The organism is Flammeovirga sp. MY04, from assembly GCF_001682195.2.
Classification (GTDB): Bacteria; Bacteroidota; Bacteroidia; order Cytophagales; family Flammeovirgaceae; genus Flammeovirga; species Flammeovirga yaeyamensis.
Window position 1 is genome coordinate 115,343 of record NZ_CP003560.2, and the last position, 230,686, is coordinate 346,028.

Annotated in this window: 193 protein-coding genes and 6 tRNA genes (2 of these 199 cut by a window edge); 106 read left to right on the top strand and 93 right to left on the bottom strand. The window is 34.9% G+C overall.

The genetic code is table 11. From position 1 onward, the window contains the following. From MY04_RS00385 to MY04_RS00395, 3 genes are all read left to right on the top strand, one after another. On the top strand, nucleotides 1-14 hold the end of the coding sequence (locus tag MY04_RS00385; protein ID WP_066204694.1) for a hypothetical protein. The gene continues 904 nt to the left of window position 1, outside the view; the window shows 14 of its 918 coding nt (coding positions 905-918); its start codon lies beyond the left edge, outside the window; the stop codon is at nucleotides 12-14. Between the two features lie 108 nt (nucleotides 15-122). Further along, nucleotides 123-641 carry a YcxB family protein gene (locus MY04_RS00390; protein WP_066204697.1) on the top strand — a complete coding sequence of 173 codons (519 nt, stop codon included), beginning with the start codon at nucleotides 123-125 and terminating at the stop codon, nucleotides 639-641. A 136-nt stretch (nucleotides 642-777) separates the two neighbouring features. Next, complete coding sequence (locus MY04_RS00395; RefSeq protein WP_066204700.1) at nucleotides 778-2,229, top strand: M20 family peptidase; 1,452 nt, start codon at nucleotides 778-780, stop codon at nucleotides 2,227-2,229. A 69-nt stretch (nucleotides 2,230-2,298) separates the two neighbouring features. On the opposite strand, the gene MY04_RS00400 is transcribed toward MY04_RS00395, so the two are convergent. The 5 genes from MY04_RS00400 to MY04_RS00420 are packed head-to-tail and all read right to left on the bottom strand — an operon-like array spanning nucleotide 2,299 to nucleotide 10,722. After that, nucleotides 2,299-3,042 carry a hypothetical protein gene (locus tag MY04_RS00400; protein ID WP_066204703.1) on the bottom strand — a complete coding sequence of 248 codons (744 nt, stop codon included), beginning with the start codon at nucleotides 3,040-3,042 and terminating at the stop codon, nucleotides 2,299-2,301. A 23-nt stretch (nucleotides 3,043-3,065) separates the two neighbouring features. Beyond that, the gene (locus tag MY04_RS00405; protein WP_158297496.1) at nucleotides 3,066-3,542 is read right to left on the bottom strand and encodes a hypothetical protein; all 477 of its coding nucleotides are present in this window, start codon (nucleotides 3,540-3,542) and stop codon (nucleotides 3,066-3,068) included. A gap of 1 nt (nucleotide 3,543) precedes the next feature. Continuing rightward, nucleotides 3,544-4,905 carry a RagB/SusD family nutrient uptake outer membrane protein gene (locus MY04_RS00410; RefSeq protein WP_066204711.1) on the bottom strand — a complete coding sequence of 454 codons (1,362 nt, stop codon included), beginning with the start codon at nucleotides 4,903-4,905 and terminating at the stop codon, nucleotides 3,544-3,546. Nucleotides 4,906-4,916: 11 nt separating this feature from the next. Then, on the bottom strand, nucleotides 4,917-7,916 hold the full coding sequence (locus MY04_RS00415; protein ID WP_084005711.1) for a SusC/RagA family TonB-linked outer membrane protein: 3,000 nt from the start codon (nucleotides 7,914-7,916) through the stop codon (nucleotides 4,917-4,919). A 10-nt stretch (nucleotides 7,917-7,926) separates the two neighbouring features. Then, the gene (locus tag MY04_RS00420) at nucleotides 7,927-10,722 is read right to left on the bottom strand and encodes a M16 family metallopeptidase (protein ID WP_066204717.1); all 2,796 of its coding nucleotides are present in this window, start codon (nucleotides 10,720-10,722) and stop codon (nucleotides 7,927-7,929) included. 436 nt (nucleotides 10,723-11,158) lie between these two features. Here MY04_RS00420 and MY04_RS00425 point away from each other — a divergent pair, with 436 nt between their 5' ends. From MY04_RS00425 to MY04_RS00440, 4 genes are all read left to right on the top strand, one after another. Next, complete coding sequence (locus MY04_RS00425; RefSeq protein WP_158297497.1) at nucleotides 11,159-13,555, top strand: DUF5686 and carboxypeptidase-like regulatory domain-containing protein; 2,397 nt, start codon at nucleotides 11,159-11,161, stop codon at nucleotides 13,553-13,555. 90 nt (nucleotides 13,556-13,645) lie between these two features. Then, on the top strand, nucleotides 13,646-14,308 hold the full coding sequence (locus tag MY04_RS00430) for a hypothetical protein (protein ID WP_066204722.1): 663 nt from the start codon (nucleotides 13,646-13,648) through the stop codon (nucleotides 14,306-14,308). 84 nt (nucleotides 14,309-14,392) lie between these two features. Continuing rightward, nucleotides 14,393-15,166 carry an MBL fold metallo-hydrolase gene (locus MY04_RS00435; RefSeq protein ID WP_084005712.1) on the top strand — a complete coding sequence of 258 codons (774 nt, stop codon included), beginning with the start codon at nucleotides 14,393-14,395 and terminating at the stop codon, nucleotides 15,164-15,166. Beyond that, the gene (locus MY04_RS00440) at nucleotides 15,163-16,041 is read left to right on the top strand and encodes a DUF1295 domain-containing protein (protein ID WP_066204729.1); all 879 of its coding nucleotides are present in this window, start codon (nucleotides 15,163-15,165) and stop codon (nucleotides 16,039-16,041) included. Before MY04_RS00435 ends, MY04_RS00440 begins: the two co-directional genes overlap by 4 nt. Nucleotides 16,042-16,131: 90 nt before the next feature. On the opposite strand, the gene MY04_RS00445 is transcribed toward MY04_RS00440, so the two are convergent. Then, on the bottom strand, nucleotides 16,132-16,680 hold the full coding sequence (locus MY04_RS00445; protein ID WP_066204732.1) for a hypothetical protein: 549 nt from the start codon (nucleotides 16,678-16,680) through the stop codon (nucleotides 16,132-16,134). A gap of 284 nt (nucleotides 16,681-16,964) precedes the next feature. Here MY04_RS00445 and MY04_RS00450 point away from each other — a divergent pair, with 284 nt between their 5' ends. Next, a complete protein-coding gene (locus MY04_RS00450) occupies nucleotides 16,965-18,170 on the top strand; it encodes a lipid A-modifier LpxR family protein (protein ID WP_336234578.1) in 1,206 nt (401 codons plus the stop codon). A gap of 27 nt (nucleotides 18,171-18,197) precedes the next feature. Here MY04_RS00450 and MY04_RS00455 read toward each other — a convergent pair whose 3' ends face one another. Next, on the bottom strand, nucleotides 18,198-19,559 hold the full coding sequence (locus MY04_RS00455) for a CotH kinase family protein (RefSeq protein WP_066204738.1): 1,362 nt from the start codon (nucleotides 19,557-19,559) through the stop codon (nucleotides 18,198-18,200). Nucleotides 19,560-20,134: 575 nt separating this feature from the next. On the opposite strand from MY04_RS00455, the gene gcvP reads away from it, so the two are divergent. Then, nucleotides 20,135-23,035, top strand: a complete 2,901-nt coding sequence (gcvP, locus tag MY04_RS00460) for an aminomethyl-transferring glycine dehydrogenase (protein ID WP_066204741.1) — start codon at nucleotides 20,135-20,137, stop codon at nucleotides 23,033-23,035. A gap of 560 nt (nucleotides 23,036-23,595) precedes the next feature. Here the strand turns inward: gcvP and MY04_RS00465 are convergent. The 6 genes from MY04_RS00465 to tsaD form a co-directional block, all read right to left on the bottom strand. Beyond that, on the bottom strand, nucleotides 23,596-23,913 hold the full coding sequence (locus MY04_RS00465; RefSeq protein WP_066204744.1) for an antibiotic biosynthesis monooxygenase family protein: 318 nt from the start codon (nucleotides 23,911-23,913) through the stop codon (nucleotides 23,596-23,598). 42 nt (nucleotides 23,914-23,955) lie between these two features. Further along, entirely contained in the window at nucleotides 23,956-24,573 is a 618-nt protein-coding gene (locus tag MY04_RS00470) for a hypothetical protein (protein ID WP_066204747.1), read from the bottom strand. Between the two features lie 4 nt (nucleotides 24,574-24,577). Further along, entirely contained in the window at nucleotides 24,578-25,876 is a 1,299-nt protein-coding gene (locus tag MY04_RS00475) for a YHYH protein (RefSeq protein WP_066204750.1), read from the bottom strand. Nucleotides 25,877-25,984: 108 nt separating this feature from the next. Further along, nucleotides 25,985-26,839 (bottom strand): prolipoprotein diacylglyceryl transferase, encoded by an 855-nt coding sequence (lgt, locus tag MY04_RS00480; protein ID WP_066204753.1) that lies wholly within the window; start codon nucleotides 26,837-26,839, stop codon nucleotides 25,985-25,987. Between the two features lie 249 nt (nucleotides 26,840-27,088). Beyond that, nucleotides 27,089-27,400 (bottom strand): hypothetical protein, encoded by a 312-nt coding sequence (locus MY04_RS00485; RefSeq protein WP_066204756.1) that lies wholly within the window; start codon nucleotides 27,398-27,400, stop codon nucleotides 27,089-27,091. Between the two features lie 5 nt (nucleotides 27,401-27,405). After that, a complete protein-coding gene (gene tsaD, locus MY04_RS00490) occupies nucleotides 27,406-28,425 on the bottom strand; it encodes a tRNA (adenosine(37)-N6)-threonylcarbamoyltransferase complex transferase subunit TsaD (protein WP_066204761.1) in 1,020 nt (339 codons plus the stop codon). 101 nt (nucleotides 28,426-28,526) lie between these two features. Between tsaD and MY04_RS00495 the strand changes: the two genes are divergently transcribed. Further along, a complete protein-coding gene (locus MY04_RS00495) occupies nucleotides 28,527-28,979 on the top strand; it encodes a hypothetical protein (RefSeq protein WP_066204764.1) in 453 nt (150 codons plus the stop codon). A 276-nt stretch (nucleotides 28,980-29,255) separates the two neighbouring features. Here MY04_RS00495 and MY04_RS00500 read toward each other — a convergent pair whose 3' ends face one another. From MY04_RS00500 to MY04_RS00535, 8 genes are all read right to left on the bottom strand, one after another. Next, nucleotides 29,256-30,608: a hypothetical protein gene (locus MY04_RS00500; RefSeq protein WP_066204772.1), complete on the bottom strand. Its 1,353-nt coding sequence runs from the start codon at nucleotides 30,606-30,608 to the stop codon at nucleotides 29,256-29,258. A gap of 206 nt (nucleotides 30,609-30,814) precedes the next feature. Further along, entirely contained in the window at nucleotides 30,815-32,995 is a 2,181-nt protein-coding gene (locus MY04_RS00505) for a S46 family peptidase (RefSeq protein WP_066204774.1), read from the bottom strand. 125 nt (nucleotides 32,996-33,120) lie between these two features. Further along, entirely contained in the window at nucleotides 33,121-34,380 is a 1,260-nt protein-coding gene (gene lepB, locus MY04_RS00510) for a signal peptidase I (protein ID WP_066204780.1), read from the bottom strand. A gap of 4 nt (nucleotides 34,381-34,384) precedes the next feature. Continuing rightward, nucleotides 34,385-35,110, bottom strand: coding sequence for a 4-hydroxy-tetrahydrodipicolinate reductase (dapB, locus tag MY04_RS00515; RefSeq protein ID WP_066204784.1), 726 nt, complete (start codon nucleotides 35,108-35,110; stop codon nucleotides 34,385-34,387). 9 nt (nucleotides 35,111-35,119) lie between these two features. Beyond that, nucleotides 35,120-35,824: a DUF5683 domain-containing protein gene (locus MY04_RS00520; RefSeq protein ID WP_066204786.1), complete on the bottom strand. Its 705-nt coding sequence runs from the start codon at nucleotides 35,822-35,824 to the stop codon at nucleotides 35,120-35,122. After that, the gene (locus MY04_RS00525) at nucleotides 35,824-36,774 is read right to left on the bottom strand and encodes a ParB/RepB/Spo0J family partition protein (protein ID WP_066204789.1); all 951 of its coding nucleotides are present in this window, start codon (nucleotides 36,772-36,774) and stop codon (nucleotides 35,824-35,826) included. The genes MY04_RS00520 and MY04_RS00525 overlap by 1 nt, the downstream gene beginning before the upstream one ends. Nucleotides 36,775-36,822: 48 nt before the next feature. Further along, entirely contained in the window at nucleotides 36,823-37,602 is a 780-nt protein-coding gene (locus tag MY04_RS00530; RefSeq protein WP_066204792.1) for a ParA family protein, read from the bottom strand. Between the two features lie 81 nt (nucleotides 37,603-37,683). Then, a complete protein-coding gene (locus MY04_RS00535) occupies nucleotides 37,684-38,325 on the bottom strand; it encodes a polysaccharide deacetylase family protein (protein ID WP_066204795.1) in 642 nt (213 codons plus the stop codon). Nucleotides 38,326-38,752: 427 nt separating this feature from the next. Here MY04_RS00535 and ilvE point away from each other — a divergent pair, with 427 nt between their 5' ends. The 12 genes from ilvE to MY04_RS00595 all read left to right on the top strand — a co-directional run bounded on the left by ilvE (nucleotide 38,753) and on the right by MY04_RS00595 (nucleotide 46,289). After that, nucleotides 38,753-39,649, top strand: a complete 897-nt coding sequence (gene ilvE, locus MY04_RS00540; protein ID WP_066204797.1) for a branched-chain-amino-acid transaminase — start codon at nucleotides 38,753-38,755, stop codon at nucleotides 39,647-39,649. Nucleotides 39,650-39,687: 38 nt separating this feature from the next. Next, nucleotides 39,688-41,370 (top strand): dihydroxy-acid dehydratase, encoded by a 1,683-nt coding sequence (gene ilvD, locus MY04_RS00545; protein ID WP_084005714.1) that lies wholly within the window; start codon nucleotides 39,688-39,690, stop codon nucleotides 41,368-41,370. Nucleotides 41,371-41,411: 41 nt separating this feature from the next. After that, on the top strand, nucleotides 41,412-43,151 hold the full coding sequence (gene ilvB / locus MY04_RS00550; protein ID WP_066204801.1) for a biosynthetic-type acetolactate synthase large subunit: 1,740 nt from the start codon (nucleotides 41,412-41,414) through the stop codon (nucleotides 43,149-43,151). A gap of 10 nt (nucleotides 43,152-43,161) precedes the next feature. Beyond that, nucleotides 43,162-43,704, top strand: a complete 543-nt coding sequence (gene ilvN / locus MY04_RS00555) for an acetolactate synthase small subunit (protein WP_066204806.1) — start codon at nucleotides 43,162-43,164, stop codon at nucleotides 43,702-43,704. Between the two features lie 124 nt (nucleotides 43,705-43,828). Beyond that, on the top strand, nucleotides 43,829-45,094 hold the full coding sequence (gene ilvA, locus MY04_RS00560; protein WP_066204809.1) for a threonine ammonia-lyase: 1,266 nt from the start codon (nucleotides 43,829-43,831) through the stop codon (nucleotides 45,092-45,094). Between the two features lie 148 nt (nucleotides 45,095-45,242). Then, a tRNA-Asp gene (locus MY04_RS00565) sits at nucleotides 45,243-45,319 on the top strand. Between the two features lie 37 nt (nucleotides 45,320-45,356). Then, nucleotides 45,357-45,433 (top strand) — tRNA-Asp (locus tag MY04_RS00570). Between the two features lie 37 nt (nucleotides 45,434-45,470). Next, a tRNA-Asp gene (locus tag MY04_RS00575) sits at nucleotides 45,471-45,547 on the top strand. 37 nt (nucleotides 45,548-45,584) lie between these two features. Next, nucleotides 45,585-45,661: transfer RNA gene (locus MY04_RS00580), tRNA-Asp, on the top strand. A gap of 37 nt (nucleotides 45,662-45,698) precedes the next feature. Further along, nucleotides 45,699-45,775, top strand: a tRNA-Asp gene (locus MY04_RS00585). A 36-nt stretch (nucleotides 45,776-45,811) separates the two neighbouring features. Further along, nucleotides 45,812-45,888: transfer RNA gene (locus MY04_RS00590), tRNA-Asp, on the top strand. Nucleotides 45,889-45,974: 86 nt separating this feature from the next. Further along, nucleotides 45,975-46,289, top strand: coding sequence for a hypothetical protein (locus MY04_RS00595; protein ID WP_066204812.1), 315 nt, complete (start codon nucleotides 45,975-45,977; stop codon nucleotides 46,287-46,289). A 3-nt stretch (nucleotides 46,290-46,292) separates the two neighbouring features. Here MY04_RS00595 and MY04_RS00600 read toward each other — a convergent pair whose 3' ends face one another. Then, nucleotides 46,293-47,237, bottom strand: coding sequence for an RluA family pseudouridine synthase (locus tag MY04_RS00600; protein WP_158297500.1), 945 nt, complete (start codon nucleotides 47,235-47,237; stop codon nucleotides 46,293-46,295). 62 nt (nucleotides 47,238-47,299) lie between these two features. Between MY04_RS00600 and MY04_RS00605 the strand changes: the two genes are divergently transcribed. After that, a complete protein-coding gene (locus tag MY04_RS00605; RefSeq protein WP_236941086.1) occupies nucleotides 47,300-48,496 on the top strand; it encodes a site-2 protease family protein in 1,197 nt (398 codons plus the stop codon). On the opposite strand, the gene cas6 is transcribed toward MY04_RS00605, so the two are convergent. The 4 genes from cas6 to MY04_RS00625 form a co-directional block, all read right to left on the bottom strand. Then, the gene (cas6, locus tag MY04_RS00610) at nucleotides 48,483-49,199 is read right to left on the bottom strand and encodes a CRISPR-associated endoribonuclease Cas6 (protein WP_066204819.1); all 717 of its coding nucleotides are present in this window, start codon (nucleotides 49,197-49,199) and stop codon (nucleotides 48,483-48,485) included. The genes MY04_RS00605 and cas6 overlap by 14 nt on opposite strands. Nucleotides 49,200-49,487: 288 nt before the next feature. Next, nucleotides 49,488-51,380 (bottom strand): asparagine synthase (glutamine-hydrolyzing), encoded by a 1,893-nt coding sequence (gene asnB / locus MY04_RS00615; protein ID WP_066204822.1) that lies wholly within the window; start codon nucleotides 51,378-51,380, stop codon nucleotides 49,488-49,490. A gap of 352 nt (nucleotides 51,381-51,732) precedes the next feature. Then, the gene (gene chrA, locus MY04_RS00620) at nucleotides 51,733-52,863 is read right to left on the bottom strand and encodes a chromate efflux transporter (protein WP_066204825.1); all 1,131 of its coding nucleotides are present in this window, start codon (nucleotides 52,861-52,863) and stop codon (nucleotides 51,733-51,735) included. A 296-nt stretch (nucleotides 52,864-53,159) separates the two neighbouring features. Further along, nucleotides 53,160-53,663: a metallophosphoesterase family protein gene (locus MY04_RS00625; RefSeq protein ID WP_066204826.1), complete on the bottom strand. Its 504-nt coding sequence runs from the start codon at nucleotides 53,661-53,663 to the stop codon at nucleotides 53,160-53,162. 106 nt (nucleotides 53,664-53,769) lie between these two features. Between MY04_RS00625 and MY04_RS00630 the strand changes: the two genes are divergently transcribed. Beyond that, a complete protein-coding gene (locus tag MY04_RS00630) occupies nucleotides 53,770-54,384 on the top strand; it encodes a DUF4251 domain-containing protein (protein ID WP_084005716.1) in 615 nt (204 codons plus the stop codon). A 290-nt stretch (nucleotides 54,385-54,674) separates the two neighbouring features. Then, nucleotides 54,675-55,184 carry a YciE/YciF ferroxidase family protein gene (locus MY04_RS00635; RefSeq protein ID WP_066204828.1) on the top strand — a complete coding sequence of 170 codons (510 nt, stop codon included), beginning with the start codon at nucleotides 54,675-54,677 and terminating at the stop codon, nucleotides 55,182-55,184. On the opposite strand, the gene MY04_RS00640 is transcribed toward MY04_RS00635, so the two are convergent. Continuing rightward, a complete protein-coding gene (locus MY04_RS00640; protein WP_158297501.1) occupies nucleotides 55,181-56,458 on the bottom strand; it encodes an N-acetylmuramoyl-L-alanine amidase family protein in 1,278 nt (425 codons plus the stop codon). The two genes, MY04_RS00635 and MY04_RS00640, sit on opposite strands and share 4 nt — an antisense overlap. A 206-nt stretch (nucleotides 56,459-56,664) precedes the next feature. Here MY04_RS00640 and tatC point away from each other — a divergent pair, with 206 nt between their 5' ends. Continuing rightward, entirely contained in the window at nucleotides 56,665-57,498 is an 834-nt protein-coding gene (tatC, locus tag MY04_RS00645) for a twin-arginine translocase subunit TatC (RefSeq protein ID WP_066204834.1), read from the top strand. 80 nt (nucleotides 57,499-57,578) lie between these two features. Here the strand turns inward: tatC and recR are convergent, their stop codons facing one another. Together recR and MY04_RS00655 are read right to left on the bottom strand one after the other, a co-directional pair. After that, nucleotides 57,579-58,190: a recombination mediator RecR gene (gene recR / locus MY04_RS00650; protein WP_066204836.1), complete on the bottom strand. Its 612-nt coding sequence runs from the start codon at nucleotides 58,188-58,190 to the stop codon at nucleotides 57,579-57,581. Nucleotides 58,191-58,197: 7 nt separating this feature from the next. Next, the gene (locus MY04_RS00655) at nucleotides 58,198-58,488 is read right to left on the bottom strand and encodes an ATP-dependent Clp protease adaptor ClpS (protein ID WP_066204838.1); all 291 of its coding nucleotides are present in this window, start codon (nucleotides 58,486-58,488) and stop codon (nucleotides 58,198-58,200) included. 128 nt (nucleotides 58,489-58,616) lie between these two features. Here MY04_RS00655 and MY04_RS00660 point away from each other — a divergent pair, with 128 nt between their 5' ends. The 3 genes from MY04_RS00660 (at nucleotide 58,617) to MY04_RS00670 (ending at nucleotide 61,361) form a co-directional block, all read left to right on the top strand. Then, nucleotides 58,617-59,516: an SDR family oxidoreductase gene (locus MY04_RS00660; protein WP_066204840.1), complete on the top strand. Its 900-nt coding sequence runs from the start codon at nucleotides 58,617-58,619 to the stop codon at nucleotides 59,514-59,516. 273 nt (nucleotides 59,517-59,789) lie between these two features. Next, nucleotides 59,790-60,563, top strand: coding sequence for a DUF6089 family protein (locus tag MY04_RS00665; protein ID WP_066204842.1), 774 nt, complete (start codon nucleotides 59,790-59,792; stop codon nucleotides 60,561-60,563). Between the two features lie 81 nt (nucleotides 60,564-60,644). Beyond that, nucleotides 60,645-61,361, top strand: a complete 717-nt coding sequence (locus tag MY04_RS00670) for a DUF6089 family protein (RefSeq protein WP_066204844.1) — start codon at nucleotides 60,645-60,647, stop codon at nucleotides 61,359-61,361. A gap of 99 nt (nucleotides 61,362-61,460) precedes the next feature. Here MY04_RS00670 and MY04_RS00675 read toward each other — a convergent pair whose 3' ends face one another. Next, on the bottom strand, nucleotides 61,461-62,081 hold the full coding sequence (locus MY04_RS00675; protein ID WP_066204845.1) for a porin family protein: 621 nt from the start codon (nucleotides 62,079-62,081) through the stop codon (nucleotides 61,461-61,463). A gap of 172 nt (nucleotides 62,082-62,253) precedes the next feature. Between MY04_RS00675 and MY04_RS00680 the strand changes: the two genes are divergently transcribed. From MY04_RS00680 to MY04_RS00690, 3 genes are all read left to right on the top strand, one after another. Next, nucleotides 62,254-63,042, top strand: a complete 789-nt coding sequence (locus MY04_RS00680; RefSeq protein WP_066204846.1) for a S1/P1 nuclease — start codon at nucleotides 62,254-62,256, stop codon at nucleotides 63,040-63,042. A 97-nt stretch (nucleotides 63,043-63,139) separates the two neighbouring features. Next, complete coding sequence (locus tag MY04_RS00685; RefSeq protein ID WP_066204849.1) at nucleotides 63,140-64,306, top strand: MFS transporter; 1,167 nt, start codon at nucleotides 63,140-63,142, stop codon at nucleotides 64,304-64,306. 3 nt (nucleotides 64,307-64,309) lie between these two features. Continuing rightward, the gene (locus MY04_RS00690; protein WP_066204852.1) at nucleotides 64,310-64,978 is read left to right on the top strand and encodes an HAD family hydrolase; all 669 of its coding nucleotides are present in this window, start codon (nucleotides 64,310-64,312) and stop codon (nucleotides 64,976-64,978) included. On the opposite strand, the gene MY04_RS00695 is transcribed toward MY04_RS00690, so the two are convergent. Continuing rightward, a complete protein-coding gene (locus tag MY04_RS00695; RefSeq protein ID WP_066204854.1) occupies nucleotides 64,975-65,625 on the bottom strand; it encodes a histidine phosphatase family protein in 651 nt (216 codons plus the stop codon). The genes MY04_RS00690 and MY04_RS00695 overlap by 4 nt on opposite strands. Before the next feature lie 142 nt (nucleotides 65,626-65,767). On the opposite strand from MY04_RS00695, the gene MY04_RS00700 reads away from it, so the two are divergent. The 5 genes from MY04_RS00700 (at nucleotide 65,768) to MY04_RS00720 (ending at nucleotide 69,822) form a co-directional block, all read left to right on the top strand. After that, complete coding sequence (locus tag MY04_RS00700; protein WP_066204856.1) at nucleotides 65,768-66,193, top strand: hotdog fold thioesterase; 426 nt, start codon at nucleotides 65,768-65,770, stop codon at nucleotides 66,191-66,193. Between the two features lie 107 nt (nucleotides 66,194-66,300). Further along, a complete protein-coding gene (locus tag MY04_RS00705) occupies nucleotides 66,301-66,810 on the top strand; it encodes a hypothetical protein (RefSeq protein WP_066204858.1) in 510 nt (169 codons plus the stop codon). A gap of 6 nt (nucleotides 66,811-66,816) precedes the next feature. Next, nucleotides 66,817-68,007 carry a sensor histidine kinase gene (locus MY04_RS00710; RefSeq protein WP_066204861.1) on the top strand — a complete coding sequence of 397 codons (1,191 nt, stop codon included), beginning with the start codon at nucleotides 66,817-66,819 and terminating at the stop codon, nucleotides 68,005-68,007. Between the two features lie 405 nt (nucleotides 68,008-68,412). Next, nucleotides 68,413-69,270: a carboxylating nicotinate-nucleotide diphosphorylase gene (gene nadC / locus MY04_RS00715; RefSeq protein WP_066204864.1), complete on the top strand. Its 858-nt coding sequence runs from the start codon at nucleotides 68,413-68,415 to the stop codon at nucleotides 69,268-69,270. 12 nt (nucleotides 69,271-69,282) lie between these two features. Beyond that, entirely contained in the window at nucleotides 69,283-69,822 is a 540-nt protein-coding gene (locus tag MY04_RS00720; protein WP_066204867.1) for a hypothetical protein, read from the top strand. 91 nt (nucleotides 69,823-69,913) lie between these two features. On the opposite strand, the gene MY04_RS00725 is transcribed toward MY04_RS00720, so the two are convergent. After that, nucleotides 69,914-70,723: an alpha/beta hydrolase gene (locus tag MY04_RS00725; protein ID WP_066204869.1), complete on the bottom strand. Its 810-nt coding sequence runs from the start codon at nucleotides 70,721-70,723 to the stop codon at nucleotides 69,914-69,916. 51 nt (nucleotides 70,724-70,774) lie between these two features. On the opposite strand from MY04_RS00725, the gene MY04_RS00730 reads away from it, so the two are divergent. Next, on the top strand, nucleotides 70,775-71,677 hold the full coding sequence (locus MY04_RS00730; RefSeq protein WP_066204872.1) for a MerR family transcriptional regulator: 903 nt from the start codon (nucleotides 70,775-70,777) through the stop codon (nucleotides 71,675-71,677). Here MY04_RS00730 and folB read toward each other — a convergent pair. Genes folB through MY04_RS00755 form a run of 5 tightly spaced genes read right to left on the bottom strand, consistent with a single transcriptional unit; the run spans nucleotide 71,664 to nucleotide 74,914 of the window. Then, complete coding sequence (gene folB, locus MY04_RS00735; RefSeq protein WP_066204875.1) at nucleotides 71,664-72,020, bottom strand: dihydroneopterin aldolase; 357 nt, start codon at nucleotides 72,018-72,020, stop codon at nucleotides 71,664-71,666. The two genes, MY04_RS00730 and folB, sit on opposite strands and share 14 nt — an antisense overlap. Then, nucleotides 72,020-72,673 carry a DivIVA domain-containing protein gene (locus MY04_RS00740; RefSeq protein ID WP_066204878.1) on the bottom strand — a complete coding sequence of 218 codons (654 nt, stop codon included), beginning with the start codon at nucleotides 72,671-72,673 and terminating at the stop codon, nucleotides 72,020-72,022. Before MY04_RS00740 ends, folB begins: the two co-directional genes overlap by 1 nt. 44 nt (nucleotides 72,674-72,717) lie before the next feature. Continuing rightward, nucleotides 72,718-72,939, bottom strand: a complete 222-nt coding sequence (locus MY04_RS00745) for a hypothetical protein (RefSeq protein WP_066204881.1) — start codon at nucleotides 72,937-72,939, stop codon at nucleotides 72,718-72,720. Beyond that, nucleotides 72,939-73,442, bottom strand: coding sequence for a hypothetical protein (locus tag MY04_RS00750; protein ID WP_066204884.1), 504 nt, complete (start codon nucleotides 73,440-73,442; stop codon nucleotides 72,939-72,941). The genes MY04_RS00745 and MY04_RS00750 overlap by 1 nt, the downstream gene beginning before the upstream one ends. Beyond that, nucleotides 73,442-74,914 carry a hypothetical protein gene (locus tag MY04_RS00755; RefSeq protein ID WP_066204887.1) on the bottom strand — a complete coding sequence of 491 codons (1,473 nt, stop codon included), beginning with the start codon at nucleotides 74,912-74,914 and terminating at the stop codon, nucleotides 73,442-73,444. The genes MY04_RS00750 and MY04_RS00755 overlap by 1 nt, the downstream gene beginning before the upstream one ends. Before the next feature lie 197 nt (nucleotides 74,915-75,111). Here MY04_RS00755 and MY04_RS00760 point away from each other — a divergent pair, with 197 nt between their 5' ends. Further along, nucleotides 75,112-75,984 carry a hypothetical protein gene (locus MY04_RS00760; RefSeq protein WP_066204890.1) on the top strand — a complete coding sequence of 291 codons (873 nt, stop codon included), beginning with the start codon at nucleotides 75,112-75,114 and terminating at the stop codon, nucleotides 75,982-75,984. A gap of 3 nt (nucleotides 75,985-75,987) precedes the next feature. After that, a complete protein-coding gene (locus tag MY04_RS00765; protein ID WP_066204892.1) occupies nucleotides 75,988-77,085 on the top strand; it encodes a S41 family peptidase in 1,098 nt (365 codons plus the stop codon). A 318-nt stretch (nucleotides 77,086-77,403) separates the two neighbouring features. On the opposite strand, the gene MY04_RS00770 is transcribed toward MY04_RS00765, so the two are convergent. Next, nucleotides 77,404-79,080: a 2-oxo acid dehydrogenase subunit E2 gene (locus MY04_RS00770; protein ID WP_066204894.1), complete on the bottom strand. Its 1,677-nt coding sequence runs from the start codon at nucleotides 79,078-79,080 to the stop codon at nucleotides 77,404-77,406. 376 nt (nucleotides 79,081-79,456) lie between these two features. Here MY04_RS00770 and MY04_RS00775 point away from each other — a divergent pair, with 376 nt between their 5' ends. From MY04_RS00775 to MY04_RS00785, 3 genes are all read left to right on the top strand, one after another. Beyond that, on the top strand, nucleotides 79,457-82,924 hold the full coding sequence (locus MY04_RS00775) for a PD40 domain-containing protein (RefSeq protein ID WP_066204897.1): 3,468 nt from the start codon (nucleotides 79,457-79,459) through the stop codon (nucleotides 82,922-82,924). Nucleotides 82,925-82,957: 33 nt separating this feature from the next. Next, on the top strand, nucleotides 82,958-83,362 hold the full coding sequence (locus MY04_RS00780) for a hypothetical protein (protein WP_158297503.1): 405 nt from the start codon (nucleotides 82,958-82,960) through the stop codon (nucleotides 83,360-83,362). A gap of 115 nt (nucleotides 83,363-83,477) precedes the next feature. Next, nucleotides 83,478-84,164, top strand: coding sequence for a VOC family protein (locus tag MY04_RS00785; protein WP_066204903.1), 687 nt, complete (start codon nucleotides 83,478-83,480; stop codon nucleotides 84,162-84,164). Nucleotides 84,165-84,188: 24 nt separating this feature from the next. Here MY04_RS00785 and MY04_RS00790 read toward each other — a convergent pair whose 3' ends face one another. Next, nucleotides 84,189-85,262, bottom strand: coding sequence for a M42 family metallopeptidase (locus tag MY04_RS00790; RefSeq protein ID WP_066204906.1), 1,074 nt, complete (start codon nucleotides 85,260-85,262; stop codon nucleotides 84,189-84,191). Nucleotides 85,263-85,414: 152 nt separating this feature from the next. Here MY04_RS00790 and pncA point away from each other — a divergent pair, with 152 nt between their 5' ends. Further along, nucleotides 85,415-86,050 (top strand): bifunctional nicotinamidase/pyrazinamidase, encoded by a 636-nt coding sequence (gene pncA / locus MY04_RS00795; RefSeq protein ID WP_066204908.1) that lies wholly within the window; start codon nucleotides 85,415-85,417, stop codon nucleotides 86,048-86,050. 57 nt (nucleotides 86,051-86,107) lie between these two features. Here pncA and MY04_RS00800 read toward each other — a convergent pair whose 3' ends face one another. Continuing rightward, on the bottom strand, nucleotides 86,108-86,665 hold the full coding sequence (locus MY04_RS00800; RefSeq protein ID WP_066204913.1) for a ferritin: 558 nt from the start codon (nucleotides 86,663-86,665) through the stop codon (nucleotides 86,108-86,110). 314 nt (nucleotides 86,666-86,979) lie between these two features. On the opposite strand from MY04_RS00800, the gene MY04_RS00805 reads away from it, so the two are divergent. Together MY04_RS00805 and MY04_RS00810 are read left to right on the top strand one after the other, a co-directional pair. Then, nucleotides 86,980-87,711 (top strand): electron transfer flavoprotein subunit beta/FixA family protein, encoded by a 732-nt coding sequence (locus MY04_RS00805; RefSeq protein ID WP_066204918.1) that lies wholly within the window; start codon nucleotides 86,980-86,982, stop codon nucleotides 87,709-87,711. Nucleotides 87,712-87,752: 41 nt separating this feature from the next. Further along, nucleotides 87,753-88,706, top strand: a complete 954-nt coding sequence (locus MY04_RS00810; RefSeq protein WP_066204922.1) for an electron transfer flavoprotein subunit alpha/FixB family protein — start codon at nucleotides 87,753-87,755, stop codon at nucleotides 88,704-88,706. Between the two features lie 247 nt (nucleotides 88,707-88,953). Here MY04_RS00810 and MY04_RS00815 read toward each other — a convergent pair whose 3' ends face one another. The 3 genes from MY04_RS00815 to MY04_RS00825 all read right to left on the bottom strand — a co-directional run bounded on the left by MY04_RS00815 (nucleotide 88,954) and on the right by MY04_RS00825 (nucleotide 94,535). Beyond that, a complete protein-coding gene (locus tag MY04_RS00815) occupies nucleotides 88,954-89,352 on the bottom strand; it encodes a hypothetical protein (RefSeq protein WP_066204926.1) in 399 nt (132 codons plus the stop codon). 155 nt (nucleotides 89,353-89,507) lie between these two features. Further along, entirely contained in the window at nucleotides 89,508-93,092 is a 3,585-nt protein-coding gene (gene smc / locus MY04_RS00820) for a chromosome segregation protein SMC (protein WP_066204929.1), read from the bottom strand. Nucleotides 93,093-93,215: 123 nt separating this feature from the next. After that, a complete protein-coding gene (locus MY04_RS00825; protein WP_066204931.1) occupies nucleotides 93,216-94,535 on the bottom strand; it encodes a tetratricopeptide repeat protein in 1,320 nt (439 codons plus the stop codon). 182 nt (nucleotides 94,536-94,717) lie between these two features. Between MY04_RS00825 and MY04_RS00830 the strand changes: the two genes are divergently transcribed. The 4 genes from MY04_RS00830 to MY04_RS00845 all read left to right on the top strand — a co-directional run bounded on the left by MY04_RS00830 (nucleotide 94,718) and on the right by MY04_RS00845 (nucleotide 98,142). Then, nucleotides 94,718-95,158 carry a hypothetical protein gene (locus MY04_RS00830; protein ID WP_066204934.1) on the top strand — a complete coding sequence of 147 codons (441 nt, stop codon included), beginning with the start codon at nucleotides 94,718-94,720 and terminating at the stop codon, nucleotides 95,156-95,158. 132 nt (nucleotides 95,159-95,290) lie between these two features. Next, nucleotides 95,291-96,778 carry an acetyl-CoA carboxylase biotin carboxylase subunit gene (gene accC, locus MY04_RS00835; RefSeq protein ID WP_066204936.1) on the top strand — a complete coding sequence of 496 codons (1,488 nt, stop codon included), beginning with the start codon at nucleotides 95,291-95,293 and terminating at the stop codon, nucleotides 96,776-96,778. After that, on the top strand, nucleotides 96,775-97,167 hold the full coding sequence (locus MY04_RS00840; protein ID WP_066204938.1) for a hypothetical protein: 393 nt from the start codon (nucleotides 96,775-96,777) through the stop codon (nucleotides 97,165-97,167). The genes accC and MY04_RS00840 overlap by 4 nt, the downstream gene beginning before the upstream one ends. Before the next feature lie 309 nt (nucleotides 97,168-97,476). Further along, entirely contained in the window at nucleotides 97,477-98,142 is a 666-nt protein-coding gene (locus tag MY04_RS00845) for an AlbA family DNA-binding domain-containing protein (protein WP_066204941.1), read from the top strand. Between the two features lie 90 nt (nucleotides 98,143-98,232). Here the strand turns inward: MY04_RS00845 and MY04_RS00850 are convergent, their stop codons facing one another. Beyond that, nucleotides 98,233-99,783, bottom strand: a complete 1,551-nt coding sequence (locus tag MY04_RS00850) for a T9SS response regulator signal transducer PorX (RefSeq protein ID WP_066204943.1) — start codon at nucleotides 99,781-99,783, stop codon at nucleotides 98,233-98,235. A gap of 377 nt (nucleotides 99,784-100,160) precedes the next feature. Here MY04_RS00850 and MY04_RS00855 point away from each other — a divergent pair, with 377 nt between their 5' ends. Together MY04_RS00855 and MY04_RS00860 are read left to right on the top strand one after the other, a co-directional pair. Next, entirely contained in the window at nucleotides 100,161-101,378 is a 1,218-nt protein-coding gene (locus MY04_RS00855; RefSeq protein WP_066204945.1) for a hypothetical protein, read from the top strand. Between the two features lie 89 nt (nucleotides 101,379-101,467). Beyond that, nucleotides 101,468-101,761, top strand: a complete 294-nt coding sequence (locus MY04_RS00860; RefSeq protein WP_066204951.1) for a Dabb family protein — start codon at nucleotides 101,468-101,470, stop codon at nucleotides 101,759-101,761. A 102-nt stretch (nucleotides 101,762-101,863) separates the two neighbouring features. Here MY04_RS00860 and MY04_RS00865 read toward each other — a convergent pair whose 3' ends face one another. From MY04_RS00865 to MY04_RS00880, 4 genes are all read right to left on the bottom strand, one after another. Then, nucleotides 101,864-104,389, bottom strand: coding sequence for a glycoside hydrolase family 2 protein (locus MY04_RS00865; RefSeq protein ID WP_066204954.1), 2,526 nt, complete (start codon nucleotides 104,387-104,389; stop codon nucleotides 101,864-101,866). 260 nt (nucleotides 104,390-104,649) lie between these two features. Next, nucleotides 104,650-105,351 carry a hypothetical protein gene (locus MY04_RS00870; protein ID WP_066204957.1) on the bottom strand — a complete coding sequence of 234 codons (702 nt, stop codon included), beginning with the start codon at nucleotides 105,349-105,351 and terminating at the stop codon, nucleotides 104,650-104,652. 267 nt (nucleotides 105,352-105,618) lie between these two features. Next, complete coding sequence (locus MY04_RS00875) at nucleotides 105,619-106,332, bottom strand: phosphoadenylyl-sulfate reductase (RefSeq protein WP_066204960.1); 714 nt, start codon at nucleotides 106,330-106,332, stop codon at nucleotides 105,619-105,621. A gap of 179 nt (nucleotides 106,333-106,511) precedes the next feature. Next, nucleotides 106,512-107,696, bottom strand: coding sequence for a hypothetical protein (locus MY04_RS00880; protein WP_158297504.1), 1,185 nt, complete (start codon nucleotides 107,694-107,696; stop codon nucleotides 106,512-106,514). 321 nt (nucleotides 107,697-108,017) lie between these two features. Between MY04_RS00880 and MY04_RS00885 the strand changes: the two genes are divergently transcribed. The 4 genes from MY04_RS00885 (at nucleotide 108,018) to MY04_RS00900 (ending at nucleotide 111,735) form a co-directional block, all read left to right on the top strand. After that, nucleotides 108,018-109,133 carry an SPOR domain-containing protein gene (locus MY04_RS00885; RefSeq protein ID WP_158297505.1) on the top strand — a complete coding sequence of 372 codons (1,116 nt, stop codon included), beginning with the start codon at nucleotides 108,018-108,020 and terminating at the stop codon, nucleotides 109,131-109,133. A gap of 125 nt (nucleotides 109,134-109,258) precedes the next feature. Beyond that, nucleotides 109,259-110,599, top strand: a complete 1,341-nt coding sequence (locus MY04_RS00890; RefSeq protein ID WP_158297506.1) for a tetratricopeptide repeat protein — start codon at nucleotides 109,259-109,261, stop codon at nucleotides 110,597-110,599. 121 nt (nucleotides 110,600-110,720) lie between these two features. Next, on the top strand, nucleotides 110,721-111,095 hold the full coding sequence (locus tag MY04_RS00895) for a hypothetical protein (RefSeq protein WP_066204972.1): 375 nt from the start codon (nucleotides 110,721-110,723) through the stop codon (nucleotides 111,093-111,095). Nucleotides 111,096-111,267: 172 nt separating this feature from the next. Continuing rightward, the gene (locus MY04_RS00900; RefSeq protein ID WP_066204977.1) at nucleotides 111,268-111,735 is read left to right on the top strand and encodes a hypothetical protein; all 468 of its coding nucleotides are present in this window, start codon (nucleotides 111,268-111,270) and stop codon (nucleotides 111,733-111,735) included. A 71-nt stretch (nucleotides 111,736-111,806) separates the two neighbouring features. On the opposite strand, the gene MY04_RS00905 is transcribed toward MY04_RS00900, so the two are convergent. Beyond that, entirely contained in the window at nucleotides 111,807-115,175 is a 3,369-nt protein-coding gene (locus tag MY04_RS00905; protein ID WP_236941088.1) for a methylmalonyl-CoA mutase family protein, read from the bottom strand. 81 nt (nucleotides 115,176-115,256) lie between these two features. After that, nucleotides 115,257-116,450: a sensor histidine kinase gene (locus tag MY04_RS00910; protein ID WP_066204980.1), complete on the bottom strand. Its 1,194-nt coding sequence runs from the start codon at nucleotides 116,448-116,450 to the stop codon at nucleotides 115,257-115,259. A gap of 313 nt (nucleotides 116,451-116,763) precedes the next feature. Between MY04_RS00910 and MY04_RS00915 the strand changes: the two genes are divergently transcribed. The 6 genes from MY04_RS00915 to MY04_RS00940 all read left to right on the top strand — a co-directional run bounded on the left by MY04_RS00915 (nucleotide 116,764) and on the right by MY04_RS00940 (nucleotide 124,323). Continuing rightward, nucleotides 116,764-118,983 (top strand): NADP-dependent isocitrate dehydrogenase, encoded by a 2,220-nt coding sequence (locus MY04_RS00915; protein WP_066204983.1) that lies wholly within the window; start codon nucleotides 116,764-116,766, stop codon nucleotides 118,981-118,983. Between the two features lie 389 nt (nucleotides 118,984-119,372). Next, entirely contained in the window at nucleotides 119,373-120,017 is a 645-nt protein-coding gene (locus MY04_RS00920) for a class I SAM-dependent methyltransferase (RefSeq protein WP_066204986.1), read from the top strand. A 39-nt stretch (nucleotides 120,018-120,056) separates the two neighbouring features. Next, nucleotides 120,057-120,590 (top strand): OmpH family outer membrane protein, encoded by a 534-nt coding sequence (locus MY04_RS00925; protein ID WP_066204994.1) that lies wholly within the window; start codon nucleotides 120,057-120,059, stop codon nucleotides 120,588-120,590. A 70-nt stretch (nucleotides 120,591-120,660) separates the two neighbouring features. Next, a complete protein-coding gene (locus MY04_RS00930; RefSeq protein ID WP_066204996.1) occupies nucleotides 120,661-121,173 on the top strand; it encodes an OmpH family outer membrane protein in 513 nt (170 codons plus the stop codon). 38 nt (nucleotides 121,174-121,211) lie between these two features. Beyond that, the gene (locus tag MY04_RS00935; RefSeq protein ID WP_066204998.1) at nucleotides 121,212-121,718 is read left to right on the top strand and encodes an OmpH family outer membrane protein; all 507 of its coding nucleotides are present in this window, start codon (nucleotides 121,212-121,214) and stop codon (nucleotides 121,716-121,718) included. A 193-nt stretch (nucleotides 121,719-121,911) separates the two neighbouring features. Next, nucleotides 121,912-124,323, top strand: coding sequence for a TonB-dependent receptor (locus MY04_RS00940; protein WP_066205000.1), 2,412 nt, complete (start codon nucleotides 121,912-121,914; stop codon nucleotides 124,321-124,323). A 73-nt stretch (nucleotides 124,324-124,396) separates the two neighbouring features. On the opposite strand, the gene rsmH is transcribed toward MY04_RS00940, so the two are convergent. Both rsmH and MY04_RS00950 read right to left on the bottom strand, forming a co-directional pair. Beyond that, nucleotides 124,397-125,332, bottom strand: coding sequence for a 16S rRNA (cytosine(1402)-N(4))-methyltransferase RsmH (rsmH, locus tag MY04_RS00945; protein ID WP_066205003.1), 936 nt, complete (start codon nucleotides 125,330-125,332; stop codon nucleotides 124,397-124,399). 4 nt (nucleotides 125,333-125,336) lie between these two features. Further along, the gene (locus MY04_RS00950) at nucleotides 125,337-127,643 is read right to left on the bottom strand and encodes a sensor histidine kinase (protein WP_066205005.1); all 2,307 of its coding nucleotides are present in this window, start codon (nucleotides 127,641-127,643) and stop codon (nucleotides 125,337-125,339) included. Between the two features lie 466 nt (nucleotides 127,644-128,109). On the opposite strand from MY04_RS00950, the gene rimO reads away from it, so the two are divergent. Then, nucleotides 128,110-129,429 carry a 30S ribosomal protein S12 methylthiotransferase RimO gene (gene rimO, locus MY04_RS00955; protein WP_066205009.1) on the top strand — a complete coding sequence of 440 codons (1,320 nt, stop codon included), beginning with the start codon at nucleotides 128,110-128,112 and terminating at the stop codon, nucleotides 129,427-129,429. A 153-nt stretch (nucleotides 129,430-129,582) separates the two neighbouring features. Beyond that, on the top strand, nucleotides 129,583-130,440 hold the full coding sequence (locus MY04_RS00960) for a hypothetical protein (RefSeq protein WP_066205014.1): 858 nt from the start codon (nucleotides 129,583-129,585) through the stop codon (nucleotides 130,438-130,440). A 116-nt stretch (nucleotides 130,441-130,556) separates the two neighbouring features. Here MY04_RS00960 and MY04_RS00965 read toward each other — a convergent pair whose 3' ends face one another. Together MY04_RS00965 and MY04_RS00970 are read right to left on the bottom strand one after the other, a co-directional pair. After that, nucleotides 130,557-132,170 (bottom strand): NAD-dependent malic enzyme, encoded by a 1,614-nt coding sequence (locus MY04_RS00965; RefSeq protein WP_066205017.1) that lies wholly within the window; start codon nucleotides 132,168-132,170, stop codon nucleotides 130,557-130,559. 244 nt (nucleotides 132,171-132,414) lie between these two features. Continuing rightward, entirely contained in the window at nucleotides 132,415-133,677 is a 1,263-nt protein-coding gene (locus tag MY04_RS00970) for an asparagine synthetase B (RefSeq protein ID WP_066205018.1), read from the bottom strand. A 232-nt stretch (nucleotides 133,678-133,909) separates the two neighbouring features. On the opposite strand from MY04_RS00970, the gene MY04_RS00975 reads away from it, so the two are divergent. The 3 genes from MY04_RS00975 to MY04_RS00985 all read left to right on the top strand — a co-directional run bounded on the left by MY04_RS00975 (nucleotide 133,910) and on the right by MY04_RS00985 (nucleotide 139,155). After that, a complete protein-coding gene (locus MY04_RS00975) occupies nucleotides 133,910-135,142 on the top strand; it encodes an ABC transporter permease (RefSeq protein WP_066205023.1) in 1,233 nt (410 codons plus the stop codon). Nucleotides 135,143-135,812: 670 nt separating this feature from the next. Then, complete coding sequence (locus tag MY04_RS00980; RefSeq protein WP_066205026.1) at nucleotides 135,813-138,089, top strand: glycoside hydrolase family 3 N-terminal domain-containing protein; 2,277 nt, start codon at nucleotides 135,813-135,815, stop codon at nucleotides 138,087-138,089. A 76-nt stretch (nucleotides 138,090-138,165) separates the two neighbouring features. Next, complete coding sequence (locus MY04_RS00985) at nucleotides 138,166-139,155, top strand: glycoside hydrolase family 5 protein (RefSeq protein ID WP_066205029.1); 990 nt, start codon at nucleotides 138,166-138,168, stop codon at nucleotides 139,153-139,155. A gap of 59 nt (nucleotides 139,156-139,214) precedes the next feature. On the opposite strand, the gene MY04_RS00990 is transcribed toward MY04_RS00985, so the two are convergent. Next, nucleotides 139,215-139,655, bottom strand: coding sequence for an acyl-CoA thioesterase (locus MY04_RS00990; RefSeq protein ID WP_066205031.1), 441 nt, complete (start codon nucleotides 139,653-139,655; stop codon nucleotides 139,215-139,217). A gap of 131 nt (nucleotides 139,656-139,786) precedes the next feature. Between MY04_RS00990 and MY04_RS00995 the strand changes: the two genes are divergently transcribed. Next, nucleotides 139,787-140,530 carry a CPBP family intramembrane glutamic endopeptidase gene (locus tag MY04_RS00995; protein ID WP_066205034.1) on the top strand — a complete coding sequence of 248 codons (744 nt, stop codon included), beginning with the start codon at nucleotides 139,787-139,789 and terminating at the stop codon, nucleotides 140,528-140,530. Nucleotides 140,531-140,593: 63 nt separating this feature from the next. On the opposite strand, the gene MY04_RS01000 is transcribed toward MY04_RS00995, so the two are convergent. Next, entirely contained in the window at nucleotides 140,594-140,935 is a 342-nt protein-coding gene (locus MY04_RS01000) for a hypothetical protein (RefSeq protein ID WP_066205037.1), read from the bottom strand. Nucleotides 140,936-141,117: 182 nt separating this feature from the next. Continuing rightward, on the bottom strand, nucleotides 141,118-141,933 hold the full coding sequence (locus MY04_RS01005) for an alpha/beta fold hydrolase (protein ID WP_066205040.1): 816 nt from the start codon (nucleotides 141,931-141,933) through the stop codon (nucleotides 141,118-141,120). Between the two features lie 193 nt (nucleotides 141,934-142,126). Between MY04_RS01005 and MY04_RS01010 the strand changes: the two genes are divergently transcribed. Genes MY04_RS01010 through MY04_RS01035 form a run of 6 tightly spaced genes read left to right on the top strand, consistent with a single transcriptional unit; the run spans nucleotide 142,127 to nucleotide 150,836 of the window. Beyond that, a complete protein-coding gene (locus tag MY04_RS01010; protein ID WP_066205043.1) occupies nucleotides 142,127-143,176 on the top strand; it encodes a hypothetical protein in 1,050 nt (349 codons plus the stop codon). A gap of 31 nt (nucleotides 143,177-143,207) precedes the next feature. Beyond that, nucleotides 143,208-144,578: a C4-dicarboxylate transporter DcuC gene (gene dcuC / locus MY04_RS01015; RefSeq protein WP_066205045.1), complete on the top strand. Its 1,371-nt coding sequence runs from the start codon at nucleotides 143,208-143,210 to the stop codon at nucleotides 144,576-144,578. Beyond that, nucleotides 144,578-145,918 (top strand): porin, encoded by a 1,341-nt coding sequence (locus tag MY04_RS01020; RefSeq protein WP_066205048.1) that lies wholly within the window; start codon nucleotides 144,578-144,580, stop codon nucleotides 145,916-145,918. Before dcuC ends, MY04_RS01020 begins: the two co-directional genes overlap by 1 nt. 12 nt (nucleotides 145,919-145,930) lie before the next feature. Beyond that, nucleotides 145,931-147,484 (top strand): M14 family zinc carboxypeptidase, encoded by a 1,554-nt coding sequence (locus MY04_RS01025; protein ID WP_066205051.1) that lies wholly within the window; start codon nucleotides 145,931-145,933, stop codon nucleotides 147,482-147,484. Nucleotides 147,485-147,496: 12 nt separating this feature from the next. Beyond that, entirely contained in the window at nucleotides 147,497-148,795 is a 1,299-nt protein-coding gene (locus tag MY04_RS01030; RefSeq protein WP_066205053.1) for a porin, read from the top strand. Between the two features lie 16 nt (nucleotides 148,796-148,811). Further along, on the top strand, nucleotides 148,812-150,836 hold the full coding sequence (locus MY04_RS01035) for a lamin tail domain-containing protein (protein ID WP_066205058.1): 2,025 nt from the start codon (nucleotides 148,812-148,814) through the stop codon (nucleotides 150,834-150,836). A 173-nt stretch (nucleotides 150,837-151,009) separates the two neighbouring features. Here the strand turns inward: MY04_RS01035 and ndk are convergent, their stop codons facing one another. The 6 genes from ndk to MY04_RS01065 all read right to left on the bottom strand — a co-directional run bounded on the left by ndk (nucleotide 151,010) and on the right by MY04_RS01065 (nucleotide 160,412). After that, entirely contained in the window at nucleotides 151,010-151,486 is a 477-nt protein-coding gene (ndk, locus tag MY04_RS01040; RefSeq protein WP_066205060.1) for a nucleoside-diphosphate kinase, read from the bottom strand. 257 nt (nucleotides 151,487-151,743) lie between these two features. After that, on the bottom strand, nucleotides 151,744-153,528 hold the full coding sequence (locus MY04_RS01045) for an ABC transporter ATP-binding protein (RefSeq protein WP_066205062.1): 1,785 nt from the start codon (nucleotides 153,526-153,528) through the stop codon (nucleotides 151,744-151,746). A 185-nt stretch (nucleotides 153,529-153,713) separates the two neighbouring features. Continuing rightward, nucleotides 153,714-155,114 (bottom strand): SpoVR family protein, encoded by a 1,401-nt coding sequence (locus MY04_RS01050; RefSeq protein ID WP_084005720.1) that lies wholly within the window; start codon nucleotides 155,112-155,114, stop codon nucleotides 153,714-153,716. Between the two features lie 38 nt (nucleotides 155,115-155,152). Then, a complete protein-coding gene (locus MY04_RS01055; protein ID WP_066205067.1) occupies nucleotides 155,153-156,334 on the bottom strand; it encodes a YeaH/YhbH family protein in 1,182 nt (393 codons plus the stop codon). 70 nt (nucleotides 156,335-156,404) lie between these two features. Beyond that, nucleotides 156,405-158,345, bottom strand: coding sequence for a serine protein kinase (locus MY04_RS01060; RefSeq protein ID WP_066205071.1), 1,941 nt, complete (start codon nucleotides 158,343-158,345; stop codon nucleotides 156,405-156,407). Between the two features lie 174 nt (nucleotides 158,346-158,519). After that, the gene (locus MY04_RS01065) at nucleotides 158,520-160,412 is read right to left on the bottom strand and encodes a WG repeat-containing protein (RefSeq protein ID WP_066205074.1); all 1,893 of its coding nucleotides are present in this window, start codon (nucleotides 160,410-160,412) and stop codon (nucleotides 158,520-158,522) included. 409 nt (nucleotides 160,413-160,821) lie between these two features. Between MY04_RS01065 and MY04_RS01070 the strand changes: the two genes are divergently transcribed. The 5 genes from MY04_RS01070 (at nucleotide 160,822) to MY04_RS01090 (ending at nucleotide 165,256) form a co-directional block, all read left to right on the top strand. Then, nucleotides 160,822-161,523: a helix-turn-helix domain-containing protein gene (locus MY04_RS01070; protein WP_066205077.1), complete on the top strand. Its 702-nt coding sequence runs from the start codon at nucleotides 160,822-160,824 to the stop codon at nucleotides 161,521-161,523. 1 nt (nucleotide 161,524) lies between these two features. Continuing rightward, on the top strand, nucleotides 161,525-162,334 hold the full coding sequence (locus MY04_RS01075; protein ID WP_066205082.1) for a helix-turn-helix transcriptional regulator: 810 nt from the start codon (nucleotides 161,525-161,527) through the stop codon (nucleotides 162,332-162,334). A 125-nt stretch (nucleotides 162,335-162,459) separates the two neighbouring features. Then, nucleotides 162,460-163,326 (top strand): YncE family protein, encoded by an 867-nt coding sequence (locus MY04_RS01080; protein WP_066205085.1) that lies wholly within the window; start codon nucleotides 162,460-162,462, stop codon nucleotides 163,324-163,326. A 216-nt stretch (nucleotides 163,327-163,542) separates the two neighbouring features. Then, nucleotides 163,543-164,013, top strand: coding sequence for a hypothetical protein (locus tag MY04_RS01085; RefSeq protein WP_066205087.1), 471 nt, complete (start codon nucleotides 163,543-163,545; stop codon nucleotides 164,011-164,013). Nucleotides 164,014-164,143: 130 nt separating this feature from the next. Further along, entirely contained in the window at nucleotides 164,144-165,256 is a 1,113-nt protein-coding gene (locus MY04_RS01090) for a DEAD/DEAH box helicase (RefSeq protein WP_066205089.1), read from the top strand. A gap of 88 nt (nucleotides 165,257-165,344) precedes the next feature. Here MY04_RS01090 and MY04_RS01095 read toward each other — a convergent pair whose 3' ends face one another. From MY04_RS01095 to MY04_RS01125, 7 genes are all read right to left on the bottom strand, one after another. Beyond that, entirely contained in the window at nucleotides 165,345-166,004 is a 660-nt protein-coding gene (locus MY04_RS01095) for a hypothetical protein (RefSeq protein WP_066205093.1), read from the bottom strand. A 146-nt stretch (nucleotides 166,005-166,150) separates the two neighbouring features. Beyond that, complete coding sequence (locus MY04_RS01100) at nucleotides 166,151-166,561, bottom strand: hypothetical protein (RefSeq protein ID WP_066205095.1); 411 nt, start codon at nucleotides 166,559-166,561, stop codon at nucleotides 166,151-166,153. Between the two features lie 224 nt (nucleotides 166,562-166,785). Next, nucleotides 166,786-169,761: a protein translocase subunit SecDF gene (secDF, locus tag MY04_RS01105; protein ID WP_066205098.1), complete on the bottom strand. Its 2,976-nt coding sequence runs from the start codon at nucleotides 169,759-169,761 to the stop codon at nucleotides 166,786-166,788. Between the two features lie 138 nt (nucleotides 169,762-169,899). Then, a complete protein-coding gene (locus MY04_RS01110) occupies nucleotides 169,900-170,241 on the bottom strand; it encodes a hypothetical protein (protein WP_158297507.1) in 342 nt (113 codons plus the stop codon). 274 nt (nucleotides 170,242-170,515) lie between these two features. Continuing rightward, nucleotides 170,516-173,434, bottom strand: coding sequence for a protein translocase subunit SecDF (gene secDF / locus MY04_RS01115; RefSeq protein WP_066205103.1), 2,919 nt, complete (start codon nucleotides 173,432-173,434; stop codon nucleotides 170,516-170,518). A gap of 163 nt (nucleotides 173,435-173,597) precedes the next feature. Then, on the bottom strand, nucleotides 173,598-173,930 hold the full coding sequence (locus MY04_RS01120; protein ID WP_158297508.1) for a hypothetical protein: 333 nt from the start codon (nucleotides 173,928-173,930) through the stop codon (nucleotides 173,598-173,600). A 147-nt stretch (nucleotides 173,931-174,077) separates the two neighbouring features. After that, a complete protein-coding gene (locus tag MY04_RS01125) occupies nucleotides 174,078-175,544 on the bottom strand; it encodes a caspase family protein (RefSeq protein WP_066205108.1) in 1,467 nt (488 codons plus the stop codon). A 204-nt stretch (nucleotides 175,545-175,748) separates the two neighbouring features. Here MY04_RS01125 and MY04_RS01130 point away from each other — a divergent pair, with 204 nt between their 5' ends. Continuing rightward, nucleotides 175,749-176,495 carry an SGNH/GDSL hydrolase family protein gene (locus MY04_RS01130; protein ID WP_066205110.1) on the top strand — a complete coding sequence of 249 codons (747 nt, stop codon included), beginning with the start codon at nucleotides 175,749-175,751 and terminating at the stop codon, nucleotides 176,493-176,495. Here the strand turns inward: MY04_RS01130 and MY04_RS01135 are convergent. Genes MY04_RS01135 through MY04_RS01145 form a run of 3 tightly spaced genes read right to left on the bottom strand, consistent with a single transcriptional unit; the run spans nucleotide 176,476 to nucleotide 179,116 of the window. Then, entirely contained in the window at nucleotides 176,476-177,612 is a 1,137-nt protein-coding gene (locus MY04_RS01135) for a glycosyltransferase (protein ID WP_066205113.1), read from the bottom strand. The genes MY04_RS01130 and MY04_RS01135 overlap by 20 nt on opposite strands. A 2-nt stretch (nucleotides 177,613-177,614) precedes the next feature. After that, nucleotides 177,615-178,418 (bottom strand): DPBB and LysM peptidoglycan-binding domain-containing protein, encoded by an 804-nt coding sequence (locus MY04_RS01140; RefSeq protein WP_066205116.1) that lies wholly within the window; start codon nucleotides 178,416-178,418, stop codon nucleotides 177,615-177,617. Between the two features lie 5 nt (nucleotides 178,419-178,423). Continuing rightward, nucleotides 178,424-179,116 carry a DUF4905 domain-containing protein gene (locus tag MY04_RS01145; protein WP_158297509.1) on the bottom strand — a complete coding sequence of 231 codons (693 nt, stop codon included), beginning with the start codon at nucleotides 179,114-179,116 and terminating at the stop codon, nucleotides 178,424-178,426. A gap of 267 nt (nucleotides 179,117-179,383) precedes the next feature. Here MY04_RS01145 and MY04_RS01150 point away from each other — a divergent pair, with 267 nt between their 5' ends. Further along, nucleotides 179,384-180,727 carry an NfeD family protein gene (locus MY04_RS01150; protein ID WP_066205121.1) on the top strand — a complete coding sequence of 448 codons (1,344 nt, stop codon included), beginning with the start codon at nucleotides 179,384-179,386 and terminating at the stop codon, nucleotides 180,725-180,727. A gap of 83 nt (nucleotides 180,728-180,810) precedes the next feature. Here the strand turns inward: MY04_RS01150 and MY04_RS01155 are convergent, their stop codons facing one another. The 3 genes from MY04_RS01155 to MY04_RS01165 form a co-directional block, all read right to left on the bottom strand. Next, nucleotides 180,811-181,923: a serine hydrolase domain-containing protein gene (locus MY04_RS01155; protein WP_066205123.1), complete on the bottom strand. Its 1,113-nt coding sequence runs from the start codon at nucleotides 181,921-181,923 to the stop codon at nucleotides 180,811-180,813. Nucleotides 181,924-182,093: 170 nt separating this feature from the next. Beyond that, complete coding sequence (locus MY04_RS01160) at nucleotides 182,094-182,507, bottom strand: hypothetical protein (protein WP_066205126.1); 414 nt, start codon at nucleotides 182,505-182,507, stop codon at nucleotides 182,094-182,096. An 11-nt stretch (nucleotides 182,508-182,518) separates the two neighbouring features. Then, on the bottom strand, nucleotides 182,519-183,043 hold the full coding sequence (locus MY04_RS01165; protein WP_066205129.1) for a hypothetical protein: 525 nt from the start codon (nucleotides 183,041-183,043) through the stop codon (nucleotides 182,519-182,521). A 286-nt stretch (nucleotides 183,044-183,329) separates the two neighbouring features. Here MY04_RS01165 and MY04_RS01170 point away from each other — a divergent pair, with 286 nt between their 5' ends. Further along, a complete protein-coding gene (locus tag MY04_RS01170) occupies nucleotides 183,330-184,061 on the top strand; it encodes a hypothetical protein (RefSeq protein WP_066205132.1) in 732 nt (243 codons plus the stop codon). Between the two features lie 395 nt (nucleotides 184,062-184,456). On the opposite strand, the gene MY04_RS01175 is transcribed toward MY04_RS01170, so the two are convergent. Beyond that, the gene (locus MY04_RS01175) at nucleotides 184,457-185,125 is read right to left on the bottom strand and encodes an NAD-dependent epimerase/dehydratase family protein (RefSeq protein ID WP_066205137.1); all 669 of its coding nucleotides are present in this window, start codon (nucleotides 185,123-185,125) and stop codon (nucleotides 184,457-184,459) included. A 261-nt stretch (nucleotides 185,126-185,386) separates the two neighbouring features. Between MY04_RS01175 and MY04_RS01180 the strand changes: the two genes are divergently transcribed. Continuing rightward, nucleotides 185,387-185,872: a hypothetical protein gene (locus MY04_RS01180; RefSeq protein ID WP_066205139.1), complete on the top strand. Its 486-nt coding sequence runs from the start codon at nucleotides 185,387-185,389 to the stop codon at nucleotides 185,870-185,872. Nucleotides 185,873-185,974: 102 nt separating this feature from the next. Here MY04_RS01180 and MY04_RS01185 read toward each other — a convergent pair whose 3' ends face one another. The 3 genes from MY04_RS01185 to MY04_RS01195 all read right to left on the bottom strand — a co-directional run bounded on the left by MY04_RS01185 (nucleotide 185,975) and on the right by MY04_RS01195 (nucleotide 187,728). Next, the gene (locus tag MY04_RS01185) at nucleotides 185,975-186,724 is read right to left on the bottom strand and encodes a L,D-transpeptidase family protein (RefSeq protein WP_066205142.1); all 750 of its coding nucleotides are present in this window, start codon (nucleotides 186,722-186,724) and stop codon (nucleotides 185,975-185,977) included. Between the two features lie 151 nt (nucleotides 186,725-186,875). Then, on the bottom strand, nucleotides 186,876-187,322 hold the full coding sequence (locus tag MY04_RS01190; RefSeq protein ID WP_066205145.1) for a GNAT family N-acetyltransferase: 447 nt from the start codon (nucleotides 187,320-187,322) through the stop codon (nucleotides 186,876-186,878). Between the two features lie 97 nt (nucleotides 187,323-187,419). Then, the gene (locus MY04_RS01195; RefSeq protein WP_066205147.1) at nucleotides 187,420-187,728 is read right to left on the bottom strand and encodes a rhodanese-like domain-containing protein; all 309 of its coding nucleotides are present in this window, start codon (nucleotides 187,726-187,728) and stop codon (nucleotides 187,420-187,422) included. 86 nt (nucleotides 187,729-187,814) lie between these two features. On the opposite strand from MY04_RS01195, the gene MY04_RS01200 reads away from it, so the two are divergent. Beyond that, on the top strand, nucleotides 187,815-188,237 hold the full coding sequence (locus MY04_RS01200; RefSeq protein WP_066212931.1) for an OsmC family protein: 423 nt from the start codon (nucleotides 187,815-187,817) through the stop codon (nucleotides 188,235-188,237). A gap of 135 nt (nucleotides 188,238-188,372) precedes the next feature. After that, a complete protein-coding gene (locus tag MY04_RS01205) occupies nucleotides 188,373-189,545 on the top strand; it encodes a trans-sulfuration enzyme family protein (protein WP_066205150.1) in 1,173 nt (390 codons plus the stop codon). A 69-nt stretch (nucleotides 189,546-189,614) separates the two neighbouring features. Here MY04_RS01205 and MY04_RS01210 read toward each other — a convergent pair whose 3' ends face one another. Both MY04_RS01210 and MY04_RS01215 read right to left on the bottom strand, forming a co-directional pair. Next, nucleotides 189,615-192,674, bottom strand: coding sequence for a GAF domain-containing protein (locus MY04_RS01210; protein WP_066205153.1), 3,060 nt, complete (start codon nucleotides 192,672-192,674; stop codon nucleotides 189,615-189,617). Between the two features lie 207 nt (nucleotides 192,675-192,881). Further along, nucleotides 192,882-195,101, bottom strand: a complete 2,220-nt coding sequence (locus tag MY04_RS01215; RefSeq protein ID WP_066205155.1) for a RelA/SpoT family protein — start codon at nucleotides 195,099-195,101, stop codon at nucleotides 192,882-192,884. Between the two features lie 439 nt (nucleotides 195,102-195,540). On the opposite strand from MY04_RS01215, the gene tig reads away from it, so the two are divergent. Then, nucleotides 195,541-196,875 (top strand): trigger factor, encoded by a 1,335-nt coding sequence (tig, locus tag MY04_RS01220; RefSeq protein ID WP_066205158.1) that lies wholly within the window; start codon nucleotides 195,541-195,543, stop codon nucleotides 196,873-196,875. 209 nt (nucleotides 196,876-197,084) lie between these two features. On the opposite strand, the gene MY04_RS01225 is transcribed toward tig, so the two are convergent. Next, nucleotides 197,085-198,344, bottom strand: a complete 1,260-nt coding sequence (locus tag MY04_RS01225; RefSeq protein ID WP_066205160.1) for a glycosyltransferase family 4 protein — start codon at nucleotides 198,342-198,344, stop codon at nucleotides 197,085-197,087. Continuing rightward, nucleotides 198,341-199,504, bottom strand: a complete 1,164-nt coding sequence (locus tag MY04_RS01230; RefSeq protein WP_066205163.1) for a glycosyltransferase — start codon at nucleotides 199,502-199,504, stop codon at nucleotides 198,341-198,343. Before MY04_RS01230 ends, MY04_RS01225 begins: the two co-directional genes overlap by 4 nt. Nucleotides 199,505-199,717: 213 nt before the next feature. Here MY04_RS01230 and MY04_RS01235 point away from each other — a divergent pair, with 213 nt between their 5' ends. From MY04_RS01235 to MY04_RS01255, 5 genes are all read left to right on the top strand, one after another. Continuing rightward, on the top strand, nucleotides 199,718-200,488 hold the full coding sequence (locus MY04_RS01235) for a hypothetical protein (RefSeq protein WP_066205166.1): 771 nt from the start codon (nucleotides 199,718-199,720) through the stop codon (nucleotides 200,486-200,488). 140 nt (nucleotides 200,489-200,628) lie between these two features. Further along, on the top strand, nucleotides 200,629-202,230 hold the full coding sequence (locus MY04_RS01240; RefSeq protein ID WP_066205169.1) for an NAD(P)/FAD-dependent oxidoreductase: 1,602 nt from the start codon (nucleotides 200,629-200,631) through the stop codon (nucleotides 202,228-202,230). A gap of 7 nt (nucleotides 202,231-202,237) precedes the next feature. After that, the gene (pdxH, locus tag MY04_RS01245) at nucleotides 202,238-202,879 is read left to right on the top strand and encodes a pyridoxamine 5'-phosphate oxidase (protein ID WP_066205172.1); all 642 of its coding nucleotides are present in this window, start codon (nucleotides 202,238-202,240) and stop codon (nucleotides 202,877-202,879) included. 318 nt (nucleotides 202,880-203,197) lie between these two features. Then, nucleotides 203,198-204,508, top strand: coding sequence for an ammonium transporter (locus MY04_RS01250; protein WP_066205174.1), 1,311 nt, complete (start codon nucleotides 203,198-203,200; stop codon nucleotides 204,506-204,508). A gap of 276 nt (nucleotides 204,509-204,784) precedes the next feature. After that, on the top strand, nucleotides 204,785-205,690 hold the full coding sequence (locus MY04_RS01255; protein ID WP_066205176.1) for a Ppx/GppA phosphatase family protein: 906 nt from the start codon (nucleotides 204,785-204,787) through the stop codon (nucleotides 205,688-205,690). A gap of 54 nt (nucleotides 205,691-205,744) precedes the next feature. On the opposite strand, the gene MY04_RS01260 is transcribed toward MY04_RS01255, so the two are convergent. The 5 genes from MY04_RS01260 to MY04_RS01280 form a co-directional block, all read right to left on the bottom strand. Next, nucleotides 205,745-206,785, bottom strand: a complete 1,041-nt coding sequence (locus tag MY04_RS01260; RefSeq protein ID WP_158297510.1) for a peptidoglycan DD-metalloendopeptidase family protein — start codon at nucleotides 206,783-206,785, stop codon at nucleotides 205,745-205,747. Between the two features lie 243 nt (nucleotides 206,786-207,028). Further along, complete coding sequence (gene trxB / locus MY04_RS01265) at nucleotides 207,029-207,961, bottom strand: thioredoxin-disulfide reductase (RefSeq protein ID WP_066205181.1); 933 nt, start codon at nucleotides 207,959-207,961, stop codon at nucleotides 207,029-207,031. 27 nt (nucleotides 207,962-207,988) lie between these two features. Further along, the gene (locus MY04_RS01270) at nucleotides 207,989-209,455 is read right to left on the bottom strand and encodes a trypsin-like peptidase domain-containing protein (RefSeq protein ID WP_066205184.1); all 1,467 of its coding nucleotides are present in this window, start codon (nucleotides 209,453-209,455) and stop codon (nucleotides 207,989-207,991) included. A gap of 48 nt (nucleotides 209,456-209,503) precedes the next feature. Beyond that, nucleotides 209,504-210,103, bottom strand: a complete 600-nt coding sequence (locus MY04_RS01275; RefSeq protein ID WP_066205187.1) for a hypothetical protein — start codon at nucleotides 210,101-210,103, stop codon at nucleotides 209,504-209,506. Further along, complete coding sequence (locus MY04_RS01280) at nucleotides 210,103-210,816, bottom strand: pyridoxine 5'-phosphate synthase (protein ID WP_066205189.1); 714 nt, start codon at nucleotides 210,814-210,816, stop codon at nucleotides 210,103-210,105. Before MY04_RS01280 ends, MY04_RS01275 begins: the two co-directional genes overlap by 1 nt. 240 nt (nucleotides 210,817-211,056) lie before the next feature. On the opposite strand from MY04_RS01280, the gene MY04_RS01285 reads away from it, so the two are divergent. The 4 genes from MY04_RS01285 (at nucleotide 211,057) to MY04_RS01300 (ending at nucleotide 214,482) form a co-directional block, all read left to right on the top strand. Beyond that, entirely contained in the window at nucleotides 211,057-211,506 is a 450-nt protein-coding gene (locus tag MY04_RS01285) for a GatB/YqeY domain-containing protein (RefSeq protein ID WP_066205194.1), read from the top strand. A 68-nt stretch (nucleotides 211,507-211,574) separates the two neighbouring features. Next, nucleotides 211,575-212,135, top strand: a complete 561-nt coding sequence (locus MY04_RS01290; RefSeq protein WP_066205196.1) for a CvpA family protein — start codon at nucleotides 211,575-211,577, stop codon at nucleotides 212,133-212,135. An 89-nt stretch (nucleotides 212,136-212,224) separates the two neighbouring features. Beyond that, nucleotides 212,225-212,785, top strand: coding sequence for an anthranilate synthase component II (locus MY04_RS01295; RefSeq protein WP_066205198.1), 561 nt, complete (start codon nucleotides 212,225-212,227; stop codon nucleotides 212,783-212,785). 218 nt (nucleotides 212,786-213,003) lie between these two features. Beyond that, nucleotides 213,004-214,482 (top strand): hypothetical protein, encoded by a 1,479-nt coding sequence (locus tag MY04_RS01300; RefSeq protein ID WP_066205200.1) that lies wholly within the window; start codon nucleotides 213,004-213,006, stop codon nucleotides 214,480-214,482. Nucleotides 214,483-214,641: 159 nt separating this feature from the next. Here MY04_RS01300 and MY04_RS01305 read toward each other — a convergent pair whose 3' ends face one another. The 3 genes from MY04_RS01305 to prfB form a co-directional block, all read right to left on the bottom strand. Beyond that, nucleotides 214,642-215,052 (bottom strand): response regulator, encoded by a 411-nt coding sequence (locus MY04_RS01305; RefSeq protein ID WP_066205201.1) that lies wholly within the window; start codon nucleotides 215,050-215,052, stop codon nucleotides 214,642-214,644. Between the two features lie 259 nt (nucleotides 215,053-215,311). Beyond that, complete coding sequence (gene amaB, locus MY04_RS01310; protein ID WP_066205202.1) at nucleotides 215,312-216,853, bottom strand: L-piperidine-6-carboxylate dehydrogenase; 1,542 nt, start codon at nucleotides 216,851-216,853, stop codon at nucleotides 215,312-215,314. 182 nt (nucleotides 216,854-217,035) lie between these two features. Continuing rightward, nucleotides 217,036-218,109 (bottom strand): peptide chain release factor 2, encoded by a 1,074-nt coding sequence (gene prfB / locus MY04_RS01315; RefSeq protein WP_066205206.1) that lies wholly within the window; start codon nucleotides 218,107-218,109, stop codon nucleotides 217,036-217,038. Between the two features lie 213 nt (nucleotides 218,110-218,322). Here prfB and MY04_RS01320 point away from each other — a divergent pair, with 213 nt between their 5' ends. The 4 genes from MY04_RS01320 (at nucleotide 218,323) to MY04_RS01335 (ending at nucleotide 222,687) form a co-directional block, all read left to right on the top strand. Beyond that, nucleotides 218,323-219,234 carry a hypothetical protein gene (locus MY04_RS01320; protein WP_066205209.1) on the top strand — a complete coding sequence of 304 codons (912 nt, stop codon included), beginning with the start codon at nucleotides 218,323-218,325 and terminating at the stop codon, nucleotides 219,232-219,234. A gap of 66 nt (nucleotides 219,235-219,300) precedes the next feature. Beyond that, a complete protein-coding gene (locus tag MY04_RS01325; protein ID WP_066205211.1) occupies nucleotides 219,301-220,653 on the top strand; it encodes a peptidylprolyl isomerase in 1,353 nt (450 codons plus the stop codon). Nucleotides 220,654-220,838: 185 nt separating this feature from the next. After that, nucleotides 220,839-221,813, top strand: coding sequence for an AAA family ATPase (locus tag MY04_RS01330; protein ID WP_066205214.1), 975 nt, complete (start codon nucleotides 220,839-220,841; stop codon nucleotides 221,811-221,813). A gap of 103 nt (nucleotides 221,814-221,916) precedes the next feature. Continuing rightward, nucleotides 221,917-222,687, top strand: a complete 771-nt coding sequence (locus MY04_RS01335) for a formylglycine-generating enzyme family protein (RefSeq protein ID WP_066205216.1) — start codon at nucleotides 221,917-221,919, stop codon at nucleotides 222,685-222,687. On the opposite strand, the gene MY04_RS01340 is transcribed toward MY04_RS01335, so the two are convergent. Next, complete coding sequence (locus tag MY04_RS01340) at nucleotides 222,684-223,082, bottom strand: hypothetical protein (protein WP_066205219.1); 399 nt, start codon at nucleotides 223,080-223,082, stop codon at nucleotides 222,684-222,686. The two genes, MY04_RS01335 and MY04_RS01340, sit on opposite strands and share 4 nt — an antisense overlap. Before the next feature lie 59 nt (nucleotides 223,083-223,141). Between MY04_RS01340 and MY04_RS01345 the strand changes: the two genes are divergently transcribed. The 7 genes from MY04_RS01345 to MY04_RS01375 all read left to right on the top strand — a co-directional run. Next, nucleotides 223,142-224,635 (top strand): sodium-dependent transporter, encoded by a 1,494-nt coding sequence (locus MY04_RS01345; RefSeq protein WP_066205222.1) that lies wholly within the window; start codon nucleotides 223,142-223,144, stop codon nucleotides 224,633-224,635. A gap of 40 nt (nucleotides 224,636-224,675) precedes the next feature. Beyond that, complete coding sequence (ispE, locus tag MY04_RS01350) at nucleotides 224,676-225,482, top strand: 4-(cytidine 5'-diphospho)-2-C-methyl-D-erythritol kinase (RefSeq protein ID WP_066205225.1); 807 nt, start codon at nucleotides 224,676-224,678, stop codon at nucleotides 225,480-225,482. Between the two features lie 358 nt (nucleotides 225,483-225,840). Further along, nucleotides 225,841-226,518 (top strand): succinate dehydrogenase cytochrome b subunit, encoded by a 678-nt coding sequence (locus MY04_RS01355; protein WP_066205227.1) that lies wholly within the window; start codon nucleotides 225,841-225,843, stop codon nucleotides 226,516-226,518. A 45-nt stretch (nucleotides 226,519-226,563) separates the two neighbouring features. Next, nucleotides 226,564-228,492 carry a fumarate reductase/succinate dehydrogenase flavoprotein subunit gene (locus tag MY04_RS01360; RefSeq protein ID WP_066205230.1) on the top strand — a complete coding sequence of 643 codons (1,929 nt, stop codon included), beginning with the start codon at nucleotides 226,564-226,566 and terminating at the stop codon, nucleotides 228,490-228,492. Nucleotides 228,493-228,609: 117 nt separating this feature from the next. Continuing rightward, nucleotides 228,610-229,374 (top strand): succinate dehydrogenase/fumarate reductase iron-sulfur subunit, encoded by a 765-nt coding sequence (locus MY04_RS01365; protein ID WP_066212934.1) that lies wholly within the window; start codon nucleotides 228,610-228,612, stop codon nucleotides 229,372-229,374. Nucleotides 229,375-229,464: 90 nt separating this feature from the next. Beyond that, nucleotides 229,465-229,875 carry a hypothetical protein gene (locus MY04_RS01370; protein ID WP_066205233.1) on the top strand — a complete coding sequence of 137 codons (411 nt, stop codon included), beginning with the start codon at nucleotides 229,465-229,467 and terminating at the stop codon, nucleotides 229,873-229,875. 84 nt (nucleotides 229,876-229,959) lie between these two features. After that, a protein-coding gene (locus tag MY04_RS01375; RefSeq protein WP_158297511.1) for a hypothetical protein crosses the window boundary here: on the top strand, nucleotides 229,960-230,686 show its 5' portion. The gene runs 341 nt beyond the window's last position; the window shows 727 of its 1,068 coding nt (coding positions 1-727); it begins with the start codon at nucleotides 229,960-229,962; the stop codon falls past the right edge of the window.

Sequence of the window (230,686 nt, forward strand, 5' to 3'; positions counted from 1 at the left end):
AGCTTAGAAGTTAATAAATTCTTAAAGAATAAAAGCCACATGTGTTATTGAATGCATGTGGTTTTTTGTGATTATAATAAATATTACTTTGTGATAGTTAAATTAAAGTTTAATTGTTTTATATGACCATCGAATACAAACAAACTAAAGAGCATTTAATCGAATACAACAAATATGTATTATCGAATAATAAAAAATATAAGCGAAATATCTTTTTCATAAGAGCCGTTATCGCTATCATCATCTTTGCGGTATTTAATAATTTAGTCAAAGATGTTCCACTTTTCGAACCTTATGATACTTACATTCCTTTTGTGATGGCAGGTGTCGTTTTATTCATTACCTCATTATCTGATCAAAGTAAATTGATTGTGAAGAATATGTTGAAGGCAAACCCTCAGTTGATTGGAGAGAGAAAAGTTGAGGTGTTGGAAAATGAACTCACTATAGAAGATGATAAAGGAAAAACTGTATATCCTTTCGAAAGCTTTACCCAAAAGGTAGAAACAACAAATCTGCTTCTTTTATTTCTGAGTGAAACTGTGGCTATTGTGATTCCTAAAGAGGTGTTTGGGAATGTTGATGAGAAAGAGGAATTCTTAAATAGGATCGATGATCATAAAACATACAATAAAAACTAAACTGAGTAAACAAAGAATTAATTACCCTACTGACAGATGATAATTAAATAGGACGAATAGAAGTCATTTCTCATTTATTCGATTATCTTAGTAAAAGCAAATTCTTCATCAAAACTTTAAACTATTACTTCATCACATGAAAAGGCTTCTCGGAATTATATTAGGTACGCTGACTATTGGTGTAAGCTATTTAACTTATAATTATGTCACATTTGATTCTAAACAGCTGGATCAACCTAAAATAGATGCCAAAACTTTTCATGAAGATGCGGTCACCCACCTTTCAGAAGCCATTCAAATCCAAACCATCTCTTATGATGATCATATTGATACTACAGAGTTTATCAAATTCTTGGATTATGTGAAAGTGACTTATCCGAAGACCTTTGAGAATACACATCAACAATTATTGGGTGGTTTGAGTATGTTGTTTACTTGGAAAGGAAGTGATACAAGTCTTAAACCCATTATTTTGATGTCGCATTATGATGTTGTGCCTGTCCCTGAGGGGAATCTTCCAAAATGGAAACAGCCACCTTTTGAAGGAAAAATAGTGGATGGATATATTTGGGGTAGAGGAGCCATTGATGATAAAGTTGGGGTAATAGGAATTTTAGAAGCAATTGAAGAAATGATCAAAAAGGGATATCAACCGAAAAGGACGATCTACCTTTCTTTTGGTCATGATGAAGAAGTAATGGGAACCAACGGAGCAAAGCAAATTGCACACTTCTTAAAACAAAAAGGGGTAAAAGCGGAGTTTGTATTGGATGAAGGTGGTTATTTGACGGAGGGATTAGTTCCAGGTATGGAAAAAAGTGTTGCACTTATTGGTACCACAGAGAAAGGGTTCGTTACCCTTGAGTTATCTACGGAAATTGAGGGAGGGCATGCCTCTATGCCAAAGAAAGAAACGGCAATAGATGTGATCAGTAAAGCATTGGTGAAAGTTCACGATAATCCTTTTCCATCTCATATCTCTAAGCCATTAAACGATTTTATTGAACATGTGGGGCCTGAAATGCCTTTTGCATTAAAGACTGTGTTTGCGAACTCTAACTTAATGGAACCTGTTTTGATGGCGGTATATGAAAAAGGGCCATCATCAAATGCTTTGGTGAGAACAACAGTAGCCCCAACAATTGTGGAGGCAGGGATAAAGAGTAATGTTTTACCGACCCAAGCCAGAGCGGTATTGAACATCAGAATTATTCCTGGAGAATCTGTAGAATCAGTGGTCAATACAATCACTAAAACAGTAAACGATGAAAGGATAAAAATTAAGATACTTGATCGTTCAGAACCACCTGCTGTTTCTGATCCAAATCATCCAGCCTATAAATTATTGGATAAATCGATACGAGAAGTATTCGGAGATGTAGTGGTATCTCCCTATATCATGATTGCAGCATCAGATTCTCGTTACTTTACCTCAGTTTCTGAGAACGTATTGCGATTTTGTCCATTTACATTGAATAAAGAGAATATTAAATCTTTCCATGGTATCAATGAGAAGATAGGAGTGGAAGAGTTTAAGAATAGTATTCGCTTCTACGAACAAGTCATTCGAAATGCAGATGAGATGTAAAGACATAAAGAAAGGCTGGTGGAAAAATTTCCATCAGCCTTTTGTGTGTTAACCTTATGGTTGTACTGATTACTCAGCTTTTTTGAATACGTAGTGAGATGTACCTGTACCGTATACGTTATCAGTAGTTTCAACTACTAATTGACCATCTTCATTAAAGAAAATTCTATCAGCATTGTCTTTTAGTACTTTAGAATAATTTAATAACATATCAGTATATGATAATTCAGAAACATCATTTTGTTTAACATTAAAAATGATCATACCTGTATCAGAATCACTGATTTCATCTACTTTTAAACCTTCAGCAGCAAAAGGACCCGCCAATACGGTTTTAGCATCAGCCATCAACTCTTCTTGTGGTAAAACAAGCATACCCCAGTCAGCAAAATCAGGATATAATGTATTCTGATAATCTAAAATTAAATTATAAAGATCATCACCTTCAGCAGGGATATTAACAGAAACATCGTAATGGTCTCCCTCTTTAGTAAAAGACAAAGTGAAACCTTTAGATTGAACTGCTGATGCTTTTAAAATTTTTGTATTTGCAAATGCGTTTGGACCAGCTTGATCACTTTCCTTAGCAACTAATAATTCATCAGAAGGAACGAACTCTACTAGATTCCAATCACCTTCTACTACTGCTTGGAAGATTGAATCTGAAGTAACAGCCAATTCTTTTCTTGTGATCTCTTGTTGCTCTTCTTTTGATAAAGGAGGAGTAACATCGTCTGAATCGTTGTTACAAGAGAATACTGTCAGGGCAAGAAACCCAACTGCGAATAGCGATAATAAATTAAATTTTTTCATTTGTTTGTTGAATTTAGATTGATTTAATATTTGAATAGATATGTTTTAAGACGGGGACGTCTGTCTTCATTGTTCTTTTTATTACCCATCAGACCCGGTATTATATTAGCTTGATCTACCTGATCGATGTAGAGAATTAGGTTTGTTTTACTAATTTCATCAGGATTTATTGCTTTAGCGATAACCTTATAATAACCATAGCTACTACCAGCTGCGATTTTTACATCCGTTTGAACTTCGTAATCCACCCCAACTTTACCGTAGCTTGTGGAGTCTACTTTTAAAGTCACAGTAAGTGGTTTATCTACTGGAGTACTGATCGAAATACTATCTATATATTCCACTCTTATTTCTTTAGTTGAATCATTAGAAAGTGTAAGTGTTTCTTGATCTCCACTTAAACTCACAAAGGGATCTCCAGTGTAGAACTTATCTTTTGATACCATATCATTACAAGAATAAAAGAACATGGTGATCAGTACGGGATATAAATATTTCATGTTATTCATTGATGTAAGGATTAGAGTTGGTTTCTTCTATTGGAATATCAAAAGTGTATTTAGCATCTCCAGGAGCAAGTTGAGCTCCACTATTTCTTTTTACTACTAAGTTTAATTCTTTTGATAGTCGTTTTAAATCGTAGAATCTTAAGCCTTCTTGGAAGAACTCTTTTCTTCGTTCTGAAAGAATGAAATGTTTATCAAAATTACTTTCTGTAACTTCGGCTTCTCCTCTTGCCACTCTAAGTTTGTTGAATACTTTTAGTGCTTCGGACTTATTACTTGATAAATTCGCTTCCGCATAAATCAAATATTGTTCTGCCAATCTGAAATACTTGTAGTTCAACATACGCGTTTCAGTAGCATTATTTTGATCAGCTACATACAAATACTTTAGAGGTCTTCTAGTTGTTGGATCGATATATTGACTTCCTCTTCTGATATCATTAGCGTCCATATTTCTATAGAAATCTTGATCAATCATCACATTATTGGTTTCATATTGATTATGATAATCAATCAATGTCCCTTGATCCGTATCAGATAAGTTGTGTGTCATGAAGATGACTTCTTTATTTTTTGAACCAAATTGATCTGCCCACAACATCCAATAATCCGCTGAATCTAATAATTCGATATTGGTAAAGTCTTTAGAATAATCACTGGCAGTTTGTAAATCACCTTTGTATAAAGCAATTCTTGCTTTTAAAGCTTTCACTGCGTCAAGACCAAATACATAGGGAGCATCGGCAGTTGAAGAAGTAAATCCCTTTAATTTGGCTTCTGCATCAGATAAATCTTTATCAATTTGATCGAACACTTCATCAAGAGTCGATTGAGGAAGGTATTCGCGATCTAACTTTAATTTTAATGGAATGGCTAATTTGTTTCCGTTAAAACCATCATAATGCGGAGCATAGATTTCGGTTAAATTAAAGAAGAAGAAAGCTCTTAACGCTTCTGCTTGAGCATATACTTGATCTTTTATTACTTGTTCTCTATCATTATTTGCAGGAACGACTTCATAATTATCAATAATCACATTAGTACGTGCGATCATTTGGTATTGTGTGGTCCAAAGTGATGGTTGAGGTCGTGATTGATAATCCCACAAATAGATGAAGTAATTCATAGGTGCATAACCTTGAATAACATTCGTAAAATCGTCAGTTGCATAATCTGTGGCAGAGATATTATTTGTAGGCACTGTCATATCATAATACACTTTTGTCAGTGCTTGTTGATAATATTCTACATTATCAAATGCTTTCTCCGAAGACACCACGTTGTCCGGATCGATATCAATCAATGAACATGAGGATATCGTTACTGCGAAGAAGATGAATAGGATGATTTTTTTCATGAGTTAGTAGCTTAGAATGTAACGTCAACACCTAGAGTATATGATTGTAATAATGGCTGACCAATACCTGTCACCTCTGGATCAATACCTTGATATTTGGTGAAAGTATACAAGTTGTTGGCCTGTGCTGTAATCATAAAGTTTTCTACATGCTTAAGCTGTAAGTATTTCTGTAGATTGTATCGTACTGTAATGTTCTTGATTCTAACATAACTAGCATCCTCTAAGAATAAAGAGTTCGCTGTATTATCAGTAAAGAATTTAGGGTAAGGGTAAGGTTTAATATCCCCCGATTGTAACCAAATCTCATCGTAGAAACCTGCGAATGGAACTTCTCCGTTTTTCACGTTCTGTACCATTGTACCTTTCAAGTTATTGTAGTTAACACCACCAAAACCAAAAGTCAATAACATAGAAACTTCTAGGTTTTTGTAATTGAAGATGTTGGTTAAACCACCTGTATATGGATGGTTATAAGTACCGAATCCAATCATTTGAGGTGCATTACTACCACCTACTAATTCTCTAGATCTTGTATAATAAATAGGGACACCATTTACGGGATTAACTCCAGCCCAATGTTTAACAAATGCAGAATTGATTGGTTCACCTACTTTGAAATACCCTTCGGATCCGACTCTTATTTCGTCTTGTCCGTATAAATCAGTAATCTCATTGATATTGTAAGCAACATTTAAACGAGAAGTCCAACGGAAGTGGTCTGTTCTAATCGGCACTCCGCTTAAGGTTAATTCTATACCTTTATTTTGAAGTGCACCAATATTTTGTAGCAAACTTGTATAACCGTTTGAGGCAGGAATATCTATGGTCGATAATAGGTCGTCAGTATTTTTGACATAGGCCTCTAAAGTACCATATAATCTATGATCAAGTAATCCGAAATCTACAGCAGCTGACCACTGTTTTGTCTTTTCGAATTTCAAATCTGGATTGTAGAATTCTACTAGGTTAATCATTCTGTTACCTCTATAAGTATCACTGTTCGTGAAATCATAGAATGGCATACCTAGTGTCTGACGAATACCTCCTGAGTTGTAATTCAAACCGTAAGAAACTCTCCATTTTAATTGGTCAAACAATGTATTGTTGGCCATGAAATCTTCAGCCTTCATATCCCAGGCAACACCGGCACCGTAGGCACCTACAAATTGTTTTTCTTTAGGTAATATAGAGGACCCATCAAATCTAACTGATCCAGTAAAATCATATTTTGATTTATAGCTATAGGAGAATCGACCATAGAAACCTAATAACCCATCGTTAAACTTAGAGTTATTGATAGTAGCCTGTGGATTTGCTCCAATGGTAGGATCTACTTTTGGAGAAAGACCTACACTATTATAACCAAAGCCCCAGTTATTGTTTTGGATGTATTCTGTACCAGCAGCAACCGTTACAAAATGATCCCCAAATGCTTTCATAAAGTCAGCACTTAAGTTCAAACGGTTGGTAGTCGTTTTTGACTGACCTTTGGATACTCTACCACCAATTTGTAAGTCTGTAATACCATTTGGATTGGCTAAACTCACAGTCGTATTTTCTGACTCTGAGTAAGATAAGCCATACTCCGCTCTAAGGTTTATTTCTTTCGTTAACTTGTAAGAAATCTTAGGATTGATGTTCAATCGCCAAGTCGTATTCTCACTGTAATTGTTGTACAATTCATCGAAAGGATTTTCGAAGTTCACACCTGCTATGTTCGTATTTCTTGATACATAAGCCGTATCATTTACTGTTTCATAAGGCTGTAAGGTGTAGATCAATCGAGCTGGTGAAGTTGCTGATTTTGAACGCTCACTTCTTGCGATAGAAGCATCAAAACCTACAGATAATCTATCGTTGATATTATGGTCTAAACTGAAACGAGTAGCAAAACGTTTTGCCCAAGAATTTTTGTAGGAACCGTCCTCATCATAGTAGTTAGCAGAAACGAAATATCTTGTATTGTCCACACCACCTGATATACTCATTTGTAAATCTTTAACCTGACCTACTCTAGAAAGTTCTTTGTACCAATTGGTATTGATCCCTTCTAATTCAGCATATTTCTGTGCTTTGTAATCCAAAACGGGTCCAATATCACCTGGTCTAGGAGAATACACATAACCTAGTCCATTGGTAATACCCAATTCTCTTTCTAATGCTAACTTTTCTTTAGATCCCATCAAATCTATACCTCCTAATCCACCGATCGGACGAATAGTATGTTGGTAACGTACATTGTAAGTGGTTTTCCCCACAATACCTCTTTTGGTTTTTATCTCGATTACACCATTCGCCCCACGAGTACCGTATTCTACAGTAGATAAACCATCTTTCAAGACTTTGATTTCTACGATATCATCAGGGTTGATCGTCGCAAATACAGCAGAGGTAATTGGGATACCATTCATGATATACAATGGCTCGTTGGCAGTATTGAATGTGGTCAATTCCTCATCTTTTGATCTTATACCTAACGAATTATTACCACGTATTCTTATCTGAGAAGCTTCACCAGGTTCACCCGTTGCTTGTACAGCTAAACCCGCTACTTGACCTTGAAGTAACTGATCAAACGATCCTGCTGGAGTACCTGTGGAGAACACTTTAGTGTCGATTTTACTGACAGAACCAGTAATTGAACGAGCATCTTTTTGACTCTCCCCAAATACAGTTACTGTTTCCAAGTTTTCAACGGCAGGGCTCAATTGAACATCAATTAATGATCGATCGCCTACTGTTGCTACTTGTTCCTGATAGCCAATGTAGTGGAACACAAGCGTTGTGTTCCTTGATAAGCCACCAATCTTATAGTGACCATCATAGTCAGTTACCACACCCGATGTTGTATTTTCTATGATAACGTTCACACCAATAAGGGGTTCACCCGTTTCAGCATCAGTTACCATACCTTTCACCTCAACCTGTTCTTGTGCAAACAATTGAGATGAAGACAGAAATAAGCAGATGGATAATATTGAAGTAAGTATTTTGTTATTAGTTAACATGATAGTTTAGTTATTTCGTCTTCTCTGGACTTAGAGTGAAGATGAATACCTTGTTATTTTTTAAATATTTCGAAGCAGCTTTTTGAAGATCTTTTTGTGAAACCTCGTTAATCTCTTTAACATATTTTACATATTCTGATGCTCCTTCGTTGCGTTCGTTAGCATTTTGTAACAAAGCCACCCAGTAATTATTTCTTTCTAGCGCTTTTTCACGGTGATTTACTGCTGTTTTCTTCACCTTATCCAAGTCTTCTGCTTTCACTTCTTTTTTCAAATCGTCTACAATTTGTAGAGCAACTTGTTGTAAAGTATCCGCTTGATCAGGTGCACACGTAAATACAATATTGAATTGAAACTCATTGTTAGGTTGTTCAATTACACGACCATAGGCAAAAGGAGAGTAGGTACCACCTAATTCTTCTCTTAATTTTTTCGTTAAACGGATGGTGGCTACATCACCTAACAACTCAATTTTAATTCGATTATCTTGACCTGTAGGGTATTTACCTTGGTAACGGATAATCACTTTCGTTTTTTCTGATTTGCTTTTGGCAACATCAATGACTGTTTTGGTTTTAGGTACTCTAAGACCGTTGTCACGATAGTTATGAACGATCTCTCCGCCAGGTAATCCACCAATGTATTTATCCAATAATGGTTGTGCAGTAGCTAAATCAATATTTCCTACAAAGACAAAATGCATCCCTCTTACAGAGCTAAATCTTGAGGTGTAGAAGTCATAAGCATCATCTAAGCTAAGGGCATCAATTTGATCTTGAGTCAACAATGTAGCCACTCTAGGGTGGTTATTAAACATCGTTTTGTTGATTACATCTGCAAAGTAGGAATCAGGATCATTCAAACGGTTTTTGTTGTACTCTTTCTTATTCGAAATGTATAGATCAAACTGTTCTTTATCTTTTCTTGGAGCAGTAAATTTCATGTAAGTTAACTGCATCATTGTCTCGAAGTCTTCTACAGTAGATTTACCTCCAACAGTCTCGCTATAACGATTAATGTTTGTACTTACAGTAGCTTGTTTATCGCCAATAAGCTTTTCTAATTGTTGCTTATTGTATTTGCCTAAACCACCAAGTTCTACCAATGAAGCAGCAAGCGATGCATTATTAAATTGCTCGTCTGATGCTAAAGAATAACCACCATCTCGAGTACCACTAAACTGGATTTCATCGTTTTTGAACGTCGTGGGTTTGATGACTACCACAGCACCATTTTCATACGTTAGGGTTGTAGTACCCAAGACTTCGTCTTTTGTTGTTGAAATTACTTTACCAGCAACAGGCTCTTTTTCCATTAATGGTCCCTCTACTTCTTCCGATTGGTAAGGAGTAAGTGATGCATAATCGATGCTATTGATCGCCTCTAAAATTTCTTCATCAGATGGTATTTTTTCACCTTTAGGGGCGTTGATAAATACCACTCTGTTTTCAGGACTGTTTTGAATGTATTTTTGAGCTAAAGCTTCAATATCCTCAACAGTAATTTCCTTGATGACTTTATCTAGATAATCATTTTTAAATTCGGCCGAAGTATATTCTGATCCATAGATCACGTGACTCATCAAATTGCCGATGTATTGAGAAGATTTTAAAGAACTTTGCTCCATCGCTTCAGTTTTTAAATCCTTTGCGAGAATGGCTCTTTTTCTTTCAAATTCAGCTTGAGAGAAACCAAATTTTTTGGCACGATATAATTCGTTTAATATCCCTTTCAGACCTTCAAGTATTTGACCAGATTTTACAGAAACATTAGACATGTATCTATCCTTATCACCCGATCCACCGGCTTTATAAGAAGAGGCAAACATAAAAGGAGCATCTTTCGTTTTAGCCACTTCTTGAAGACGTTGGTTGATCATGTAAGTGTAAAGAATGTTAGCGACACTTGTTTTTAGATCTTGTAATGTCTCTTCTTTTTGTTTTGGCATCTTGTTGATAATCATCGCAGATGTTGAAGTAATTTCTTCATCCACCATTTTACCAATCAAAGTATTCGGGTGGTTTTCTACTGAATAGTAAACTCTTTCTCTTTCGTTTAACGGATTTGTTTTACCACCAAAAGTATCTTTTATTCTTTGTTCAATTTCCGTCTCGTCAATATCACCTACAACCAATAAGGTAGCTAAATCCGGACGGTACCAATCTTTATAAAATCTTCTTAATGCCTCTTCGTTACCTACGTTCAATACCACTTCATCCATCAATCCAATAGGTAAACGTTCATTGTATCTTGAGTTGAAATACAATAGAGGATACATTTTATCACGAGTACGATCGCCTAAACCAGTAGTTGTTCTCCATTCTTCGTGAATGATACCTCTTTCCTCATCAATATCTTTTTTGTTTAGACTTAAACATCCCAAAATATCGCCGAAGAAGTAAAATGCTTTGTCTAATGTTTCCTTTTCTGAATTGGGAACAGGCAACATATACACTGTTTCATCATAGCCAGTATAAGCGTTAATATCACCTCCAAATTGAACACCAATAGATTGGAAATAATCAATCAAACTATTACCAGGGAAATGTTCTGAACCATTAAATGCCATATGTTCCAAAAAGTGAGCAAATCCTCTTTGGTCCTCATCTTCTAAGATTGATCCTGCTTTAATAATTAAACGAAATTGAACCTCATTAGCAGGCTTGTCATTCTTTTGAATATAGTAAGTCATACCATTAGATAATGTACCTTTTTTAACATCAGGATTTAATGGGATTTCTTGTGCATTTATGTTGGTAAACACTAACAGAAATAGTGAGAGGAAAATGATATTTAAGCTTTTCATAAGTCTGATTGATAGTGGTATTTATTTATATCTTGTAACATTAAAAGCTGATTACAAGTCTCGTATTCTTACGCAAAATTGTTAAAATTTGATACAAATGCACTTATAAAATATTGTGTAACAAATTTGAGTAAATGTTATCTTAAGTGCAGTATTGTTTACTTAGTTAGGATTTCGATAAAGTGAAGGCTGTTTTTGTTTGAAATGTATTTTTTACAATAAAAATCATTGAATGTAAATACTGTTTACAGTATTGTTAAAACTTAACCATTGATAACAAAATAATATTAAGAGAGTATAAATTTCATGCTTTATTGAAACCTTTGAGTCCGTTTAATAATTTCATTTAACTCTACTTACGAATAGGGTGTTAAGAGTTTTTTCGAAAAATATTTTGTATTATCTTTCTAATATCAAACCTTTTAAATTTTACAATTTGAAGTCAATATTCTTCATATTATTTCTACTTATTGGCAGTTCTATTGTCGCCCAAAATCCATCCAAGTTTTATGGGAAAATAATTGATGCAACGTCTCTGAGACCTGTGCCTTTTGCACACATCAAAGTAGCGGAAAAAGAAGAAGGAACTACTACAAATGAAAAGGGATTATTTGATTTAAATATAACTAATAAAGGTCGTATTGAGATTGGTTGTTTAGGGTATAAAACTATCTATATTCAAACAGATACGATTGACCTTTCTAAAGAACAGCTTATTTTTTTATCAAGTACAACCCAACAATTGGAAGAAGTGGTTGTTGGTAGAAGAGGTTACGAAAATCCAGCTTGGGAAATTATCAGATTGGCTATGAAAAACGCAGATTTGCATAATTTCAAAAAATCAAAAGACTATACTTATCAATCTAATATTTATACACATATCTATTTTGCTGATTTAGATTCATCATTCTTCGAAAGAAAATTAGTCAATAAAGCCGTATCTAAAATGCAGGCGGTGGGAACCTTGGAGAAGGACAAGAAAGGAATACCGATTGTTCCTGTATATGCATCACATTCTTCATCAGAAATACTGTACAATGGAATCTCAGAAGAAAGAGAAGTCACTAGCTATAAAGAAGCGTTTTTAGGTCCGGAATTCGAACAACAATTTAAAGAGGGTTTGGATCCTGAAAAGACCACCATCAATTTTTATCAACATTGGATGAGGTTTTTAAACTACGATTTTGTATCCCCTTTAAATCCTACCTTCAAGAATTATTTTGATTATGAATTGCAGACCTTTGAAAAGGTAGATAACGATTGGTGTTATAGAATCACATATACTCCAAGACGGGAAAACGACATGACTTTTGGCGGTACAATTTGGGTAACTGATGATGAAAAGAATTTTGCGATAAAAAAGATCACTGCTGATATTGGTCGATCTTCTCCTATCAACTTTATCGATAGTATTCATGTTGAACAAAAACTAGCACCCATAGACTCTTCCCAAGTTTGGCTTCCTTCCGAACAGAAAATTAGAATGTATGTAGGAGGAAAGTTGAATGAAAAGTGGAGTAAATTTCAAGTGGATATTAGTACTCAGAATATTTTTTTGTCAGATGACCAAGAGTTGATAACAACACCTCAAGACAGTAGTATTTTTGCCATGATTGATACCGTAAAAACGATGGGAGAGGTAAAAACTACCGCCAAGTTAATTGATATGGCCGTGACAGGCTACTATCGAATGGGAGGTTTTGACTTTGGTTCTTTATTAGCCCTTTATGCACAAAATGATGTGGAAGGGCATCATTTGCAAGTTGGAGGAATAACCAATACACAATGGAATAAGAACTTTGTTATGGGTGGGCACATTGCTTATGGCACTAAAGACCAGAAATGGAAATGGGGTGTGATGGGGAAATATGTGATTGATCAAGACAATTGGACTTTTCTTTATGCAAGGGCACAACATTCTCTTCAACGACTAGGGGCAGGGATAACTTACCCTGGGCAAGATCCTTATTTATGGTTTCAGCAATTGTGGGGGACTTATAGTAATCCTTACATTTTAGATGAATACAAAATAACAGGAGGAAGTTATATCGCTGAAGGGATTCAATTAAGAGGTTCCTTTACTTATAAAGACGAAAACTACTTTACGACACCAACGACAGATTCTCTCATTTTTAATCAAATTACTACTTCTGAAATTGGAGGGTCTATCATCTTCGATTTTGGAAAAAAATATGTAACAAGCCGACATTTAAATCGGTATATAGCGGCTAATGGAAAGCTGCCTTATATATCAATAAATTATAGTAGAGGTTTACCTAATGTGTTGAATGCAACGGACAGTTATCATAAAGTAAGCATGAGTATCAGTCACCGTTTCAAGTTAGGGGCGATTGGAAGATTAGATTACGTTGCCTCAGCAGGATGGACTCCTTCAACAGTTCCCTTCCCTTTATTATTTGTACATAGAGGAAATAATTTAAGATATATCTATGATCGATCGAGTTACAACTTAATGGGCTTTGGGGAGTTTATGTCGGATGCTTATGGAAGTATCCGGATGTTTCATCACTTCGAAGGTTTATTTATGAATCGTATTCCTTTAGTGAAAAAGTGGAACATCAAAACGTTTGGGATTACCAATTTACTATGGGGTGGAGTTTCTGATGAAAATTTGGCTGCCAATGTAAATCCATGGGATAAAGACGATCCTACTTTTGGAAGTTTAGATCCATCGGTACCTTATGTAGAAGTAGGAGGCGGGATAGAGAATATTTTCAGAATGGTGAAAGTGATGTTTTTATACAGAGCTACCTATCAGGAAACTGCGAGTAGAAAATACGGAATCATGTTTGCGATCGTACCCGAATTTTAATAACTTTCACATCTATTCATCTGAAGTATTAAAATCTATTACTCATAAAAACTAAAGGAAATTCAGGTGATTAACTAACGGAAAAAAACTATGAAACAACTATTAAAACGTGCTCTCATTCTTTCTCTCTTTCATTTTGTTATCATTGCGGCTTGTGGAATTATTCCAGGTGATCCAGGTTGTGGTCCTGGTTGGGATGAACACTTAGAAATTAATGGTATTGAAATCAATTCGGGTAGTGTAGTCTACCATAATGATGAATTGTATTATTTAGAAGATCATCCTTCAGAAGATTATCAAGAAGCGATAATCGCTATACAATTAAATATGTTGGTAAATGATGAAGAAGTGGGATCAACAATGGAAGATCGACAAAAAAACAATAATTACTTCTTCGTTCAACAAGCTTATGCTACTGCAGGACCTCGATATATTATAGATCAGGAAATAGAAGATTATAAAATCATTTATTCTAAAGAAGTAGCAGGAAGAACGGCTGGAGAGGATTTATCCGACCTGTTTATTATTACAGAAAACAATCAGATTGGTGAAAAAAATCGTACTAAAACGGAATGGATGGAAAGTGAAAGTTTTCAATATTTTTTAGAATCACACCAACCTTCGTTTAAAATCAAATTATCAGAATATGTTGCCTTCACCAACGGAGAAATTACTTTTGAGTTAACGTTAAAGGACGGCACAATTTTTAGAAGTAATAAAGAAAAATTTACCATATCAGATCAAACAATGTAATCGGTTTAACGTTATACTTTTGAAACATAATTTAAACTGATGATTGATCTTTAATGATCAATAATTTACTCGGACTCTCTTTATATGATTAATTTACAGCGGCTCAATATGGATAACTCTTGGTTTTTAGAGTTTGAAGGATTGAAACTTCTGATCGACCCTTGGTTGGAAGGGGTTGAAATAGATTACTTTTCTTGGTTCAATAAACAATGGCATAGAACGCCTCCGTTAGATTATGGTAAAGTACCATCTTTTGATGCTGTATTGATTACACAAAAATATCCTGATCATTTACATCAAGTTACCCTAGAAAAGTTACAACCAAAGAAGGTAATAGGTCCCAAATCCATTCAGAAAGAGATAAAAAAGACCTTGCCAAATGCTGAATTTATTGGATTAGATAAACATCAATCTAAAATTTCTATAAACGATATTGATATTTATTTTTTACCAACCCGAAGAGCGATAGATCCCATTTATGATGGATACGTGCTGTCTTCAGAAAATGAAAGTGTTTATCTATTATCACATGGTTTTAGTTTAGATGAACAACATTTAGATTCTTTGGCTAACGTTCCTACCTGCTCCTTGATGTTCACCCCTTTTAATCTTTACAAATTACCTTTCTTCTTAGGTGGTGTCGTTTCCCCCGGAATAGAAAGCGTAGAGAAACTTTGTGAACAAATTCAGCCCAAAGTAATTGTACCTACTCACGACGAAGATAAACATGCTGAAGGTATCGTGAGTAAATTTGCAAAAATTGAATGGTCTGCCCAACCGGAAGACCTATTAAAATATCCTTGGTTAACGGATAGATACCAAGCTTTTTCAGACTATAATCTTAAGCGTATATCATGACAAGCAAACAAAAGGCGTTAGTTGAAATAACTATTATCTACATTATTATAGGCATTTCTGGTGTCCTGAGCTACGAATATATTGATGTTGGTAATAGAATATGGAATATGTTCATTGCAGATGTTGTAATGACAGTAGTCTGTTACATTTTTTCTGTAATCAAAAAAAACACCAGTACTTATGATGCCTATTGGTCCGTGATTCCTTTCTATTTATTGGTGGGTTTTTATTTCTATCTAGGTGGAGGACATTGGAAATTTCCTCAATGGTCCGCTGCTTTTGTCATTAGTTTCTGGTCTTGGCGTTTAACATTAAGTTGGGCAAGAGGATGGCCGGGATGGCATCATGAAGATTTTAGATACGAAAATTTTAGAAACAAATTCGGTAAAGGTTTTGAACCTATTAATTTTTTAGCCTTACATTTTTATCCAACAGTCATTGTATTCCTTTCTTTTTGGGGAATGATCTATGTTTTTGATTACAAAAGCTTATTTGTAGGAATGAAACAATTACCATTTTATTTCTACATTGGTGCCCTTATGTCATTTATCGGAGGAATATTCGAGCTTTTAGCAGATAACGAATTGGATAAGTTTAGAAAAAGAAGCAATCCACAAAAATCGGATATTTTAAGAACAGGAATCTGGGGAAAATCAAGAAATCCGAATTATTTAGGAGAGATGATGTTTTGGTTTGGATTAGCAATTATGGCTTATGCATATAATGCTCCGTGGTATGCAGCATTAGGTTCAGTAGGAATGTGGGCAATGTTCATGTTTGCTTCAATACCATTAAAAGATGCACAAATGATGAAAAATCGTCCTGAAGCATTTAAAAAATATAAAGAGGAGGTATCTAGAGTGTTACCTTTCTAAATCATTCATATGTGTAAAAAAAGTATGGACGTTGAAAAATAACGTCCATACTGATAGTCTGTAGTGTAAATTAAGATTTGATATATATAATTATTCGCTAATTAATTCTTGATTTGGTTTCTTGATAAATAATCCCATTACTATTTCAAATGCACCAAGAATAGTCTTTTTTCTATCAGCAATAAAGAAATGATACTTTTTTCTATCATCTGTATTGCTACTCATGAAACGTTTGGTACTCATGGGGAAATTTAAGACTTTGGCGAATTTTTTTGATTTAGTGCCAAATAAGTAATATTCAGCATTTCCAAAATAGCCTTTATAACCTATTGACGCCCACATAAATTTACTAATGTAAGATTTCTTAAGTTCAGGTTTTATCCACATACACGTAATTTCAGTAACGTTATTGTACGCAGTAAAGTGAAGCATTTTCTGTTTATCGATTTTATCCGTAATGTGTTCGGTATAACGATAAGGATAGGTGTTGCCAAAAACATACCCACCAACTACTTCCCCTTTCAATACGAGAATGTAAGTGACGTTCTTTTTTAAATACTCCTTGCTTACTGATTGGTGAGGACAATGATTTAAAAATTCTTGATAATGTGTTTCTTTTGTTGCCTTGATAATTTTCATAATAAGTGATTGAGTTAGAGTTGAATTAGTTGGTAATAGATTTAGAAACAGACAGTTACATGTGTTAAGATTACAAATAAGAGATTATCAAATGTTAATGTCAATATTACACTTAATAAATCTTTGAATATCAATACAATAACTAGGTATAGTGATAGAATTTGTTGTTTAAACATGGGTGTGATATTATTAAACATTGATAATCAGTTTTTTATTACCTGTGTACTTTTTGTTTATCAAATTATTGGGTAGAAGTGATCAGATAGAACTTGAGGTTGATTGAAATGAGAACAATCTTAAATTATTTTATTAATTTAGTTAATTACAAAAAAACAATTCTATTTACTCTAATCTATTCTCTTTTGAATTCGAAGTTCATCTATTTCCAATGCTTAATTCTTATCACTTTTTTCTCATTGCAAGTGAAAAATACTCATGCTCAAGAAAAGAAGAAAGATAAAGAGAAGTCGCCCTTTTATTTTAACCTCACAGTGGATGAGGATCTATTTCTATTAAAGAGTACAGATCAATTTTATAGTTTTGGAACAGCCATCACAGCAGGTTGGAAAGGGTTGGATAATAAATTCACAAGGGCTTTAACTTTAAAGGCAAAAGATAGTCACGATCTTTATACAGTAAGTTTTGCTCATCGAATGTACACTCCCAAAAATGTAGAACAAACTGAAGTAGATTCTACAGATATTCCATTTTGTGGACAAACGTTCTTAAGATTAGGTAGAGAGTCCTTTTCTCCATCTCATGGATATATTTTAGAGACCTATCTTGATATTGGGGTAGTAGGAGAAATTGCTGGAGCAGATTTTTTCCAGAATAAATTTCATAGTGCAATAGGTAATGGAGCCATTAACGGATGGAAGAACCAAATAGGGAATGGATTACTACTTAATTATACAGTGATATACAAACAGGACTTTGTATCTGTATTACCTTTTGTTGAAAACTTTTTGATACTAAGAGCAACTGTAGGTACAATGGATATCTCCGCTGAAGGTAGTATTCAATTGAGAATTGGCTTGTTTAATAATCACTTTATAAATGGTGAAAGACCTTGGAGTAAAAAAGAAAATACGAGTAGCTTTTATAAGTTAAAAGAGACCAAATATTCTAAAATGAAATACAATAGCGGTATGTGGTCTGAGGATGAAACCTTAAGAGAACAAGCAGAAGAGAGTTGGCTTTTACGTAATTTCAAGATAACACAGGCCTATATCAAATTTGTCTCTGGAGGGATGCTAAATGTCTATTCTGGAGAAATGCAAGGAAGCTTAATTCCTTTTGAGGAATCACCCTATGTAATTGAGTATCATCAAATACCTAAATTAATACATACTTTATCTGTAGGGGTGGTTTTAACCCATAGAATAGGTGCCTTCGAATACCATTGGGATCGCCATAATTATCAGCCAGAAAACACATTTCCACCACTTTACCCTAAATGGGGTAGGTTTAATATGAAGTTTAATTTCTAGTTTGTGTTTTTAGAATTATACTAAAGTTTAATTCGTTACCAATACATTCGGCAAATTCACCCAGCTACCTTTAGTATTTTCAATCTCAGTATTTAAAAAATAAGTACCTTTTGAGAATTTATCGTACTCCACTTTTATCGATGCAGCAGGAGAATAAATGAATCGTTTAACTGTTTTCCCTTTGTCGTTTACTACAGTCACCATGCAACGTTTATAGTTCATATCGTTCATGGTCATCCAAACGACATTTTTATCAGGTTCTGGCAGGTATTGAATGGTTTTGATCCAATGTGATGACAAATCGTTTTCTGTAGGTAATATCACCTGTTTTAAAGCAGAACGACTTCGAACATCAATAAATTCTTTTAAACCATGATCAATATGGTTGTTTGTTTGATGTTCAAAAGAGAGAATAAAATCACTTTCTGTCCAACCATACTCCATACAGTAGAGATAATCGTTTTCGACATACGGGAGTAAAATTTCTTTCTGATGGTTCAGATAAGGGGATAATACTTTAGTATTAAATGTCGTCTTGATATATTGGTGAATAAAAATATTGAACTGATTTCTGTAATCAGGATCTTCTAAAATTTTACTGACTAATAAACGAGCCTCATAAGGATCTAGCCAATGATTTACGTCTCTAACCGCCCAATCAATTCGATTAGAAACATAGTTTATACCAAATGTGTTATTGTATCCTTTAGGAATGTAAGTCCATTTCTTTGTTTTAGGATGTTGATATAAACTGAAGTTGTTTTTGTTGTATGCGTAGTTATTCCAGTGTCCACAGAGTATCTCAACTGCTAATGTTTTGATGAAAGTCTCTGTATCAAAATGTTTTTCAATGTAAGCTTTAAATTCAGTATGATGTAAGAGGTTAATGCTGTCTAAGAAAGAATGAAGTGAATTGTTATGAAAATCATTTCCCGAATAAAGTTGATATACTTTATCATCTAAATATGAATTTGGATCGTTCATTAAATCGGCTCCGAAGTGAGCATTGTAAAGTACTCCATCGTTTGTATCAAATTGATGATGTAAAAAGCGTTCATCAATTGGTTCGGATAGGAGGTATAAGCCTATAAATTGATTATTGATGTATAAATTGGTGTGAGACATTCTTGGTGTTGGTATATCCAAATCAACCAAGAGTTTATTCATCAATTTTTTTCTAGATAAAGTAGGATCATTATTTATGGCTTCAAGATATATGCCTTTTAACTGATCGGTATGCTGACCAAAATTTATTTTAAGGGATTTTTTGTAATTACTATCCTCTACTTTATCATTGATATGAAAACTAATTCCGCAGTAAGATTCCTTCTTTCCTTTATTTTCGATCTTCAGTTGCCCAAACACTAATTGGTTTGGTTTTAAAGACATGGAGATAAATTGATTATAATCTGTAGAATCAATTTCGAGATAGAGATTGTTAACTGTATTGTAATTAAAAAATTCAATAGCCTGATTTGTTTTACATTGTGCAAAACAATTTAAGTAACAAATAGTAAGCAGTATAGTCAGTGTACTCGTTTTCATTAGTGGGGTAACTTGGTTCGTCATCCGAAATGCAAGTCTTACATTTCTAAAATTGTACTTTATTTAAATTTCGATATAATTAATTGATTATCAAACTGAATTAAAGGCAATTTAATACATTGTGTTCATTATTTTATCCAAAAGATTCAACATATGTAAGTATTTGACTCATTTCACTTAAAATGAAAATTTATTCACTTAAACAGTTACCAAACAGATACTATAATTATGTTATTATATTCAAAATATGAAGCCTTATCTGAAAATTATTTTCACAAATAATTAGTAAGGTTTATTTAATAATCAAAGTTAATTATATTTGCCGCAGCATTTGATAGGGAGGGTGCGGGAATAATTTACCACTCCTTCGATAACCTTCAATATGCTCGTTCAAAATTACCACAACACAACCATAGTCGATGAAAATTGATTTAAACAATTTCGAGAGATTTGAGGCAAGGCACAACGCGCCCAACCATACTCAAATCGAGGAGATGTTATCCGCTTTAGGGGTATCAGATATTGATGAATTAATCGCTCAAACTGTCCCTGAGAAAATCCGTCTAAAGAAACCTTTAGAACTTCCTCAACCTTTAACGGAATACCAATTCTTACGTCAATTCAAAACAATTGCAGAGAAGAATAAGATCTATCGTTCTTATATTGGTATGGGATATTACAACACAATTACCCCTCCGGTAATTTTACGTAATATCATGGAAAATCCAGGATGGTACACTGCTTATACTCCTTACCAAGCAGAGATTGCACAAGGTAGATTGGAAATGCTCTTAAATTTCCAAACTATGGTGACAGATCTTACAGGAATGGAATTGGCCAACGCTTCTCTATTAGATGAAGCTACAGCAGCAGGTGAAGTGGTACATATGTTCCATGGAGCTAGAAAAGGTGCTAAGAAAAAGCAAGCCAATAAATTCTTTGCAGCAGACACTTGTCACCCACAAACATTAGATTTAATTAAAACACGTTGTACTCCAATCGGAGTCGACTTAGTGATAGGTAATGTTGCAGATTTAGATGTAACAGACCCAACTTTATTTGGTGTATTGGTTCAATACCCAGATACAAATGGAGCTATCTCTGACTATACTGACTTTATTGCTTCAGCTCACGAAAATGGAGTATTGGTAGCAATGGCTTCTGATCTTTTAGCCTTAACAGTATTAAAAGAGCCAGGTAAAATGGATGCAGATGCTGTAGTTGGTTCTGCACAACGTTTTGGTGTTCCTATGGGATACGGTGGGCCTCACGCAGGTTTCCTTGCGACTAGAGATGCTTACAAACGTCAAATTCCTGGTCGTATCATTGGTATCTCTAAAGATAAAGATGGTAATGAAGCTTATAGAATGGCATTGCAAACACGTGAGCAACATATTAAACGTGAGCGTGCTACATCTAACATCTGTACTGCACAAGTATTGTTAGGTGTGATGGCTGCAGCATATGCTATCTACCATGGTCCGGAAGGTTTAAAAACAATAGCTTACCGTACACACGGAATGGCCAACCTTTTGGCAACATCAATTGAAAAAATTGGTCTTGAAGTAGTCAACAAAGATTATTTCGAAACTGTAAGAATCAATACAACACCTCTTCAAGCAAAAGCAATCAAGATTTTAGCTGAGGAGCGTATGACGAACTTCCGTTACTTCGAGGATGGTAACATTGGCCTATCAATGAACCAACAAACGGATGTTTCTCACGTAGTTGATATTGTAAATATCTTCCAAGACGCACTTGGTTTAAATGAATCTGTAGATGTAGAAGCGTTAGCAAACGATGTAAATGTTTCTATTCCTGCTGATTTACAACGTGAATCTGATTTCTTGACGCATCCAGTATTTAATCAATACCATGCGGAACATGAAATGTTACGTTACTTAAAGCGTTTGGAAAACAAAGATCTTTCGTTAGTACACTCAATGATTTCATTGGGATCTTGTACAATGAAATTGAATGCTACAGCAGAAATGATTCCTGTAACATGGCCTGAGTTTGGATCGATCCACCCGTTTGCACCAAAAGAGCAAGCACAAGGATACCAAGAGATCTTCAAAAACTTAGAAGCTTGGTTATGTGAAATCACTGGTTTTGATGCAATGTCATTACAACCAAACTCTGGAGCAAATGGTGAGTATGCTGGTCTATTGACTATCCGTGCTTATCACGAAGCCAATGGTGATAGCCATAGAAATATTGCCATCATTCCTTCATCAGCACACGGTACGAACCCTGCATCTGCAGTAATGGCAGGTATGAAAGTAGTGATCGTAAAATGTGATGAAGCGGGTAACATCGATGTGGAAGATTTGAAAGCAAAAGCTGAGCAACACTCAGAAAACTTATCTTCATTGATGATTACTTACCCATCAACTCACGGTGTATTCGAAGAATCAGTAATTGAGATCTGCCAAATCATTCACGATAATGGTGGACGTGTATATATGGATGGTGCAAACATGAACGCTCAAGTAGGTTTAACTTCACCTGCTAACATCGGCGCTGACGTTTGTCACTTGAACTTACATAAAACATTCTGTATCCCTCACGGTGGTGGAGGTCCTGGTGTTGGTCCAATTGGTGTAGTTGCAGATCTTGCTCCTTACTTACCGGGTCACGCAGTAATCGATAACAATGTTGGAGAAAAAGCCTCTTCAGCGGTATCAGCGGCACCTTGGGGTTCTGCAAGTATTCTTCCAATTTCTTATGCTTACATCGCAATGATGGGGGCAGAAGGATTAACGAATGCTACAAAAACAGCGATCCTGAATGCAAATTACATGCAAATCAGATTGAAAGAGCATTATCCAGTATTGTACGTAGGTGCAAATGGCAGAAACGCTCACGAGATGATTGTAGACTGTCGTCAGTTCAAGCCAGCTGGTATCGAGGTAGAAGATATCGCTAAACGTTTGATGGACTACGGATACCATGCACCAACAGTATCATTCCCTGTACCAGGTACATTGATGATCGAACCAACTGAATCAGAGAGCAAAGCGGAATTGGATCAATTCTGTGATGCAATGATCGAAATCCGTAAGGAAATTCAAGAGGTCATCGATGGTCAAGCAGATCCTGTAGAGAACGTATTGAAAAATGCACCTCATACTCAGGAAATGACAATCACAGGTGAGTGGACACTTCCTTACTCAAGAGAGAAAGCAGTTTATCCACTTCCATACGTACAAGCCAACAAGTTCTGGCCAACAGTACGTCGTATCGACAGTGCATTTGGCGACAGAAACTTAGTTTGTTCATGTATTCCAGTAAGTGATTATGAAGAAGTGGAAGCGTAAGCACCATTTTTGAAAACTTATCAACATAAATAAGGCTCATAAAAGGATTTTTCCATTTATGAGCCTTAAATATGTATAGCACCCCGTAAATTATTCACATTTATTTTTTTATAAATGTGATCAACCCCCCAGAATGTGAATAACTTTCTTTTCTAAGAACAGATATAAACAAAAAGTTATCAACATAATGTTGGTTACATTTCAAAAATTTAATCATCTGATAAAATTACATTTATCAAATTTTCCCTTTTACCTTAAATTTCTGTCCCCATGAATAAATTCATGGGCTTTTGATACGTTTTCTACCTCAAAAAAGTAACTTTCCTTAGTTCCTTAGTTCCTTAGTTCCTTAGTTCCTTAGTTCCTTAGTTCTAAAAAAACGAGGTCAGGAGACCTCTAAAATTTATGGGCACAAATGACGCTGTCGCTTAACATTTGCGCCAATTTAAACACACCCTTACCTATTACTTATTACTTATTACCTAAAAACGAGCGTTAATTTTGCTACCTGCTACCTGCTACCTGCTACCTGCTACCTGCTACCTGCTACCTGCTACCTGCTACCTATCAAAACGGTACTCCCTCTCCACCAACGCAATCCTCGTCGTATACCCCTCATACCACTTCTCCCTCCCCATTTTTTGAGCAGTCAAATGATCACTATTTGCTTTCCATTTTCTGATTGATTCTAAATCTTTCCAATAGGATACAGTAATGCCGATCCCATCTCGGGCACTTTCCATTCCTAGGAATCCATCTTGTTGTTGTGCCATTTCAACCATAGTATCAGCAGTGACTTCATAACCTTCTTGAACGTTAGTTCTGATACTAGTGAAGATTACGGCATAGTAAGGAGGAGTTGGAGTTTTGGCAATCATAAAGTTTGTTTGGTTTATATTGATGTTTAGATGTATATCAAATTATTTTTTGAGCTTATTGACCATAAATAATAGGCCTGCAAGGATTGGAATCAGGCCAATGACAAGAATAATCTTTGTAGAAAAAGGAGTCGATCTATTCAAAGATGCTTGATTGATAGATATAATCTTATCATTTTCTATCATGAATTGAGTTGAAAATTGATTTTCTTCACTTAAAAAATACTTACCAATTTGGACATCACCTTTATATATTCTGAAAAGGTTCGTGTGGTTACGTTCCTCTTCAAAGGTATTGATTTTGACATTTAAATGTTGAGGATCACTCAATGATTTTATAATATATTTGAGATCCGTTTGATGATCTCCCAAACGGATGCCACCTTGACCAAAAGCTAAATCAGTTCCATCTGCTTCAATAAAAATATGATCCATTAAATAGTTTACTATGAGCTTTTGATATTCAGCCTTTGTTGAGTTTTTTACAAGATCTTCTCCATGAAGCTGAATCATTTGTTTATCCAAGGTCGATCTAGCAAAGCTCATCTCTAAATACCAACCAATGCCTGTATCTCTTAGGTTATAAGTGGCAATTTTAGGATTATGTGCATGAGTGGTTCCCCATGCACATAATAGAAGTAGAATTAGTTTTTTAATCATGTGATTACATTGGTTTTATAAATGAATCTCTCGATTGCTTCCCTTTGATACAAGGAGGAATATTAGGAACATCTCTAGAAGCATGATAATGATAAATACCATCAGGGTATTCTGCAGTGGGACCTGTATGTCCATTACAAGCATCTAAATCTGATGGTACACCATCTGCATCGGCCACAGAATAAATCGGATAGCCATCTCTTGCATAGCCCATCAATGAAGTGGTAGATTGAGTGATATGATCACATTCAAAGGTTCCTTCTTGATAATATCCATAATCCTCCAAAATCTGATTCATATTCTGAGCTATAAAATGCCAATGATAATAACCCGCCGGATCTTGATGACCACCACATCTATCTAAAGAGGGAATGTTGCCATCACCAAAACTAACCACTGAAGGAGGTTCTCCATTAATTGGGGTGCCATCCAAAGCCAAACCCACATATTCTACAGATTCTATATTATCGGAAGCAGACATATTTTCAGGAATAACAGGCACTTGGAATGTGAGTGTTAATTGATCATCAGGAGCTGCTTCCAAGCAATATGCTAAATTGGGGTCAGGTCTACCAGAATCAAAACGTTCGATATTGATGTTTCCTTGAGCATCTATGATATCGTAACCATCATTTTCCATTTTTTGAAATAAAGCTTGATTGAGGATGGCAAAACCTACAGCATCGCCATTACTTGGAGATCCATTTGAAACACCATCTCCATCATAATTTCCTAAACCACCTACTTGATTGATGTTTTCAGGACATAAATGTGTATTGTCATCATCTACATTATTCGCTGTGAAAGTAATTTCATAGCATTGACCACTGCCACCTTCTTGGTAATTACAATCCACTAATCGAGCACTTACAAAACCTGTCATTGCTTGATATTTCCCTATGTCAATCACATAAGTGGTAAAATCGAATGCTGATTCTGTTGTTTCTCCGTCAGTGTTTGTAGCTATTACCTTTCCTGATAAGCTACTACCGGACGCTTGGTTTTGTATTGTATAATTGGTAGAAGTTAGCGTATCACTCAGGGTAGTATTATCTACTTCAATAGAATATTTGATATCCCCCCCTTGTGGATCGGTCGAGGCTGTCCATGATAAAATTGCCCCTCGATTGGTAATTGAATCAATGGTAACGGTAAATGCACTTGGCGCCTCATCGTCTGGATTATTTGGATCGTTAGGATCTCCAGTATTAGGATCATTTGTGGTAGGGTCGTCTTCTTCAGAACAAGCATAGGTAACGGCAAGTAGTGAGAAAAATAGCAATAGATATTTAAGTTTTGACATAAGAAATAGCGCAGTAAATTGAGTGAGTTATTTACAATAGTATATTTAAGTTACTAAAGTATAAGGAGAATAAAAAAAGCCTGTCTTTCGAACAGGCTTTCTTTCTATTTATTTTTTATCCTTATCTAAATTAGGATTTTTTTCCGGAAATGGAGGAGGGGCTGCAGCTGGAGTAGTTGATCTCCAAATAAAGTACAAACCACCTAATACGGCAGGAATACTTAATAACTGTCCCATATTGAATTCCATACCTTGCTCAAAACCAACTTGGTTTTCTTTAAAAAATTCCCAAACGAAACGCATACCGAAGACTAAAACAAGGAAAAGACCGAATAATCTGCCTTGTGGTAAAGCGGGTCCTTGTTTTTTATAGATACCACCTAATATAAAGAAGATACCTAAGTAAGTAAGCGATTCGTAAAGCTGAGCAGGGTGTCTTGGAATATTATCCAATCTTGTAAAGATAAATGCCCATGCAACTTCTGCTGGCTTACCAACAATCTCAGAGTTCATTAAGTTACCAAAACGGATAAAACATCCTGCTAAAGCTACTGGGATGACAATTCTATCTAAAATCCATAACCAAGGTTGGTCTGGACGTTTTTTAGCATAATAATATAATGCGATGATGATACCGATAGCACCACCATGTGAAGCTAACCCACCCTTCCAAACTTGGAAGATTTCAATAAAATGAGCGGGTGTAAAATAGTAATCTGGCTGGTAGAATACCACGTGACCTAGACGTGCACCAATTACAGTGGCAATAACCATATATAATAAGATAGCGTCGGCATCAGATTCTGGTCTGTTTTCGCGAACAAAGATTTTAGCCATGATATAAGTACCGATCAAAAACCCAAGAGAGAATAAAAGACCGTACCATCTAACCGGTAACCAAGATATACTTGGAAATATTTCAGGATTGACATCCCAAGTAATGAATGCTAGTATTGTTTCCATAGTGCAAATATGGTAAAGCATTTGAATTAAAAAAAGGAGTAACGTAGAATTAAAATCAAGAGTTGAAAATTTAATAAACTTTGATTTTTTATATCTGTAGGCGTAAAAACAAAGAGACCGTTTCCACAAAGGGAACGGTCTCTATCTATTTCATTTTCTTTACTGAACTAAAGATGTTTCTAGCGTTAATTAGTATAAGCAATATAGATGAATACGTATTCAGTTTAGTTAAATAAATGTGAATAAATATTAATCAAGTAATGAAGTATCGCTTATTTTAAATTTTTCGTTGCCCTCCTCATCTACATTTAAATAAAGAATGCCTTCTTGTCTGAGTTCTTCTAATTTATTCCTTGCTTCTTTTGCACTTACTTTCGCTTGTAAACATAAAGCAGCTACACTAATTCCTTCGTGATTTTTTTTTGCCAAGGCAATAACATCTGCATCTGTTAATGTATTCACAGCTGGAATTATAGGTTGAGATTTTTTTGAGTTAAGATTCAAAAAAACACCTAAACCTATAGCGGCAGCAAAAGCGAATATAACTATAAAGACTCCCATAAAAGTTATTCGTTAGTTCCTGTAAACTTCATTCTAGGATTTGGAGAGGTGCTTAATGCTTCAAAGTCGTTTCCTTCGAACTGATAATGGGCAGCCATGGCAATCATAGCAGCGTTATCTGTGCAATGTTCGAATTCAGGAATAAAGACATTCCATCCTCTTTTCTTTCCCTCTTCTAATATAGTATTTCTAAGTGATGAATTTGCAGAAACACCACCAGCAATTCCAATTTCTTTAATATTTAATTCCTTTGATGCTTTAATCAACTTCTTCATCAAAATCTTGATGAGTGTATGCTGAATACTTGCACAAATATCGGCTTTGTTTTCTTCAATGAAGTTTTCATTCTTCTGACTTTCTTTACGCATAAAATTTAAGAAAGCAGTTTTAATGCCACTGAACGAAAAATTATAATCCGGAATATTTACATTTGGGAATTCAAATTTAAGTGGGTCTCCATCTTTCGCATACTTATCAATTAATGGCCCGCCTGGATAATCTAACCCCATAATCTTTGCTGTTTTATCGAAAGCTTCGCCAACAGCATCATCTATAGTTTCTCCTACAACTTCCATTTCTAATGGCGATTTCACCACCACTAATTGGGTGTGTCCTCCACTTACAGTAAGACACAAGAAGGGAAACTGAGGTTTCGGGTCATCAATAAAATGAGCAAGAATATGTGCTTGCATATGGTTTACGCCAATCAAAGGAATATCTAAAGACATGGCCATACCTTTGGCAAAAGAAGCACCGACTAGTAAGGCTCCTAAAAGTCCTGGACCTTTTGTAAAAGCTACCGCATCCAAATCCGATTTTTCGATTTTGGCCTCTTTTAAAGCTTCGCTCACAACTGGTAAAATATTCTTTTGATGTGCCCTCGAGGCTAACTCCGGAACTACACCTCCGTATTTTTGGTGTACTTCTTGCGTGGAAACTATATTACTAAGCACGTTACCGTGACTTACTACTGAAGCTGAAGTTTCGTCACATGACGACTCTATAGCTAAAATAATACCGCTCATCGTATAATTATTTGTCTTTAATCAGCTAAATTACAATACCATGAGCGAATGTGCTAATTAATTGTAATCACATTAACTGACATTGAAACTATTTTTTAACAATGAGTGCGAATTCAGCTATAAATCAGTTATATAAAGAATATACTGATGCTAATAATATAGAAATTACAGAAGAAAAGTTTAATACGCTTCTAATGTACTTTCCTTGTCTTTTAATTGTCGCTTCTGACGGAGTAGTAGACGATGAAGAGTGGGTATTTGTAAAGTACCTCTCTAAATTTATGTCAGATGCCTATAAAAGCGATTTGACAAGAAGTGAATTAGAAAATCTTCAAAAACTGTATTTCCAAGAATTGGAATACCTAGTGAAAACATTAGATAAATGGAAAGATCCGTTTTTGGATACTTTGGCGATCTATCTGAATGAAAACGATATAGAAAAAGATGATGTGCTGGAAATCCTTCATTTATTTGCAGATGCTTCTGATGGCGTTTGCGAAGATGAAGAAGAAGCAATAGAAGAGATTTCAGACCGTTTAGGGTTAGAGTCTTAGTTTTTCATCAAAAAGATAATTTGATATTCATTTGTGATTATATAATCCAAGTGAATAAAAAAGCCTCCAACTAATCAGGGACTCTTGGAAAATAGATTCCAGCACCCATCAAAATTTAGATTTTAAATCTATTTTGGTGGGTGTTTTTTTGATCTTTCCTTTGAATCTTATTTCAATCTGAAGTTTTTCATCTTATCAGAGTACAAAATGAGTTAAATTTTCAATTTAAGAACTCTATAGACACACCTATCCAGGGAACATTTTGTAATGACTCCTTTATGCGACTAATTGAAGCTGATCTCCATAGGTTGATTTCTCGTGTTTCTTCTCTTTCTTTTTGGACATTATCACAGCATTTGAAGTTAATATTCCGAAGGTGATCCATAAGATTTCGTTTGCTTGGGTTCTTGCTTTTATTTTACTTAACCCGTAGTTCCTTTTATGTGTTCCGAAAATACCTTCCATGCGAGTTGATCGCTCTTTTGCTATGATGGATCTTATTGCTTTTTCTTCTTTAGTTAAAGCTCGAGGACCTTTCTTTTTGAAATTGGTGATTATATTTTTAGACGTAATAAAACAACGGTTTTTATTCGTTGCATAAATTCCATCTGCTCCAATATGAGTAGCACTTCCAAAAATTTTTTGATGCTTATAAAAGCTCTGTTTAAGACGAGTACTTTCATTAAAAGCATTGGCTGCTAGATGGTCAATAATACATATTCCACCGGCTTGTAAAATATGTGCTTTAAATCCGAATTCTACCTTTTTTGTTTCTTTTCCTCTCACAATTGGTCGAAGCCATGGCTTAGCTAGAGACACAATACGCTCATCAATACGTTCTACTTTATTATCGAACATATATTGTTGCTGAAAACGTACCTTCTTGATTGTTCGTAGTTTAGCCCTTTCTTTTTCCGTTAAATGGACTGATCCTAAATTTAAAACTTCCTGTAGTTGATTTAACCCTTTATTCAAAAGATAAAGTAATGAACCCTTTCTTTTTCGGGTTAGTTTATATCCCTTTCTTCGACGTTTTGAATAGTTCAAATATTTTTCTCTCTGTTCTCTGTATTTATTTCTTGGACGTTTAATATTGAGATCTTTACAAGCCTTGAATAATAATTTTTCAAAAACGAAATAGCAGCACTCCCATAACAGTTTTACATCTGTAGGGTGTCTTATATCACTTTCATAACAAGTTGCATCCATCAGAAGCATATTAAAATATTTAATGTCTCCTTTCCAATGTTTCAATAATATAAACTGAAGTTTGTCCATATCAATATTGGTAGAAAGATAAGACCGGATAGTACTAGGTAAAGTGATATCTTTAATCTCTTCATGATCTCCTAATAAACGAAAGCAAAACATCTGATAAGCCCAATCTGTATTAAATCTTTCAATTAATTTTTCATCACTTAATCCAGAATAAGATTTCAAAAACATTAGGGCTAATTTGCCTTTATTGTTAAGCCATGATTTTCTACCAGAATTTTCCTGAGTGGTGGGAAAAAGTTGCTCCAATTCTTCCCAAGGAATACAGGAATGTACTTTTCCTAATTCAGTATTCTTGAATTTGTAATATTTTAAAGGTTGAGCTTCTTCTGGCTTGAATATTAAAAGTTGCATACTATATTTGAGCTTGGTTTGTGATAGATTTTTGTGTCGTAACTCAAATTTAAACAAGCTAAAACCCCGAAAAAAGCCAATTTGGACATTTTTCGGGGTCTTTTATATAAAATACATCTAAGTAGAAGACTTGTTTACAGTTAGTTAACTATTTACCAAGACTCCCTAATCATAGTTGAAGGCTTTTTTATTATCAGAAATAAAAATTAGTTTTTCACTAAATTCATTTCTTCAATCAAACGAGGACATTCACCATATTTATCAACGATAAATAATACATAGCGAATATCAACGATAATATTTCTACATTTTACTGGATCGAACATCAAATCTGACATGGTCGATTCCCAAGTTCTATCGAAGTTGATACCGATCAACTGACCTTCTGCATTGATTACAGGAGAACCAGAGTTACCACCAGTGGTATGGTTAGAACCTGTAATACAAACGATCATTTTTCCATCTTCACCGTATTGACCGTAATCTTTCTTGTTGTAAAGGTCGATCAATTTTTGGTGTACATAGAATTCATGAGTCTTCGGTACGTCTTGTAATCTTTTTTCCATTACACCTTCTAGAGTAGTGTAATGTTTAAATTCAACACCATCTCTTGGTTCAGAACCTTCAATTTTACCATATGTAACTCTTAAAGTTGAGTTGGCATCTGACCAGTATTTCTTACTAGCTCCTTTGTTATTAGCAACATACTCTCGGTTAGGGAATACTTCTCTTAAAGCCTTTACGTAAGTTCTCATTGATAAATTGATTTCTTCAGAAAGTGTTTTGTATTCAAATACCACTTTATTATTGAAGATCTCGTAAATATCATTGGCTAAAACAAAAGCGGGATCCTTTTTGACTTTACCTAGAATAGCACTTTCGTTACCATTAAGTAAAGCCATCAATTTCTCTTCATTACAGAAAATACTTTTCTTATACATAGAAGCAGCTAATTTATCAAAGTTCCCTTTTTCTTTAGCTGTTCTGAATGCATCTGGCAAGAATGATGGATCAATTGCATCAGAATATAGAGAAGAGGCAGAAACAAAAATCTCTTGATCTGTACCTTTATCATAGTTCTTGAAGAAACCTTTTGTAGAACCTTTTAATTTAGCCACTGCAGCAATGAACTCAGGAGTTCCTGGCTCAAGTTTCTTTAATTCATTAAAACCAAGCGAGAAACGTAAGATTTCAGGGCCATAATACATCTCTTCGATAAACAAGTCTCTGGCCAATTGATATTTTTCAACGGCAGCAAATTGCTTTTCAAACTTCTCTAATAAACCAGCATACTCAGGTTTGTTTTTTACAGCATCGGCGAACATTTTTTCTTGCTCTTCTTTTTTATCTATAGCATCTAAACGTTCTAAACCTTTACTTTCACCAATCCATTTTTTGTAAGCATTGGCCACTCTTGCTTTTTTCGCAGAGTATTTGATTCTTACCGCATCATCCGCTTTCATGTTCTTATCTAAAATTGCGATCGTCTTTTCTCTCATTGCAATTTTGATAGGATTAGATTTGTTTACTGTATAATCTACTCCTTCCGAAGGTAAGTATTGTTGTGTTCTACCAGGGAATCCATAAACCATAGTGAAATCATCTGCCTTCACTCCGTTTAAAGAGATAGGGAAGTGGTATCTTGGTGTGAAAGGAACATTGTCCTCAGAGTACTCTGCAGGTTTGCCATCTTTTCCAGCATAAATACGGAAAATAGAGAAGTCACCTGTATGACGGGGCCATACCCAGTTATCTGTATCTCCACCGAATTTACCAACCGATGAAGGAGGAGCAAATACCAAACGGATATCTGAGAAAGTTTCCATAGTAAACATGTAGTATTCGTTACCATAGAAGAAAGGCTTGATTTGGTAATCATAGTGTGTACCTTTTACAGCAGCATCACCTACTTTCTTAATGTTTTCTGCAATTACTTTCTGACGGTCATCTTCTTTCATACCATCAGTTACTCCATTTAGAACTTTTGAAGTAACATCGTCAATTCTAACAACGAAAGAAACTGTTAAACCAGGGTTAGGAAGCTCTTCACCAAACGATTGAGCTGCAAAACCTTCTGTCAATAAATCTTTTTCTATTGAAGAGTGTGATTGAATTTGTCCATAACCACAGTGGTGGTTAGTAAGAATAAGGCCTTTGTCAGAAACGACTTCACCAGTACAACCTCTTCCAAACCAAACCACAGCATCTTTCATACTTGATTTGTTTACTGAATAGATATCTTCTGCAGTCAATTTAAAGCCATTGGCCTGCATATCTTCTTCGTTAAGTTGTTGTAGTAGTGAAGGAAGCCACATTCCTTCGTGTGCCCATGCCGATAAGGGCAACAATAATAGAGCTATTAGTGTTCCTTGTAAGTATCTTTTCATTTTTACGATGTGAATATATGTTTTATATGATAGTTGTGGTGAACATCGTTTGAAACGTATTTCAAATATGCTCTAAAAGCCGAAGAAGTACTTCGGCTTTTACTAATATAATTTACTAAGAAAATTTAGTTATTGTCAATCCCTTTATTCGCTTTTTCTTTTTTTGAGAAAAAGAAAATTGTTCCAAAGAAAATAGCCAATATAATAATCTTGATAATGCTTGGTAATTGGAAGTCGCTATCGATAATGTGTAAGATACGATCCCATCGAACAGAACCCGTATCAGGATTAGGGTTTCTAGAGAACCAAGTCATTACAGCTTTACCAATAATGTGATCTTCAGGAACAAAACCCCAGAATCTTGAATCCAAAGAATTGTGTCTATTATCACCCATCATGAAATAGTAATTCTGTTGAATAGTATAAGTATCTGTTGCTTGTCCTCCAATGTATAACTTGCCACCTTTGAACTGAGGATTGTCATTTTCCTCATACTTCTGAATGATGTCTTTGTAATAAGGCCAAGTTTCAGTAGTAATTTTTACCTCTTCACCTTCTTTTGGAATGTGTAATGGTCCAAAATTATCAGTTGACCAATTGTTTACAGCTGAACCAAAAATGTTTGGACTTGGTTCAATATCCATCACTTTAGTAATTGACACAACTAATGGATTCTTCTTCAACTCCTTTACCTGCTTATCAGTAAGATTTACATTTTTGTAAGTGTAGGTATTGTTCTCACTTGATTTCGAAATAACATATCCACCATACTGTTCATTAATGTAATTTGCTCTTTCTGGAGATGGGAAGATAGCAACATCATGGATATTATAGTAAATACTTAATTCCTCTAAAGCATCTTTAGTAAGCAATTGTTTTGTGACCATATCATAACCTGTCTGAAGGTTAACATAATCGCCATAATCCGCTTTTTGTCCGTTTATATAAACTACTTGCTCTTTGATCTCGATATCATCACCAGCAATACCAATACATCTTTTGATATAATTGGTTTTCAAATCCGTTGGATAATCATTCAATTCAGCTGGGTAGTTGAAAACAACCACATCATTGTTCTTCACCTCGCTAAATCCAGGTAAACGGAACTGAGGTAATTGAATAGCATCAGAGAATGAATTAATATCAGTTCCCCAGATTTTTTGATGTGTAAGCGGAACTTGAAGAGGTGTCTTCGGAGTACGAGGACCGTAATGTAATTTACTTACGAATAGAAAATCACCAATGTAAAGAGATTTTTCCATGGATGAGGTAGGGATCGTGAATGCTTCAAAAGCGATCCAACGAATAAATGTTGCAGCTACTACTGCAAAAAGTAGAGCATCGCCCCATTCCCTTAAAAATCCTTTTTTCTTTTTATTACTCATAATCCTATAAAGCTAACATGTCTTCCATACCAAAGATACCTTCTTTTTTATGAAGCCATTCTCCAGCTAAAACAGCACCTAGAGCAAAACCTTTTCTTGAATGTGCTGTGTGTTTAATGTCAATTCTGTCGATTTCAGATTCGTAAGTCACCTCATGAGTACCAGGAACGTCGGGCTCTCTAAGTGCTTCGATTTCTATACCGTTTGCTTTAGCTTCATCCTCGCCTTTAAGCGTCCAAGAGTCCACACCTGCAAATTTTTCGATCACACCTTCAGCTAAAGTGATTGCAGTACCACTTGGGGCATCTAATTTTTGTGTATGATGAATTTCAACCATTGAAGATTTGTACTCCTTGTTAAAAGCAGACATCATCTCAGCTAGTTTTTTATTTAAAGCAAAGAAGATATTTACACCTAAACTATAATTTGATGCATAGAAGAAAGCAGTGTTTTGAGCTTTAGTAGCCGCTTCAACTTCTTCTTTCTTATCCAACCAACCTGTAGTACCAGAAACTACTCTGATTCCTTTATCCAAACATACTTTGATATTATCGTAGGCTGAACTAGGTTGAGTAAATTCAATTGCCACATCTACAGTAGAAGGGTCGATATTGATTAAATCTTCTCTATTGTTTAAGTCAATAATATTGACAATGTTGTGTCCACGTTCTTTTAAAATACCCTCAATGGTTTTACCCATTTTTCCGTATCCTATTAATAAAAAATTCATTTGTTATATCTATTTCGAATTTATATTTAAAGTTAAAGTTGCTCCTAATGCAGGTAATCCGGTTAATGGATCTGGAATAGCAGCCGGTTTAAATTGAAAAGAGAGATCCTCGCTGACATCATAATATTTTAAATGTTGATCTACAGCGGCATCCAATGCTCCCAATAAGTACCAACCACAAGAAACAATAATCATAAAATCTCGATCTCTACGAAAACGGTCCCTTCTTGAGACCAAATTGTCAACAGATAGGTTTCTGTAGATTTCAGGAATTAAATCATCGTTAGTAGGATCGGCATCAGCTTTATAAGCCAACCAATGACTACTTTCTATATAATTGGTATGATTAAATTTAATGAAGTAACCAAACACGGCGTACCCACCATAAAGGATAGGTATTTTCCAAGCTTTATTATTGTGTATCTGACCTAAACCGGGGATAACAATGGTATAAAAAGAAGCTTGTGTTGGTCCTGTTAAACTTTTATACTGAGTTCGTTTCTTTCTTTTTCTTTCTTTCTGATCAATATGATTGGGCATTTGTTTTAATGAATTAAGTGAATCGATCACTCTTTCATTATAAGCCACTTTTTCGTCTTCCGTCATATTTCTATACACAGAATCAGTTTCAACTTGTGCAAGCACATTATTTGAAACTGACAATAGGCATAAGATGAGCGAAAAGAAAGATAAAAATTTAAAGAATTTAGGCATCAGTGTGTTTTAAGAATGTCAAGTATTCTATTTAAATCTTCAACAGATGTGTAAGGAATCTTAATTTCACCTTTTCCATCTGAAGCATTATTAATTTTAATCTGAGTACCAAAGTGAGTTGATAAATCTCTTTGCAAACGGCTGAATTCAAAATCAAGTGGTTGACTTTTGGCTTTAGCACTAGCACTTTTAAGATCTTTACCTTGAATCACATCTCTAACAAGGTTTTCAGTTTTTCTTACAGAGAGTTCATTCTTGATAATCATATCATAGATCATCAATTGCACCTCGATACTATTCACGTTTACCAAAGCACGAGCATGTCCCATAGAAATACTATTACTTCTTAGACCTGCTTGAATTTCCGGTGGAAGCTTCAATAAACGAAGGTAATTGGCCACAGTAGAACGTTTTTTTCCTACACGATCACCAAGTTCCTCTTGTTTTAGATCACATTCAGCGATTAAACGTTGGTATGTGATTGAAATTTCTATAGGATTAAGGTCTTCTCTCTGAATATTTTCAATCAAAGCCATTTCAAGCATTTGCGTATCGTTGGCTCCTCTAACATAAGCTGGAATCTTTTCCAATCCCGCCATTTGAGAGGCTCTCCATCTACGTTCGCCCGAAATAATTTGATATTGATGTTCTGTTAGTTTTCTGACTGTAATAGGCTGAATAATACCCTGAACACGAATAGAATCTGCCAATTCTTTAAGTGCATCACTTTCAAACTCCAAACGAGGTTGATAAGGATTTCTTTCGATTTCAGAAATGGCAATTTCATCAAGTTTTTCGACAACTTGTTGTGTTACCTCTGGAGTAGGGGCTACTTGTTCCACTACTTCCTCAGGTTGAGCATCAGATTTATTCTCACCAAGTAAGGCACCTAAACCTTTTCCTAGTGCATTTCTCCTTTTTAATGTTTTCTTTTCTTGTTTCTCTGGCATAATTTAATCCGCCTATCAGTTCATTTAATCGAGGTAAATAATCGGTTCCTATGCTTTTACTTCAATCTTGTTACGTTTTAATATTTCTTGTGCTAAGTTGAGGTAGCTTACAGCGCCTTTACTTACCGCATCGTGCTCAATCACAGGAACGCCAAAACTAGGAGCCTCACTAATTTTAATGTTTCTAGGGATGATCACCTTAAATACTAAATCGCCTAAATTCTTTCTCACGTCTTCCACTACTAAATTAGAAAGTCTTAAACGCGTATCATACATAGTCATCAAAATCCCCTCGATCAACAAGTTAGGATTTAGACGTGATTGGATCAAGTCAATAGTCTTTAAAAGTTTATCCAATCCTTCTAATGCATAATATTCACATTGCACAGGTATAATTACAGAATCTGCAGCAGTAAGTGCATTTACTGTAATTAAATTTAACGATGGAGAACAATCAATGATAATGAAATCATATTTGTCTTTCACTTGTTCAAGTGCTTTCAACATTCTTGTTTCTCTATCTTCTATATCAATCATCTCGATTTCGGCCCCAACAAGGTCGATATGAGATGGAATTATATCTAAATTATCAAATTCAGAGGCCACAATAATATCTTCTGCATTAATATCTTCTACCATGCAGTTGTAGATACTTTTTCTTTCTTCCTTAGGATCTAAATTTAATCCTGATGTGGAGTTTGCTTGTGGATCTGCATCAACTAAAAGTGTATTATATTCTAAAACAGCAAAGCTTGCAGCTAAATTCACCGAAGTTGTTGTTTTTCCTACGCCACCTTTTTGATTAGCAATAGCTATGATCTTGCCCATTTTTTTAAAACGCTTTTATTCTTTGTAAACACAAATATAGTTTTTTTCAGCATCTACTTTAAAAAATTATATTTTCTTTAATTAAAGTGAGGCAAAAACATAACCTTTTTTAGAAAAATGCTCTAAAAATCGAGGTAGAACATACCTTAAATTTTTTTCTGCCTTAATACTATCGTGAAAAACTACGATCGAACCGTCCTCTGTAAGTTTAATTGCAGTGGCTAAACACTTCTCTTCGTTGAAGTTCTTATTGTAATCTCTGGTAAGGACATGCCACATGATTATTTCATACTTTTCTTTTAAAGTATGTATCATTTGTTTTCCTACTTGTCCATGAGGAGGTCGGAATAATGGTTTCTTTCGATCGGTATCAAAGAGTGGATTGGAAACGAGTTGTTCATCGCAAACCTTTACATTATCCAAATACTTATTATATGAAGTTTTCCAATATTGTAAATGATTAAAAGTGTGATTTCCTGCTGTATGTCCCGCCTCTAATACCTTATTATATACTTCAGGATGTTTTCTGATATTATCACCCACACAAAAAAATGTGGCTTTAGCATTGTATTTAGCCAATTGATCCAAAACCCAAGGTGTAATCTCCGGAATGGGACCATCATCAAAAGTAAGATAAATAGTAGGAATTGAGGTTGCTTCTTTTTTCCATGTCAGGGACGGAAAAATTTTATCTCTTACAATACTGCCAACTCTTTGTATCATTTTTCAAAAGAAATATTATTTGATACAAATATACACGGATTAAATTTTTTTGTTAGAAATGATAAATATAATCTCTCTAATTTAGGGTTATTTGATGTTTTGCATTGTTAAATGATTACAATAGAATGTTAGGTGTCGTAATTATTATCAAAAAGAAAAGAAAGGAATGTTATATTATTTGCAAAAGAAAAAGATAGGTAATTATATTTGAACTAAACAATGATTGAAAATGTTGAGAAAAATGCAAAATATCATCCTAAATATTGTCATTATCGCTAACGTCGTCCTGCTAAAGGAGAGGTAATGGTCAGTATATGATATTTTGAAAAATATAAAACTTGGCCATTGTCAGAATAAAAAACTTGACAGTGGTTTTTTTTTATCACATGAAAAATCCGATTTATCAACCTTAAAATACTTTTCGCTTATGGTGAAGTATTATGATCAAGACACAGTAATTTTCCACAATGGAGAATTCGTAAAAGCAGCAGAGTCGAAAGCAGATTTGTTTTCGCAGTCATTACACTATGGTAATGGCGTATTTGACGCTATGAGAGCGTACGGAACCGCTTTGGGTCCAAACATCTTTAAAGCAAGAGAACACTTTACTCGTTTTCTTGAAGCAGCAAATACAATGCACCTCGGTCTCGATTATACGGTAGATGAATTAGTGGGAGTTTCTTATCAGTTGTTGGAAGAAAATGGTTTTACTGATGCATACATTAGACCGCTAGTATATGCAGAAGCAAACATGGACTTAACACCAACGAAGAAGCACAACATTTTTATAGCAGCTTGGAGATGGGATAAATTCTTAGGGAAAGACCTTTTGGATATCACAATCTCTGCCTACACAAGGCCAAGTCCGCATTCGTTTAATGTAGAGGCAAAGATTTCTGGGCACTACATTAATTCAATTGTTTCTATTGCAGAAGCTAAAGAAAGAGGATTTGATGATGCTTTATTATTGGATGTTGATGGATATATCGCGGAAGGTACAGGCGCCAACTTCTTCTTTGAAAAAGGAGGAAAGCTTTATACTTCTAAAAAAGGACATATCTATCCTGGCATCACAAGAAATGTAGTTTTTGATATTGCAAAATCATTAGGAGTAGAGGTGGTAGAAGGACAATACAAGCCCGAGGACCTAAAAGATATCGATGGTGCGTTCTTTACAGGTACTGCTGCTCAAATTACAGGGATCAACTCTATCGACAGACATTTGGTCTTGAAAGATTGGGAAGAAACGATTGGTTTTGAAGTATTCGAGAAATACAGACAATACGTGACACAATCAGAATACGATAACTATTCTATTATATAACAAACTGATTTTTAAATCAACAAACAAAGAAGACAACTATGGCAGAGATGTTAAACAAGCATAGCCGCACGATTACGCAAGACGATACACAACCAGCAGCACAAGCCATGCTATATGGTATTGGTTTGACAGAAGAGGATATGGATAAGCCTCAAATTGGTATCGCAAGTACAGGTTATGAAGGTAACACTTGTAATATGCACCTTAATGGATTGGCAGCAAAAGTAAAAGCTGGAGTTCAAAAAGAAGGGATGGTTGGTTTAGTATTTAATACTATTGGTGTTAGTGATGGTATCACTAACGGTACAATTGGTATGCGTTACTCATTACCATCAAGAGATATTATTGCAGACTCTGTGGAGACAGTTGTTAATGGTCAGTTTTATGATGGTTTAATCACTGTAGTAGGTTGTGATAAAAACATGCCTGGTGCAATGATGGCGATGTGTAGAATCGATCGTCCAACAATCATGTTATATGGTGGTACGATTGCTTCTGGATGTTGGAAAAAACAAAAACTGAATATTGTATCTGCTTTCGAAGCATTGGGTGAAAAAATCGCCGGTACTATTTCAGACGAAGATTATAAAGGTGTCATTAAAAATGCTATTCCAGGTGCTGGTGCATGTGGTGGTATGTATACTGCAAACACAATGGCTTCAGCAATTGAAGCAATGGGTATGAGTTTACCTTACTCATCATCTAACCCTGCAGTATCAGATGATAAGAAAAATGAATGTGCGAATTTAGGTCCAGCGATCCTTAACTTATTAAAGTTAGATCTGAAGCCTTCAGATATTCTAACAAAAGCTTCTTTCGAAAACGCTTTAACAGTGATTATGGCATTAGGTGGTTCTACCAATGCTACTCTTCACATGTTGGCCATCGCCAAAGCTGCTGATGTTGAATTAACATTGGACGATATCCAAAGAGTATCTGATAGAGTACCTTTCTTTGCAGATTTAAAGCCTTCTGGTAAATATTTAATGGAAGATGTATTTGCTGTGGGTGGTATTCCAGCTGTAATGAAAACACTTCTGAACTGGGGCTTGTTAGACGGTTCTTGTATGACGGTAACTGGTAAAACAATTGCTGAAAACTTAGCGGATGTTGATCCTCTAGGTTCTGATCAAGATTTAATGCGTCCTCAAGACAACCCAATCAAATCAACTGGTCACTTACAAATTCTTTACGGTAATCTTGCAACTGAAGGTTCAGTAGCGAAAATCACAGGTAAAGAAGGAGAGAAATTCGTTGGTCCAGCAAAAGTATTTGATAACGAATTTGCTGTAATCGATGGTATAGCTAACGGAGAAGTAGAGAAAGGTAATGTGGTAGTGATTCGTTACGAAGGTCCAAAAGGTGGTCCTGGTATGCCAGAGATGTTAAAGCCAACTTCTGCTATTATGGGTGCAGGTCTTGGTAAAGATGTAGCATTGATTACTGATGGTAGATTCTCAGGTGGTACTCACGGTTTTGTTGTAGGTCATATTACACCAGAAGCTGCAGTAGGTGGAAATCTAGCATTAGTGAAAGATGGAGATATGATTACTATCGATGCTGTAAACAATAAAATCGAAGTAGCTGTTTCTGATGAGGAACTAGCAGAAAGAAGAGCACAGTGGGTGGCTCCAGATCCTAAGTTTAAAAAGGGTATTTTATATAAATATATCAAAACTGTTTCTTCAGCGTCCGAAGGATGTGTAACAGATGAATTTTAATCTGTAATTAAGAACAAGTAGTACGAAAAATCATTTCAATAATGAGTACAACAGCAAAAGAGTTCACTAAAGAACAAGAAGCCAAAGAGACAACCAAAAAAGTATCAGGTGCTGAAGCACTATTGATGGCATTAGTAGAAGAAGGAGTAGATACAATGTTTGGTTACCCTGGTGGAGCGATCATGCCGGTGTATGATAAGCTTTATCATTATGATGACAAATTGAAACACATTCTTGTGCGTCACGAGCAAGGTGCTACACATGCAGCACAAGGATATGCTCGAGTCAATCATAGAGTAGGGGTATGTCTGGCAACTTCTGGACCTGGCGCAACAAACTTAATTACAGGTCTTGCTGATGCAATGATTGATTCCACTCCATTGGTGGCAATCACTGGTCAGGTAGCGTCTCACCTTTTAGGTACAGATGCTTTCCAAGAAACAGATGTGGTTGGTATTTCTACACCGGTAACGAAGTGGACATACCAAGTAACCAAGGCTTCTGAAATTCCAGAAGCCATTGCAAAAGCATTTTATATCGCTAAAAGTGGCCGTCCAGGTCCTGTATTGATTGATATTACAAAAGATGCTCAGTTCCAAGAAATTGAATTTTCTTATAAGCCATGTACAAGAATTAGAAGCTATAAGCCAGTTTCAAAGGCGGAAGAATCTTCATTGGATGATGCGGCTAGATTAATCAATCAAGCGAAAAAACCATACATTTTAGTAGGTCACGGAGTAATGCTTTCTAAAGCAGAAAAGGAATTAATTGCCTTTGCTGAAAAAGCAGGAATTCCAATGGCTTCTACTTTATTAGGATTGTCGGCTGTACCGGCAGATCATCCTTTAAATGTGGGTTATTTAGGGATGCATGGTAATTATGGTCCCAACATCAAAACAAACGAATGTGACTTATTGATTGCCGTTGGTATGCGTTTCGACGACCGTGTTACAGGCGATTTAAGTAGATATGCAAAACAAGCAAAAGTAATTCACATCGAAATTGATCCATCTGAGATCGATAAAAATGTGAAAGCGGATGTGCCAATTATTGCTGATGCAAAAGAAGCTTTAGAAAGGTTAATTCCTAAAGTGAACGAAGCAAAGCACGAAGAATGGTTGGCTGAATTCCATGCTTGTGATGAAATTGAAAAGAAAGAAGTATTGGAATATGCTTTAGGCGACTCTACTGAAAAAGTGAAAATGTCTGAGGTAATCAAAATGCTTTCTGATAAAACAAAAGGTGAAGCCATCATCGTAACGGATGTGGGACAACATCAGATGGAAGCTTCAAGATACTATGAATTTAAAATTACAGATAGTATTGTAAGTTCTGGTGGTCTTGGAACAATGGGATTCGCTTTACCTGCTGCAATGGGTGCAGCAGTTGGTGCTCCTGATCGTTTAGTAGTTTCTATCTCTGGTGATGGAGGGTATCAAATGACGATTCAAGAGTTGGGAACCATTTTCCAATATAAAATTCCTGTAAAGATTCTTGTTTTAAATAACAGTTTCTTAGGTATGGTAAGACAATGGCAAGAGCTATTCTTCGATAGCCGTTACTCTTTTACAGAGATGGTAAATCCTGATTTTGTGAAATTGGCGGAGTCTTATTATATCAAAGCGGATAAATCAGAATCTAGAGAAGATTTGAGTGCTAAGATGGATCAGTGGTTAAATACTGAAGGTCCATGTTTCTTAGAGGTAGTGGTAGAAAAGGAATCAAATGTTTTCCCTATGATCCCTACTGGAGAATCTGTATCAAATGTTCGTTTAAAGTAATATCAATATCATGGAAGGAAAACAAAGATTTACTTTATCAATATTTACGGAAAACGTAGTAGGTTTAACAAACCGTATTTCAATTATCTTCACAAGAAGAAAATTGAATATTGAGAGTTTGACTACATCAGCATCAGAGATCGAAAATGTTCACCGTTTTACAATAGTGTTTTACACTACTAAAGATCAAGCTGAAAAAGTAGCAAAACAAATAGAAAAACAAATAGATGTTGTTCGTTGCTTTGTATATGAAGATAGCGAAATCATCTATCAAGAAATAGCCTTATATAAGGTAGCTGTTGATAATCTTACAGATTCAGATGCTGTTGAAGAAATAGTTAGAAAGAATCACGCAAGAATATTAGCTGCAAAAGCTGACTTTATTGTGATCGAAAAAACAGGTCATAAAGAAGAAACTCATACTTTGTATGATGCTTTAAAACCTTACGGCTTGATGCAATTTGGTCGTTCAGGCAGAATTGCATTGTCAAAGGAACGTCAGGAGATTAGCTCTCTGTTGGCAGAATTTGATCAAGAAGATACAATTGCTTAAGCCCTTGATCAATTTAGATCAATAGTATAAGCTTTTTAATACATCAAGAACTGGGGGAGAGCATTCGCTTTCCCCTTTTTGATAGTTTTGATTCAATTTAAAGCTATCAACTTTTCATCATATTATGGAAATAAAAGAAGCAGTGGATTTACCAAGTGTAGAATCAATCGTCAAAGCACATCGAAAATTAAAAGATGTAGTGACACGTACTCCTTTAATGCGTAACATGAACCTATCTGAGCGTTATGGTGCAGATATTTGGTTAAAGCGTGAGGATTTACAAATTGTTCGATCTTATAAATTACGTGGAGCCTTTAATAAAATTTCGTCTTTAACTAAAGATGAACAAAGCAAAGGTATTGTTTGTGCGAGTGCGGGAAACCATGCTCAAGGCGTTGCGTATTCTTGTAAGCAACTAGGTATTCATGGCGTTATTTATATGCCTGCACCTACTCCTAATCAAAAAGTGAGTCAGGTAAGAATGTGGGGAAAAGACAAGGTAGAAGTCGTTCTTGTAGGCGATACATTTGACGATGCTTATGCTGCTGCTATGGAACGCTGTGATCAAGAAGGAAGAGTATTTATTCATCCTTTTGACGATCCTAAAGTGATTGAAGGTCAGGGTACCGTTGGTTTAGAAATTCTTGAAGACGCAAAAGATGAAATCGACTACTTGGTGATGCCAATTGGTGGAGGAGGTCTATCTTCTGGTGTAGGTAGCTATTTTTCTCAGATCAGTCCGAATACCAAAATTATTGGGGTTGAACCTGAAGGTGCTCCTGCAATGAAAGCCTCTTTAGATCAAGGGGAAGTAGTTACATTAGAGAAAATAGAAAAGTTTGTCGACGGAGCTGCCGTACAAAGAGTAGGTGATAATACCTATCAGATTGCCAAACAATTCTTACAAGATGTGATCTTAGTGCCTGAGGGGAAAGTATGTTCTACTATCCTAAAGTTATATAACGAAGATGCAATAGTTGTAGAACCTGCCGGCGCCTTGTCTATTTCTGCTTTAGATGCAATTAAAGACGAGATCAAAGGTAAAAGGGTAGTCTGTGTTGTATCGGGTTCTAATAACGATATAGGGCGTATGGAGGAGATCAAAGAACGTTCTCTTTTATACGAAGGATACAAACATTACTTTATGGTACGTTTCCCTCAAAGAGCAGGTGCTCTCAGAGAATTCTTGACTGAGGTGTTAGGTCCAAAAGATGATATTGTACACTTTGAATACACAAAAAAGGTAAACAGAGAGAAGGCTCCAGCAATCGTTGGTATCGAAGTGAATGATCCTAACGACTTCAATGCACTTCAAAATAGGATGACTGCAGGAGGCTACAAATTCGAATTATTGAACGAAAATCAAGATATGTTCAATTTTTTGATTTAAATCACATTTAGTTTTGACTTGTAAATCAATCTTTTACAATTTCATTAAGATTAGATTACATTTTTAATGGGTGTAATACTTGTTTTATAGCAAACAAGGGTGCATATTTGCATCGCTTTTAAGGAAACGACGTCCTGAAAAGCACACTGGAGCAGTAGTTCAGTTGGTTAGAATACCTGCCTGTCACGCAGGGGGTCGCGGGTTCGAGTCCCGTCTGTTCCGCCAACAAGTCTTCATCAAGACTTTCAAAAACTAGATGACTGGAGCAGTAGTTCAGTTGGTTAGAATACCTGCCTGTCACGCAGGGGGTCGCGGGTTCGAGTCCCGTCTGTTCCGCCAACAAGTCTTCATCAAGACTTTCAAAAACTAGATGACTGGAGCAGTAGTTCAGTTGGTTAGAATACCTGCCTGTCACGCAGGGGGTCGCGGGTTCGAGTCCCGTCTGTTCCGCCAACAAGTCTTCATCAGGACTTTCAAAAACTAGATGACTGGAGCAGTAGTTCAGTTGGTTAGAATACCTGCCTGTCACGCAGGGGGTCGCGGGTTCGAGTCCCGTCTGTTCCGCCAACAAGTCTTCATCAAGACTTTCAAAAACTAGATGACTGGAGCAGTAGTTCAGTTGGTTAGAATACCTGCCTGTCACGCAGGGGGTCGCGGGTTCGAGTCCCGTCTGTTCCGCCAACAAGTCTTCATCAAGACTTTCAAAAACGGATGACTGGAGCAGTAGTTCAGTTGGTTAGAATACCTGCCTGTCACGCAGGGGGTCGCGGGTTCGAGTCCCGTCTGTTCCGCCAACAAATAGAAAGGTAAGTTCGAAAGAGCTTACCTTTTTTTATTTTTATCAAACTATTGAATAATTAGCAAATAAACCTATTATCACATGTTGAAAAAAAGTATAGTAACTATTCTGGTTTTTATCCTACTCTCTTTCATTTTTAGAAAGTATCAGAGTACTAATGAACCTGCTTTAATAAATGAAAAATATCAAGAGTTAGTTGAAAGCCATTTCCCCAATGAAAAATTAGAAAATTTTATTATTAAGTATAATGTAAATGAGTATTCTCAAAAGGAGGATGTAGATTTTTCAATCAAATTGATTAGTGAAAAAAAAGTTCTATTCTATGAGGGAAAAATGAATTATGTAAATGACCATTGGGAAATTCAAGAGACAAACCTTAAACTAACGGAAAGGTAAAAATTAGAATTTTTCTAGAATGTTTTTTAAATCCTCAGGCCACCCAATTTCATACCTCATTCGTTCCAAAGTCACTGGATGATCAAAATGTAATAGCCTTGCATGTAAACAATGCCTTCCTATAGTATTCTGAAGCTGAGAATTGCCTGTATATTGCATTTTCTCATATCTTTTATCACCCACTAGAGGATGACCTATATATTGCATATGCACACGAATTTGATGTGTTTTACCTGTTTCCAATTCACATTCTACCACAGAGAAGTCTTTATAGGATTTTATGGTTTTATAATTAGTGATCGCCATTTTTCCAAAAGCTTCATCTTCTGAAACCTCAATACTCATTTCATCCATAGGATTTCTACCTATAAACTTTTTGATAGTTCCTTCTAAAGGATCAGGTGTTCCCCATACAATTGCATGGTATATTCTTTTGGTTGATTTTCCTTTGAATTGATCTCCTAAATGTTCTCTTGCTTGAATCGTTTTAGGGACTACCACAATCCCACTAGTATCTTTATCTAGCCGTTGAACCAAACAATCCTTTACTAAGGCCTCTGTTTGATTAGTGACATTGTAATGATGTTGTAAAGCATTCTGAAGCGTTTCCTTGTATACTCCTAATCCTGGATGCATAGACATGTTTGCAGGTTTATTGACGACGATAAAGGATTCATTTTCTTCAAGAATATCTAAATCATAATCATATGGAATTAATTCTTCTAATTTTCTGAAAGATTCGAACCATTTCACCTTATCAAATGGTTTTAATTGATAAGAAGATTTAGATTTTTTATCATTCACCAAAACCATCTGTGATTTGATATGTTTTTGAATCACATTTCTACTCTTGTTAGGAAGTTTTATCGAAAGGAAATGATCCAATCGCATGGTTTGTCCTCCTTCGGGAATATCAAATGATGCATGTAGATGTTTTGATGATGACATTTTTGGTTTTGTATCTTGATTGGTATTACTAACTTGCAAAACTAATTTTTTAGAAGAACAATATGGAAGAAAATCAGCCTTCATTCGAGCACAAAGGTGATGAAAATACACAAGAAACGATCATAGTAAAGAAAAAGTTTGTAGGTATGCCTACATGGAAACACTTTTTACTATTCGTATTGACTCTTATAGCGACTACTTTGGCAGGATTGGAATGGATTTATGGAAAAACAATATTAGCTCCTGAAGAAATAACTGCCGAACATTGGAAAGGGGCGTTAACCTATTCTCTTTGCTTTGTAGGTATTCTGACTGTGCATGAATTCGGTCACTATTTCACAGCAAAATATTATAAGTTAAAAGTGACTTTACCGTATTTTATCCCTGCTTGGTTCTTTACATTTCTACCATCAATAGGTACGTTTGGTGCTTTTATAAATATTAAGTCAAGACTGAAATCTACAAAAGAGTTTTTTGATGTAGGGGTAGCGGGACCATTGGCCGGTTTTGTTGCTGCATTATTTGTTTTGATTTACGGTTTTACACATCTTCCAGAACCAGAATACATATTTGAAATTCATGATACCTATAAAGAATATGGGTTAGATTATGCAGAGCATGTGTATAATGACATCCCTGAAGGTGAGGACTTACAAATAGGAACCAACCTTCTATTTGAGATCATGAAATATGCTTTCGTAGATGATATGTCTAAATTTCCCAATCCACACGAAATGATGCACTACCCGTTTCTATTTGCGGGATTTTTAGCATGTTTCTTTACAGCTCTAAATTTATTGCCTTTTGGTCAGTTGGATGGAGGACATGCATTACACTCTATTATTGGACATAAATGGTTTCATAAACTAACTCCATATACATTTGCCTTATTTTTATTTTGGGGTGGATTAGGTTTATTCTCTGCAGAGGATCCCAACGATTATCTGATTGCCTATGTACCAATGTACCTACTTTATCTCTATTTTGTTTCTATGAGGTTATTTAAAGATAAGGTGACAATTGGTATGTTTGTGATGATAATTTTCACCTCGCAGTTTGTCTTAACGACAATATACCCTACCATTCAAGGATATACCGGTTGGCTGTTGTGGGGCTTTATGTTGTCTAGATTTTTAGGATTAAATCACCCTAGGCCAATAATAGAAAAAGGTGTTGACTCCAAAAGAAAAATTATTGGTATCATCACCTTGATCGTGTTTATTTTATGTTTTACTCCAGCTCCTCTTATTCTTGAGTAGAGCTGTCGCTAACTTCGTATGGCGTTTTTATAGGATTGAAATTCGGGATATCCAACATACCAAAACCATGATCGGCCAATTCGCCAAAACCATTGTGGTAAATAAATTCCTGAACTTCTGGAGCAGCTAACACTTCAAAAGGAAGAGTGTAGCCTCTAGCTTCCATAATTTGTCCGTCTTTAATCACAGAGTAAATACGGGCAAATTTCTTATCCATTCTATTGATTCTTTCCAAGTACTGTTGGTCTGGAATCACTTGAAAACGGAAGAAAGAAGAAATTTGTTCTGGAGTATATACCCCTGATTTTTCCATTCTGTACATTGTAGAATCATACAACATATCCGAAAACTCATCGCTTAATGGGTTGACAAACAGTTTGTTGTTTAATCCTTCTACTTGGTGGAAGGGAACAATTGGAGATATACATAGATATTTCATTGATTCTTGAAATATCGGAGCCTCTTCGATTTCAACAGCATCAGCTTGTAGCATCAAGTTCCCCAAAAGAATATGGGATTCTTGGAACAAGCCTATCACTACTTTATCAATGAATTGTTGGTTCGGGCTGGTTAAAACTATGGTTGCTTTCTTAGAAAAATAATGCAAGCCTTCTCTTCCCACTTTTGTCTGTCCTTTAAGTCCAGAAAAGGTAAAGTTGGTACTCTCAAACAGAGCATTATCAGAGCATGCGATTTTGAGCATGTTCTGAACAAGCTTTTGGTGGTGGAAGGGCAAAATTGCTCCTTTATTTCTAAGATTGAAGATTATTCTTATGCGCACCTTCTAAAAAATTTGTAGTTGGTAACAAAAGGAAATACTCCTTCTAGATAAAAAAATAAATTTTGAAGTAAAAAATCACTTCTATTCATACTGTAAAGATAACGGAGTGATTGATATATCATAGATAAATATCACCTCTTATTTTTTACATTAACATTAATATCATAAAATTTTTTTAAAACGTCTAATTATTTCGATAAATAACTGATATTATTCGACTTTATATTTTTTCCACCAATGTTGAAGTACTAAAATGCTCCAAACTTGGTTTTGATCGTAGTTTTCAGTTTCGAAAATAGTTTTCTTCAGACGTTCGGTATAGTTAGGATCAAAGATTTTTTGATGTTCTACAAAGTCTCTATCCAACATCTCGTTCACCCATGTTCTTAAGGCGGTTTTGTAACCTTTCATAAGTGGCACTTCAAATCCATGTTTTGGACGTTTATAAAGTTCTTCCGGCAATAATGGACGGAAGGCATCCTGAAGAATTTTCTTCTTCATATTACCATCGATTTTATATTCTGATGGAAGTGACATTCCAAACTCTACCACTTTATGATCCAAGAATGGCACTCTGACTTCTAAGCTATTGTACATTGACATAGAATCTACTTTATGCAGCATGTCATTGACCAACAATCCATTAATATCAGAATAAAGTACATCAGAAAATCCATCTCCTGTGATGAACTGAGTGATTTCATTTTTCCGCTCATTGAAATCAACCATATTCAATTCCTCTTTAAAGGATGGATGTAACATATCTAGAGCCGTTTGAGTATCTCTCCAACAGCATTGGAACCAATATCTTTCTTTAGGAGATAATTTCATTCCTTCACCAAATTTTACTGCTTGTCGTACTTTGTTACCAAAAGCGGAGTTCCTGCTTTGAGGTAGCTTATTTAGTAATGGCAACAAGTTTTTGATCACATTAGCAGTAGTTCCACCTTTTCGCGTTCTCCATTCACCGTAATGCTTGTTATAACCCGCAAAGATTTCGTCAGCACCATCGCCTGAAAGTGCAACAGTAACATGCTTTCTAGTTTCTTTACTTAATATATTTACTGCAATAGCAGAAGCATCAGCAAAAGGTTCTCCGTAATGATCCAACATACCAAACAAGTGATTATAAAAATCGTCTTGTGTTAATTTGAAAGCAGTATGTTGCGTATTGTATTTTTTAGCGACTAACTCTGCATAACGAGTTTCATCAAATAATGGTTCATCTTTGTAGCCAATAGAAAACGTTTGAAGTTGATCGGTATATTTAGATGCCATAGCGACCACAGCAGAAGAATCAATACCTCCACTAAGAAAACTTCCCAAGGGAACATCAGAAACCATTCGTTCTTGAACAGAATGATCGAATATTTTCAACAATTCAGCTTTAGCTTCTTCGTAATTTAGCGCAAGGTTCTTTTCTGTTTGATGGGCTAAATCGTAATATCTCTGGATAGAGAACTTCTTATCCTTAATTATCATATAGCAACCCTGAGGAAGCTTTTTTACACTCTTAAAAATAGAATTAGGTGATGATATATAAGTCAATTGAAGTAATTGAAATACTGAGGTAAAATCAACTTCTTTATCCAAACCAAATTGAAGTAGTGCATTCATTTCACTACCAAAGACAATCTTATCTTCATCATATGAATAAAGAAGAGGTTTGATACCTAATCGATCTCTAGCGATAATTAAGCTATCATTATCATTGTCATAAATGGCAAAAGCAAAAAAGCCATGTAACTGTTCGAATACCTTTGTTCCAAAATGAATATAGGCATGAAGTAATACCTCAGTATCCGAAGTGGTTTTAAAAACCACGCCTCTTTGTTCTAAAGAAGACTTGATCGTTTTATAATTATAGATCTCTCCATTAAATACAATTGTATATCGTCCACTAGGGTCTGACATAGGTTGATTACCGCCCTCAGTTAAATCGATAATAGAAAGTCTACGGTGTCCAAGGTGAACAAAATGACTATTGAAAACATCGGCAGCATCGGGGCCGCGATGTGCTAACTGATCATTGGCACGATGCATATGAATCGCCTGCATTCGTCCAATTTCATTAAAAGCAAATAGTCCAGTAATTCCGCACATGTAGACAAATAGTTTTAAGTTAAAAAAATGTGATATACGAAATTACAATTTTATTCCTTTTAAGCATAGCTATGGTTGTATTATCATTTTATCATATCTATCCACAGGAATAAATTCCTGTGCTTTCGATACAGTTTCCACATCAACAAAGTAACTTTCCTTAGTTCCTTAGTTCCTTAGTTCCTTAGTTATAAAAAACGAGGTCAGGAGACCTTTAACGTTTATGGGCACAAATGTCGCTATCGCTTAACATTTGCGCCAGTTTTGCCTTTCCCTTTTACCTCTTACCTCTTACTTAAAAACGAGCGTTAATTTTGCTACCTGCTACCTGCTACCTGCTACCTGCTACCTACTACATCATCCCTAAAACATACCCCAAAACACTTCCTCCTAAAATAATATGCATTGCATTTGCCTTTTTCACTCCAAACGTGATGATGAACCCAAGAACACCAATCAATATTCCTTTCCAATCGGTTAGGGCGGTAATCGACATTTGAACCAATACCATTCCCATAATAGCAACAGCTGCGACATTTACACTGTCTAAAAAGTATCTTACTTTTTTATTGGATCTAAGTTTTGGAATAAATGGGTTAAGTGCAAACACTAAAAAGAAGGAAGGAAGAAATATTCCCAAAGTAGCAAGTATGGCTCCTAGTACGCCTCCCAATTGATAACCAATAAATGTTGCTGTAGATAATACAGGACCCGGAGTAAACTGACCAATAGCGATGGCATCCATCAATTCACCTCTTGTTAACCAGCCTGTTTGTACAAGTTCAGCATCTAGGTAGGCAAACAATACATATCCACTACCATAAAGTACAGCACCTACTTTTAAGAATGTAATGAAAATCTGACACTGTGTGATTTGTTGTATTTGTGGGATCGATGTTGTTGAAATCATCAAAGGAATGTAGGAAGCTTTGAGGTTACCTTTATTATTCTTGATGCTGAAATAGAAAATACCTAACAAACCAGTAATCAGTAAGGCGATAACATCGTTTATTCCTAAAAGAGTTAATGCCACAGTAATTGCACCTAAGATGCCTAATTCTATTGTTTTAATAGCTTTTTTACCGAGTTTCAATACTGCAGCAAAGATCACTGATAAAACAGCAGGTTTAATACCAAATATGAAAGGGGCAATGTTGGGTAATTCACCATAAGACACATATAGGCTACCTAAAATTCCTGTGATAACCACTGCGGGGAAGATAAAGCTGAGTCCACCAACGACAAGTCCCCAAAATCCGGCACGTTCATGCCCCACGTGCATTGTCATTTCTGTTGAATTGGGTCCAGGGATAAGATTTGTAGCTCCAATTAGATCGAGAAAGTGCTCTTGTGTCATCCATTTTCTTTTTTCTACTACCTCATCTTCGAGCATAGCAATATGAGCAGCTGGTCCGCCAAAGGCAAAACAACCCAATTTAAACATTACTTGGGCTACTTCTGTAAGTTTATTGAATCGTGTCATAGTTTTATAATTTTTCTGACACAAAGGTAGATAGGGAATAAAAGTTTAAATGGACTATTTGAAAATTATGAGGGTAATTATAGTATATACAAAAAAACAGGCATAGAACACTGTTGGTACCGTTCTATGCCTGTCTGTGTCACGCTTTTAGAAACTGATAATTTTTTCAAATTCTTTCAGTTTGCTAGCATTATCTCATCTCATAACTTTCAAGAACAAATTAAGCGTATTTTTCACACATGAGACGGTGACTTCAGTAGATGTAAACATTGATTGTCGTCATCTTTTTGAAAATGTTATTGAATAGAGGCTCTTTTGCCCAATTCTACCACTCTTAAATTTTGAGGTTTTCCATCTTTTATAGTCAATTTTATTAAAGTTCTCATCTGATGAAAGCCATGACGACCGGCTGCACCCGGATTGATATGAATTAAATTTCGAGTTTTATCAGGTATTACTTTAAGAATATGAGAATGCCCACAGATAAAAAGATCGGGGTTGAGTTCATCCAAACGTCTTTTTAATTTGGGTGTATATCTTGGCGGATAACCACCAATGTGTATCATATATATTTTTACTCCTTCTATTGTGAAGATTTGTTCTTCGGGAAATTCAATTCTTGCTTTACCATTATCAATATTACCATACACTACTCGAAGAGGAGCCAAGACTTTTAAAGCATCTGTCACCTGTTCATCTCCTATATCTCCAGCGTGCCATATTTCATCACAATCCTTTAGGTGTTCTATAATTCGATCATCTATATAACTATGTGTATCAGATATAATTCCAATCTCCATTATTCAATTGATTAATAATAAATGTAAATAAGTATAACTTAAAAAACTATTCGAACGTTCAGTTAAATGAAAATAATATCAGAAAATCATTTAAACTTAAGATACTATGAAAAATATAATCAGAAACATCGTGTTGTTAGTGACTTTATTGTTTGCGGTATCTATTCAGGCACAAGATACATCATCTAACAACAAGGCATTAACTAAAAAAGAAATTAGAGCTCAAAAAAGAGCCGAACGTTTAAAAGCCAAAGAAGAAAAAAGAAAACAAGCTGAGGCGTACGAGCAAATTTTACATGCTCAAGCGGTCACTGGAATCGATAGTATGGCTTTCGTATTAGAAGCGAATCAAGTATATGATCGTTATGGAAATATTGAAAATGTGAATGGTAATATCAACTTCGTTAGTGTAAATGGAGATAGAGCCGTATTCCAATTAGGTTTCGACGGTGTAGTTGGGCTTAATGGAGTGGGAGGCATTACAATGGAAGGTAAGATTTCCGATTACGAAGTAAAAGAAGAAAAGAATGGTCGTAGAACAGTCACTTTTAATGTGATGGGACCTGTAATGTTAGCAAGAATGCAGTTTAGTATAGACGGCAGTGGAAATTATGCGAATGTAAAGGTAAATGCTCAAACTGAAAACATTGAGCTATCGTTTAGAGGGGTAGTAAAACCATCTCAAGTATCTACAGTATACGAAGGTATGAAACTGTTTTAGATCAAGGTAAAAATATAAAGTGTAGTAGATGATGTAAAAAAACAAAGAGCGTACTCGATGAGGACGCTCTTTTTTATTGTTCACTTTTCATTTCATATTTATCTAAGACAAAGATATGTATCAAAAACACTTATTATCATGATACGAATACTTATTTTAAGTGATTATCGTCATTGAATGTGTTAAAAATAAGAAGGTAATTTATATGTAAATAATACACTTGTATATTTGTAAAGTGTTGTAAATATGTGATTTATAATTTTTATTCACCCTTAAATAGAGCCTATGTTATGAAACCTCTAGACGACCTTCGAGACCTTTTCATCCATCAGATGAAAGACCGCTATGATGCGGAAACCCAACAATTGGAAATTTATCACCAACTAAAAGGGAGAGTAAAATCTATTGCACTAAGCAGAGTGATAGAAATTTGTGAGCACAATGCAGAAAAGCATCTCAACTCTTTAAATGAATTATTTTTTGAAATTCACGAAAACGAAATAGGAGATATTTGTGAGTGTTCTTTGGGTATGATCAAAGAAATGCACAAAATGATAGAACATTCCACAAACTCCAACGTGTCTGATATGGCCATCGTTTCGACTATCAAACAGTTACATGCTGCAGATGTAATTGGTTATCAATTAATTTTAAGTTACGCTCATCAGGTACATGATGAAACCATTATGGATAGATTGTATGAGATTCTAAAAAATGAACAAGACTTAGATGTTCTTTTAGACGAGACTATTTCACGACTAATCGAAAAAGAACAGGAATTGGTAAAAGTTTATGTTTAATTATTCTTTGGAATGTATCGATCTTGGGATTTTCTGGCTTCACTTTGTTTAACGGTAACAATGAAGGCGTCAGGAAATCCCTTTTTTCTTACCTTTTCTTTTACTTCAACCGCTTTCGATTTTACATAATACTTTCCTACAAGCACCTGATATTTATATGGGTTTGTCGAGTTTTCATCATAGAATAGATAGACTGCCTCACCAAGATTGGTAAATTCTCTTTTGTTGATATCTAATTTTCTATCGGATGACATGATTTGAATTCGGTAAAAGTGTAACTCTTCTTCCTTATTATTTGATGGAGTAGAGGTAGTGTCTTTTGAAGCGACAACCGTTGAGTCTTTTTCTATTTTTTTAGGCGCCTCCACCTTTGGTTTTGGAGTGACCTTTTGAGGAACAGGTTTCTTAAATGTTTTGATAAAAGCATCTTTAAAACCTCTCTTTTTTACCGTCGCCAAAAGTTTATCGATATATCTTTTTTCGTATTCTCTTCCAACATAAAGTGCATACTTGCCATTCTCCTTTACAGCATCAATTTGCATGTTGAGTTTACGGTACTTTTTATAAGTAATTTCGTTTTTGTTAGGAGTGGTTCCTATTTGTACACGATAATATGGGTATCGGCTATCAGCAGCAGGTTTCACCTTTAGATTTTCAAAATTTCGAATTCCCCTGTAGATGGCAGAGGCTATATAAGTTTGTCCTTTTCCAGAGTTAAGGAAAATTTCTTCTTCGGCATTACTCATAAAGCCACATTCTACTAAAATTCCTGGCATTTCTGTGTATTGAATGACTTGAAGGTTATGTCCTCTATCGTTTTGATCTCTGATACCTCTACTTTTTCTTCCCGTTTTTAATAACTCTTTGTTTACCGATTGAGCAAGGCCATAAGTGGTAGGAAATTTTTTGCTTTGAATATGAACTTGGGTTCCTTTATAATTTTTGTCTTTAAGCGAATTACAGTGAATACTAATAAAATAATCGGCTTTCACTTTATTGGCAAATTCTACTCTTTCAGCTAAACTTAAGGTTCTATCTGTTTTTCGAGTATAATAAATTTCAGAATTACCTACGCGTTCTTCAAAATAGCCACCGACACGAAGGGCGATGTCAAGGTTTAAGTCTGCCTCGTTCTTAAAATGTGATTTGGTATGTCTTTTAGGTTTGCCCACATCCTCACCACCATGACCAGGATCGATCACGATAACTACTTTTCTTTTAAAAGAAGATTCCTTGTGTTTATCAATTTGTCCATGCGAAGTAATAGTGGACAAAAGGATAATAAGTAAAGTAATAGTAAAAGATATGTATTTGCCTTTTTGAAACATATTTATGTAAATCATCAGTAGGTATTAATACAAATTAGATAGATTCCCTACTTATTTACAAGTATTCGAAGATAGTTATTTATTTTAATTATGCGATTTAAATCAAATTAACGACATTTGCAGACATTGGACAAAGATCAACAAACAAATATATGTCAGATCACAAGGACGAAAACGAAATGTCGTTTTTAGACCACCTAGAAGAATTAAGGTGGCATATCATGAGGGGAGTGGGTTCAGTTTTATTTTTTGCAATCCTAGCTTTCCTAAATAAAAAGTTTGTATTTACTGTTATTATTCTTGGTCCCTCACGTTTGGATTTTCCTACTTACCAGTGGTTATGTGAGTTATCAAATTATTTAAATACGGACGCATTGTGTATTCATAGTTTACCCTTTACTATTCAAAGTAGAACAATGACGGGGCAGTTTGCTATGCACATTATGTCCTCTGCTGTTATAGGTTTAATATGTGCGTTTCCTTATACATTCTGGGAAATTTGGCGATTTATTAAACCAGGGTTATATAACAATGAAAAGTCAGCGACAACTGGAGCAACTTTCTTTGTAACGTTATTATTCGCAACAGGGGTGTTGTTTGGTTATTACATCGTTTCGCCTTTGGCAGTAAACTTCTTGTCTAATTATCAAATAGACGAAAGTATTTTGAATGAATTTGACGTTACTTCTTATATCTCTACAATTGCTATGATTGTATTGTCAGGTGGGGTGATGTTCCAATTACCAATGGTGGTCTATGTATTGTCAAAATCCGATTTGATTACACCGGAAGGAATGAAGCAATATAGAAGACATGCAATTGTTGTTATTTTGATTATTTCTGCAATTATCACTCCTCCAGATCCAGTGACTCAGGTAATGATTGCCGGACCAATTTATATGCTTTACGAATTAAGTATTCATATTTGTGCTCGAGTGATTAAGAAGAACAGAAAAGAGGCAGAAAAGGCATTAAGAAAAATATAATATAGAGGTATTCAATATACTTTCTAGACCATAAAAAAAGGATCAGATGAAACTCTGATCCTTTTTTATTTAAGAAAAACTTAATCGTTTAAGTCTGTTCTTTCAGCGATCGATCTTCCTAAAGTAAGTTCATCGGCGTATTCTAACGCACCACCTACAGGAATACCTCTTGCTATATTAGTCATTTTTAATTCAGACATTGTTTCCAATTGCTGCCTGATAAAAAATGCGGTGGTATCTCCATCTAAACTTGCATTTAGGGCGAAAATCACCTCTTTTATATTTTCCTCATGTACTCTATCAATTAGATGTTCTATCGTTAAATCGTTTGGTGTAATCCCTTGTAATGGAGAGATTACACCATTAAGTACATGATATAAACCTTTAAAAGCACCTGTAGATTCTATAGCCAAAACATCAGACATGTTTTCTACAACACAAATAACAGATTCATCTCTTGAAGTAGATGAACAAATGTTGCAAAGATCATCGTCGGATATATTGTGGCATTTCTGACAGAACTTTACATTTAACTTTAAAGAAGCAATAGAAGTAGCCAAATCTTTAGCATACAATTCATCTTCTTTTAAAATATATAAAGCCAATCGGAGTGCTGTTTTCTGACCAATTCCAGGTAAACTGCTTAGATGTTCAACAGCATCCTCTAGTGATTTTGAAGGTAGGTTTAACACAGTATTTTTATAATATTTCGGCAGAAATACCTCTATCCACCATTGATTTTCTCATTGGAGCCAATTCTTCGAAAGTGCCGTTTTTAACAGCACATTTTCCGTTGTAATGGATAATCCATGTACACTGTTCTGCCTGATGTGTGGTATGTTTACATACTTGAATCAGAGCGTCAATAACGTGTTCAAATGTATTTACATCATCGTTAAAGACTATAAGCTCGCGATTGAGTTCGGAATCGATTTCAGTTTCTTCTAAAACTTGAACGTCGGTATCGTGTTGAGTTGCTAACGTAATCATTGAAATAAGATTTGATAATGCAAATTTATTAATCGCAAAGTTAATTTTCTAATCACACTACTATAAAGAGGAATTGTTTTACTAGCTTGTGTAGTCAAAACATACTCATTTACAGAATTACACAATATATGAAAAATAAGGTACTTATCACAGGATCAAATGGTTTACTTGGTCAATCCTTATTGAAATTACTCAAAAAAGACGAAAGTGTTAATATTTACGCTACAGGCAGGGGAAAGGACAGATTTTTAGAAAAAGGCTATATTTATCATGATGTGGATCTGACGAATAGAGATGAAATACATCAATTAATAACCGATATTAAGCCTCATGTAATTATACATTGTGCAGCCATGTCTAAGGTAGAAGATTGTGAAGATCATCCTGATTTAGCTATTAAAGTCAATACAGAAGCTACAGATATTCTCTCTGATGCAGCAATTCAGAATAATGTACAACACTTCCTATTCATATCAACAGATTTTGTATTTAGTGGCGATCAAGGAATGTACAAAGAAGAGGATGAAAGAAACCCTCCAAATTTTTATGGACAAACTAAACTTAGAGCAGAGAACTTGTTATTTGATAAAACTGATCAATTAAAAATATCTATCATAAGAACCTGTTTAGTATATGGTCAGGTAAAAGATATGAGTCGATCTAACATTATACTTTGGGGAAGGAAAATGTTATCAGAGGGTAAGGAAATTAAAGTGGTCAACGACCAAATAAGAACCCCCACTTTTGTAGATGATTTAGCACAAGGAGTAATTCAGTGTTTTAAGACAAGGTCAGAAGGTGTTTATCATTTGTCTGGTGCAGAGGTATTTACCCCCTACAAAATGGTAGAAATAATGGCTGATGAATATAAGCTGGATAAAAAGTTAATGACGGCAGTGAATGCTTCAACCTTTAAAGAACATGGAAAAAGACCTTTAAAAACGGGTTTTATTATTGATAAAGCTAAACAAGGGTTTAATTATCAGACTACCACTTTTGTTGAAGCAATGAAAAAGGTCTTAAGTTGAGAAGAACATAAATATTTTTCGTATAACTTAGTTTTTACACAATAAAAACTATTTTTTATTGTTAATAAATAGAGTATTATCATATATTTGCTAAGCTAATTACTTTCAATAAGTGAACTATTACTATCTGTTTTTTTACGGTAATCATTCTTATTGTGTGCAATTTGGCATAAAAGATGTATGTTATCCTAATGGTGGTTTACCCACTTTTTAGACTATTTTGAAATTTACTCTTCTCTCTTAGGAGGAACGAAATATAAACTTTCGGTTTTAATGGGATTTAAAAACTGTTTTAAAGCTGTTTTATTGTTGTTGTTCTTTTCATTTGCTTATTCTGAAGTTTCAGCTCAAGGATTGAAAGGCAGGGCACGATTTACAGCCAAGAAAAGATATTGGAGTTATGGTGGTACTTTAACCTCTACTAACTACATGGGTGATTTAGCACCTGTGAACTCCAAAGGTAGTATTGATTGGGGTAGTACACGTGCTCAATGGGGTGGTTTTATCCAAAAAAGGTATGCTCCTAGAATTTCTGCAAGATTATCTTTGAGCAATATGTTTTTTGCAGGTAGTGATAAGGATGCAGGATTGAATCCGGATAGAGGGCTATCTTTTAATACTTGGGGATTTAATTTAAACTTGCAAGGTGTCATTGATTTATTTCCAAATGCTGGGGTATACTACAGACGTCCAAAAGTTCCAATTCCATATGTAGCCTTAGGTCTTGGAGCAATTTATTCAAACTACACAGTTAGTCAAGATGCTTCAGCTGATTATGTCGGTGTAAAAATCACTGACGAGATGAAGCAAGGTGATGTTTTTACTTATAATGTCCCATTATCATTAGGTGTACGTTATAAATTATCAACTCACTTGGATATTGGCTTAGAAGGAACATTAAACTTTACAGGTTCTGATAAGATCGACGGTATCGATAACAGTATCAACGGAAGTACATTTAAAGAATTTAATGATGTTTACATGACTATTGGATTTAATCTAGCCTACATCATGGGTGGTACGATTAAAATGCCTAAGTTCCGTTAACATTTGCGATATGAATAAAAAAGTCCGCTGGTTAAAACTTGCGGACTTTTTTTGTATTTTTAAACTTGAAATAGAAAATACATGAAGATTACTTTTTTGAAAAATACGATACTAACCCTACTTCTTTTTATATCCGCTACTACTTATTCTTTAGCACAAGATTGGATTGTTGGTGGAGGCGTAGGTTTAGCAGCATACGCAGGTGATGTATCTCCTTTACCTCATCCTTTAGATTATAGAGTAGGAGTTAAAGGTTTCGCTAAATATAAAATAAACAACTTCTTTCACTGGAGAACAGATCTACATGTAGCATGGAATACCGGAAGCGATAGTCGATGGGATAAACAGTTACATAAGACAAGACAAGCAAGTTTTGAAAATGTAATGATTAATGCTGCAACAGGGTTTGAATATAACTTCTTAGGGTTTAGACAGAAAAAGAATAAACGAGATAGCTTTACGCCTTACTTTTTTATGGAGTTAGGGGCAGGTGTCTTTCCAATTATTCAAACGACCACAACAAATCCTCCAAGCTTGCCGTGGGCAGTAACACTTCCTTTTGGTGTAGGGTTTAAGAAGAGGATATCTACTCATTGGGATTTTGGAATGGAGTTAAGTATTACTAAACCATTATGGTCGGATACAACAGATACTATTTATAGAGATGAAGATCCAAATGTACCTATCAATGAACGTTTGACCTTTCCAACTTGGAGAGATAATTATTACTTCTTAGGTTTTACTTGGAGTTACAATATCATTAATGTCAACTGTCCAAAGTCTCCTAGATTGAACTAAGTTGAATTAAAATATAAGAGACAAAAAAATAGCTACTCATTTAATGAGTAGCTATTTTTTTATGATATATACACCATTACTGGTGAATAAATTACGTGATTAGTCGTTGCTTCCGAAGAACCAACCTAAACTCAATAACCATTGAGATGACTTAATAGAAGGAGCACCAGTTTGCTCAGTAATTAAATCTGAACCACCTTCGTATTTAACATCGATAGTCAACTTCTTGATGTCAACACCAACACCTGCTTGGTAACCCCATACAAAGTTTTCTACTTTGATGTCGTTGCTAATATCACTGAAGTTATCAGATAATGTTGTTTGAGCAACACCACCACCATAAACACGACCATTAATGCCTAAAAGACCGAATTTCAAACCAACTAAAAGAGGAATATCTAAACGATTAACAGTGATATCGTTAGAAAAACTACCTTGTGGATTTAAAGGATCATTAAAGTTTACAGTACCTCCAACTTGAGAGTAAAGTGCTTCAGCTTGAACATAAATTGGCAAAACAGGAATGTTTGTTCTAAACATTGCACCTACGTGCCAAGATGCTTTCTGGTCTGTAGATAGAGTATTACCTAAGTTATCACCTAGTTTGTAGTCTGAAAGACCCATACCACCTTTCACACCCAAGCTAAATAGACCTGATTGAGCATTTGCAGCGGCACCAATTAAAAGTAAACCGCAGATAATAGCTAAAAATTTTTTCATAATTAATAAAAAAAATTGATTGAGATAATTGTTCAATACTAAGACAATCTAAAGCATCAGAATGTCAATTTTACAAAGATTAATTGAATAGTTGGGGGTTTTATTTTGAAGCCCCTTAACTACATTCTATCTTGCAATACATTAAATAACAAAAATTTAACCAATCGTAAAGATGAAGCGTTGTATTAAATCATTTATTGTTTTAACTGCCGTATTATCAGTGTACTTGTTGCCTAATGAATTGTTTGCATGGGGTCAAACTGGACATAGAGCTGTGGCAGAAGTGGCAGAACATCATTTAAATAAGAAGGCAAAAAAGGCCATTGAGGAGATTTTAGGTGATTCAGCTTATTTACCTATTGTAAGTACTTGGATGGACGATATCAAATCGGATAAGAAATATGCATTCATGTCGCCATGGCATTACTTTAATATAGATAAAGGTCAAAAATTTGAAGATGTAGAAAGGAACCCTCAAGGTGATATTTTAAAGGGTATAGATGATATGACTAAGGTTTTAGAAGATGAAAATTCTTCTAAAACACAAAAGGCACGTGCCATTAAAATATTAACTCATTTAATAGGTGACCTACACCAACCTTTCCATGTTGGACATAAAAGTGATTTAGGTGGTAATAAAGTGAAAGTGACTTGGTTTGGGAAGCCTTCAAACATCCATAGAGTATGGGATTCTGATATGATTGGCTCTAAAGGGTTAAGTTATACTGAGTTAGCAAAATTCTGTGATACTGCCACAAAAGAAGAAGTTGCTAAATTACAATCGGCTACTCCTAAAGATATGATGTTTGAATCTCATGAATTGTGTACAAAATTCTATCAAGAAGTAGGAGAGGGAAAATTAGGCTACCGTTATATTTATGATAACTACCATGTTGTAGAGCGCCGAATTATGGAAGCTGGAGTTCGATTGGCAGGGATCCTAAATAAAGCTTTAGGTTAATCAAATACATATAATTACCTTTGAGCGCATGTTTTGAGTAACACTTAGAACATGCGTTTATTTTTTATCTGAGTACATCTATTATCTCAGTGATTACATGACAATTCAAACACCTTCCAAAGTATATACCTTAAATTTCTGGTTACTGTGTACAAGTTCATTATTGTTCTTTACCAGTTTTAATATGATCATACCAGAATTACCTGATTATTTAACCTCACTTGGAGGTGAAGAATATAAAGGGTTGATTATCGCTTTATTTACTGTAACTGCGGGTATATCAAGACCTTTTTCTGGGAAACTAACAGATAGAGTGGGGAGAGTACCCGTCATGTTTGTAGGAGTTATAGTAAGTTGTGTATGTACATTGTTCTATCCAATTGTTGGGACTGCATTTGGCTTTTTAGTGATTCGCTTCTTACATGGTTTTTCTACTGGGTTTAAACCAACTGGAACCTCTGCTTTTCTAGCAGACATTGTACCTGTTGATAGAAGAGGAGAAGCATTGGGTGTATTGGGTTTTTTCTCTAGTACTGGAATTGGGATAGGACCTTACTTTGGTTCACTTATCGCATTACATCTAGGGCTTGATACCATGTTTTACATCTCTTCTGCTGTATCTCTTTTATCCATTTTAATTTTGATGCGTCTTAAAGAAACTTTACCTCAACCGGAGAAGGTAAAAGTAGAACACTTCATTATTAAAAAAGATGAAATTATAGATAAGTCAGCAATTCCTCCTTCTGTGGTCATGATTCTCTGTACTACAGCCTATGGAGTTATTCTAACATTGATACCTGATCTAAGTAAGCACTTACAGATAGAAAATAAAGGAGCTTTTTTTCTATATTTCACAGGAGCTTCCATGTTAGTTAGAATATCAGCGGGCAAATTATCTGATAAATACAGTAGGGTAACAGTATTAAAGTACTCCACTATGATTTTAACAGTAGCTCTTATAGGGATTGGTTTTGCATCAAATGCTTTCGAATTATTTGCCGCAGCGATTTTATTAGGTATTGGAATTGGTACGAATTCTCCATCAGTGTATGCATGGACAATAGATCGATCATCACCTGAACATAGAGGAAGAGCAATAGCTACAATGTATATAGCTTTGGAAATAGGTATAGGTGTTGGAGCATTCTTATCTGCAGAGATTTATAATAATAATGTAGCACAAATAGGATGGGCATTTTTAGCATCAGCAGGTGCTTGCTTTTTGGCTTTTCTATATGTGATGCTTTTTAAATTCAAAAAATAAAAAATGAAATTTGATTATATCTTCTCCGATTGTGATGGAGTGATTATAGATAGCGAAATTATTGCCGCAAAAGTAATGGTTAAGTATATCAAAGAGTTTGGGGTAGAAATTGATTTGGAAACGTACTTAAGAACGTGTTCGGGTAAAACTTTTTCAGGTATTATGACAGAGTTATCCCAAAAACATCAAATACCATTAAAAGAAAATTTTGTACAAGAAATTACCGATTTGTATATGGCTTCAGCATCCAAATATGAAAAAGCGATTGATGGAGTTAAAGAGGCATTTAATGCCATCCAATTGCCAAAAGCAATTATATCCAATGGGTATAAAGCACAAATCAATCATTCCGTAGATTTTTGTCAGTTACGAGATCAATTCGAAGACAGAGTATTTTCTGGAGTTGAAGATGTAGAACACCCAAAACCGGCTCCTGATATTTACCTGCATGCAGCTAAACAGATAGGAGTAGATCCAAGTAGAGTTATAGTGATTGAAGATAGTAAGAGTGGAGCAAAAGCGGCAGTAGATGCAGGAATGTATGTGATTGGTTTTACCGGTGCATCTCATATTTTAGAGGGGCATGATCAAGTATTGTATTCTGTAGGTGTTAAGCATGTGATTAATAATATGTCTGAACTGCCCCTACTTATTGATGAAATTCTAAATTAATACGTCTTTTTTGCATTTTCATTTACAGTAATATGTGATAAATGACGGGTATCGTTGGCTTGAATAATTCTAAATTTATTATTCGAATACGCTAAATGATATAATGCTAAATTAGAGTGTTCGTATTGGTCCATATCTTTTAATGGCTCTTCCATTAAAGTTGAAACCAATATTTTCATCGCTCTACCGTGAGTACAGATTAAAATATTATTTTCATCTTGATTGGATAGGATATAATGCATTGCCAAACGTTGTCTTTGAGAAACCTCGTACGGCGATTCGGCACCTTCTAATTTATAATTATAATTGCCACTGTTCCATTCGCTTAATAATTTTTCGTGGTTTAAATCGTCTTGTGGAGTTAAAGGTCTTCCTTCTTTTTCTCCCCAACTTATTTCGTTTAATCCAGATAATTGTTCGAAAGGAATATCTAAATTTATAAATGGCTGAACACTTTGAAGCGTTCTTTTTAATGAAGAAGTATAAATTTTATCAAAGGCGATATTTTTGTACTTGTTAAAGAAAGCAATTGATTGTTCGATTCCTGTTTCGTTTAGATTGGAATCGACACTGTTTCCCTGGACATAACCTTTTTTATTAAAATCAGTTTCTCCATGCCTGATAATATATATGTGTTTCGTAGTCATAATTTTTTTGGTTCGTTAAATATAAAATCATCTGGTTAATGATTTAAAGGTGAAACAATTGTAAAATTGTAGTTTGTAGTAACTACACTACTATTTTACGTAAAAACAGACGTTTTAGTATAAAAAAATAAATAGAGCATGTATGTTTAACAACAAAGTTACAATAAAATCTCTTAATAAACTTAGAAACAATATGGTAGGCCATGTTGGAATTGAATTTTTGGAAGCATCTGAAGGATTTATCAAAGGCGTTATGCCGGTGGATGATAGAACTAAACAGCCTTTTGGATTATTACATGGTGGGGCCTCAGTTGTTTTGGCAGAAACACTGTGTAGTGTTGGGGCAATGTTGCACATTGATGCAGAAAATCAAGTAGCGGTTGGACAAGAAATAAACGCCAATCATATTAAAAGTGCAAAAGAAGGCGTGGTGTATGGAGAAGCAAGGGCTATTCATTTAGGAAAGAATACGCATGTTTGGGAAACAAAAATTATTGATGAGGCTGACAACCTAATTTGTATTTCCAGAATGACAGTAGCCATTATTTCCAAGAAAAATAAGGGGTAGTACATAATTTTTTTAAGTTGATGTAATTTTTTAATTGATTTTAAATCTTCATTTTTGAACCATGTAAGCACATCAACATGTTTTTGAGGTTAATTTAATTTTTTATTATGGGTAAAAATAAGTGGATATTCATTCTTTTAGGATTCATTTCTTTAGGTATTATAGCAATCTTATCGGGTGTTTTTGTTGATATTGAAATAAATGAAAGAGCACACGATTCATTTGTGATAAAAGGATACGAATATGAAGGTGATATCAGTAAAAAAGCTTTTATGCACTTATATGATTCAATTTCTAATCAAAAATCAAATGGTACTTTAGAAGGAAATCTTGCTGTATTATTTTTTACGCACCCTAATGAAATCAAAAAAGCAAAAGTAATAGTTGGTGTGATAGGCAATCATTCTGTTCAAGATTCCTTATTTTCAACTTATGAACAAAAAGCATTTAAAGAGGTGTATTCAGTAATTAATTTAGGAGAATTATTTACGCCCAACCCTTCTAATGTAGTAGATGCAATAGATCTTTACACAAAAGAGAAAAATTTAAAAGGAAATAAATATCTTGAGTATTATTCCAAAGAAACACAGGTGATACAATCTGTGATAATTGAATAAAACGATTTGAAAGCAAAAATATACACTAACCGATCCACATTAAAAATCCTCGTAGTATTTACAGGTCTTATTATTGGGGTGATATCAATTATCTATACCGAATTGCTGGTGAGTGAATTGAGACAAAGAGAATATGATCAAATAGATTTCTTTGCTAAAGTTCAATCAAAGCTAGCTACAATGAATGGACAGGATAATGCTGATGTTACTTTTCTTTTAATGGAGGTAATTAAAGGGAATGATTTGATTCCTGTAATTCTTGCAGATGAAAATCAGTACCCCATAAGTTCTAAAAACCTTGAAATTCCATCGGAACTGACTAATAAAGAAAAATTGAAGTTCCTTTCTGAGAAAATTAAGGAAATGGAGCAAACCTATGCCCCCATAAAAATTGATTTTAATAATGGAGAAGTTCAATATATCTACTATGCCGATTCTCATTTGATTAAAAACTTAAGATTTGCTCCTCTTTTACAAATCTCTTTGTTCGGCATTTTGGCTTTGGCCGCTTATTTAGTATTCTCTACTTCCAGAAGAGCAGAACAAAATCAGGTTTGGGCAGGATTGGCTAAGGAGACAGCACACCAATTAGGTACTCCTATTTCTTCTTTAGTGGCGTGGATAGAGTATTTTAAAACTGACGAAGATTTTGATCAAAGCATTATAGAAGAGCTCCAAAAAGACGTCAATCGATTGGAGATGATTACCGCCAGGTTCTCAAATATTGGATCTGAACCTGTGTTGAAGCCTAAAAACTTGGAACCAAGTGTTAGAAATGCAGTGGATTATATGTCCAAGCGAATTTCTTCTAAAGTAAAATTAGGAGTAGAATATGATATCGATAGTCAGGTGCAGATCAATATCAGTCGACCTTTATTTGAATGGGTTATTGAAAACCTTTGCAGAAATGCTGTGGATGCAATGAATGGTGTTGGAGAAATTGATATCAAGATGCATTTGACACAACATAAGAACACAGCGATAATCGATATTCGAGATACTGGAAAAGGAATTCCAAAGAATAAATTATCAAAAGTGTTTGTACCTGGTTACACCACTAAGAAGCGTGGATGGGGTTTAGGTTTAACTTTAGTAAAAAGAATAGTTGAAGAATATCACGGAGGTAAAATATTCGTTTTAGACTCAGTGTTAGGAGAAGGGACAACATTCCGAATTATGATGCCTATAATTATGTAAGTTTAAGCATCAGATTGTAAGTTATATTAAGGATTTTGTTCCTAAAAAGATTGGTATTAAATAGCAATTTTATGATCTTTGTAATGGGTCGGTCACATATTGGATTTTTCAACGTGAACTCATATAAGGTGTACCGGTTATTGAAGAGCAGGCCTCAACTTTACTTCGGTAAAGTCATTCTTCGGAATGTTAACAGTGGAAGGTCGACATTTTGCTGGGAAACCTAATCTTGTTATAAATGGAAGAATTCCAACCGACCCTTTTTACTTTCAAAGCGATGCAATGCATGGCTTTTTCTTTTTATAAGGGGTATAGATAGTTTAAATTGATAATTTTTTGAATTTTTGCTAGATCATTTCTGAAGAAGATCTGAACTATTAAATTCATTTCATTACTTTTGTGTCCGTGAAACCAAAATATTTAACTGAACAAGCAATTACTTCATTCATACAAAGCGCCTTGAATGAAGATATTGGCGACGGAGATCATTCTACACTTTCTTCAGTTCCTGAAGATGCAGTAGAATCGGCAAAGATGATTTTTAAAGATAAAGGGATTGTAGCAGGAGTTGAAATTGCTGAAAGAATCTTTAAAACTGTAGACTCATCTTTAGAGGTAAAAGCACTAGTGGAAGAAGGAGACTTCTTAACACATGGAGATATAATAATGGAAATTAAAGGTAAGGCACAGTCTATTTTAATAGCTGAGCGTTTAGCTTTAAATTGTATTCAACGTATGAGTGGTATTGCTACACACACTAACCGAGTAGTGAAGTTGGTTGAAGGTACGCATACTCAAATTTTAGATACAAGAAAGACGACTCCTAATTTCCGTATTTTAGAAAAATGGGCGGTACATTTAGGTGGCGGAAAAAACCATCGATTTGGACTATATGATATGGTTATGCTTAAAGATAATCATATTGATTATGCCGGTAGTATTCAACAAGCAGTAGCTGACACTAAAGCTTACTTAGCATCTAAAAATAAAGATCTTAAAATCGAAGTGGAAACTAGAAATTTAGATGAAGTGAAAGATGCTTTAGAAGCAAAAGTGGACGTGATTATGTTGGATAACATGGACTTTGAAACCATGAGAACAGCTGTTCAATTGGTCAATGGCCAATGTAAAACGGAAGCTTCTGGAGGTATTACAGAAGATAATGTAGCCAACGTTGCACGTACTGGTGTTGATTTTATATCTCTAGGTGCATTAACACATTCAAGTTTAAGTAAAGATATCAGCTTAAAAGCAGTAAAATAATTAACAAACAAAATGACAATCAAGACAAAAAAATATCAATTAGACTCAAATACTTATGTTAAATTGGGTTTACTAGGTGTAATGAAAGAATTATGGTGGTTCTGGTTCTTGCCAGCTGCTATTATCATTGTTCCTTCTTTAATCTGGCCAGATTCTATGGGTTGGTGGATCGGAACAGGTGTTATCCTTTCTGTTTTATATGTATTGTTCTGGTGGGCTCAGTTTATGGGGGCGACTCAAATGGAACAATCAAAGGTATTCTTTGAGCGTCTATCGTATGAAATTGATTCGCGTTTTATTATGATGAAAAAGAATGCGAAAGAAGGTATGCCAATTAAATGGGAAATGGTAAAATCAGTTCAGGTTAAAAAGGATGCTTTCGTTATTGTTTTAGGAAATGATAATATCGAAGCAAACAAAATTCAGAAGTTTTTCGCTTCTAAATTAGGTATGCCTTTGTACTTACCATTCTCTATTTTCAATGGCGATCAAGAAAAATATATGATGAAATTATTAGAGCGTAAAGGTTTAGTAACTTCAACAAAAGCATAAATCAATTTGATATAGAAAAGAGGTTGCATTATTCTAAAATGCAACCTCTTTTTTATATGCTGAAATGCAAGGTATAAATATCAAATACTCTTTATATAGAAGGAGGTTGTTTTACGAACCACTGAAAAAAAGTATTTAAAACCGTAAAATGATTTCCTTTTAATCGTATGTGGTGTTTTTCTTCCATCAAATCAGTAAACCTTCTTAATCGAGATTCTGAGATGATTTTATCTGAAACACCACTTACCAAATAAAAAGGAGTGTGATATTTATGGAGTATTTTCTTCAACTTCTTGTCAGAGAAACGTGCTTTTCTTAATGAAATCCAAGTTCGTGCAATTCTTTTTGACTTTTCCTTTGAGTCGACACTGTTTAACGCAAATTGTGCAAGACCAGGGGAAATAAGGTGTATTGATTTAATGCTGGAGATGACCCTTCTCAAAAATTTGTTTTTTGACATGACAAATTTAAATATAGGGTTAATCATTTTATTGGTAAGAGCAGGGAAAAAGTAATTTCTACCCACACCATCTGGAGCGATTAAAAATAATTTATCACATTTTTTTGGGTTTTGTTTGTAGCAGAACAAAGCCAATCGAGCCCCAATAGAGAATCCACATAATTGCCATGATTTAAATTTGTGAACTCTAGCGTAATGGATAATAAAGTGATAAACGGTTAAAGGATAATTGGTACTTAAACTTCTATCAAACACATCATTAGAAGAATGATAAGGTAAACTAATAGATAAAATTGTATATTCGTTAGTGTATGAAGAAATTGGGTTATAAACATCATTTGTTTGTCCATAGCCATGGAAACAAATTAATAATTTTTGACCATTACCAAACACCTTAAAACCTTTAAAATTTTCTTGAATATTTTGAGAGAAGTAAAACAATTTTTTGATTCAAAATGTTAAGAGGTTGTAAAATTTAGGAAAACAGATTATATGAGTAACTATTCAATTAAAGATTTAGAACATTTAACCGGTGTAAAAGCTCACACAATCCGTATTTGGGAACAAAGATACAAAATTATAACCCCTAAACGTTCTGAAACGAATATAAGATACTATAACGATGCAGATTTAAAATTGATGCTCAATGTATCTTTACTTAACAATAACGGTTTTAAGATATCAAAGATTGCAAAATTAAGCCAAAATGATATTCATGATGAAGTTCTGAAAGTAGTTGAAACAAACGAAAACAACTTTGATCAGATTTCAGCACTAACTATGGCTATGTTGGAATATAATGAAGCACATTTCGAAAAGATAATAGCATCAAATATTCTAAAGAAAGGATTTGAAGACACAATGATACATATTGTGATGCCTTTTATGAGTCGAATTGGTATTTTGTGGTTAACAGGTTCTGTATCGCCTGCACAAGAGCATTTTATATCTAACCTTGTTAGACAAAAAATTATTGTGGCTACGGATGCACAAATTTTGGATAATGTGCCAGAACAACCTTCCTTTATGTTGTTTTTACCTGAAGGAGAGTTGCATGAGATATCATTATTATTTGCCGCTTACATGATACGTGCCAGAGGTTATCGAGTGATCTATTTAGGTCAATCCTTACCATTTAATGAGTTGATTGATGTGTACAAATGCTTTAAACCGGAATACCTATTAACTATTTCCACGTCATTGTCACAAATTGGCAATATGCAGGATTACATAGACAAATTAGGTAATACATTTCCTCAATCTAAAATCTTGCTAACAGGTAGACAAATTGTAGGTAATGATTATAAAATGACGGATAACATGGAAGTATTGCCATCTATGCAGTACTTTATGGAATTGCTAGAAAATATTAAAGTGACGGCTACTGTTCAATAGTAATACTTGAAAAAGAACAAATCGTCCCAATTGGGGGATTAAATTTCTTGATGACTACTTTCACGTTCAAAACATTATTAGTCCATTTATTATAGATATCATTTACAATATTTTGCCCAATTGTTTCTAACAATTTGGTGGATATGTCCATATGCTTTTTGATAATCTCGAATAGTTCCATATAGTTAATGGTATTATCGAGATTATCTTCTTCAGCAGCTTTAGAAAAATTAGTGTCTACGGTAATGTCAACACCATATTTATTACCAATTTTTCTTTCCTCTTCGAAAAAGCCGTGATAAGCAAAGAATTCTAGTCCTTCTAAAGAAATACTATTCTTCATTATTTACTTTCAACAAGGTTTAGATCTTCAAAGAAACTCGTTTCAGTAGACGGATCTAATGATACCCTTTCGTTAAGCTCCTTCGTTTTTTCTTTTTGTATTTTCACAGAAGCCTGATCGGCATGTGCCATATCTTTTATTGCCTGTAACCTTCTTGCCTCAGATAAAGTTTTTTCCGCCATTTCACTTAACGCATTAAGTAATTTGTCAGAATAATTATCAATTGCTTGATAATCACGCTTCATCATTTTGGTGTCCTTACGCAGTTTATCCATGTCGTTACTATAGCGTTTTTTAGCTTCTTGCATGGCATTATCAGCACGCTCTTCAGCTTCTTTTAGAATGAATTCAGCACGTTGCTTTGCAGTAGCAATAATGGTGTCTGCTTGCTTTTCGACTTCTCTTAATGCAATTTTTTTAGCATGTTCGGCAGAGTTGATACTATCGATCATTTTCTCCTCTAGACGCTCAAATTGGTCTAATCTCTTTTTATTTTCAAGAAGTTCTTCAAGTAGGTTGTCGTTTTGTTCTCGTAATAATTCAATTTCTTTTGCAACAGTATGTAACAAGCGAGTTACATCTTTTGCGTCATAACCTCCAAAAATTTTCTTCTTGAAGTTTTTGTTAATCAAGTCGTTTGGTTCGATACTCATGGTCTAATTTGTTAATTGAAAAAGTGATAGAAAGTTTTCTCAATTTAATCCTCTTCCAAACATTTTTCAAAATTTTTCTCTAATTCTTGCCAATAATTTTCGTCAGACTCTGGAACTGCAATTACTTCATTACCAGTTTGAAGCCTCCAATAATTGGAATTATAAAGGCATTGTTTCTGGTAATCGGACAGTTTATTGTACTGAGCAAAATTCTTTGATTTTCCTTTTTCTGATAAAAGTTTTTGATAAATCTCTTTGGTTTTCATTATTGAAATCCTTTGTTTTTTAAAGTTAAGCGTTCAAATCCTACATCAAATATACCTTCTTCTATCCAAAAACCTGCCATGCTTTCTTCATCAATTTGTTTATAGATCACTAAGCCTTTGAAAGTATGTTCATTGTCTTTATAAACAAAATCTACTTTTAAATAATTGGAGATAATTTGTCCTTCTCCTTTTTGATACAAATTGCTAATGCCCACGGCCCAGTCAAAGGAATATTTCTGCTCTGATTTTTCTATGCTTAAGGCACCTGTATATTTACTTGATTTATCCCAAGGATTATGTCCTTCAACGGCATAATTTCCATGAACATCAATTAGTGAGTGAGTGGTGAGATTTTCCAAAGGAGATTGTTGATGAAGCTGTTTGTAGGCATTTTCCAATAATTGGAATTGATCTTCTATGTTATGTTCATCAATTTCATCATCTATATAATTTACAGATGGATTCCTTTTAAAAAACTGAAGGCATTTTTTTATAAACTTCATTAATTCGGTCTTCCTATGTTATATGTAAACCCTAGAAACAAACTTAAAGTGTGTTCATAGATTCCCATATTGTTATTTCTAACGCCTTGCAAAACTAATCGCTGTTCAGGAATTATTTCTACAGGATCAGAAAAATTGGCCACCTGTTTTAGATTATTATCTATTGCGAAAGAATATTGTAAACCAGCAATAATATCTGTTTTTAATATGGTAAACTGTCCACCAACAGTAGCATGGTACTGATCTATAGAGAATGAAGTAATTTCTGAGGGATAACGGTTGTCAAAACCGCCATCATAATCATCGTAAACAAAATCTGTTCGGAAACCAGACATGATTTCGATATTATCTTCCAATTTTACACGATAACCTACAGCAACATTAGTGATCTCATTGTTTTGTGCATAGTAGTTTAACCAATTGTCTGTTCTAATGCCAATGATATTATTTGTAACATAAGGTCCAGGTTCTTGATCTTCGATTTTCTTATACCTATTGACCTTACCAAAGTATTCCCCTGTAAAATAAAAAGAAGAGTTTTTGTGTTTATAGGTAGCTCCAAAAGCCACACTAAATGGATCCTTATGAGCTGTCGGTAATTCTTCTTGATATTCGGAAACCAACATATTGGGCAGTAAATCCCCATCTTGATTGTGGATGTTTTGCATGGAAACTTCTCTATACACTTTCGATTCACCTAAATAGTTGATAGAAGGTGTTTGTACAGCCATACCAAATTGCCAGTCTCTCCATTGATATTTTAAACCTAACTTAAATAGCAAACGGGATGAATATCCTGATAGGGATTGAACATTTTTGTATTGTGAAATGTAAAAAGAATCATCTGATGTAACTGGCTCGGCTGAAAAGGCACGAGTATCAATTTCATAGTCATATTTAAAACTCACATAGGAGTGATAACCTGAAATACCAATACTGAATTTATCATCAAATTTTTTTGCAATACCGATGCTTAACCAATAATCTTCGTAATTCATACGATAATAATAATCTGCTAAATAGATCTCGTTACCTGTACGACTTTTGATGATATCCAATTCTTGAGCATTTCTACTCCTTAACTCTGTAGATACTTTATCTCGGGTAAAACTGGCTAATTCAATACTAGTGCTTTCCCATTTTTTAGGTCGTAGTAGAAAGGCTACAAAACGAGGTTGAACTTTAAAATTCCAATCGTTATATCCATCTCCACCACCTAAGGCATTATTGTACCTATAGATATAAAGACTGAAAATATTGGCAGAAATAGCAAATTTTTGATAATCGATATCAGCAATTTGAGCAGGGTTATAAAAAATGGCTGCAATACCACTTCCTCCACCAACGACGGCTCCAGAGAGTAAATTGGCATCAGTATTAAAACTATTACTCCAGTAACGCTTTGATTGAGCGTTGGTTGATAATGAAAAGAGAAGTAAAAGCCAGAGTAGATTAATTGTGTTTTTGATCATGAAAGGAGCTAAATTTCTTTGCAGTTAATAAAGTTAATAAAATAGATTAAAGATTTCTTTTTCAATATTCAAAAAGGTTCGTTAATTTAATAATCTGAGGGGAGTTAATACATAATTTTCTTCCCTCTCATAAAAATAAATTAAAGCTATTGAAACTCCATTCAATTGTCACGTTCAATCTAACTTATTACCAATCAATGAATTTTTATAGATTGTTGAAGAGTAGCTTCTTTCTGTTACTTTGTGGTATTTCCACTTTTGTAGTAGGACAGGAAGATAGCCCACCTACACTTAAAAAGCAGCATTACTTTATTGCAGGCATAAACTTATCACCTACTAATAAATCCCAAGATTTAGCCTTTTCTCCTTTAACTTATAAAGGAAGAGGAATAGGAGGATCTGTAGGGTATTTACTGACTTCTGAAAAATTTGAATTTCTAATAGATGGAGGCTTTGACTTTGGCATTCTTTATACCCACTTATCGGGGGTGACTGATGCAGGAGGGAATATTTTTTATTACGTTCCTGTACATACTCATGCACTATGGAAAGTAAATCCAGTATTTAGTTCTAAGGAGAATGTTCACTTTAAAGTGGGAGCAGCCATAGATTTTACAGGAAATTATAGAGGTAATTTTTCCTACACTAATTCATCTTTAAATTTTGAATACGTAAGTGGCTTTGGATTAGCAACTCAATTTGCTTGGGATGTATCCTTACCATCTTCTGGTAAGTTTTTAAGAAAGAAGGATAGGGATTTCACATTTATATGGAACTTCTCTTTACCACTTATGGGAACATATATACGACCAAGCTATAATACAATCAGTAATTTTACTACCGGAGCTAATTTCATTTCTGGTGAAGGGAAAAACAATTTTGCTTTTATCGGTGACTTGGTTCAAGTGAGTTCAAGGTTGGAATTTTATTATCACTTACATAACAAAAATGCTTTACGTTTTAACTACGTGTGGAGATATTATGGCGTAAACGAAGGAAGTAGTGGGACATCAAAAGGTGCTTCTCATCGATTAGGAATCGCATTTATGTTTAACCTAACTGGAAAGTAGAAAATGAAAAATATAGTATATATAGTGACTGTTATTCTTGCATCACTTCTTTTCAGTAGTTGTGAGAATTTGTTTATTGAAAAAGACCCTTCATCTGGAAATAGACAAACTTTTGAATATTTATGGCAGAAAACGAAAGAGCAATATTCTTATTTCGAATTAAAAAATATTGATTGGGATAGTGTATATTCTGTTTATGATGGGGTGATTACAGATAATATGTCTCAGGAAGAATTCTTTACCAACATGTTTGATATGATGGCCACATTAAAAGATGGACATGTTAATTTGTATTCTCCTTTTAATGTATCAAGATACCCTGAGTTAGCCGTTCCGGATTCTAATTATAACATCCGTATTGTTCGAGATACTTATCTAAGTAGCTATTATGCCCAAACTGGACCTTTAACCAACGATTTGATTCATGAATTGGATTCTACAGGAAATAAGGTGCCTTTAGTTAGAGCTGTTAATGGACAAAACAAGGGAATCCTTTATGTGAGGTATAGCAGTTTTTCATCAATGATTTCTAATTATGATATCGATTATGTAATTACTAGATATCGAAATGTAACAGAGGGGATGATCTTTGATGTAAGAAGTAACGGAGGAGGATCGCCATTGAATATTTTCCAGATATGCGAGAGATTTATTCCTTCGGATGCAGGTAATGTAACGCTTTATTATAGTAGAAATAAATCAGGTACCGGACCAAATGATTTTGATGAATGGCTTCCTGCAGATATTTCTCCAAGCGGTTATCATTATCCAGGAAAAATCGTTGTACTAACGGATAGAGGTTGCTACAGTGCTACTTCTTATTTTGCGACTGCTTTACAAGCCGTTAAAAAGTTACATCCAGTAAAAATCATAGGAGTACCAACAGGAGGTGGACTTGGTGCACCAAGAGGCGGTCAGTTGCCAAATGGATGGTATTATAGAATGTCAGTTACTCAAACTAGGTCTGTAGATGGAAATACAGAATATGAACTGGGAGTGCCGCCAGATATCTATGTGACACAGCAACCTTCTGATACACAAGAGAATAAAGATACATTAATTGAAAGAGCCATAGATGAGATTTTTAATGGATCGTGGTAAAATGAATTTTTTTATAATTTTATATAAAAAAGGGCAACATTTTTTATGTAATACTCGTGTATATAAATGCGAATAATACTAAAACATATACGATCTTTAATAACGTAAGATCCAAATCTAAGAGGGCGCAACTTATGAAAATAGGTTGCGTTTTTTTATGCCTGAAACTTTTTTAGGTGAGTGGAATTAAAATCTTTATTCAGAAATAATATCAAGTGTTATTTAACTACTAGAGATAAAAAAAGCCACTTCAAGTAAATGAAGTGGCTATATATAGCGATTAGACTATTTTTATCTTAATTGCTTGGCAAAGTCAAATTAGATTAGGATTCTAACTGGATCTTCCATTAATCCTTTCAGCGTTTTCAAGAATGCTGCACCAATAGCACCATCTACAGATCTGTGGTCACATGTAAGCGTAATCTTCATGATGTTACCAGGTACGATCTGACCGTTTTTCACAACAGGTACTTGTTTGATACCACCTACAGCTAAGATACAAGATGCAGGAGCATTAATGATAGAAGTGAATTGCTCGATGCCAAACATACCCAAGTTTGAGATAGTGAATGTAGCACCAGACATTTCGTCTAAACCAAGTTTTTTGTCTTTTGCTTTACCAGCCATATCTTTTACAGTAGAAGATATTTGTGATAAAGACAACATGTCTGTGTTTCTGATTACAGGAACAACAAGACCGTCAGGAATAGCCACAGCCACACCTACGTTGATATGATTAGCAACTTTGATTACATCACCTTCCACTAAAGAGTTCACCAATGGGTGCATCTTTAATGAAGTAGCAACAGCTTTCACTACCATATCGTTGAATGAAATCTTCGCCTCAGCAATCTCGTTCATAGACTTTCTAGCAGCCATAGCCTTGTCCATGTCGATATCCATTGTTAAATAGAAGTGAGGAGCACCAAATTGACTTGATGTAAGATTTCTAGCAATTGCTTTACGCATGCTATTCATCGGTTGATCGTCGAAACTTTCAACACCTGCAGGAAGTGCAGCAGCTGGAGCAGCAGCGGCAGCAACAGGAGTTGGAGAAGGAACGTACGCCTCAACGTCTCTTTTGATTACTCTACCGTGCTCACCTGAACCTGGGATCATTGCGATGTTAAAACCTCTATCCTCAGCCATTTTCTTAGCCAATGGAGAAGCAAAAACTCTTTTACCGTCGTGTTCTGGAGCAGGAGCAGCTTCTCTAGATTGAGCAACTGCAGGAGCAGCAGCAGGAGCTGCTTTTGGAGCAGGAGCAGGGGCAGCAGCTGGTTTAGCCGCTGGAGCTTCAGCTTTTGGAGCTGGAGCAGGAGCCGCCTCAGCAGGAGCTGCAGACTTTTGCTCTTCAGCTTTTAATAAAGTTTCGTAGTCTGCACCTTCTTCACCGATGATAGCGATAACACCATCAACAGGAACAGAACCACCGTCCTCAACAGCAACGTACAATAGTTTACCTTCGTCATAAGACTCAAGCTCCATTGTCGCTTTATCAGTTTGAACTTCAGCAAGGATATCACCCGCGTTCACTTCATCACCAACTTTCATTAACCATTGAGAGATTGTACCGTCAGTCATTGTATCAGACATTTTCGGCATTTTCACTACTGTTGCATTGATGCCTGATACATCAATAGCTTCAGCAGCTGGAGCTGCAGCCGGTGCAGGTGCTTCTTCAGCAGCAGGTGCTGGAGCACTTTCAGCTGGTGCAGCGGATGTATTTCCGTCTAGAAGAGATTGATAGTCTTCTCCCTCTTCACCAACAATTGCGATAACTCCGTCAACAGGGACTGCCTGTTTTTCTTCAACAGCGATATATAATAAAACGCCGTCCTCGTAGTTTTCAAGTTCCATAGTGGCTTTATCTGTTTCCACTTCTGCGATGATATCGCCCGATGAAATCTCGTCTCCTACTTTTACTAACCAAGATGCGATCACGCCTTCTGTCATTGTATCTGACATCTTAGGCATTCTGATTACTTCTGCCATAATCTAATTAAGACTCTAATTTTGTTTGTCTCTACATTTTTCGTTTTCGTGCCAAAAATAAACAGAAATTTTAAATATTATGTAAAGTTTAGAGATTTAGTATTCATTTAAATTTATATGTTTTGATTTTCATTGAACTTTTTAGCAATTTCTTACGTTCATTTTCATTTTTTTTATTAATTTGAAATAAGCTAAGCTCTTGAAATTTTACTCTTGTCTATACTTGAAATATTACAATTGCTAGTTAACCCTTTACATCATTCTTTGGCAGGCTTTTAGACTTCTTCAAAAAATCTGACTTACTCAAATGAGGACATTTACTATGCGAATAAATTTTAGTAAAACATTACCAATATTATTTCTATTCATAACTTCTATGGTAAATGCACAACATTTTTTCCACTTAGATAAGTTTGGAAAAAACCGTGTACAATACGAAGTTTTTGATTGGAGTTATATAGAAACAGAACATTTCGAGCTGTATTATTATGGCTATGGAATCACTATTGCCAAGATCGCAGGTGAGATAGCTGAGAGAGAATATCAGTATTTAACCGAAACGATTGGTCATGCTCCTTTTTATAAAACGAAGGTACTTGTCTATAATTCCATTCAAGATTTAAGACAAAGTAATATTGGTTTATTTCAACAAGGATATGCAGCTACTGGACAGACAAATTTTATTCGTTCAGAAGTAGAGGTGTCTTTTAGTGGGAGTAAAGAAATATTTGAAGAGGAAGTGAAAAGGGCTATTTCCGATGCATTTATTTTTGAAATGATGTACGGTGGTTCTTTAAAAGACATGATCAAATCGTCTTACTTATTGAACTTACCCAATTGGTTTGTTGTAGGAGCTTCTGATTATATCGCTAGAGGTTGGTCAAGAGAAATGGACGATATGGTAAGAGACTTTTTCTCTAGACATCCAAAGAAATTCCCAAATATTAGATACATAGAAGGTGATGATGCCCGTATTGTAGGTCAGTCAATTTGGAATTACTTGGTGGAGACCTATGGAAAAAGTAATATGGCTAGTACTTTAAACCTGACAAAAATTATACGGGATGAAAAAGTCGCCATACAGAACACTTTGGGGATATCCTATGAAGAATTTATAGCAGGTTGGAAGGAGTTTTATCTAGCAGAGCACAAGACATTGGATAAAAACTATAAAGACATCGATGCCAAAAACAGAATAAAACGAAATAGAAAATCAAGAATTTATAATAAAGTAAACTACAGTCCAGAAGGGACAAAGTTAGCGTATACTGAAAATGAGAATGGTAAATATAAGATCAATGTATACGATTTAGAGAAGAAGAAAAACACGACAGTTTTTAAAAGTGGTTATAAAGTCGTTAATCAGCAAATTGATTATGATGTGCCATTAGTAGATTGGATATCAGAAGATGAATTAGTTGTTTTTTCACAGAAGAAAGGACAAAACTATATGTGGATTTATAATTTATCCAAAGGTGGTTTTAATACATTTTTTAGATATCTGAAGCGTAAAATTGAGTTTAAATTTGATCATATCAATGATGTATCAGTTTCTCCGGATGGAAAACGAATTGTAATGAGTGCTGAAAGAAGAGGTCAAACTGATATTTACGAACACAATGTTGCCCGAAGAAGAACAAGACAAATCACCAAAGATTATTTCGATGATTTATCACCTTCTTATATGAACAATAGTAATGATATCATTTTCTCATCAAACAGAACCAATGATTCTACTAAATCGAAAAAGGGAAATATAGAAGACATCACAAGTACATTTAATTTATATAAGTACGATAAAAGTAAGCCAACGGAGCTTCAACGTCTGACCAATAATTTAGGAAAAGACTTTAAACCTCAAATGGTGAATGATAGTACAGTTTTGTTCCTAAGTGATCGAAAAGGTATTACAAACTTTTTTGTTTACGAATTGACGGATTCATTAACTCGTCAGGTATCCAATTTTAAGTACAGTATTAAAGATTTTACTTCTTCAGGAAAAAGAGTAGCGTTTATTGCTTATCAAGATGAGAAAGAACATATGTATGAGGGTAGAATTAACCCAAATAAAAATGTGTTCACTCCCAAAACAAGAAGACAGCAGATTATGGACCTGAGGGAGTTAAGAGAGATTAAAAAGAAGAAAGAACTACAACGTAAACGTAAGGAGGAAGAAGAAAAACGAATGGCGCTGTTTAGAGAACAGCAAAAAATGAAAGAACTTAAACGAATTCAAGATTCTATCTATCAAGCAAAATTAGAAGAGGATTTCTTAAAAGAAACTACCGAAGAGTTAGATAGTGCACAAAGTGAGCAAATAGTTTGGGAAGACACGGATTCCTTAACTCAAGAACAGGAAACGGTTACTTTGGAAGAAAAAGAAGAGGAATTAGTTGTTCAGGAAGAGAAACCAAAAGTGGTTGTAGATCCTATGGATGAAGAGATCGATTTTGATAACTTCACATTCATCACTTCTACAAAAGAGAAAGAAGAAGAAGCTGATGATGGCATCTTACCAAATAAACCCACTTATTCTGATAACGGAAAAGAAGCCAATACAGACAATTACAAATTCTTCTCTTACAGTAAAAATAAAAGAGATGCCTTTTGGGCAAAATATAATTCGAGATTACAGGCGAAAAATGAAGCCACCAAAAAGAAATCTATGTTTACAAAATCGAGAGATTACGAAACAAGATTTTCTGTGGATGGATTCAATACCAACATGAGATTTGACCCATTGTACGGTTCAGGACTTCAGTTTGAAGTAATGATGACGGATGCTATGGAAAACCATAAAATCAATGCAGGTTTATTTGGAACATTCTCTTTAAACAATGGTAACTTCTTCGCAGAATATCTTTATTTAAAACGTCGAGTTGACTTCTCCCTTCGTTTTGAAAGAAATGCCTTAGAAATAGAACAAAGAGCACAGAAATACTCTAAATCGTATTATGAAGGTGGAATTTCATTACCAGTAAGTATTCGTAGTAGAATTGAATTCCAACCTTTCCTAACATTCACTAGATATTCAGATACCTCACTTCAACCTGGTTTGACAGTTCCTGATACCAAACGTTTTTGGACTGGTTTTAATGTAGAATATGTATTTGATAACAGTTTAGAGAGAGGGAAAAATATGTTGATTGGTACTCGTGCAAAAATAAGATACGAGAACTATGTGGGATTAAATGATATATCTTTTTCATTCCAAAATTTAAGTTTCGATATCAGACGTTATCAAAAAGTACTTCGATCGATGACCCTTGCTTTGAGAGCATCTGCAGGATCCTTCTTCGGAAAAACACCAATGACGTATCGTTTAGGTGGTATGGATAACTGGGCCTTTGGTTCAATGGATAGCGACCCTCGAGGAGTACCAAGAGAAAATCAGACCATAGAAGAAGCCGATTTAACTCATTTATTTTTCACCCAATTCAATATGCCAATGAGAGGTTTTAATTGGAACAAGTGGGAAGGTGAGAATTACATGCTATTTAATGCGGAGTTGAGAATGCCAGTCATGAAGTTCTTGACGAAGAGACCAGTTAAATCAAAATTACTTAGAGATTTACAGTTGACCGTATTCTTTGATATTGGTTCAGCTTGGACTGGTGTGAACCCATTCGAAGAGGATAACTCATTAAATACTGAAGAGATTTCTTCGGGTGCTTTTGATGCTACCGTGAAGAACTTTAGATATCCGTTCTTAATGGGACATGGTGTAGGTGCTAGAACAACATTATTAGGTTATTACTTAAAATTAGACGTTGCTTGGGGAATTGAAGACGGATTTAGACAATCAAAACCAAAGTATTATGTAACTTTAGGGCATGATTTTTAAATTCAACTTCAAATAGAACTTTTTATGACTAATTTGAGTAAACTAATCGTACTAATTTTTATTGGTATTTTAGCTTCTAGCTTTAATCTACCATCTTCATCGGAATCGACGACATATTTCATCAATCCTGTGCTACAAGTAACAGTAATGGATACTAAAGGAAATGTTGTTGAAGGTGCTACGGTAATTATTTATGAAACTGAAGATGATGCGTGGGACGAGGAAAATGGTGTAGAAGCAAAGACAAAAACAAACCAGAACGGAAGAGTGAAATTCACTAAAGGTTTGAAAGAAAAAGCATATTATGTTGTAGCCAAGAAAGGAAAACTGGTTTCTGAAGATGGCTTGAAGTCAACAAAGCTTAAGAAAAATAAACTGAATAAGATTAATGTAATCATCGGAGAGGAAAAAGGAATAACTATTCCAAAGATGAACTAATTCTTATTTTGAATTTGATAAAAATGGATGTTTCAAAACAATTGAGGCATCCATTTTTTTATGTATTTTAGTTATTAAATCTATTGAAGGTTCAACTATTTCTATTCCATCTATTATGAATATTCAACATTTAACTCTCGATTGTCGTTTTATTGAAGCCCAAAAGCTATTCTATTCCAAAGTATTGGGATTTGAGTTGTTAGAAGAGATATTACTTAAATTTAGCGTTCAGATAGGAAGTAGTCGACTAACCTTTAAGAAATCACTTGAAGCAAAACCATATCATTTTGCCTTTAATATTCCGTTTAATCAAATTGATGAAGCAAAGTATTGGTTAAAAGAACGAGCGAGATTAATACCTTATGAAGAAAAAGAAGTGGTTGATTTCTTTGCTTGGAATGCCGAAGCTATGTATTTCAAAGACAAAGATCACAATATTGTTGAATTTATAGGTCGAAGAAATCTAAATCAAAAAGCCACCAAAGCATTTGATGTTCATAGCATAAGTTGTATTTCAGAAATAGGTATTCCATCTAAAGAGATTTCCAGCATTTATAAGGAATTAGAGAAATGTAATTTACCTATTTATGATGGTAGTATGGATCGTTTTTGTGCTATAGGGGATGAAAATGGCTTGTTTATTTGTATCGATAATGAGAAAAAAACGGAATGGTTTCCAACAGACATTTATCCCGAAATAATCTCCTTCACCTTAGATTTTGAAAATGATGGGGTGGATTATCACCTGAATTGTTTGGACGGAAATTTAGACATAAAAAAAACAGGCAAAACCGTAAATTGACCTTGCCTGCTTTCTCATCAATGACTATTTGATGTATCTGAAGTCATGCTCATTATCCAATTGTTTAATGAACTCATGCATCAATTTAATCGTATTTTCGATATCATCTTTATGTGCAGTTTCTACTGTAGTGTGCATATATTTCAAAGGCAGGGAAATTAAAGCCGATGGGACACCTCCGTTAGAATAAGCAAAAGCATCTGTATCTGTACCTGTGATTCTAGAAGAGGCGGCTCTTTGGAAAGGAATTTCCTTCTCTTTTGCGGTATTAATTAGCATCTTCAACAAGTTATTTTGTACGGCAGGAGCAAGAGTAAGTACAGGACCTTTACCTCCTTTTGTATCTCCTTCAGTTTTCTTATCGTACATTGGTGCAGAAGAATCATGACAAACGTCAGTTACAATAGCTACATTAGGTTTAATGTGTTGAGTAATCATTTCAGCACCTCTTAATCCCACTTCTTCTTGTACAGCGTTAACAACATATAAACCGAAAGGAACCTTGAAATTTTCTTCACTAATTCGACGAGCTACTTCAGCAATCATAAAACCGCCAATTCTGTTATCAAGAGCTCTACCAGTAAAGTAACGACCTTTATTTAGTTCGCCTAATTCGTCTGGGTAAGTGATTACAGTACCTACGAAAATACCCATTTCCTCTACTTCCTCTTTAGAATCAGCCCCAACATCAATAAAGATATTATCTAAAGATGGATTGGCTTCTTTACCAGGTTTACGTGTGTGAATAGCAGGCCAACCAAATACACCTTCCACAATCCCATTTTCACCATGCAAAAGCACTTTTTTAGAAGTAGCAATTTGATGGTCAGAGCCACCATTACGGATGACATAGATATAACCTTCTGGAGTGATATAGTTCACATACCAAGAAATTTCATCGGCATGTGCCTCAATGACTACTTTGTAAGGAGCATCAGGGTTGACAATACCTACTGCTGTACCATAATTGTCGACATAAGTTTCGTCGACATATGGTTTAATATAATCTAACCAAATTTTTTGACCTTCTGCTTCAAATCCTGTAGGAGAAGCATTATTTAAATATTTGTATAAAAAATCTTTACTATGTTGATCCATATTGTTTTAAAATATTTTAAAATCTGACCTTTATCGAATTCTATTACGTTAAGTTACATAGATCGATTTATTCTTGTATCATCTTTATGATTTTTTTTGGTGATATATTAAATTGAGATGTTTTTTGAACCATCATCTACATAAATATATATATGCGTGCATTAATCATAATAGATGTACAAAATGATTTTCTTACTGACGGACTATTAGTAGTCCCGGAAGGAGAACAAATTATTCCAGTGCTTAATAACATCAACCACCATTTTGATGTAGTAGTGGCCACAAAAGATTGGCATCCAGCTACACATAAAAGTTTTGCACGAAATCATGAGGATCGAGAAGTAGGAGAAATTGTTGAAGTAAATGAAGTTCCTCAGATATTATGGCCTCCGCATTGTGTAAAAGAATCTCATGGAGCAGAATTCCCTTCTGATCTTAATACGGAAGTAATTGAAAAAGTATTTTGGAAAGGAACGAACGAAGATATTGATGATTATAGCGGGTTTTATGATAACGAAAAATTAAACGATACTGGTCTTCATGACTTTTTACAATCGAAAGGAGTAACTGAAGTCTATGTAGCAGGTATCGCTTTGGATTTCTGTGTAAAGTTCACAGCACTCGATGCAAAATCGTTAGGTTATAAAACATTCATGATAGAAGATGCATCAAGAGGTATTAATTATCGACCAAATGATGTACAAAACGCCATCACCGATATGAAAGTGTCAGGTATAAGGGTAATAAAAAGCTATGAACTAGAGAAAGTATTTAGCGGAGATTATTAATTACTAGATAATCAAAGCCATAAAAAAAGGATACTCTAAAGTATCCTTTTTTTTTATCTAAGCTTGATCTCCCATATCAGAATCTATGCCTTCTGCACCAATCCTTCCAATTTCTTGGTCGATCATCCACATACCTTGTGGACTGTCTTCTCCAATAATATCAAAAGCATCAAGTATTGTACGTGCTGTTTCTTCCTCTTCTCTTTGTTCAGCAACAAACCATTGTAAGAATTGGAACGTGCTAAAATCTTTAGCTTGGAAACAACAGTCTACAATCTCATTAATAGCCTTTGTTACTTTAATTTCGTGCTCTAATACCAATTCAAATACATGTCTAAGCGATTCGAACTCATAAGGTACTGGAGTAATTTCTGCAGCTAAAGCATGTCCACCAACTGCATTGATAAACTTGAAGAATTTCAACATATGCTGTCTTTCTTCTTCAGCATGCTCATATAAGAATTCGGCAGCCTTTACATACCCTTCTCTCTCACACCAAGAGGCAAACGAAAGATAATACTGTGAGGATTGATCTTCTAATTGTACCTGTTGGTTTAACATTTTCTCTACCTCTGGATTTAAAGAGGTCTGTAATCTTTTCTTAGTAATTGGCATTTTCGTAATATGGATGTAATTGTTCAAATTTTGTTAGGAAGCTATTCAATACTTTAATAAATTCAATTGAATATTTCCATTATCAGAGTTTATATAGAAACTAATTTAAACCCATGCTTACAAAGTAAAAACTTTTCAAAGGATTTTGTTTCACATATCACTATAAATCTAGTTTGTGAATGTTTTTTAATAATTATTCTAAATAAAGTTTGGAATTTATTATGCATGCATACTATTTTAGCAAAACCAATAAAACATTATAATAAAAACTAAGCTGTATTTACTGTACAGCCTTATCCAAAAAATAATAACACATGAAAATTTTAGTTTGTATTAGTAACGTTCCGGATACGACAACGAAAATCAAGTTTGCAGACAACAAGCTTGACACCAACGGTGTTCAATTCATTATAGGCCCTTACGACGATTTTGCGCTAGCTAGAGCCGTAGAAATCAAAGAAAAAGAAGGGGGATCGGTTACGGTATTAAACGTAGGTTTAGCAGACACTGAACCATCTATCAGAAAAGCATTAGCAATCGGAGCTGATGACGCCGTAAGAATTAATGCAGAACCAACAGATTCACTTTTTGTAGCAAAACAAATTGTTGAATATGCTAAAGACAAAGGTTTTGATATGATCTTAATGGGTCGTGAATCTTCTGATTTTAACTCTGGCTTAGTTCATGGTCTTGTAGGCGAATTGATGGGAATTCCTTCAATTGCACCTGCTATGCGATTAGAAATCGAAGGATCGACAGCTAAACTACATAGAGAAATCGAAGGAGGCCACGAAGAAGTGGAAGTAGGTATGCCATTCGTAGCGGGTTGCCAAGAACCAATTGCTGAATGGAAGATTCCAAATATGAGAGGTATCATGATGGCAAGAAAGAAACCACTAGAGGTCGTTGAACCTGTAGGAGTAGATGGCTTAACATCATACGATTCGTTCGAATTACCGGCTGAAAAAGGCGATTGTAAAATGGTCGATGCAGGTCAGATGGACGAATTAGTTGGCTTGTTGAAAAACGAAGCTAGAGTCCTTTAATATCAATTTACTTTTCCACCTCACACATAAAATAGAATAAAATGTCAGTATTAGTATTTATAGAAGCAGATAACGGGGTCATAAAGAAATCCTCTTTAGAAGCAGTTACATATGGTTCAAAATTAGGCGATGTTACTGCGGTAGCAATGGGCTCAATTGATGGATCTGAATTAGAAAAAGTAGGTAAGTTTGGAGCGGCCAAAGTGCTTCATTGTTCAGACGAAAGACTAAATGATGGTGTTATTGCTGCCACAGCAACATTAATCGCAGCAGCCGCTGCAGAAGTTTCAGCAGCTACAATCGTAATGTCACGTTCATCTTTAGTAGATGCTGTGGCAGCTAGAGCGGCGATTAAAACCAATAGTGCAGTAGTTGCCAACGTTCAGGATTTACCAGATACATCGAATGGATTTACTGTAAAAAGAGGTGTATTCACAGGAAAAGCTTTTGCTTATGTAAGTGTTCCTGATGGAAATAAAATCATCACTATTGCTAAAAATGTAGTTCAATTAGAAGAATCAGGTGCAGATGCTGCAGTAGAAGATTTCTCTGTGTCATTTGGCGATGCTGATTTCGGAGTGAAAAGAGTGGGCGTACATAAGCAAGAAGGTGATATCCTTTTACCAGAAGCAGATAAAGTAGTATCAGCGGGTAGAGGATTGAAAGGTCCTGAAAATTGGCAAATGATCGAAGATCTAGCAGGTACATTAGGTGCAGCAACAGCTTGTTCTAAACCAGTATCTGATATGGATTGGAGACCTCACCACGAACACGTAGGGCAAACAGGTATCAAAGTGGCTCCTCAATTATATATTGCTGTAGGTATTTCTGGAGCTATTCAACACTTGGCAGGGGTAAACTCTTCTAAAGTGATTGTAGCAATTAACAAAGATCCAGAAGCTCCGTTCTTTAAAGCGGCAGATTATGGTGTGGTAGGAGATGCTTTCGAAGTAGTACCAAAATTGATTGAGGCCATCAAAAACTCACAAAATTAGAAGAATTAAGTTTGAATTTTGGAATTGTTTCCAAAATTTAAAATTTATTTGTTAATATTTAGGGAACTTATTGATATTTATTAATAGTTCCCTATATTTGTAATACTTCGATGATGCAATAGTATTATCAGAAGATTTTTTAAACTTAGTCGGACATTTTTTTTCATTCTGGCAAACTACTGATGAAAATCGTATAAAGAACCTCAACATGAGAATGTTGAGGTTCAGTTTTTTATAGAGAATTTTGTTATTCTTTTTTCCGGTTCAGCTTCGCTAATTTCTTTTCTATTCTTCTAAAGTCTTCTTCCAAACAATACTGAGTAGAATTTACTTTTAACGCTTTCTTATATTGCTCTATTGCTGATAGTAGATCACCAACTTTCAAATAGTAATCTCCTTTAATTTCTAAGTTTACTGTATTTATATCTAAGTCTAAACTATGATCAATCCATTCGATAGCATGTAATAATTGTTTTTTATTCTTCAGAAGGTCTTTTCCTGTTTTTGCACAGCTATACCATTCACTATGGAAATAATATAATTTTTTATTATCACTTTCTAGTTGTAAAGTATCGTCTTGAGAGGTAAACGAAAAAAGTAAAGGGATAAAGAGGACACATAAGTATTTAATAAATCGAGTTTTCATCTTTTTAGAACATTGAGAGAATATTAGTTACAAACTCTATAATTCAAAAATTGAAAGAATTTACGTAAATATCAGATTTTCAACACCTTATGTTGTTGTGTGTAAATTAGTTAATGTTCGTAAATGAACATCAATTAAAATAAATGTACAGTATGTTATTTTGAAGTGAAGGCTTCTAATTGAGGCGTATTTCTGATATCCACTGGAACTACGGTGGTTACACCCTGTTCGATCATGGTCACACCATAGATAACATCTGTACTAGCCATTGTTCTTTTATTGTGGGTAACAATAATAAACTGTGAGTTTCCAGAGAATTTATTGATAATTCTACAGAACTTATCCACGTTGGCATCATCAAGAGGGGCATCGACCTCATCGAAAATACAGAATGGTGCTGGCTTTAATAAATAAATGGAGAACAATAGGGCAGTGGCCGTAAGTGTTTTCTCTCCGCCAGACAATTGGTTAATCGTTAATGGACGCTTACCTTTTGGTTGAGCAAGAATCTCAATTTTAGAGTTCAACGGATCGTCCTCATCCGCCAAACGCAAATCACAGTTGTCTTCCTCTGTAAATAACGAACGGAATACTTCCATAAAGTTATCACGAATCTGAGTGAAGGCGGTCATAAACTTCTCTTCAGCAATATTGTCGATATCTTCAATCGTTTTCATCAATTGCTCTTTTGCTTTATTCAAGTCGTCTCTCTGACCCAAAATAAAGGCATTACGCTCTTTGATCTCGTTGAAAGCATCAATTGCAGTATGGTTAATTGCACCTAATGAAGCTAGTTTTCTTTTTGCATCCTCACTTACTTGCTCCAACTCGAAGATGTGCATAGCCTTGTAAGGATTCTCTTCCTCCTCTTCCTCTTCTTCTTCTTTGTTTTTATGAAGAAGCATTTGTTCAAGATCTACCTCAAACTCCACAGCAATTTTTTCTTTTACTGAGGTAAGCGATAGTCGTAAAGTACTGATACGTTCATTGGCAGACAGTAACTCCTGATCGATATGCTCTTTTTTCTGTTGTTCTTGTTTGATCTCGATTTCAGTATCAGCAATAAGTTCTTTGGCTGCTTTATAGGATGCTTCGGCTTCAAAAACACCTTTTTCGATGTTTAAACGCTCGATCTCCATACGTTCCAAAGCACTCGCACCCTCTTCATCCATAGAATCTGATTTTAATAACTCAGTTTCTACTTTTTGAATCTCTTCAAAATTGTGATCAATACGAAGGTGTGCTTTTTCTAAGTCTTCGTTTTTGAAATCAATTTCTTTTTTAAGAGAGTTATACTGATTTTCCTGCTGAAGGAAATTAATATGTAGTTGATTGTATTTGCTCGAAAGCTCTACTTTTTTCTCTTTCTCAATAGTTAATTGATCTTTCATTTCGAACAACTCTTCTTCCATATATTCTATGGCACCCGATTCAGATTCGAGTTGAGGTCTACCTTCTGATATTTCCATCTCAGCCAGACCAATTCTCTCCAAAATCTCTTCTTTTTTATTACTACTCTGTGCTAAGAATTTTGAAAATTCTTCCTTCTGAGTTTTAATTTTGATGAGTTCTTGAGAAACAACTTGTAAATTATGCTGAGCACTTTCCAATTCGTGCTGCATGTTTACTTGTAGTAAAGATTTATGTTCTGCTTGCTTTTCTACTTTCTTGATGTGAATTTCTTGAACTTCTTGTTCCAGACTTTCAATCTCTTCGGTTAATTGTTCTAAGTGTCTTACTCGACCTAAAGATTTACCTTCAAAAGATCCAGTAGAACCACCAGAAATAGCCGACTTACGTCGAATTGCCTTACCATTTTTCGTGACCAGAATAACACTATCGTTCTTTGGTAGGTTATTTTGATTACGATGCACAATGTACACTCCGTCTAATAAGTACATAATGAGGAAAGCGTACTTGTCGTCGTAATCTACTACCTCTAATGCAGGGATAGCATCATCAACAGATTTTCTTGGTGAAGGTTTATAGCCTTCGAATTTATCAAGTAGTAAGAAGTTGGCTTTACCTTTTTTCATTTCTTCTAAAAGGTTCACCGCCTTCCAAGCATCATCTTCTGTTTCTAAAACAAAATAGTTTAAATAAGGAGCTAGATAGCCTTCAATTGCAACACGGTACTCATCATTACAATGTAGTGTATCGGATAACATCGGTGCTTCTTTTGCCCAATCGGTATTTTGCTTTAAATATTTGATGGCCTCAGGATATCCCTCAAGGTTGTCCACCAAAGATTTAGTTAATTTATGTTCGTTCTTTTTGGCATCAAGAATTCTAAAAATTTCTGATGAACGATCTTTAACTTGTTCTAATTCTTCACGGCAGGCTCTAATTTTTTCTTGATGTTGGGTGTGTTTTTCTTTCACCTCATCATAGACTACTTGAGCACTTAAACGTTCGCCTTCCAAAGAGGCATATTGTGTATCAAACTCTTCTAAACTAGAAGCTTTATCGTTCGATTCTTCATGAGCTCGTTCTAATTCCTGCTTTAAAGCAGAAAGCTGCACCTCATTAATTTCGATCTTTTGCTTCAGTTGGAAAATAACAGATTGTTTATTTTTCACCATCTGCTCAAACTCATTGGTTTTTACTTCCAACTCATCCGTTTTTTGCGTTTGATCGTCTCTTTGTCTTTGGGTATTGTCCAATTCATGTTCTACATCCATCACCATTTTTTCAATGGAGTTTAACTGAATTTGTAAGGCCTCAATACCTTGTTGAGAAAGGGCTACTGCTTCTCTGTCTTGTGTTGCCTGACTTTGAAGGGTTGCTTTTTTCTCTTCCAAGAATCGTCTTCTCTCACCTTTGATTTTTTTCTCCGACTCAATCTGACGCATCTTTAAAATATGCTCATTCAAAGTCTTTTGGCGAGAAGCCAACAATTCTTCCTTATCAATAGATTCCTTTTTCTCCTTAGAGATAGAGGCTTCTAATGTTTCTACATTCTTTATAGTCTGATTTCTTTCCTCATTGATGTTGGTCATTTTATCGGCCAACGTATGCAGTTCATCTGCCTGAGTAGATACTTTTTTCAGTGCTAATTCAATACTAGAAGCTTTATACGTCTGCTTTAGTTTGATATAGCGTTGGGCTTGCTTTGCCTGTCTTTCTAATGAACGCATGTTCTTCTCGACCTCAAATAAAAGGTCGTCTACACGTTCTAAGTCAGCATCAGTATCTTTAAGTTTTTTGAGCGTTTCTTTTTTACTTTTCTTGAATTTTGAAATTCCGGCTGCTTCCTCGAATAAAGTACGACGAGCATTTTGAGTATCATTCAAAAGTTCATCAATCATCTTTAATTCGATGATTGCATAACTATCTGATCCAATACCAGTATCTAAGAAAAGTCCGTGAATATCTTTTAAACGACAAGGGACCCCATTCAAAGAGTACTCACCTTCACCAGAACGGTAGAAACGTCTTCCAATAGTTACTTCTGTGTATTCTGTTGGTAAAAGGTTTTTATTGTTGATAAACGTGAGGTAAACCTCAGCCATTTGAAGGGGACGTCTCGATTTTGTGCCATTAAAAATGATGTTGTCCATCTTGTCCGAACGCAAAGCTTTTGTACTTTGCTCGCCAAGAACCCATCGTATAGCATCAACAACATTGGATTTACCACTACCGTTAGGTCCTACGACAGCAGTAATACCCGAATCAAAGTTTAAAGTGACCTTATCACCAAAACTTTTAAAACCTTTTATTTCTAACTTTTTTAGTAACATTTCATAACTATTGGATCTTTCAAATGTAACTAATAAAAGATTTTGTTGCATAATAAAAGCCACCCTAAATTAGGGTGACTTCAATATTTTTTTATGATAAACGGCTGAAATTAGTAAATCGTATTATTTATTTTTCTTTGCGATATCGACTTCTTTGTTGACTGATTTGAGATACTCCCTTGAAGCTACTTTAAATTCTCCTGGGAAATTTTGAGAAAATGTGATTTTTGCAGCTTCATAATTTTTTTCATACATCTGAATCATGCCAATAAGCATAAGTGCTTTATACTTCGTTTTCGATTCTTTTGTATTCATTATTGTTAAAAGCTTATCTCTAGCATCATCAAATTTATTCTCTTTGTAATCGATGATTGCCTCCATAAATCGAACATCAGGTAGTGGGATTCCACATTGTTCAAATTCTTTGATGTGCTTTTTAGCATTAGCATAATCACCGTATTTAATTTCTAAATCAATTAAGTCGGCCAAAATTCTAACTTTTCTTGTATTATCCATTTGAATGGAAACCTTATGTTCTAAAAGCTTTACAACCTCATGTCTATCCAAAGTATTTTCTTTGATTTCAATAAGTAAATCATAAGCAGGCTCAAAGGAATTATTCATCTTGATCACAGCATTAAGAATCTTTTCAGAGCGTTTAATGTCGTACATCTGAAAATGACTTAAGGCCAATTGATATTGATATTTTGGAGACATTGAAGTTGTCTTGCTTTTAATCTTTCCGTTGGTTACCTGGCTGAAAGCAGAAGTGGCATTCTCATATTCTTCGAGAGAGTGATGTGCAAACCCTAATTCATAATAATAATGATCATGAGCTTTTCCTTTTTCTTCCTCCATTTTATCGATAGCAATCTGCATACTTGTTTTCGCCAATTCATAGTTTTTTGTTACATAATTATGATATTTGGCATCCATATATAAAATGTAGCTATTCTGAGGATGAACACTCTTGGCATCTTCCAAATGAGGACCTGCTTGATCGAATTTTCCTGTTTTATCAAGTATATTGATAATTCTAGTTTTATAGGCCAATTTTCGATCTAAGTCGGGAGTGATCCGGAAGGCTTCGTCTAGATGTTTAATGGCCATTTCATAATCTTTGTCATCTTTAGCAATTAAAGCTAATTTAAGATGTGCATCTAAATTATTAGAGTCAAGCTCAATAGTTGTATTAAAGGCATCAATAGCCTCTCCTAGTCTTTTATGTCTTATCTGAGCAAGTCCTAAGGCATAATAATATAAAGCATTTGTGGAATCCTTGGCAATGGCAATTTCATAGGACATTATCGCTTCGGGTAATTGGCCGACACTTGCATAAACTTCACCTTTCACAAAATAATCTTCGGCAGAAGATTCGTCTTGAGCAAAGGTCGTTGAAGCAGCAATAAGTATTATAAGTATTAATGAGTAAAGTCTTGTCATCGTAAATAAGTAAAGTGGTAGTATATTGGATTATAGAATACTCTATTAAATTAACAATTTGTCAAAGTAATTCTTTCAAAATTTAAAGATTATTTGACTTATATGTATGGTTTAAATGAAAATATAAGGATTTTAATCTGTTGATTATTAATATTTTGTGATTTTATTGAATTGAATTTAAAATGGATGAAAATAATAAACATTGGTTAGATCAATTTGATCGGCTTGAAATGAAAACGTTAGAGAAGAAAGCGTTAAAAGTGATGAGGAACCAAAGTATCCTACTCATGGAGAAAATGTCATTACAACCTCGAGATATTTTAGGAGGGATGTGGGCCTCTATGCATTTGAATACACCATTATTTGGAGCTTTGTTTTTATTAGAAGATAAGGTTATTTTCGTTGGTGGTCATCCATCAAATCTTCAATTGCAAACTTTAGAGTGGCCTTGGGGACAAATCGAAAAGTTTCAGAAATTGGAAGACCCTAAATTAGGGATAGTAAAAATCCTTGATATGTATGTAAGCGATAAAAAAATTAGATTTGGTGGAATGAAAGGGTTTGTTCCTTCATCATTTATACTTATACTAGAAAAAATTTGGTTTGATCATCATTCCAACTAATCACTTGATGTTGTATCAAAATGATATTTTAGACACTTAACCAACCTTGAATAATAAACACTCGATGTCATGATAAAGGCATAAGCCTATTGAATGAATATCAAACAATAGGAAAACAACACAAACATAAACATGAAAAAAATTAAACGATTACTTGTTGCAAATAGAGGCGAAATTGCCGTAAGAATCATCAGATCAGCTAAAGAATTAGGAATACATACTGTTGCCGTATACAGTGAGGCTGACCAAGAGGCTCCTCATGTATCTTTAGCAGATGATGCTGTTATAATTGGACCTGCCGCTTCTTCAGAATCTTATTTAAAAATTGATAAGATTATAGAAGTATGTCATCAATTTAAAATAGATGCAGTTCATCCTGGCTATGGATTTTTATCTGAGAACGCCTCTTTTGCTCAAAGAATAGAAAAAGAAGGAATCATTTTTATTGGTCCATCTGCCCACGCCATTGAGGTAATGGGTAGTAAATTGATGGCCAAACAAACGGTACAGAAATACGATGTACCTTTGGTTCCCGGAGGCGATGAGGCGATTACAGATATTGCTGCTGCTGAAAAAATGGCGGAAGAAGTGGGATATCCTATCCTGATCAAAGCTTCGGCTGGAGGTGGCGGAAAGGGAATGCGTGTTGTGGAAAACGAAGAGGAGTTTGTCTCTCAAATGGACAGAGCTGTGAGTGAAGCACAAAATTCTTTTGGTGATGGTGCAGTGTTTATCGAGAAGTACATTCAATCTCCCAGACATATTGAAATACAAATTTTAGCCGATACACATGGAAATGTGGTGCATTTATTTGAAAGAGAATGTTCTATACAACGTCGACATCAAAAAGTAATAGAGGAAGCACCTTCTTGCGTACTGACCGAAGAGTTACGTAATGAAATGGGTGAATGTGCGGTACGAGTGGCAAAATCATGTGATTATGTAGGTGCAGGAACCGTAGAATTTATCTACGATAGTAGTGGAGCATTCTACTTTTTAGAAATGAATACTCGTCTTCAGGTAGAGCATACGGTAACTGAAGAAATTACTGGACTTGACTTAGTGAAAGAACAAATTAGAATTGCAGAAGGAGAAAAGTTGGGTTATAAGCAATCTGATTTAAAAATAAATGGTCATGCCATAGAAGTTAGGGTTTATGCAGAGGACTCTTATCAGAACTTCTTGCCGGATACAGGTGTTTTGCACCGATATATAGAGCCAAGTGGGGAGGGGGTTCGTGTAGATAGCGGATATAAACAGGGAATGAAGATGGAGATGCATTATGACCCTATGATGAGTAAATTAATTGTTTGGGGTGAAAATAGGAAGGATGCAATTCAAAAAATGTTACAGGCTATGGAGGATTATAAGATCTCTGGCTTAGAAACTATTCTACCTTTTTGTAAGTTTGTATTGCAACATGATGCTTTTGTTAGTGGTGATTTTGGGACTCATTTTGTTGACAAATACTATGATCCGAAATACCTTGAAGACGAACTTACTGACAATGAGCAATTCGTTGCAGCTTCTGTTTTAGCAGAGCTATTTTTTGATAATAAAAAATCGGAGGAGACCTCTTCTCTGATCAATCAAACAACCCCTTGGAAATTAAAACGATGACTTTAAAGAGTATTATAACCACCTGTTTCATCACTTTAAACATTTTATTTTTGACCTCTTGTGCAAAAGAAGCGAACATTTCACAAGAAGAATTTGATATGACTACCTGGAAGAACGATCCACAAGGATGTAAAGGGGAACGTATTCAATTAGATCAAGATTTTATGAGTGTCAAAGATCGATTATTAGGGGTAAGCATTGCTGGTGTTAGACAAACATTAGGAGCTCCAGATAGAGTAGATCTTGATAATAGAAGTACAAAACAATATGTATATTTCGTAGGGAAAGGTGGTCAATGCTCAGAAGGAGATTCTACAGCGGTAGGTAAATCATATAGAGTGTATTTTGATGCCCTTGAGATGGTTAGAGAAATATCACCAGAATTATAAAAAAGAGGCTATCTTATATTTAAATAAGACAGCCTCTTGTTATCTAGGAGGATGTGTAAGTTATTTCATTAACACATCTATTTTAAGCTGGCCATATTTAATATGGTCTTAGGTGTGTGTAAGATAACTAGAGTTGTTAAAGTCCTTTTACGTAGTTATGTGTTAATGACTTTGAAAGTTCGGTAAAAAATATCAAATATTAAAATTTTAAAAAAGAAGATCGAATAACTTCAATTTTAAAAATAGAAATGTTGATAAGAATTAGCTGCAAACTGCTTCACATTATATGTTCATTAAAAAGATTGAGGAGTGGATTTAAAAGAATTAAAACAGTTGGTGAATGAAGGGGAAGGCTTTAAAATTGAGTTTAAGAAAAAAGCGGCTGACCCATTTAAAATAATGAAGGAAGTTGTTGCGTTCGCTAATAAATATGGAGGATACCTTATTGTTGGTGTGGCCGATGATGGACGAATAGACGGATTTACGGATATTGAAGGGGAAAAGTTTGTATTGGAACAGGCAATCAAGAAGTACTTATCGAGAAAAATTGAATATAGCATTCATATTGTGCAAGTTAGTGCAATGCGACAAGTATTGGTATTTGAAATTCCACCTTCTGATAAACAACCTATTTTCTTATTATATAATTTAAAAAGAAGAATTGGAAAACCTTACATTCGAGTAGAGGATAAAAGTGTACAGATGAGTAAGGTGATTCGAAGAATCTTAAAACAAAGAAGTAAAGAGGAACATCACTCAGTTACTTTTGGGGAGGAAGAAAGGAATATTCTACAACTTATTGATAAAAATGGCTACACCACAGTCGACGAGGTCGTTAAAACTTTTTCATTAGAAATTGATGTGGTAGAAGACAAACTGATTGATCTTTGTCTAGCCAATATTTTACAAGAAATGCCTAGGGAAATGGGGGATAGGTTTATCATTCATCCTACTTCACGATTGTCTTGGAAGTAGTCAGATGTGAGATTTAAGCGGACTTCAGTCTGCTTAAATAAACTCTTTAAAAACCCACGATTTCAATCGTGGGCCTCAAGAATATCAATACTATTTTTGCCCCAACTCAATAAACGGAATAATCATCTCATCGATAGATATACCACCGTGCTGGAAAGTATCCTTATAATAACTCACATAATAGTTGTAGTTATTCGGATAAGCGAAGAAATAATCTTCCATAGCAAAAACAAACGAAGTGGAAACTTCAGTTTTCGGTAAACCAAAATCCTCTGGATGTTTTACAGCCAATACATTTTTCTTATTATAAGATAGATTCTTTCCTTGCTTGTACCTCAAATTGGTATTTGTTTCTCTATCGCCTACAATTTTGTATGGTTTTCTAGTTCTTACCGTACCATGGTCAGTTGTGATGTACACTTTACAATCTTTTTCAGCAAGAATTTTCAACATTTCATACAAAGAAGAATGTTCGAACCAAGATTTTGTAATTGATCGGTAGGCAGCTTCGTCAGGTGCTAGTTCTCTTACCATGTTGGTGTCTGTTCTTGCATGAGAAAGCATATCTACAAAGTTGTATACAATAGCATTGAACTTCCTATGCATTAATGAGTTGATCTGATCATTTACCTGCTTCCCTTGAGAAGTTCTAATGATCTTATGGTAAGAGTATTTTCCATCGATTCTATGACGAAGTAATTGCTCTCCTAAAAGTTCTTCTTCGTAATTGTTCTTACTTTCTTCATCGTTATCGTTTACCCACCATTCTGGATAAGTAGCTTCAATTTCAGAAGGCATAAGACCAGAGAATATCGCATTTCTAGCATACGCAGTTGTCGTTGGAAGGATAGGACAATACACATCTTCTTTTACCGAGTAAAGTTCAGATATTAATGGCTCAATTACTTTCCATTGATCATAACGTAGATTATCAATAAGTATAAAGAAAACAGGTTTATCATTCTCTTTTACATAAGGAAAGACCTTTTCAGCCAATAGTTCATGAGATAGAACAGGACGCTCATCTGGCTCATCCATCCAATCTTCATAATTATCTTTTATAAAGCGACAGAAGTTATGGTTGGCTTCGTTTTTTTGCATTTCGAAGACCTCACTCATACTTTTATTTTCTGTCTGATTAATTTCTAGATCCCAATAAACAATCTTTTTATAAGTCTCTACCCAATCTTCCCAATCCATATCGTTCATAAACGACATCATGATGCTTTGGAAATCTTGTTGATAGGCAGAGTTGGTTTTTTCATCGACCAACTTCTTTTTATCAAGTAATTTTTTTACGGAAAGTAGTATTTGTTTTGGGTTGATGGGCTTGATAAGATAATCGGCAATCTTTGCACCAATCGCATCCTCCATAATATATTCCTCTTCAGATTTGGTAATCATCACTACAGGAATACTTGGTCGGATTCTTTTTATTTGTTCAAGCGCTTCAAGTCCGGTCATACCTGGCATATTTTCATCCAGGAAAATGATATCAAACTCCTCTTCTTCACATTTCTCAATGGCATCTAAACCACTTAGTACAGGCGTAACTTCATATCCTTTTTTTGTAAGGAATAATATATGTGGTTTTAGTAGATCGATTTCATCGTCTGCCCATAAAATTCTTTGTTGACTCATCCGGAAGGGTATTATTAGATAAACTGTTTCTTATTTTTACTCAAGACACCGATAAATGGTTTCGGTTGGAATATAAAAATATGGATTTATAACAAATTAAGAAATACTAAGGACTTATTCGGTAATTATATTCGTAAAACAAAAATATTCTTATCTTCTAAAATGTTATTTTAATATCTTCGTTATATAATTGTAACATTCTCTAGTAACTATGATATTTTATCAAATAAATTGGATGAAATACTCATTACTAGTGAATTAAGTGATCTTAAATAAAAACTTTTCAAATATCAGAAACTGTATATATCTCATTCTTATATAGTTTTTGATGTTGAACCGATAAAATAAAATTAAATTGATTTCAACCTTATTAGATTATGGAAGAAAATTCAAGTACCCAAAAGAAAAATTTATTACTCATCATTGGCCCAATCTTCGGGGTGATTCTACTAGGAACAACTATATTTTTATATTTCTTCGGAGGAAGTTCCGATGAAATAGATCCAAGCCTGGTTGATATAGACGAGTTCGTAAAAGAAAATACAGTATGGAACCTTAATGGTGATGCTGTGGAAGGAAGTGCAGTGGCAATTACTGTTCGTTTTCCTAATATGAACCTAAAACAAGTCGAAGATGCTTTGGAAAGAGCAGATCAAAATGTACGTCAAGTAGATGCTGACATCAGAAACGTTTGGGGTAAATTAGGGGATGATACTTCAGATTTGGAAAATAGCCTTCGAAATCTTCAAGGAGATTTATCGACAATGGAAAACATCTATCATCATACTGAAATTTTATCCAATTCTGTCAGTAGAGGTGATGCAAATGAGGAGAGTCCAGCCGTGAGAGCTACTTTAAATAAACTTTTAAGTACAAGAGAAGGCTATATCAGAGACATCAATACTATGCAAGAAAATATTGATAAGGTATTGACAGTTTTAGAAGACTCGAGAAATCAGAATGCCACTATCGGAGGGGTAAGAGAAGCCATTGAGGAATTAGAAATTGCCAATAAAAGGTTATTTGAGGAAGGGAGATCTCTTTTAAAAACACTTTTTGCTTTCGAATATGTGTATAATAATCACCGTCAATCGAATGCAGATGGTAAAGACATAGATGTATTCTATATTGATCTTCAAGACTATTTATACGATAGAATTATAGTAGAAAAATCTCAAAATAGTTTCTATCGTAAAAAAGGAAAATTTGATAAAGTAGTGACAGAAACCAAAGACCGCCTAGGTGTTTTGGATGATGTTGTGGCTTTAAAACAAAAACGAGAACTGAAGTTAAGTGAATACAATGAGCTATCAGAACACCTAGGTAAATTAAACGAATTGTATTCTGGGGCAGGGGTATCTATTACTTCAAATGGTTATAATGCCATCTCTTTTAATAACGATGATAATTGGGAGTATTCTGTTGCCGATGAATCCGATAATACTCCTTTGGTTGTTGTTTGGAGAGTAGAAGGTACTCCATTGAATTCTGGATCTGTTTTAGCCAATGCAAGCTATGAACTCACTTACGAAAATGAAGAAGGAGAAGAGTTGCCATTAAAAAGTAAGGTAGAAAGTGAAATTAACGCTCAATAAACATTGAACTAATCTGAAAAGATGACTTCAATTTGTTTTTCTTTAGGGTGGTTTGATTAATTTTGTTCTACAAATAAACAAACAAGACAATGATTAATCACACGGTATTATTTAAGTTCAAAGAAGAAGCAACACAAGAGCAAATTCAAGCAATGGTTGATGCTCTACAAGCTTTAGGTGGTAAAATTGATGAAATCAAAGAGATTCATGTAAAAGAAAACTTCTCTGAAAGAGCCAAAGGTTTTACGATCATGTTGTACTCTCTCTTTGAAAGTAAAGAAGCATTAGAAGCTTATCAAGTACACCCTGCTCACGTAGCTGTGGTGACAGATCATGTAAAGCCAATTTTAGGTGATATCATGGCCATAGATATTGAATATTAATTCAACTTATTTACAGTTGAGATAGAAATAATAGTAAAGGCAGATCAATGCGATCTGCCTTTTTGATTAATAAGTAGGTAGTTATATGAAATGAAATGTTAACTATTCAGTTTCAAAACCAAACGCTCTTGGTGTTTGTGTGTCACTATCATAATTTCCTCCATTTTCTCCTGTGAAATCATTGAAGAAGTGATAGTAAGAACCGTACAAACCATATTTATTCTCTAAGTCCATACGTTCTTTCATCCAAACTTTAAATTTATCAGAATCAGCTTTTTGATCACCAATTAGGAAGAAGTAGTCATTGCTAGATATCACTTTGCCTTTTTGGTCAGTAAGCTCCAATTCTACAAAGAATTTTTCCATCACATTATCCAATACTTTTTCTGAAATCTCTTCGAATTTTTGAGCACTGTTTTCTTTTACATTGCCAATTTTATAAGTCTTTTCAGTCAACACTTTTCCGTCATCATTTTTAATGATCAGCTTTGCTGAACAGCCTTTATATTGTTCGTAGTAATCATTGATTACCCAAATCGAACCGGTGAACTTTTCTTTATTCGACCAACGTCTTTTCTTAAAGTCAAAACTGATTAATGTAGGTTGATAGGCCTTTTTTACAAAATCAAATGATCTTTTTGGCTTTTGATAATTGTCTACAATACCCCATTTCATATCTGGCCAATAAGTGATAAAGTGACAAAGAGCGATTCCACTTAATTCAGGTTTTTGACGTCTGAAATATTCAATTCCATTTTGGAAAATGATTCCTTGAGCGTCTTGAGAGGCATTGACAAATTCTTCAAGAGATCCCTTCATTTCGTCTCCGAAAACATCCCAATTTTGCATTCTTAGACGCGTAAGGTCAGCCCAATGATGTCCCCAGCTTAGACCAGGCGTCCAAAGTTCATCTTCAGGAATAAACTTCTTTAAACTTTCTACAGAAGGAACTGAAGTGATAGCAAACTCTGGTACAATTGGGAATTTTAAAGTTTGGTACCAATCTTCATGAAGCCATTTACCCATATCATAGAAATACCTTAATGCATGGACAGCCTCTTTTTCTTTAAAGCCTGCTTCTTTAGAAACATGACACGTTAATGGTGAATCGGGTACATAAGGTAAGTTGACATAAGCTTGGAGGGAATCACCTAATTCTTCTAAAAACGCACGACCGAATTGAGGATCACGAGTTCTGAGTAGCATTTCTTCTCCACCTTCCATCATAATTAAAGAAGGATGATTACGGCGTTCTTTTACCACTTTTACAGCTTCGTTATATATTTCTGTAAGCTTTTCTCTTTCGGTAGGAATGTTTCCTGTACCCAATGGAATAATATCTTGCCATACTGTAATCCCCATCTCATCACAATACTGATAAAACTCTGGGATTTCAGGAGGATGCCATCCAAAAATTCGAATATTATTCATATTCGCTTCTTTGGCCAAACGAATAAGTTCTTTGTACTTATCAAGTGTTGTTCTACCCACAAAAATATCTGGAGGTCCTCCCCAACAAGCCGAACGAATAAAGTGGAATTTACCATTGATATAAGTAGACCTAGGGAAACTAACATCCACTCCTTGTTTAAATCCAGGGTTCCATTTAGAAGTAACTTCTCTTATACCAAAAGTAATGGCATTGAAATCGTGATTTGTTTTCCCTTCTTTCAGTGTGATTTTCGCTTCATACAAGTTCGGTTTACCTAAATCCCATGGCCACCATAACTCAGGTTGATCAATATGAATGGTTTTGGTTATCTTATGTACTCCAGGTGCTACTGTCTGATTAAACTTTAGTTTAATTTCTTTACTATCGAAGTTCTTTCCTTTAAGTGAGGCAACAAAAGTCATGTCTTTGGCTTCTGAAGCTTTATTTTCCACAGTCATTTCTAGATTGACATCAGCCGATCCGTTTTTATTGATTTTATTATTAGCATAAACATCCTCAAAACGAACCTTACCTGTTGTGACCATTTTTACAGGTCTATAGATACCAAACGGAATTAAATCTCTCCAATAATCACCAAACCATGGTGTTTTCTTGCCTGCTACAGAAGCATTTACTTGAGGAGGAGGATCAAGCTTTACCACAAGCATATTTCTACCTCTCAGGAAATCATATTTATGTATTCTCAAGAATTCATTGATTTTGAATCGGAACGAAGAAAATGCTCCTTCATGTTTACCTAAGTAATGACCATTTAACCATACTTCACAGCTATAATCAACTCCTTCAAAAAGGATATCTACCTCTTGATTTTCAAAATCTTCTCTAACATTAAATTGATAGGCATACCACCACTCATAATGTTGTACCCATTGAGCCTTTACACTATTTCTACCAAAATAAGGATCTTCAATTACCCCTGCTTTCCAAAGGTCTGTATATACATCACCTGGAACTTTAGCATTATTCCAAACCAAGGTTTCTATGTCTTCTGGCGGAATCTTATGTAGTCCTGCTTTTACGCCTTCACCCGGACGCATCATTTTCATCTTCCAACGGTAACCATCAAAAGATCGGATAGCTTGTTCATTTTCGTCGTGTGGAGTAGTTGTATTTGGTTGCGCCCAAATAAGACTTGAAAAAAATACTCCAACTAACAATAGTGCAAGTTTTTTCATTTCACTTTAATTCTAGTTAAGCTATTTTTCGATTGAATAGCTGACATTTTATATATAGATGCCTATGGAATTACCTATAGACATTTGTAGTTGTTGTTAGTACAAAAGTCGGCTTTTTGATAGTGTATGGCTAGTTTTTGATATAGACTGATTATAGACACCACTTCATCGACTATAGATTACATATAGACTGAAAAATAAAAAAGCAGGTATATGAATATCATATACCTGCTTTTTGTGATTTCTAAGATGAACAAGAATTAATCTTCGTCTTCCATAGAATGACCTTTACGTTTTTTTCCTTTTCCATCAGGATCACCATATCTTCTTTTTCCCATTTTCTCCATCTGGGCAGCAATTTCGTCTACAGACTTCGTTGGGTCCATTAAAACAAACATTACATCTCTATTGGCTCCCATAGGATTACGTCCCATTTTGTGTTTCCCTTTATTGTGACCTTTTTTCTTGCCTTCACCTTTCATACTACCTTCAGGACGGTATTTTTCCATGATGGCTTTCATGTCTGTTCTCCATTTTTCTTCATTGTCTTTATTGGCCTCTTTTATGGATTTTAGATCAGCTTCATGGTTATCAACTACAGCCCAAGCCGCAGTCATTATTTGTCTCATTTCTTTTTGAGCTGCTTCTTTTGCTGCTTTTTGCTCTTCAGTAGGTGCTTCACCTTTCTTTTTGTCTTTCTTCATCGATTTGTTTTCCTCTTTAAGGTTCTCCAATCGAGTACGAAGTGTAGCTAATTCTTTTTTCTCTGCATCCGAAAGCTTATTATCGAATTCCTTACGATTTTCTAGAAGTACAGGTACAACATTGGTTTTGTTGTATTCAGCAATTTCTTTCTGTGCTTTTTTACGAGTTTCTTTATCCATCCCTTTTTTGGGACCGTCTTGGAAAGAAAATAAGAAGATAGATAAAATTGTAAATACGAATAATGTGATCTTTTTCATTGTTCTATTGTTTGGTTATTGATTCGTTGAATTATTGTACTTCAAATGTGAGCAATAAGATGCGAAAAAAGAGATAGTTTCAACGAAGGGTAGTGATTTTTCAACTAACGCAGTATAATATAAACATAAGTACTCAATAACTCACATTATTGGGCTAATCATCAGGTAATTAAAAACGACTTAATGCTAGAGAGTATTATTTAGATGATAAAAAAAGCCATCAACTGTAAAGCTGATGGCCATATTCCTGTAGTATTACCAATATTCTTATTTTCCTAATGTAGTATGTAAACCACATTCTGTTTTTCCTTTTCCAGCCCATCTACCAGATCTGTCATCTGACCATAATGGTTTAGAAGGATCTGCTTTTTGTGTACAAGGCAAACACCCTACACTGAAGTAGCCTTTTGCAATTAAAGAGTGAAGTGGTAATTTTCTTTCATTGATGTATTTGAATACCATTTTAGAATCCCAATCTAAGATAGGGTGGTATCTTAATACGCCATGCTTACCTTCTTCTTCTTTTTGCATTTGCGCTCTCACAGCAGATTGTCCTTTTCGGATACCATTGATCCAAACATCATTTTCCTTAAGTATATCCTCTAAAGGCTCTACTTTATTGATGTGACAGCATCTGTCTGATTGATGTATATGTAAAGGTTCACCATTTTCATCCACTTGATCTTTCACAGGGATTTTCGATTTAATATCGATAATGTTTAAACCTAATTTTTCTGCAAGTTCGTCTCTGAAAGCAATTGTTTCAGGGAAATGATAGTTTGTGTCTAAAAAATAAACAGGGATAGTATTATCTACTCTGCTTATTATGTCTAACAACACAACGCTTTGCGGCTGAAAAGATGAAGATGCAAAGATCTTTTTTCCTTCCGCTTTATATTTCGCCAAATCAACTGCTATATCTTCGATCAGCTGATCGAAAGTAGTATCAGTAGCTTGTGATAATATGCTTTGCGATGACATAGTTGTTAACTTTTATTTAATCTACTAATTATATAGGATAAATGCGAAATAAAAGAACAAAACTCTTTTTTCAAAATTTTAACCATAAAAAAAAGCATTGTTTACAAATAAACAATGCTCTTTTACAAGTCTTTAAATGAGAGTGACTCAAATTATTTCAATCCTCTCAATTTACATATTTAGAAACCTCTTTTCAATTCAATTGTGGCTCTTAATGGTCTGGAAACGTTTCCTGCTTCATCTTTAAAGCGAATGTATACATGTTTATATCCATCTTCTTCACCTTTCAGTGTCCATGAAATACTAGGAACAGCTTGCTGCCATTTACCTCCATTAAATGATGAGCTATTTGAGATCATCATTAATGCTGCATCATCAGGTTCTATATTTAAAGTAACTTTTTTATTTATATCATTAGTCACTTTTTCTCCATTATTGATTTTGAAATCAATATTTTTAGGAGCGTTGGTATCTAATTCAATAGAAGAGGAATAAGACTTTGTCTCATTACCTGCCTTGTCTTTAAATTTTATATACACTCTTTTTGTACCGTCGCCATCTGATAAGTAGATTGATTTTTTCTCGCTGAAAACTTCCCACTTACCTTCTTCAAACTGTTGATCTTGAGATACCATCATAGAGTCTGCTTGTCTACATAATATATCAAGTTGCACCTGATGGTCCTGTCTGTTACTTATTTCAGCACCACCATTAATTTTGATACTTCCAGCGAAAGGAGGAGTTCTGTCAATCATTATTTCAGCAGAAACAACGTGAGATAAATTACCTGCCTGATCTCTATAACGAGCGTATATTTTCCTGATACCATCGTCTCCTTCAGCTAAATCCCATTCTACATAATCGTCTTGGAAGATACGCCATTTGTTACCATGGAAAGCAGAAGTGTTGCCTAGTTGATAATATTTTGCTCCTTTAGCTTTAAGAATAACACCAACTTTCATGCTTTTAGTATCCGTCCAGTATGGGGAAGGTACATCAATAGATACTCCGACATCTTCAGGAGGCTTGGTATCTAAAATAATCTTTCTCATGAAAGTTTTAGACTCGTTACCATCTATGTCTTTAAATTTAAAGTAAATAGATTTTACTCCGTCGTTAGCAGACAAGTTATAATTAAATACAGGTTGAAATCTAACCCAGTGGGCATTTTTAAAAGAAGCGTCTCCACTAGCCATTACGTGGGTCACACCTGTACCATGCAATTCTATTTTAATGGAGGTAGAATTTGTATATTTTCCAGACTTAAAAATAATACGTGTTCGGTCCAAAGGGTTTTGGGACAAACAAATATTAGATAAAAGTAGAAACGTTGAGAGAAGTACAATATGTATTTTAGTACTCATTTTAAGTGTTTTTAATCAAATAAATGATAGTAATTTTCTTTTAAACGTTTTAATAGCAAAAATAGTACACAACTAAAACGCAGAAACGGAATAAGATTTGTTAGTAATATGAATTAGATGAAAATCTACAGTATTATTTTTTCAAAGATAGGGCTTTTTATCAACTGATAATTGACTCAAATAATTGAAAGCTTGTACTATATGAAGTATTATCAATTAAATATTGATAACTTTAATTTAACGACTGTTAATTATATATAAAACATATAGTTTAAAACATTTACTGTTAAGTTTTTTTGTATGATATCGAGACTTAATTATATGAATACTTTAAAAGGATATTTATTTATCTTTCTATTATTTATTCTCAACACTTACTCACCAAATCTATTTGCTCAAGAAGTTGCTGAAGGAACTACTTATACTCCTGCGAAATTATCTCAGGAACCTGTAAATGTTACAGCAGATTTATTTCCTACCAATTCGATGGAAGTGGGAGATACAACATTTACTGTATATGGTGACGCTTCAATTCCTTTCAAAATTTATTTTGTAAACGGACCACAATACGATAATATTTTTAACCCGAACCCTACGGGAATTATTCTTAATAATAAAGAGTTTAATTTCTTTTGTTCTATGGAAAAGTCTATTCGTCAGAACTATTCCAACGTTTTAGAGGCAAAAGAATTTGATTACCTAGGTAAAAAATACCTTATGTTAGTCTCTTTTAGAGAAGACTGTTTAGGTGATAACTGTCGTTACCGTTGTTACAATGTTTTTGATATCTCAAGTGAAACATCAATTCGCCAGACTTCTTTCTCTAGTATTTTCCAGGGAACAGATAGCTTCGGTGATTTCAATAACGATGGTAAGTTAGACTTTGTACGTGTAGCACCAAAAGCACAGAAAGGTCACGTTGCCGGGGAAATGGTTACAAATTATTTAGTTACTGCCTATACTTTAAGAAGAGGTATGCCAAGACAGCTAACTGATCAAGGAAATACGTATTATTTATATGTGAAAGGGGACGAAGAGGCGTATTCTTTTGAAGTACTTCAAGCTTACTGGTTCTTTAATGTTAAGGATGCAAATGGTGCAGATGCTGAACCTACCACATATTTTGCGGAATATATTTCATTCGATCCAATGTATAGATACCTATACAACCCGAATGGAGTAAGAATAGAAAAAAACAGATGGTCTGTATTGATTACCGATGTAGGAGATTTGGAATCAGCTCAAGAACAATGTCAATTGGTTCGAGAGTACGATATCGAAGATGTTTATATCATGATCGACCAATACAGTGGAGACATCACTTATCAAGTTTTTGCCGGTAACTTTGTAAGTAAGGAAAGTGCGGTGGCCTATGTGAAAAAATTATACCAATACGGTGTAAAAGGGCAGTTAACCGACTTCCGAAATTCGTACTAATTACTTCCGGAGGAAAATTTGTATTGCTTATATTATTTTTTAATTTAATCAGTTGTAAATAAAAAAGACTGAACGTTTCAAGCTTTTAATTACAATAAAGAAAGAGTTCTTATAAAAACGGATCTATGAAACTATCTAAATTTCATATCATTTTATCTCTATTCTGCTCAATGGCGTTTTTTAATACAGTAAACGCCCAGAATGCAAACGATTTTCTAGAGAAAGCAGATTTCCTTTTAGCTAATAACCGTTACCAAGAAGGGTTGGATATGTTGGACAAGGCGATTGCTGCGAGTCCAAAAGATGGTAATATTTACTTTAAGAAAGCAAATACTTACCTAGCGGTGACAAAATTTAATGAAGCTATTAAAACGTTAGAGGACTGCGTGGTTGCAGATCCTAATTATTTCCGTGCTTATGAAATGCTTGGTGATTTGTATTCTCAAAGAAAACAACCTATCAAAGCAGTAAAATATTACGATTTAGCCTACCAAAAGGACGATGGTGTTGATCAAAAGTATCTATATAAATTAAAGATATTGGATATCTTAGATCAAGCAAACAGACACCGTTTCTCTAAAAAGCATATTGATGACGTTAGAAAACTAAATCTTGTAGAATCATTCGATTTAGATTACTACGAAGCAATGTACTGGAACGAAATGGGACATCCGGAAAAGGCGGAAGAACTAATGGCTAAAATTATTGGTGATATCGAACCTCTTTCTGGTAACGAAAGATATTACTACCAATATATTTGGGCTTTATTCGAAGGCGGTAAATATGCTGAAGCACAAGAGTGGATGGAAAAAATTAATACTTCTGAAGCAGAATCAATGTTTATGATTTTCAAAGAAGATTACTATTTCAACCTTGCTCAAACGTATTTTACTGTGATGGATTACGAAAAGTCGCAACAAATGATTGACGTGACTTTAGGTATCAATTCATCTTACATTGAAGCTTTCGATTTACAAAAGCAATTGGCGGCTATACGTACGGATAAAACAAAGGTAATTGCAGCACAAGATAGAGCATTAATGGCTGAAAAAGATGTAAAAAAGCGTTCTGCTAAATTGTTAGATCTAGCAAACCTTAATTATCAGTCAATGGATTTTGCTACTGCATACATCCACCTAGAAGAATTCCAAAAGGCTTTACCTCAGAATGAGAGAAACCTAAACGTAATTTTCATCAAAACAATGTGTGAAAAGAGCTTAGGAGAACTTGGGGTAGCTACAGAAAAGCTTAAAAAAGTAATTCACAATCCTACAATTAAGCCACCGACAAAAGCGAAATACAACTTTGCTATCGCATTAGTGTATAAAGAAATTGGCGATTACAAAACATCAGAAAATTTCTTGAAAGCGGCATATGGAGGATCATTCAAAAATGCTGTTCGATATGAATTTGCAGATATTCAACGTTTGAAAGACATCAAAGAATTGGAGTCGCTAAACAAGTAATATCAAACAAGATATATTTAGCCCAACTGGTATTTATCAGTTGGGCTTTTTTTGTGGTGATATTTTATGAGACCCGATATTAGTAAATGAAACATCAATATTCTCTTCATTTAATCTAATTATGGAACATCAATTACAAAAATTAGGACGTCTGATCCACCAAGCAAAAATTGCTTTCATAGCATTATCTATTTTAAACGTTGCTTTCCTTCTTTTTGAGGACTGTGTACTATCAGAAAAAATGATAACAGTAGCATGGAGTGGGGTCCTAATGATTTCCATTAAAAGTTTAAATAACTCAATGAAAGACATTCTCATATTATTAATGTTGTTACTGATTTCATTGAATCTCTTTTTATTGATGTTTGATATTGAATTCTTTATTAGACAAAGTTTTGGGTCATTAATAGAATTCATCTCTCTAGCTTTTTTCTTCAAAAGAGTAATAAGAGAAGAAGGAAAGTTACAAACACTTGAATCACGCGTTTATCCTTAATAGTTTAATTTTAGATATACTATAGTAGAAAAAAGGCCATCTGTTGATGGTCTTTTTTTATTTCTAAATTTTTTTTGAAAAAAAATTAAAAAGTAGGGTGACATTTTTTAACCCTTGATATAAGAAGATGTAAAAAGAAAAATTTATCGATTAAAAAACACAATCTATTATTATGAAAAAGTTTATTTACTTATTTATCACATTAGTTACATTTTCATTTGCAAGCACATATGCACAAAACGCTAAAGGCGGAGCAGATATTAAAGGTCCAGGAACATTAAATATTGGTTTAACCTCTGGTTTTTCGAACAATACTTTAGGTTTAATGGCCGATTATGAAATAGCTCAATTAGGTAGAGATTTTACGGTAGGTGCTTTTGTTGATTATCAGTCGTGGTCTGGTAAAGGAAGTACTTTCGGAGCTGGTGCCAGATTTAGATGGTATGCAGATAGAGTATTAAATATACAGAACCCGAAATGGGATGTATATGCCGTGGGTGATGTTGGGTTTGATTTTGGTCATATGAACCAACTACACTGGGGTATAGGTGTGGGTGCTAAGTTCCATATCACTGATAACTTCGGTATTCAAGGGAATATCGGTTCAGGAGCCCAAATCGGTATATGCGTCGGTTTATAATCGATAGATTTGGTTTAATTTAGTTTAGTTGTCACCTCTAGGGAAATTCTCTAGAGGTGACTTTTTTATATCTACATGTTTCTTCTGTACTGACCACCCACTTCAAATAAAGCAGAGGTAATCTGACCTAAAGAACAATATTTTGCAGCTTCCATTAAAGCACCAAAAGTGTTTTCTTGATTTAGAGCCACTAGCTTAAGGGACTCGATACTTTGGTCCACTTCTTTAGAAAGTTTTTGATGTTGCGTCTCTAATGCTTCAATTTGTCCGTTCTTCTCTTCTTCAGTAGAACGAATCACTTCTTCAGGAATAATGGTAGGAGAACCATTTTTAGAAAGGAAAGTATTCACCCCGATAATAGGGAAATCACCATTGTGTTTTAGTGTCTCATAGTACAACGATTCTTCTTGAATCTTCGAACGTTGATACATCGTTTCCATAGCACCTAAAACACCACCTCTTTCAGTGATTCTATCAAATTCAGCCATTACGGCTTCTTCTACTAAATCAGTCAACTCTTCGATAATGAAAGCTCCTTGAATCGGATTTTCATTTTTAGCTAATCCTAATTCTTTATTGATAATCAATTGAATAGCTACAGCGCGACGGACAGATTCTTCTGTAGGCGTAGTAATTGCCTCATCATAAGCATTGGTATGCAAAGAATTACAGTTGTCATAAATGGCATACAATGCTTGAAGCGTCGTTCTAATATCATTAAAAGCAATCTCCTGAGCGTGCAACGATCTACCAGAAGTTTGAATATGATATTTCAGTTTTTGAGAGCGATCGCTGGCTTTATATTTATATTTTAGTGCTTTAGCCCAAATTCTACGGGCCACACGACCAATCACTGCATATTCCGGGTCCACACCATTCGAGAAGAAGAAAGAGAAGTTCGGAGCGAAATCATCGATCTTCATTCCTCTATTCAAGTAGTATTCGATAAAGGTGAAGCCGTTAGCTAAAGTAAATGCCAACTGAGAAATTGGATTTGCACCCGCTTCAGCGATATGATATCCAGAAATCGATACGGAATAGAAGTTTTTAATGGCGTTGTCAGTAAAATACTGTTGCATATCGCCCATTAAACGAAGAGAGAATTCTGTAGAGAAAATACACGTATTTTGTGCTTGATCTTCTTTCAGAATATCAGCTTGTACGGTTCCTCTTACTTTCTTAATGGTCTCTTGTTTGATTTTTTGATACACCTCTTTATCAAGTACCTGATCTCCAGTAACGCCTAATAACATCAGTCCTAAACCATTGTTATTCGATGGGATTTCTCCTCTATATTTTGGTTGATCTCTGTCAGGATAGATCTTATCAATCTTTTTCTTAACCTCCTTCTCTAAACCATGCTCTTTGATGTACAATTCACATTGCTGATCAATAGCTGCATTTAAGAAAAAGGCCGTCATAGCGGCTGCAGGGCCGTTAATCGTCATAGAAACAGAAGTAGACGGAGCGCAGAGATCGAAACCTGAGTACAAACGTTTGGCATCATCCAAACTCGAAACATTTACACCAGAGTTTCCAATTTTGCCATAAATATCTGGACGGAATGCAGGATCTTCACCGTACAAAGTCACTGAGTCAAATGCTGTTGAAAGACGAGCGGCAGGTTGACCTTCAGATAAATAATGGAAACGCTTGTTGGTACGTTCAGGGTTTCCTTCTCCAGCAAACATACGGGTTGGATCTTCCCCCGTTCTTTTAAAAGGGAAAACACCAGCAGTATAAGGAAATTCACCAGGAACATTTTCCTGCATTGACCATTTCACGATATCTCCCCATCCTTTGTATTTAGGAAGGATGACTTTCTTGATTTTCGTACCGGAAAGTGACTCTGATACGGCTTCTACATTAATATCTTTTCCCCTCACCTGATAAGTGAAAGTATCCTTGCTGTAAGCCTCAACTTTATCTTTCCAAGCATGAATCAAATCAACCACTTCATGATTTGTCTTCCGCTCAACTTCTTGATAAGCCTTTTCTAAAGTAGCTTTTGTTTGAACATCACTTTCTAATAATTCGATCGATTTTTTCAGACCAAATAACTGATCAGCATAAGTCGATTGTTCTTCTACAAATTCATTGTAATTACGAATCACATCAGTGATGTCTGACAAATATCTAACTCGAGCAGGAGGGATGATATGAAAACGTTCTCCCTCATATTTATTCTCTACTTTTGGTAGTTGTAAATCAGTAGATTTATCATTGATGAGCTCTACTAATTTATTATATAACTGATTGACTCCCGTATCGTTAAACTGAGAAGCCATTGTGCCATATACCGGCGTGTCATCATCAGGTAATTCGAATTGTTGATGATTTCTACGGTACTGTTTTGCAACATCTCTCAATGCATCTTGAGCTCCCTTTTTATCAAATTTATTTAAGGCGATCACATCTGCATAATCCAGCATATCAATCTTTTCCAATTGAGTTGCCGCACCATATTCTGGCGTCATCACATAAAGTGATACGTCGCTGAAATCGATAATTTCTGTACCTGATTGACCGATACCTGAAGTTTCCAAGATGATCATATCAAACTTAGCTGCCTTCAGAAGCATCAGTACTTCTTTTATATTTTTTGATAAAGCGATATGTGCCTGACGTGTCGCCAAAGAACGCATATACACTCTATTATTTGATATCGCATTCATGCGGATTCTATCCCCTAAAAGTGCTCCACCTGTTTTTCTTTTGGAAGGATCGACAGAAACGATGGCAATCTGCTTATCTTCTGTAGAGGATAAGAAGCGTCTGATTAATTCATCGACTAAACTCGATTTACCTGCTCCACCAGTACCCGTGATACCTAAAACAGGAATGTTATTTTTGTCCGCTTTCTCTTTGATTTGCTCTAAGAAATCGCTCACCTCATCTTGACTATTTTCGATTGCAGAGATGATTCTTCCTAGGTTTTTATGTGATTTATTCTCCAGGTTAAGCGTCTCTTTGGTAATGTTTTTACCAGTTGGGAAATCACATTTCTGAAGAATATCGTTAATCATTCCCTGCAAACCCATTGTTCTACCATCATCAGGAGAATAGATACGATTGATACCATATTCGTGTAGTTCCTTAATTTCAGTAGGTAGGATTGTGCCACCACCACCACCGTAAATACCGATGTGAGAAGCACCTCTTTCTTTCAATAAATCGTGGATATACTTAAAGTATTCTAAGTGCCCTCCTTGATAGGAAGTAATCGCAATGCCTTGAACATCTTCTTGAATAGCACAGTCAACTATTTCTTGTGCAGATCGGTTGTGGCCAAGGTGGATAATTTCGGCACCTGTAGATTGCATGATTCTTCGCATGATGTTAATAGACGCATCATGCCCATCAAACAAGGAGCCTGCAGTGACCAACCTAATCTTATTACTGGGTGTATAAGGTTGGTTAGAATTCATTTGTGAAGTCATTTCTTTTGTGTGTGTTTAAAGCAAGAAAAAATCATCTTTACGATGTAGTGTATTGAGTTCGTTTACTCAATGATGTTCTTACTAGTTGTTTTTATGTGTGGTTATATGTAACTCAACGTGAAACGCATCAAGTTGTTTTTCTATGTTGAGTGTATGTTGGTGTTTATATTGCAAGTTTAATCGTTTTTTTACATTCTCCAAACCAATCCCTCCTTGTTTGTCTTTTGATATAGTTTTTTTGGGGATAGAGTTACTCAATTTGAAATGAATTTCACCTTCATCATCTACTTTAAGTGATAGCTTAATCCAACCTTCAAGGTGATTTTCTATGTGACTGTGTTTAAAAGCATTCTCAATAAAAGGGGCAAAAAGTAATGGAGCCACCCTCACATTTTGATGTTCGACCTGAATATCAATATCCACATTGTCTTTAATGTTATCACTCTTAAGAAGGTGTAATCCAATAAAGTTATTTAAGTATTCGACTTCTTTAGTAATTGGTACTGTGTCGGTGGTAGTGTCGTATAACATGTAGCGTAGTAAATCAGATAATTGCAATACCACTTCCGGTGTTTTATCTGATTTCACTAAAGATAAGGAGTAAATGTTATTCAACACATTGAACAAGAAATGCGGATTGACCTGAGATTTTAGAAAACTCATTTCTGACTTTACATTCTCTTCTCTTAGTTTCGAAGCCTCACTTTCTTTCTTTAAACTGTAAACAGTCATTCTATAGGAAGTACTTGCTAGGGCCACCACTCCAAATAAAATAAGGTTATATAAGGATTCAAAGATTTTAAACCCTCTTCGAACACGTTTAGGAATTTTTCTGTCTTCACGTAGTTCTTTATGTCTAATTTTCTGACGAATATCTTGAGGTGGTTTTTGAGGGTTAAGATGTTCGTCTTGTGTAGGAGGAATTTCAGTTTCATCAAATGGAAAATGCATGGTAGCTATTGTTTTTTGTTTCCATTTATTGAAAATGAATTTTTCTACTTCTATATAGGTAAAAGAGGAACTTATCACCAAAAAAAGTAAAACGATAGCATACAATCCGTGCTTCTTTTTAATAAGTAATTTGGGAACTAAATACTTTACATTGATGAACCATATAAAAATTTGAGCTCCGATAAGTAAAAGAGCTTTTAAAAAGGCATACCAAACTCCAAACCTTTCACTGAAAAAGTTGAACGTTAAGGCAAAGTAGGCAACGATTACTAAGGTTTGCCACAGTTGAGTTTGTGAGAATTGAAAAGCAAATTTATTCTTCATACAGTGAAGTTATAAAAAAATGAATGGGTTAAAGTAATGTCAGTTAGGCTATTCAACGAAAGGATTCAAATTTTCAACGAATAACTCTTTTATCATCCCACTAAAAAATCGCACTTTATTTTACATATTCATTAAATAAATCAAAAAAATGCGACCTAAGTCATTTTTTTATTCCAAAAAACTAAACATTTATTAAATTCGCACATTGGAACAGAAAGACCCTCTCGAGTGTTTTTCAATTTTTTCAAAAATATAACAACAAATTTCGGTAGCATTTCAGTGTGTTTCCTGATCATCACATAAGAAAAAAGACATGACAAAAGCGAAAATTATCTACACCAAAACAGACGAGGCACCAGCTTTGGCCACTTATTCATTCTTACCAATTGTAAAGTCGTTTACAAGTGCAGCAGGTATTGAAATCGAAACGAAGGACATTTCATTATCTGGTCGTATCTTGGCTAACTTCCCAGAGAACTTATCAGACGATCAAAAGGTAGGCGATGCATTAGCGGAATTAGGTGCATTGGCTAAAACTCCTGAGGCTAACATCATTAAATTACCTAACATCTCTGCATCAATTCCTCAATTACAAGCGGCAATTGACGAGCTTCAAGCAAAAGGATATGCTATTCCTGATTACCCTGCTGAACCTCAAAATGCAGAAGAGGAAGAGATCAAAGCTAGATATGCTAAAGTATTAGGTAGTGCTGTTAACCCAGTATTGAGAGAAGGAAACTCAGACCGTAGAGCACCGAAAGCGGTTAAAAATTATGCGAAGAAACATCCACACTCAATGGGTGCTTGGTCTTCTTCGTCTAAATCTCACGTAGCTTCTATGTCTGCAAATGATTTTTATGGTTCTGAAAAATCAGTCACTGTTGAAAAAGCAACGGATGTAAAAATCGAATTGCATAAGGCAGACGGTTCTGTTGAGGTATTAAAAGAAAAAGTAGCCCTTTTAGATGGCGAAATTATCGATGCTTCAGTAATGAACATGAAAGCGTTGAAAGCATTCTTCGCGGAGCAGGTAGCAGATGCTAAAGAGACAGGAGTATTGTTCTCTTTACATATGAAAGCAACAATGATGAAAGTGTCTGACCCAATTATTTTTGGTGCAGCAGTTTCTGTATTCTATAAAGACGTATTCGAAAAATACGGTGAGTTATTTGAGGAACTAGGTGTTACTCCAAATAACGGTATCGGAGATGTTTACGCTAAAATTAAAGGACATAATAAAGAAGCGGAAGTAATCGCAGCTTTAGAAGCAGTGTACACTGACGCCCCTGATTTAGCAATGGTCAACTCTGATGAGGGAATTACTAACCTTCACGTACCTTCTGATGTAATTATTGATGCATCAATGCCTGCAATGATCCGTACTAGTGGTCAGATGTGGAACAAAGAAGGAAAGCAACAAGATACAAAAGCAATTATTCCAGATAGATCGTATGCAGGTGTTTACCAAGCAACAATCGACTTCTGTAAGCAGAATGGTGCTTTAGACCCAACAACAATGGGTTCTGTATCAAACGTTGGCTTGATGGCAAAGAAAGCAGAAGAGTACGGTTCTCATGATAAAACATTCCAATTGGCTTCAGCAGGTACTGTAAAAGTAGTAGACGCTTCAGGTGCAGTATTGATCGAGCAATCAGTAGAGGAAGGTGATATCTTCAGAATGTGTCAGGTAAAAGATCTTCCAATTCAAGATTGGGTGAAGTTGGCAGTGAAGAGAGCGAAAGCTACTCAAACTCCAGCGGTATTCTGGTTAGACGAAAAAAGAGCACATGATGCTGAATTGATCAAAAAAGTAAATAAATACTTAGGTGATCACGATACTGCAGGTCTTGAGTTATTAATCAAAGCGCCAGTAGAAGCAACTACTTTCTCTTTCGAAAGAATTGTGAAAGGTTTAGATACCATTTCTGTAACTGGTAACGTATTGAGAGATTACCTTACAGATTTATTCCCAATTCTTGAAGTAGGTACTTCAGCAAAAATGCTTTCTATCGTACCATTAATGAACGGTGGAGGATTGTTTGAAACAGGTGCAGGTGGATCAGCTCCTAAGCACGTACAACAGTTCGTTAAAGAAGGATACTTAAGATGGGATTCTTTGGGTGAATTCTTAGCCTTGGCAGTATCATTAGAGCACTTGGGTGATACATTCAACAACCCTAAAGCAAAAGTTTTAGCAGAAACATTGGATGTAGCCACTTCTAAGTTCTTGGACAACGATAAATCTCCTGCCCGTAAAATTGGTAGCATCGATAACAGAGGTTCTCATTTCTACTTAGCATTGTACTGGGCGCAAGAACTAGCTGCTCAAGATAAAGATGCAGAGTTGAAAGCACAGTTCACTGAGTTAGCGAACGAGTTGACAACAAACGAAGCGAAGATTAACGAAGAGTTGATTGGAGCTCAAGGTCAACCTCAACAAATTGGAGGTTACTTCTTGCCAGAATTTGATCAAGCATCAAAGGCAATGAGACCAAGCTTTACATTGAATGATGCTTTATCGCAATTGGTATAGACATCATAAAAATATAAAACCTTTAGAAACCTCACGTAAGTGGGGTTTCTTTTTTTCTATTGATTAAAATTGCACTATTCTTATAATTACTAATAATAACATGTACAAAAGTACGTTTATTGATTAGAAAATACCGATTATGTATAATTTTTGTTTTAGTACAATTGGATGATAAGGAGGGTTTAAATTCCTAATTATTTAATTGATAAAGACTAATAATTATGCATTGATCAATTTCACTGAGGATAGTTTTGAAGTAAATTATTGTTTACTACTCAATTCAATTTTTTATACATTCAATTAGCAACACTATAACCTGTGTTTTTCGAAATCAGGTTACTAATTTTTAATGTGTGATTTGATCACATAGATTAACTTTCTGTAGAAAAATGATACAAGGAAATGTGGCTTTTTACCAAAATATGCCAATTCAAGTTTTTAAAAAATTTGCCGATCAAATTGGGTTAGCAAATGGAGAAGATTTGGATCAGGTTTATAACACTATAAAAGAAGGTAAAGAAATTATGGAATTTGGTTCTGGTTACGGTAGAATCGTAAAAGGACTAAAGGACAAAGGATATAATGGGAAATTATATGCAGTTGAAATTGTAGACGCGTTAATTGATAAATTAAGTCTTCAAAAAACGGATAATATAGAAATAATACATTCTGATTTAACCGAATTAGAATGGAAGAACGATTCTTTGGATTACATACTTTGGATGTGGTCTGGAATATTAGAATTAACAGAAGACGAACAACAGGCTGTTATCAAAAAAGCATACAAATGGCTTAAAAAAGGAGGGGCGCTTATCATAGAATGTCCAATGAATAAGGCTATTTCCAAAGTCGGAATGTTATCAAATGATAAAAAAATTGTCGTAGAGGAGGAGTGGGGTGTCTTAAATGCGACGCTTGTAGAAGCGGAAGATGTGGCATTATATTCATCTAAGGCAGGTTTTGAGAGTCATTCGCTACAAACATATACTACTACCACAAATCTGACTCGTGCGATCTACACTTTGAAAAAATGAATTAAAGAAACATCTTTAGGGGAATTAAACTGAGGAAAAATGAAGAAATTACTCTTTGTAGGTCTGTGTATTCTCGTCAATTTATCTAACGCTTATGCTCAACGCTTTGGTTATATCGATTCTCAGGTAATTATTGAACAGTTGCCAGAGTATCAGGAGGCGGAAGCTAGTTTGCAAAAATTGACTGACAAATGGTTGGGTCAATTGGATAAGATGAAAGCTGAGATAGCTGATTTGGAAAGGGCATATGCTCACGAAGAAATCTTGTTAACACCAGAAATGAAACAGGAAAAACTTGATAAAATTGCTGGATTAAAAGAGGCAATGAGAGAGTTTCAGACGAATCATTTCGGTTATGAAGGATTATTGTATTCGAAACGTATGGAGTTTATGAAGCCTTTACAGGATAAAATTTCTAAAGCTTGTGAAACTGTAGCGAGACAGAAAAAGCTAAATTTTATCTTCGATAAAGCTTCAGATTTAACTTTAATCTATTCAGATCCTAAATATAACTATACAGACTTCGTTTTAGACGAACTTGGTGAGGGAGATCCTGAGGATTCTCCAAGATAATTTATATTTTTGCAGTCGAACTTTCCTCAAGGTTAAAGTTTAAATTATAATCGGAGAAACTTTTATAGAAATGAAGAAAATCTTATTTGCGCTTTGGTCGCTGATGATGCTCTCTTCGGTAGCAAATGCACAACAGAAAGTGGCATTTATTAACGAAGATAGTGTGATCACTTCAATGCCTGAGTTTAAGACACAGCAGAAGATTATTGAATCTTATGCGAAGCAGTTTCAAACTCAAATTGAGATGAAGCAGAGAACAATGCAGGAGAAGTACCAAACGCTAATGCAAGGTCAACAAACTATGTCTCCTCAACAGTTGGATGAAGGACAGAAAGAGTTGCAGGAGATGCAAGTAGAAGTTCAAGAACTTCAACAAAGAGCACAGCAAGGGATCCAGAAAAAACAGCAAGACGCTATGGAACCTCTTATGAAAAAGCTTAAAGAACAAGTAAAAGCTGTTGCAGAGGCTGAAGGTTACAGTGTGGTAATTGCCAATGGGGTAGTTAACCGTATCGGTTTCCTAATCAATGCTGGTGGTGAGGATATCACTGGTAAAGTTATCGCTAAAATAAATGGACAATAGTCTAAGTTTAAGATATTAAAACTTACAAACAAGAAATTATGAAATTAAGAGTTGTTTTCGCATCATTATTCGCAGTGATGCTAATGGGATTCGGAACTGAAAGCAAGGCACAAACTAAAATCTTTGCTTACGCGGATTTAGATTCAGTAGTACGTTCGATTCCCGAATACGAAACTAAAATTAAAGAATTAGAAAGCTACCAAAATCAATTGATGGCTTCTATGCAACAACAACAGCAAGAGTTCCAAACTAAATATGCTGACTTCCAACAAAACCAAGCGAACTGGCTGCCAGAAATCATCCAGCAAAAAGCACAGGAGTTAGAGTTGTTACAAAAGAACTTACAAGACTTCCAACAAAACGCTCAGCAAAACTTGCAAAAGCGTCAGTACGAAGCATTCACTCCACTTCAACAAAAAGCTAGCGAAGCTGTTGAAGCGGTAGCAAAAGAAAAAGGTTACCAATATGTTATTCCAATCGACATGTTGATCTACAATAACGGAGCTGATGACATCACTGCTGATGTAATCAATAAAGTGAAGTAATTAATTTTTTACTTTATAGAAAAGCTGATTCATAATCATATGGATCAGCTTTTTTTTATATCTAGTTTTTTAGGGTCCTGTTGCGTGATAATGATTATGTTTTGGTGATGATCAAAGTCAATTATTTGTGAATGTAACTTAAATACATTTGTGTTATTGATAATTAGTCTAAATAACCATAATCAGAGTTACTTTGAAAAACTTCGCTTTAATTCAGATACTTCTTCTTCTTTCTTGTGCTATTACGAATGCAAGTCCAATTAAAGTTATTGGTCATATTACTTCAGGTGATGAACATGTTCCTTTTGCCAATGTCTCAATAAACGATGGCCAAAAGGGTGTTTTTGCAGATAAAGATGGGCATTTTACTATTGAATTAGAAGAAAACCAAACCTACTCTTTTCTAGTGTCAGTAGTAGGGTATAAAGATCAAACTATAGAATTTAAGCCCACACGATCAAATCATGATATTCATTTTAATTTGACAAAGGATTTATTGGAATTAAATGAAGTGATTGTCTCAAGTAGTAGACGTTCTCAATCAAGGCAAGAAACCTCAAGTGTAGTCAATGTAGTCGGTAGCGATTTCTTGATGAAAAACGATATTAAAGTAGTTGGAGAGGGCTTGAATTATATTCCAGGAACAAGAGTAGAGAGTACATGCGGAAACTGTGGTTCCACTCAACTTCGTTTAAACGGCTTGGAAGGTCCCTATACGCAAATACTAATTGATAGCCGTCCGTTATTTAGTGGTTTGGTAGGAGTGTATGGTTTGGAGCAAATTCCAGTAGCCATGATCGACCAAGTAGAGGTAGTTAGAGGTGGTGGTTCTGTACTTTATGGTGCCAATGCTATTGGAGGAACAGTAAATATCATCACAAAATCACCGAAGTTTAATGCTTATGAAGTGGGGACTAACTTTGGAACTATAGATGGAAAGTCTCATGATTACAATATGTATTTCAATACATCATTGGTATCGAAAAATGAGAAAACGTCGAGTTATATCTATGGTTCATACAGAAACAGAGATGCCTGGAATGCTAATCCTGACGATATTTATTATCAATTAGATGATGATGGCAACCCTATTGGAAATCCAATTAAAGATGACTTCTCAGAACTAACTGCCATGAAAACACTTTCTTTAGGTACTAAAGTGTATCATCAGTTTTCTGATTACAACAAGCTGTCTTTTGATCTGAAATATACACACGACGAAAGAAGAGGAGGGAATAAACTAGATTTACCTAAAGATCAGGCAGACATTACAGAATCAATCGATATGCATATTGGTACAGCAATGCTAAATCACGATTGGTTCAGTAAAGATAAGAAGTTGCATTTAAACTCTTATTTAAGTGGTCAATATGTACATAGAGATAGTTATTATGGAGCTTACCAACAAAAAGATGGCTTTGGATTAACTACCGGACAAACGGTTGTAGCAGGTTCTCAGTTAAATATAAATTTAGGTGAATTTTGGAATGGGAAATCTTTCTTTGTAACAGGTGTAGAATACATCAACGACCAGATTCATGATAAAAAACTGTCTTACTTTGATGAAGATTTAGGACAAAATACTCAGGATGCGACTGTATCTGATCAAATTTCGAACACCTATGCGATCTTTGCTCAAAACGAATGGGTGAGTAACCGTTGGTCGGTTTTACTAGGAGCACGTTGGGACTTTGTGGATATTGTCGATAATCAGACACACGAAAACGATAAGCGAGTAAATTCTATTAACCCTAGGGTGAACTTAAAGTATAAATTAAACGAGAATATGCAATTGAGAGGTGGCTTTGCTACTGGATTTAGAGCTCCTCAGATGTTCTCAGAAGATTTACATATTGAAGTGACAAGTGGACAGGGTGTAAGAACGCAATTAGATCCTAACTTAAAGCCAGAATCTTCTCTGTCGTATAACTTGGCCTGGGATTTTGATAAGACCTTTGGTCATGTTCAGACGTATTTCCTTGTGGAGGGATTCCACACAAGAATTAAAGACCGTTTCGATAATCAATACAATTATTTGGATGATGGTACTTTGATCCTGTTTAAAAGAAATTCAACATCAGATGCTATTGTACAAGGTATCAACCTAGAGGGAAGGGTTGCTCCATCAGAAAAACTATCTTTCCAAGCTGCTTATACTATTCAATCAGCTAAATATGAAGAAGAAAACCAATGGGGTGATGAAGACTCGAGTACATCAAAATATATTTTGAGGACACCTAATCAATATGGATCACTTAGTGCCGATTACAAAATTTCCAATCAATGGACGGCAACAATGACGGGTGTATATACAGGTAGCATGCACGTGCCTTATTTGCCTGGAGGATTTGTTGATGGTCAATTAACTACTGAAGAAGAGTTGATCCAATCAGAACAATTCTTTGATATGGGATTGAAAATTGCCTATATGACCAAACTTACAAAGGACTCAAACATCCAAATTGGAGCAGGAGTAAAGAATATCTTTAACCAAATGCAATCTAACTTTGTGAGTGGTGTGGACAAGGATGCCGCTTTTGTGTATGGGCCGATTACACCAAGAATGTTCTATATAGATATTAGAATTGGTAATTTATTGAACTAATCTACAATTCATATAAATAGAAAAGGCCTTAGAAATTAATTTTTCCAAGGCCTTTTTCCTTTTGTCTTCGATCCTAGATTTCACTCTTAGGATTATTATTTTCTGGTAACTTAATCGCTACTCTTAATTTTGCACTTCTAGCTCTTCTATTCGTAGCAATCTCTTCTGGAGAAGCGGTAATAGGCTTACTTTTCAAAGGTTTTAATGGACGAAGAAGGTTGCCATAGAAATCCTTTTCGTGTTTCCCTTCGAAGTTTCCAGATTTGAAGAAGTTCTTCACCAAACGATCTTCCAAAGAGTGATACGATTCGATCACGAAATATCCACCTTCTTCTAAAACTTCAGCACCTTGTTCCAACATCTCTCTCAAAGTCTCTAACTCCTCGTTTACTTCAATTCGGATGGCTTGGAACACCTGAGCAAAGAATCTGTTTTCTTTACCTCTTGGAGCCATCGGTCTTAATGCATTCATCAAGTCCAAGGTAGTTTCTATCGTAGCTTGAGAACGAGCATTAATAATTAAACTTGCCGCTTTACCAGGATGCGTTAATTCTCCGTATAATTTGAAGATCTCTTTTAGTTTCTTTTCATCGAACTCATTGATGACTTCTTTGGCAGAAACAGCACCCGATTGTGCCATTCTCATATCTAAAGGAGCTTCTCCTCGCGTAGAGAATCCTCTCGATGTTTCATCAATTTGATGAGATGAAATACCTAAATCGCCCAAAATACCAGCTACCGTTTTGATACCGTGTAATCTTAAAAAGCGTTTTAAGTAACGGAAGTTCGCCGCACAGAAAATCAGACGATCATCGTTAATCGCTTCTGCATTTTTTCTTGCATCAGGATCTTGATCAAAAACAACAAGTTTACCTGTAGTTAAACGACTTAAAATTTCTCTTGTATGACCACCACCGCCAAATGTGACATCCACATAGGTTTTTGTTGGATCAATATTTAAACCGTCTACACACTCGTGTAGCATTACAGGAACATGGTAATCGCTCATTAATTTATTTCTTTTCTAATTCTTTTTTTCCTTCAATAGGAAGTAGGATACTAAATTCTGTAAAAGACTCATCATTGTCTTTAGTAGCAGGTTTTGAAGAGACCATAATTTGTCCTCCGTGCTGTTTGATAATACCATAGGTAATCGATAAACCTAATCCAGTACCTTCTCCCACATCTTTGGTCGTAAAGAAAGGATCAAAAATCTTATCAATTACAGCTTGAGGCATACCACAGCCGTTATCTCGGATAGTAATATTAATATCATTATCCCCTTCAGTATAATGTGTATTTACCACAATCTCACCTGTATTTTCTTCCACAGCTTGAATAGCATTATTAATGATATTCATAAACACTTGGTTGACTCGACCAGGTAAACATTGAATCTCCGGTAAATTTTCCTGAAGATCGGTTTTTATTTCGATATTCTTCTTTTTCGCCTTGTTATTAAGGATAGTAATTGTCGAGGCAATTCCTTCGTTAATATTAGCGTGTTTGAAAGTATCTTCATCTAACCTAGAGAAAGTTCTCAAACCGAGAACAATTTCTTTGGTACGTTGTGCACCTTCTTCAATACCTTGGATCAACTGCTTGATCTCATCGGTAAGTATTTCTACTTCCACTTCCTCTGCTAAGGCATTGACTTCTTTTACTTTTTCGGTGATATCTTCTCCTTTCTCGTGCATTTTGATCATATCATTGCAACTATTCAAGAGATTGATGATATCCTCGATATCTTCTTTCAATGGCAAAACATTGGAGGTCACAAAGTTAATTGGATTATTGATTTCGTGAGCGATACCAGCTGTTAATTGACCTAAAGAAGCCATTTTTTCTGAATTGATCAGCTGCACTTGTGCGGCCTTCACTTCATTCATAGCCTCTTCCAACTTCTGATTCGTCAAAATCAAACTCTCTGATTGTTGGCGGAGTTCCTCTTCTGAAGTCTGAATTTCATGATAAGCTTCAATAATCTTACGCTTATCATTCTCTCTTTCATCCAACATTTTATTTGCCAAATCGGCCAATTGATCAAATTCGGCATAAGCCAAACGATCTCTATTGATCTTTACATGTTCTTTAGATGCAGTATCAAAAAATGACGAAAACTCTTGTAGGTTGTTGGTAATTCCTGTTGCTACTTTTCTTAATCTCCACCAAAGGATGGCAATCAACAATGTAGAGATAGATAATATTCTAAAGAGTTCGGTGGTCAATTCACGAATAAGCATGGCACGTTTGGCATCAATTTGCTCATCCAACTCATCAAGGTAAACACCGGCACCAATGGTCCAATCCCATTCTTTAAAATAGAGTAGGTAAGAGAACTTTTTAGTGACTTCCTGACTGTTTGGTTTTCTATAATTGTAATAATAGAAACCGCCAATCTGCTTTTTATTGGTTAAGTGGAAAGGGACATCATTAAAGTAGGTAGTATCACCATCCTCATCCGTAAGTGGAAGAGAGTTTAGTTGCTCTGCTGAAAGTTGTTTTGCACTTTCGTAATACTTCCAACGTTGTAATAGAGGATTACCTCTCTGATTGACAAAAAGATATCCTTCCTTACCAAAATGTACCGATGCCATACGTTCCAATGCCTGTACTTGCATGTCTTTGGTTACATTATCTAAGTACTCGCCGGTACCAATCACCAATCCTAATTCTTTAAAATAGCGAATGTAGGATACTTTAGGATATTGTTTTTTGTCTTTTTGATCAGGCTTAATCCAATAGTATTCAAAGAATCCACTTCCAACCGTTTTTGCAATTTCCATTTCCTGACGGATGAAGTAATTTCCTTTAGCGTCTTGATAGTCCAAAATGTAAGAGCCTTCTGCTGAGGGATCAGAAGCATTCATCACCGCATAACCATCGATATGGTCGATAAAATAATAACCTCTAGAACTATTAAATCGGATAGGTTTAAGCGAGTCTTTGATTAACTCTGTGATTTGTTTTTTGGATAGTTTTCTTTTATTTCTTTCGTAGATATTATTGGCAATAAGGTAGGCCTCATTCACTCTGTTTTGAAGCGTTTTCTTAAGGTGCTTTTCCGTGTTTTTTTCTAAGTATTTGATGTACTTAAAAGAATTCTCCACTTCGTTCCTAGTCACTTGTTTTTGTTTTTCAGTAAATTCAAGCTCTAGTTGTTCAACATCGGTTTTGTAATCGCTAAGTTCTTTTACCGACCAAATGCCTACTAAAAAAGTTATTGCAATAACAGAAAGTGTCATGACTGGGATAAAAGTAGCTTCCGAGACATGTTCTTTTCTTTCCTGTTTTTTATTGTTTTGCTCAAAGAGCTTCATATTTTCTACAGATTACAATATTGTAGGCGAGTCTAAAAAAATAGATATGTACCTAAATAAATGGATTAAGTTTAGATCTACAAAAATATTGTTTTTTTGTGATTATGGGGAATGTATAACGTTAAAATCAACGTTTTTTAAGATTTAATACTATTTGTAATACATTGGTTTCGAACTATTAAATAAAAAATAAGCATCACTTTTTTTCTTAATTGAAGTAAATCATTCGCATCTGTTTGTAGTTTAGGTTGTTAACCACAAAATAAACTGATAATTTTGCAGACTGAATAATTGTAGATGGTCTCATCAAGTTCTTAAAAAAAATAGAAACAGGAGAAGACTTTCCTCACCAAAATTCAATTAATATATTATTCATTGATATAGGTGATCAGAATTATAAGAAGTTGTTATAGATCAAATCTACTATTTGATTTAATTAGAAATATATCATTTAAAAGGTAATCAATTGAAAGCCAGAACGACAAAAGAGAATAAAGTCAATGTGATCACACTTGGATGTTCAAAAAACATTGTGGACTCTGAGGTAATCATGACACAGTTAAGAGGAAACGGAATTGATGTAGAACACGAAATGGATAACGATAAATTCAATATCGTGCTTATCAATACTTGTGGATTTATTGGTCATGCTAAAGAAGAATCTTTGGAGACAATCTTAAGATATGCAGAGGCTAAAAAGGAAGGCTTGGTAGAGAAAGTATATGTTTCTGGTTGTTTATCAGAAAGATATAAAGAAGACCTAGTAAAAGAAATTCCAGAAGTAGATGCTTTCTTTGGAACAAGAGAAGTACCTAACCTTTTAAAAGCATTAAAAGCGGATTATAAAAAAGAGCTTTTAGGCGAAAGATTATTAACTACAGATAAACATTTCGGTTACCTTAAAATTGCAGAAGGTTGCGACCGTCCTTGTTCATTCTGTGCTATTCCTTTAATGCGTGGTAAACACGTTTCTGTACCTATCGAAGAGTTGGTAAAACAAGCGGAAGATATGGTATCGAAAGGAGTAAAAGAGATTTTATTGATTGCGCAAGACCTTACTTATTATGGTCTAGATATCTATAAAGGTAGAAAATTAGCCGATTTACTTCGTGCTTTATCAGATGTTGAGGGCTTGGAATGGATTCGTCTACACTATGCATATCCTACAGGATTCCCAATGGATGTGATCGAAGTGATGAAGGAAAGAGATAATATTGCCAATTACCTGGATATTCCACTTCAACATGGTTCTACGGAAATGTTGAAACGTATGAGACGTGGTACATCAAGAGAGAAGCAAGAGGAATTAATTAATGCAATCCGTGCTCAAATTCCAGATATCGCTATTAGAACAACTTTAATTACGGGTCACCCAGGTGAAACAGAAGAGGAGTTCGAAGAAATGCTTGACTTTGTTGAACGTATGAAATTCGAAAGAGTGGGTGTATTTGCTTACTCTCATGAAGAAGATACGCATGCCGGCGACAATATGGAAGATGATGTCCCTGAGGAGGTAAAACAAGAAAGACAAGAAGCTATTATGGAAGTTCAGGAAGAAATTTCTATGGAACTGAACCAAGCCAAAATAGGAAAAACTTTCAAAGTACTATTTGATAAAATCGAGGGTGGTTACTTTGTGGGTAGAACGGAATACGATTCTCCAGAAGTAGACAACGAAGTATTGGTTCCTGTTTCTGAAGAGAACCATATCCGATTGGGCGATTTTGCAAATGTTAAAATTACAGATGCAGAGCCTTTCGATCTTTATGGAGAAATCGTTGATTAAGACGACAAATCGCTATTAGACTTGTATATATACAAAGAAAATAGTACAATAGAATATTAATATGGAAAGACGTGAAAAAACGGGGTTTTGACCTCTATTTTACGTCTTTCCTCTTTTCTAATTGTTCGTATAAGATTTTTTAACACATCATCTATGAAAGCGATTCTATCGATCCTTTTTGTTTTTAGTAGTTTGTTTGCCTTAGCAAATGGTGGAGTCACGAGAATTTCTACCGTTAACAAACACAAGAATGCTGCTGAAGCTGCTTTCAAAGCGGAAGATTACAAAACAGCGATTAAGGAATTTACTATACTTTTAGATTCTCTAAATGAGAAAGACGATGCGGCTATGCTCGATTTAGCACATGCTTACTTTAAATCAAATGATTTGGAGAATGCAAAAACTAAATATGCGAATATCCAAAATGCAAAAGACAAGAAAATTGCTTCTATTGCAAATCAACAATTAGGAGTGATCATGTCTCAAGATCCTAAAGAGTTGGAAAAAGCGATTTCATTTACCAAATCGGCGATGAAACACGATCCGACAAACCTTCAAGCACGTTATAATTATGAGTTGTTATTAAAGAAAAAACAACAACAAGACCAGCAAAACAAGGACAATAAGGATAATCAGGACAATAAGGACAAACAAGATCAGCAAGACAAGCAAGATCAACAAGATCAGCAGGACAAGCAAGATCAAGAAAATAAAGATAAAGAAGAGGAGAACAAAGACAACAAGGAAGACGAGCAGAAGAAAGACGAAGGAGAGAATAAAGAACAAGAAGAACAAAAATCGGAAGAGCCTCAAGAGTCTGAAGAAGAGAAAGAGCAAAAAGAAAAGGAAAAAGAGCTACAAGAATTCCAAGAGAGAATGCAAGAAATAAAAATGCCAAAGGAACAGGCACAAATGATTCTTGATGCATTGAAAAATAACGAAATACAGTTCTTCCAACAGCAAAAGAAGAAGTCGAACAAAAGAACGGATTCTGATATGCAGGATTGGTAATCTAGAAATAAATTCTTGACAGCAGAACGCATTTTAAGTATTCTGTGTCAGAAAAAAAGAGAGTTAGTTTCATCACAATGAATGAAACTAACTCTCTTTTTTATTTAATTTATTGACTAATATTTAGGATCAAACATATAGTCTTTTACAAATTTTCTGAGATTATGAGGTTTATGTCCTTTGGCAATCTTTAATTCAAACGCCGCATCTGCCACTCGAATAGCTATTTCTAAGGAGTGATTTCTAATTTCTGATAGCTTTGGATATAAAGCACCTGCGTTAATATCATCTTCTGTTACCTGTTCCGAAAGTGTTTTTGCTGCTTCTAGGAATAATTCATCAGGGATATTTTTTGCATTAGAAATAATAGCTCCTAAACCAATTCCAGGGAATACATAAGCATTATTACCTTGTCCCGGTCGATATTCAGTACCATTATAATTTACCGGAGCGAAAGGGCTACCACTTGCAAATACAGCTTTTCCATTACTCCATTCGTAAGCTTGTTCTGCAGTGCACTCTGCTTTTGATGTTGGATTGGAGAGGGCGAAAATCACAGGCCTTTCATTGTATTTAGTCATTTTTTCGATGACTGTTTGTGTAAAAGTTCCTGCAACACCTGTAGCTCCAATGAGTATATGAGGTTGTATATCATCTATTGCTTCTTCGAAACTCATTTGTGGGTGTAAGTGAGCATAAGGAAGGTTGTGTTCCATTAAATCGTCTCTACTTTCAACCACTAAACCATTTACATCTACAAACCATAGTTGCGACTCCGCTTGCTTTTTGGTAAGCCCTTCTTTCATGTAAGCAGCCACCATTAGATCGGCAATACCTGTAGCTGCGGAACCTGCACCAAGGAACATTACTTTTAGGTCTTTAAATGCAACATTTGTAATTCTTGTGGAGGCATAAACACCAGATAATGCTACTGCAGCTGTACCTTGAATGTCATCGTTAAAACATAAGACTTTGTCCTTATATTTATTCAGTAATGCATAGGCATTTGGTGTTAGAAAATCTTCGAACTGTATTAAAGCTTTAGGATATTTTTCTTGAATTGCCATGACGAACTCATCAACTAACTCAAAATATTCTTCTCCTTTTATTCTGTTGAATGGATAACCTAAGTATAAGATATCATCAAGTAGTTCTTGATTATTGGTACCTACATCCAGCATAACGGGTAAACATTCATATGGGTGAATGCCCGCACAAGCACAGTACAATTCTAACTTTCCGATGGGAATACCCATGCCGTTTGCACCTAAATCACCTAAACCTAAAATACGTTCACCATCGGTAACTACGATTACTTTTACATAATCCTCTGGCCAATTGTCAAGTATTTTTCTTATTTCACCTTTGTCTTCTGGAGTAATGTAAAAACCTCTTGTTCTTTTAAAGTTATTCGAGAATTCTTTACAAGCTTGTCCTACGGTTGGCGTATAGATTATTGGCATGACTTCCTCCACATATTCTGTCACTACTCTGTAGAAGAGTCTTTCATTTCTATCGTGTAAAAGGGAGAGTAATAAATACTTTTCGATATCAGACGATTTACGTTTTAAACCATCCATGATACGTTTTACTTGAACATCTTGAGTGACTGAAGAGTAGGGTAGTAAACCCCTCAAGTTAAATAGCTCACGTTCTTGCCTACTGAATGCAACTGATTTATTATGTCTTGCATCACTTAAAATTTCAAAACCTTGACTTCTAGAATACATTATTAAGCTATTTTATTATTGAAGAGTGTAAATGATATAATTGAAATTATCTATGGAAGATGTTCTTCAGATTGAATTAATTTCATATTACTATAAAACCGATTTATGATGATATTCCAAAATTATTACCAAACATTATATTTTATAGAGATTAAGAACAAAACTATTATATAACAAAACCCGAGTTAAACTCAGGTTTTGAAGGTTCATCTATTTTGAAGTGAATTTTACGTATTTTTATAAATCAGGTTTTTTGTTTCTTCTTTTTTGCGGCAGGGAATAAGATGTTATTCAATATCAATCGATAACCCGGAGAGTTGGGATGTAGATTTAGATCTGTTGGTTCTTCACCCACAAAGTGTCTGTAGTCTTCTGGATCATGTCCTCCAAAAAACGTCCATGTACCTTTCCCAAAAGTACCGTGAATGTATCTTGCTTCATCTACAGACTCACATTCTCCTAAGATGATCACATCGCTCTTGATAAGTCTTTTCTTAAAAGCTGTTGTTTGCCCCATAAAACCCTTTACTTGTTTTTGATGATTTTGAGTTAGCATTGTAGGAACAGGATCCCATTTCGCAGAGAAGGTGAATAACTCAAAAAAATCGTTTTCTTCTCTTAATCCTCTTTCATAAGCTTGATTGTCAATTTCAGAATACTCGTATTGATAAGGATCTAATTTTATTTTGAAGTCCTTAAAAGCAAAAGTTTTATCATAGTTTAAACGATCATGAACATTAGAATCAACACCATCGCCATCGTACATGTAATCACAGATATCTACATCCTCAGCAGCTAGTGCAATATCATAGGTGTCTGTTGCTGAGCACATAGCAAATAAGAAACCACCTCCTAAACAAAAATCACTGATTTTTCTTACCACAGCCCCTTTCAACTCCGACACTTTTTCAAATCCATGTTTTTTTGCTGATGCTTCGAACTGATTTTGTGCTTCGATGTACCACGCTTCTCGACCATAAGTGGCATAGAACTTACCATATTGACCTGTGAAATCTTCGTGATGTAAATGAAGCCAATCGTATTTAGGTAATAAATCGGCCATTACTTCATCATCGAAAATGACATCATAGGGAATTTCTGCGTAGGTAAGTACTAAAGTTACAGCATCATCCCAAGGTTGTTTAGAGGGAGGAGAATATACTGCAATTTTTGGAACAGCATCTAATCGCATTAAATCCATGTTCGATTCAGGGTGTGCTATTTCTTCTTTTATCTGTATTGCCTGAGCATCAGAAATGACTTCGTAGCTAACACCTCTAATCACCAATTCTTGTTCAAAAGAAGGTTGATTTTTAAACATAAAGCTCCCGCCTCTGTAATTGAGGAGCCATTCAGCCTCAACTTCTTGGCCAAGTACCCAAAAAGTGACACCATAAGCTTTGAGGTGATTCGTTTGTTGTTCGTCCATAGGAACCAACAAATGACTTCCTAAGCAAGGCGCAATGGAAGTTATAAGTAGAAAATAGATAGAGATAATGGTCTTCATTTATTGTGCGTGTGGGTTAATTTTGTTAATTGGGTCGATCTAACGAAAGGTGCTTAAAAAACACGTTCGTTTTAATATTTTAAACTATCTTTAAGATACAATTGTTTTTTTAATGTTATTCTATCGAAAACCCTTAGAATTCTTCAATTTATTACGATGTAATTTATTTTTCATTTATGGAGAAAATTAAAATTACATATAGGATTATTTGAAGAAATATTTTTCATAAACAATGCAATTTTTAACATACTTCTTCGAAGCTTACTCTTCAGTCAAAGCCAACAAATTAAGAACAATCTTAACGGCAGCAATGATTACTATTGGTATCACCTCCTTAGTAGGGATTATGACAGCTATTGATGCTGTTAGTGAGTCAATTAACTCTGGTATGTCTGATCTAGGAGTAAATAATTTTGATATAACTGATCTAACAAGAAGACGAGGTGCTTTTGGTAAGAAATTAGCGAAGAAAAACGTCATTTCTTATCAAGAAATGAAAAAATTTAAACAGTTATTACCTGTAGAAGGTAAAGTAAGTTTAGAGGTGACAGTTGGACAATCCTTAGAAATCAAAAGATTGTCCAAAAAGACAACACCAAATTATAATGTGACGGGTATTGATGAAATGTACCTGAAAAATAACGGGTACAAAATGAAAGATGGCAGATCTTTTACTTCGGTAGAGCTATTACAAGGACAAAATGTAGCCATCATTACCAAAGAAGTTTTTGATAACCTATTTGAAAAAAATGAAGATCCCATCAATAAAACTATTGGTTTTAAAGGCAAGAAATACCTAGTCATTGGAGTGGTTGAGGAAAAAGGTGGTATTGGTGGAGGTAGTGCCGATAGAAAAGTATTTATCCCATTAAATAATGCCAATAAATTTGCGACAGGTCAGACACTTTATTATAAAGCAGTAGTAAGTACCACAGACCCTCGAGGGGTAGATTATGCGATATCAGAAGCACGAGGTATTTTGAGGGTGATTAGAAAAGACCAATTAGGTAAACCTGATTCTTTTGAAATAACAAAAAGAGACTCTTTGAGTGCAGAATTTGATGCCATGACAACCAACTTAAGATGGGGTGGTTTAGTGATAGCCATTGTTACCTTATTAGGTGCATCAATTGGCTTGATGAATATTATGATGGTATCTGTAACAGAAAGAACTAGGGAAATTGGTATTAGAAAATCATTAGGAGCAACAACCAATGCTATTCGTCAGCAATTCCTTATTGAAGCGATATTTATCTGTCTTTTAGGTGGATTTTTAGGTGTATTTATTGGTGCGTTAATAGGAAATGTACTGTCCTCATTTATGGGGTCAGAAAGTTTTATTTTCCCATGGATTTGGTTATTTATTTCCATTATTGTCTGTGTGTTTGTTGGTGTAACTTCTGGATTTTACCCTGCGAACAAAGCGTCTAAACTGGACCCAATTGAATCATTAAGATTTGAATAAAATATAAAACCTCATCAACTACAGAATAGATGATGAGGTTGGGAAAGAATCAATGATAGTCTAGTATCATTATGTCTTTTGTACAATGAGATTTAATCTGTAAGCTGATTTTTTTATAGTACTAAGAAGTAGGTACTATTTGATTTAAAGGAAGTAAAAGGTAATAGTAAGTTAAACATTATAACAGGTGATATTTTAAAAGTTTCTGTGGTTATTCTTATTAGTTTTTCGTTTTGCTGCATCGAAATTAGATACTTTTTTTAATGGTTCAAATATTTCAATAAGAGGTTTTTTTGATCTTTAATCATATTAACACAGTGTGAATTAGCTACATTAGTACGATGCAAATTTCTGTTTGAATATTCCTAAAAATGGATAAAGTATTTTGTAAGACAACAATTAATGTGGGATATGTTAAGCTGAAAATTATTAGATGACTTATTTTATTTGCTTTCTCTTTCACTACTTTTTAAACAGTTTGATATTGGAAAGAATATCATGATATGATTTCAAAAACTTTATTTTTTTCCTTAATTTGTGTTCAACTACTACTTACATATCTTTTGAACTAAGCTAATCCCTGTAGTTTATTCAAAAACTCTTTCATGAATCACCAAAAGTGAATCGTGTTTTTCTATGAATTAATTTTCACTAACAATAAAATTTAGAAATGAGTTTTAAGAATACAACAACGGGAAACTTCCTTCCTTATTTATTAATTACCTTTTTATTTTCTGCCTGTGGCTTAACAAGTACACAAGTAGCTAATGATAAGGACGAGATTGAATCTAAGATTAATGCAATAGTAGATCAGATGACCTTGGAAGAAAAAGTAGGTCAATTGGCACTAAGAGGAGGCAGTAGTAGAGACAAAGATGGTTTGTCTAAAGAACTTATTCAGCAAGTTCGAAACGGAGAAATTGGGGCTTTTCTTAACATTGAGGATACAGCCGATATCCGTACCCTTCAAAAAGCAGCCGTAGAAGAAAGCAAACACGGTATTCCATTAATTTTTGCGAGAGATGTAATTCATGGGTTCAAAACCCTTTTTCCTATTCCCTTAGGTCAAGCAGCTAGCTGGAACCCGGAGGTGGCTAAAGAAGGTAGCCGAGTAGCTGCTTTAGAAGCTAGTGCAATGGGTATTCGATGGACTTTTGCTCCTATGTTGGATATCAGTCAAGATTCACGTTGGGGGCGAATTGCAGAATCTCCTGGTGAAGATCCTTACTTGGCTCAAATAATGAGTGCTGCCTATATCAAAGGTTTTCAAGGAGACGATTTATCTGACCCTACTAGAATGGCTGCTTGTGCGAAACATTTTTTAGGCTATGGTGCAGCAATAGGTGGAAGAGATTATAACACAGCCATTATTAGTAATGAGCAAATGTACAATACGTATTTACCACCTTTCAAAACGGCAGTAGAAAATAATGCAGCAACGTTTATGTCGTCATTTAACGAAATCAATGGTGTGCCTGCTTCTGGAAATAAGAAAATTCTTACCAATATATTAAGGGGAGAATATCAATTTGATGGGTTTGTTGTTTCTGATTGGAATTCGATTACCGAGATGATTCCTCATGGTTTCGCTGAAAATGAAAAAGAAGCTGCTAAATTATCAGCGAATGCGGGATTGGATATGGAGATGACTTCCGAAGCTTATGATAAACATTTCATCGAATTAATTAAAGAAGGTAAAGTGGCAGAAAGTCAACTTGATTTTTATGTGAAGAATATCCTTCGAATCAAATTCCGATTGGGACTTTTCGATCAACCTTATATTCCTAATGATCACCCAGGGAAAAAAATGTATGCTGAAGAAAATCTTCAATTGGCAAAAAATGCGGCTATAGAAAGTTCTGTTTTATTGAAGAATGAAGGCATTTTACCTTTAAAAGAGAATAAAAAGATATTACTGACAGGTCCACTTGCAAATAAAGGTAGAGAACAACTTGGTACTTGGGCATTTGATGGTGAAGAAGAACCAAGTGTTACGCCAAGAGAAGCGATGGAGAGTGCTGTTTTTGTAGAGGGTTTAAACCATAGTAGAGATAAGAGTAACAAGCAATTTAATAAAGTTGTTGCTGCAGCGAAGAAGTCGGATGTGATTGTATTTGTAGGTGGAGAGGAAGCAATTCTATCTGGAGAAGCACATTCGAGAGCAAACATCAAATTGCCAGGAGCACAAGAGGAATTACTGCAAAAATTATTGAAGCTAAATAAACCGGTCGTTATGGTGATCATGGCAGGTAGACCTATCAATATCACTGAATATGTTGATCAATTAGATGCTGTTTTAATGATGTGGCACCCTGGAACAATGGGCGGTCCTGCTTTAGAAGAAATCCTTTATGGTAAAGCGGAACCATCAGGAAGATTACCTGTGAGTTGGCCAAAAGCAGCGGGTCAGTTGCCTTATTTCTATAATCATAAGAACACTGGTCGTCCGGCTGATCCTGAAAAATTTGTAGGAATTGATGATATCCCTGTTGGGGCTTGGCAAAGTAGTTTAGGTAATGAATCACACTATTTAGATGTAGGATACACTCCATTATATCCTTTTGGTTATGGTTTATCTTACAGCGAAGTGAAATATGATAAATACTCTACATCAATGGCATCATTGCAGGAAAATCAGACACTTACTGTTCAGACAAGGGTGACAAATATTGGAGTTCGTGAAACCACAGAAGTAGTACAATTGTACATTAGAGATCGTTTTGGAAGAATTACTCGACCGGTAAGACAGTTAAAACGTTTTGAGAAAGTGACATTGGCTCCTAAGGAAAGTAAAATGATTCAATTTGAATTAGCTTATGATGATTTTAAATACTACGATAACGAAGGAGTATTTGATGTTGAAGAGGGAGAAATTGATATTTTTGTTGGATCGAATTCTACGACAAAAAATCAAATGACTATTCGAATAGGCAAACAAGCTATGTAAAACAATTAAAAGGTCCTTATCATTTGATTTACATTGATAAGGACTTTTTTCAACAACTAATTTTTAAATCAGTTATATGAAACAGTTGAACCTAATTTTATCTTTCAGAACCCTAAATGTATTACTTATCTTATTTTCATTTCAACTTAAAGCACAAGTAAGTAGTCATGGATTATTACAAGTAGAAGGAAATAAAATTATCAATCAGAATGGTGAAAAAATCAGTTTTGCTGGAGCCAGTTTATTTTGGTCGAATAACGGTTGGGGAGGAGCAAAATATTACACTAAAGAAGTGGTCAGCTGGCTACATAAAGATTGGGATGCTAGAATTATTCGGGCAGCAATGGGTGTAGAAGAAAAAGGTGGGTATTTTACGGATGTAAAAAGTAATAAAGAAAGAGTCGAATTGATCATTAATGCAGCAGTCGAGAACGATATGTATGTGATTATTGATTGGCATTCTCACCATGCACACGAAAAGGATTGGGATAAAGCGGCTTCCTTTTTCGAAGAGATGGCGAAGAAATACGGACATTTACCCAATGTATTGTACGAGATCTATAATGAACCACTTCAAGTTTCGTGGAGTAAAGATATTAAGCCCTACGCGGAATCTATTATTTCTGCTATACGCAAGCACGATCCTGATAATATCATAATTGTGGGTACACCAACTTGGTCTCAAGATGTGGATGTTGCAGCAAAAGATCCGATTGATCAATCGAACATTGCCTACACCTTACATTTTTATGCAGGCAGTCATGGTCAAAAATTAAGAAACAAAGCTGATGAGGCTTTAAAGAAAGGAATAGCATTATTTGTCACAGAGTGGGGAGCTGTAAATGCAAATGGAGATGGCAAAGTAGCTTACGAAGAGACAAATGCATGGATAAAGTGGATGAAACAAAATAATATCTCCCATTGCAATTGGTCTATTAATGATAAAGTGGAGGGTGCATCGGCATTATTACCAGGAGCATCAAATAAAGGGGGGTGGAAGAAATTGACTCCTTCTGGTACTTTTGTCAGAAAGATAATGTTGGAATACAATACTATAGAGAAGTAACAAAAAAGTCATTCAACTGTTAAATGTGAATGACTTTTTGATATATCTAAAAGGACAGATTAATTCGCTCGATTTTCTAAAGCCAAATCTAATTCCACTTCTTTCTCTTTTTCAAAACGACTGTAATCAATTCTTACAGGCTTATTGTTATCGTTTAATGCCACGAAAATGAAGACGCTTTCCATTACTTTTTCACGAGTATCAGCGTACATGTCTTCAGCATAAATTTCCAGTATAACTCTTAGTTTAATAGGATCTGCCTTTTCAACTTTTCCTACAACTTCAACAATAGTATCTGGAGTTACTGCTTTCAGAAACTTTACATCTTCTGTTTTAAGCGTAAACATTTTTTGTCTAGTAAATCGTGTAGCAGTAATATAAGCCACTTCGTCCATCCACTTCATCGCTTCTCCACCAAATAAAGTGTTGTTTGCGTTTAGCGTATTTGGAAATATGGCCTTAAATTGTCTAGTGATTGTTTTCCTTATTCTTTCTTCCATAACTGATAATAAATAGGTTCGCAATTTACTAGGGTTGTCTATCAGTTGATAATTTGAATGGAGAAAAATATGATATATTTACGATTTCTGAAGTATGCAAAAAACAAACTATTTAATTATAAAATTAAACTATGCAAGAACTATTACATTCATTTTGGCAGAAAAAGCTATCACTTGATGTTAAAACAGGCTGCATACTTATTGGTATTTTCTGTTTTCCAAGATTCCTTTTGGTATTACACGCTAATCAAACTTCAAGCTATCAATTTATTGGTCTAGTGATGACTATCTACGCGATCACTCCATTTTTATTTTTAAATAAAGCTGGAAGGAAACATATTGGTCTACAACTTCCTCAAAATTATAATTGGTTGATGCTGGCTTTAATAATTGGTGTTTCATTTAGTCTTTTATTGTATGTTGTTGGTATTTTACTTTATAATGATAGCTACCAAAATTGGTATGTTTACATAGGTAAGTCGTATAATATTCAAGAGGGGATGCCTGCAGATCAGAAGCTCATTATGTTTTTTATAATAGCAATAACGGGAATGTTATTTAGTCCTATTGGAGAAGAGTTCTTATTTAGAGGTTTGATACACGAAAGTTTTGCAGCTTCATTAGGAGATCAAAAGGCATCTATAATTGATAGCCTTGCCTTTGCGATTACCCACATTTCTCACTTTGGTCTAGTGTTTATTAATAATCAATGGGATTTTTATTTGCTTCCTTGCATATTATGGGTGGCTGGAATGTACTTTATTAGCCGTTTGTTTTTCTATTGTAAAACGAAGACCCAATCTATTTTGGGAGCAGTGTTATGTCATTCTGGTTTTAATTTAGGCATGACGTATGCTATCTTTTATTTGTTGTAAAATAATGATTATCAATTGTATATATTGATGTTTTGTGAGTTTTATTATATAAAACACTGAAAACTAAAGAATAAAAGAGATATGGATTTTTGTATCAGAACATTTTGAATTGAAAATCACTTTATGATAATGTCCATTTTTACTTTTCGTATAAGCACGTACATTAAGATTTACCTTTTCAAGGAAAAAATCTACTGATAGTGGTTGATATTTTTCATCAAGAAAAAGATCATTAAGATGGACATTATCCTCTTCTTTATATTGAAATATAGATATGAATTTTTCACTTCCATCAATAAGTTGATGACTTTTTAAATCGAAAATAGCAAAGGTTAAATCTACTCTTTGATCATTTTTGTAGATAAGGTTAGGTCTGATAAATTTTTTAGTAATCGAATTCACCATTTTTGAATAGCTGTTGATAATACTTGAGTTACAAATTGAGATGCATCAATCAATATAACATTGCAGGAATTATTTTCTTAGTAAAATTGTATTCTTACTATAATAAGAAAAGAACTTCTTGAAATTGTATAAAAACATTTGAGTCAATAGGTTTCGTTTTTTATCCTTAACCAAGAATTATACTATTGACAAAACTGCTTAATTACTTCATTGTATTCTTCTGGTAATTCATAATAAGGAGAATGTGCTGTTCCCTGAAATACTTTAAACTTCGATGCAGTAATCAACTGATGTAATTTCTCAATTTGCTGAGGAGGGAAAGTGATGTCTTCTGAACCTGTAATAAAAAGCATGGGTACTTTTTTATTCAATTCGTTTACCTGATCTACCGTAAAGAATGTTTCTCGAATTAAGTTCCTCATATTGGCAGGTGGTTTAGGACACATTGTACCAATTTGTAGATATAGAAAAGCGATTTCAGGCTTTCGTTCATAGAAAGTATCAGCTAATCCGAAATGTTTTCCTAATGGAAGGGAAGTCACAGGAGGTCTAGGGGCAGGGATATCATAAAAGTGTTTGATATCCTCTTGATATATACCCGCAAGGGAGTTACTAAAAACAATACTAAGTGTTCTATCAGGGTAATTCATTCCAAAATCAAGCATACACCAACCTCCCATAGATTGCCCTACTAAATGTGCTTTTTCAACTCCAAGGTGGTCTAAAATAGCTTTCATATCTTCTGCAGCTGCATGCGGGGAATGCATTTCATTTCGATTGCTAGAGTTACCAAAACCTCTTTGATCGAAAGTGATGATTCTATATGATCTAGCCAATTCGGGTACTTGTTGGAAAAAGATAGCATGACTACCACCGAGTCCATGACCGAAGACTATAGCTTCTCCTTCTCCGGTACTTTCGTAAAATATTCTTTCTCCTTCTCTTTCAATATAGCCTTGGCCAGTCTTTTTGGGTCGTTGAGCAAATACATCTTCCATTTAATTTCAATATTTAGTGTTGATAGTCATTATTTAAGCTGTTTCTACAATTTAATCATTTAACATTATTAAAGAAAATCAAATATTATAAAGCTGATAATGTGAAAAATACCAAAAATACACTATTTTAGGAGCTAGGAAAAATAGAATTATACCCAATAAATTAAATAAAAAGCCCATTGCATGAATTATCATGAAAATTAAATATGAATTCACTTACTTTCTATTCACTATTTCTCTAGCATTTACATCCTGTCAATATGAACCTGAAGTTCCTCCATCCTACGTAGTATCTGATGGAACCACTTTGGAAACGTATACTAAGGTAAAACTAGATGGAGATCAGTTTAATAGAACGACTACTTTCTTCACTTCGATCGATTTAAATGACTCAACACCTATTAGTCAAGTTACTTCTGTAACTGTTGTAGTACATGGTTTAGGCTACGATTATCAGAATCAGTTCCAAAGCATGTTCAATTCTGTGTACGATGTTGGGGCAATTAGTAAAACATTGGTCGTGGCTCCTTTTTTCAGTAACAATTCAGCTGATAACAATATTAAGTGGACAGGTGCTGTTTGGCGTATAGGTCAGAATTCTGATGACGGTCAAAGTTCCTTTTTGTTGTATGAGAAATTCTTAAAAGAGTATGTTCTTGATGGAAAATTTCCCAACCTCAAAACCGTTTTATTATCAGGACATTCAGCTGGAGGACAGTTTTCTCAACGTTATGCCGCTTTGAATAATTTAGAAGAACAGTATGCTGATATCACCTTTAAATATATGGTCAGTAATCCTTCTTCTTATTTGTACATCAACAATCAGCGTTATTCAGATGCAGATGAAGCATTCATCACTCCTGACGCATCAGATTGTCCGGAATATAACAATTACCATTATGGGTTATCAAATATTCAATCGTTTACAGATTATCGTTCTGATTTAGATTCAACAGAGATTGTCAATAACGACATCAAACGATTGGTGACATATGCTACCGGTACGGAGGATTTGGATAACTCGGATGAAAGTTGTTCGGCCAATTGGCAGGGGGGAGGATCATCCATCACGAATACATCAGAAAATACCCGACATAAAAGGGCTTTGTACATGCAAAGATTTTATGATGATCAATACCCAGAAAATAATCACACATTATTCGAAGTGAAAGGAATAGACCATAATGCTGCTGGTATTTATAGGTCTGTGGAATTTATGAATTGGCTTTCGAATAACATTTAAATAATACTTCACTCTTCAATAAATAAATAGTATGACAATCATTAGTGTCATTATTACTTTGGTAGTTATCGCCGCTGTGGCGTATTTACTTACCAATAAATATAACCCCCAAGCCGTCTTGTTAAGCAGCGGTTTGTTGATGATGGTCGTCGCCCTTTTTATGGGATTAGGACTTCCAGAAATGAATAAAAGTACGGGATTAGCCTTCTTCGATCTCTTTGCCATGATAAAAGAAGTATTGGCAGACAAGGGAGCTAAAGTAGGTCTTATGATTATGACCATCGGTGGATTTGTGGCTTACATGAGGCATATTGGAGCATCAGATGCTTTGGTATATGTGAGTACTAAGCCACTAAAATATATGCGGAAATTTCCTTATCTAGCCGCTGTTTGTGTGATACCCATCGGACAATTTTTGTTCATGTGTACACCTTCAGCAACAGGTTTGGGTTTACTATTGATGGCTTCTATATATCCTGTACTAGTACGATTAGGTATTAGTAAAGTATCTGCTGTATCAGTAATTACAGCTTGTACAGTTTTCGATATGGGACCGGCCTCTGCAAACACAGCACAAGCCTCTCATCAAGTAGGTTTAGAAGCGGTGCAATACTTCCTTCAACATCAATTACCACTGACTGTTCCTTTAACTGTGGTATTGATGATTACTTATTACTTCGTGAATAGATATTATGATAAGAAACAAGGTTTACAAGATGAAGTGCCATTGGATGATGCAGATGAGTTTACTGTAGATGCACCATTGTACTACGCTTTCTTACCCGTTATGCCTTTGGTACTCTTAATGATATTCACGCCTACATTTGAGCTATTTGATCCTCCAATAACATTAGATACTACCACGGCCATGTTGATCTGTACAGTGACAGGAATGATCTTCGAAGTGGTTCGAAAAAGAGGTGTGAAAAAGGTATTGGGTTCTATGAAAATATTCTGGGAAGGTATGGGTAAAGTGTTTGCCAGTGTGGTAACGTTAATCGTTTGTGCCCAAATGTTCTCTAAAGGTCTGATCTCATTAGGTTTTATCGATCACTTGGTTTCGGCTTCTCAAAGTCTTGGACTAAGCTTTTTTGGAGTAACTATCCTAATGACTGTCATGATCTTCTTCGCTTCTATGTTGATGGGAAGTGGTAACGCTTCTTTTTTCTCCTTTGGTCCGTTGGTACCAAACATCGCTGCTCAACTTGGAGGTGATAAAATCGGAATGATCTTATCCATGCAATTGGCATCTAGTATGGGGCGTGCTACATCACCTATTGCGGGTGTTATTATAGCTACCTCAGACCTTGCTGGTATATCATCTTTTGATCTCGCTAAACGAAACTTGATCCCTTTAATAACAGGTCTTGTTTCCATGTTTGTCCTAAAAACCGTCTTCTAATGAGAAAGACTATTATCACCTTAATCAGTATTCTGGCTTTGAGTAGTATGGGGCATTCGCTTTATGCTCAAGAGGAAGCTTCTTCTGATCCTCCTTTCCATATACAAGATTATGAATTAGGGAGGGGATTACGCTTCCAAGGAAAAGGCGGAGCGTATTTTATGAAAATCAGAAGTTACGTACAATCTACTGCTGAGTTCCGAACCACGAGTAATTGGGACGATATGGAATCGCGTTTCCGTGTTCGTCGTGCTCGTTTGGATATCGAAGGTAAATTGGCCAAAGAGAAATTCAGTTACCGTATAAGAACGGACTTTGCGGTTCCAAATAATGAAGATGGAGATGATCTTTATTCAGGAACACTCTTGGATGCATTTATCACCTATCACCTCAATAAAAATTTAAAATTCACATTCGGTCAGCGTTCAACAATGACTGACAATAGGGAGATGAGAATATCTTCTGATGCACTTCAGTTTGTAGAGCGATCGAGAGTGACTTCTGCCTTTGCTGCAGTTAGAGATTTTGGTCTTTTTATCGAAGGGCGTTATCAAGTAGGAAGTTGGTGGGTGAAGCCCGGTGCAATGATCGCATCTGGTGAAGGTCAGAATAACTTTAGAAACTATGGAGGTTTAAAGTATGGAGGTCGAATCGATTTTCTTCCTTTTGGGTTATTCCGATCAATGGGTGAATACTCTGAGATAGATCACGCAAGACAATTAACTCCTAAGCTGATCTTTGGAGTCGCTTATTCTTATAACGTTGGTATTAGTAGCCGTCGTGGTAGAAAAGGGGGAGATCTAGTTTATTTAGGAAGTGACGAGCAGACAGAAACACTACCTGATTATGGTAAGTTAGGTGCTGATTTTATGTTTAAATATCAAGGATGGACAGTTTTGGGAGAATTCAATTGGGCCTATGCTAGAGTGAATTCACCTGAGATATTTTATAGAGTAAGATCGAATGGTACAACAGCAAATCTTCGATCGGAAGATGGTTTAAACAATGCAACCATCGTCGATTATATTGCTGGAAGAATGATGGTGGGTCGTGGTTATAATATTCAAGCTGGGTATTTATTTAAAGCTGGATATTCTATCGATGGACGATTTACTTATCTCGATCCAGATAATAACTCTTTCCTGAATAACGAGCAGTTCTATAATCGAGATAAATATTATACTCTCGGATTCTCTAAGTTTCTCTTTAAAGATGCCGCCAAGGTACAATTATCGATGACCTACGTGAATGCATTGGAAGGTACTAAAGGAAGTGACGGAGAGGCACATGGAGCAGATGCAGAAATGATGGGTAGGTTAATGTTCCAAGTATCTTTTTAAACAGTTAATATCATGAAGAAAATTATAATTATAGCGATTTCTTCCCTACTGACTGTTTACAATAGTCTTGGGCAGACCAGAAAAATGGAGGAGAAGTTCTTCCCTGATGCGACCATAGATATACCAACGCCAGCTTTTCAGAAAGCAGAATGGAAAGGCTTTACCAAGTACAAAGAAATGGTAAGGTTTGTACATCAAATAGCTGAGGGGAAAGAGTATGTAAAGATCGATGGGATAGGGGAATCTCAAAGAGGAAAAGAGATTATCCGAGTACATATCAATAAACCATCATCATCAGAGAAAATAAAAGTTTGGCTTCAAGGAGGATTGCATGGTAATGAACCTGCAAGTTCTGAAGGCGTCATGTTTATTCTTTACAGTTTATTGAAGGATCCTCAATACGAATACTTGTTGGATAAATTAGACATCACTGTTTTACCTATGGCAAATGCCGATGGTTATAATAATATGATACGGGTTTCTGCTAATGGTTTGGATTTGAATCGTGATTTTATCAAGCTAGCCGCTCCAGAAACCAATCATATCAGAACGGCGTTTTCTGAATTCGGTCCACAAGTAGCCATTGATTTTCACGAGTATAATCCCTACCGAGCACATTTTACCCACTTTGGAGAAAAAGGAATTACAACGTACTACGATGCTTTTTTCTTGTATTCGAATAACCTTAATGTGAATTCTACAATTCGAGAAGTAACCAAAGATCTGCTGGTGAAAAATGCGAAAGAGGCTTTAATGGCCAATGATAGAAATGTCTCTGATTATTCATCAACAAAAATGAAAAATGGACATATTCATTTTAATCAAGGTGGTTCTAGCCCGAGATCAACATCCACTAATTATGCATTGAGCAATTGTCTTTCTGTATTGATGGAAATTAGAGGGGTAAACTTGAAAAGGATCTCTTTTAAACGAAGAGTGGAAACTACATATTTGGCAGGGATGTCGTATTTGAAAACAGCCTATGAAAATGGAGATCAAATTCGTGCAGCGATCGCTAAAGCAGATAAATCGACTATTTCACAAGAAGAGGAGGCAGTCATTAAGCAAGATAAGAAAGTGATAAAAACGAAATACACTTGTATTGATCTGGCGACAGAATCTAAAAAAGAAATAGAGGTGGTCATGACGGACGGTTTGCAGATGAAAGCATCAAAAAGTCGGGTAAGACCTTATGCTTATATCTTGATGCCAACAGAGACAGTTGCTGTTGAAAAGTTGAAGACATTGGGAGTAGAAGTGATTCAACTCAATCAGCAAAAAACAATTGATGTAGAAGCCTATCAGGTGAAATCAACACATGTTTCTGTAGCTGTTTGGGAGAAGATTTATTTAAGGAAAACCAAAGCTAAAACGGTGAAAGAGTCTAAGGTGATTCCCAAAGGATCGTTCATTGTTTACATGGATCAACCTACTTCTAATGTGGTAGTTTCTGCTTTGGAACCTGAAAATGATAATTCATTTTTCACCTTCAGGGTCATCGATGGTGATTTTAAAGAAGGAAGTGAATTGCCTGTTTATAGATATATCAAAAAGCAAAAAATATAGATAGTGACAACAATGAAAAATTTTAAAAACATAGGATTCTTCGCATTAATGTGGTTGTTACCTACCATATTATTTGCTCAGGAAATTGATCAGGATGAGACCGATGATGTCGATCTTTTGGAAAATACAAATACCTCCACTTTTGTTTTAGGAAACGGATTGAACCTCAATATGAATGAAGGCGATTATTCCTTTAAAATTAGTGGTATGTTGAGGCCTTCTTACACATACGATTTACCGAACATGGATTCTACGGCAACGAATGCTTTGTTTATCAATGCGGCACGTATTAATCTAGAAGGTGTCGCAGTTCAGGAAAAGGTGAGTTTCTTTATTGAAGCTGATTTTGTGAATTCATTTACTCTATATGAAGCATGGGCTGCTTATCATTTTAATGATCGAATGAAATTGACTTTTGGTCAGAAATTGACCTTCACCAATGGTAGAGAATATGCAATTAATGAATCTCGTTTATCGATGGTTGACAGAAGTGCTTTATCCAATACTTTCGCTACCAATGGTCGTGAGTTTGGTTTGTTCTTCGAATCATCATTTGATGTTGGAAGCGTAGTAATTAATCCATCCGTTGCCATTACTTCTGGAGATGGAATGAACTCTTTTGGAAACAACTCCATCGATGTTGACAAAGGAGGTTTTAAATACGGAGGTCGTGTTGAAGTTCTACCATTAGGTGCATTCTCTGGAAAAGACGGTCAGCTTTACTTTGCTGATTTTGAAAGGGAAGAATCTCTAAAACTATCCATTGCAGGAACATTTAGTTATAATGTTGGAGCATCTCATAGAACAGGAGACGGGCACGGAGAGTTTATATTATATGATGAAGCCGGAAAAGAAAAGTATCCCAATTACGGTAAGTTTTATGTGGATCTATTACTGAAATACAATGGTATTTCCTTCTCTGCAGATTATGTAAATGCCTTTGCAAGATCAAATAAGGATATCTATTCTTCACCTCAAGCGGTAATTCGATTTACTGGAGAGGAGGTGAGTTCTAAATATATTTTGGGCTCAGCTTTTAATACTCAATTGGGTTATTTATTCGAAACAGGATGGGGAGTATCTGCTAGATATTCTAGTCTTTTACCGGAATACGAAGAGTATTCGGCCAGCCTCTTACAAAAGGAAGATTGGTACACATTGGGTGTATCGAAGTATATCAAAAGGGATGCGTTGAAATTACAGGCCATGGGTTCGTTTATCGATGGAAAAGACATAGTAAACCCGGTAGACAATTCTAACAATAGCAACGATAGAGTGGAAGTGAAGTTCGTTGCACAAGTCATCTTCTAATTTAATGGTTAGTACAATGAAAAAGAATTTAAAATATATCATCATCACCTTTATCAGTTTAAGTATATGGGGATGTAAAAGTCAGGTAGGGGAAGATAATAACTCCGATGGAGGTCAGAAGATTTACCTTTACGATAATCCTGTACTTGGATTTGATTTATACGCCTTAAATTATGGTCACAGGGAAGTGAATGGTACAGATACGGTCTATTATATCATTCCAAATGAAGTGGCGAGAGTGAAAGACTTAGACATTGCCAAAAACAGTTCTGCGGCTAATGGAGATATTTTATCGCCAATAAAACTTACTGCTTTTGAGGAGTTGAAATACTTTACTGGTTTAGAAACTTTCCGATTGACATCGAATGAATTTACCTCATTGGATTTCTCAAACAATACCAATCTAAGAGAGATCTACATGAACTTTAATTGGCTGGATACACTAAAAATAGATTCTTTGATCAACCTTGAACAGTTAGAGTATCAGGGATCGAATAGTAGTTCTGCTCCAGCAAGCTCAAAAATTTCATCAATTAACTTGACTAAAAATACGAAGCTTGTTGTTCTAGAATTGGAAAATCATTTATTGAATGAACTAGATGTTTCTCAAAATACAGCCTTAGATGAAATCAGAGTACCTGATAATACTGGAACACCTATTACCATTGATTCTTTGATTTATGATCAATTATCGGTTAGAGAAGGAGTCGCTAGACAAGAACCATCAGTAGAACTTCCTGATGGAGCTGTTGTTGTTCAAGATGGTAACTTTGGTAGAGCATTGAAGGAACAAGGCTATGGTGGAGGACCTATCTCTACAGGTGAATACTATATTATTCCCGATAGCGTGAATATGATTACGTTTTTGGATGTTTCGGATGAAGGTATAGTGAATGTTGGAGAGTTATCTTATTTCACTGCATTGCAAAGATTAAATCTTGCAGATAATGTTATTGAAACATTGGACTTGAGTTCATCAACCAACTTAGTCGCTTTAAATATTGATCAAGCTTCAGGTTTTAGTACTATTACTAGCATCACCTTGCCTGTTGGACTAGATTCATTATCGATGAATAAAACTGGGTTAGCTACCATTGATTTAAGTAGCCTAACAGGTTTACAGTATTTCATTGCAGAACAAGGAAAAATTGATAACCTAAATCTATCTAGTAATACCGAATTGAAAGTATTAAGAGTTCGACATACCAACTCAGGTAGTGCATGGACAAATGGTGGAGGTATTCAAACCATAGACTTGTCAAATAATAGTAAGCTAGAAGATATTTATTTGTATCGTAATCAATTAGATGATGGGGATATAACGTGGTGGGATTCAGGTTCTGGTTCAGTTTTGCTCGATTTGGATGTTCAAAACAACCCTTCAGGAACTGAAGCAACTTTTACCATTCCAACACATATTTATTCAACTTTAAATGCTGCTTCTCAAGCAAGAAATGTAGTGGATGAAGGTGGAGGAGGACCAACTCCTCAAGATCCGGACTTATTTATTTCTGAATATGCATGTACGTCTGCTGCAGTAGATGGATTTAGAAATACTTATTTTGAGATACATAATAACACCGGAGGTTCAATTGATTTATCTAATTATTCGATAGCTTACAGGTCTAATAATAATCCATGGACTTCTGAAGAAGCTTTATCAGGTACACTTGCAGATGGAGACGTTTATGTTATTGGACGTTCTGGAGTTGATCCAAGTAAAGTCACCATAGATTTAGAGTGGGCTGCATTAACAGCTAATGGTGATGATGCCATTCGTTTATCTAAAAATGGAACTCCAATAGATTATGTTGGAGAGGATGCACGACCAACTACTGCTTGGGATGTTGCTGGTGTAACTCATGCGACTGTAGATTATGTACTTTGGAGAAAACAAGGTACTACTCATGGTAATACAGATTGGGATACATCAAGAGGAACAAATGCAACTGACTCAGAATGGATTGTTTCTAATGTTAGAGAGGATTATGTTAATGCAGGATCACCAACAGACGGTAGTGTACCAAGTGTTTCTAATTAACAGTATTGATAATTTATAAATCAAAAAGGCTGATGAATCTCAAAACTCATCAGCCTTTTCTTCTAGGCAAAAGCACTAAATAACAAATTGCTACCTGCTACCTGCTACCTGCTACCTGCTACCTGCTACCTACTACTTGCTACCTGCTACCTGCTACCTACTACCTAAAAAAACTACTCCTGTCCCCATCCAAAGAAACAGTAGCCGTTTGTATTATATCTCTCTCCCATAGAGAAGAAGAACGATGCTTCAGCAGCGGCGTTATCATCAGAGTCAGAACCGTGAACTACGTTTCTGTCTGTAGACTTAGCAAAACGTTTACGGATAGTTCCTTCCTCAGCTTCTTCCGGGTTAGTGGCACCGATTAATTTTCTATAATCTACCACAGCATTATCTTTTTCTAGAACAGCAGCGACAACAGGACCCGAAGTCATGTATTTTACCACATCTCTAAAGAAAGGTTTATCTGATAAGTGACGGTAGAAAATCTCTGCTTGTTTTGTTCTTAACCTAACCATTTTCATTGCTTGAATACGGAATCCAGCTTCAGTAATCATTGTTAGGATTTCACCGATATTTTCTTGGTTTTCTTCACCTGGCTTGATCATGGTGAATGTAAAAGTACCTTTTTTTGGGGCGTAACTGTCCATTTTGCTTGTGTTTATTGTTTTATTTGGTGTTGAGCTTCAAAGAAGAGAATCATCTCAACTAAAAAATGTGTTTTTCTGATTATAGTAGTTGTGTTATCCACTTAAATCGTAAACAAACATATCGATTACTTGTAGATTTAACAAGTAAAAAACGATCTCTTTATGCTACTTTTCCACTTTTTTAAGAGTATAAAAAAAAGGATGAAAACACCTTATAGTACTTTTCATCCTTTTTTGATTTATGAGTTTTAGCTTGATTAGAACTCTTGAAGTTGAATCAATTTATTGTAAGCACCTGATTCATTTTGCATTAACTCATCATGCTTACCAATTTCTTTGATTTTACCACTTTCTAAAACTGCAATTTTATCAGCATTTCTAATAGTCGATAGACGGTGAGCGATAATTAAACTTGTTCTACCTTCCATCAGCGTTTCTAAAGCATCTTGTACTAATTTTTCCGATTCGATATCCAAAGCAGAAGTCGCTTCATCTAGAATTAGTATGGCAGGGTCTTTTAAAATAGCTCTTGCAATTGCAATACGCTGACGTTGGCCACCTGATAGTTTTACACCTCTTTCACCAACAAGTGTATCAAATCCTTCTGGGAACGATTCGATAAATTCTAATGCATTGGCTTTTCTAGCGGCGTCTATCACTTCTTCTTTTGAAGCTTCAGGATTACCATATTTGATGTTCTCTTCAATGCTTCCACCAAATAAAAGTACTTCTTGAGGTACTACCCCCACATGTTTACGGTAACCAATCAAGTTGTAATCTTGAGTTGATTTACCATCGATTAGAATATCTCCTGAGTCAATAGCATAGAAACGTTGTAAAAGTTGAGCGATTGTAGATTTACCACCACCTGATTTACCTACAAGTGCAACTCTTTCTCCTTGATTGATTTCTAGATCAACACCTTTCAATACTTCAATTTCCTTACGGGTAGGGTAAGAGAAAATTACATTTTTGAATGAAATGTTTCCTTGTAATCTAGGAACGTTTTCTTTATCAATTTGATGTTCTGATTCAGCATTTAAGATTTCTTCCACACGGTCTGTAGCGCCAACAGCTTTTTGGATGTTACCATAGATATCACCTAATCCACCGATAGAACCTCCAATAAACATGGTATACAACACAAACGAAATTAGGTTACCTACAGTGATTTCTTCTGTTGAAACCATGTATGTGCCGTACCAAAGAACACCAATAATTCCACCCATCAATACAGTAATGATGAATGAAATAAAAGCTCCTTTATATGTTGCAGCCTTTAAAGCAATTTTAATTACATTAAATAAATTGTTAGCATATCTTGTAACTTCGAAATGCTCGTTTGCGAATGTCTTTACAGTAGCAATTGACTGAAGCGTTTCTTCAACAATAATATTAGTATCTGCTAAAGCATCTTGTGTTCCTTTTGATAATTTTCTAATGAATTTACCAAAGATAATTGCAGCAATAATTAGAATAGGAAAAGTCAACATCATAAACATTGTCAACTTAAAGTTCAATGTAAATAATATGATGATACCCAAAACTAATGTTGCTACCTGACGGAATAATTCTGCTAAAGTAGTAGAAAACGTATCTTGTAATACGGCTACATCAGATGTAATTCTACTGAAAAGTTCTCCAGATCTATTTTTATCATAAAAGGACATTGGAAGAGACATGAATTTCTCATATAAAGCTCTTCTCAAATCAGCCATTGCATTTTCGTTTACAATCGCGAAGAAATAAACTCTAGCGAAAGAAAAAATACTTTGAAGTACAAGTACAGCCATTAATGCTAACCCTACTTGTGTCAGATTTTCTAAATAAGGTATTGTACTATTCCCTAAAGCAGTATCAAGAAGTTCACCTGTTAAACGAGGCAATGCCAGTAGAACTGTACTTGAAAAAAATAAACTAATAATACCTACAGTAAATGTTCCTTTGTAAGGAAGCATAAACCTAAAGATGCTTCTTAGTTTTTTTATTCCCTTCTTATCTAAACGTGCTGCTTTTTTCTCTCCTGAGTCTTTGCGCGACATATTTCTAAAAATCCCCAAAACTATTTTATTTGTTCGAACTGCAAAAGAACGATTTTTTTATGACTTAACTCATATTTTTTGATGACGAAAACGTTAATGTATAAAATAAGAGCATATTTGACGTATTTATTTATCAAATATGCTCAAGTAAATGAATCTAAAAGCGGTCGTATTTAAAAATTTCTTTAGGCACTTTCTTTTTCTTCGGAGTTACTCTCTACTCTAAAGTTCCCTTTTTCGTAGATGCAAGTCACTTCTTGATTTTCGACTTGTGTTTCCAAATGTACAGGGAATTGAGACCATAAGGTAGAGATATGTTCCATGGTTTTACTTACATATCCAAGTTCTAATTCTCTGCCGTCGAATTCGTGAACCAATAATAAAGCGTTAGAAATTGGTGAGACTCCTTTGACTTTAATAATCGGAATACTTCCTGTACCCACTTGCTTAATCAAAGTATCTCTCACTTCTTTCCACCCTTTAAAGTCATTAGATACATTCGAAACAGATACTTTTCCGTTATTTTGTTCATATTCAAAAAGACCAAGTTCTTCCATGAGGTCCTGAGTAAGGAACCTTCTTAAGAATGATGAATCCCTGTCTATTGTTCTGATATCAAAAATTTGAGGATTGATACCTTCTTCAAATGAGTTCTTCGTACCAGCCAAATGTTGCATCAAATGAAAACCAATATGATAAGGATTTAAACCTCCCACATGTGGTCTTATTACTTGATTATGGGAACGGATAAAGTCAACATGCATCGCAGGAGGGAGGTTCAGCTTGTGTAAAATGGTGTAATGCCAAAAACTAGCCCATCCTTCATTCATAATTTTTGTTTCCATCTGTGGAAGGAAATAAAGTGTTTCTTCTCTTACGATTCTTAGAATGTCTTTTTCCCAACTTTGAAGGAAGCGACTATTTTCTAGAATAAACAGTAAAAGATCTTCGGACAAAGCAGGAATGAAGTCATCCTCTTTTTCTTCATTTTTTAAATCATCCCAATTCTCCTTTTCTTTATTTAGGTGATGAAAATACTGTTGTCTTTGTTGATCCTCAGATAATCGGACAATTCTTTGATTTCTATCCACATGGAAACTAATAGCATGGGCGGCATCAAGTATTTTTTCTACTCCTTGATACCCGATACTAGGTGTTTCTACATAAGAGCGAATTCTCTCAGCATTAAGTTTAAATGTTTCCAAGGCAAACTCTGCCCTCGTATGAGAGAAATTGATGTTGTTTTTGAAGAAATCATTATGACCATAAACATGGGCCATCACCAAAATTTGCATGGCTAGTGGGTTATCAATCATCAGATAAGCCAAGCAAGGATTGGAGTTGATTACCATTTCGTAAGCTAAACCACCCATGCCTAATTTGTACATGGTGTTTTGCTTTTCAAACGATTTTCCAAAACTCCAGTGTGGATATCGAGAAGGCATACCAACATACGATTGATATCCTAACATATCATGGTAATCGCAGACTTCGAATTCTTGTGGATAATAATCCAAACCCAAGTCTTGTGCAATTTCTTCAATTTTATCGTTCCATTCTGCTAAATCTTTTAATACCCAATCCATCACAAAATGTTTAATTATTGATATCAATACACTTAAGACTAATCCATAAGTGTATTGCTTTTATCTTTCGTTAAAAACTTTTTTAGTGCAGGCCATACAGACTCTTTGGTCCGCATACGAAGAGAAACAAAATTTTCTTCTTCAATTTTTTTGTATTCATCTAGCATGGTCGACCAAGAGAAACCGATATCTGGTTTGATCTCACCATAACCAAATAGATTACAAACCTGACTCAACTTTTCGGCATGTTCTATTGCTTTTTTATTGTCTGATGTGAAGTTATCTCCATCCGAACAATGGAAAGCATAGATGTTCCAAAGCATAGGGTTGTAACGCTCTTCAATAATTTCTAAGGCTTTGATGTAAGCCGAAGAAATGATAGTACCACCCGATTCTCCTTTATGGAAGAATTCGTCTTCTGTCACCTCTTTAGCCTCTGTGTGGTGAGCTATAAAGAGGATTTCTGTGTTTTCGTACCTAGTTTGAAGAAAAGTATATAACATGAAATAGAAGCTTCTCGCTAAGTATTTTTTAGTTTGATCCATGGAACCTGAGGTATCCATCAAACATAAAACCACCGCATTAGAATGTTCTTCAGTATCCACTTGCAATCTGCGATATACTAAATCATCATTATGGAAAGGGAAGGACTCATTCGAATCGGATAAGGCTGCACTATCTAAACCTTTTGCCTTCATCCTTTTTATACGATTCATCATTGTTTTTCTTTTAGATAATCGTGCACGGATGCCTTTTTTCTGATAACCTAAAAGTTTTCGCATCACTTCAGTATCTGTCTGAAAATACTTCTTCTGATCCATATCAGGAAGTTCAAGATCTTCAAACATTAACTGAATAGCTTCTTCCAAAGTGATTTCAGTTTCGTAAATATCTTCTCCCGGATCACTGCCTGCTTCCCCTTTGCCTTGTCCCTTTTGGGGTTGACCACGTTGATCCTGTATTACTTGACCTTTTTGTTCTTTACCGGTACCTGTCGCTGCACCTTTTCCTTTATTATTGCCATATACAAATCGAAACTCTTTGATTCCACGAATGGGAACTTTAATCTTTTTGTCTTTGTCCTGACCAATAATGGATTCATTAGCGATGACGTCTGAAATACCTTTTTTGATTTTTTCTTTAACTAATTCTTTATGGCGTTGACGGTCGGCAGCAGAACGGTCTCTTTTCTGTTTACTAAATTCTTTAAATATAGCCATGTGTTATTTTTTTATGATAAGAAAGAGACAAGGCACTATAGGCCCTGTCTCGACAACCTATTTAATGCTGCTAATCTTTCCATAGGTTGTTTGAAGCAAATCCTAAGACAGCTTCAACGCTTTCTTCATTGTAACCCATAGAAATCATTTGGGTTACCATTGCATTGTATTTCTTTTTCTGTGAATTATCTCTTGTTTTAGCTTTCAAGATGATACGAGTGATATCCTTAACAGAAGCCATTAATTTTTTCTCAATAGCCTCTTTCAATGGTTCATAACTTGTATAATGTAGCTGTCCGTTTCTACGCAGAATATGCGTAACATAGCTCATTACATCTTGTCTGAAACCATCAGCAGCAGTACCAGAAATTCCAATTTGTTGTTCAATCGACTCCAAGAATTTGATATCCGGATCCATTTCCTCATTATTCGTTCCTGTCACTTTACGTTTTAAGACATAAGCTTCAACATGATCTAAATAATTTTGGAATAATGACTCCGCCTGCTCGTCGTAAGCGTGAACAAAAGCTTTAGTGATATCACCTTCAAGCATTTTGAGATATTCTTTGTACAGTATATCTTTCAGAATATGCATGTAATGATCTTTGATATCACCTGGCATTGGTTCCTCTTTCAACTTGTTTTGGAGTGCGTCTAAAACAGCAATTGGGTGAATGGTATTCGTTTCAGTATCAGATAATGCGTTATCAAGAGATTTCATAATGAAACGAGTAGAAATACCGCTCATTCCTTCATCCTCTACCTCTTCTTTCAATTCCATTACATTGATACGCTTCGACTGACCATTTTCAGTCACTTCATCACCATTATATAATTTCAGTTTAGTCAATAAATCGCACTTATTGGTAGGCTTTAATCGGGTGAGAATGGCAAACATTGATGCTATCTCCAATGAGTGAGGTGCGATATGAGCATTGAAATCGGATTTACCAATAATTTTTTGATAGATCTTGATTTCTTCAGACAGTTCTAGAACGTAAGGAACTTCTACTTTTACAATACGGTCCAAAATGGCTTCATTGGTGTGATCAGCTTTAAAACGGTTCCACTCTGCTTCATTAGAGTGCGCCAATATTACTCCATCAAAGTAAATCATGCCGTGTTTACCTGGGGCAGGAATACGTTTTTCTTGAGTAGCGGTGAGCATTACATGAAGGTATTCGATTTCGTTTTTAAATACCTCAATAAACTCTACCAAACCACGGTTACCTACATTAAAAGCACCATTTAGAGTAAGGACTCTCGGATCGTCCTCGCTGTAACGGTCTAATTTAGAAATGTCTTCAGAACCAATTAAAACAGAGGTGTCTTGGTTGTTTGGATCCACAGGAGGAACCATACCTACACCCTGACGTTTACGGATAGAGAAATGACGTTTAATCACTTTAAATTTGGTGAAATCGCCTTTAAAATCGTGATCCAGCTTGTGTTGTGTTACAGGATCTAATTCTCCTTCGATTTCTACTCCTAATCTGCCTTCCATTTCTTCTCTCAATTCTGGAGGAATAGCACATAAAGGGTTGGTGTTCATAGGGGATCCCTCAAGGAAATAGAAAGGAGTGGTTTGCTCTAAACCGCTTTTAAGTTTTTCTATCAAAGATGATTTACCTGCACCAACAGGACCTACGAGGAATAAAACTTGTCTTGATTCTTCTCCTTTTAAGGATGCAGAGTGAAAATAACGAACGAGTTTCTGTAAAACTTTCTCAATTCCGAAGAACTCCTCACTAAAGAAATTATAGCTTTTTAGCTTGGAGTGAGGACCGAAAATTCTTCTTAAACGGACATCTTTTTCCGTGTCGAGTGTAGAGAAACCAGACTGGGTGATGGCCTTGTACATACGCTTATGTGCCAAGTCTGCCAATTCTGGATTTTTTTGAACTTCTTCTAGGTAATCTAGGAAAGATAAGGTCTCTTCTTTGGCTTTCTTGGTTTTTCGAAATTCATCAAAGAGCTTCTTAAATTCATTTTGATCATTTGCAGCATTCATAGTTGTTTATGGTTTTATGGGTGTGTATCTCTCTTACTATAATAATAAAAGGTTACACTAATTTGTTTAACTGATTTCGTAAGATTAGCGCAATTTAACGATGGGTTATTTCGTAGTTGCTTACTATAATGTACGGATAAAAGCTAAAAATATCAACAACTAAAATGTTAATGATCAGTCTTTTATTGTAAGATTTTTGGAATCTAGATCAATAAATTGTTCTTGGTTGTCATAATTTACTACCGGTAAAACACCGTCAGAAACTAAGCCAATCGATTTGTACTTTCCGAATTCTACAATAGTTTTTCCGTTCATATCAATCACCCCTTCATTAAAGTCAAAGTCAGTTACTTTGAGGTAATTATCTTTACTTCCACTAAACGAAATAGAAGCGTAATCAGCAGGTATAATCACATTTAAATCTTTGTCTAGGAAGCCAACCCCAACATTACCTTTACCATGATCTTTATAGTAAATGTATTGATAATTTTGAGGAGCATACTCACTCACTTCAAAAGCAAGATCTGTTTCCCATCCATAAGTATTTTTAGAAACAGCTAAAGTTCCTTTTTTGGCTCTTTTTCGAATTTGATAGCCATCGATCGTACGACCTGTTATTTTTTTGTTTTTGATAGAATAAAAGTCTAATACCTTTACTGATTCTTTCTGACTACCCTTTCTTTGAAATAATAAATACCCCATGTCTTCGATAGAAGAATCAATTATGGGTTGATATTTCATTTCTGTCACTTGCTTATTGATACTTACATCATAAATGGCATAATTATCCTCATTATTTCCTATTAATAGTAGATTGTATTTTTCTAGATATCGAGTATTGATTTGGTCGTAATCCATATCCACTACATATTTTTTCGTATCTAAATCAAATATTCCTTGTTGGCTATTGGCACTCACCATAATTGCCCAATTGTAATCATCAGTTTCCTCTGATGTAGAATAAGAAATCATGGCTTGGTACCCTTCTGCTACCTCTTTGCCAATATTTTCGTCCATGATATCGGCAATGACTAAGGACTTATCATATTTATTTTTCTTTTTATTGTAATTCCAACCCTGTAAGAAATCATGGCTGTAAACAAAAAGACTATCGTATTCTTTAGAAACTTTCTTTCCATCGTTGATAAGGTAGTACTTTCCATTATCTGACCTTTTTATATTCGGATTTTCTGGATCTACCTGATACATCTTAAAGGTTTCTAATGCTTTCTCTTCAAATTGACCTTTCGATGTTTTTAAATAGACATTATCGTTTACTATGTACTTAGCATTTGAAGGAATTTTGTAAGCATTTGCATTGTATGAGGCAATATCAATTTTCTTTAGTTTTTTATTTATTCCTTTTGGAAGTAGTAATTGACCATGTTTATTTAAAATATTGAAGCCAGCAGAAGTTTGAACTATAGTTTCTTCACTACCTTGATCAAAATTAAAAGAAACTACTTTTTTTCCGCCCCTTGTTTTATTCATCACAACCTGAGGAGTACTAATAACAGCAAATGATTCGGGTTCTAAAAATCCCATAAGATCATCCTCAACCACTCTTAATATTCGATTATCATCAAAAGCTAATTGATAATAACGAAGCGGTAGTTTCCAATATTCTAAATCGGTGTTATAGATGCCGTATTTATCGTCTTTACAAACGATATAATTATTCTTATTGTCGAAGACAAAAATACTGTCGTATTCAAAAGGTATAAGTTCTTTCCCTACTCGGTGAAGGACTCCTTTTTGTGATTTCTGATTTTGAACAATAAAAACCTGTTCATTTAGCGTATTGGTGATTTCTTGATATTTAGGTTTTAATTCCCAATCCCCTTTAGTATTAATCAAACCTACCTTTCCTTGTTTATCTGTAACAATAGCCGTGTTAAACTTAAATGTTTGAACCGCTTGATATTGAGGTGATATGACTACTTTTTTGTTTTGATTTTTATATCCCCATAAATCACCTTCTTTAAAAGGAATCAATTTTTCTTGTGCCTGAGCAATTGATATTGTGAAAAAAGATAAAAGTAAATAATTTTTTAGGGTGAGTTTCATGATTAGGTAAATTGAAAATATGAGATATAGGTAGATTTATCTCCAATAATTTAATTAATAATGTAGATAAATCATTCTGTAGTTTTAATTACTAACGATAAAAAACAATTGAATAGTACTTTATATTGATATCATTTAATTCAATATCATTTAAAGCCAATTTTTTTGATTGAATAAATTGATAGAATGAGAATAACTATAATCAAAATTGTGTGTTAATTACTAGAGATATAGCATGTTGTATATAAACACACTAACTAAATGTGCTCGTTGTTGTATTATTCCAATAAAAATATTGTATTATTTATATCTCTTAAGTTGTGTATAAGTAAATTTTAACTCTATATTTGCTTTGAATCTTTCTTTACAAATTTTACTATCATACCAATTCAAAGTTTTGATACCCATAATGAAAAGAGATGAGCAAATTTTAAGTGATTACAATGAAAAATATTTAGGATTAGGTAAACAGTTTTATTTTGAATTTAGCTGTGAACAATTTGAGTTTATTGATTTTTCCCAATCGTTTTTTAAAGTTACTGGATATACAAATGAAAATATAAATGGTAAAAAAGGCTTTTTTATCGCCTCAAAACAATTTCAAGAAAAAGGGATTCTAATGATTAAAAAAATATTAGAGACCTTTATCCAAAAAGAATATTCTAGAAGAGATGATTTTAGAATATTTTTTACCTATCCACTCATTTTTGGGGATGGAACAGAACATGAGTGTTTAGCAAAAGCCGAAGTTATTTTAAATGACAAAAAGTCAATATCAGTCATCAGGTTTAACAATACACTGTTCGATGACAGAGATGACAGTCAGATTACTAATGGAATAAGTTTTATTAATGTAAATGATTCTAACTCATATTACAACATAACTTCCAAGGAAGAATTTATACAATGTCATGCTATTTTAACGTTATCAAACAGAGAGATAGAAATAATACATTTGGTTTCTGAGGGATTGTCGAATGCAGATATATCCGAAAGGCTAAATGTGAGTGCACATACCATAAGTACTCACAAAAAAAATATAGTCAAGAAAACCAAAACCAAAAATATTATGATGACTATCAATTTATGTTTGAGGATGAATTTATTTTAAAATGAATGAAAAAAAATCAGTCATACTAAAACATAGAATCGAAGATATCTTTACCCGCAAAGGAATATTTAATCAAAAAATTGATTTATCTATAGATGATATAAATCGTTATGATCAAATTAAAAATGAAAGTATCGATTTTTTATATCCTGGAGCTACTGTAAGTTTTATAATTGATTTTGATAACATAGATTTTAATTTAATTAGAAACGATCAAGGCGATCACCTATTTGGGAAAAAGAATCTTGATTTTGATGTGTTTATGCATACTTTATCCAATTCAATTATAGATATGGACAAAGAGTTTTATGTATATTCTCTCGATAAATTGTTTAGTTATCACCTCTACTTATATTATCAATACAAAGAGATTATTCATCGTTCATCTCTTGTATTTAGAACGGAAAATAAAGTAGGTCACCATCAAACTTATCTGCAACAAAATATACCTGTCACTATAAAAAATGGACAAATAACATCGTTTTTTATCTCTTTAACCAATGTGACTCATTTCATTAAGGAACAGCATTATGAATTATCATTTCATAATTTGTCGAAGAATGAAACTCAGATATTGGATGTGAAAGAGTTTGTGAACACAGAAGGAGCAACAGATAATTTAACCCTTTCTGATAGAGAAAAGACGATTCTTAAACATATATCAGATGGACATTCGAGTAAGGAGGTGGGCGTTTTATTGGAAATCTCTGTAGAAACGGTGAATCGTCATAAGAAGAACATGATAAAAAAGAATGGTATGAGAAATATTATTCAATTGGCTTCTGAGTGTATTCGACGTGGAATTATATAATTTAGTGAAACTTAAATAAACAAAAAATAACAGGGTATAAAGGCAAACATTTTCGAAAAGATTTACTCCTCCAACACATTATTCTATATTTGTACAAGGTTTATAAATAGAATAATATACTAAACATGTACAAAGTAATTATCAGTTTGTTGCTTACTCTTGGTCTGTGTTTTAATGTTTCCGCACAAGAAAAGACAGAAAAAAAGAAGAAGAAAAGCAAAAAGACTATTACAGCAGATCCTGATGCTAAACTTCAATCCCCTAAAGATGTTGCATTCGATGAAAAATCGGGTTTGTTTTATATTAGTTCACCAGGAAATAACGGAGTAATTAAGCGTGGTCGTAGAGGAGGTGCCGTATTTGCGGTAAAAGGTTTAGATAATCCAAGAGGTGTGCTTATCTATTCTGGAGTTCTTTATGTGGCAGATGCTAAAAAATTAAAGGCATTTAGTATTAAATCAGAAGAAATGCTTTTTGAGGTAGAAATTCCTGAAGCAAAAGAACTGTATTCTCTGACAACAGATGGAAGCCATGTGTATGTATCAGATAATATTGGCAATGCTGTTTATGAGGTAGATCTTAAAAAGAAATCAGCTACTCTTTTAACTAAAGATGTTCCATCGCCAACAGGTTTATATTACAGTAAGAAAAATAGAGACATCATTATCTTAAGTTCTTTAGAAGAAGGAGGAGGAATTTATACGTATAACTTTAAAGAAGATAAGGTAGCTTTAGCCTTAGCCGTTGAAGAATTCCCATACTTGGAAGACATTACATTTAATGGTTCTATGAGTTATTATATCACTGCATTTGGTGCTGATAAAAAGGAAAATGTGATCATTAAAGTAAATGATGCTTTAAGTAGAGAACCAAGAGTGATTCAATCTACAGCTGATGGTCCAGCTGGATTGAAGTATATAAAAAGAACAAATGAATTAGCTATTGCTAATGATTATGGTAATAACTTAAACATTATAAAGTTAGGTTATTAGTATTTTGATATAAACTTCTTGAAATACTAATTTCAAGGGAAAGGTGATGTATTCAACTGATTTTGTTGAGTATATCACCTTTTTTTAATTGTTTAATATGATTATTTCAATATTTTATTTAATTTAAAACCGTTAAGTGATTTGCTTAGTTTTTTTTGATTAAAGCCAATCTCATTACATTCCGAATTTTGTACAAAACGATAAGAAAACCACTTCATGAGACGAACTTTTATACTTCTATTTTTAGTAGTACTTTTCTGTAGTTGCTCTGAAAATGAAGAAGTTGATACTACCTTACACTTTGAATCTTCCAAAGGTGTTAATGAGGTAGAGATGACGGATTCATTGGATGAAAAGATTATTGAATTTACCAAAGTAGCAGACATTGGTAAAGGCGTGATCAGACGGCCACAAGGTAGTGTTTGGCCTGAACATATTATTTTAAGGCTTCCTTTTACTAGATTGGAAGGTTTTAAAGGATACACAGACCTTGACAAAACACATCTTTTTGAACGTTTTTATTCTTCAGGACGAACTCAAAACCAGTATATTTCTACTTATAAAGATATTTTGGTGAAAAAAATAGCCAAGCCTTCTGATTACACAGAAGTAGAATTACCCAAAGAAATGTTTGATGAAAACCCAAGAGTGGTGTACATCGAATGGGTAAATGTTTACAGAAACTAAAGAAAAAAGGACTGCTTCCCCACAGTCCTTTTTTTATGCTCTTTCTAAATGTTTCATTACAATATCTCTCATTTTCTATTTTTACCAATAATTCCAACTACCTTTGTGCTCGTACAAAAGTAGATATACAATGACTTTTAAGGATTTAGGAATTCATAGTGCTATTGTTAAGGCACTTACAGAAAACGGAATTGAAGAACCAACGGCTATACAATCGAAGTCAATCCCGTTTTTAATGCAAGAGGGTACCGATTTTATCGGTCAGGCTCAGACGGGAACAGGTAAGACGGCAGCTTTTGGTTTACCCATACTTCATGCTGTTAATCCTAAAAATCCTCAGCCCCAAGCTTTAATTTTATCACCTACAAGAGAGTTAGGTCAGCAAATTCAGAAACAGTTGTTCAAGTTTACAAAATACTACCACAAAGTATTCTGTGAAGCTGTGTATGGAGGAGCTCCTATAGATATTCAAATCAATAATTTAAAACGCCCTACACAAATTCTAGTGGCCACACCTGGTCGTTTAATCGATTTGGTCAACCGTAATGCTGTCGATTTATCCTACATTAAAACTGTAGTGATGGACGAAGCAGATGAGATGTTGAGTATGGGATTTAAAGAAGATTTGAATAAAATTCTTCGTTTAACAACGCATAAGAAAGCCACTTGGTTATTCTCTGCTACCTTCCCAGTAGGTATTAAGGAGATCATCAAGAAATATATGGCTAAAGATGCTTTCAGAATTGAAGTGAACCCAATGAACGTGATCAATAAGAAGATCAAGTTCGAATACTTGATGGTTGAGCCAAAGCAAAAGATGGAAACCCTAAACTGGTTTATCCGTCAGCAAGGTGATGAAAGAGGAGTGATCTTTACGAGAACGAAAGCTGATGCTCAGCAAGTATCAAAACAACTTCATGGAAAGCAGTTTAAAGCAGAAGCGATTCATGGCGATTTATCTCAGAAAGAAAGAGATAAAGTGATGCGTGCTTTTAAATCTAAGAAATTACAGATTCTTGTGGCTACAGATTTAGCCGCTAGAGGTATTGATATTGCCGACTTAGCTTATGTTATCCATTATCAATTACCTGATAAGATGGAATATTTCACTCACCGTAGTGGTAGAACGGCTCGTGCGGGTAAATCAGGAGTATCTGTTTGTTTAGTCAGCAAAAAAGAAATGTCTAGACTAGATGAAATCGAAGATGCTTTTGGTATTACAATGGAACAGATCTTTGATTAATTATCAAATACTCTTTTGATATATAGATATAAAAAATCCCTTGATAAGTAATTATCAAGGGATTTTTTTGTGATGTGTGTTGGATGAATTAAAATCCAGGAATTCCAAAGCTTCCAGAAGAACCTAAAGTAGTATAGCTACTTGTATCAATCTTGAAAGATTTTTCTTTGATATCTCTAACAAAGGCTTGGAAAGAACCTTTAGATTGGTTGTCAATCATTTCAACGCCCAAGATAACTTCTTTGTCTTTTAATTCGATACCAGCTTTTTCACAAATAGCTTTAGTGAAAGATTCGTATCCTTTTAAATCAGCACCAAAATTACCCACGTGAATAATTACAGTCTTATTATCTTTGGTTCCTTTAAATGAACGACATTTAACACCAATAATTTCTTTTTTGATCTTTTTATCTTCAGTAACAGGTACATCAGAAACGCCTAATACATCCAATTGCTCTGTGTTGATATCCGTCTCTAAGGCTACTTTTTGACCAAATTGACGCATAAGGATTTTAATTTTTCCTTTGTTGAAATCAACAACAGAGTATTGAGCTCCTGCATCTTCTTCTAATACCACTCGAGCACCCATTGTATTTTCTGCACCCACTAACGCTCTCGCCTGAGGATATTCTTTTAATTTTCCATTTTCGTAAATCTCAAAGTTGATTTGTTTGTCGAATTGGAAGTTCTGAGCTGTGACAGCTAACTGACAAAAAATTAAAAGAGCTAATGTATTTAATAACTTCATTTTATACTTATATTTTCAAAGAAATCTTATTTGATTTATACACTATGATATAACATCAAATAAGACATTTATCAAAAAGAGTTCGTCAAACTCACCTTACAAAGATAAGAAACAAATCCTCATCTAGGGGTGAAATTAATGTTGATCTATTTGGCTTTTTGATTTTCTAACAATTCGAAGCGACCATGTTTAAAATGTTCGTCATCAAAAATAACATCTTCAGATTGCACCTGAAGTTCAATATGTTTTCTTTTTGGGATGAGCTGACTCATTTCTATACCCATGTTATTCTTTCCTTTTCCTGCTTGTAAATCAATTTTTATTTGATTGTCTGAAATAGAATACTGACCTGGATATTCATAATAAGATCCGTCTCTGTAATCTAGCACATAGGTCACATTTCCATTGTCTTGAAAAATATAAGCTGCTGTGCCTGCGGCAGAGGCGTGGGTGTATATTTTTAAATTGGCATCATCATATTTTTTTATCGGACGATCGTTAGCATAATCCGGTAAGAAAAGTAGTAGGGCCGCAATAAATGTCAATAGAGTTTTCATGTGTTTACATGTTTGTTTGTATACTTAGACGTTAGAAGTCGTCCGGTTACAAATCATGTAAACAATCATTTACAAGATCTAAAATAACTTAACATTAAAACCTCTGATTTATATAATGTTAAGTGAGAACTAGTTTGTTTATTGAACTTAAAACTAAAAAACGAAGCTAAGAAAAAAGGCCTTGTGATCACTCACAAGGCCTTCGATATATCATTCAAAAAAGATTAAGCATTAGCTTTTTCTTCTTTTTCGATTCTTTTCTTAGATGTATCGTATACAAGTGGAGCAGCGATAAAGATCGATGAGTAAGTACCGATCATAATACCGATGAATAATGAGAATGAGAATCCTCTCAATGCCTCACCACCGAAAATTAACAATACTAAGATTACTAACAATGTAGTGAATGAAGTAATGATCGTACGGTTCATAGTACCGTTGATCGCTTTGTTCATTACGTCCATCATTTTAGTACCTACAGTAGCATTTTCTTGCTCTTCACGAACACGGTCAAATACTACCACTGTATCGTTAATTGAATAACCAATTACAGTAAGTACCGCGGCGATGAATACTTGGTCTAATTCGAAACCTGCACCTAAAAGGTTAGCAATACCGAACGCACCAAATACTACCAATGTATCGTGTAATAAGGCCATGATTGCACCAGCACCGAAGTTCCACTGACGGAAACGTACCCAGATGTACAAGAAGATACCTAATAAAGAGAACAATACTGCCTCTTCAGCACCATCTGTAATATCATTTGCAATCGAAGCACCTACTTTTGAAGTTGATGGAATAACGAATGTAGTAGCAGAAGGGTTTTGCTTGTCAGCATATTTCAAGCCTGTGAAGCTTTCGATACCTGTAACAATTGCACTCTGTACTTTAGCATCAGTTTCTGATGATTCGTTATCGATTAAGTATGCAGTAGTGATTTTTAATGTATTGTCGTTACCGTAAGTTTTCACTTCAACCGGCTTACCTTCTACATTTTTCACTAAAGCACCTTGTAATTTAGATGGAACTACTGCTTGATCGAAGCTTACAATATACGTACGCCCACCAGTGAAGTCAACACCTAAGTTAAGACCTGTAGTTGCTAATGAACCAAGACCAATAGCGATAATAGCTGCAGAGAAGATGTAAGCAACTTTACGTTTACCCATAAAGTCAACATTCATTTTACCAGCTAATTTCTTAGATAAACCAGTTTCGAAGTTCAACTTAGCGTTTTCACCTTTGCTCTTCACGATTTGTGAAACGATCAAACGAGAAATAAATACAGCTGAGAAGAATGAACAAACGATACCGATCATTAATGTTACTGCGAAACCTTTGATTGGACCTAAACCGAAGTAGTAAAGGAAACCACCAGTTACTAATGTAGTTAAGTTGGCATCAAAGATAGTCCAGAATGCTCTGTCATAACCGTTAGAAATTGAAGTCAATAACGACTTGCCATTTCTTTGCTCTTCACGAATACGTTCGAAGATTAGTACGTTGGCGTCAATCGACATACCAATTGTAAGTACGATACCAGCAATACCAGGTAGTGTCAATGCAGCTCCAAGCTCAGCAAGAATACCGAAGATGAAGAAGATGTTCAAACCTAATGCAGCGTTTGCAATTAAACCACCTTTAGAGTAGTAAATTACCATGAACAAGATTACTAGACCAAGACCTAATAATACAGAGTTGATACCTTCTGATTGAGCAACTTTACCTAATGATGGACCAACTACTACTTCTTCAATAATTTTTGTAGGAGCAGGAAGTTTACCAGCTTTCAAGATGTTTGCTAAGTCTTTCGCCTCAGCAACGTCGAAGTTACCAGTGATTTCAGAACGACCACCGTCGATTTCTGATTGTACGTTTGGAGCAGTATATACTTCGTTATCTAGAGCGATAGCGATTTGACGACCTAAGTTTTGGCCAGTCATTTTTTTCCATTTCTTAGCACCTTCTACGTTCATTACCATAGAAACTGCAGGTTGGTTCTTTTGGTCATACGACTGGATCGCGTCAGTGATCACCTCACCAGTTAATTTTGCCTCACGCTCTTTCTTGATTACGTAAAGGTTATAGAATTCTACACCTTGATCGTTTGTTTGGAAAGGCTTGTGACCCCATAAGAATTTCATGTTAGAAGGAGCGATTGACATCACTTCTTTATCACGAAGCATTTTGTTTACTGAAGCAGTATCAGTATCAGCGAATACTAAACCGTAAGGAGAGAAACCTTTCATGATAGGAGAGTATAACTCATCCTCAGGAGTTGCAGTAGAATCATTTGCAGCTACATCTGTAGAATCACCTTCGAAAAGTGAGTTTTCAGAAGAAGATTTAGCAGCATCAGTTGTTGTTTCTGTTGCAGCAACATCGCCAGCTAAAGCTTTACGTGCTTTCTCTTGCTTCACCCACTCTTGGTTCAATTGGAAGATGTAAGGTTGAGCTTCTTGAAGTGTCCATACTTCTAAGAATTCTAACTTTGCAACACCTTGTAATAGGTTACGCACACGTTGAGGGTTATCTACACCTGGCAATTCGATTGCGATACGGTTAGTACCTTGAAGACGTTGGATGTTTGGTTGAGTTACACCAAACTTGTCAATACGAGTACGGATAATTTCGAATGCTCTTTCTACAGCACCATCCACTTCGCTTTCTACTAAGTCTTGAACGGCTTTGTCTGGCGAGTTGAATGAAATTCTGTTTTTGTTTGCTGATGAAGCAAAGTAAGTAGCGAAAGGAACATTTTCGTTCTTCTCTTTTAATGAAGTGAAGAAGTTATTAGTAAATGTTTCTCTGTTTTCTCTTGTTAATGTTTCAGCTTCAGCTAAAGCAGCTAAGAAGTTGTCGTCAACGTTAGCACCTGCCATAGCTTTTACTACTTCTACAGGAGAAACTTCTAATGTTACTGACATACCACCTTGAAGGTCAAGACCCAAAGCCAATTCTTTGTTCTTTACTTCTTCGTAAGTGTAAGATCTGAAACCTAAGTCATACACTGGAGTTTTCCATAGAGAATCAATGTATGCTTGCTTTTTAAAGTAGTCTACATGACCTTCAGAATCCATGGCATACTCATCCGCTTGAGATTGGATGTTTCTTGAAACCCATGAGAAAGAAAGGTCGAAAAGACTGAATACTGTTACTAGAACAGCAATGAACAGTATAAAACCTCTGTTATTCATAATATAAGTAAAAAATTAACTATTGAATAGTCGATTGTTGAATATAAAATATATAGTAACACGAAGACTCAAACGGTACAAAAAGCCGCAAGTCTAAATGAATTGTGTTCGAAAATGATAAAATAGGGGGATTTCGCTCTAGGGAGCATTCGGAGCTGCATAATGAGTCATTACACAGGCAGTCTCCACAGAAAGTGAAGCTCTTGAATCGTTAGTAACTAGAGGCGTTTCTGAAGTAGAAGTAACCTCTAATTTAAAATCGTTTGCTGAATGTATAGTTTTAACGAAAGCATTGTTCCACTCAATTTTATAAGTAGAATGAGGGATAGCGTCTTGCTGATCTTTCAGGATCTTGATGGACGTTTTTCCTTGTTCTGTGTCTTTCTGATGTGCATCCGAGACATCAACAGTCGTGTTTACATCATTGTAAATAGCATATGTTGATTCTGCTCCTAGAGTTAGGAGTAGAAGGAATGCCATTACGAATGGAAAAAACTTGAACGATATGTTGTGCTCTTTTTGCATAATACTATTTCAACGCAAAAGTAATATCATTTTACAGAAAACACAATTTAGGTTGTGTTTTTCTGATATGAAATGGTAAAAACATTATTTTAATGTGTCTGAATGACGTTTTTTGTTGAAAAAAATGAGTATTAAGCAAATAAGAGTAAGCTTAACGGAGAGGTTAGTCCGTTAAGCTTTACTATTACTATATATTTATTTGATGTTCATTTCGAGTATATCAATTAGCCTAAGCTGTTGCTAATGCTTTTTTTATTTTCTTTTTGGAGATATCAAATACTATAGGAGCGGCAATGAATATAGAAGAATAAGTCCCCGCCAAGACACCTACACAAAGGGTAAAGGCAAAAGTTCTTAAAGCATCACCACCAAATATCAATAAGACCAATACCACCATTAGCGTGGTGATTGAGGTAATGATTGTTCTATTTAAAGTCCCATTAATAGCTGTATTGATTCGGTTATAGTAAGAATTTGTCTTTTGTTTTTTAGAATCCTCTTCTCTGATCCTATCGAAGACGACCACCGTATCGTTTATCGAATAACCGATAACTGTAAGTACCGCAGCAATAAATACTTGATCCATTTCAAAACCAAACCCAAGGAGGTTTGCAATGCCGAAAATACTGAAAACAATAAGAGTATCGTGAATTAAGGCGGCAACGGCTCCAATACCAAAACTGGCATTTCTAAACCTCAACCATATGTATATAAAAATGCTGACTAATGAGAATAGTACACCTTTTTGTGCAGAAATACTGATGTCATCCGCCATACTTGCACCAACTTTAGATTGAGAAGGAATAACAAACGTGTCAGATGTAGGGTCTTCCTCATCGGCATATTTTTGTCCTGTAAAACTTTCCACACCATCAATAATGGCTTTTTTCACTTGGTCATCACTTTCTGTGGTTTCATCTTCAATAAGGTAAGATGTTGTAATTTTTAATGTTTTATCATCACCATATGTTTTCACTTCTAAAGATTTACCATCAACAAAGTCCGATAACGAGGATTCTAACGCAGAAGGAATCACTTTATCATTAAAGCTTACTACATACGTTCGCCCACCTGTAAAGTCAACTCCTTTATTTAAGCCTTTGATAGCTAAAGAGGATAATCCTGCTACAATCACTATTGAAGAAATGAAGTAGGCCATCTTTCTCTTCTTTAAGAAATCGAAGTTTACTCGATTAAAGAAGAGGCGTGACAATTTTGTTTCAAAATTTAATTGTAACTGTTGTCCTTTCTTTTTAATAAAGTAAGTGATGATCAATCGGGTAACGAATACGGCCGTAAAGAAAGAACAGATAATGCCTATGATTAACGTGACAGCAAATCCTTTAATTGGTCCAATACCAAAAGTGTATAGGAAGAAACCTGTAAATAATGTAGTTACATTGGCGTCCAAAATGGTACGGAAGGCACTGTTATAACCTTTGGATACAGATTCCAGAAACGAACTTCCTTTCTTTTGTTCTTCTCTAATCCTTTCGAAGATTAATACATTGGCATCAATCGACATACCAATGGTAAGCACAATACCCGCAATACCCGGCAAAGTAAGCACCGCACCTAATTCAGCAAGAATACCAAATATTAATAAGATATTCAGTCCCAAGGCGGCATTGGCAATCCAACCACCTTTGGCGTAGTAAAGGGTCATAAATAATAAAACAAGCGATAGGCCAATCACAACAGATTGTATACCGTCTGCCTGTGCAATATCACCTAAAGAAGGGCCAACCACTACTTCTTCTATAATATGAGTTGGGGCTGGAAGCTTACCGGCTTTTAAAACATTGGCCAAGTCTTTCGCTTCTTCCACATCAAAATCTCCAGAAATTTCAGAACGACCTCCATCAATCACCGCTTGTACGGTAGGGGCAGTGTATACTTCATTATCTAAAACAATAGCTACACGATTTCCATAATTTTCAGAGGTCATCTTTTTCCATTTCTTTGTGCCCTCATTGTTCATGACCATAGAAACTACCGCCTGATTCTTCTGATTGTACTTTTGTTCCGCATCCGCTATATAGTCACCGGTAATTTTAGCTTCGTGTCCCTTTTTAATAATAAATAGTTCAATACATTCTATTCCCTCCACTTTATTAAAGGATTTATGTCCCCAAGCAAACTTCATGTTGGAAGGAATGATAGACATTAAGTTTTTATTATTTAATAATTTATTGACATCAGCAGTATCGGATAGAGCATAAATTAGACTGTAAGGAGAAAGCGTTTTCATTAATGCTGATGAAGGTCTTTCATTTTCCTCATTTTGAGTGATAGGTTCCACTTCATCAATAAATAATTGTTTTTCAGGGTGCCCACTAATTACTTTCTTATTGGTCACTTTTTGATGTTTGACCCATTCATTTTCTATCTTTTGCAGGTGAGGAAAAGCATCATTCAGATCCCAAACTTCCACAAACTCCAACTTAGCCATTCCTTGCACAAGGTTACGAACACGTTCCGGGTTGTTTACACCTGGAAGTTCCATAGTGATTTTATTCGTTCCCTTAATACGCTGAATATTCGGCTGAGTTACACCAAACTTATCAATACGTGTTCTAATAATTTCGAAAGCACTCTCAACAGCTCCATCAATTTCTTGATTTACATAATTAATGACTGCACTATTATTTGAAGATAATGTGATCTTATCTTTATTGGTCGAATTCGCAAAGTAACTTGCTAGTAAAATATCATCTTGATCGGTTAACGATTGGAAGAAATTCTGAGAAAATGACTTTCTGTTTTCCTTCGTCAATCGGTCAGCTTGAATTAAAGCGTTCTCAAAAGCATCATTGATATTGTTCGAGGCTAAAGCTTCGATAATTTCTTTTTGAGATACCTCCAATGTAACATGCATGCCACCTTGCAAGTCCAAACCTTTGGTTAACTCTTTGTTTTTTATTTCCTCATAAGTGAAGTCTACAAAACCTAAATCCACCACAGGTTCTTTCCAAACAGAATCTAGGTAAGCTTGTTTTTTCTGATAATCGACTATTCCATTTTGATTTGTAGCGTGTGTCTCCGCTTTTGATTGCACACGATTGGACATCCAAGTGAAGGATAAATTATATATACTAAGTAGTGTGACTAATGTTGCAATGAACATTATAAAACCTTTATTTCTCATATTTAGGTCAATTTTTGGACATAGGTTTCCCCTCCCTTTTTTTTGATAAAAGGGTTAAGTCCTAAGTATTAATGATTGATTTAAAAAAGTTTGTGTACAAGAATTCTAACGACCAATATTTTGATCGCGATAACACAAACAATAAATAGGAGTGAGGTTTTATTTAGGGAGCATTAGGTGCAATATAGTGTTGCACAATACATTCCTTTCCAGCATAAAGCTGACGTAAAGATGCTCTGATTACTTCTTTAAAAATAGGTTGAGCAACCCATTCTAAGGTAAAATCAAAAGATGAGTGGAATGTGTTAAGGAATTGATTATTCCAATGAAACTTCTGAGTGTTATGAGAGATGGTCTTTGGGAAGTCCTGAGCAAGGTCAGTACCGTCCACAAAAGTGTCCTCTTGATGAAGAACCGTTGTCTCCGTACCATTAGAAGCTTGGTTAAGGGCATGCACTGCTTCTCCTCCTAATGAAAAGAGGATAGCAAAAGCCATCAACAATGGAAATAATCTAAATGATATAGTGGGGTTATTATTCATCAACTACGAAACTAAAAAATCAGTTGATGAAAATAGAGGTTTTAAGATTCTTTAATTGTTAATGAATGAGAAGGTACTCCCTCTATATGAGGGAGTTAATCCTTATTTTATTCTTGTATTCGATTTAGCAGAAATCTGAGGTACTTGTTCTCTGTTATTTAATCTTCTAGCCATATACTGAACATTTTCAGTAATGTACTCAGACATTTCATCGATAGTGATTTGACCATTTTTATTTAAATCTGCAGCTCCCTGAAGACCTTTCAAGTAGAAATAAGTAAAAAGACCATGTCCTTTTTCGTTATACCAAGAAGCCACCTGTTCAGAAGCTGTTGCTGTCATGATCACACTATTATCACCTTCTAAAACCTTACTCTTCGTTTTTATAAAAACCGGAGAGATACTTTTAAGTAGCATACCGCCATCAGAAGATCCACTAAAGCAAGCGTCCATCACTACGGTAAGTGATTTAAAAGGCATTTGTTCTAAATTATCATACAATGTTTTTACACCATATCCGTTAAACTGAATTAATGAAGGGTCGGTATCTACTGGTACAAAATATCCCTCGTTAGATTCTGGATTAGGTGCACCATGTCCACTGTAATAAATAAACACATCGGACTTATTCGGTTTGATGTAGTTGTATAACTTTCCTTTAGGGTTACCTCTAATACCAAAAATAGCATTGAAATCGGCTTGAGTGGCATCTTCTACATAAATAATATTGCCTTCTCTATATCCGTAAGTCTGCATCAAATACTTTTTCATAGTGGCAGCATCTCTTAGAGCAAAGCTTACTTCAGGTACATCTTTATTTCTATAGTTCTTATTGCCGATGACAACGGCCACCGCATCTTCATTTACTCTTCCACCTTGTGGGATATTGATGTCAACATCGGATGGAGGTAATATTACTTCTTTTACTTCTTCCTCTGGAAGCTTTACAGTTAAAGGTTCTTCTTTTACTGGTTTTGCAGGTTTAACATCTTCTTTTTTTGTAATCACTACAGGAGGAGTGGTGACTATATTTACATTTTCTTTTTTGGTGACTGTCTGTGGTCCATTCTTTAAGTTGGTAGATGCTGCCGACATCAATGGTCTGACAATTTTATTGAAAGCCATAGTAATTTGTCTTCCTTTATCAGAAGTAAATTCTGTGGGAGAATCCTGAGTTGCCTGAGCAAGAAATCTTTGGGACTTAGTGTCATATACTGTGGCAGTTACTGTGGCATAACTTCCTTTGTTGGTATTGTGAAATGACACATCAACTTCTGTATAATACTTTAAACCAAATTGAGTAATCAGATTGTTTTTTACCTTTTCCTCTCCAATGTAACATTGTCCTGAGGTGGCATAACCTCTAATTATATTATAAGAACTAATTACATTATACCCCATTTTTTTATACACTGTCTCAATTGATTTGAGTGCAATTTTGTTATGGTAAATCTCAAAAGAGTTACAAATAGAAGCACCTTGATCTATTTTAGGAATAACCATAATGGTCTTTTGTGCATATACATGACAACCTAACAGGATAAAAAGAGATAGTAATAGTTGTTTCATGATCAGTTTGATGAGTTTGTGTTAAATACCACGATTATAAGTAAAGACATCTTTTCGTCTTGGTAGGACAAACAAAACCAGGCTTTTTTTGTTCTATCATTAGTAAATAAAGAATATCTGATATACATGAGTTCGAAAACTCACAATAAAGATACGGATCTATTTCTAATATAAACTATTGATCATTTCTTCTATTTGTCTACCATGAAAAAAATTGCTCTATTTTTGAGTTTTTCTATTCTATTCGTTCTTACTAACTGTAGTGATAAAGAAGAACCAATTTTTACCACACTATTTGATGATAACGATACCACTCAGGTAGTGGTTGACGATGGCATACCACGTAAAGTAATGTCATTTTTAGCATTAGGAGATTCTTATACAATAGGGGCAAGTGTAAGTAAAGAGGACCGATGGACAGAACAACTCAAGGTAGCCTTAGAAGATCGTAGGTTCACAATAGAGGAAAATATTGTTTATGTGGCACAAACAGGATGGACGACTTCTAATTTAATAGACGCCATTAATAGAAGTGATTTAGAAGAAAACTATGATATAGTCACCTTATTAATTGGAGTGAACAATCAGTTTCAAAGAAGAGATATTAGAATTTTTGAAGAGGAGTATAATGAGTTGTTGACCACAGCAATAAATTTCGCAGGAGGTACCAAAAATGTAATCGTTTTATCCATACCTGATTATGGATATACATACACTCAACCCAATTTTCAAATCACTCAAGAAATAGATCAATACAATAATTTAAAAGAAAGAATTACAAATAATAGAGGAGTGAGATTTTATAATATCACATCTACTACTCGTCAAGTAAGAGAAAGGCCTGAATTAACCGCAAGCGATGGATTACATCCCTCAGGTGAATTATACGGTTTGTGGGTGAATCAAATAATAGACGACGTGAAGGAGCAACTTAAAGAACCTCCGGAGTAGGTAACGTATTAGAAAAGTTGACCAACTTTTTTGCGAAGTTATCCCAAGACATTTCCTGCTTTAAAGCTTTAATATTACTTGAATACTCCGAAGTATCTTTATCAAAATATTCTATTATCGTTTTAGCAATCAATTTACTTTCTGCCTTATAGATTATCTCTCCTGTTTTACCTGGTATAACCAACTCTTTTAACCCTCCCACATCAGTGGCAATAATCGGCAATTCAAAGTGTAAGGCCACGGCGGTCACACCACTTTGAGTAGCTGATTTATAAGGTAATACACAAACATCGGCAGCAGAAAAATAAGTAGACACTTCTTGATCAGAAATATACTGATTGAAACAATGTATTCTATCCTTATTCTTGTTTTGATCGATCAACTGCTGGTATACATCAAAAGAACCATACACTTCTCCTGCAATCACTAATTGATACGAATCGTCCAGTTCATCGAATGCTTGAATCAGTAAATCAATACCTTTATATTCTCTGATAAACCCAAAAAATAAGAGTGTCTTTTTATCTTCTTGTAATCCCAATTCCTTTCTTGAAGCTCCTTTATCAGCTATAGCTCCAAAATGATTGTATAAGGGATGAGGTCGTTCTAAAGAAGAGGCATTAGGTATAAATGCTTTTAAATCTTGATCTACAGAAGCACTCATCGTAATAAAACCATGATGTTGCTTTAGAAAATAAGAAGTAAAAGGTTTGTCGATGACTCTACTTTCATGTGGTATGACATTATGTAGAATACTGATGACTTTATATTTATCTTTTAATAGTTTCGCTACTGTTCCTAAAGAGGGACCAAAAAAGCTCATCCAATACTGTGTGATGACAAGGTCTGGAGCAAATTTTTCAATGCTTTTTGCGGTTGTATAATAGGTAATGGGGTTGATGGAATCTAAAACTTCTTCTGATTGAAGTTGTTCCGTAGTATCCTTATCTGTGACATACTGAGTAGATCCTGGAAATAAAAAGTTAGGATATTGTCTCGTAAAAGTAAAGGCTTTTACGTTGTGTCCTAACTGTTCTAAAGCTGTAAATAAAGCATTCCCGTACTGTGCAATTCCTCCCCTAAATGGATAAAAAGTCGATAAAATCGCTATCCTCATTCTTATTGATTATATTCTATTCTTACCTTGAAATCTGATCCTACTGCCCCAATTTTTTTAGCCGTTTCTTCTGAAACTCTAATGATAATACCATCCTCGATGGCAGCATCAGGTAATGGGGCCACCACTCTAACTATCGCTTGACGGTCATTATTTGGGTTAATCACTTTGATATAAGACCCTACTGTTTCCGTTCTATGCAACGCCATCAGTTTACTGGTATTATTTGGTAAATCTACCACCTGACCATTACCTCTTTCAACCTTTTGCATAGGAATATTGTAATCTTTGGCCTCTTCAATGGTTAAATCAGCATAAGATTTTGAGTGTACTTCTATGGCTTTTTGGTCGATATTTTTCAATTCACCCGTCACACTTACTATAATCTGTTGGCCTTCTGTTAATGGTTTGTCCGGTAATATTCCGTTCCAAACAGAAAGACTATCTACGACTACTTGATGTGAAAAGGCGATAGCTCTTAATGTTTCTCCATCTTTAGCATTATAGTATACAGGGTTACTACCTTCAGCAACAGCTACCTTATCGAAATTATTTTCTTGAGGAGTAATTACTGTTTCAGTATCACTCTCTGTAGAAATAGTAGGGATCTGTAATGTCTGACCTATTTTAATCACATTGTTTTCGATATTATTGGCTTTAATAATATCCTGAACAGAGACATTGTATTTTCTAGAAATAGAATACAAAGTTTCCGATGCCTGAACAGTATGTGAAGTATTTGTCTGAGCAAAAAGTATAGAGGCATTACAGCACAGAAAAAATAATATGTATGCTACAAATTTCATGATAGTTAATTGTCTGTCGGTGGTAAGGGGATGCCACAAAGTGTGATTTTGTCTTCAATATAAACAAGCATTTGATCGATCACAAAGAAGCTATCCATAATTTGCTCTTTTACCTCTTTATCCATCAATTGATTATATAAAATATCACCTTCCATAGAGCAAATAAGCATTCTGCGAGATAATTGATCCCCCTGCTTTTCCATAAAACAGAAATTGATGCTCGATGCTGTTTCCAAGTAATGAATACTACTGTCTTTTTCTGGATGAAACCCTTGACCTTCTAAAAATTCTATCAATGAAGAAGAGTGTTCTGAATCCGATGGATAAATGATTGGATTTTGAATACCCAAAGCCGTATCTACCAATTCAGGATCCTTTTCATTATCTTGAACAATAATGGCTTCAAGGATATCCAACTTCTCCATTTTCTTTACTTTAGGCATACGCTGATCGTGAGCGAATTCATTAAAATATAAGAATCCGTCTTTTACGCCAGCCATCGTTACCCACCACTTTTCTTTTAATTGTAAGCCTTCCCAAACGACTTCCTGATTCTCTAATCGTATACACGAAAAGCAAACCTCTTTTTCTTCGGAAGAACGCATTTCGACAAGTAATACTTTTAATTGATGATCATAAAGTATTCTCCAAACTTGTCCGTAGGCTAAATAATTTAAAGTTTTTGAAAGTGATGCCATAAAGAATAGTATAAGTGATGATTCAAAGATCATCATTCGATAATTGATATCAAAGTATCGTTTTAGTGCTATATTAATGATTTACTTTGTAAATTGTACACATCAATTGATATGTGAGAAGGTGAAATCGAAGAATTCAAATGAAACAATATCACTATCAATGGATTAAAATAACTGAAGGAGATGAAAAATTTCCAATTAAAAAATATCCATTCAGTTAAACAGAAACAGAGTTTCTACTTTTTGGTGTAATTGACTAACAATAGTATGAAGAAAATTTTCTATATCATCACTTTATTATTCACCTTTCAGAGTATCAATGTATTTGCTGAAAAGGACCCAGTGGTGTTTCAATTCGAAATTCGAGAAGATATTAATCCAGTGATGTCACGACAAGTGAAATTGGCATTGGATGAAGCTACAGAGCAAAAAGCAGATTATGTCATCATTGATATGGATACCTATGGAGGTGCTGTAAATGATGCGGATAAGATCAGACAAATGATTTTAGACTACTCAACGCCGGTGTATGTATTTATAAATAAAAATGCAGCAAGTGCAGGCGCTTTAATCTCTATAGCTTGTGATTCGATCTACATGGAAACAGGATCAAACATTGGTGCGGCTACCGTAGTGATGGGAGGCACTGGAGAAGCTGCCCCAGATAAATACCAATCGTATATGCGTTCCATGATGCGTTCAACTGCAGAAAGTAATGGACGTAATCCTGATATTGCAGAAGCCATGGTCGATCAAGATCTTGTGGTTGAAGGTGTATCGGAAGAAGGAGAAGTAATTACTTTTACTGTATCTGAAGCGATAAAAAACGGGTATTGCGAAGCCAAAGTGGCTGGAGTAAAAGATATCATGAAAAGGAGTGGAGTAGAGAGTTACACACTTGTAAACTATGAGCAATCGACTACCGAAAGCATCATCTCTTTATTTTTGAATCCAGCAATTAGTGGTATTTTAATTCTAATCATCTTAGGAGGTTTGTACTTTGAATTACAATCGCCAGGTGTAGGTTTCCCTTTGATTGCGGCAATTGTAGCAGCAATTTTATATTTAACTCCATACTATTTAAATGGTATGGCCGACAACTGGGAAATTGTACTAATTGCGTTAGGTATAGTATTGATCATATTGGAAATATTTGTCGTCCCAGGATTTGGTGTCACAGGAGTATCAGGTATTAGTTTATTAGTGATAGGATTGGTACTCGTGATGCTAGAAAACGACTTCCTAGATTTTACTTTTGTTGATTCAACTCGAATTTGGACATCTCTAATTAGTGTGATGGGCGCAATGTTCGTTGCAGGAATGTTTATTCTAACTTTCGCCCATAAGATTATGGATATGCCAATGTTCAACAAAGTAGGTTTAAGAGAGTCCATGACTTCCGAAGACGGTTATTCAGCAGATGTATTCGAAGCCTCTTTTGTAGGACAAGTTGGGATAGCACATACTGTATTAAGACCCTCAGGAAAAATTAAAATAGACAACGACTATTATGACGCAACAACAGAAGGAGGTTTCATAGAAAAAGGAACTGAAGTAGAAGTAGTTAGTCAGAATAACATGTCGTTAAGAGTAAGGGAGTTGCAGAGTTAAAAACGATCTTCACTTTTCCCTCTTCACTCTTCACTAAAAAAGCAGAGAGGAGTATCTTTTTAAAGATACTCCTCTCTGCTTTTTTACTCCACCAACGCCACCGCTTTTTTTATCAATTTTATTTCTTGAAAAGGAGGTTCTACTTGGTTAATGGATAATATGATGGTTGAATTATGAATAGGGTCGTAAGCCATTAAGCTTCCCCAAAAACCGCCATGTCCATAATAGATTCTATCGTTAAAGCTGTAGGTAGTGATACCCATTCCGTATTTTCTTCCAATAGATCGAGCTTCTGTCATCATCTCTAGCGTTTCTTTTTTCTGAAAGAGTTTTTGATCAAATAACCCATGGATGAATTTGCTTAAGTCTTGGGTGTTGGAAACGAGGCCACCTCCACCCCAATCGTAAGAAGTATTGACATTTCCTGTAATTTCCCAATCTCCAATATAAGCAGAAGCTTGTTTGTTTTTGGAAGGATTTTCTTCGTGATATTCAAAGTAAGTAGAGGTCAATTCTAGAGGATCAAGTATTCTTTCTCTGTAATTTTCTGCTAACGATTTTTTGGTGACTTTTTCTATGGTTAATCCTAATAGAAAATATCCAACGTCTGTATAATAATAGCCAGAATCAGGTTGAAAATGAGTCATATGATTTACCTCATTTTTATAGTAAAACTCAAAAAGCTTTTCTGGAGTCCATTCTTTTTGAGAATGTTTTTTCATATGATCCACAAACGTTTCATAAGTATCAATAAAAATATCTCCTAAGCCAGAGCGGTGTTGTAAAAGCTGTCGGATAGTAATTGTATTACCATAAGATTTTCCTTGATACAGATGAAGACTATCGAACTGTAAATAGTTTATATCAGATAAATACCTAGAAACAGGGGCGTCAAGATCAATTAAATCTTCTTCCATCATTTGAAGAATGACCGTAGAGGTAAACATTTTAGTAATACTAGCGATCTTAAAAGTAGAGTTCTTATTTACTTCATCACCTTTAACATTTAAATGTCCAAACCCTTTGTGGACTAAAAGTGAGTCGTTCTCTATGTAACAGAAAATATTAGCTACAGGAGCTTTTTGAGAATCTGTCAATAACTTGTTCACATATTTCTCAAACTTGTGAATATCTTTTTGATTTACCTGTCCATAAGCAGTGGTCATTGATAAAATGAAGAAAATTAAAATTCTCATTCGTTAATTCATTTAGTGTTCTGAAGGATAATTATTCTAAAAGTAACGAAGATGAGCATGGTAAACATTTTCATCATTCTCATCTTTTTGTGTAACTATATCATAATCATATTCTTTATTATAAATAGCTAATACTTTATCTATTTCAGCTTTTTTTCTTTTTACCGACTTTAAATTTTGATGTACTTAGTATATGGATAAATACCCTTAAAAAAAGCAGTGGCACTAACACCTAAAATATATAATGGTATTTGAAGTGCTCTTCCTCCTTGAAAACTGTGTTCTTCATAAATACCAACCATAGAAATGAAAATATAAAGACAGAAAATACCAACAAGTCCTACTGCCACTAAAGAAATATAAAACTTTATGTTTACTTTGAATTGTTTTTGCTTGAGTTGATGTAATTCAACCGTAAACTCTTTGATTTCTCTAGATAATATAGAACCAAATTTAATGTCTTTACACCTGTGATTAAATTTAGGATACTGATTGGTCAAACCACATTTAGTCCCTTCATTTAAGTTAAAAACTCTGTTTTCACAAAGTCGACAGTGCTTGTTTAGCTCCTTATTTGGTTTCATAAATGAATGTATTAGTACATTTTTATTTCAGAATGATACGTCTTGTTTCCATGTACATCTTTATCAAATGTGATGTCAATATCATATTCCTTATTGTATAAAGCCATTGTAGCATCCAAATCCTTCTTCTTTTTATCGTTTACCTTTTTTTCTTGACGATAAGAGAGAAGTGGTTTAAATGCTAAGCCTAAAAAACCTAAACCGGATATAAAAATGAATACAGGAAGAAACGCAAAAACACCTTTTTCTAGGGCAACTAACTCAAGAAATATTGAATAGTAAGAAACAGCTAATGTAACTATCAAAAATACGACTAAGTTAAGGTAGGCCAAATTCTTTTTACCATTGGTTTTAAATACATCAATGTTGATTTCTTTGATTTTAGCATCGCATTCTTCGTTTAGAAGAATATTAGAACATTTGTTTTTGAAGTTAGGATACTCATTGGTCAATCCACACTTTGTACCTTCTGTGATATTAAAAATTTTGTGGTCACAAAGTTGACAATGCTTGCTTAGTTCTTTATTTGGTTTCATAATTAAAAGAGTTGTAGTTGATGTATAAATATAGCTTACTTATTTAAAAAACCATTCAACTATAATTTTTTTTGATAATAATAAGGAGAAAAATTGTATTATTCTAATAATATTTTTTTGGAGTTTTATTGATTAACTATATTGTAATCAATTAGATAAAACTTTCTGAACCGTGTATTTTTTTATTGTTTTTAGTGATATTGATTGATATCATGATGGAAACTAACCAAAGAAAACTTTACTCCATTTATTTTACCTGAAAGAAATACACACAATTGACTAACTCATGAAAAAATTTAATTATTTACTTTTACTAATAACCCTCTTTGCCACCCTTACAAACTTAATCGCAAAAGAGAAAAAGGTGTTGACTACAACTTTAAAAGGTACAATTGTCAATGCAGCATCAAATAGCTTTTTGATAGCAAATACAACTCGTTCTTTTGAAAAAGAATTTTCATTAAATAGAGATGGAACTTTTGAAATAATTGTGGAGTCTACCACTTTATATGATGCTTTTGTTCTTAAAGTAAAAAATTCTGAGAAAGAGATAGTTTATCCATTTTATTTAGATCAAGAAGTAATCTATTTTGATATAGATCCTAATTTGGATTACGAAGATAACATTGTTAAAGGTGGGGAATTGACCAATAGTGCATTGCACTATAAATCCTCTTTATTGATGGAGAAAGAATTGCATCAAAAGTTTTCAATGGCTTTAAAACAATTTTTACTTACAGGTGCTACTGCTTGGGAAGAGAATGTAATTAAGGATAAATTAAATAGATTGCCTCAAAAAATTGATGCATGGAAGGTGGCTTATTTTAAGAAGCATCTTAATTTGGTTTCTTTTAAATATTTTATGGAGTTATATAACAATGAATCAACAATAATTCCTGAAGCTACTTTAAATGATTTATTGATAGATTTTTCTAAGAAGCTTCCTAAGAATTTTCATTTTGATTCTTTTTCTAAAGTAAGAAACGGAAAAGGTACTTTTACTTTTACAAGACTATAATTTATTTCCACATATAAAATCTACAGAGAAGTCCCATTCTCTAAATTATTGATCTCTTTTTCCAGGAGATCAATTTTTTTGTTTATAAAGTATATAGGGAAACCTATACATAGGAACACTAAGTATTGGGGTAGTAACTTATTTACAGTGATACAAACAACTACCCAAGTGATGAAAGAAAAAATAAATATGCCAAAAAGTATGTAGTACATCAAAACCCACAGATTCTTTTTTTGAACAAGTGGTTGAGTGGCGTTAGTTGAATATTTAATCATAAAGGACATGTGATAATTAGTATTCTAATATAAAAATTTTATAAAAAAGTTTAAAATATTAAAGGCAGACTTTTTATGATCTGCCTTTATACATGCCTTATTCTTTAATTAAAGATGAAATTATCCGTTTTCTTGAGATAGATTATTTATCATTCTATTTTCTAGATGCTTTAATTTAGGAGGGAAGAATAAACTATTAATCATCGCCTTTCCAATATTCGTAGTGGTTGTAATTTGTTTAGACTTCTTCATTAAAGGAAAAAGTGGCCTTGTTATTACATAGAAGGCGTTATACCAATTGGTTTTTGATTTAATCCCTTTTTCAGGGATAATAAAACCTGGTCTGAACATAATGGCATCTTTAAATCCTTTTTTTAAGAGCATATTTTCTGTTTTTCCTTTTACTCTTGCCCACATACTGTTTCCTTTTTCTGTTTCGTCTGTACCAGTACCGGAAACATAATTGAAAATTAATTCTTGATTGATATCAAATAATGTTTTGGCAAAAGCATTAGCCGTATCATAAGTGATTTTTGTATACTCTTCTTCGCTTAAACCTACCGCAGATATTCCCATACAATAAAAACAAGCATCATATCCCAATAATCTATCTTTTATGACTTCAACCTCGGTAAAATCTTTAAGTAATGCTTCTTCGAGTTTAGGATGATTAATATCTAAAGACGATCGGTTAATCATTAACACCTTTTCTATTCTATTGTCTTCGAGGCACTCATACAAAACTCCTCTACCTACCATTCCTGTTGCTCCTGTGATAATAACTTTCATATTTTATTTTTTTTATTGATAAATCAAAGGTCGGAAGTGTATGTTATTTCAGTTAAAACAAATTACTGAAAAAAGAATACTTATTACTGATCAAAGCAAATGAATTTAGGATGTTTAGTGAAATTACATGTATTAATTGTTTGATTTTCATTCTTATATAAACAAATGTGATTAATTCCTCGTTCTTATAATACATATAATACTGCTATATCTATAGATTTATTCTTATATAAACCGTGTCTACTTAACTGCTCTATCAATATGAATCAAAAGTTTACTGTTCATAAAAAGAAGAAAAAGGAAACTAAAGAACCAGCTGTATATATTTTAGCTCATGAAATTATGAGAGGAGAGGGTGCACTACCCATTTCCTATCGTGAAATTATTGCGGCTTATGTTTCGAAAAAGAATAATTCTGAACTTTGCTTTCTTACACATGTAGCTATTTGTCAGGAATTAGGCTACTGTGGTGTATTAGATATTTTTACATTCGATGATAAAGAATTTGCTCCTCTTTTCTCTTTTGCTTCTAAAGTGATGAATGAATCTATGTCCAAAGAAATTCTAAATCAATTTGTACAAGAAGGTTTTGAAATAGAAGTGGCAGAAGAAATAATTCATATCGTATCTATCATCACGTTTATTAATCAGTTAGTGAATAGTAATGCATTTGAAAAAATCACAAATAACCAGCAATCTTATATCGGACATTATGCTGAAATGATGAAAAAATATCTTTTTCTATAGAAGTAAATAACTTATTTAAGAAGTTGATTAGTTATTTAAAAATCATTCAACCTCATAACATCTTCAAATTAGATCCATAAGCATACAAACAATACAATTGTTTTAGTTAACTATATGCCTTCCGTCATTTTTAAAACTAATGGAAGGTAATGTTTTCGTATCATTAAATAGTTGGTACCCTTTCTTAAGATCAGACCAAAGCCCCACTTTTTCTTCTGTTGCAATTTTAGAGTTAGAGAGTAACTGATAACGTGTATCGGATAATTTTGCCGGAAAAATAGTTACAGGAATAGTATATTGTCCATTATTCTTCGCTTCCACACAAAATATATAGAGTTCTTTTATTTGTTCATCGGTGATGGGTAGGCATCCAATCGTTACACAAGCACCATGAATAAAAATATCTCCTCCCAATCGTCCTTTTTCGCCTAAGATTTTATCAGATGCATTGGGGTAATTAATGCCTAATGATAAATGATAATTACTGTATGGATTGAATCTGTCAATATGATAAAAACCTTCTGGAATTTGATAATCACCTTGCATTCTTTTAGGTCCTAAACGACCTGAGGTGTTACAAACCTCATATGTTTTGATCAATTTATATTTGGTATCGGAAGCATTTTTTCCCCATAATTCAATGAGATTTTCACTTTTGAAGGCTCTTAGATAAATGTTTAATTCTGATTTTTTGATGGCTGATTTTTCCAATAGTTGGTCTAGCGTATTTTCTTTTTCATTGTACGCATTTCGAACTCGAGAATATCGAAGTTGATCTTCTTTAAATGAATTATTAGTAGAGAAGAAAATTAGGGATATAATTAAGAAAAGGTATCGAATAGTTAGTAACATGATATTGTATCTGTTTGATTGAATTGATCAATACAAATCAAAAAATACTCCGAAAAAGTGGTAGGGTATAGAATCAAGTAGTATTTAACGAATTTTGTAAGGCCCCGTAGGAACGCTGCATAGCAACGTCCCCACGAAACATATATAAGAATTAAAGTGTTTGTTCCATCAAAACATGAATAATTCCATCTTCCATGAATTCTCCACCTTTAATTACAAAACCTTCTTCTTCATAAAACCCTGTTACTGTTTTTTGAGCGTGTAAATAAACACGAGTTCCCTCAGGGGCAATTTCTTCGATCTCACTTAAAGAAGCTTGGATAAGTGCATTGCCAATACCTTGGCCTCTAAAAGACTTCGTTACGGCAAAACGACCCATTTTATAACCTTCTTCAGTTTTAAAATAACGACAAACACCTGCTGGGCGACCATCATCAAGTACTAGTAAATGATGTGCAGTAGCATCGATATCATCAAATTCTAATGAAATATCAATTTGTTGTTCATCAACAAAAACCTCTTTACGGATCTGCATTACTGCAGGCCAAAACTCAGAGGATGTCCCCTCTAAAAATACTACCGATAATGAATCTGACATCTTAATTTATTTTTGATGGTCAATAAAAAAGCCGGCCTAATGAATAGGCCGGCACAAATATCGTAAAAAAAGGTGAATACGATTATATCTTGACAGATTAGTCTTCTAGACCAAACTCGTCGATGTAAGCAAGGATACCTCCTTCAAGGTTTTCAAGGTTAGTATAACCTTTCATTCCTTCTAAAGCTTCGATTGCGTTAGCAGAACGTTTGCCACTTCTACAGTGAACAATCACTCTTTTATCCTTACTGATTTTATCAGCTTCATCAATTACAGTAGCCAAAGGAATAAGCTCACCACCTAGGTTGGCCTCATCGAATTCGTAGTCTTCACGTACGTCAATTAGTTGGAAGTCTGCGCCTGATTCTTGTAATTCTCTCAGTTCTTGTACAGTAATACTTTTCATAGTACCTAAATTAGTTTACATTTACGTAATTTTATCAAACCTTTGTGTTAGTAACAAATTTAAACGAGAAAAAAACTTACAAACTCATGAAAATTGAACTAAAAAGAGTAAATGAAGGTGTGCGTTTTGAAGCAACTTCAGAAGAAGGAAATACTTTACATATAGATGCAGGTAAAGGAAAAATGGATGGTATGGGACAAGGTTCAGCTTTCTCTCCTATGCAATTAGTATTGACAGGAGTAGCAGGTTGTGCAGTTTTTGATCTGATCCATATATTAAAGAAACAACGTCAAGAGGTAAATGATGTAAAGATTAATGTGGAAGGCGATAGAGTAGATGGTACTCCAGCTCCTTTCGAAAAAGTAAATGTGCATTTTGATCTTTACGGAGAAATTGATGAGAAAAAGGCTGCCCGTGCAGTAGAGTTAGCGGTAGAAAAATATTGTTCTGTAGCAGAAATGGTAAAATCGACTGCGACAATTACACATTCTTTCAATATCATCAAATAATAGTTTAATTTTGAAAGAACATTTGATGTTTATAAAACGTCTTTGAGTTGATCAAAGAAATAAAGTGTGCGTTACTCTAGACATCCAAACATCAACATATACTATTTATAACTAGAATTAACTTACAGAAAATACATGAGCCAAGAAGATAAGAAGTTTGAAACGATTGCGGTGAGAGCTCAGACTCAGCGATCGCATAACAGAGAGCATTCAGTGCCGATTTATGCAACATCGAGTTTTACTTTCGAAGATGCAGATCATGCGAATGCGTTGTTCTCTGATGAAGTAGAAGGAAATATTTACTCTAGATATTCAAACCCGAATAACGACGAGTTTATCAATAAATTGGTATTGTTGGAAGGAGCAGAAGCAGGTATTGCTACCTCTTCTGGTATGGCAGCCATGTTTTTAAGTATCGCTTCTTTTGTAAGTCAAGGTGATCATATTGTGGCTTCAAGATCTTTATTTGGTTCAACTCACCAGATCTTAACACAATTATTACCAAAGTGGGGAGTATCGCATACATATGTTGATATTCACGATTTGGAAGGTTTTGAGAAAGCAATTCAGCCAACAACTAAAATGATCTTTATCGAGACACCTTCTAACCCTGCGTTGGATATTATTGATATTGAAGCATTGGCTAAAATTGCAGATAAACACAACATCATCCTTAATGTAGATAACTGTTTTGCTACTCCATATTTGCAAAACCCATTGAAGCATGGTGCACATATTGTTACTCACTCAGCAACTAAATTTATTGATGGGCAGGGTAGAGTGTTAGCAGGAGCAATTTTAGGTTCTCAAGAATTAATGGATAAAGTGAAGTTTATGTCTAGACACACTGGACCGGCTTTATCTCCATTCCATGGTTGGATTCTTTCTAAGTCATTAGAAACATTATCAATCAGAATGGAAAAACATTGTGAGAGTGCCATGAAAGTAGCTCAAGCTTTAGAGCAAATGGAAGAAGTGGAGTTAGTGAAATATCCATTCTTGCCTTCTCATGCGGGTTACGAGTTAGCCAAAAAGCAAATGAGATTAGGTGGAGCATTGGTCTCTTTCGAAATTAAAGGTGGAGTTGAAGCAGGAAAGAAATTCTGGAACAGCTTACAGTTAATTTCTAAGTCTTCTAACCTTGGTGATACAAGAACAATTGCCACACACCCGGCATCGACTACCCACTCAAAATTGACAGAAGAAGAACGATTGGCAGTAGGTATTACTCCTGGTTTAATCAGAATCTCTGTAGGATTGGAGCACGTGGATGATATTATTGCAGATATCAAACAAGCAATGAAATAGTCATTGTTTAAAATCTATAGATAAATAAAAAGGCGATCAGTAATGATCGCCTTTTCTATGTTTTTCTTATTAGCTTTTCGAAGGATTAAAACCTAACACTAAAACATCGTCTGTTTGTGTTAATTCGTTTTCCATCCAGTCGTTGAAAGCTCTACGAACAGCTGTTCTTTGTTTCGTTTTTTCTTCTTTATGATTTTGATAAAGCAATTTTAAGAAATTTTCTTTACCAAACTCCCCTTTGTCTTTACCTCCAATTTGTTTCTGATAACCATCCGTAAATAAATAATAGTTGGCGTCTTCATCAAGATTGAAGCTATGCTTTTGGAATTTAATTGCTTCGCCTTTTTGAGGTTGATCCCCACCAATAGTATGTTTAGAACCTTTGATGATGAAAAACTTATTATTGACAACTCTAGCCATTTGTGTATTGGCTCCAGCAAATTCCATTACATTTTTGTCCTTGTCAATGACTACCATCGATACATCTAAAGAGTCAGAATTATCGCTAGTACTTTGATTTAGATGTGCCATCAAGCGGGTATTCATTGCCTCCAAAATCTCTCCTGGACAAACAATACCTCTAATTTCTACGATCTCTCTGAATAAAGAAATACCAATAATGGACATCATCGCACCCGGTACACCATTACTGTTACAATCTACTGTAGAAATGAATATTTTATTACCATGCTCCAAGAACCAGAAGAAGTCGCCAGATACAATATCTTTTGGTTTGTGGAAGATAAATGAATCAGGTAATAAGCTTCTGATTAAAGTACGGTTAGGCAAGATAGAACCCTGAATTTGTTTTGCATACTTAATGGATTGCGTAATTTTCTGAGAAGTAGATTGAAGTTCTTCTTTTTGTCTTTCAATCTTTTCGTATGAACTCGCATTATCAATCGCAATCGCAGATAATACGGCAATGTTTCTTAAGATATCTACGTGTCTATCAGTGTATGCATTTTTATCAAAACTTTGTACACTAATTACCCCCATCAGTTTTTCTTTAGTGACTAAAGGAATATAAATCACTGACATTGGCATTTCACCTGCTTTTACATCAATGACTGCATCTTCACCTAAATCAAGGTAATTGGAAATTTCAGTAGTAATATCATTAATTACCACCTCCTTGTTCTCTCTCAAACATAAAGATGATAATCGAGTATTGTCTCCCATAGAGTGGGTGAAATCAGGTAACTGCTTACCTTTTTCCATAGCTCCAATAAACTCAATTTCTTGTCTTCTATGGTGATATATACCTAAACCAAAAGAATCAACTTTCATCAAATCGGAGATATTTTGATACAACGTTTTGATGATATTTTCTGTATTTAAGTCTGATGATAGCTCGATACCAATATTCGAGATCAATTGTACGTTTTTATACGATTGCTCGATTTGATCACGACTATTCTCGATTTCTTGTTTTTGATGTTGAAGTTCGGCAGTACGGTCGGCTACAATTTCTTCAAGACCTTCGTATGTTAATGCGTTGTCCAAGGCGATACCAATATAGATCGCGATGTTTTTCATTAAGTTCAATGCTCTTTCGCCGAACGCATTTGCTTGGTAAGATTGTATCGTGATAAATCCCAAAGTACCTTCCTTACCAATTAGTGGAATATAAATCAAAGATTGTGGTAATCCTGATAATTCTGATTTTGGTAATTCTTGATCTGGAAGATAAAGATTATAATCTACCATGATATCGTTAATAACAATCTCTTTCAACTGTTTAAAACAGATCACCGAAAGTTTGTCATTATCAGTAAGACGAATTGTTTTAGGAGGTAATTTTTCTCCATTTTCAATATTTGTCGTAATTTCTAAGACTCCTCTCTCTTTATTGTAAATACCCATAGAGTAAAGAGGGGCTTCGATCATCGAATTCAAACTCTCGTAAGCTGTATTCGAGATACCTTCGATGGAAAGGTTGGACGTAATGTCCTGACCAATCTCACCCAAATTCTTCAAGGCATTGTAGGCCATTGTCAACTGTTCTTCTTGTTCCTCAGATACCTGAGACTGAACGTTGGTTTTTGCCTTTAGACGAATATTCTCAATGGCAATACCAATATAAGAACCAATACCCTGAACAAGAATTTTATCCTGAAGTGAATAAGCATCTTTCTTGTCCGTTTGGACAGTAAATACACCTACCGTTTCATTTTTATATTGAATAGGCACATAAATTAGAGATTGAATTGCTGCACTCTCTGCTTCATGATCGAATTTACTGTAGAACTTAGGAAGGTAGCTGCTGATTTCTTCATCAAAGTTATTGATGTGAATCGGTTTATTACTTTTGATACAAAGAGTAGATAAACGATCCTCTTCGTTTAAAGAACATGAGTTGAAAGGAAGTTTGTTCCCATTGTCATAAGTAGCTGGGAACTCAAGCATATGTGTCTCTTTGTTCACCACACCAATATCCAATGTTTTGGCATCTAATATCTGATTGATTTTTTCATATACAGTCACCGTCATCTTATCTAAGCTGTCAGTTGCTGCAATTAACTGACCCACTTCTTGGATGGCCTGAATTTCAAAACCTTTGATTTGTGTATTATTAGCCTGTATGTCTTCTTTTTCCTCTTTTACTTCTTGATGTGTGATATCAAAGAAAGATTTTTGAAGTAGAATAGCCATTTGAGGGGCTAGTACTTGCAAAAATTTAATTTGTTCTGATGGCGTATTGATATTTTGATATTGATCCAACATCAAAAAGCCAATCATAGTATCTTGATTCCAAAGAGGAATGAAATTTAAATATTGCGGTTGATGTTCAGTGATATAAGCATCCGTCTTGATTTGCTCATTGACCTTATCCATATTTACCACAATGGTCGACTTTGGTGTCTTTATTTGGCGTAGGATAGCTAATGGAAGTTCATTTTTCTCTGCCTGAATATGTTCATCAGAGAAATGAATGTCTTCTTCATTTCTTTTCTTATATGCTTTCAGAATAAAATCATCACCCGATTTAATAATTATAGACGCCTTCTCCGCTATAGATCTAGAGTGAATGGTTTGTAATATCTTCTTACTCAAGTCTTTAGTAGTTAACGCTCTTGAAAGATCTTGGTAGATAGATAATGCCTGATCTAAGTATCCTGTTTTCATGTCTGTTGCAGCTAATTGATATATGCATAATTGATGAAAAAATCACCAATGATATATTTCACTTTTTGATTTGATGTAATAACGAATTAACTCGATTAATATTATTTAAATGCTAAAATTTAATCTTAAAATCCATTATGTTATTGGCAAAAAAAAAGCCACAATATGAGTAAACACATTGCAGCGTAATATTTTTAGTAAAAAAAATCAATTATCGAATCGTTTCACTCGAATAATGCCCTCGATAGCTTTAATTTCTGTAATTACTTTCTCGAATTCATCTAGATGCTTTACAGCAATTTCTATGGTTCCTTTAAATATGCCATCCTGAGTATCAATTGATATCGATCGGATATTTACTTTCAAGCGACTTGTAATGATTCTTGTTACATCGTTGACTAAACCTATTCTATCGGTACCTTCAATAGAAATCTTAGAAACGAAACTTGATTCTTTTTCCGAAGCCCAACGTGCTTTAATGATACGATAACCATAATTGGCCATCATAGCAATGGAGTTAGGGCAGTTGGTACGGTGTATTTTGATGCCATTATTAATAGTAATAAAACCAAAGATATCATCACCTTGAATAGGGTTACAGCAGTTGGCAATAGAATAATGTACGTTGTCCATATCTTCGCCGATCACTAACTCATCATCATCCTGACGTATATTCTTGATTTTATTTTTAAATTCTTTCGCAGAATCAGGAACAATTTTTCTTTTCTTAACCTGATTGTTATGCTCTAGGTGATCTTTGAACTTTTTAATTTCTTTGTGTTCAATAATTCCTTCACCTACTTGATAATAAAGATCAGTTTCACTGTTTAAGTTGAAAAAGTCTCTCAATTGTTGAGCAATCCTATCATCATATTTGATTTTAAGTTGTTTGAACTTTCTATCAATAATCTCACGTCCAATAGAAGCGACTCTCTTTCGGTCTTCTTTTAAGTGTGATTTGATTTTGGCTCTTGCTCTAGATGTTCTTACAATTTTAAGCCAACCTTCGTTTGCTTTAGATTGATTGGCAGTAAGAATTTCTATCTGATCACCATTATTTAATTGATAACTTAAAGGAACAAGTTTACCATTGATCTTTGCTCCTAAGCATTTGGCACCAACTTCTGTATGTATATCAAAAGCAAAGTCTAAAACTGTTGCTCCTTGTGGGAATACTTTTAAATCGCCATTAGGAGTAAACACAAAAACTTCTTTGTTGAATAAACTTGTTCTGAAATCATCTAAGAATTCAACAGCATTTACTTTATCGTTTTCCATCAAGGAACGAACCTCGTTTAACCAATGTTCGATACCTTTTTCTTTGTTTACATCTCCGCCTGATTGTTCCTTATATTTCCAATGGGCAGCATATCCTTTTTCGGCAATTTCATCCATTCGAAGCGAGCGGATTTGAACTTCTACCCAGTGGCCATTATGTCCCATTACAGTGGTGTGTAACGACTCATAACCATTGGCTTTTGGCATACTAATCCAATCTCGTAAACGACTTACATTTGGAGTGTAGAAGTCAGTAACAATAGAGTAGACGTGCCAACATGTAGATTTTTCAACCTCACGCGGACAATCAAAAATGATTCTAACAGCGAATAAATCAAAAACTTCCTCGAAAGGTACTTGTTGCTTTTTCATTTTATTCGCAATCGAAGTGATGGATTTCGTTCTTGATTTAATAGTGTATTTATATCCCTGCTTATCTAAAGTCTCGATAAGGGGAGTTTTAAATTCATTAGTAAAGTGTTCTCGAGCTTCCTCTGATTCCCTTAGTTTTCTAGAAATTTCGTCGTATAGAACTCCATCAGAATACTTTAAACTTAAATCTTCTAATTCAGATTTAATATTGTATAATCCCAAACGATGGGCGAGTGGAGCGTAGATATATTCTGTCTCTGCTTTTACTTTAAGTTGCTTGTCTTTTGGCATCGACTTTAATGTTCGCATGTTATGCAAACGGTCGGCTATTTTAATTAATACCACTCTGACATCCTCAGCAATGGTAAGCAACATTTTCCTAAAGTTTTCTGCTTGCAGTGAACCACCTTTTTGTGCAGCACCAGAAATCTTGGTCAAGCCATTTACAATAAGGGCTACCTTAGGACCAAAACGTTCTTCTATATCTTCTAGGGTGTAGTCTGTATCTTCAACAACATCGTGTAAAAGGGCAGCAATAATAGAAGTGGTACCAAGACCAATTTCTTCTGTCGCAATGGTTGCTACCGCTACAGGGTGATAGATAAAAGGTTCGCCCGATTTTCTTCTCATATCTTGATGTGCATCGGTAGCAAACAAGAAGGCGGCTTTTATCTGTTTAATATCATCAGGGTCATTTAAAAAAGGGCGTGCTTTCCTAAGCAAATTGCCATACATTTTGAGTAGCTCGAACCTTTCTTTTTCTAAATCAATCTTCATCTCTTAATTCTATGACCGAACAATAATGTAATTTTTTGAAATTTTAGAACTATAAAAATAGGTAAAAAAATGTAGTGTTGTCAAAGTTTTATCAGATAATAAAATAAAATTGTAAGTAACAGATGTTTACATTTTTTTGACCTAACATCAATGATTTTAAAAATGAGTTCATTACCTTTGCATCGCTTTAAATTAAAATGTCTATTTTAGGTATTTTGTTTATGGTAAAACTCTAGAGGAGGATTGATTGTTTTTTGTTGTAAATCAATAGGTTAAAAACAAAAGAAATTTCTTGATATAGAGGAAAGGAGGGCAAATATTTGATGGCGGAAAAAGTTGTTGTTATTGCTCTAATTTCAAAATACGACCTCAGAAAGTTAGATTTCGTCTTTTTTTCTGATTAAAATTAGAATTTTGTCACACCAAAAATCATAAAACTTTGGAATTCAAATTAGATAAACAGGAGAACTCGTACGGTTTGTTAACTGTAAATGTTACTGAAGCGGATTACATGACTGAGTATAAAAGCAAGTTGAAGCAATATGCTAAAACGGCTAATATGAAAGGTTTCCGTCCGGGTAAAGTACCTTTTTCAATGGTGGAAAAAATGTACGGAAAGCAAGTGAAAATGGATACTTTCAACGAAACTGTTGGAAAAGCTGTTGATACTTACTTGAAAGACAATAACGTTAAACCATTGTTCCAACCAATTTACAAAGGTGATTTTATCACTCCAGAACAATTGGGTGCTGATCAAACTGTTGAATTCGAATTATTATTACCAGAATTTGAACTTAAAACAGAAGGTGTTTCTGCAGATACATTTAACTTAACAGTTACTGATGCTGACGTTGATAACACAATCGTTAAGTTAAAAGAGTCTTACCCAACGAAGAAAGACGCTGAAGAAGTAGCTCAAGCTGACGTTGTTACTGCTACTTTCAAAGCTGAAGCAGGTGAGTATTCTAAAGAAGGTGCTGCATTTGATGTAGACGACAAATTAGCTGAAGGTATTGCTGATCAATTCATCGGTAAGAAAGTAGGTGATGTTGTTACTTTGGATATCGATACTATGTACGAAGATAGCAAGCGTTTAGGTTTGTTCTTAGGTACTGAAGATGCTGATCAATTCACTGGTAACTTCTCTATCGAAATCACTAAAATTACTCGTAACCACGAGCCAGAATTAGATCAAGATTTCTTTAACATGGTAATCGGTCCTGACAAAGCTTCTAACGAAGAAGAATTCAGAGCTGAATTGAAAAAGACAATTGGTGAAGTTAACCAACAAGCAATCGACAACGTAACTAACGAAAACGTTCGTACTGCATTAGTTGAGGCTAACCCAATCGCTCTTCCTGCTGAATTATTGAAAACAGTATTCAAGCAAAACAACCCTAAGTCAACTGACGAGGAAGTTGAAAACAACATCGGTAAATTCGAAGAAGCAGTGAAGTGGAGAGCAATCTCTGACGCAATTGCTGAAACTGCTGAGATCAAAGTAGAGAAAGAAGATGTTGAAGCAGCTGCTTTAGAACAAATCAAAGCTCAATTCGGTAACTTCATGGGTGATGAAGATGACAGAATGGGTGAGTTCGTTCAAAACTACTTAACTGCTGAAAACGGTAAGTACTTCGAGCAAACTTATGAGCAAGTTTACAACGAGAAGATCTTTGGTGCTGCTAAAGAAAAAGTTTCTTTAAACACTGAAGAAGTTGATTTAGCGAAATTCGAAGAGTTCTTAACTGCAAAGAATGAGCAAGTAGCTGGTTAATCATCAGATGCTTTAAAAATATAAAAGGTCATCTCACGCTTTTGTGAGATGACCTTTTTTATTATCGGAAACATTTTGTAAGGACGTTGCACTGTTTCTCTACGTGCATCATCAATGCAATAGTCTTGTTTAATTCAAACAATAAAAAAACACCCACAATTTCAATCGTGGGTGTTCTCAAAAGTATTTTATTCGTAGAATCTTCTAATCTAATCCACTTTTCTATATTTCTTAGAAACATTCGGAGTAATCGAAGTAATTCGTGTAACGTCTTCAGATTCTTGTCCGATCACCGTTTCGCTTTTCTTTTTCATGTATTCTTTATCATGCAATTTTGTGAGCATCAAACCTAAGATAGAAAAAGTGAATACAATCACGCTTAAAGCTGTGCTAGCGTAAGCAAAATCCAATGTATTGATATAATAGGTAATAAATGCTGTTAATGTACAAAGGGCATAGATTAATAATACAGCATTTCTTGGAGATAAGCCATACTTCACTAATAAGTGAGAAGAGTGGTCTTTACCACCTACGTAAATAGGTCTTCCAGATCTAATTCTGTTGATAGTAACAAAAGTAACATCAAATATTGGATATGAAATAAGTAAAATAGGAGTAAGGATACCAATGTTAATCTCTGGTGTTTGCCATGATAAAGAAACACCAATCATCGATAATATATATCCTAAAAACATACTACCCGAGTCTCCCATAAAAATACGGGCATTAGGGAAGTTGTTTGGTAGAAATCCGATTAGAACAGCAGCGAGCATTAAACTTACCGCAGCAACTTCAACATTATTGAAATAAATATTGGCAAAAATACCGAATGATAATGCAATTAAAGCAGCCACTCCTGGTGATAAACCATTCATGTTGTCAATTAAATTAAGGGCGTTAATTACACCGATAATCCAAAAGAAGGTGAAAAGTTGACTTAAAACTGGAGGTAGAAATTCTGCACTTCCAACAACAGTAATAGCAATTGAGCCAGCTACAATTTGGAAGAACAATTTTACTTTAGGTTCCATTGCTTTAGACTTGTCATCAAATGCTCCAGTGAAGAAAATGATAAGTCCACCTGTAAATAACCAAACGTATTGGTTTTCTACGACATTCTCAGGATATAAATATAATATAGAAGCAGTACAAAGTAATACTGTTATAAAACAGCTCGCAATAGCTCTTCTCCTTTTATTGTTAAATAATAAGTAGATTGAAAGAGTAATACCACATACAGCTATTGAAGACCATAATAGAGGTAGAATTTCTAGAAGTGTAGCTCCTATAATAAAAGACATTACGATAGCAATGCCACCCATTAAGGCTGTGGTTTTTGTGTGAAAACGATCGGCACGTGGCTTATCTACAATATTATAACGGATAGCTTGTTTTATAAGTATTCTGGTAATAATAAAGGAGATAATCGCACCAATTGTTAAGCTCAGCAATAATGTGGATTGGTTCATGTTAATTCTTTATAAGTTTTTGTCAAATCAGAAACGAGTCGACTGTAATTATATTTTTTATACGTTGGGTCTTGATGTTCTTCGATAAATCTTTCGTAAGTAGAAGTATCTCCGAGTAGGCTTAACGCCGCAACAGCAAGTGCATTAGCATCATTTTTATTTACTAAATATTTTTTCCCAAAATCAGTGAATAAATCAGGTACTCCCCCAACAGCAGTGGAAGCAACAACTTTACCATTGGTCATCGCTTCAATAATCGAAACAGGGGAACCTTCATTGTTAGAAGTAAGCAAAACTAAATCCAAACTTGAATAAACAGCAGGAAGATCCTTTAAAAAACCAGTAAAAGTGATATTTTTTTCTAGATTTAATTCTTTTACATGATCTTCTAGAATACTTCTGTCCTCACCGTCTCCAACCATAAAAAAGTGGATATCGTTCCGAGTATTAAGGATTATTTTGGCAGTATCAATAAACAGTTTAAGGTTTTTTATTTGAGTAAATCGAGCTATGACGCCAACTAATTTAATATCTTTCTTGATATTATATTGGTCAAAAAGATAGTTTTTTTCCGAATTATGGTAAAATTTTTCTAAATCTAGCCCTAATGGAATCATTTGATGTTGACTTTCTTTTCCGATACCCAACGATAAAATCTCTTTTTGTTGTTTATCCGTAATTGTAACGATTACATCTGTGAACTTAGCTAGTGTTCTTTCTATTAATAGAAAAACCTTTGTTTTTAAAGGTGAAAAATATCCATTAAAAACATGACCATGGAATGTATGGACTGATTTTATTTTTTTTCTTGAGAAAAAGTTTGATAAAATAACAGCAGCTCGACCTACAAATCCTGCTTTTGCAGTATGAGTATGTACAATATCAGGCTGATATTCCTTAATGATTTTTCTAATTTCTAGAACAGACTTAATATCATTAAAGGGAGATAATTCCCTTTGTAACGTATTTAAATAAGTTACCTCAACCCCTCGATCTTTAGCAATGTAACTCATATCTCCTTCATTGTCTGGTACTTTTCCAGCAACTAAAAGTGTATCGAATTCATTGTTTTTGAATTGTTCAGATAATATCGATGTGTGAATAGCAGGACCTCCAACGTTTAGTCGAGCAATAATCCTTAGTATTTTCTTTTTCTCCATGTGAAAAATCTCCTGAGTTAAAAAAATAGTAGCAGGAGAAATGATAGTTTTCGGTACAAATTTATAGATATTTCCCTTTTAATATCAATGTTTCCATGTGTTTGATGAAAATTTTTAAAGTTTTGAAAAAAATGAGACTATTTTTGATAGTTACATAAAAGAATTTACATTTGTCATAGTCTGAAGTAATAGATTATACTAATACGAGAAAAAATGAAGCTAAAGAATTTTACAAAAACTAAAGCTCTATTGATTGTAGCGTTAGCATTTGTTTTTGGTGCATGTGGCATTAAAGAAGAAAACGAACAATTAAAGGAGACGAACGCAAAACTTCAAGAAGATTTAGCAAGAGCAGAGGCGGCAGCTCAGACATTAAACGAAGTAGGAGCTTTAATCGACTCTATAGATGCCTCGAGAAACCTTCTGTACATTGATATGGAGAAAGGTATTTCAGGAAAAACATACGAAGAGAAAATCCGTGCTATCGATGCTTACATGAAAGAATCAGAGCAACGTATGGAGCAAATGGAAACTAGCTTGGCAAAATCAAATGCGAAGAACAGTGCATTGGCTAATACCATTAGAAAGTTAAGACAACAGTTGGATCAGAAATCTCAAGAGATCGAAAAGCTAAAGGAAAATGTAGCTAACTTACAATCAGAAAATAAAGCGTTAATCAAAACAGTTGATTTACAAGCCAAAGAACTTTCTGATCAAGAAGTGCAAATTCAGAAAAATAATGAAGAAATTACTCTTCAGAAAAATAGAATTCAAGAGTTGATGGTTCAAGCAAAGAAAACTGAAGCAGATGCTTACTATGCACAAGCAGAAGCTTTAGAAGAAGCGGCAAACAGAACTAAATTAGCTCCAAAGAAAAAGAAAGCTACTTATAAAGAAGCTTTAGAGTTGTACAAAAAATCTTTCGAAGCAGGTAAAAAAGATGCTTACGATAAAGTACAAGAGTTATCAGAAAAAGTGAACTAATTAACGTTTACCTTTGATAATGAGAGAAGCAGTCGAAATTTCGACTGCTTTTTTTGTTAATGATGTTTTGCATATCCATAACTTCACGCGAATTAGCTAATTTTGCATTTCGTTTAAATGATTAATAAATCCGCTTTTACATGAAAAAAGTTTCTCAATACGTAGTGCCTCCAAATGTAGCTTTTGATGATGACAACTTTAAAACGTTTGTCCTTAGAAAAGAAAAGCTGCAAAACGAGAAAGATGTGACTGTTCGAATGACGCGTCGTTCTGTAGATGCACGTAAGCAAAAAGTGAAGGTGAACGTTCAAGCGGAAATCTTTGTGAACGAAAAACCTTCTTTGTCGATCAGTTATAAGAAGGATTATCAAGAAGTAAGTAATAGTAAAAGAGTAATTATTGTTGGCGCAGGTCCTGCTGGTCTTTTTGCTGCACTTCGTTTTCTAGAGCTAGGTATCAAACCTATCATTATTGAAAGAGGTAACGATGTACAGAAAAGGAGAAGAGATCTCGCTAACATCAATAAGAAAAACATAGTCAACGAAGATTCTAATTATTGCTTCGGTGAAGGTGGTGCAGGTACCTATTCAGATGGTAAGCTGTATACTCGATCTAAAAAGAGAGGTGATTTTAGAAGAATCTGTGAAATTTTTGTTGCTCACTCTGCTTCAGAAGAAATATTAATTGATGCTCATCCTCATATTGGTACCAATAAATTACCAAAGGTAATTGCTGAGATGAGAGAAAGTGTTTTAAACGCTGGCGGAGAGGTTCATTTCGAAACCAGAGTAACTGATTTTATCTTAAATAAAGATGAGATAAAAGGAGTTGTTACTCAAAATGGAGATAAATTCGAAGGGGAAGCAGTATTATTAGCAACAGGGCATTCAGCAAGAGATATTTTCAGGTTATTGCATCAAAAGGAAATACAAATTGAAAGAAAGCCATTTGCTTTAGGTGTGAGAATCGAACATCCTCAAGGATTAATTGATAAGGTGCAATATCACTTGCAAGATAGAGATAGAGGTGAATTCCTACCTGCGGCAGCGTATTCGTTGGTTTCTCAAGTAGGGTACAAAGGACAGAAAAAAGGAGTGTTCTCTTTCTGTATGTGCCCGGGTGGATTTATTGTACCTTCAGCTACAGCGCCGGGTGAGGTGGTTGTCAATGGTATGTCACCTTCTCGAAGAGATTCAAAATTCTCTAATTCTGGAATTGTTGTTTCTGTGGATGATGATGAATTCGCACCATATATCGAAAAATATGGAGAATTGGCAGCCATGGAGTTTCAAGCAGCTATAGAAAAGCAAGCCTGTGTGGTTGCAGGAGGAACTCAAGTAGCTCCAGCACAAAGATTGGTTGATTTTGTTCAAGGGAAAGTTTCTCAAGAATTAAACGAAACATCTTATCAACCTGGATTGTTATCAGTAGACATGAGAGAGGTTTTACCAGAAGCTTTAGCCCATCGTTTAAAATTTGGTTTTAAAGATTTTGGTAAAAAGATGAAAGGTTACTTAACCAACGAAGCACAAATTGTGGGTGTGGAAAGTAGAACATCGTCTCCTGTTAGAATTCCTAGAGAAAAGGAAACTTGTGAGCATACACAATTAAAAAGATTGTTCCCTTCTGGTGAAGGAGCAGGTTATGCTGGCGGTATTGCGTCAGCTGCAATGGACGGTGAATTGTGTGCGAATAGAATTGCAGAAATGTATTGTGGTGTAAAAGATGCCGCATCAAAATAATAAATATATGAAATCTAAAATAGCAGACATTCGTCAAGATTACTCTAAAAAAGCATTAGAAGAGTCCGATGTTTTAGAGCAGCCAATCCAACAATTCGAAATTTGGTTAGAAGAAGCTATTAAAGCAGAAGTAATGGAACCCACTGCTGTTAATGTAGCAACAGTATCTAAGGAGGGAGCAATTTCTTCTAGAACTGTACTATTAAAAGGAGTGGAAGACGATGCTTTTGTTTTTTATACCAATTACAACAGTAGAAAAGGGCAAGCTCTTCAGGATACAAAAAAAGTAGCTATGAACTTCTTTTGGCCCGAACTGGAAAGGCAGGTATGTATAGAAGGAACAGTAGAGAAAGTATCGGAAGAGGTTTCGGATACCTACTTTGCATCAAGACCCTATAAAAGTAAAGTAGGGGCATGGGCTTCGGAACAAAGTTCTAAGATTTCATCAAAAAATGTGATTGTTACTCGTTTCGCAAAATATGCAGCTAAGTTTATCACTAAAGTTCCTCGACCACCACATTGGGGAGGATTCGCAGTGAAGCCAACAAGAATAGAGTTTTGGCAGGGTAGACCTTCGAGGTTACACGATCGAATACAATATGAATTAAATGAGCAAGGAATTTGGGAAAGATCAAGACTTGCTCCATAAATAAGGAAGTCATCCATGAAAATGGGTGACTTTTTTGTTTTTAAGCTAGAAAATGGATGGCGAGTTTAAATTTTTGATAAAAATAAAGGTTTAGTTGTTGAAATAGTCTATTTGTTGGTAATTATCGGTTGAAATTGATTTTTATGGTAAAAAATCAACCTAATTTATGTTTAAAAACATATTGTTAACTATTATTTGGGTTGAAAAACAACCTAAGTAGGAATATTAATTAGTTAAATATTTGGACTTTATGTTGAAAACTTCATAAGTTTGTGCTGTAAAATTGAAAAATACTAACACAACTCACCTATTTAAATTATGATTTCATTAAAAAGTTTCAACGCTAAAAGTGTGGCGTTATTACTATCGGTTCTCCTTTTGCCTACATTAGGCTATTCTGCAGATGCAGCTACTATTAACACTGGCGATACTGCTTGGATGTTAATTGCAACGGCATTGGTTATGCTAATGACACCTGCAGGTTTAACATTATTCTATGGAGGTCTTGCACAAAGAAAAACAGTATTGAATACTATTGGTATGAGTTATACTGCATTCTGTACAGGTACTCTAGTTTGGGTAATTATTGGTTATAGCTTAGCCTTCGGAGAAGGTAATGCTTACATCGGAGATTTCACTTCATTTCTTTTAGCAGACGTAAAAATTACAGATGTAGAAGGTACTATTCCTCGAATCTTATTTATCATGTTCCAAGGTACTTTTGCAGCAATTGCAGTTGCACTTGTAAGTGGTTCAATTATCGAAAGAGTAAAATACTCTACTTGGATTATTTTCTCAATTCTTTGGGTAGCCCTTGTTTATTCTCCAATTGCCCACTGGGTTTGGGGAGGTGGTTTCCTAAGTCAAGATGGTGAATTAGATTTCGCTGGTGGTACTGTAATTCACATTAACGCAGGTATTTCAGGACTTGTTTTAGCGTTAATGTTAGGTAAGCGTTTATCGAAAGATGAAACGTCAAACAAGCCTTCTTCAATTAAACTAATGGTATTAGGTTCAGCATTATTATGGTTCGGATGGTTCGGATTTAATGGTGGTTCTCAATTAGCAGCTGACTTTATTGCAGCGAATGCTATGATGGTTACTAACGTTGCAGCAGCAGCAGGTGGTATGGCTTGGTTGCTTATGGAATGGTTAACTATGGAGAAAAAACCAACTTTATTAGGTTCAGCATCTGGTGTAATTTCCGGTTTGGTAGGTATTACTCCCGCATCTGGATATGTTGATGTTTCTGGTGCATTAGTTATTGGTTTGGTTTCTGGAGCAGTTGGTTTCTGGGGTGTAATCAAATTAAAAGAAAAATTAGGTTATGATGATACACTAGATGTATTCGGTATCCATGGTTTGGTGGGTATTGTAGGTGCAGTATTAACTGGTGTATTTGCTAACCCTGAAGTAAACGGTGCAGCAGGTGCTTTATATGGTAATGCTGGTCAAGTGTTAGTTCAGTTAAAAGCAGTTGTAGTAACAATCATTTATTCTGGTGTTGCTTCTGCAATCATCTTTAAGATCACTGCATTAATCACACAAGGTGGTCGTGTAGATGACAAACTAGAAAAAGAAGGTATAGATGAGGCTTTCCACGGTGAAAGTTCATTCGACTCTATTTAATTAAGAAATTGATTGATACGATTGTCAATACATTATATTGACTAAGTATTATTATTTGTTGATATAGTTCAAAGGAGGCACATTTTAGTGTGCCTCTTTTTTTGTGCTTAACATCTCACACTTTGTTAAGTCAGCCTTCAAGCTTTAATCTCTCATTGATATTTTATATATTTCAACTTAACTAAACATTGCAGCTCATTTTTTTGATTTGTTTAGAAAAAGGTAAAACCTTGATAAAGGAACAATAAATAACTACAATAAATTTCACTTAATATTTTGAGACTAGGATCTATAGATATAGGATCGAATGCGATCCGTTTTCAAGTGGTGACCACCCATGAAGATAAAGCAGGAAAAACTGTATTTAAGAAAATTGAATATATGCGCTTTCCTCTTCGACTAGGAACAGATGTATTTAAAACTGGTAAAATTCTTCGTCCAACAGAAGAAAAGTTTGTCAAACTAATGAGAGTTTTCTCTACTCTTTTTGATCTTACTGATGTGGACGATTATATCGCTTGTGCTACATCTGCCATGAGGGAATCTAGAAATGGAAAAGAAATTGTCGATAGAGTGTATTATAAGGATGGTCTTAAAATCGATATCATCGACGGTAAAGTAGAAGCTGAAATGATATCCTATGCACTCGATCCACATATTCCGATGGGGAATGTTTTGCATATTGATGTAGGAGGTGGAAGTACAGAATTGAACCTTTATAAGCATAATACCAAAGTAGCTTCAAAATCTTTCAAGATGGGTAGTGTTCGACAATTGGATAAAGAAGATGCTGCTGCTGTATTTAATAACATAGAAGAATGGTATAAAAAAGAGTCAGCACCCTATTTTTTACCTAATGAGGAGGTGATTTCTTTAGGGACTGGCGGTAATATCAATAAGTTGTTTAATTTATCAAAACACAAGAAAAGTGATGATAGAACAACAACTCTAGAAGAATTACTTAAGTTGAAAGATTGGCTGAGTGAGTTTACTCTTGAAGAAAGAATCAAAAAATTAAGGTTAAATGATGACAGAGCCGATGTCATCATTCCTGCTTCAAAGATTTATACTAATGTGATGAAAATTGCAGGATCAGAAAAGATTATTGTTCCAGGAGTAGGCTTAAAAGATGGTATCCTTCATTATTTGATGAACAAAAGAGGATATAAAGCAATGGACTGAGAAAAGTAAAAGGCATAAAAAAACCTTTCAATTTAAATTGAAAGGTTTTTTTATTTATCTCACACGTATGGTCCTACCTACTCTAAGAGTAGTTCTTTTAGACATTCCGTTTAAGCGACATATTTTTGTAATGGATGTACCATATTTTCTACTGATTTTCCAAAGAGAATCTCCTGGGCGAATTCTGTGATAAACACTTTTCTTCGACTCAATAAGTAATTCATAGTTCTTTGCAGTAAGATCAAATTCTGATGGGATCTCGATTTTATGCTCTGCAAAATCAACCATATCGGTCGGATTAAAGCCATAACCTTGGTATCTGATTTCGAAGTGAAGGTGTGGTCCTGTACTTCTACCTGTATTTCCTCCAAGTCCAATCACTTCACCTGCTTTTACTTCCTGGCCAGCCTTTACAATATAGCGGCTCATGTGTCCATAAAGAGTTTCTAAACCGTTTTTATGACGAACCATTACATAGTAACCATATCCTCTTCTGTTATACTTAGCAATACGAACAACACCATCAAACATTGAACGGATAGAATCGCCGATAGCAACCTTTACATCTACACCATGGTGGAACCTCCATCTTCTAAAACCATATTTAGAAGTCACTCTCATTGGTTTGTCTAAAGGATAAGCCCAAGCCGTAGCAGCATCAGCACTATCATAAAGGTGTAAGCGAACAGAATCGCTCAAAACTTTATGTGAGATGTTGTACGGATTAACGTTATAGTTGTCCCAAGCTTTATAATAGTCGAAACCATTAATGTAGGCAGCGTCAACAAATTTCTCTGGAAGTATTTCTACTAGATCCGGACAAGTTTCTTTCTCGTTTAAATTTTCTCTTTGATAAGGAGTAGGGAGATCTTCCTTTAGTTGAGTTTCTGCACAATCTATTTCTCCATTACTTAATAAGAAAGGAGTAGATGCGATTTCCTCAACAACAGTTTCTTTTTCAATAGTAGCAGTTTGAACCTCGGTTTTATCTTTTTTCTTGAATAGCTTTTTGATAAAACCTTGACCAAAAGATGCTGAAGATAAAAATAAACCTATGGTTGCTAAAAAAAGTACTTGTGAGATTTTTGGTCTCACGTTACAAAAAGTATAATACATAATCTATTTATATACACTTAGCTACAATGTTGAAGCTTGTCTATCTGTTTAATTTCTAATTTACAAGGTTAAAAAATAATGAACTAAAAGACAATCATTTACTTTTAATATTTTTCTTGGTTAACGTTATTTTTGAAAACAAATTGTACGGATAAGCCATTTGAATGAAAAAAGACCCATCCCCGAAGAGATGAGTCTTGTATTTTGAATCAACTAAGTGATTTAGTCTTCTAATTCTGTAAGGTAACGTTCTGCCTCCAAAGCGGCCATACATCCAGTACCTGCAGCAGTAACTGCTTGTCTGTAAATCGTATCTTGAACATCACCTGCAGCAAAAACACCTTTAATGTTTGTTTTTGTGCTATCCGGCTGAGTAATCAAGTAACCTGCATCGTCCATATCTAACTGACCCTTGAAAATGTCAGTGTTAGGTTTATGACCAATAGCTACGAAGAAACCAGTAACAGGAAGGTCAGTAGTTTCTTGTGTTTTATTATTAATGATTCTAACACCGTTTACAACGTCATCACCTAAAACTTCTTGAGTTTCGCTGTTCCAGTGAATCTCGATGTTTTCTTTTTTGATCACACGATCTTGCATGATTTTCGACGCTCTCATTTCGTCACGTCTAACAATCATATGTACTTTAGAACATAAGTTCGATAAGTAGTGTGCTTCTTCAGCTGCTGAGTCGCCAGCACCAACTACAGCCACTTCTTGACCTCTGTAGAAGAAACCATCACATACTGCACATGCGGAAACACCTTGTCCGTTCAAACGAGTTTCAGACTCTAAACCTAACCATTTAGCAGAAGCACCAGTAGAAATAATTACTGTATCTGCAGAGATTTCAGTTTTCTCATCGATAGTCGCTACGTGAGGACCATTTTCGTTAAACTTCACACCAGTTACTAAACCAGTTCTGATATCTGTTCCGAAACGTTCTGCTTGCGCTTGAAGTTCCATCATCATTTGAGGGCCCATGATTCCTTTAGGGTAACCAGGGAAGTTCTCAACATCGTTAGTAATAGTTAACTGACCACCAGGCTGTGGGCCTTGGTATAAAAGTGGTTTAAGGTTCGCTCTTGAAGCATAAATTGCAGCTGTGTAGCCTGCAGGTCCTGAACCTACAATTAGGGTTTTTACGTGTTCCATGATGTATTTTTTATAAAATCTTTAATTCTAGAAATAATAACTAAAGTATCTGTGTGATCGATCTTGTTTGACAACTTCTAAGATCACTCGACCACGAATTCGAGATACTATTTTTGAAAAATCTTTAGGGTTCTCCAATGGGTATCGATTAATTGATACCAAGATCATCCCTTTTTTCAAGCCCATCTCTGAAATTAATCCTCCATTGGCTACTTCTTCGATTTTAATACCGTTTGATAAACCAAGCTTGGATTGTTCTATTTTTGAGAGCGGCGTAAATTTAGCACCAATTTCTTTGGCGTCGTACACATTCTTCTCAGAAATTTCAGTTGTACCATCAATATTTGTTAAAACAACTGTTTTTTCTATTTCTTTATTTTCTCTTTTGATGGTTAAACTAATCTTATCTCCAGGGACATAGTAGCTTAACTGTTCATCATAAGCCGCTTCGGAATCAATAGGGAAGTTGTCAATTGAGATGATAACATCCCCAACTTCTAATTTATTTTTCTCAGCTGCTCCTCCTTCAATTTTGGTGATAACCACCCCTTCAATAGTTTTTAACTGAAGCTTCTCAGCAATTTTTTCGTCCACCTCTTTGATGCTTGCCCCAAGGAATGCTTTCTGAACTTCACCATATTTCTTTAAGTCATTCACCACTTTGGCAACAATATCAGAAGGTACGGCAAAACCATAACCAGCATAACTTCCAGTTTTTGATAAAATAGCAGTATTAATCCCCACTAAATCACCATGAAGGTTTACTAAAGCACCACCACTGTTACCAGGGTTAATTGCTGCGTCGGTTTGTATAAAAGATTCAATAGGGAAGACATCATTCATAATCCCAATTTTTCTACCTTTTGCACTTACGATACCAGCAGTTACGGTACTTGTCAAGTTAAATGGATTACCTACTGCTAATACCCAATCACCCACTCTTACCGCTTTGGATGAGGCGATTTGAATAGCAGGAAGATCCTCTTTATCAATTTTAAGTAAAGCGATATCAGTAGATGGATCTATACCGATTAATTTCGCTTCATAAGATCTTTTATTATAAATCACTTCAATTTTATCGGCTCCTTTCACCACGTGATTGTTCGTGACAATGTATCCATCTTTTGTGAAGATGACACCAGAGCCCGATCCCATGGCCATTCTAGAATTATTCTGACGCCCTTGTGGACCAAAGAACAATTCCATCCAAGATTTTCTATTGGAATACCCTTTAATGTAGGTAACAATGTAAACTACGGATTGTGTGCTTACTTCTGCTGCGTCTGCAAAAGCAGATAATTCCAATTGATCAGCATTAATGTCTCTTGGAAATACACTTTTGGAAGAAGATATAACAGGTTGATCAGCTTCTGTGTTGGAAGCGAAAGCGAAGTTGTTTTCAGTTGGTTGGGGCTGTAAAAATTCTATGTATAAAAATGCACCCGATAAACCACTTAAAACACTAATGATAATGGTAAGAAGTGTTTTTTTCATGTCAAATTTTTTCAGTTCTTTTTTACAATAAAAATGCCTTTTGAAAATTTATGACAGATTGACATAAGGAAGCATTAAAGCTGTCTCATTTTGTTGTAACAAATGCTGAAACTTTGTTAGATTATTTGTCTTTAATTTGATTTCAATATCCAGCTTCTCGAAAGTAGGAAGATAATTGATATTGTCTTCTGATAAAGTGATGCCGTCCACACCATTTTGTTTGATCAATGCTGAAATCTGATCAGCTTCTTTTTGGTCGAAGATTTTAGAAGGAACTGACAAACTGATGCATTTTTCTTTTTCATGTGCCGTGTTAGAGAGTTGTAAAAATTCAATTTTACACCATTGAATATTACTTCTAAAAGCACTCATGTTTAAATGTACACCAATATCAAAAGCGCCTTGTTTGATGGCTTGTTCCAGTTCAAAAAGTTTTACCTGAGTTAGGGAAGATCCTTCTTCACTACCGATAGTGGTATAAATTAGAGTGTCATCATTTTCTAAATCTCTTGCGGCTTTTTTTACCCAATAAGGAGAAACATGAATCCCTCTTAAAGGGAAAGTGTGCCCCATTTCTATTAACTGAAGCACACTTTCTTCATCATCACTCAAATGCTTTGCATCCGCTATGATGTTTTCCCAACGCATTACTTTAATTGTTTTAAGTAAAGTTGAATAGTATTTTCAAGACCGTAGTATAAAGCATCGCAAACCAATGCATGTCCAATAGATACTTCATCTAGACCTTCGATATTTTGATGGAAATAAGCCAAATTGTCTAAATCCAAATCATGTCCAGCATTTAAACCCAAACCAAGTTCAACCGCTTTCTTTGCTGCTTCTTGATAAGGTGCAATGGCTTTTTCTTTATCGTTATGGAAGTTTGCCGCATAAGGTTCCGTATATAACTCTACTCTGTCAGCACCACATGCAGCAGCGCCTTCAACCATTTTAGGATCAGGATCTACAAAAATAGAAACACGAATACCTTTGTCTTTTAAGTCGGCAGTTACTTTTGTCAAGAACTCTTTATGTGTAATGGTATCCCATCCAGCATTAGAAGTAATGGCGTCGTCTGCATCAGGAACCAAAGTGGCTTGTTCTGGGACAACATCAAGTACTAGCTCCATAAAGCGAGGCTCAGGATTTCCTTCAATATTATATTCCGTTGTTACTACATTCTTAAGGTCGTACGTATCTTTTCTTGTAATGTGTCTTTCGTCTGGTCTAGGGTGAATAGTAATTCCTTCAGCACCAAATCTTTCCACATCTTTTGCTACTTGTTCCAAGTTAGGGTTGTTGCCTCCTCTAGCGTTTCTAATAGTGGCAATCTTATTTACATTTACACTTAAGCGTGTCATAATTTTCCTCTTTTTATTATTGATAACACAAAAGTATGCAATAGTTCTTTGTTGATCTCAAATTTTTGATTTTTTCATGCATGAAAATTAAATAAATCTAGTTTTTGATATCACAATGCATATTATTCATTGAAGTCAATAGGAATTTTTAATGATTTATGTATATTCATAGCAAACGTAACATAAGTTGTTATTTTTGTGTCAAAATAAGATTAAGACAAAAAATAAACGTAATAGAAAATGAGCTTAAAAGACAAAATTCAAGACGCTATGAAGGCGGCAATGAAGGCAAAAGACAAGGCCACATTGGGTACTTTAAAACAACTAAAAGCAAAAATACAACTTGCAGAAACTGCAGAGGGAGTAGGTACTGTTTTAACTGAAGAGCAAGAGTTGAAACTATTAATGAAAGAGGCAAAACAAAGAAGAGAATCTGCCGATACCTACAAATCGGGTGGAAGAGAAGATTTGGCTGAAGTAGAATTGGCTGAATTGAAAGTGATAGAATCGTATTTGCCACAACAAATGTCAGAGGAAGAAGTAGAGGCGGCTGTAAAAGAATTAGTAGCAGCAGTAGGTGCCACTTCACCGAAAGATATGGGTAAAGTAATGGGAGCGGCAAACAAAAAGTTTGCAGGTGTAGCTGATATGAAAGTAGTTTCTGCTAAAGTGAAAGCAGCTTTATCATAACTTTGATAATTAACCAATTCAGGTTTAAAATATATCTTGTATAATTCGTAAAACTAAAGCATAAAAAAGTGGAGCAAAATTTAGGTTTTTTGACTTCATACATAAGAGTAACCGATATTTTTTTACTCGGCACGATTGTTTATGGAGCCTATAAAGGTTTTAGAAGGGGATTTTTATTAGAAATTATTTCGACAGTGGTATTCATCATTGGTGCTTCTCTGATATTTTTTGGAGTGGCAGGAGCTTTTTCTTCATCAAAATCTTACTTTGAGACACCAAAATCAACAGTGTTTTTTGCTTATGTTGTGCTTTTCTTCGGTGGAACTATGGCCCTTAACTTATTAGGGAAGTGGTTACAGAACAAAATCGATTATTCTGTACTGGACGACTTGGACAATGTCGCCGCTTTATTATTAGGTGGTTTTAAGTATGCCTTGTCATTATCAGTAATCTTGGGTTTGTTTAATTCTGCGGGATTAGGTTTACCAAAAGATGTCACGGAAGATTCTGTAGTTTACCCTAAATTGTTAGACTTAAATGATTGGGTTTTAGATGCAGGAGGTACCATAATGCCAAGCATGAAACGGTACAGTAAAGAAATTCACGAATTATTTGAACAAAATTTATAAAAAAAGGGAGGGATAATGCTTCCCTTTTTTATTTTTGCATGGCTTTTCTCGGAAAGCCATTTATTGTATGTTTCCATTAATCACCAACGATGATTTTATTATTAGATAATTTCGATTCATTTACTTACAACCTTGTAGATTATTTTACACAATTAGGTAAAAAAGTAGAAGTTGTAAGAAATGATACTCCTTTGGATGAAATTACTCCTTATAAATATGAGGCGGTGGTACTTTCTCCAGGTCCAGAGACCCCAGATAAAGCGGGGAATATGATGGAGGTGATTAAACATTACCATAAAACACACCCAATCTTGGGTATTTGTTTGGGGCACCAAGCAATAGGGGAGTTTTTTGGAGGGCAAGTGCATAAAGCACTAAAGCCCATGCACGGGAAAATGTCTAGAATAAGCTGTGATACATCGACTATAGTATTTGATAGAATACCTGAAGAACTTACTGTAGTGAGGTATCACTCTTTAATTTTAGATCACTTACCTGAGGAAGTTGAAGTGATCGCACAATCCCAGCAAAATGAAGTAATGGCGATTCAACATAAGCACTTACCCATCTATGGTGTTCAGTTTCACCCAGAAGCGATTTTAACTGAATTCGGACTAGACATTTTGAAAAATTGGATAAGTTCTTGGTAGAAAATTACCTTTTTTTATCATTTTTCCTAAATTGTCCAAAAAAGACCTATTAAAGTACATAAGATTATTCTAAATCTATGCTTATATTTATAGTGAATAATTTTGATACTTAAATCGGTTATTCTTTGCCTTAGAAATATTTCTTTATAGCTCAACTATGACATCATCTTTTCAAGGCACTTTGAAATTGAAAAAAATAAAGCACTCAAATAACTTTTATGGCGAGGCTAAAGCATATTGTTAAACAATTATCAGAAAAAGATTATGAGTCTATCAGAACTAGTCTGGTAGATAGTAATGCTGATAAGTCAGCATATTTACTTTCTTCGATGAGGGAGAAAAAAGCATCCGATCAACAGATAATGAATGAGTTGGATGTGAATACTAACGCTTACTATACTTTGCGATCTCGTCTTAATCAAAAGATTGAGGATTACTTACTTCAACAAATGGAAAGTCCAAGGGCTGATTTGTTAAAGAAAGTAGCCAATATTCATGAGATGGTTTTTACAAAGAAGCGAGCAATCTCAATAGTTACTTTAAAAAAGTTGGAGAAGGAATTACTAGATTATGATTTATCCAACGAATTAACGGTTGTATACAAAGCATTAAAACGCCTTCATATAAATTCCCCAGATTTCTTCAATTATTCTCAGTTATACAACAAGCATGTTGCGTATATGTTAGCTGTTGATAAAATAGAAGATATCTTAGCCGATTACTTTAAAAAGTTTGGAGTGTACGCTTTTACAGGTGATGAGGCAGATAAAATGGGTTTGGATCTCTTACATCAAGAGATAAAGAATACTTGTAAGCTTTATGAGTCGCACAGACCTTTTGTGTATCAAAGCTGTATGAGCATCTTTCACCGTTTATTTATCGAAGATGAGCGACAGGTGGCTATTAATGCCGTTAATCATGTAGATGAGGAAGAACCAATAGAAGATATTTTCCATAAGATCGATCAAATTTTTGATCAATACCATATGGATTCTATTTACTATCATATGAATAATGTATTCCAATTCCTGAAATTAGAATACTATACTCACTATGGCGTATTCAGAAAGGCAAGTAAATATTTTGATGCAGTAAATGAAGATGTACAAGCCTTATTAATGCATAGTGGTCAGTATACTTTCCCATCACAATTCCTTCAAACAAAGATGCAACGTGCTTTGCAAACAGAAACTCAAGGAGAACTGTTTGAGCAAAACAAGATTACGTTTGATGATTTTGAACCAGACATAAATGATATACCGAACTATGTTTCTTATATCGTTTACAGAGCGATATCAGCTTACTACTCCGGAGAATTTGATGAAGCTGCAAGGTTCTTAAATAACTTATTGAACGAAATAAGCTTGAAGAAATACCCTCATGCATTCTTAGAGGTGAAATGTTTACTCGCATTACAATATGTGTGTATTCGCGATTTTGAATTGTTTAATCAGTTAGCCAATAGCATACAAAGACAAATCCGTTTGATGGGTAAGGAAAGTTGTCCTTCGATTACACTTTTCCTTAAGATGCTAAAAACGGGAATGTCAGAAGCAAAAAGAGATAAAATGTCTAAGGTGTCGAACATTATTACTCGATATACACAGATAAAGTCACCATATATATTTGCTCCAACACGAACCATCCGAATGGATGATCGATTTATTCGATTGGTGAGCGGGGAAATGGAAAATTAAGATTTCTCAAATAGAAAAAAATGGTTGTTCATTTAAATATGGACAACCATTTTTATTTTATATGACATATAAAAAATGTCATTTAGATTTCGTAAACAAGAAAGAGGTTGTCACATTAAAATATGTAATAACCTCTTTCTATATAAATGATATGTATTATTAAACCTCCAATCCACTCAAATTCTTCTGAGTAAGAGGTTTATTGACATATTTCTTTACATAACTGTAGTTCTGAGATCTACTGATATCTTGAGGGTTGATTGAAGATGTAAGCATTATAATCTTACATTTTTCTTTTGTTTTTTCTTCCAATTGATTGAAGAGGTCTAGAAACTGGAAACCATCCATTAGAGGCATATCAATATCCAAGAATATTAATTCGGGCAAAATTTGATCAGCTACATCACCAAGCTTTTCGATATTACGCAAAAACTCAATAGCACTTTTTGCACCTGAATGTATAAATATGTTATCGCTAATTTTTGAAGCCTCAATCATTTTCTGATTAATAAGATTGTCAATCTCATTATCGTCAATCAACATAACTGAGTAATATTTTTTTTGAGCCATCTGGTAAAAGTAAAGCTATAGGGAATAAGAGTTAATGAAACATGTTTACCTACTTGTATGAGCAAGCAAATACTTGCTATTCAGCATTTAATCTTTAATCAATATAACTAAACACTCTCGAACAACAAAGGATTTGTCATAAAAATAACAAGTTGTATATTGATTTTGATGTAAGGTTGAATTACAAAGTTGGAAAAATTAAGCGTACAATCAACAGTTGAATTTGAATTACATGTTTAATTGTACGCTTTTATGTAGTCTAGAGGTCAAATTTAATACCTTGAGCTAGTGGTAACACTTTACCATAGTTGACAGTATTTGTTTGTCTTCTCATGTAAGCTTTCCAAGCATCTGATCCCGACTCTCTGCCGCCACCAGTTTCTTTTTCACCGCCAAAGGCTCCTCCAATCTCAGCTCCCGAAGTACCAATGTTGACATTGGCAATACCACAGTCAGAGCCAGCTGCACTCAAAAAGGCTTCTGATTCCAATAAATGATTGGTAAAGACCGCTGAAGACAACCCTTGTTTTACATTATTCTGGATAGAAATAGCATTTTCAATTTCTCCTGAGTATTTGATTAAATATAGGATAGGAGCGAATGTCTCTTCTTGTACGATCTCAAAATCGTTAGAAGCTTCAACGATAGCAGGGTGAACATAATTGTTCGATAAGCCATCTTGTGCATAAGATGTTCCGCCAATTAAAAGATTTCCTCCTTCTGCTTTTGCTTTCTCAATTGCATTTTTGAAAGCTGTGACTGCGTCTTCATCAATTAGCGGCCCAACTAATTTTGACTCATCTAAAGGGTGTCCGATAGATAGTGATGGATATATTTTTAATAAACGCTCTTTTACTTGATCATAAACCGCATCATGTACAATCAAACGACGAGTGGAAGTACATCTCTGACCACATGTTCCTACTGCACCAAATACAGTAGCACGAATAGCCATTTCAATGTTAGCATTCTCTGTGATGATTAAAGCATTATTTCCGCCTAATTCTAAAAGTGATTTACCCAAACGAGCACCCACTGCAGCACCTACTTTCTTACCCATTCTTGTCGACCCTGTAGCAGAGACAAGAGGAAAGCGTGAGTCGTGCGACATAGAAGCACCAATTTCTGCATCACCAATAATGTAGCTAAATAGACCTTCTGGGAGGTCGTTGTTTTTTAGCACATCTTGTAGGATATGCTGACAAGCAATAGCGGTAAGTGGTGTTTTTTCAGAAGGTTTCCAAATACAAACATTGCCACCTATAGCTGCAATCATTGAGTTCCATGACCAAACGGCAACAGGGAAGTTGAAAGCAGAAATAATTCCTACTAACCCAAGCGGGTGCCATTGCTCAAACATTCTGTGGTCTTGTCTTTCAGACTTCATTTCTAGTCCATACAATTGTCTAGATTGCCCAACAGCAAAATCACAGATATCGATCATTTCTTGTACCTCACCCAATCCTTCTTGGTAGATCTTACCCATTTCGTAGGTAACAAGCTTACCTAGAGGCTCTTTGTATTTTCTTAATTCTTCCCCAATCTGACGAACAATTTCTCCACGTTTTGGTGCCGGTAAAACCTTCCAGCTTTCGAATGCAGCTTGAGCAGTTTGAACAATGTGTTCCAAATCTGATTGATCGGCCATTTCAACCTCAGCAATCAATTGTCCGTCGGTAGGTGAATAGATCTTACGAGTCTCTCTTTTTGAATCTAACTCGGCAAAAACTCTACCTGTAGAAAAGGCAGGGTTACGTTTTTCAATTCCTAATTCTTTTAAAAAATCAAGAGTGATGTTCATGGTGTTATAGTTATGTATGTGTTTATAACTTGAGATAGGGTAATGTGACCTCCATCTCCTGTTTATATGCTTGCTGTAAAGTTGTATAAAAAAAGTGAGACTTATGGAAAATCTCACTAATTTTTATCAAAAAGCCATTTGATGCAGGATAGAAGGGATGAATTTCTCCCTAAAAAATCTAACTAGTTCATCATTAAATACGCTTTGATGAAGTCATTTAAATCTCCGTCCAATACCTTTTGTACATCTGTTTTCTCAACAGCTGTTCTAATATCTTTTACTAATTTATATGGATGCATTGTGTAGTTTCTAATCTGAGAACCGAAGTCCACACGTTTCTTAGAACTTTCCACTTTTGCTCTTTCTGCATTTCTCTTTTCTACTTCTTGTTGATATAACCTCGATTTCAACATTTTGATCGCCTTCTCCTTGTTCTGTAATTGAGAACGTTCTTGCTGACATTCAACGATAATACCAGAAGTGTGTCGTAAACGAACGGCAGTCTCTACCTTGTTTACATTTTGTCCACCAGCACCACCAGAACGGAATGTTTCCCAAGTGATATCAGCTGGGTTGACTTCAATAGAGATAGAATCATCTACGATAGGATAGACGAAAACAGATCCAAATGTAGTGTGTCTTTTTCCACTTGAATCAAACGGACTCAAACGAACCATACGGTGTACACCAATTTCGGATTTAAGATAACCGTAAGCGAAATCTCCATCAAATTCCAAAGTTGCTTGTTTCATACCAACAACTTCTCCTTCGTGGATGTTGACTGTTTTTACCTTGTAACCATTCGATTCTCCCCACATTTTATACATACGGAAAAGCATTTCTACCCAATCGTTTGATTCGGTACCACCTGCTCCAGAGTTGATTTCCATAATGGCAGAAAGACCGTCTTCTTCGGCATCCAGCATTTTCTTTACTTCCAAAGCTTCAATAGCTTCCTCAGTTTTTAAACCTTCAGCATCCAACTCCTCTTGATCGACATCTCCAGCTTCGAAAAACTCAAACAAGGTTTCCAGATCTTCTGTCATACCTTTGATTTCTTCGAATTTAACTACCCAAGATTTCAAGCCTTTAATTTCTTTCAATACGACCTCAGCTGCCTTTGGATCGTCCCAAAAACCTGCGGCAGTTGTCACCTTTTCCTTCTCCTCTATTTCTGATTTTTTATTCTCAATATCAAGATATCTTTCCAAGTCGTTGACTCTCCCGATAAGTTCTTTAAGCTGCGCTGAATTCATATTTTATATATAAAACTGCCGATGGGCAAGTGTATTTGTCATTTAAAAAATCAAATATAGGAGATTTTTTTTAGGAGGTAAACAACATTTTGATGCCGAATTGATGGAAAAGTTCCTCAGTTTAAAAAATTTTAAGAGATTTTTTTTATCAAAAAGCCGCTAATGTGTGTCGGGAATAATGAATGCCAACGCTAAATTTATAAATTTGCCGTTATGAACTTGAAAAACGGAAGATATTTAACCTCAATTTTACTTGCATTGTCACTGTGCTCTTGTGATAAAATTAAAGGTGCATTCGAAAAAGCGGTAGAGGAAGAGAACATAAAAAGTACACGTGTAGCTTTGGCTAAGGTAAACGACAAAGTTTTATACGATACGGAATTAGGTAATCTTTTTACTGAAAGAATGTCGTCTAGTGATTCACTAAATATTAAAGAGAGATATGTGAATACTTGGGTGCGTAAAACCATTATGTTGGAAAGAGCACAAACCAAGGTAGATGTAGAAAAATTAGACCTTAACAGAAGGTTAGAGGAGTATAAATATCAGTTGATCATGCACGAGTATGAAAGACAATTTATTGCTCAAAACTTGGATACATTGGTAACACAGGATCAGATCAAAAAGCATTATAATTCAAATTCTGATGATTTTATTCTGAAAACCAATATCGTTAGAGGAATCTTTCTTCGTTATCCTAACAACGCACCTGATTTAAAGAAGGTGAAGAAGTTGATGAATTCGAAAAAAGATTCAGATAAGGATAAATTAAAGTCTTCTGCTTTGGCCTATGCGGATTTTGTACATTTGGAAGATTCGGTTTGGTTGGATCTTGATGAACTACTTTTTGGTACTCCATTTATGAAATCTCAAGCCGAAGTAACAAAATTGTTGAAAAGAGACAATTTTTGGGAGGTATCGGACGAAAATAATACGTACTTTTACAAAATTGAAGATTATAAAATCGTCGATCAGGTTCCACCTTTACAGTTCGTAGAACCACAGGTGAAAAATGTAATTCTTGGAAGAAGAAAACTTCAGTTAAGGGCAGAGTTGGAAAACGAGTTGTTTGATGAAGCTACTAAGAATCAGGAATACGAAATTTATTTTAAAGAAGAACGCTAAACACATTAAGAAATTTATATTTCTAACTAAGTACTAAACTACTTAAAGAAGTAAGTGATCAAAAATATGAATATCAAATTATCAACTATATTAGGAGGGATTTTAACGTTGATCTCCATAGCCTCTTTTGCACAAACAGACGCTGTTCCAGTAGATAAGATCATCGCTAAAGTGGATAATAACATCATTCTATTATCTGAAGTAGAAGCAGGCTACCAACAAATGTTGAGTAGTGGTGAGTATCCTAAAGACAAACAAGCAGCCAAGTGTCAGGTTTTAAAAAACCTTATTGTAAACAAGATCATGTATGCAAAGGCACAAATTGACTCAGTAGAGGTAGATAATGCTCGTGTAGCTGAAGAATTAGAAAGACGTATGCAATACTTTATTCTTCAGGCGGGATCTCAAGAGAAATTAGAAAAAACTTTGGGTGCATCGGTGAACGATTTGAGAGACGACTTGAGAGATCAGGTGAAAGAACAAATGACGGTTCAGACTATGCAACAACAAATTATCTCGGATGTGTCAATTACACCTAAACAGGTGAAGAAATACTTCGAGTCGATTCCAAAAGACAGTATTCCTTTCTTAGCCGCAGAAGTAAAAGTGGGACAGATTGTACGTAACCCTAAAGTTTCTGAGTCGGAAAAAGAAAAAGCAAGACAGCAGTTATTGGATATCAAAAAGAGAATTGAAGCAGGAGAAGATTTTGGCGTTTTAGCGAAACAGTATTCTCAGGATTACGGTTCTGCTAGAAAAGGTGGTGACTTAGGATGGCACGGTAGAGGTGAACTTGTACCAGAATTCGAAGAAATTGCTTTAACAATCGATCCGAATGAAATTGCTGATCCGGTAGAATCTGATTTCGGTTTCCACTTGATTCAATTATTGGAAAGAAGAGGTGGCCGATTCAGAGCGAGACACATTTTGATTCGTCCAAAATCAAATTACCAAGATGTAAAAGACGCTGTGTCTTTCTTGGATAGTATTAGGACATTAATTGCAGAATCGGATACTTTAGGATTCGAAAAAGCAGTAAACTTATATTCAGACGATCAACCAACAAGATCAAATGCTGGTTACTTTAAAAACCAAGTAACAGGATCGTCTTACATGGCAACGGACGAATTGGATCCGGTAGTATTCTTCGCTATTGATACAATGAGCGTTGGAAATACTTCTAAGCCTTTAAAGTATAGAACAGAAGATGGTCAGCAAGCGGTACGTATCATTTACTACTCAGAATACAAACCTCCGCATTACGCTAACTTGAAAGATGATTATCAAAAATTACAGCAAGCTACGCTGAATTCTCAGAAAAATCAGATTTTAGAGAAATGGATTAAATCGGCTAAAAACGATGTTTTCATCGAAATTGATCCAGAGTTTGATGCTTGTGATGTTTTAGATGGCATCTAATTAAAACGCATTATTTTTAAAGGGCTTACTGATTACCTCAGAAAGCCCTTTTTTTATTTAAGAAAATACCTTAATTTCAATAAAGATTGTGATCGCCCCCTTTCAATTAGGTCATAGGTTAAAAAAACTAATGTGCTCTAAGCAAATCAATTTATTTGGGCGAAAACTGAAATAACAATTAAGACATGACATCAAAAGTAACTTTTGCTTCAGACAAAGACGCGGCAGACGCTTTACATCAGAAATATTTACAGCTCAAAGACGAAATTGGAAAAGTGGTGATCGGTCAGGAAGATACCGTTCATTTTGTGTTGACTGCTATTTTTAGTCAAGGACATGCTTTGTTACAAGGTGTACCCGGACTTGCAAAAACATTATTGATTAATACTGTTGCCCAAGCTTTAGATTTAGACTTTAGTAGAATTCAGTTTACTCCCGATTTAATGCCTTCTGACATTTTGGGTGCTGAAACGATGGATCAAGACCGTAAGTTTAAATTTGTCAAGGGACCTATCTTTGCCAACATCATTTTGGCGGATGAGATTAACCGTACTCCTCCAAAAACGCAGTCGGCTTTATTGGAAGCGATGCAAGAATATAAAGTAACAATTGCGAATCAAGAGTTTCAGTTAGAAAAACCCTTCTTTGTTCTGGCAACACAAAACCCTATTGAGCAAGAAGGTACTTATCCACTTCCTGAAGCACAGCTAGACCGTTTTATGTTTAATATCATCTTGGATTACCCTTCGTATTTGGATGAGGTAAATGTGGTAAAAACAACAACCAATGATGAGAAGCAAACAGTAAGTAAAGTGATGGGTGCAGAAGAGATTCTATACTTCCAACACCTTATTCGTCGAGTGCCTATTGCTGATAATGTGGTAGAATATGCAGTGAAGTTGGTGCATAAAACTCGTCCGAATACTGAATATGCGGAGGAGTTAACCAATAAATATATCGATTGGGGAGCAGGTCCAAGAGCCTCTCAGTATTTAGTGATAGCAGCAAAATGTCATGCTATCCTTTCTGGTAAGTATTCTCCGGATATCGAAGATATTCAAGCAGTAGCTGTTTCTGTATTAAGACACAGAGTAGTGAGAAACTTTAAAGCAGAAGCGGAGGGTATTTCTATTGTAGATATCATAAAGAAATTATTATAAACTTATTAATATTTAAGTAAGAAACTATTGCAAAACTAGATCGCTGAAGTAAGGACTTACAAGTGAAATGGTTTTGCAATGTTTTTATAAACTGATGAACATTATGAACAAATTTATTATTCTACTTTTTTCTTTAGTATCACTACACACCTACGCTCAAAAGAAAAAGAATTATACTGAAAAAGTGGATGAAGTCACTTTTGATATGATTTATGTAAAGGGTGGAGAATTTCAAATGGGTGATAGAAAAGGAGATCTAGTTTTAGACACTGGAGAGAATCCTTCTTTACCGCTTCATAATGTAAAGATTAGTGGATTTTTTGTGGGTAAGTTTGAAGTGACTCAAAATCTTTGGGAAACGGTGATGGGAAAAAATCCAAGTGAAACTAAAATGGGTAATCTTCCAGTGGAAACGGTTTCTTGGAACGATTGTCAAGAATTTATCAAAAAGCTAAATACATTGACGGGTAAAGATTACCGTTTGCTTACTGAAGCAGAATGGGAATATGTGGCTCGTGGAGGTAAAAAACATAGTGATGAAGAGACAGGTAATGTCAATATCACAGATAGGGCATGGATTTTAGATAACTCAGAAGGAAAATTGAACGCCGTAGGTAGTAAACAACCAAATGAATTAGGAATTTATGATCTACAAGGTAATGTTTGGGAATGGGTAAACGATTGGTACGCTGTAGATTCATACAAGAAAACATTATCTGATGATCCTCAAGGTGTCCAAAATGGAAAACACAAAGTATATAGAGGTGGATCTTATATGAGTGAGGAAGAATTTTGTCGACCTGCTTACAGAAATTATGATGAACCTCAGATAAAGCAAAGCTTTATTGGTTTAAGATTAGCGAGATCACTTTAAGTGATCTCTTTTTGTAACTCTTTTCTTTTACGAAAACCAATAAAGTAAAAGCCTAGAGGAGCAAAGACCATTGTTGGAATGGTAGAAAGTACCGGGTTTGGAGTTCCTTTTAATGAATGCACTAAGAAAGTGGCTCCAATAGCAATGCAAGATGGTAGAAGTACTGCCAACATATATTTCTTTTTTTCGGTATATCTTTCGCATAAGGCAGAGACATATCCACCAAACAGAAATGTATATGCAGCTTGTTTTAATGCAGCAGTAAGGGAAAGCATCAAATGATCGCTTTTGTAGTAATTGATTGAAAAAACCATTACTCCCAAAAATAATGCTCCAGCCAAACCATAGCGAATACTCACGTATTTTTTCAGATAATCTTTAACTTTGTTCCACATACCAACTTCAAATATTTAAACACTATCGATTTTTTATCGATGAGCAAAGAAAGAACTTTATGACTAAACAAGAAAATAAACAACAATTTAGTAGCAGATGGGGAGTGATTTTGGCTTCATTGGGCATGGCTATTGGTGCAGGAAACCTTTGGCGATTTCCTAGATTAGCCGGTCAGTATGGAGGAACTTTTATTATTCTTTGGTTTTTATTTCTTTTTGTTTGGTCAATTCCCATTCTATTATCAGAATTTTCGATTGGTAAAAAATATAAACGAGGAGTAATTTCAGCCTTTGCCCAAGCGGCAGGGAAGAAATACACCTGGATGGGCTTTTTTATCACCTTATGTACTTTAGGAATCACCTTTTATTATTCAGTAGTTACTGCTTGGGGACTTTCTTATGTTGGACTTACTTTTGATTTAGTCAAATCACCTCAATTGTTAGAAGGACTATCCCAATCGTTTTTAGAAGACTATTGGGTAAATATTTCTACTGGTAATTTCACCACCGTAGGTCTGCATTTATTTTGTGTGGTTTTAGCTGTTGTGATGTTATATAAAGGCGTCCAACAAGGTCTTGAAAGAGTAAACAAAATTTTAATTCCTACTTTGTTGATATTAATTCTATTGGTTTCAGCTGTGGCCTTGTCTACTGAAAATGGACCAAAAGGGTTAGTGTATATGTTCTCCATAGATCCTGATTTATTCTTTAATTCAAGGGTTTGGATAGAAGCTGTTACACAATCGGCTTGGAGTACAGGTGCAGGTTGGGGCTTAATGTTAACCATTGCCTCCTATTCTAGAGAAAAGGAAGACGTTACCTTTAATATATTAGTAAGTGGAATAGGGAATAATATCGCTTCATTGATAGCAGGAATAGCTATTCTTCCTTCCGTTTTTGCCATTGCTGCTTCGGATGAGCAAGCCATCACATTTTTACAATCGGGTAATACAGCATTGACTTTTACAATCATCCCATTACTTTTTGCTAAGATTCCTTATGGTGAATTCTTAGGGATGGTGTTTTTTGTCGCTTTTGCCATGGCTGCTTTTAGTAGTTTGATAAGTATGACAGAACTGTGTATTCGTACGTTTACTGATCTTAAATTTGATCGAACCAAAGCAAGTATCATCACCGCCTTACTTTGTATGATTTTCGGGTTTCCATCAGCTTATTCTTTGGACTTCTTTTCTAACCAAGATTGGGTATGGGGTCTAGGTTTATTGATATCAGGAATATTTATCGTTTTCGCAGTTCATAAAAATGGAATATCATCATTTAAGAAAAACTTTATAGATAAGGACTCCTCGGTGATATTGCCAAATTGGATGTATAAAACAGCTATGATCGTGAATATTCCAATTGGGTTGTTTTTAATTTGGTGGTGGATGTCACAAGGGTATTCTAACAATCCTTGGTTTACAGAAGAGGGACAATGGAATATGATAGATGTGTATTCGAATGCAACTATTGTAACTCAATGGAGTATAGTTTTACTATTAGGAGTACTTTTTAACAAGTGGTTGTATAAGAAGTTTGTTGAAGCCAATTAATCCTCTTAATATTGCACTATACTATTTAAACTATACAACCATGATTACCTTCCCTAATGCTAAGATCAATATCGGCTTAGGTATCACAGAAAAAAGATCAGATGGCTTTCACAACATCGCGTCATGTTTTTACCCAGTGAATTGGTGTGACATGTTGGAAATGATTCCGGCAAAAACATTGTCATTTCAAAGTACTGGAATAGAAATCCCTGGTAACCCCGATGGAAATTTATGCCTAAAAGCATATCATTTATTAAATGAGAATTACCATATCCCACCTGTAAAGATGCATCTTCATAAGATTATTCCTATTGGAGCAGGTTTAGGTGGTGGTTCTGCAGATGGTGCTTTCGCTATCAAAATGCTAAATGATATGAATCAGTTAGGGTTGAGCATAGAAGAAATGGAAGGGTTTGCGGCAGAATTAGGAAGTGATTGCCCCTTCTTTATCGAAAACAAACCCGTGTATGTTACCGGTAGAGGAGAAGTATTTGATACTTTAGATTTAAGTCTTGAAGGGAAGTACATCGTATTAGTCAATCCGAATATTCATATTTCAACCAAGGAAGCCTACAGTGGTGTTACTCCAACTCCATTATCAGTCGATCTCAAGCAATTGTTGACATCATCAATTAATGAATGGAAAGGAAATGTAGTCAACGATTTTGAACATAGTTTATTGAAGAATTATCCTGTGATTGATAACATCAAAAAATCCTTATATCAGAAAGGAGCAATTTATGCTTCCATGACGGGTTCAGGGTCGACCGTTTTTGGCATTTTTGATGATGAAATAGATCTAAGTAATTATACTGAGTATATGGTTTGGTCCGGAAAGTTGGACTAATAAAAAATCATTACAACGATAACGCTACCAAGAATTCATTTTTGGTAGCGTTTTTTATTGAATTTACCCTTTTGGAAAAGATGACTTTTGTTTTCTTTTTTTGGAAACATTTACCTTGAACAGACTTTTAGTATGATTAATAACGTACAAACAACACGTCTTAAAAGTCTGAAATTCAATGATTAAATACGAAGATACATCTTAATGAAAGTCAATGAGAAGCTCTTGTTTAGATTCATTCAAAATAACCCTCTTATGATAAGGATTATTGTATCAGATACGATTGAGGTATAATTTTGCACTCGAATTAATCAGAGAACTATCTCAAACAAATATTTTATCTAAACGTTAAATTTTTATGAGTTGGCAGAAATCATTGAGTAGTACAATCGGGAGAAAAATTATGATGTCTCTCTCAGGTATCTTACTCATCCTGTTTTTAGCAGGTCACGTGTCAGGTAACATGACTTTATTATTAGGAAAAGCAGACGCATTCAACGCATACGCGCACTTTATGTCTACGAATCCAGCAGTTCAAGTTATCGCAAATGTTTTTAAACTATTCTTCGTAGGTCACATTTTTTACGCAGCAGTGCTTACGCTTCAAAACAAGAAAGCGAGAGGTGGTGAAGCTTACAAAGTGACAAACAAAGATGGTTCATCGGTATCTAAATACATGGGTGTATTAGGTTCTGTAATCGCAGTATTCTTAGTGATTCACTTAAGCCAATACTGGGCAGTAATGCACGAGTACGCAGGTACTATCGGTATGACATCAGTTGATGGAGTACAAATGAAAGACTTGTATGCAGTAGTAAACACATCTTACCAAAACCCAGTGATTGTAGCAGGTTATGTGATCTCAATGATCATCCTAGCTTATCACTTATGGCACGGTTTCGCTAGTGCTTTCCAAACGTTAGGTATCAACAATAAGAGATACACTCCAATCATCTCTTTTGTAGGTAAAGCATATTCTATTATTGTTCCTTTATTATTTGCTGCAATTCCAGTAGCAATGTTCATCAGAGGATAATCGGAACAATTAGTTATTTACTTAACACATTTAAATTAGAATAGAATGTCATTAGAATCAAAAATCCCTGCAGGTCCATTGGCCGAGAAATGGGAAAAACATAAATTCAACGTAAAGCTTGTTAACCCAGCAAACAAAAGAAAGTTTACTATCATTGTTGTGGGTACAGGTTTAGCAGGTGCTTCTGCAGCTGCAACTTTAGCAGAACTTGGTTATAACGTAGAAGCTTTCTGTTTCCAGGATTCACCTCGTCGTGCTCACTCAATTGCAGCACAAGGTGGTATTAACGCAGCAAAGAACTACCAAAATGACGGTGACTCAGTTTTCCGTTTATTCTACGATACAATTAAAGGTGGTGACTACAGATCGCGTGAAGCAAACGTTCACCGTTTAGCTGAAGTTTCTACTGAAATTATTGACCAATGTGTAGCTCAAGGTGTTCCATTCGCTCGTGATTACGGTGGGTTATTGGACAACCGTTCGTTTGGTGGTGCTCAAGTATCCCGTACGTTCTATGCTCGTGGTCAAACTGGACAACAACTTCTTTTAGGTGCTTACTCAGCGTTATCAAAAATGATCAACACTGGTAAAGTAAAAATGCACTTACGTAAAGAAATGCTTGATGTTGTTACTGTTGATGGTGCTGCTAAAGGTATCGTAACTCGTGATTTAGTTACGGGTAAAATCGAATCTCATGCAGGTCACGCTACATTGCTTTGTACAGGTGGTTACGGTAACGTATTCTTCCTTTCTACAAACGCTATGGCATCTAACGGTTCTGCTGCTTGGAGAGCATACAAGAAAGGAGCGAAATTCGCTAACCCTTGTTTCACACAAATTCACCCAACTTGTATCCCAGTACATGGTGACTACCAATCGAAGTTAACTTTGATGTCAGAGTCATTACGTAACGACGGACGTGTTTGGGTTCCAAAAGACAAGAAAAACCAAAAGATCACTGCAGCTAACGCTGTTAAACTTCCTGAGGAAGAAAGAGATTACTATTTGGAAAGAAGATATCCATCATTTGGTAACTTAGTACCTCGTGACGTAGCATCTCGTAACGCGAAGATGGTATGTGACGAAGGAAGAGGTGTAGGTGTTACTGGTCTTGCAGTATTCCTAGACTTCGCTGATGCTATCAAGCGTGATGGTAAAGCTACGATTGCAGCGAAATACGGTAACTTGTTTGACATGTACAAGCAAATTACTGACGATGATCCATACGAAGTACCAATGATGATTTACCCTGCTGTTCACTACACAATGGGTGGTCTTTGGGTAGATTACAACTTATCTACAAACGTACCGGGTCTTTACGCTTTAGGTGAAGCGAACTTCTCTGACCACGGTGCTAACCGTTTAGGTGCATCTGCATTAATGCAAGGTCTAGCAGATGGTTACTTCGTAATTCCTTACACAATCGGTGATTACATTGCTACACTACCTCTAGGAGTTGCAGTTGATAAATCTCATCCAGCATTTGCTGAAGCTGAGAAAGCGGCACAAGGTCGTATCGACAAACTTCTAAGCATCAAGGGTAACCAAACTCCTGATGATCTTCATAAGAAATTGGGTCATATTATGTGGGAATACTGTGGTATGTCACGTAACAAAGAGGGCTTAGAAAAAGCTCGTGGTATGATTCAAGAATTGCGTGCTGAATTCAACCGTGATTTGAAATTGATCGGTGTAAATGAAGAGTTAAACATGACGTTAGAAAAAGCGTTACGTTTAGAGGACTTCTTAGAATTGGGTGAGTTGATGGTTATCGACGCACACAACCGTTCTGAATCTTGTGGTGGTCACTTCCGTGAAGAATCACAAACTGAAGAAGGTGAAGCACTTCGTAAAGACGACGAGTTTGCTTATGTGGCTGCTTGGGGTTACGCAGGAGAAGGTAAAGATCCTGAGTTAACTAAGGAGACACTTGAGTTCGAAAACGTGAAATTAACTCAACGTTCTTACAAGTAATCTAATCATCAGGTTGGTGGTTAATTACTTGATCATCAGCCTGTCTGAAACAATTCAACAAACAGGTTGTTGACAAAAAGCAACCTAATACAATTGAAGATCATGGCAGGAAAAACAATAAATATTAAGCTTAAAATTTGGCGTCAAGCAGGTCAAGATAAACCTGGCAAGTTTGAGTCATATGAAGTAAATGATGTATCAGTAGATATGTCTTTCCTTGAAATGTTAGACGTTCTTAACGAGAACGAATTAAAGAAAGGTAACGATCCAGTACACTTCGACCACGATTGTCGTGAAGGTATCTGTGGTATGTGTTCTCTTTACATCAACGGTAAACCTCACGGACCTAAGCATGGTATCACAACTTGTCAGTTGCACATGCGTACTTTCAAAGATGGTGAAACTATCGTTGTTGAGCCATGGAGAGCATCTGCGTTCCCAGTATTGAAAGACCTTATGGTTGATCGTACTGCATTCGAAAGAATCCAACAAGCAGGTGGTTACGTTACCGTTTCTACTGGTGGTGTACCTGACGCTAACGAGATTCCAATTCCTAAAACTGTAGCTGACGAAGCAATGGATGCTGCTCAGTGTATTGGTTGTGGTGCTTGTGTTGCCGCTTGTAAAAACGCATCAGCGATGTTATTTACAGCTGCTAAAGTATCTCAATTGGCAGTGTTACCACAAGGTAAAGCAGAGCGTAAGCGTCGTGCTTTAGCAATGTTGGAGCAACACGATGCTGAAGGATTCGGTGCTTGTACTAACACAGGTGCTTGTGAGGCTGTTTGTCCGAAAGAAATCTCTATTACTCATATCGCAAGATTGAACAGAGAATTCACTCGTGCAGCATTCTCAGGATCTGAAACAGACTATACGAACTAATTTAACGTTTTAGTTATATATTGAAGGGTTAAGCATTTTTTGCTTAGCCCTTTTTTTGTGTTTACTTTTAAGTATCATCAAACAAAAACTATGAAAAACCTATTTCTACATACTTGGGAATTGATACCTGAGCTATCTATTTACGAAAACGGCATACCACCAAAATCAGCAAGTTATACATTTAAGGAAGGAAAAGAAGGGAAATTAGATGTCAGCATTCAATGGATTGATGCAGAAGATCAATCATTTACTATTGATTATACTATCACCCCTGATGGCAAACGTTACGATCATGAAAACAAAGCCCAAGCGGATGAAGTGATGTCTGAGTTTATATCTTATAATCAATTGAATTCTTATACTTATAAGGGAGGAGAGTTAATTGTAGAGGCAAAAAGAATAATTGCTGATAATGGTATAATGAAGGTAACACAACGCATGATTTTATCTGAAGAAAAGTCGTTTACTAATCTTCAGTTTTATAAAAAAAGAATTGATTAAGTTATTAATAATGAGTGTTTTTTATTAAATCGATTTTTTATATATTTGATCGATTTAATTTTACAAGCAAACTATTTTTTTAAAATGAAACTAATTATTACGATCTCTCTTTCGTTACTTGTCTTCTTTTCTTTTGGGCAAGATAAGTCATTAAGAAAAGGAAAACTAGTTACCTTATCAAATGACACTATTGATGCCATGATTTACCATAAAGACATTCTGAATTATAAGAAATGTACTTACGAGCAAGATGGACAAACATTACACTATTCACCTTCTGAAATAAAAGGTTATCTATTCAACGATGGAGCACATTATATCTCTAAATCAATTCCTGTAAACGATGATGAGTATGAACAAAGGTTTGTAGAATACCTTGTTGAAGGAGTCAAAAATCTATATGTAATTCGACATAAAGGAGCCTTTAAGTATTACATTGATTACGATGAAAATAAATTGTTGCAGCTTCATTATGGAAAGAAAGAAGTTAAAATAGAAGATGTAAAGTATTTTCAAAAAGATAGGAGAATGAACACTGCTCTTTTGATGTATTTTGAGGATGCTTCAGATAATGTTAAAAAGAAAATAGAGTATTTAGAAAATCCATCAACATCAAGTTTAACAAATATCACAGAGCAATATCATAACGAGAGTTGTGGTGAAAATTCTTGTGTTGTTTATAGAAAAGATAAAGGGAAACTGAATGTTTCTATTGCTCCCACAATGGGTTATATGGTATATCCAACAATCAAAACTCAATATAATAATGTGGGAGCATTACTTTATCTATGGTTACCAAATTCAAGCGAGC

Excerpts from the sequence above, each read along its gene's own strand:
- MY04_RS00390 (WP_066204697.1), top strand. The coding sequence starts at position 123 with ATGACCATCGAATACAAACAAACTAAAGAGCATTTAATCGAATACAAC.
- MY04_RS00395 (WP_066204700.1), top strand. The coding sequence starts at position 778 with ATGAAAAGGCTTCTCGGAATTATATTAGGTACGCTGACTATTGGTGTA.
- MY04_RS00400 (WP_066204703.1), bottom strand. The coding sequence starts at position 3,042 with ATGAAAAAATTTAATTTATTATCGCTATTCGCAGTTGGGTTTCTTGCC.
- MY04_RS00405 (WP_158297496.1), bottom strand. The coding sequence starts at position 3,542 with ATGAAATATTTATATCCCGTACTGATCACCATGTTCTTTTATTCTTGT.
- MY04_RS00410 (WP_066204711.1), bottom strand. The coding sequence starts at position 4,905 with ATGAAAAAAATCATCCTATTCATCTTCTTCGCAGTAACGATATCCTCA.
- MY04_RS00415 (WP_084005711.1), bottom strand. The coding sequence starts at position 7,916 with ATGTTAACTAATAACAAAATACTTACTTCAATATTATCCATCTGCTTA.
- MY04_RS00420 (WP_066204717.1), bottom strand. The coding sequence starts at position 10,722 with ATGAAAAGCTTAAATATCATTTTCCTCTCACTATTTCTGTTAGTGTTT.
- MY04_RS00430 (WP_066204722.1), top strand. The coding sequence starts at position 13,646 with ATGAAACAACTATTAAAACGTGCTCTCATTCTTTCTCTCTTTCATTTT.
- MY04_RS00435 (WP_084005712.1), top strand. The coding sequence starts at position 14,393 with ATGATTAATTTACAGCGGCTCAATATGGATAACTCTTGGTTTTTAGAG.
- MY04_RS00440 (WP_066204729.1), top strand. The coding sequence starts at position 15,163 with ATGACAAGCAAACAAAAGGCGTTAGTTGAAATAACTATTATCTACATT.
- MY04_RS00445 (WP_066204732.1), bottom strand. The coding sequence starts at position 16,680 with ATGAAAATTATCAAGGCAACAAAAGAAACACATTATCAAGAATTTTTA.
- MY04_RS00450 (WP_336234578.1), top strand. The coding sequence starts at position 16,965 with ATGAGAACAATCTTAAATTATTTTATTAATTTAGTTAATTACAAAAAA.
- MY04_RS00455 (WP_066204738.1), bottom strand. The coding sequence starts at position 19,559 with ATGTCTTTAAAACCAAACCAATTAGTGTTTGGGCAACTGAAGATCGAA.
- gcvP (WP_066204741.1), top strand. The coding sequence starts at position 20,135 with ATGAAAATTGATTTAAACAATTTCGAGAGATTTGAGGCAAGGCACAAC.
- MY04_RS00465 (WP_066204744.1), bottom strand. The coding sequence starts at position 23,913 with ATGATTGCCAAAACTCCAACTCCTCCTTACTATGCCGTAATCTTCACT.
- MY04_RS00470 (WP_066204747.1), bottom strand. The coding sequence starts at position 24,573 with ATGATTAAAAAACTAATTCTACTTCTATTATGTGCATGGGGAACCACT.
- MY04_RS00475 (WP_066204750.1), bottom strand. The coding sequence starts at position 25,876 with ATGTCAAAACTTAAATATCTATTGCTATTTTTCTCACTACTTGCCGTT.
- lgt (WP_066204753.1), bottom strand. The coding sequence starts at position 26,839 with ATGGAAACAATACTAGCATTCATTACTTGGGATGTCAATCCTGAAATA.
- MY04_RS00485 (WP_066204756.1), bottom strand. The coding sequence starts at position 27,400 with ATGGGAGTCTTTATAGTTATATTCGCTTTTGCTGCCGCTATAGGTTTA.
- tsaD (WP_066204761.1), bottom strand. The coding sequence starts at position 28,425 with ATGAGCGGTATTATTTTAGCTATAGAGTCGTCATGTGACGAAACTTCA.
- MY04_RS00495 (WP_066204764.1), top strand. The coding sequence starts at position 28,527 with ATGAGTGCGAATTCAGCTATAAATCAGTTATATAAAGAATATACTGAT.
- MY04_RS00500 (WP_066204772.1), bottom strand. The coding sequence starts at position 30,608 with ATGCAACTTTTAATATTCAAGCCAGAAGAAGCTCAACCTTTAAAATAT.
- MY04_RS00505 (WP_066204774.1), bottom strand. The coding sequence starts at position 32,995 with ATGAAAAGATACTTACAAGGAACACTAATAGCTCTATTATTGTTGCCC.
- lepB (WP_066204780.1), bottom strand. The coding sequence starts at position 34,380 with ATGAGTAATAAAAAGAAAAAAGGATTTTTAAGGGAATGGGGCGATGCT.
- dapB (WP_066204784.1), bottom strand. The coding sequence starts at position 35,110 with ATGAATTTTTTATTAATAGGATACGGAAAAATGGGTAAAACCATTGAG.
- MY04_RS00520 (WP_066204786.1), bottom strand. The coding sequence starts at position 35,824 with ATGCCTAAATTCTTTAAATTTTTATCTTTCTTTTCGCTCATCTTATGC.
- MY04_RS00525 (WP_066204789.1), bottom strand. The coding sequence starts at position 36,774 with ATGCCAGAGAAACAAGAAAAGAAAACATTAAAAAGGAGAAATGCACTA.
- MY04_RS00530 (WP_066204792.1), bottom strand. The coding sequence starts at position 37,602 with ATGGGCAAGATCATAGCTATTGCTAATCAAAAAGGTGGCGTAGGAAAA.
- MY04_RS00535 (WP_066204795.1), bottom strand. The coding sequence starts at position 38,325 with ATGATACAAAGAGTTGGCAGTATTGTAAGAGATAAAATTTTTCCGTCC.
- ilvE (WP_066204797.1), top strand. The coding sequence starts at position 38,753 with ATGGTGAAGTATTATGATCAAGACACAGTAATTTTCCACAATGGAGAA.
- ilvD (WP_084005714.1), top strand. The coding sequence starts at position 39,688 with ATGGCAGAGATGTTAAACAAGCATAGCCGCACGATTACGCAAGACGAT.
- ilvB (WP_066204801.1), top strand. The coding sequence starts at position 41,412 with ATGAGTACAACAGCAAAAGAGTTCACTAAAGAACAAGAAGCCAAAGAG.
- ilvN (WP_066204806.1), top strand. The coding sequence starts at position 43,162 with ATGGAAGGAAAACAAAGATTTACTTTATCAATATTTACGGAAAACGTA.
- ilvA (WP_066204809.1), top strand. The coding sequence starts at position 43,829 with ATGGAAATAAAAGAAGCAGTGGATTTACCAAGTGTAGAATCAATCGTC.
- MY04_RS00595 (WP_066204812.1), top strand. The coding sequence starts at position 45,975 with ATGTTGAAAAAAAGTATAGTAACTATTCTGGTTTTTATCCTACTCTCT.
- MY04_RS00600 (WP_158297500.1), bottom strand. The coding sequence starts at position 47,237 with ATGTCATCATCAAAACATCTACATGCATCATTTGATATTCCCGAAGGA.
- MY04_RS00605 (WP_236941086.1), top strand. The coding sequence starts at position 47,300 with ATGGAAGAAAATCAGCCTTCATTCGAGCACAAAGGTGATGAAAATACA.
- cas6 (WP_066204819.1), bottom strand. The coding sequence starts at position 49,199 with ATGCTCAAAATCGCATGCTCTGATAATGCTCTGTTTGAGAGTACCAAC.
- asnB (WP_066204822.1), bottom strand. The coding sequence starts at position 51,380 with ATGTGCGGAATTACTGGACTATTTGCTTTTAATGAAATTGGACGAATG.
- chrA (WP_066204825.1), bottom strand. The coding sequence starts at position 52,863 with ATGACACGATTCAATAAACTTACAGAAGTAGCCCAAGTAATGTTTAAA.
- MY04_RS00625 (WP_066204826.1), bottom strand. The coding sequence starts at position 53,663 with ATGGAGATTGGAATTATATCTGATACACATAGTTATATAGATGATCGA.
- MY04_RS00630 (WP_084005716.1), top strand. The coding sequence starts at position 53,770 with ATGAAAAATATAATCAGAAACATCGTGTTGTTAGTGACTTTATTGTTT.
- MY04_RS00635 (WP_066204828.1), top strand. The coding sequence starts at position 54,675 with ATGAAACCTCTAGACGACCTTCGAGACCTTTTCATCCATCAGATGAAA.
- tatC (WP_066204834.1), top strand. The coding sequence starts at position 56,665 with ATGTCAGATCACAAGGACGAAAACGAAATGTCGTTTTTAGACCACCTA.
- MY04_RS00655 (WP_066204838.1), bottom strand. The coding sequence starts at position 58,488 with ATGATTACGTTAGCAACTCAACACGATACCGACGTTCAAGTTTTAGAA.
- MY04_RS00660 (WP_066204840.1), top strand. The coding sequence starts at position 58,617 with ATGAAAAATAAGGTACTTATCACAGGATCAAATGGTTTACTTGGTCAA.
- MY04_RS00665 (WP_066204842.1), top strand. The coding sequence starts at position 59,790 with ATGGGATTTAAAAACTGTTTTAAAGCTGTTTTATTGTTGTTGTTCTTT.
- MY04_RS00670 (WP_066204844.1), top strand. The coding sequence starts at position 60,645 with ATGAAGATTACTTTTTTGAAAAATACGATACTAACCCTACTTCTTTTT.
- MY04_RS00675 (WP_066204845.1), bottom strand. The coding sequence starts at position 62,081 with ATGAAAAAATTTTTAGCTATTATCTGCGGTTTACTTTTAATTGGTGCC.
- MY04_RS00680 (WP_066204846.1), top strand. The coding sequence starts at position 62,254 with ATGAAGCGTTGTATTAAATCATTTATTGTTTTAACTGCCGTATTATCA.
- MY04_RS00685 (WP_066204849.1), top strand. The coding sequence starts at position 63,140 with ATGACAATTCAAACACCTTCCAAAGTATATACCTTAAATTTCTGGTTA.
- MY04_RS00690 (WP_066204852.1), top strand. The coding sequence starts at position 64,310 with ATGAAATTTGATTATATCTTCTCCGATTGTGATGGAGTGATTATAGAT.
- MY04_RS00695 (WP_066204854.1), bottom strand. The coding sequence starts at position 65,625 with ATGACTACGAAACACATATATATTATCAGGCATGGAGAAACTGATTTT.
- MY04_RS00700 (WP_066204856.1), top strand. The coding sequence starts at position 65,768 with ATGTTTAACAACAAAGTTACAATAAAATCTCTTAATAAACTTAGAAAC.
- MY04_RS00705 (WP_066204858.1), top strand. The coding sequence starts at position 66,301 with ATGGGTAAAAATAAGTGGATATTCATTCTTTTAGGATTCATTTCTTTA.
- MY04_RS00720 (WP_066204867.1), top strand. The coding sequence starts at position 69,283 with ATGACAATCAAGACAAAAAAATATCAATTAGACTCAAATACTTATGTT.
- MY04_RS00730 (WP_066204872.1), top strand. The coding sequence starts at position 70,775 with ATGAGTAACTATTCAATTAAAGATTTAGAACATTTAACCGGTGTAAAA.
- folB (WP_066204875.1), bottom strand. The coding sequence starts at position 72,020 with ATGAAGAATAGTATTTCTTTAGAAGGACTAGAATTCTTTGCTTATCAC.
- MY04_RS00740 (WP_066204878.1), bottom strand. The coding sequence starts at position 72,673 with ATGAGTATCGAACCAAACGACTTGATTAACAAAAACTTCAAGAAGAAA.
- MY04_RS00745 (WP_066204881.1), bottom strand. The coding sequence starts at position 72,939 with ATGAAAACCAAAGAGATTTATCAAAAACTTTTATCAGAAAAAGGAAAA.
- MY04_RS00750 (WP_066204884.1), bottom strand. The coding sequence starts at position 73,442 with ATGAAGTTTATAAAAAAATGCCTTCAGTTTTTTAAAAGGAATCCATCT.
- MY04_RS00755 (WP_066204887.1), bottom strand. The coding sequence starts at position 74,914 with ATGATCAAAAACACAATTAATCTACTCTGGCTTTTACTTCTCTTTTCA.
- MY04_RS00760 (WP_066204890.1), top strand. The coding sequence starts at position 75,112 with ATGAATTTTTATAGATTGTTGAAGAGTAGCTTCTTTCTGTTACTTTGT.
- MY04_RS00765 (WP_066204892.1), top strand. The coding sequence starts at position 75,988 with ATGAAAAATATAGTATATATAGTGACTGTTATTCTTGCATCACTTCTT.
- MY04_RS00770 (WP_066204894.1), bottom strand. The coding sequence starts at position 79,080 with ATGGCAGAAGTAATCAGAATGCCTAAGATGTCAGATACAATGACAGAA.
- MY04_RS00775 (WP_066204897.1), top strand. The coding sequence starts at position 79,457 with ATGGTAAATGCACAACATTTTTTCCACTTAGATAAGTTTGGAAAAAAC.
- MY04_RS00785 (WP_066204903.1), top strand. The coding sequence starts at position 83,478 with ATGAATATTCAACATTTAACTCTCGATTGTCGTTTTATTGAAGCCCAA.
- MY04_RS00790 (WP_066204906.1), bottom strand. The coding sequence starts at position 85,262 with ATGGATCAACATAGTAAAGATTTTTTATACAAATATTTAAATAATGCT.
- pncA (WP_066204908.1), top strand. The coding sequence starts at position 85,415 with ATGCGTGCATTAATCATAATAGATGTACAAAATGATTTTCTTACTGAC.
- MY04_RS00800 (WP_066204913.1), bottom strand. The coding sequence starts at position 86,665 with ATGCCAATTACTAAGAAAAGATTACAGACCTCTTTAAATCCAGAGGTA.
- MY04_RS00805 (WP_066204918.1), top strand. The coding sequence starts at position 86,980 with ATGAAAATTTTAGTTTGTATTAGTAACGTTCCGGATACGACAACGAAA.
- MY04_RS00810 (WP_066204922.1), top strand. The coding sequence starts at position 87,753 with ATGTCAGTATTAGTATTTATAGAAGCAGATAACGGGGTCATAAAGAAA.
- MY04_RS00815 (WP_066204926.1), bottom strand. The coding sequence starts at position 89,352 with ATGAAAACTCGATTTATTAAATACTTATGTGTCCTCTTTATCCCTTTA.
- smc (WP_066204929.1), bottom strand. The coding sequence starts at position 93,092 with ATGTTACTAAAAAAGTTAGAAATAAAAGGTTTTAAAAGTTTTGGTGAT.
- MY04_RS00825 (WP_066204931.1), bottom strand. The coding sequence starts at position 94,535 with ATGACAAGACTTTACTCATTAATACTTATAATACTTATTGCTGCTTCA.
- MY04_RS00830 (WP_066204934.1), top strand. The coding sequence starts at position 94,718 with ATGGATGAAAATAATAAACATTGGTTAGATCAATTTGATCGGCTTGAA.
- accC (WP_066204936.1), top strand. The coding sequence starts at position 95,291 with ATGAAAAAAATTAAACGATTACTTGTTGCAAATAGAGGCGAAATTGCC.
- MY04_RS00840 (WP_066204938.1), top strand. The coding sequence starts at position 96,775 with ATGACTTTAAAGAGTATTATAACCACCTGTTTCATCACTTTAAACATT.
- MY04_RS00850 (WP_066204943.1), bottom strand. The coding sequence starts at position 99,783 with ATGAGTCAACAAAGAATTTTATGGGCAGACGATGAAATCGATCTACTA.
- MY04_RS00855 (WP_066204945.1), top strand. The coding sequence starts at position 100,161 with ATGGAAGAAAATTCAAGTACCCAAAAGAAAAATTTATTACTCATCATT.
- MY04_RS00860 (WP_066204951.1), top strand. The coding sequence starts at position 101,468 with ATGATTAATCACACGGTATTATTTAAGTTCAAAGAAGAAGCAACACAA.
- MY04_RS00865 (WP_066204954.1), bottom strand. The coding sequence starts at position 104,389 with ATGAAAAAACTTGCACTATTGTTAGTTGGAGTATTTTTTTCAAGTCTT.
- MY04_RS00870 (WP_066204957.1), bottom strand. The coding sequence starts at position 105,351 with ATGAAAAAGATCACATTATTCGTATTTACAATTTTATCTATCTTCTTA.
- MY04_RS00875 (WP_066204960.1), bottom strand. The coding sequence starts at position 106,332 with ATGTCATCGCAAAGCATATTATCACAAGCTACTGATACTACTTTCGAT.
- MY04_RS00880 (WP_158297504.1), bottom strand. The coding sequence starts at position 107,696 with ATGAGTACTAAAATACATATTGTACTTCTCTCAACGTTTCTACTTTTA.
- MY04_RS00885 (WP_158297505.1), top strand. The coding sequence starts at position 108,018 with ATGAATACTTTAAAAGGATATTTATTTATCTTTCTATTATTTATTCTC.
- MY04_RS00890 (WP_158297506.1), top strand. The coding sequence starts at position 109,259 with ATGAAACTATCTAAATTTCATATCATTTTATCTCTATTCTGCTCAATG.
- MY04_RS00895 (WP_066204972.1), top strand. The coding sequence starts at position 110,721 with ATGGAACATCAATTACAAAAATTAGGACGTCTGATCCACCAAGCAAAA.
- MY04_RS00900 (WP_066204977.1), top strand. The coding sequence starts at position 111,268 with ATGAAAAAGTTTATTTACTTATTTATCACATTAGTTACATTTTCATTT.
- MY04_RS00905 (WP_236941088.1), bottom strand. The coding sequence starts at position 115,175 with ATGACTTCACAAATGAATTCTAACCAACCTTATACACCCAGTAATAAG.
- MY04_RS00910 (WP_066204980.1), bottom strand. The coding sequence starts at position 116,450 with ATGAAGAATAAATTTGCTTTTCAATTCTCACAAACTCAACTGTGGCAA.
- MY04_RS00915 (WP_066204983.1), top strand. The coding sequence starts at position 116,764 with ATGACAAAAGCGAAAATTATCTACACCAAAACAGACGAGGCACCAGCT.
- MY04_RS00920 (WP_066204986.1), top strand. The coding sequence starts at position 119,373 with ATGATACAAGGAAATGTGGCTTTTTACCAAAATATGCCAATTCAAGTT.
- MY04_RS00925 (WP_066204994.1), top strand. The coding sequence starts at position 120,057 with ATGAAGAAATTACTCTTTGTAGGTCTGTGTATTCTCGTCAATTTATCT.
- MY04_RS00930 (WP_066204996.1), top strand. The coding sequence starts at position 120,661 with ATGAAGAAAATCTTATTTGCGCTTTGGTCGCTGATGATGCTCTCTTCG.
- MY04_RS00935 (WP_066204998.1), top strand. The coding sequence starts at position 121,212 with ATGAAATTAAGAGTTGTTTTCGCATCATTATTCGCAGTGATGCTAATG.
- rsmH (WP_066205003.1), bottom strand. The coding sequence starts at position 125,332 with ATGAGCGATTACCATGTTCCTGTAATGCTACACGAGTGTGTAGACGGT.
- MY04_RS00950 (WP_066205005.1), bottom strand. The coding sequence starts at position 127,643 with ATGAAGCTCTTTGAGCAAAACAATAAAAAACAGGAAAGAAAAGAACAT.
- MY04_RS00960 (WP_066205014.1), top strand. The coding sequence starts at position 129,583 with ATGAAAGCGATTCTATCGATCCTTTTTGTTTTTAGTAGTTTGTTTGCC.
- MY04_RS00965 (WP_066205017.1), bottom strand. The coding sequence starts at position 132,170 with ATGTATTCTAGAAGTCAAGGTTTTGAAATTTTAAGTGATGCAAGACAT.
- MY04_RS00970 (WP_066205018.1), bottom strand. The coding sequence starts at position 133,677 with ATGAAGACCATTATCTCTATCTATTTTCTACTTATAACTTCCATTGCG.
- MY04_RS00975 (WP_066205023.1), top strand. The coding sequence starts at position 133,910 with ATGCAATTTTTAACATACTTCTTCGAAGCTTACTCTTCAGTCAAAGCC.
- MY04_RS00980 (WP_066205026.1), top strand. The coding sequence starts at position 135,813 with ATGAGTTTTAAGAATACAACAACGGGAAACTTCCTTCCTTATTTATTA.
- MY04_RS00985 (WP_066205029.1), top strand. The coding sequence starts at position 138,166 with ATGAAACAGTTGAACCTAATTTTATCTTTCAGAACCCTAAATGTATTA.
- MY04_RS00990 (WP_066205031.1), bottom strand. The coding sequence starts at position 139,655 with ATGGAAGAAAGAATAAGGAAAACAATCACTAGACAATTTAAGGCCATA.
- MY04_RS00995 (WP_066205034.1), top strand. The coding sequence starts at position 139,787 with ATGCAAGAACTATTACATTCATTTTGGCAGAAAAAGCTATCACTTGAT.
- MY04_RS01000 (WP_066205037.1), bottom strand. The coding sequence starts at position 140,935 with ATGGTGAATTCGATTACTAAAAAATTTATCAGACCTAACCTTATCTAC.
- MY04_RS01005 (WP_066205040.1), bottom strand. The coding sequence starts at position 141,933 with ATGGAAGATGTATTTGCTCAACGACCCAAAAAGACTGGCCAAGGCTAT.
- MY04_RS01010 (WP_066205043.1), top strand. The coding sequence starts at position 142,127 with ATGAAAATTAAATATGAATTCACTTACTTTCTATTCACTATTTCTCTA.
- dcuC (WP_066205045.1), top strand. The coding sequence starts at position 143,208 with ATGACAATCATTAGTGTCATTATTACTTTGGTAGTTATCGCCGCTGTG.
- MY04_RS01020 (WP_066205048.1), top strand. The coding sequence starts at position 144,578 with ATGAGAAAGACTATTATCACCTTAATCAGTATTCTGGCTTTGAGTAGT.
- MY04_RS01025 (WP_066205051.1), top strand. The coding sequence starts at position 145,931 with ATGAAGAAAATTATAATTATAGCGATTTCTTCCCTACTGACTGTTTAC.
- MY04_RS01030 (WP_066205053.1), top strand. The coding sequence starts at position 147,497 with ATGAAAAATTTTAAAAACATAGGATTCTTCGCATTAATGTGGTTGTTA.
- MY04_RS01035 (WP_066205058.1), top strand. The coding sequence starts at position 148,812 with ATGAAAAAGAATTTAAAATATATCATCATCACCTTTATCAGTTTAAGT.
- ndk (WP_066205060.1), bottom strand. The coding sequence starts at position 151,486 with ATGGACAGTTACGCCCCAAAAAAAGGTACTTTTACATTCACCATGATC.
- MY04_RS01045 (WP_066205062.1), bottom strand. The coding sequence starts at position 153,528 with ATGTCGCGCAAAGACTCAGGAGAGAAAAAAGCAGCACGTTTAGATAAG.
- MY04_RS01050 (WP_084005720.1), bottom strand. The coding sequence starts at position 155,114 with ATGGATTGGGTATTAAAAGATTTAGCAGAATGGAACGATAAAATTGAA.
- MY04_RS01055 (WP_066205067.1), bottom strand. The coding sequence starts at position 156,334 with ATGGCTATATTTAAAGAATTTAGTAAACAGAAAAGAGACCGTTCTGCT.
- MY04_RS01060 (WP_066205071.1), bottom strand. The coding sequence starts at position 158,345 with ATGAATGCTGCAAATGATCAAAATGAATTTAAGAAGCTCTTTGATGAA.
- MY04_RS01065 (WP_066205074.1), bottom strand. The coding sequence starts at position 160,412 with ATGAAACTCACCCTAAAAAATTATTTACTTTTATCTTTTTTCACAATA.
- MY04_RS01070 (WP_066205077.1), top strand. The coding sequence starts at position 160,822 with ATGAAAAGAGATGAGCAAATTTTAAGTGATTACAATGAAAAATATTTA.
- MY04_RS01075 (WP_066205082.1), top strand. The coding sequence starts at position 161,525 with ATGAATGAAAAAAAATCAGTCATACTAAAACATAGAATCGAAGATATC.
- MY04_RS01080 (WP_066205085.1), top strand. The coding sequence starts at position 162,460 with ATGTACAAAGTAATTATCAGTTTGTTGCTTACTCTTGGTCTGTGTTTT.
- MY04_RS01085 (WP_066205087.1), top strand. The coding sequence starts at position 163,543 with ATGAGACGAACTTTTATACTTCTATTTTTAGTAGTACTTTTCTGTAGT.
- MY04_RS01090 (WP_066205089.1), top strand. The coding sequence starts at position 164,144 with ATGACTTTTAAGGATTTAGGAATTCATAGTGCTATTGTTAAGGCACTT.
- MY04_RS01095 (WP_066205093.1), bottom strand. The coding sequence starts at position 166,004 with ATGAAGTTATTAAATACATTAGCTCTTTTAATTTTTTGTCAGTTAGCT.
- MY04_RS01100 (WP_066205095.1), bottom strand. The coding sequence starts at position 166,561 with ATGAAAACTCTATTGACATTTATTGCGGCCCTACTACTTTTCTTACCG.
- secDF (WP_066205098.1), bottom strand. The coding sequence starts at position 169,761 with ATGAATAACAGAGGTTTTATACTGTTCATTGCTGTTCTAGTAACAGTA.
- MY04_RS01110 (WP_158297507.1), bottom strand. The coding sequence starts at position 170,241 with ATGGCATTCCTTCTACTCCTAACTCTAGGAGCAGAATCAACATATGCT.
- secDF (WP_066205103.1), bottom strand. The coding sequence starts at position 173,434 with ATGAGAAATAAAGGTTTTATAATGTTCATTGCAACATTAGTCACACTA.
- MY04_RS01120 (WP_158297508.1), bottom strand. The coding sequence starts at position 173,930 with ATGGCTTTTGCTATCCTCTTTTCATTAGGAGGAGAAGCAGTGCATGCC.
- MY04_RS01125 (WP_066205108.1), bottom strand. The coding sequence starts at position 175,544 with ATGAAACAACTATTACTATCTCTTTTTATCCTGTTAGGTTGTCATGTA.
- MY04_RS01130 (WP_066205110.1), top strand. The coding sequence starts at position 175,749 with ATGAAAAAAATTGCTCTATTTTTGAGTTTTTCTATTCTATTCGTTCTT.
- MY04_RS01135 (WP_066205113.1), bottom strand. The coding sequence starts at position 177,612 with ATGAGGATAGCGATTTTATCGACTTTTTATCCATTTAGGGGAGGAATT.
- MY04_RS01140 (WP_066205116.1), bottom strand. The coding sequence starts at position 178,418 with ATGAAATTTGTAGCATACATATTATTTTTTCTGTGCTGTAATGCCTCT.
- MY04_RS01145 (WP_158297509.1), bottom strand. The coding sequence starts at position 179,116 with ATGGCATCACTTTCAAAAACTTTAAATTATTTAGCCTACGGACAAGTT.
- MY04_RS01150 (WP_066205121.1), top strand. The coding sequence starts at position 179,384 with ATGAAGAAAATTTTCTATATCATCACTTTATTATTCACCTTTCAGAGT.
- MY04_RS01155 (WP_066205123.1), bottom strand. The coding sequence starts at position 181,923 with ATGAGAATTTTAATTTTCTTCATTTTATCAATGACCACTGCTTATGGA.
- MY04_RS01160 (WP_066205126.1), bottom strand. The coding sequence starts at position 182,507 with ATGAAACCAAATAAGGAGCTAAACAAGCACTGTCGACTTTGTGAAAAC.
- MY04_RS01165 (WP_066205129.1), bottom strand. The coding sequence starts at position 183,043 with ATGAAACCAAATAAAGAACTAAGCAAGCATTGTCAACTTTGTGACCAC.
- MY04_RS01170 (WP_066205132.1), top strand. The coding sequence starts at position 183,330 with ATGAAAAAATTTAATTATTTACTTTTACTAATAACCCTCTTTGCCACC.
- MY04_RS01175 (WP_066205137.1), bottom strand. The coding sequence starts at position 185,125 with ATGAAAGTTATTATCACAGGAGCAACAGGAATGGTAGGTAGAGGAGTT.
- MY04_RS01180 (WP_066205139.1), top strand. The coding sequence starts at position 185,387 with ATGAATCAAAAGTTTACTGTTCATAAAAAGAAGAAAAAGGAAACTAAA.
- MY04_RS01185 (WP_066205142.1), bottom strand. The coding sequence starts at position 186,724 with ATGTTACTAACTATTCGATACCTTTTCTTAATTATATCCCTAATTTTC.
- MY04_RS01190 (WP_066205145.1), bottom strand. The coding sequence starts at position 187,322 with ATGTCAGATTCATTATCGGTAGTATTTTTAGAGGGGACATCCTCTGAG.
- MY04_RS01195 (WP_066205147.1), bottom strand. The coding sequence starts at position 187,728 with ATGAAAAGTATTACTGTACAAGAACTGAGAGAATTACAAGAATCAGGC.
- MY04_RS01200 (WP_066212931.1), top strand. The coding sequence starts at position 187,815 with ATGAAAATTGAACTAAAAAGAGTAAATGAAGGTGTGCGTTTTGAAGCA.
- MY04_RS01205 (WP_066205150.1), top strand. The coding sequence starts at position 188,373 with ATGAGCCAAGAAGATAAGAAGTTTGAAACGATTGCGGTGAGAGCTCAG.
- MY04_RS01210 (WP_066205153.1), bottom strand. The coding sequence starts at position 192,674 with ATGAAAACAGGATACTTAGATCAGGCATTATCTATCTACCAAGATCTT.
- MY04_RS01215 (WP_066205155.1), bottom strand. The coding sequence starts at position 195,101 with ATGAAGATTGATTTAGAAAAAGAAAGGTTCGAGCTACTCAAAATGTAT.
- MY04_RS01225 (WP_066205160.1), bottom strand. The coding sequence starts at position 198,344 with ATGAACCAATCCACATTATTGCTGAGCTTAACAATTGGTGCGATTATC.
- MY04_RS01230 (WP_066205163.1), bottom strand. The coding sequence starts at position 199,504 with ATGGAGAAAAAGAAAATACTAAGGATTATTGCTCGACTAAACGTTGGA.
- MY04_RS01235 (WP_066205166.1), top strand. The coding sequence starts at position 199,718 with ATGAAGCTAAAGAATTTTACAAAAACTAAAGCTCTATTGATTGTAGCG.
- MY04_RS01240 (WP_066205169.1), top strand. The coding sequence starts at position 200,629 with ATGAAAAAAGTTTCTCAATACGTAGTGCCTCCAAATGTAGCTTTTGAT.
- pdxH (WP_066205172.1), top strand. The coding sequence starts at position 202,238 with ATGAAATCTAAAATAGCAGACATTCGTCAAGATTACTCTAAAAAAGCA.
- MY04_RS01250 (WP_066205174.1), top strand. The coding sequence starts at position 203,198 with ATGATTTCATTAAAAAGTTTCAACGCTAAAAGTGTGGCGTTATTACTA.
- trxB (WP_066205181.1), bottom strand. The coding sequence starts at position 207,961 with ATGGAACACGTAAAAACCCTAATTGTAGGTTCAGGACCTGCAGGCTAC.
- MY04_RS01270 (WP_066205184.1), bottom strand. The coding sequence starts at position 209,455 with ATGAAAAAAACACTTCTTACCATTATCATTAGTGTTTTAAGTGGTTTA.
- MY04_RS01275 (WP_066205187.1), bottom strand. The coding sequence starts at position 210,103 with ATGCGTTGGGAAAACATCATAGCGGATGCAAAGCATTTGAGTGATGAT.
- MY04_RS01280 (WP_066205189.1), bottom strand. The coding sequence starts at position 210,816 with ATGACACGCTTAAGTGTAAATGTAAATAAGATTGCCACTATTAGAAAC.
- MY04_RS01285 (WP_066205194.1), top strand. The coding sequence starts at position 211,057 with ATGAGCTTAAAAGACAAAATTCAAGACGCTATGAAGGCGGCAATGAAG.
- MY04_RS01295 (WP_066205198.1), top strand. The coding sequence starts at position 212,225 with ATGATTTTATTATTAGATAATTTCGATTCATTTACTTACAACCTTGTA.
- MY04_RS01300 (WP_066205200.1), top strand. The coding sequence starts at position 213,004 with ATGGCGAGGCTAAAGCATATTGTTAAACAATTATCAGAAAAAGATTAT.
- MY04_RS01305 (WP_066205201.1), bottom strand. The coding sequence starts at position 215,052 with ATGGCTCAAAAAAAATATTACTCAGTTATGTTGATTGACGATAATGAG.
- amaB (WP_066205202.1), bottom strand. The coding sequence starts at position 216,853 with ATGAACATCACTCTTGATTTTTTAAAAGAATTAGGAATTGAAAAACGT.
- prfB (WP_066205206.1), bottom strand. The coding sequence starts at position 218,109 with ATGAATTCAGCGCAGCTTAAAGAACTTATCGGGAGAGTCAACGACTTG.
- MY04_RS01320 (WP_066205209.1), top strand. The coding sequence starts at position 218,323 with ATGAACTTGAAAAACGGAAGATATTTAACCTCAATTTTACTTGCATTG.
- MY04_RS01325 (WP_066205211.1), top strand. The coding sequence starts at position 219,301 with ATGAATATCAAATTATCAACTATATTAGGAGGGATTTTAACGTTGATC.
- MY04_RS01330 (WP_066205214.1), top strand. The coding sequence starts at position 220,839 with ATGACATCAAAAGTAACTTTTGCTTCAGACAAAGACGCGGCAGACGCT.
- MY04_RS01335 (WP_066205216.1), top strand. The coding sequence starts at position 221,917 with ATGAACAAATTTATTATTCTACTTTTTTCTTTAGTATCACTACACACC.
- MY04_RS01340 (WP_066205219.1), bottom strand. The coding sequence starts at position 223,082 with ATGTGGAACAAAGTTAAAGATTATCTGAAAAAATACGTGAGTATTCGC.
- MY04_RS01345 (WP_066205222.1), top strand. The coding sequence starts at position 223,142 with ATGACTAAACAAGAAAATAAACAACAATTTAGTAGCAGATGGGGAGTG.
- ispE (WP_066205225.1), top strand. The coding sequence starts at position 224,676 with ATGATTACCTTCCCTAATGCTAAGATCAATATCGGCTTAGGTATCACA.
- MY04_RS01355 (WP_066205227.1), top strand. The coding sequence starts at position 225,841 with ATGAGTTGGCAGAAATCATTGAGTAGTACAATCGGGAGAAAAATTATG.
- MY04_RS01360 (WP_066205230.1), top strand. The coding sequence starts at position 226,564 with ATGTCATTAGAATCAAAAATCCCTGCAGGTCCATTGGCCGAGAAATGG.
- MY04_RS01370 (WP_066205233.1), top strand. The coding sequence starts at position 229,465 with ATGAAAAACCTATTTCTACATACTTGGGAATTGATACCTGAGCTATCT.